Annotated in this window: 197 protein-coding genes, 3 tRNA genes and 4 pseudogenes (2 of these 204 running past the window's edge); 118 read left to right on the forward strand and 86 right to left on the reverse strand. The window is 41.2% G+C overall.

From position 1 onward, the window contains the following. From thiC to NDQ71_RS14710, 6 genes are all read left to right on the forward strand, one after another. On the forward strand, positions 1 to 271 hold the final stretch of the coding sequence (gene thiC / locus NDQ71_RS14685; RefSeq protein WP_301561765.1) for a phosphomethylpyrimidine synthase ThiC. It extends 1682 nt beyond the left edge of the window; 271 of the gene's 1953 nt are visible here — the last part of the coding sequence; the start codon falls outside the window, past its left edge; its stop codon occupies positions 269 to 271. Positions 272 to 399: 128 nt separating this feature from the next. After that, positions 400 to 1401 carry an FAD-dependent oxidoreductase gene (locus tag NDQ71_RS14690; protein WP_301561766.1) on the forward strand — a complete coding sequence of 334 codons (1002 nt, stop codon included), beginning with the start codon at positions 400 to 402 and terminating at the stop codon, positions 1399 to 1401. A gap of 32 nt (positions 1402 to 1433) precedes the next feature. Then, positions 1434 to 1631 (forward strand): sulfur carrier protein ThiS, encoded by a 198-nt coding sequence (thiS, locus tag NDQ71_RS14695; RefSeq protein ID WP_064668765.1) that lies wholly within the window; start codon positions 1434 to 1436, stop codon positions 1629 to 1631. A 1-nt stretch (position 1632) separates the two neighbouring features. Next, a complete protein-coding gene (locus tag NDQ71_RS14700) occupies positions 1633 to 2451 on the forward strand; it encodes a thiazole synthase (protein WP_064668766.1) in 819 nt (272 codons plus the stop codon). A 13-nt stretch (positions 2452 to 2464) separates the two neighbouring features. Continuing rightward, positions 2465 to 3994, forward strand: a complete 1530-nt coding sequence (gene thiE / locus NDQ71_RS14705) for a thiamine phosphate synthase (RefSeq protein ID WP_301561767.1) — start codon at positions 2465 to 2467, stop codon at positions 3992 to 3994. A 1-nt stretch (position 3995) separates the two neighbouring features. Beyond that, complete coding sequence (locus NDQ71_RS14710; protein WP_301561768.1) at positions 3996 to 4754, forward strand: HesA/MoeB/ThiF family protein; 759 nt, start codon at positions 3996 to 3998, stop codon at positions 4752 to 4754. Between the two features lie 126 nt (positions 4755 to 4880). Here NDQ71_RS14710 and asd read toward each other — a convergent pair whose 3' ends face one another. Both asd and rsgA read right to left on the reverse strand, forming a co-directional pair. After that, on the reverse strand, positions 4881 to 5747 hold the full coding sequence (gene asd, locus NDQ71_RS14715) for an archaetidylserine decarboxylase (RefSeq protein ID WP_192543121.1): 867 nt from the start codon (positions 5745 to 5747) through the stop codon (positions 4881 to 4883). 15 nt (positions 5748 to 5762) lie between these two features. Beyond that, on the reverse strand, positions 5763 to 6821 hold the full coding sequence (gene rsgA / locus NDQ71_RS14720) for a small ribosomal subunit biogenesis GTPase RsgA (protein ID WP_192543120.1): 1059 nt from the start codon (positions 6819 to 6821) through the stop codon (positions 5763 to 5765). A 122-nt stretch (positions 6822 to 6943) separates the two neighbouring features. Here rsgA and orn point away from each other — a divergent pair, with 122 nt between their 5' ends. From orn to NDQ71_RS14740, 4 genes are all read left to right on the forward strand, one after another. Then, on the forward strand, positions 6944 to 7489 hold the full coding sequence (orn, locus tag NDQ71_RS14725; RefSeq protein WP_301561769.1) for an oligoribonuclease: 546 nt from the start codon (positions 6944 to 6946) through the stop codon (positions 7487 to 7489). 176 nt (positions 7490 to 7665) lie between these two features. Next, a tRNA-Gly gene (locus NDQ71_RS14730) sits at positions 7666 to 7741 on the forward strand. 149 nt (positions 7742 to 7890) lie between these two features. Then, positions 7891 to 7966 (forward strand) — tRNA-Gly (locus tag NDQ71_RS14735). A 46-nt stretch (positions 7967 to 8012) separates the two neighbouring features. Beyond that, positions 8013 to 8088 (forward strand) — tRNA-Gly (locus NDQ71_RS14740). A 170-nt stretch (positions 8089 to 8258) separates the two neighbouring features. Here NDQ71_RS14740 and NDQ71_RS14745 read toward each other — a convergent pair. From NDQ71_RS14745 to NDQ71_RS14755, 3 genes are all read right to left on the reverse strand, one after another. Further along, entirely contained in the window at positions 8259 to 8684 is a 426-nt protein-coding gene (locus tag NDQ71_RS14745) for a secondary thiamine-phosphate synthase enzyme YjbQ (protein ID WP_192542373.1), read from the reverse strand. Beyond that, positions 8681 to 9148 carry a chemotaxis protein CheX gene (locus NDQ71_RS14750; protein WP_064665387.1) on the reverse strand — a complete coding sequence of 156 codons (468 nt, stop codon included), beginning with the start codon at positions 9146 to 9148 and terminating at the stop codon, positions 8681 to 8683. Before NDQ71_RS14750 ends, NDQ71_RS14745 begins: the two co-directional genes overlap by 4 nt. A gap of 80 nt (positions 9149 to 9228) precedes the next feature. Continuing rightward, a complete protein-coding gene (locus NDQ71_RS14755; protein WP_064665388.1) occupies positions 9229 to 9663 on the reverse strand; it encodes a transcriptional repressor in 435 nt (144 codons plus the stop codon). 264 nt (positions 9664 to 9927) lie between these two features. On the opposite strand from NDQ71_RS14755, the gene NDQ71_RS14760 reads away from it, so the two are divergent. The 9 genes from NDQ71_RS14760 (at position 9928) to NDQ71_RS14800 (ending at position 17167) form a co-directional block, all read left to right on the forward strand. Next, entirely contained in the window at positions 9928 to 11631 is a 1704-nt protein-coding gene (locus tag NDQ71_RS14760) for a potassium/proton antiporter (RefSeq protein ID WP_301561770.1), read from the forward strand. 108 nt (positions 11632 to 11739) lie between these two features. After that, on the forward strand, positions 11740 to 12207 hold the full coding sequence (locus NDQ71_RS14765; protein WP_064665390.1) for a hypothetical protein: 468 nt from the start codon (positions 11740 to 11742) through the stop codon (positions 12205 to 12207). Between the two features lie 187 nt (positions 12208 to 12394). Beyond that, positions 12395 to 13327, forward strand: a complete 933-nt coding sequence (gene dusA, locus NDQ71_RS14770; protein WP_263973437.1) for a tRNA dihydrouridine(20/20a) synthase DusA — start codon at positions 12395 to 12397, stop codon at positions 13325 to 13327. Between the two features lie 236 nt (positions 13328 to 13563). Continuing rightward, on the forward strand, positions 13564 to 14232 hold the full coding sequence (locus NDQ71_RS14775; RefSeq protein ID WP_064665392.1) for a PspA/IM30 family protein: 669 nt from the start codon (positions 13564 to 13566) through the stop codon (positions 14230 to 14232). A gap of 11 nt (positions 14233 to 14243) precedes the next feature. Further along, positions 14244 to 14447: a PspC domain-containing protein gene (locus NDQ71_RS14780; protein WP_064665393.1), complete on the forward strand. Its 204-nt coding sequence runs from the start codon at positions 14244 to 14246 to the stop codon at positions 14445 to 14447. A gap of 9 nt (positions 14448 to 14456) precedes the next feature. Continuing rightward, complete coding sequence (locus NDQ71_RS14785) at positions 14457 to 14780, forward strand: hypothetical protein (RefSeq protein WP_064665394.1); 324 nt, start codon at positions 14457 to 14459, stop codon at positions 14778 to 14780. 102 nt (positions 14781 to 14882) lie between these two features. Then, complete coding sequence (locus tag NDQ71_RS14790; RefSeq protein ID WP_301561771.1) at positions 14883 to 15401, forward strand: copper chaperone PCu(A)C; 519 nt, start codon at positions 14883 to 14885, stop codon at positions 15399 to 15401. A gap of 8 nt (positions 15402 to 15409) precedes the next feature. Beyond that, positions 15410 to 16402, forward strand: a complete 993-nt coding sequence (locus NDQ71_RS14795) for a DUF2333 family protein (protein WP_301561772.1) — start codon at positions 15410 to 15412, stop codon at positions 16400 to 16402. A 3-nt stretch (positions 16403 to 16405) separates the two neighbouring features. Then, the gene (locus tag NDQ71_RS14800) at positions 16406 to 17167 is read left to right on the forward strand and encodes a TIGR04219 family outer membrane beta-barrel protein (RefSeq protein WP_064665397.1); all 762 of its coding nucleotides are present in this window, start codon (positions 16406 to 16408) and stop codon (positions 17165 to 17167) included. Between the two features lie 26 nt (positions 17168 to 17193). Here the strand turns inward: NDQ71_RS14800 and NDQ71_RS14805 are convergent, their stop codons facing one another. Both NDQ71_RS14805 and NDQ71_RS14810 read right to left on the reverse strand, forming a co-directional pair. Further along, positions 17194 to 18081, reverse strand: coding sequence for a TIGR03899 family protein (locus NDQ71_RS14805; protein WP_301561773.1), 888 nt, complete (start codon positions 18079 to 18081; stop codon positions 17194 to 17196). After that, the gene (locus NDQ71_RS14810) at positions 18050 to 18631 is read right to left on the reverse strand and encodes an SRPBCC family protein (RefSeq protein ID WP_301562673.1); all 582 of its coding nucleotides are present in this window, start codon (positions 18629 to 18631) and stop codon (positions 18050 to 18052) included. The genes NDQ71_RS14805 and NDQ71_RS14810 overlap by 32 nt, the downstream gene beginning before the upstream one ends. A gap of 191 nt (positions 18632 to 18822) precedes the next feature. Between NDQ71_RS14810 and NDQ71_RS14815 the strand changes: the two are divergent. Together NDQ71_RS14815 and NDQ71_RS14820 are read left to right on the forward strand one after the other, a co-directional pair. Beyond that, positions 18823 to 21017, forward strand: a pseudogene (locus tag NDQ71_RS14815) (EAL domain-containing protein). A gap of 105 nt (positions 21018 to 21122) precedes the next feature. After that, positions 21123 to 23297: a YgiQ family radical SAM protein gene (locus NDQ71_RS14820; protein WP_301561774.1), complete on the forward strand. Its 2175-nt coding sequence runs from the start codon at positions 21123 to 21125 to the stop codon at positions 23295 to 23297. 132 nt (positions 23298 to 23429) lie between these two features. Here the strand turns inward: NDQ71_RS14820 and NDQ71_RS14825 are convergent, their stop codons facing one another. Then, positions 23430 to 26042: a LuxR C-terminal-related transcriptional regulator gene (locus NDQ71_RS14825; protein ID WP_301561775.1), complete on the reverse strand. Its 2613-nt coding sequence runs from the start codon at positions 26040 to 26042 to the stop codon at positions 23430 to 23432. 300 nt (positions 26043 to 26342) lie between these two features. Between NDQ71_RS14825 and NDQ71_RS14830 the strand changes: the two genes are divergently transcribed. The 6 genes from NDQ71_RS14830 to NDQ71_RS14855 all read left to right on the forward strand — a co-directional run bounded on the left by NDQ71_RS14830 (position 26343) and on the right by NDQ71_RS14855 (position 34997). Next, the gene (locus tag NDQ71_RS14830; RefSeq protein ID WP_301561776.1) at positions 26343 to 28571 is read left to right on the forward strand and encodes a TonB-dependent receptor; all 2229 of its coding nucleotides are present in this window, start codon (positions 26343 to 26345) and stop codon (positions 28569 to 28571) included. A gap of 2 nt (positions 28572 to 28573) precedes the next feature. Beyond that, complete coding sequence (locus NDQ71_RS14835; protein ID WP_301561777.1) at positions 28574 to 29059, forward strand: GAF domain-containing protein; 486 nt, start codon at positions 28574 to 28576, stop codon at positions 29057 to 29059. Between the two features lie 2 nt (positions 29060 to 29061). After that, positions 29062 to 31131 carry a hydantoinase/oxoprolinase family protein gene (locus NDQ71_RS14840; RefSeq protein ID WP_301561778.1) on the forward strand — a complete coding sequence of 690 codons (2070 nt, stop codon included), beginning with the start codon at positions 29062 to 29064 and terminating at the stop codon, positions 31129 to 31131. Positions 31132 to 31139: 8 nt separating this feature from the next. Beyond that, positions 31140 to 32792 carry a hydantoinase B/oxoprolinase family protein gene (locus NDQ71_RS14845; RefSeq protein ID WP_301561779.1) on the forward strand — a complete coding sequence of 551 codons (1653 nt, stop codon included), beginning with the start codon at positions 31140 to 31142 and terminating at the stop codon, positions 32790 to 32792. Between the two features lie 100 nt (positions 32793 to 32892). Continuing rightward, entirely contained in the window at positions 32893 to 33690 is a 798-nt protein-coding gene (locus tag NDQ71_RS14850; protein ID WP_301561780.1) for an aspartate/glutamate racemase family protein, read from the forward strand. A 77-nt stretch (positions 33691 to 33767) separates the two neighbouring features. After that, a complete protein-coding gene (locus tag NDQ71_RS14855) occupies positions 33768 to 34997 on the forward strand; it encodes a M24 family metallopeptidase (RefSeq protein WP_367318003.1) in 1230 nt (409 codons plus the stop codon). Between the two features lie 163 nt (positions 34998 to 35160). On the opposite strand, the gene NDQ71_RS14860 is transcribed toward NDQ71_RS14855, so the two are convergent. From NDQ71_RS14860 to coaBC, 3 genes are all read right to left on the reverse strand, one after another. Further along, positions 35161 to 37935, reverse strand: a complete 2775-nt coding sequence (locus NDQ71_RS14860) for a prolyl oligopeptidase family serine peptidase (protein WP_301561781.1) — start codon at positions 37933 to 37935, stop codon at positions 35161 to 35163. A 212-nt stretch (positions 37936 to 38147) separates the two neighbouring features. After that, positions 38148 to 38735: a nucleoid occlusion factor SlmA gene (gene slmA / locus NDQ71_RS14865; RefSeq protein ID WP_192542381.1), complete on the reverse strand. Its 588-nt coding sequence runs from the start codon at positions 38733 to 38735 to the stop codon at positions 38148 to 38150. 115 nt (positions 38736 to 38850) lie between these two features. Then, positions 38851 to 40056 carry a bifunctional phosphopantothenoylcysteine decarboxylase/phosphopantothenate--cysteine ligase CoaBC gene (gene coaBC, locus NDQ71_RS14870; RefSeq protein ID WP_192542391.1) on the reverse strand — a complete coding sequence of 402 codons (1206 nt, stop codon included), beginning with the start codon at positions 40054 to 40056 and terminating at the stop codon, positions 38851 to 38853. Positions 40057 to 40222: 166 nt separating this feature from the next. Between coaBC and radC the strand changes: the two genes are divergently transcribed. From radC to rpmG, 3 genes are all read left to right on the forward strand, one after another. Then, positions 40223 to 40897 (forward strand): DNA repair protein RadC, encoded by a 675-nt coding sequence (gene radC / locus NDQ71_RS14875; protein WP_064665420.1) that lies wholly within the window; start codon positions 40223 to 40225, stop codon positions 40895 to 40897. Between the two features lie 276 nt (positions 40898 to 41173). Continuing rightward, positions 41174 to 41410: a 50S ribosomal protein L28 gene (rpmB, locus tag NDQ71_RS14880; protein ID WP_016708423.1), complete on the forward strand. Its 237-nt coding sequence runs from the start codon at positions 41174 to 41176 to the stop codon at positions 41408 to 41410. 11 nt (positions 41411 to 41421) lie between these two features. Next, a complete protein-coding gene (gene rpmG, locus NDQ71_RS14885) occupies positions 41422 to 41577 on the forward strand; it encodes a 50S ribosomal protein L33 (protein ID WP_004335545.1) in 156 nt (51 codons plus the stop codon). A 142-nt stretch (positions 41578 to 41719) separates the two neighbouring features. Here the strand turns inward: rpmG and NDQ71_RS14890 are convergent, their stop codons facing one another. Further along, the gene (locus tag NDQ71_RS14890) at positions 41720 to 42688 is read right to left on the reverse strand and encodes a class 1 fructose-bisphosphatase (protein WP_192542382.1); all 969 of its coding nucleotides are present in this window, start codon (positions 42686 to 42688) and stop codon (positions 41720 to 41722) included. 162 nt (positions 42689 to 42850) lie between these two features. Here NDQ71_RS14890 and NDQ71_RS14895 point away from each other — a divergent pair, with 162 nt between their 5' ends. Then, entirely contained in the window at positions 42851 to 45280 is a 2430-nt protein-coding gene (locus NDQ71_RS14895; protein ID WP_192542383.1) for a zinc-dependent metalloprotease, read from the forward strand. Positions 45281 to 45414: 134 nt separating this feature from the next. Beyond that, a complete protein-coding gene (locus tag NDQ71_RS14900) occupies positions 45415 to 46188 on the forward strand; it encodes a YggN family protein (protein ID WP_192542384.1) in 774 nt (257 codons plus the stop codon). An 81-nt stretch (positions 46189 to 46269) separates the two neighbouring features. Here NDQ71_RS14900 and NDQ71_RS14905 read toward each other — a convergent pair whose 3' ends face one another. Further along, complete coding sequence (locus NDQ71_RS14905) at positions 46270 to 47898, reverse strand: methyl-accepting chemotaxis protein (protein WP_192542385.1); 1629 nt, start codon at positions 47896 to 47898, stop codon at positions 46270 to 46272. 125 nt (positions 47899 to 48023) lie between these two features. Continuing rightward, on the reverse strand, positions 48024 to 48722 hold the full coding sequence (gene rsuA / locus NDQ71_RS14910) for a 16S rRNA pseudouridine(516) synthase RsuA (RefSeq protein ID WP_192542386.1): 699 nt from the start codon (positions 48720 to 48722) through the stop codon (positions 48024 to 48026). A 58-nt stretch (positions 48723 to 48780) separates the two neighbouring features. Here rsuA and zapE point away from each other — a divergent pair, with 58 nt between their 5' ends. Then, positions 48781 to 49893, forward strand: coding sequence for a cell division protein ZapE (zapE, locus tag NDQ71_RS14915; RefSeq protein WP_192542387.1), 1113 nt, complete (start codon positions 48781 to 48783; stop codon positions 49891 to 49893). Positions 49894 to 50009: 116 nt separating this feature from the next. On the opposite strand, the gene NDQ71_RS14920 is transcribed toward zapE, so the two are convergent. Next, positions 50010 to 53036: a TonB-dependent receptor gene (locus NDQ71_RS14920; protein WP_192542388.1), complete on the reverse strand. Its 3027-nt coding sequence runs from the start codon at positions 53034 to 53036 to the stop codon at positions 50010 to 50012. Positions 53037 to 53384: 348 nt separating this feature from the next. Here NDQ71_RS14920 and NDQ71_RS14925 point away from each other — a divergent pair, with 348 nt between their 5' ends. Beyond that, entirely contained in the window at positions 53385 to 55529 is a 2145-nt protein-coding gene (locus NDQ71_RS14925) for a winged helix-turn-helix domain-containing protein (RefSeq protein ID WP_192542389.1), read from the forward strand. Here NDQ71_RS14925 and NDQ71_RS14930 read toward each other — a convergent pair. Beyond that, positions 55526 to 55855: a 5-carboxymethyl-2-hydroxymuconate Delta-isomerase gene (locus NDQ71_RS14930; protein WP_064665428.1), complete on the reverse strand. Its 330-nt coding sequence runs from the start codon at positions 55853 to 55855 to the stop codon at positions 55526 to 55528. The genes NDQ71_RS14925 and NDQ71_RS14930 overlap by 4 nt on opposite strands. 166 nt (positions 55856 to 56021) lie before the next feature. Then, entirely contained in the window at positions 56022 to 56921 is a 900-nt protein-coding gene (locus NDQ71_RS14935) for an IS982 family transposase (protein WP_283710313.1), read from the reverse strand. Between the two features lie 845 nt (positions 56922 to 57766). Between NDQ71_RS14935 and ltrA the strand changes: the two genes are divergently transcribed. After that, the gene (ltrA, locus tag NDQ71_RS14940) at positions 57767 to 59122 is read left to right on the forward strand and encodes a group II intron reverse transcriptase/maturase (protein WP_301561782.1); all 1356 of its coding nucleotides are present in this window, start codon (positions 57767 to 57769) and stop codon (positions 59120 to 59122) included. A gap of 46 nt (positions 59123 to 59168) precedes the next feature. Here the strand turns inward: ltrA and NDQ71_RS14945 are convergent, their stop codons facing one another. The 5 genes from NDQ71_RS14945 to NDQ71_RS14965 all read right to left on the reverse strand — a co-directional run bounded on the left by NDQ71_RS14945 (position 59169) and on the right by NDQ71_RS14965 (position 65282). Continuing rightward, positions 59169 to 60482, reverse strand: a complete 1314-nt coding sequence (locus NDQ71_RS14945; protein WP_192543249.1) for a hypothetical protein — start codon at positions 60480 to 60482, stop codon at positions 59169 to 59171. 71 nt (positions 60483 to 60553) lie between these two features. Further along, positions 60554 to 61771, reverse strand: a complete 1218-nt coding sequence (locus tag NDQ71_RS14950; protein ID WP_301562640.1) for an IS4 family transposase — start codon at positions 61769 to 61771, stop codon at positions 60554 to 60556. 831 nt (positions 61772 to 62602) lie between these two features. Then, complete coding sequence (locus tag NDQ71_RS14955) at positions 62603 to 63433, reverse strand: mechanosensitive ion channel family protein (RefSeq protein WP_192542446.1); 831 nt, start codon at positions 63431 to 63433, stop codon at positions 62603 to 62605. A 112-nt stretch (positions 63434 to 63545) separates the two neighbouring features. Then, a complete protein-coding gene (locus NDQ71_RS14960) occupies positions 63546 to 64514 on the reverse strand; it encodes a calcium/sodium antiporter (protein WP_064668637.1) in 969 nt (322 codons plus the stop codon). 384 nt (positions 64515 to 64898) lie between these two features. Further along, entirely contained in the window at positions 64899 to 65282 is a 384-nt protein-coding gene (locus NDQ71_RS14965; protein ID WP_169021661.1) for an antitoxin Xre/MbcA/ParS toxin-binding domain-containing protein, read from the reverse strand. Positions 65283 to 65491: 209 nt separating this feature from the next. Between NDQ71_RS14965 and NDQ71_RS14970 the strand changes: the two genes are divergently transcribed. The 3 genes from NDQ71_RS14970 to NDQ71_RS14980 all read left to right on the forward strand — a co-directional run bounded on the left by NDQ71_RS14970 (position 65492) and on the right by NDQ71_RS14980 (position 66785). Next, complete coding sequence (locus tag NDQ71_RS14970) at positions 65492 to 65632, forward strand: hypothetical protein (RefSeq protein ID WP_225736698.1); 141 nt, start codon at positions 65492 to 65494, stop codon at positions 65630 to 65632. A gap of 230 nt (positions 65633 to 65862) precedes the next feature. After that, on the forward strand, positions 65863 to 66201 hold the full coding sequence (locus tag NDQ71_RS14975) for an AHH domain-containing protein (RefSeq protein ID WP_301562675.1): 339 nt from the start codon (positions 65863 to 65865) through the stop codon (positions 66199 to 66201). Beyond that, positions 66198 to 66785 carry a hypothetical protein gene (locus tag NDQ71_RS14980; protein ID WP_192542445.1) on the forward strand — a complete coding sequence of 196 codons (588 nt, stop codon included), beginning with the start codon at positions 66198 to 66200 and terminating at the stop codon, positions 66783 to 66785. Before NDQ71_RS14975 ends, NDQ71_RS14980 begins: the two co-directional genes overlap by 4 nt. Before the next feature lie 560 nt (positions 66786 to 67345). Here the strand turns inward: NDQ71_RS14980 and NDQ71_RS14985 are convergent. Beyond that, complete coding sequence (locus NDQ71_RS14985) at positions 67346 to 67675, reverse strand: 5-carboxymethyl-2-hydroxymuconate Delta-isomerase (protein ID WP_016708456.1); 330 nt, start codon at positions 67673 to 67675, stop codon at positions 67346 to 67348. Positions 67676 to 67691: 16 nt separating this feature from the next. Next, the gene (locus NDQ71_RS14990) at positions 67692 to 68279 is read right to left on the reverse strand and encodes a hypothetical protein (protein ID WP_192542444.1); all 588 of its coding nucleotides are present in this window, start codon (positions 68277 to 68279) and stop codon (positions 67692 to 67694) included. A gap of 98 nt (positions 68280 to 68377) precedes the next feature. On the opposite strand from NDQ71_RS14990, the gene NDQ71_RS14995 reads away from it, so the two are divergent. The 6 genes from NDQ71_RS14995 (at position 68378) to NDQ71_RS15020 (ending at position 73413) form a co-directional block, all read left to right on the forward strand. Then, positions 68378 to 68851, forward strand: a complete 474-nt coding sequence (locus tag NDQ71_RS14995) for a CreA family protein (RefSeq protein ID WP_192542443.1) — start codon at positions 68378 to 68380, stop codon at positions 68849 to 68851. Between the two features lie 35 nt (positions 68852 to 68886). Then, entirely contained in the window at positions 68887 to 69669 is a 783-nt protein-coding gene (locus NDQ71_RS15000) for a hypothetical protein (protein WP_301561783.1), read from the forward strand. 3 nt (positions 69670 to 69672) lie between these two features. Beyond that, the gene (locus NDQ71_RS15005; protein ID WP_064665432.1) at positions 69673 to 70296 is read left to right on the forward strand and encodes a LysE family translocator; all 624 of its coding nucleotides are present in this window, start codon (positions 69673 to 69675) and stop codon (positions 70294 to 70296) included. Positions 70297 to 70339: 43 nt separating this feature from the next. Continuing rightward, positions 70340 to 70840 carry a gamma-glutamylcyclotransferase family protein gene (locus NDQ71_RS15010; RefSeq protein ID WP_192542441.1) on the forward strand — a complete coding sequence of 167 codons (501 nt, stop codon included), beginning with the start codon at positions 70340 to 70342 and terminating at the stop codon, positions 70838 to 70840. 21 nt (positions 70841 to 70861) lie between these two features. Beyond that, positions 70862 to 72409 carry a serine hydrolase gene (locus NDQ71_RS15015; protein ID WP_192542440.1) on the forward strand — a complete coding sequence of 516 codons (1548 nt, stop codon included), beginning with the start codon at positions 70862 to 70864 and terminating at the stop codon, positions 72407 to 72409. 83 nt (positions 72410 to 72492) lie between these two features. Next, a complete protein-coding gene (locus NDQ71_RS15020) occupies positions 72493 to 73413 on the forward strand; it encodes a histone deacetylase family protein (RefSeq protein ID WP_192542439.1) in 921 nt (306 codons plus the stop codon). Here NDQ71_RS15020 and NDQ71_RS15025 read toward each other — a convergent pair. Beyond that, the gene (locus NDQ71_RS15025; protein ID WP_192542438.1) at positions 73396 to 73686 is read right to left on the reverse strand and encodes a DUF4144 family protein; all 291 of its coding nucleotides are present in this window, start codon (positions 73684 to 73686) and stop codon (positions 73396 to 73398) included. The two genes, NDQ71_RS15020 and NDQ71_RS15025, sit on opposite strands and share 18 nt — an antisense overlap. An 81-nt stretch (positions 73687 to 73767) precedes the next feature. Here NDQ71_RS15025 and NDQ71_RS15030 point away from each other — a divergent pair. After that, positions 73768 to 76284 (forward strand): annotated as a pseudogene (locus tag NDQ71_RS15030) (EAL domain-containing protein). Here NDQ71_RS15030 and NDQ71_RS15035 read toward each other — a convergent pair. The 13 genes from NDQ71_RS15035 to rsmD form a co-directional block, all read right to left on the reverse strand. Next, positions 76263 to 77072: a DUF2797 domain-containing protein gene (locus NDQ71_RS15035; protein ID WP_192542437.1), complete on the reverse strand. Its 810-nt coding sequence runs from the start codon at positions 77070 to 77072 to the stop codon at positions 76263 to 76265. The pseudogene NDQ71_RS15030 and the gene NDQ71_RS15035 sit on opposite strands and share 22 nt — an antisense overlap. A 106-nt stretch (positions 77073 to 77178) precedes the next feature. After that, the gene (locus tag NDQ71_RS15040; RefSeq protein ID WP_192542448.1) at positions 77179 to 79686 is read right to left on the reverse strand and encodes an EAL domain-containing protein; all 2508 of its coding nucleotides are present in this window, start codon (positions 79684 to 79686) and stop codon (positions 77179 to 77181) included. 92 nt (positions 79687 to 79778) lie between these two features. After that, a complete protein-coding gene (gene purD / locus NDQ71_RS15045; RefSeq protein ID WP_283709413.1) occupies positions 79779 to 81062 on the reverse strand; it encodes a phosphoribosylamine--glycine ligase in 1284 nt (427 codons plus the stop codon). A 14-nt stretch (positions 81063 to 81076) separates the two neighbouring features. Then, entirely contained in the window at positions 81077 to 81895 is an 819-nt protein-coding gene (locus tag NDQ71_RS15050; protein WP_301561784.1) for a class I SAM-dependent methyltransferase, read from the reverse strand. 107 nt (positions 81896 to 82002) lie between these two features. After that, entirely contained in the window at positions 82003 to 83589 is a 1587-nt protein-coding gene (purH, locus tag NDQ71_RS15055) for a bifunctional phosphoribosylaminoimidazolecarboxamide formyltransferase/IMP cyclohydrolase (RefSeq protein ID WP_192542434.1), read from the reverse strand. Positions 83590 to 83779: 190 nt separating this feature from the next. Continuing rightward, on the reverse strand, positions 83780 to 84070 hold the full coding sequence (gene fis / locus NDQ71_RS15060) for a DNA-binding transcriptional regulator Fis (protein ID WP_002957804.1): 291 nt from the start codon (positions 84068 to 84070) through the stop codon (positions 83780 to 83782). A gap of 20 nt (positions 84071 to 84090) precedes the next feature. Beyond that, entirely contained in the window at positions 84091 to 85062 is a 972-nt protein-coding gene (dusB, locus tag NDQ71_RS15065; RefSeq protein ID WP_192542447.1) for a tRNA dihydrouridine synthase DusB, read from the reverse strand. A gap of 282 nt (positions 85063 to 85344) precedes the next feature. Continuing rightward, positions 85345 to 86226 carry a 50S ribosomal protein L11 methyltransferase gene (gene prmA / locus NDQ71_RS15070; RefSeq protein ID WP_064665444.1) on the reverse strand — a complete coding sequence of 294 codons (882 nt, stop codon included), beginning with the start codon at positions 86224 to 86226 and terminating at the stop codon, positions 85345 to 85347. Positions 86227 to 86297: 71 nt separating this feature from the next. Then, positions 86298 to 88139 (reverse strand): RNA polymerase sigma factor RpoD, encoded by a 1842-nt coding sequence (gene rpoD, locus NDQ71_RS15075; protein ID WP_192542433.1) that lies wholly within the window; start codon positions 88137 to 88139, stop codon positions 86298 to 86300. Between the two features lie 124 nt (positions 88140 to 88263). Continuing rightward, positions 88264 to 90015, reverse strand: a complete 1752-nt coding sequence (gene dnaG, locus NDQ71_RS15080; RefSeq protein ID WP_064665903.1) for a DNA primase — start codon at positions 90013 to 90015, stop codon at positions 88264 to 88266. A 149-nt stretch (positions 90016 to 90164) separates the two neighbouring features. Continuing rightward, positions 90165 to 90611 (reverse strand): GatB/YqeY domain-containing protein, encoded by a 447-nt coding sequence (locus NDQ71_RS15085; RefSeq protein ID WP_054203056.1) that lies wholly within the window; start codon positions 90609 to 90611, stop codon positions 90165 to 90167. Between the two features lie 20 nt (positions 90612 to 90631). After that, positions 90632 to 90847 (reverse strand): 30S ribosomal protein S21, encoded by a 216-nt coding sequence (gene rpsU / locus NDQ71_RS15090; RefSeq protein WP_002957797.1) that lies wholly within the window; start codon positions 90845 to 90847, stop codon positions 90632 to 90634. Between the two features lie 163 nt (positions 90848 to 91010). Continuing rightward, positions 91011 to 91610 carry a 16S rRNA (guanine(966)-N(2))-methyltransferase RsmD gene (rsmD, locus tag NDQ71_RS15095; RefSeq protein ID WP_192542432.1) on the reverse strand — a complete coding sequence of 200 codons (600 nt, stop codon included), beginning with the start codon at positions 91608 to 91610 and terminating at the stop codon, positions 91011 to 91013. A 212-nt stretch (positions 91611 to 91822) separates the two neighbouring features. On the opposite strand from rsmD, the gene ftsY reads away from it, so the two are divergent. From ftsY to NDQ71_RS15125, 6 genes are all read left to right on the forward strand, one after another. After that, the gene (gene ftsY / locus NDQ71_RS15100; protein ID WP_301561785.1) at positions 91823 to 93661 is read left to right on the forward strand and encodes a signal recognition particle-docking protein FtsY; all 1839 of its coding nucleotides are present in this window, start codon (positions 91823 to 91825) and stop codon (positions 93659 to 93661) included. A 52-nt stretch (positions 93662 to 93713) separates the two neighbouring features. Further along, positions 93714 to 94391, forward strand: a complete 678-nt coding sequence (ftsE, locus tag NDQ71_RS15105; protein WP_064665448.1) for a cell division ATP-binding protein FtsE — start codon at positions 93714 to 93716, stop codon at positions 94389 to 94391. Beyond that, a complete protein-coding gene (gene ftsX, locus NDQ71_RS15110) occupies positions 94388 to 95374 on the forward strand; it encodes a permease-like cell division protein FtsX (protein WP_301561786.1) in 987 nt (328 codons plus the stop codon). The genes ftsE and ftsX overlap by 4 nt, the downstream gene beginning before the upstream one ends. 232 nt (positions 95375 to 95606) lie before the next feature. After that, positions 95607 to 96470, forward strand: coding sequence for an RNA polymerase sigma factor RpoH (rpoH, locus tag NDQ71_RS15115; protein ID WP_192542429.1), 864 nt, complete (start codon positions 95607 to 95609; stop codon positions 96468 to 96470). A 465-nt stretch (positions 96471 to 96935) separates the two neighbouring features. Further along, positions 96936 to 98045, forward strand: coding sequence for a hypothetical protein (locus tag NDQ71_RS15120; RefSeq protein ID WP_301561787.1), 1110 nt, complete (start codon positions 96936 to 96938; stop codon positions 98043 to 98045). 456 nt (positions 98046 to 98501) lie between these two features. Continuing rightward, positions 98502 to 99824, forward strand: a complete 1323-nt coding sequence (locus NDQ71_RS15125) for a Fic family protein (protein ID WP_301561788.1) — start codon at positions 98502 to 98504, stop codon at positions 99822 to 99824. A gap of 210 nt (positions 99825 to 100034) precedes the next feature. On the opposite strand, the gene NDQ71_RS15130 is transcribed toward NDQ71_RS15125, so the two are convergent. From NDQ71_RS15130 to gpmM, 4 genes are read right to left on the reverse strand one after another with little or no spacing between them, the layout of a single operon-like run. Continuing rightward, positions 100035 to 100799 (reverse strand): divergent polysaccharide deacetylase family protein, encoded by a 765-nt coding sequence (locus tag NDQ71_RS15130; protein ID WP_301561789.1) that lies wholly within the window; start codon positions 100797 to 100799, stop codon positions 100035 to 100037. 40 nt (positions 100800 to 100839) lie between these two features. Next, a complete protein-coding gene (locus NDQ71_RS15135; RefSeq protein WP_301561790.1) occupies positions 100840 to 102111 on the reverse strand; it encodes a S41 family peptidase in 1272 nt (423 codons plus the stop codon). A 35-nt stretch (positions 102112 to 102146) separates the two neighbouring features. After that, positions 102147 to 103286: a murein hydrolase activator EnvC gene (locus tag NDQ71_RS15140; RefSeq protein WP_301561791.1), complete on the reverse strand. Its 1140-nt coding sequence runs from the start codon at positions 103284 to 103286 to the stop codon at positions 102147 to 102149. A gap of 3 nt (positions 103287 to 103289) precedes the next feature. After that, positions 103290 to 104834, reverse strand: coding sequence for a 2,3-bisphosphoglycerate-independent phosphoglycerate mutase (gene gpmM / locus NDQ71_RS15145; RefSeq protein ID WP_301561792.1), 1545 nt, complete (start codon positions 104832 to 104834; stop codon positions 103290 to 103292). A 200-nt stretch (positions 104835 to 105034) separates the two neighbouring features. Here gpmM and NDQ71_RS15150 point away from each other — a divergent pair, with 200 nt between their 5' ends. The 4 genes from NDQ71_RS15150 to gpsA are packed head-to-tail and all read left to right on the forward strand — an operon-like array spanning position 105035 to position 107293. After that, positions 105035 to 105466: a rhodanese-like domain-containing protein gene (locus NDQ71_RS15150; RefSeq protein ID WP_064665456.1), complete on the forward strand. Its 432-nt coding sequence runs from the start codon at positions 105035 to 105037 to the stop codon at positions 105464 to 105466. Positions 105467 to 105497: 31 nt separating this feature from the next. Then, positions 105498 to 105755, forward strand: a complete 258-nt coding sequence (gene grxC, locus NDQ71_RS15155; protein WP_064665457.1) for a glutaredoxin 3 — start codon at positions 105498 to 105500, stop codon at positions 105753 to 105755. Between the two features lie 38 nt (positions 105756 to 105793). Continuing rightward, complete coding sequence (secB, locus tag NDQ71_RS15160) at positions 105794 to 106282, forward strand: protein-export chaperone SecB (protein ID WP_064665458.1); 489 nt, start codon at positions 105794 to 105796, stop codon at positions 106280 to 106282. Positions 106283 to 106285: 3 nt separating this feature from the next. Next, on the forward strand, positions 106286 to 107293 hold the full coding sequence (gpsA, locus tag NDQ71_RS15165; RefSeq protein WP_283709384.1) for an NAD(P)H-dependent glycerol-3-phosphate dehydrogenase: 1008 nt from the start codon (positions 106286 to 106288) through the stop codon (positions 107291 to 107293). Positions 107294 to 107354: 61 nt separating this feature from the next. Here gpsA and NDQ71_RS15170 read toward each other — a convergent pair whose 3' ends face one another. Both NDQ71_RS15170 and trmL read right to left on the reverse strand, forming a co-directional pair. Further along, the gene (locus NDQ71_RS15170) at positions 107355 to 111119 is read right to left on the reverse strand and encodes a bifunctional diguanylate cyclase/phosphodiesterase (protein ID WP_301561793.1); all 3765 of its coding nucleotides are present in this window, start codon (positions 111117 to 111119) and stop codon (positions 107355 to 107357) included. Positions 111120 to 111337: 218 nt separating this feature from the next. Beyond that, on the reverse strand, positions 111338 to 111802 hold the full coding sequence (trmL, locus tag NDQ71_RS15175) for a tRNA (uridine(34)/cytosine(34)/5-carboxymethylaminomethyluridine(34)-2'-O)-methyltransferase TrmL (protein WP_283709381.1): 465 nt from the start codon (positions 111800 to 111802) through the stop codon (positions 111338 to 111340). 109 nt (positions 111803 to 111911) lie between these two features. Here trmL and NDQ71_RS15180 point away from each other — a divergent pair, with 109 nt between their 5' ends. After that, entirely contained in the window at positions 111912 to 112823 is a 912-nt protein-coding gene (locus NDQ71_RS15180) for a cation diffusion facilitator family transporter (RefSeq protein WP_084448039.1), read from the forward strand. On the opposite strand, the gene NDQ71_RS15185 is transcribed toward NDQ71_RS15180, so the two are convergent. From NDQ71_RS15185 to NDQ71_RS15195, 3 genes are read right to left on the reverse strand one after another with little or no spacing between them, the layout of a single operon-like run. Next, positions 112799 to 113740: an alpha/beta fold hydrolase gene (locus NDQ71_RS15185; RefSeq protein ID WP_301562676.1), complete on the reverse strand. Its 942-nt coding sequence runs from the start codon at positions 113738 to 113740 to the stop codon at positions 112799 to 112801. The two genes, NDQ71_RS15180 and NDQ71_RS15185, sit on opposite strands and share 25 nt — an antisense overlap. 11 nt (positions 113741 to 113751) lie before the next feature. After that, positions 113752 to 115164, reverse strand: a complete 1413-nt coding sequence (locus NDQ71_RS15190) for an ATP-binding protein (protein ID WP_192542837.1) — start codon at positions 115162 to 115164, stop codon at positions 113752 to 113754. Continuing rightward, positions 115142 to 115831, reverse strand: coding sequence for a response regulator (locus NDQ71_RS15195; protein WP_064665463.1), 690 nt, complete (start codon positions 115829 to 115831; stop codon positions 115142 to 115144). Before NDQ71_RS15195 ends, NDQ71_RS15190 begins: the two co-directional genes overlap by 23 nt. Before the next feature lie 169 nt (positions 115832 to 116000). Here NDQ71_RS15195 and NDQ71_RS15200 point away from each other — a divergent pair, with 169 nt between their 5' ends. Both NDQ71_RS15200 and NDQ71_RS15205 read left to right on the forward strand, forming a co-directional pair. Beyond that, on the forward strand, positions 116001 to 116537 hold the full coding sequence (locus tag NDQ71_RS15200; protein WP_064665464.1) for a Spy/CpxP family protein refolding chaperone: 537 nt from the start codon (positions 116001 to 116003) through the stop codon (positions 116535 to 116537). A 400-nt stretch (positions 116538 to 116937) separates the two neighbouring features. Further along, positions 116938 to 117195, forward strand: a pseudogene (locus NDQ71_RS15205) (helix-turn-helix domain-containing protein); the annotation flags it as partial. Positions 117196 to 117227: 32 nt separating this feature from the next. Here NDQ71_RS15205 and NDQ71_RS15210 read toward each other — a convergent pair. Genes NDQ71_RS15210 through NDQ71_RS15220 form a run of 3 tightly spaced genes read right to left on the reverse strand, consistent with a single transcriptional unit; the run spans position 117228 to position 119557 of the window. Further along, complete coding sequence (locus NDQ71_RS15210; protein ID WP_301561794.1) at positions 117228 to 118415, reverse strand: VWA domain-containing protein; 1188 nt, start codon at positions 118413 to 118415, stop codon at positions 117228 to 117230. Position 118416: 1 nt separating this feature from the next. After that, positions 118417 to 119265: a MoxR family ATPase gene (locus NDQ71_RS15215; protein WP_192542880.1), complete on the reverse strand. Its 849-nt coding sequence runs from the start codon at positions 119263 to 119265 to the stop codon at positions 118417 to 118419. Between the two features lie 52 nt (positions 119266 to 119317). Continuing rightward, the gene (locus NDQ71_RS15220) at positions 119318 to 119557 is read right to left on the reverse strand and encodes a DUF1653 domain-containing protein (protein WP_301561795.1); all 240 of its coding nucleotides are present in this window, start codon (positions 119555 to 119557) and stop codon (positions 119318 to 119320) included. 60 nt (positions 119558 to 119617) lie between these two features. Between NDQ71_RS15220 and NDQ71_RS15225 the strand changes: the two genes are divergently transcribed. The 11 genes from NDQ71_RS15225 to rpoS all read left to right on the forward strand — a co-directional run bounded on the left by NDQ71_RS15225 (position 119618) and on the right by rpoS (position 127267). Further along, a complete protein-coding gene (locus tag NDQ71_RS15225; protein WP_064665468.1) occupies positions 119618 to 120100 on the forward strand; it encodes a DUF2947 domain-containing protein in 483 nt (160 codons plus the stop codon). Positions 120101 to 120190: 90 nt separating this feature from the next. Beyond that, positions 120191 to 120820 (forward strand): hypothetical protein, encoded by a 630-nt coding sequence (locus NDQ71_RS15230; protein ID WP_301561796.1) that lies wholly within the window; start codon positions 120191 to 120193, stop codon positions 120818 to 120820. Positions 120821 to 120881: 61 nt separating this feature from the next. Then, positions 120882 to 121172 (forward strand): cell division protein FtsB, encoded by a 291-nt coding sequence (gene ftsB, locus NDQ71_RS15235; protein WP_064665470.1) that lies wholly within the window; start codon positions 120882 to 120884, stop codon positions 121170 to 121172. Then, positions 121162 to 121863, forward strand: coding sequence for a 2-C-methyl-D-erythritol 4-phosphate cytidylyltransferase (ispD, locus tag NDQ71_RS15240; RefSeq protein WP_192542878.1), 702 nt, complete (start codon positions 121162 to 121164; stop codon positions 121861 to 121863). The genes ftsB and ispD overlap by 11 nt, the downstream gene beginning before the upstream one ends. Further along, positions 121860 to 122342 carry a 2-C-methyl-D-erythritol 2,4-cyclodiphosphate synthase gene (gene ispF, locus NDQ71_RS15245; RefSeq protein WP_064665472.1) on the forward strand — a complete coding sequence of 161 codons (483 nt, stop codon included), beginning with the start codon at positions 121860 to 121862 and terminating at the stop codon, positions 122340 to 122342. Before ispD ends, ispF begins: the two co-directional genes overlap by 4 nt. Beyond that, positions 122339 to 123388, forward strand: a complete 1050-nt coding sequence (gene truD, locus NDQ71_RS15250) for a tRNA pseudouridine(13) synthase TruD (protein ID WP_301561797.1) — start codon at positions 122339 to 122341, stop codon at positions 123386 to 123388. Before ispF ends, truD begins: the two co-directional genes overlap by 4 nt. Beyond that, on the forward strand, positions 123369 to 124133 hold the full coding sequence (gene surE, locus NDQ71_RS15255) for a 5'/3'-nucleotidase SurE (RefSeq protein WP_301561798.1): 765 nt from the start codon (positions 123369 to 123371) through the stop codon (positions 124131 to 124133). Before truD ends, surE begins: the two co-directional genes overlap by 20 nt. Next, positions 124123 to 124761, forward strand: a complete 639-nt coding sequence (locus NDQ71_RS15260) for a protein-L-isoaspartate(D-aspartate) O-methyltransferase (protein WP_301561799.1) — start codon at positions 124123 to 124125, stop codon at positions 124759 to 124761. Before surE ends, NDQ71_RS15260 begins: the two co-directional genes overlap by 11 nt. A 9-nt stretch (positions 124762 to 124770) precedes the next feature. Then, entirely contained in the window at positions 124771 to 125349 is a 579-nt protein-coding gene (locus tag NDQ71_RS15265; protein ID WP_064665476.1) for a YqaA family protein, read from the forward strand. Positions 125350 to 125390: 41 nt separating this feature from the next. Then, on the forward strand, positions 125391 to 126215 hold the full coding sequence (locus NDQ71_RS15270) for a peptidoglycan DD-metalloendopeptidase family protein (protein WP_301561800.1): 825 nt from the start codon (positions 125391 to 125393) through the stop codon (positions 126213 to 126215). Between the two features lie 56 nt (positions 126216 to 126271). Then, the gene (rpoS, locus tag NDQ71_RS15275; RefSeq protein WP_064665478.1) at positions 126272 to 127267 is read left to right on the forward strand and encodes an RNA polymerase sigma factor RpoS; all 996 of its coding nucleotides are present in this window, start codon (positions 126272 to 126274) and stop codon (positions 127265 to 127267) included. 87 nt (positions 127268 to 127354) lie between these two features. Here rpoS and mutS read toward each other — a convergent pair whose 3' ends face one another. Further along, a complete protein-coding gene (gene mutS, locus NDQ71_RS15280) occupies positions 127355 to 129925 on the reverse strand; it encodes a DNA mismatch repair protein MutS (protein ID WP_301561801.1) in 2571 nt (856 codons plus the stop codon). 21 nt (positions 129926 to 129946) lie between these two features. On the opposite strand from mutS, the gene NDQ71_RS15285 reads away from it, so the two are divergent. Continuing rightward, positions 129947 to 130435, forward strand: coding sequence for a CinA family protein (locus NDQ71_RS15285; RefSeq protein ID WP_192542871.1), 489 nt, complete (start codon positions 129947 to 129949; stop codon positions 130433 to 130435). 68 nt (positions 130436 to 130503) lie between these two features. Next, a complete protein-coding gene (gene recA, locus NDQ71_RS15290; RefSeq protein ID WP_192542870.1) occupies positions 130504 to 131550 on the forward strand; it encodes a recombinase RecA in 1047 nt (348 codons plus the stop codon). A gap of 199 nt (positions 131551 to 131749) precedes the next feature. On the opposite strand, the gene NDQ71_RS15295 is transcribed toward recA, so the two are convergent. After that, positions 131750 to 132943: a DcaP family trimeric outer membrane transporter gene (locus NDQ71_RS15295; protein ID WP_301561802.1), complete on the reverse strand. Its 1194-nt coding sequence runs from the start codon at positions 132941 to 132943 to the stop codon at positions 131750 to 131752. Positions 132944 to 133247: 304 nt separating this feature from the next. Here NDQ71_RS15295 and acs point away from each other — a divergent pair, with 304 nt between their 5' ends. Both acs and NDQ71_RS15305 read left to right on the forward strand, forming a co-directional pair. Continuing rightward, positions 133248 to 135188 (forward strand): acetate--CoA ligase, encoded by a 1941-nt coding sequence (acs, locus tag NDQ71_RS15300; protein WP_301561803.1) that lies wholly within the window; start codon positions 133248 to 133250, stop codon positions 135186 to 135188. Between the two features lie 97 nt (positions 135189 to 135285). Further along, the gene (locus NDQ71_RS15305) at positions 135286 to 135939 is read left to right on the forward strand and encodes a response regulator transcription factor (protein ID WP_064665485.1); all 654 of its coding nucleotides are present in this window, start codon (positions 135286 to 135288) and stop codon (positions 135937 to 135939) included. Positions 135940 to 136010: 71 nt separating this feature from the next. On the opposite strand, the gene purU is transcribed toward NDQ71_RS15305, so the two are convergent. Continuing rightward, positions 136011 to 136841 carry a formyltetrahydrofolate deformylase gene (purU, locus tag NDQ71_RS15310; protein WP_301561804.1) on the reverse strand — a complete coding sequence of 277 codons (831 nt, stop codon included), beginning with the start codon at positions 136839 to 136841 and terminating at the stop codon, positions 136011 to 136013. A gap of 374 nt (positions 136842 to 137215) precedes the next feature. Between purU and NDQ71_RS15315 the strand changes: the two genes are divergently transcribed. The 5 genes from NDQ71_RS15315 to NDQ71_RS15335 all read left to right on the forward strand — a co-directional run bounded on the left by NDQ71_RS15315 (position 137216) and on the right by NDQ71_RS15335 (position 148370). Beyond that, positions 137216 to 145834 (forward strand): DUF1566 domain-containing protein, encoded by an 8619-nt coding sequence (locus tag NDQ71_RS15315; protein ID WP_301561805.1) that lies wholly within the window; start codon positions 137216 to 137218, stop codon positions 145832 to 145834. 70 nt (positions 145835 to 145904) lie between these two features. Beyond that, positions 145905 to 146309: a four helix bundle protein gene (locus tag NDQ71_RS15320; RefSeq protein ID WP_301561806.1), complete on the forward strand. Its 405-nt coding sequence runs from the start codon at positions 145905 to 145907 to the stop codon at positions 146307 to 146309. After that, complete coding sequence (locus tag NDQ71_RS15325) at positions 146309 to 146833, forward strand: DUF1566 domain-containing protein (RefSeq protein ID WP_301561807.1); 525 nt, start codon at positions 146309 to 146311, stop codon at positions 146831 to 146833. The genes NDQ71_RS15320 and NDQ71_RS15325 overlap by 1 nt, the downstream gene beginning before the upstream one ends. A 4-nt stretch (positions 146834 to 146837) precedes the next feature. Beyond that, positions 146838 to 147149: a hypothetical protein gene (locus NDQ71_RS15330; RefSeq protein ID WP_301561808.1), complete on the forward strand. Its 312-nt coding sequence runs from the start codon at positions 146838 to 146840 to the stop codon at positions 147147 to 147149. 61 nt (positions 147150 to 147210) lie between these two features. Next, positions 147211 to 148370 (forward strand): IS3 family transposase gene (locus tag NDQ71_RS15335; protein ID WP_086962489.1). Its coding sequence is split into 2 segments (ribosomal slippage): positions 147211 to 147484 and positions 147484 to 148370, totalling 1161 coding nucleotides; the frame shifts between segments, so codons are not numbered across the junction. Here NDQ71_RS15335 and NDQ71_RS15340 read toward each other — a convergent pair. Next, positions 148318 to 148806, reverse strand: a complete 489-nt coding sequence (locus NDQ71_RS15340; RefSeq protein ID WP_301561809.1) for a transposase — start codon at positions 148804 to 148806, stop codon at positions 148318 to 148320. The genes NDQ71_RS15335 and NDQ71_RS15340 overlap by 53 nt on opposite strands. A gap of 384 nt (positions 148807 to 149190) precedes the next feature. Between NDQ71_RS15340 and NDQ71_RS15345 the strand changes: the two genes are divergently transcribed. Together NDQ71_RS15345 and NDQ71_RS15350 are read left to right on the forward strand one after the other, a co-directional pair. Further along, complete coding sequence (locus NDQ71_RS15345) at positions 149191 to 149460, forward strand: hypothetical protein (protein ID WP_301561810.1); 270 nt, start codon at positions 149191 to 149193, stop codon at positions 149458 to 149460. 148 nt (positions 149461 to 149608) lie between these two features. Then, a complete protein-coding gene (locus NDQ71_RS15350; protein WP_301561811.1) occupies positions 149609 to 150961 on the forward strand; it encodes a PQQ-binding-like beta-propeller repeat protein in 1353 nt (450 codons plus the stop codon). Between the two features lie 47 nt (positions 150962 to 151008). Here the strand turns inward: NDQ71_RS15350 and NDQ71_RS15355 are convergent, their stop codons facing one another. From NDQ71_RS15355 to NDQ71_RS15365, 3 genes are all read right to left on the reverse strand, one after another. Continuing rightward, on the reverse strand, positions 151009 to 154233 hold the full coding sequence (locus NDQ71_RS15355) for a serine/threonine-protein kinase (protein ID WP_301561812.1): 3225 nt from the start codon (positions 154231 to 154233) through the stop codon (positions 151009 to 151011). Positions 154234 to 154241: 8 nt separating this feature from the next. After that, the gene (locus NDQ71_RS15360) at positions 154242 to 154811 is read right to left on the reverse strand and encodes a sigma-70 family RNA polymerase sigma factor (protein ID WP_301561813.1); all 570 of its coding nucleotides are present in this window, start codon (positions 154809 to 154811) and stop codon (positions 154242 to 154244) included. A 68-nt stretch (positions 154812 to 154879) separates the two neighbouring features. Then, positions 154880 to 155788 carry an AraC family transcriptional regulator gene (locus tag NDQ71_RS15365; RefSeq protein ID WP_301561814.1) on the reverse strand — a complete coding sequence of 303 codons (909 nt, stop codon included), beginning with the start codon at positions 155786 to 155788 and terminating at the stop codon, positions 154880 to 154882. A gap of 14 nt (positions 155789 to 155802) precedes the next feature. On the opposite strand from NDQ71_RS15365, the gene NDQ71_RS15370 reads away from it, so the two are divergent. Continuing rightward, positions 155803 to 156771: an IS30 family transposase gene (locus NDQ71_RS15370; protein ID WP_086959932.1), complete on the forward strand. Its 969-nt coding sequence runs from the start codon at positions 155803 to 155805 to the stop codon at positions 156769 to 156771. Here the strand turns inward: NDQ71_RS15370 and NDQ71_RS15375 are convergent. Together NDQ71_RS15375 and NDQ71_RS15380 are read right to left on the reverse strand one after the other, a co-directional pair. Continuing rightward, positions 156726 to 156992, reverse strand: coding sequence for a hypothetical protein (locus NDQ71_RS15375; protein ID WP_301561815.1), 267 nt, complete (start codon positions 156990 to 156992; stop codon positions 156726 to 156728). The genes NDQ71_RS15370 and NDQ71_RS15375 overlap by 46 nt on opposite strands. After that, positions 156989 to 157909, reverse strand: coding sequence for a GGDEF domain-containing protein (locus NDQ71_RS15380; protein ID WP_064665488.1), 921 nt, complete (start codon positions 157907 to 157909; stop codon positions 156989 to 156991). Before NDQ71_RS15380 ends, NDQ71_RS15375 begins: the two co-directional genes overlap by 4 nt. A 336-nt stretch (positions 157910 to 158245) precedes the next feature. On the opposite strand from NDQ71_RS15380, the gene NDQ71_RS15385 reads away from it, so the two are divergent. The 6 genes from NDQ71_RS15385 to NDQ71_RS15410 all read left to right on the forward strand — a co-directional run bounded on the left by NDQ71_RS15385 (position 158246) and on the right by NDQ71_RS15410 (position 167707). Next, a complete protein-coding gene (locus NDQ71_RS15385) occupies positions 158246 to 161017 on the forward strand; it encodes a TonB-dependent receptor (protein ID WP_192541201.1) in 2772 nt (923 codons plus the stop codon). 334 nt (positions 161018 to 161351) lie between these two features. Then, positions 161352 to 162653 (forward strand): metallophosphoesterase, encoded by a 1302-nt coding sequence (locus NDQ71_RS15390; protein WP_192541200.1) that lies wholly within the window; start codon positions 161352 to 161354, stop codon positions 162651 to 162653. A gap of 202 nt (positions 162654 to 162855) precedes the next feature. Continuing rightward, positions 162856 to 164220, forward strand: coding sequence for a hypothetical protein (locus NDQ71_RS15395; protein ID WP_192541199.1), 1365 nt, complete (start codon positions 162856 to 162858; stop codon positions 164218 to 164220). Between the two features lie 108 nt (positions 164221 to 164328). Beyond that, positions 164329 to 166977: a DUF2339 domain-containing protein gene (locus NDQ71_RS15400; RefSeq protein WP_192541198.1), complete on the forward strand. Its 2649-nt coding sequence runs from the start codon at positions 164329 to 164331 to the stop codon at positions 166975 to 166977. Between the two features lie 45 nt (positions 166978 to 167022). Then, on the forward strand, positions 167023 to 167409 hold the full coding sequence (locus tag NDQ71_RS15405; RefSeq protein ID WP_016708527.1) for a nucleotidyltransferase substrate binding protein: 387 nt from the start codon (positions 167023 to 167025) through the stop codon (positions 167407 to 167409). Beyond that, positions 167399 to 167707: a nucleotidyltransferase family protein gene (locus NDQ71_RS15410; protein WP_016708528.1), complete on the forward strand. Its 309-nt coding sequence runs from the start codon at positions 167399 to 167401 to the stop codon at positions 167705 to 167707. Before NDQ71_RS15405 ends, NDQ71_RS15410 begins: the two co-directional genes overlap by 11 nt. A gap of 301 nt (positions 167708 to 168008) precedes the next feature. On the opposite strand, the gene NDQ71_RS15415 is transcribed toward NDQ71_RS15410, so the two are convergent. Then, entirely contained in the window at positions 168009 to 171449 is a 3441-nt protein-coding gene (locus tag NDQ71_RS15415; RefSeq protein ID WP_192541197.1) for a PAS-domain containing protein, read from the reverse strand. Positions 171450 to 171839: 390 nt separating this feature from the next. Between NDQ71_RS15415 and NDQ71_RS15420 the strand changes: the two genes are divergently transcribed. The 11 genes from NDQ71_RS15420 to NDQ71_RS15470 all read left to right on the forward strand — a co-directional run bounded on the left by NDQ71_RS15420 (position 171840) and on the right by NDQ71_RS15470 (position 184584). Next, complete coding sequence (locus NDQ71_RS15420) at positions 171840 to 172103, forward strand: DUF4212 domain-containing protein (protein WP_192541196.1); 264 nt, start codon at positions 171840 to 171842, stop codon at positions 172101 to 172103. Between the two features lie 10 nt (positions 172104 to 172113). Continuing rightward, complete coding sequence (locus tag NDQ71_RS15425) at positions 172114 to 173838, forward strand: sodium:solute symporter family protein (RefSeq protein WP_192541195.1); 1725 nt, start codon at positions 172114 to 172116, stop codon at positions 173836 to 173838. 120 nt (positions 173839 to 173958) lie between these two features. Then, positions 173959 to 175797 (forward strand): DUF294 nucleotidyltransferase-like domain-containing protein, encoded by a 1839-nt coding sequence (locus tag NDQ71_RS15430; RefSeq protein WP_192541194.1) that lies wholly within the window; start codon positions 173959 to 173961, stop codon positions 175795 to 175797. Between the two features lie 35 nt (positions 175798 to 175832). Next, positions 175833 to 176456: a 3'-5' exonuclease gene (locus tag NDQ71_RS15435; RefSeq protein ID WP_192541193.1), complete on the forward strand. Its 624-nt coding sequence runs from the start codon at positions 175833 to 175835 to the stop codon at positions 176454 to 176456. A 180-nt stretch (positions 176457 to 176636) separates the two neighbouring features. After that, on the forward strand, positions 176637 to 176897 hold the full coding sequence (locus tag NDQ71_RS15440) for a hypothetical protein (protein WP_064665496.1): 261 nt from the start codon (positions 176637 to 176639) through the stop codon (positions 176895 to 176897). A 355-nt stretch (positions 176898 to 177252) separates the two neighbouring features. After that, positions 177253 to 178272 carry an erythrose-4-phosphate dehydrogenase gene (epd, locus tag NDQ71_RS15445; protein ID WP_064665497.1) on the forward strand — a complete coding sequence of 340 codons (1020 nt, stop codon included), beginning with the start codon at positions 177253 to 177255 and terminating at the stop codon, positions 178270 to 178272. A 56-nt stretch (positions 178273 to 178328) separates the two neighbouring features. Then, the gene (locus tag NDQ71_RS15450) at positions 178329 to 179504 is read left to right on the forward strand and encodes a phosphoglycerate kinase (RefSeq protein WP_192541192.1); all 1176 of its coding nucleotides are present in this window, start codon (positions 178329 to 178331) and stop codon (positions 179502 to 179504) included. A gap of 215 nt (positions 179505 to 179719) precedes the next feature. Continuing rightward, positions 179720 to 180784, forward strand: coding sequence for a class II fructose-bisphosphate aldolase (gene fba, locus NDQ71_RS15455; RefSeq protein WP_192541191.1), 1065 nt, complete (start codon positions 179720 to 179722; stop codon positions 180782 to 180784). 675 nt (positions 180785 to 181459) lie between these two features. Continuing rightward, positions 181460 to 182149 carry a phosphate regulon transcriptional regulator PhoB gene (gene phoB / locus NDQ71_RS15460; RefSeq protein ID WP_016708540.1) on the forward strand — a complete coding sequence of 230 codons (690 nt, stop codon included), beginning with the start codon at positions 181460 to 181462 and terminating at the stop codon, positions 182147 to 182149. A gap of 45 nt (positions 182150 to 182194) precedes the next feature. Beyond that, on the forward strand, positions 182195 to 183538 hold the full coding sequence (gene phoR / locus NDQ71_RS15465; RefSeq protein WP_064665500.1) for a phosphate regulon sensor histidine kinase PhoR: 1344 nt from the start codon (positions 182195 to 182197) through the stop codon (positions 183536 to 183538). A 77-nt stretch (positions 183539 to 183615) separates the two neighbouring features. Next, positions 183616 to 184584, forward strand: coding sequence for a PstS family phosphate ABC transporter substrate-binding protein (locus NDQ71_RS15470; protein WP_192541190.1), 969 nt, complete (start codon positions 183616 to 183618; stop codon positions 184582 to 184584). Between the two features lie 57 nt (positions 184585 to 184641). Here the strand turns inward: NDQ71_RS15470 and NDQ71_RS15475 are convergent, their stop codons facing one another. The 12 genes from NDQ71_RS15475 to NDQ71_RS15530 form a co-directional block, all read right to left on the reverse strand. Next, entirely contained in the window at positions 184642 to 185307 is a 666-nt protein-coding gene (locus NDQ71_RS15475; RefSeq protein WP_192541189.1) for an NADPH-dependent FMN reductase, read from the reverse strand. 13 nt (positions 185308 to 185320) lie between these two features. Next, the gene (locus NDQ71_RS15480) at positions 185321 to 185743 is read right to left on the reverse strand and encodes an arsenate reductase family protein (protein ID WP_192541188.1); all 423 of its coding nucleotides are present in this window, start codon (positions 185741 to 185743) and stop codon (positions 185321 to 185323) included. A 360-nt stretch (positions 185744 to 186103) separates the two neighbouring features. Next, positions 186104 to 188092: a glucans biosynthesis glucosyltransferase MdoH gene (mdoH, locus tag NDQ71_RS15485; protein ID WP_192541187.1), complete on the reverse strand. Its 1989-nt coding sequence runs from the start codon at positions 188090 to 188092 to the stop codon at positions 186104 to 186106. Further along, a complete protein-coding gene (locus NDQ71_RS15490; protein WP_157586653.1) occupies positions 188064 to 189755 on the reverse strand; it encodes a glucan biosynthesis protein in 1692 nt (563 codons plus the stop codon). Before NDQ71_RS15490 ends, mdoH begins: the two co-directional genes overlap by 29 nt. A 367-nt stretch (positions 189756 to 190122) precedes the next feature. After that, complete coding sequence (locus NDQ71_RS15495; RefSeq protein WP_064665503.1) at positions 190123 to 190362, reverse strand: hypothetical protein; 240 nt, start codon at positions 190360 to 190362, stop codon at positions 190123 to 190125. 18 nt (positions 190363 to 190380) lie between these two features. Beyond that, positions 190381 to 191232 carry a pantoate--beta-alanine ligase gene (panC, locus tag NDQ71_RS15500; RefSeq protein ID WP_192541186.1) on the reverse strand — a complete coding sequence of 284 codons (852 nt, stop codon included), beginning with the start codon at positions 191230 to 191232 and terminating at the stop codon, positions 190381 to 190383. Then, complete coding sequence (gene panB, locus NDQ71_RS15505) at positions 191232 to 192026, reverse strand: 3-methyl-2-oxobutanoate hydroxymethyltransferase (protein ID WP_064665505.1); 795 nt, start codon at positions 192024 to 192026, stop codon at positions 191232 to 191234. Before panB ends, panC begins: the two co-directional genes overlap by 1 nt. A 31-nt stretch (positions 192027 to 192057) precedes the next feature. Next, positions 192058 to 192543, reverse strand: a complete 486-nt coding sequence (folK, locus tag NDQ71_RS15510; protein ID WP_192541185.1) for a 2-amino-4-hydroxy-6-hydroxymethyldihydropteridine diphosphokinase — start codon at positions 192541 to 192543, stop codon at positions 192058 to 192060. Position 192544: 1 nt separating this feature from the next. Then, positions 192545 to 193903 carry a polynucleotide adenylyltransferase PcnB gene (gene pcnB / locus NDQ71_RS15515; RefSeq protein ID WP_301562677.1) on the reverse strand — a complete coding sequence of 453 codons (1359 nt, stop codon included), beginning with the start codon at positions 193901 to 193903 and terminating at the stop codon, positions 192545 to 192547. Between the two features lie 282 nt (positions 193904 to 194185). After that, on the reverse strand, positions 194186 to 195130 hold the full coding sequence (gluQRS, locus tag NDQ71_RS15520; RefSeq protein WP_192541184.1) for a tRNA glutamyl-Q(34) synthetase GluQRS: 945 nt from the start codon (positions 195128 to 195130) through the stop codon (positions 194186 to 194188). A gap of 17 nt (positions 195131 to 195147) precedes the next feature. Then, a complete protein-coding gene (dksA, locus tag NDQ71_RS15525) occupies positions 195148 to 195591 on the reverse strand; it encodes an RNA polymerase-binding protein DksA (protein ID WP_064665509.1) in 444 nt (147 codons plus the stop codon). Positions 195592 to 195828: 237 nt separating this feature from the next. Continuing rightward, positions 195829 to 196827 carry an AraC family transcriptional regulator gene (locus NDQ71_RS15530; protein ID WP_192541183.1) on the reverse strand — a complete coding sequence of 333 codons (999 nt, stop codon included), beginning with the start codon at positions 196825 to 196827 and terminating at the stop codon, positions 195829 to 195831. A 146-nt stretch (positions 196828 to 196973) separates the two neighbouring features. Here NDQ71_RS15530 and NDQ71_RS15535 point away from each other — a divergent pair, with 146 nt between their 5' ends. Further along, complete coding sequence (locus NDQ71_RS15535; RefSeq protein ID WP_192541182.1) at positions 196974 to 199520, forward strand: penicillin acylase family protein; 2547 nt, start codon at positions 196974 to 196976, stop codon at positions 199518 to 199520. On the opposite strand, the gene sfsA is transcribed toward NDQ71_RS15535, so the two are convergent. Beyond that, positions 199510 to 200229 (reverse strand): DNA/RNA nuclease SfsA, encoded by a 720-nt coding sequence (sfsA, locus tag NDQ71_RS15540; RefSeq protein WP_192541181.1) that lies wholly within the window; start codon positions 200227 to 200229, stop codon positions 199510 to 199512. The genes NDQ71_RS15535 and sfsA overlap by 11 nt on opposite strands. A gap of 80 nt (positions 200230 to 200309) precedes the next feature. Between sfsA and pepB the strand changes: the two genes are divergently transcribed. Both pepB and NDQ71_RS15550 read left to right on the forward strand, forming a co-directional pair. Further along, entirely contained in the window at positions 200310 to 201605 is a 1296-nt protein-coding gene (pepB, locus tag NDQ71_RS15545; protein ID WP_192541180.1) for an aminopeptidase PepB, read from the forward strand. A gap of 173 nt (positions 201606 to 201778) precedes the next feature. Next, on the forward strand, positions 201779 to 202345 hold the full coding sequence (locus NDQ71_RS15550; protein WP_064665514.1) for a phosphoribosyltransferase: 567 nt from the start codon (positions 201779 to 201781) through the stop codon (positions 202343 to 202345). An 86-nt stretch (positions 202346 to 202431) separates the two neighbouring features. Here the strand turns inward: NDQ71_RS15550 and NDQ71_RS15555 are convergent, their stop codons facing one another. Continuing rightward, positions 202432 to 203088 carry a Crp/Fnr family transcriptional regulator gene (locus NDQ71_RS15555; protein ID WP_064665515.1) on the reverse strand — a complete coding sequence of 219 codons (657 nt, stop codon included), beginning with the start codon at positions 203086 to 203088 and terminating at the stop codon, positions 202432 to 202434. A 268-nt stretch (positions 203089 to 203356) separates the two neighbouring features. Here NDQ71_RS15555 and NDQ71_RS15560 point away from each other — a divergent pair, with 268 nt between their 5' ends. Further along, positions 203357 to 203593: a YgjV family protein gene (locus NDQ71_RS15560; RefSeq protein WP_064665516.1), complete on the forward strand. Its 237-nt coding sequence runs from the start codon at positions 203357 to 203359 to the stop codon at positions 203591 to 203593. 4 nt (positions 203594 to 203597) lie between these two features. Here the strand turns inward: NDQ71_RS15560 and NDQ71_RS15565 are convergent, their stop codons facing one another. Next, a complete protein-coding gene (locus NDQ71_RS15565; protein WP_192541179.1) occupies positions 203598 to 205253 on the reverse strand; it encodes an amidohydrolase in 1656 nt (551 codons plus the stop codon). Positions 205254 to 205402: 149 nt separating this feature from the next. On the opposite strand from NDQ71_RS15565, the gene NDQ71_RS15570 reads away from it, so the two are divergent. Beyond that, positions 205403 to 207034, forward strand: coding sequence for a methyl-accepting chemotaxis protein (locus NDQ71_RS15570; RefSeq protein WP_192541178.1), 1632 nt, complete (start codon positions 205403 to 205405; stop codon positions 207032 to 207034). A gap of 12 nt (positions 207035 to 207046) precedes the next feature. Here NDQ71_RS15570 and NDQ71_RS15575 read toward each other — a convergent pair whose 3' ends face one another. The 4 genes from NDQ71_RS15575 to NDQ71_RS15590 form a co-directional block, all read right to left on the reverse strand. Next, a complete protein-coding gene (locus tag NDQ71_RS15575) occupies positions 207047 to 207283 on the reverse strand; it encodes an EF-hand domain-containing protein (protein ID WP_192541177.1) in 237 nt (78 codons plus the stop codon). Positions 207284 to 207297: 14 nt separating this feature from the next. After that, positions 207298 to 207534, reverse strand: coding sequence for an EF-hand domain-containing protein (locus NDQ71_RS15580; protein WP_064665519.1), 237 nt, complete (start codon positions 207532 to 207534; stop codon positions 207298 to 207300). A gap of 128 nt (positions 207535 to 207662) precedes the next feature. Further along, positions 207663 to 207890 (reverse strand): hypothetical protein, encoded by a 228-nt coding sequence (locus NDQ71_RS15585; RefSeq protein WP_064665520.1) that lies wholly within the window; start codon positions 207888 to 207890, stop codon positions 207663 to 207665. A 24-nt stretch (positions 207891 to 207914) separates the two neighbouring features. Continuing rightward, positions 207915 to 208142 carry an EF-hand domain-containing protein gene (locus NDQ71_RS15590; RefSeq protein ID WP_064665521.1) on the reverse strand — a complete coding sequence of 76 codons (228 nt, stop codon included), beginning with the start codon at positions 208140 to 208142 and terminating at the stop codon, positions 207915 to 207917. Between the two features lie 316 nt (positions 208143 to 208458). Here NDQ71_RS15590 and NDQ71_RS15595 point away from each other — a divergent pair, with 316 nt between their 5' ends. Genes NDQ71_RS15595 through NDQ71_RS15610 form a run of 4 tightly spaced genes read left to right on the forward strand, consistent with a single transcriptional unit; the run spans position 208459 to position 212333 of the window. Further along, positions 208459 to 209928 (forward strand): sensor histidine kinase KdpD, encoded by a 1470-nt coding sequence (locus NDQ71_RS15595; RefSeq protein ID WP_064665522.1) that lies wholly within the window; start codon positions 208459 to 208461, stop codon positions 209926 to 209928. A gap of 1 nt (position 209929) precedes the next feature. Continuing rightward, positions 209930 to 210472, forward strand: coding sequence for a hypothetical protein (locus NDQ71_RS15600; RefSeq protein WP_064665523.1), 543 nt, complete (start codon positions 209930 to 209932; stop codon positions 210470 to 210472). 2 nt (positions 210473 to 210474) lie between these two features. Beyond that, complete coding sequence (locus tag NDQ71_RS15605) at positions 210475 to 211824, forward strand: sigma 54-interacting transcriptional regulator (RefSeq protein ID WP_192541176.1); 1350 nt, start codon at positions 210475 to 210477, stop codon at positions 211822 to 211824. 8 nt (positions 211825 to 211832) lie between these two features. Continuing rightward, positions 211833 to 212333 (forward strand): DUF1543 domain-containing protein, encoded by a 501-nt coding sequence (locus tag NDQ71_RS15610; RefSeq protein WP_192541175.1) that lies wholly within the window; start codon positions 211833 to 211835, stop codon positions 212331 to 212333. A gap of 20 nt (positions 212334 to 212353) precedes the next feature. On the opposite strand, the gene NDQ71_RS15615 is transcribed toward NDQ71_RS15610, so the two are convergent. From NDQ71_RS15615 to pdsR, 4 genes are all read right to left on the reverse strand, one after another. Then, positions 212354 to 212587, reverse strand: coding sequence for a hypothetical protein (locus NDQ71_RS15615; protein WP_192541174.1), 234 nt, complete (start codon positions 212585 to 212587; stop codon positions 212354 to 212356). Positions 212588 to 212637: 50 nt separating this feature from the next. Further along, entirely contained in the window at positions 212638 to 212790 is a 153-nt protein-coding gene (locus NDQ71_RS15620; RefSeq protein ID WP_192541173.1) for a hypothetical protein, read from the reverse strand. Between the two features lie 107 nt (positions 212791 to 212897). Then, positions 212898 to 215057 (reverse strand): proteobacterial dedicated sortase system histidine kinase, encoded by a 2160-nt coding sequence (gene pdsS / locus NDQ71_RS15625; protein ID WP_192541172.1) that lies wholly within the window; start codon positions 215055 to 215057, stop codon positions 212898 to 212900. Further along, a complete protein-coding gene (pdsR, locus tag NDQ71_RS15630) occupies positions 215057 to 215746 on the reverse strand; it encodes a proteobacterial dedicated sortase system response regulator (protein WP_192541171.1) in 690 nt (229 codons plus the stop codon). The genes pdsS and pdsR overlap by 1 nt, the downstream gene beginning before the upstream one ends. Before the next feature lie 230 nt (positions 215747 to 215976). On the opposite strand from pdsR, the gene pdsO reads away from it, so the two are divergent. The 3 genes and pseudogenes from pdsO to NDQ71_RS15645 form a co-directional block, all read left to right on the forward strand. Then, a complete protein-coding gene (gene pdsO, locus NDQ71_RS15635) occupies positions 215977 to 216714 on the forward strand; it encodes a sortase-associated OmpA-like protein PdsO (RefSeq protein ID WP_192541170.1) in 738 nt (245 codons plus the stop codon). Positions 216715 to 216754: 40 nt separating this feature from the next. After that, complete coding sequence (locus NDQ71_RS15640) at positions 216755 to 218767, forward strand: marine proteobacterial sortase target protein (protein WP_192541169.1); 2013 nt, start codon at positions 216755 to 216757, stop codon at positions 218765 to 218767. A gap of 62 nt (positions 218768 to 218829) precedes the next feature. Next, positions 218830 to 219246: pseudogene (locus NDQ71_RS15645) on the forward strand (class GN sortase); the annotation flags it as partial. Positions 219247 to 219248: 2 nt separating this feature from the next. Here the strand turns inward: NDQ71_RS15645 and NDQ71_RS15650 are convergent. Continuing rightward, complete coding sequence (locus NDQ71_RS15650) at positions 219249 to 220226, reverse strand: DMT family transporter (RefSeq protein ID WP_064665530.1); 978 nt, start codon at positions 220224 to 220226, stop codon at positions 219249 to 219251. 112 nt (positions 220227 to 220338) lie between these two features. Here NDQ71_RS15650 and proB point away from each other — a divergent pair, with 112 nt between their 5' ends. From proB to NDQ71_RS15690, 8 genes are all read left to right on the forward strand, one after another. Next, positions 220339 to 221442 carry a glutamate 5-kinase gene (proB, locus tag NDQ71_RS15655; RefSeq protein WP_192541168.1) on the forward strand — a complete coding sequence of 368 codons (1104 nt, stop codon included), beginning with the start codon at positions 220339 to 220341 and terminating at the stop codon, positions 221440 to 221442. A 69-nt stretch (positions 221443 to 221511) separates the two neighbouring features. Beyond that, positions 221512 to 222483: a GGDEF domain-containing protein gene (locus NDQ71_RS15660; protein WP_192541167.1), complete on the forward strand. Its 972-nt coding sequence runs from the start codon at positions 221512 to 221514 to the stop codon at positions 222481 to 222483. A 68-nt stretch (positions 222484 to 222551) separates the two neighbouring features. Beyond that, on the forward strand, positions 222552 to 222911 hold the full coding sequence (locus NDQ71_RS15665; RefSeq protein WP_192541166.1) for a glutathione S-transferase N-terminal domain-containing protein: 360 nt from the start codon (positions 222552 to 222554) through the stop codon (positions 222909 to 222911). 82 nt (positions 222912 to 222993) lie between these two features. Beyond that, positions 222994 to 224478, forward strand: coding sequence for a glutamate--tRNA ligase (gltX, locus tag NDQ71_RS15670; RefSeq protein WP_192541165.1), 1485 nt, complete (start codon positions 222994 to 222996; stop codon positions 224476 to 224478). Positions 224479 to 224706: 228 nt separating this feature from the next. Continuing rightward, the gene (locus NDQ71_RS15675; RefSeq protein WP_192541164.1) at positions 224707 to 225462 is read left to right on the forward strand and encodes a protease inhibitor I9 family protein; all 756 of its coding nucleotides are present in this window, start codon (positions 224707 to 224709) and stop codon (positions 225460 to 225462) included. Between the two features lie 61 nt (positions 225463 to 225523). Continuing rightward, on the forward strand, positions 225524 to 226141 hold the full coding sequence (locus NDQ71_RS15680) for a S8 family serine peptidase (RefSeq protein WP_192541163.1): 618 nt from the start codon (positions 225524 to 225526) through the stop codon (positions 226139 to 226141). Next, on the forward strand, positions 226096 to 227040 hold the full coding sequence (locus tag NDQ71_RS15685) for a S8 family serine peptidase (RefSeq protein WP_192541162.1): 945 nt from the start codon (positions 226096 to 226098) through the stop codon (positions 227038 to 227040). The genes NDQ71_RS15680 and NDQ71_RS15685 overlap by 46 nt, the downstream gene beginning before the upstream one ends. Next, positions 227037 to 228329 (forward strand): hypothetical protein, encoded by a 1293-nt coding sequence (locus tag NDQ71_RS15690; protein ID WP_301561816.1) that lies wholly within the window; start codon positions 227037 to 227039, stop codon positions 228327 to 228329. The genes NDQ71_RS15685 and NDQ71_RS15690 overlap by 4 nt, the downstream gene beginning before the upstream one ends. On the opposite strand, the gene NDQ71_RS15695 is transcribed toward NDQ71_RS15690, so the two are convergent. Together NDQ71_RS15695 and NDQ71_RS15700 are read right to left on the reverse strand one after the other, a co-directional pair. Continuing rightward, positions 228299 to 229420 carry an ISAs1 family transposase gene (locus NDQ71_RS15695; protein ID WP_301561817.1) on the reverse strand — a complete coding sequence of 374 codons (1122 nt, stop codon included), beginning with the start codon at positions 229418 to 229420 and terminating at the stop codon, positions 228299 to 228301. The two genes, NDQ71_RS15690 and NDQ71_RS15695, sit on opposite strands and share 31 nt — an antisense overlap. Before the next feature lie 642 nt (positions 229421 to 230062). Next, positions 230063 to 230686: the final stretch of a methyl-accepting chemotaxis protein gene (locus NDQ71_RS15700; RefSeq protein ID WP_192541061.1), read on the reverse strand. The gene runs 1392 nt beyond the window's last position; the window shows 624 of its 2016 coding nt (coding positions 1393-2016); the start codon falls outside the window, past its right edge; the stop codon is at positions 230063 to 230065.

Genomic DNA, 230686 nt, shown 5'->3' on the forward strand with positions numbered 1-230686 from the left:
TGTTCGTGCCCGTGAATACCACGATGAAACCTTGCCTCAAGAATCTGGCAAAGTAGCACATTTTTGCTCTATGTGCGGGCCAAAATTCTGCTCAATGAAAATCACCCAAGAAGTGCGAGAATATGCCAAAGATCTCGAAGCCAGAGGCATAGATCCTAACAACGTCGGTGATGCTATTGAGATCAAAATGGTCGATGTAGAAGCCGAAATGCAAGCTAAATCAGCCGAGTTTAAACAAACCGGCTCAGAGATTTACCATAAAGCGGTTTAACTAAAAGGCGCTAGGTTCTAGGGAAGAGACTAGGTTTTAGGATGTTGTTAACCTAGAACCTAGAACCTAGAACCTAGAACCTAGAACCTAGAACCTAGAACCTAGAACCTAGAACCGGAGGAACTCTCATGTCTTACAACATTGCAGTGGTGGGGTTTGGTTTAACGGGACGTTTAGCGGCGCTTGAGCTGAGCTTAAAGCATAATGTTACTGTTTATGAAGCGGGGGATGAACAAGCGTTTGATAGTGCTGGGAGAGTCGCGGCGGCGATGCTTGCACCATTAGCAGAATCTGTTTTATGTGAGCAAGATTTAGCTTTGCGAGGGTTGGATTCAATTGCTCGTTGGCCGAGTATTTTAGCGCAGCTTGATGATGAAGTGTTTTTTCAACAGCAAGGCTCCTTAGTGGTGGCTCACCAACAAGATAAGGGTGACTTGCAAAGCTTTATACAACGCTTAAAACCTTTGGCTGGCCATCATGGGCATCCGTTAACGGGTTCGCAAATTAGTGAATTAGAGCCGGAGCTTGCAGGGCGCTTTAATCAAGGGGTGTATTTACCTTGTGAAGGGCAAATAGATAATCAGGCTTTTTATCAAGCTAGCTTCAAGACTCTCAAACAGCGTAACGTGAGTTTTAAATTTGCCCAAGTGATCGATGTAAACTGTGAAAAATTACAGCAATCATTTGATTATATTATTGATTGTCGAGGTCTGGGTGCTAAAAGCACAGTCTGTAAGCTGCGAGGAGTACGTGGCGAGGTGGTGCGTTTGTACGCCCCTGAGGTTAATTTAACGCGGCCAGTGCGGTTAATGCATCCGCGTTATCCAATTTATATCGCACCTAAGCCCAATCATCAGTATGTGATTGGCGCGACAGAAATCGAATCACAAGATAATGGCCCAGCGACGGTCCGCTCAACCCTTGAGTTGTTATCGGCAGCGTACACAGTACATAGCGGCTTTGCTGAAGCTCGGGTGTTAAGTATTCAAACCGGCCTGCGTCCTGCTTTTAGTGATAATCGCCCGCAAGTAACGCAACAACAACAGGTGATCAGCATTAATGGTTTGTACCGTCATGGCTATTTGCTCGCGCCTAGTTTAGTGGCTGATGCTGTGGCTCGGATCAATTAAGGTTTACTATTAAAGTAAGTATAAAAATAAATATGAAATTAACAATTAATGGTCAATATTTTGAGTTGGCAAATAATGCCAATTTAACCCAAGCTTTGCGCCAATTTGCCGCGAAAGAACCTTTTGCGGTTGCGGTTAATGGTCAGTTTATCCCGCGTAGTCAGTGTGATACATGCTTACTTAACGAAGGCGATAGCATTGAATTACTATCACCAATTCAAGGTGGCTAATATGAGTAGCGCAATATCAGATAGTTTTAGTATTTATGGTGAGCAGTTCACTAGTCGGTTATTAATTGGTTCGGCATTGTATCCGTCACCAGCTATTATGGCAGACTCGATTGTAGCCTCTGGCGCGCAGGTGGTTACTGTGTCATTACGACGTCAACAAAGTGTCGCCGCAGGGGATGACTTTTGGCAATTGATCAAAGATACTGGGTTAAAAATCTTACCCAATACAGCGGGTTGCCACAGTGTTAAGGAAGCCGTCACGCTCGCGCAAATGTGCCGCGAAGTATTTGCCACTGATTGGATCAAGCTAGAGTTGATCGGCGATGAATATAACCTACAGCCAGATCCGTTTGCATTGCTTGAGGCAACTAAAATACTGTTAGCCGAGGGTTTTAAGGTATTACCGTATTGCACCGATGATTTAGTGTTATGCCAACGTTTGGCTGATGCTGGATGTGAAGTGCTAATGCCGTGGGGAGCACCGATTGGCACAGGTAAAGGACTATTAAATCAATATAACTTAAAAACTATTCGGGAGCGTTTACCCAATACCACATTGATTGTTGATGCTGGCCTTGGTTTACCATCACATGCCTGCCAAGCGCTTGAATTAGGTTATGATGCGGTGTTATTAAATTCGGCTATTGCAGGGGCGGGCTGCCCTGTTACCATGAGTCATGCATTTAAAGCAGCCGTTGATGCGGGTCGTTTTGCTTACCGAGCAAAGGCAATGCCAGAAAAAGACGTTGCTGCGCCATCTACCCCTACTATGGGTATGCCTTTTTGGCATCAAGAATTTGGTATTAAGAATAAAAATTAGGAAATACATAACTATGAATCATGTTGTTTGGACAATTGCTGGATCTGACTCTGGCGGTGGTGCAGGTATTCAGGCGGATATTAAAGCGATGCAAAGTTTTGACGTGCATGGTTGTACAGCTATCACCGCATTGACTGCGCAAAACAGCTTAGGGGTTGAAGCACTTAACCCGATTTCAACCGACGTTATTGAGTCGCAATTACTCGCTCTTGAAAGCGACATGAAAGCTCGAGTTATTAAAATTGGTATGCTGGCCAATGTGCAGCAAATTCAATTGATCAGTGAACATTTAAAACATTATAAAGCCACTTGGCCGGTTGCGCCTTTGGTTGTATATGATCCGGTGGCCATTGCCAGTAGTGGTGACTTACTCACCGAAGAAGATACGGTTAGCGCAATTAAAGAATGCTTATTACCGCTGGTGGATGTGATCACCCCAAATACCCATGAAACTCAGTTATTGACCGGCGTGTATTTAATTGGCCCCGGTGCCGTTATTGAGGCAGCCGAAAAGCTGCAAAGTTGGGGCGCTAAAGCGGTGATTATCAAGGGCGGTCATTGGGATTACCCAAGTGGTTATTGTATTGATTACTGCAGGGATGGTAGCGCTGATGGTAGTAATGAATATTGGCTCGGTAATGAAAAAATTCAAACGCCGCACAGTCACGGTACAGGGTGTAGTATGGCGTCGGTGATAGCAGCCTGTTTAGCAAAAGATTACCCATTAAAAGATGCTTTTATCTTAGCGAAAGCGTATATCAACCAAGGTTTAAAAGCGGCTGTGCGCTATGGTGAAGGGATTGGCCCTGTAGCACAAACGAGCTTTCCAGAAAACCTTGCCGATTACCCACAAGTAATAGAAGCGGGCAGTTGGCTTGGTGATGAACTGGACTTTGAACAACCGAATGAATTTATGATGGCGGCAGGCTTTACTGAGTGTGAAAGTAAACAGCTTGGTTTGTATGCAGTAGTTGATACGTTAGATTGGTTAGAAAAGTGCTTAGCGCAAGGGGTTAAAACCGTACAGCTAAGAATGAAAAATGGCAGTGAAACCGAGCTTGAACAAGCGGTCGCAGCGGCGGTCACACTTGGTAAAAAGTATGACGGCAACGTGTATATAAATGACCATTGGCAATTAGCCATTAAGCATGGTGCTTATGGCGTTCACTTAGGGCAAGAGGATTTGCTCGACGCTAACTTGGTTGCAATTAAAGAATCTGGCATGCGGTTAGGGCTCTCTACTCACGGTTTTTACGAAATGCTACGCGCTCATAATTACCGCCCGAGTTATATGGCGTTTGGCGCTATTTACCCAACCACCACCAAAGATATGACAGGGCAAATTCAAGGGCTTGAAAAGTTAAAACACTTTGTGCCGTTAATGCAAGATTACCCAACCGTTGCCATTGGCGGTATTGATTTAGCGCGTGCTAGTGAAGTTGCAGCAACGGGGGTTGGTAGTGTTGCAGTGGTCAGAGCAATTACAGAGTCTGCGGATTACCAGCAAGCTATCGTCGATTTACAAAGCGCTTTGGGTTATTAAAATGGTTGAGTTATCTGACAAAGAGCAGCTGCGTTATAGCCGTCATTTAATGCTCAAAGAAGTGGGGCTTGAAGGGCAGTTAAAATTAAAAGCAGCCCATATTGTGGTAGTTGGCGCGGGAGGCTTAGGCAGCCCCGCGTTGCTGTATTTAGCTGCGGCTGGGATTGGCGAATTAACCTTGTTAGATGACGACAAAGTAGAGCTTTCAAACTTACAGCGCCAAGTGCTCTATAAAGTAAATCACTTAGGGCAAGATAAGGTCAGCGCTGCGGGGAAAGTATTAGCCAGCTTAAATAATCAAATCAAGATCAATACAATAAGTGCCAAACTAAATGCTGAGAATGCTCAGCAAGTGTTTTCTGGCGCTACTTTAGTACTTGATTGCAGTGATAACTTCAGCACGCGTTATGTGGTTAATAAGCAATGCTTAGCTCTGGGTATACCACTGGTGTCGGGGGCGGCAATCGCGAGCGAAGGTCAGCTAATGTGTTTTGATTTTCGCCAGCCTCAAAGCCCTTGTTACGGCTGTTTATTTGGCAAGCAACCACAACAGCAAACGCTAAATTGCAGTAATGCAGGCGTGCTAAGCCCATTATTAGGTGTGATCGGTTCAATGCAGGCATTATTGGCTGTTAACATTGTGCTTGGCCATCACCAAGGTAGCCAGTTTATTCGTTTTGATGGACTAACTTTAGCGCAGCAGCAGTTTCAATTAACTAAAGCGCCGGGGTGCTCAGAGTGTGCTGCAGAAATCGATTAAATAAAAAACGCGGAATGACTCTAGCCTTTCCGCGTTTTTAGTTAAATCTAGTCGCTAACTAGCTAACTAGCTAACTAGCTAACTAGCTAACTAGCTAACTAGCTAACTAGCTAACTAGCTAACTAGCTAATCATCAATCTTAGCGAACGGTGTGCCCATGCGAGTCACAGTACCTGGTTTTTGATCATCAAGGATGTCTGCTTTATCTGCACCCCAAGCTAAAATAACCGTCGAGCCAAGCTTAAAGCGACCCATCTCTTCACCTTTTTTCAAGGTAATGGCGTTGTCACCAGAAGTTGGATAGTTCCAGCTAAACACATCTTTACCTGCTGGTGGTGTAACGGTACCAGCCCAAATTGTTTCGATGCTGGCTACAATCGTTGCACCGACTAATACCATGGCAAGCGGGCCAATTTCAGTGTCAAAAATCGCTACGACACGCTCGTTACGTGCAAATAAGTTTGGCACATTTTGCGCGGTAAGCGGGTTTACTGAAAACAAATCACCCGGTACATAAATCATTTTGCTCAAGGTGCCATCAATTGGCATATGAATGCGATGATAGTCTTTTGGTGCCAAATAAATAGTTGCAAAGTCACCACCTAAAAAAGGCGCTGTATCTTGCTCTGAGCCACCAAGTAATGCTTGTAAGCTGTAGTTATGACCTTTAGCTTGAATAAGCTGCCCTTCAACAATCGGGCCTAATTGGCTAATTGCACCATCTACTGGATGTGCAATGATGTCACTATCCGTTGTTAATGGCCGTACGCCGTCTTTTAGTGGACGAGTAAAAAATTCATTAAAGGTTTTGTAATGAGCGGGGTCGCTATATTGCGCTTCACTCATATCTATTTTGTATTGTTTAATGAATAGTTTGATCAAGGTAGTGGTTAATGCACCAGCTTTTGCTGCGGCTAATTTACCTACCATACGCGATACAAAATGTTTTGGCATTGCATACTGCATTGCGATTTTGAATTTATCTAAACTCACTGACTTCTTCCTAATTTATACGCGCGGAGCACGAGCTCCGGCACGGCCATCGGCCATTGTTTCTAAAATTCTGTGGTAACTATCAAACCGTAGCTGCGAAATATCACCTTCATCAACCGCTTGGCGAATTATACAACCTGGATCGTTTAAATGCTTGCAGTCTCGAAAACGACAGCCACCGATAAACTCACGAAATTCTTTAAAGCACCAAGTAACGCGTTCAACATCTAAGTGCCATAAACCAAACTCACGAATACCTGGTGAGTCAATTAAATTACCGCCAGAAGGGAGGTGATGAAGTCGTGACACGGTTGTTGTGTGTTGGCCAAGGCCACTATTTTCAGAGACCTCCTTAGTGAGTATTTCGGCATCAGGTAAAACAGTGTTAACTAAGGTTGATTTACCCACACCACTTTGACCAACAAAAATACTGTTCTTATCAACTAACGTTTCTTTTAGCGCGTCAATGCCGTAACCGCTTTTATTACTTACTAATAAAACCTGATAATCAAGCTTACGGTAAATATCGAGCACTTGGTTAATGCCTGCTAAGCCTTGTTCGTCAATCAAGTCTATTTTATTAAGTACTAAAATAGGCTCTATGCCCATGTCTTCACAGGCAATTAAATAACGGTCGATAATACTAGGAGTAAACTCTGGTAGTACTGCTGACACCATTAGAATTTGATCTATGTTGGCTGCTATGACTTTTACACCATCGTAAAAATCAGGACGTGTTAACTGCGAGCGACGATCGTGCATCGCTTCAATTACACCTGCTAAATCACCTTCACTGACTTTAGCGCGACGAAATTGTACTTCGTCACCACAAACAATACCTTTGACGGTACGGCGAATATTACAACGTAATACATCACCGTTATCGGTTTCTATGTCAGCATGTTGACCAAATCGACTGATCACCACCGCATTTTCAGCGGCGCCTAAATTGTCAGTTTGCCATTGCGCTGATGTACCTTTAGTTGCGGCAGTATCAGCGTTAGACAAGCGCTTTTGGTGATTGGCCTTGATCCGGCGGGATTGGCCTTTACTTAATTTCTTCTGTTTTGCCACTTTTGGCCCATAACTTAGCTAAATGTCGTGCTTTTTGAAAAAAAAGCTTTAGGTCGACTGATGATACTAATATGATATAACTAAATGCGTTGGATCTAAAGGAAAGTACCGCTTAGGTAATTATGTCTTTTCATAAATCAAATCTTATCTGGCTCGACCTTGAAATGACAGGTCTTGAACCAGCCACAGATAAAATACTCGAAATTGCGACTGTTGTCACCGACAGTGAGTTAAACATCTTGGCTGAAGGGCCTACAATTGCTATTCATCAAAGTGATGAATTACTTGATGGCATGGATGAATGGTGCACGACTCAGCATGGTCAATCTGGGTTAACAGCCCGCTGTAAAGCAAGCACATTCACAGAGCAAGATGCTGTAGAGCAAACCTTGGCATTTTTAAAGCTGTGGGTTCCTGCGGGCGCTTCACCTATGTGTGGTAATTCAATTGGCCAAGATAGACGCTTTATGAATAAATACATGCGTGAGCTGGAAGATTACTTCCATTATCGCAATTTAGATGTCAGCACCATTAAAGAACTTGCACGACGCTGGAAACCAGAAGTGTTAGCGCAAGTGAATAAAAAAGGCTCACACCTTGCTTTGGACGATATCAAAGATTCGATCATGGAATTAAAAGTCTACCAAGAAAAATTCTTTAATTTGTAAAAAACACTTGCAAACACATCGGATTATTGTAGAATCCTGCCCCGCTTAAGACGATAACCCCCGCGGGGTTAGTGTGTTTGAGTGCAGGTTAAAGATTCAAGAAGAAAGGTTAAAGGGACGAGGTTTAATATTGATAGAACCTAGAACCTAGAACCTAGAACCTAGAACCTAGATATGCGGCACTAGCTCAGTTGGTAGAGCGCGACCTTGCCAAGGTCGAGGTCACGAGTTCGAGCCTCGTGTGCCGCTCCAATTTCTCACCAAAGAAATTGCAGCAAGTTTCAAGAATAAAGTTCAAAGTTGATAGAACCTAGAACCTAGAACCTAGAACCTAGAACCTAGAACCTAGAACCTAGAACCTAGAACCTAGAACCTAGAACCTAGAACCTAGAAGTTATAATGCGGCACTAGCTCAGTTGGTAGAGCGCGACCTTGCCAAGGTCGAGGTCACGAGTTCGAGCCTCGTGTGCCGCTCCAATTTCTCACCAAAGAAATTGCAGTAAGTTTAAAGTAAAAATATAATGCGGCACTAGCTCAGTTGGTAGAGCGCGACCTTGCCAAGGTCGAGGTCACGAGTTCGAGCCTCGTGTGCCGCTCCAATCTTCATCAAACATCAAAAAAACATCCCAAGGTCGAACTAAGTCATAGCAGTTCAAGCTACAGCTTCAACCTTTTAAATACATTACCAATCGACTTAAATATTTAGCCCTTCAATATAAACGACTTCATTTATTTAAAAAGCTGATTTAGAGTGTTTCCTGATAGCTTTTTAAACTTGCCCTTGCAGTGTTGCGACAATACGTCTTGCCCCACCATGATCTCGATGCTCGCCTAAATAGATACCTTGCCATGTACCAAGCTGCAGATGCCCTTGGCTGATTGGAATGGTGAGTTCACATCCTAAGGTGCTGGACTTTATGTGCGCAGGCATATCATCATCGCCTTCGTAATCATGGCGATAATAAGGCTGACATTCTGGAACAAATTTATTGAAGTGACTTTCCATATCCATTCTAACCGTTGGGTCGGCATTTTCATTGATGGTTAAGCTTGCTGAAGTGTGTTGAATAAAGAGGTGTAATAAGCCGATTTGATAATGGGCTAGCTCGGGTAGTTGGCTGATTATTTCATTATCAATAATATGAAAGCCTCTAGGACGAGGCTTTAATTGAATGGTTTTTTGCAACCAGCTCATATTTTATCGAAACTAACTTCGATATTGGCATTACCTGCATCAGAGGTGAATGGGATCAATATTTTTGCCCCTTCGCTCTTATGGGTAATGGTATGACCGTGACCAGAGACAACTATCGGGGTTGCCATATCAAAGTCATAGCCTTTTTCGCCGAGTAGATTTTTTGCACCGCCAGTAACCATGTTGGTAATTTCACCAACCATATCAGTTACTTCTTCATTGATTGAATCCGGGCGTTCACCAAGCATTCTCTCCATTATAGTCAGTGCTAGGCTCTCATCAAATGTGATTGAGAATGAGCCTTTAGTTTGTGGTCCTACCATGCCTATTAATCCAGAAACGTCGCCACAGGCAACTTCATCTTTTTTAATTTTTGGCTTCCCCGGTTTTAGCTCGGTTTGCGCCATTGTGCTGAGCACATTCAACAAAGATGATAAAAAAGGATTGATGAACTCTACATTCATTGCTGTTTATCCCTCGAATTTAGCAGTTTTACTGCGGTTATACTTTAAAGTGTAGTGACTAATTTTAGCTCTGCACTTAATTATTCTTTACACTGTCCACATTTACCGTGGGCTTCAATAGTCTGTCCAGATACAATAAACCCACTTTCAGCGGCAAGACTATTAAGCTCATGCGAAATGACACTTGAATGTAGTTCTTTGACAAAACCACAACTGTCGCATATTAAAAGTTGCACAGGATGAATATGATCAAAATGATGGCACAGCATAAATGCGTTAGTGCTTTCAATTTTGTGGATAAAACCAAGTTCGGCTAGAAAGTCCAAGGCACGATAAATGGTGGCTGGTTTTGCTCCTGATTCTGTCAGTTTTAGTTGCTCTAATAAATCATAAGCACCCACTCCTCCTTGAGCACTTGCTAATAGGCGAAATACTTTTTCACGGATTGGTGTAAATCGCGCACCGCGATTGTCACACACTTGCTTGGCTTTACTAACGAGTGATTCTATATTCATCTTTTCTTATCCTTACGCTACCCGTGATATACTAACATACTGTATTGTAGTTGCAGTGTTTTTATTCGCTAGCAGTATTTTTCTAGGGACCTTGTTGATGCATGAATTATTGGGCGTGTTTATTTTCTTTTTGTGGTTTTTTTGGTATCAGTAATAGAACACTATCAGGATGGTACTTTTAATCAATAGTAATGCAAAGTGATTAATTTTTGAGTTTTATTAATATGACAGCTATTTAGCGCTAGTCTTCTGGGAGTGAGTTGAATGTTTTTTATTGATGAGCTAATTCTTTTAGCTGCCGTATTAATTTTATTGGGTATTTTATCGAGTAAATTGTCAGCCCGTTTAGGTTTGCCAGTTCTGGTTTTATTTTTATTAATAGGAATGCTTGCAGGCGAAGATGGTATTGGTATTACCTTTGATAATGCCGAAGCTGCCCATACTTTAGGTACTCTTGCATTAGCGATGATCTTGTTTGATGGTGGTCTGCAAACCTCAGTTAAATCGATCAAACAAGTCTGGAAGCCAGCAGCTATGCTCGCGACTGTTGGTGTACTTGTTACAGCTACCATAACTGGTTTTGCTGCAGTTTATATTTTGAAGTTATCCGTTTACGAAGGCCTATTATTGGGGGCTATTGTTGGCTCTACAGATGCGGCTGCGGTTTTCGCATTATTACGAAATGCAGGGATTCATTTAAATAAACGTTTGGCGGCAACACTTGAAATTGAAAGCGCTTCAAATGATCCAATGGCTATATTCTTAACAATTGGATTATTAGAGATCATTGTTAATGACTTACAAATTGGTGTTGGTTTATTGCAGCTATTGGTGATGCAAATGGGTCTGGGTAGTTTAGTTGGATTAACTGTCGGTTGGAGTGCGGTTAAACTGATTAATAAAGTACATTTAGGTGCTTCAGGGCTTTATCCTGTAATGGTCGTGGCTTGTGGTTTGCTCGCATTCGGTATCGCGGCAAATATAGGTGGAAGTGGGTTTTTAGCCATTTTTATAACGGGTGTCATTATAGGTAATAGCCAATTTGTCTTTAAAAAAAGTACACTGTTGTTTCACGACGGTTTGGCTTGGTTGAGTCAAATTACTATGTTCGTAATGTTAGGTTTACTTGTTACGCCAAGCTCATTATTAGGTGTTTGGTTTGAAGGTTTGCTGATTGCCTCTATTTTAGTTTTTGTCGCTCGCCCCCTTGCAGTCATACCTATTTTGGCTATTTTTGGCTTTAAAGGGCGTGAGATTGCTTTGGTTTCTTGGGTTGGCCTAAGAGGGTCCGTACCAATTATTTTGGCAATATTCCCTTTACTTTTCGGTTTACCGAACGCTGCATTGATTTTTGATGTTGTTTTTTTCGTGGTGCTATTGTCGGCGATAGTTCAAGGTTCAACTTTAGCTCGAGTCGCTAGAAAATTGGGTTTGATTGAGGAAGAGGTAGGAGAGCCTGCTGCAACTTTAGAAATTACTGCATTGGGGGATGTTGATGCAGAAATCGTTCAGTATACAGTAGGAGAAAATTCAAAAGTAGTTGGCCGATGTTTGTCTGATATCGCGTTACCCGATAACTCAGTTGTAGCTATGATCACACGTGGTACTAAAGTTATTGCACCAAGAGGTTCAACAAGCATAGACACACATGATCATGTATTTATTGTGTTACGTCCCGAGCTCAGAGTTTTTGTTGATTGGATTTTCTCACCAGCAACTGGAATTATATTAAAAGAAACTTTTAGTAAGCCACTTTATCTAAAGGGCTATACTAAAGTTGGTGATATATTAGACTCTTATGGTCTTGATTTAGCGCATGATCGCCATTTAACTTTAGATGAGGTAATTAGAAATAAGGTTAATAATGATTTAAAGATTGGCAGTGAGGTTGCACTGAATGACATATTCTTGGAGGTGCAAGGTATGGTTGGAAAGCGTATTTCAACAGTTTGTTTAACGTTGGCTTAGCTGTTATTGCTTGACTGATATAGCTGATATTTATCATATTTAGACTTTGAAATATCGTTAAGTGTTATCTAGTTTTACTCTATAGGTTTTTTAATTTAAGGAATGGAAATGAAGCTTAAAAGTATTGTTTTATCTACGTTGATCCTGTTTGGGACCGTAGGCTGTTTAGAACCAGACTACGATAGAGATGCGGTAAGGGTGGTGGAAGTTACAGAGCATGGTTTTGAGTTAAATGGACAAAGCGCAGTAACTATTTTTGTTGGAGAGAAGAATACCCCCAAGTTTAGTTTTACAATGTTAAAAAGTGATTTGAAAAAAGGGACCTTGCTGCAATCAACTTCAAACAGTGAGCCAAATCTAGCTGTTAGTGCAAGCGTTGGTTCAGAGTATTATACTCAGTCAGCAGACTTTGCTACGTCCGCATCATTGCAGGTTGTGGAGTTAGACAAAACCAATAAAATTGCGAAAATAGCTGTCGGAGCTAAACTGGTAAACCCTAAAATTAAAAATTACACCGAACTTGCAGTAACCGTTGTTGAAGTGAGCGGTGTTAATTATGATTACTTAGTTAAATAACCTGAGGTTAGATAATAAATCTTAATTGAGCCATTTACAGCTGTTGCTTTGGGCTTGTAAGTGGCTCAATGCTTATCATTGAAGCAGCCTAGCTATTTGTGTAAAATGCAGCGCTTTTACGTCGCTACCACCTGTGACTAATTAACCTGAGGATTTTACTTTGAATAGACGTTTTTCTGTGGCCCCCATGCTTGATTGGACAGATCGCCATTGCCGTACTTTTCATCGTAAAATGACTAAGCATGCGGTGCTTTATACCGAAATGGTGACCACTGGAGCGATTCTATTTGGTCGCGGTGATTACCTGCATTTTAACCACCATGAAAATCCTGTTGCCTTACAATTAGGTGGCTCTGATCCGCAAGCGTTGGCACAGTGTGCAAAACTTGCCGAAGAGCGTGGCTACGACGAAGTAAACCTAAATGTTGGTTGCCCATCAGATCGGGTGCAAAATGGTCGCTTCGGTGCCTGTTTAATGGCTGAACCGCAATTGGTTGCTGAATGTGTTGCAGCGATGAAAGCGCAAGTTAATATCCCCGTTACGGTTAAAACGCGTATTGGTATAGACGAACAAGATTCTTATGAGTTTTTATGTGCTCTAATTGAGGCCACTCATAAGGTTGGTTGCGACGATTTTATTATTCATGCCCGTAAAGCTTGGCTCAGTGGTTTAAGTCCGAAAGAAAACCGCGAAGTGCCACCACTTGATTACCCAAGAGTTTATCAATTAAAAAAAGATTACCCGCAACTTGATCTGAGCTTAAATGGTGGCGTTAAAACGATTGCAGATAGTCTTGCGCATTTAGCTCATATCGATGGTGTAATGATAGGTCGAGAAGCTTACAGTAATCCGTTTATTTTAAGCGAAGTTGACGAAAAAATTTATGGGGACAGCCCATTTACACTTTCTCGTCATGATGTGGTGCGCGCTATGTATGATTACATTGAAGATGAAATGCGCCAAGGTGCTAATTTTTGGCATATTGCACGACATATGTTAGGTATTTTTCAAGGTCAACCCGGCGCTCGAGGTTACAGACGTCACCTTTCTGAAAACGGCCATGGCAAACAGGCTGATTTATCAGTGATGGATAAAGCGCTTAGTTTTGTGCCTGAGTAGATAAACAAGTTAGCTAAAAAAGCCACTTTTTAGTGGCTTTTTTTGATCCTAAATAGTGGTTAAAAAATCATTTTTTTAGTCAAATTAACTTAATTACATTCATGTCAAAGTCAGTTTTATTTCTACTTTTAAATCCTATTCTTTTGTTTTTTATCATTTAATTTATTATTTTCATTACTTGGCACAAGTCTTGGAATCTCTTTGTTGTAATCACCCATAATCAACAGGAGAAAACCATGGGCTTAATTAATCGCGTTAATGATCTAATTCAATCAAACCTAGTTGCTGTTTTAGATAAAGCGGAAGATCCAGAAAAATTACTTAACTTATTAATCCACGAAATGCAGCAAGCATTGGATGAGTGCCGCACGACTGCGGCGACTATTCTTTGCGAAGAAAAAGCGTTACAGCGCCAGCAAGCGGATAAAAAAACCTCGATAGCACAATGGCAAGCAAAAGCTGAGATAGCAGTGAGCAAAGGGCGAGATGATTTAGCCACAGCAGCACTTAAAGAAAAACAACGTGTTGCAACAGAATTAGCGGCGATTGAACCAGAGCTGGTTAAATTAACCGATTCATTAGCTAAGTTACGTGATGACGCGCAGCGTTTACAAGACAAACTAACTGCGGCTAAAGCTAAGCAGCAAAGCCTAGCGCAGGTTCACCATGTATTGAATGCACGGGTGCGTGTTAATCAACAATTGAATAGCGATAAAGTCGCGCACGCACTTTCTCGCTTTGATGTCATTGAGCGACGCGTGGAATCAATAGAAGCGCAGGTTGAGGCTTATGATGTAACAGCGAAGCAGCATTCAACTGCAGAGCAAATAGACGCATTAGTAAAAGATGAAGCGTTAGAGAATGAGCTTGCAGAGCTTAAAGCTAAATTGAAACAGACCGCCTAGGAGTAATGACAATGAACACGTATAACCATACTCGTTGGGGTAAAGATCCGTTAAATAAAAAAATATCGGGTGTATGTAGTGGCTTAGCGCGCCGGTTCGATTTTCCTATCTGGGCGACTAGGCTTGCAACGATTGTACTTTTTATCCAGTTTCCTGTCTTTATCGGTGCAGGTTACTTAATTGCTCATTGTTGTTTAGACAATAAAGCGTACTAGGGAAGAGCCATGAAAATTATTGCGTTTTGCTTATTGGTAGTGTTGTGCATAGCATTTAATCCATTTGAGGTGGTGCGATTTGATTCATGGCAATTACCTCTATGGATTGCAGACCTAAGTTGGGTTGGCATTGAGTTATTTGGTGCATTAGTGGCGGTGATCGTGGTTATAGCGGTAATAGCACTGGTCAGCGTTGGCGTGCTTGGAGCGGGTCTTATTGTTGGGGTTGGTGTGATGTTAGCCTTGCTTTTTGGCTCTTTAATGATTGCTTGGCCATTATTACTGATCGTTTGCTTATGCTGGCTTGTTACTGATAATCATAAAGTGGCTTAATTTGAGCCACTGAAATTACCTTCGATATTAATTTAGCTGACTATTTTTTCGCAAATATGCTAAATTTAGCATTTAAAGTGATTAAATATAACAAGGATCGAAATGTCGTTTAAGTCATTACTTACTATGCTCACGCCTGCTATTTTAGCTATGGGTCTTTATTCTTCTGCGTTATTAGCTCATGCAGATCACCAACATGATACGGTTAACGAAATTGTTGTTAACAATGCTCAAATAAGAGACTTTTTACCGGGGAGTAAATCCAGCGCTGGTTATTTAACACTGGTAAACCATGGTGACACAGCTATCGAACTAACCAAGGTAACGGTTGAGAGCTTAGGGCGTGTTGAGATCCATGAACATCAGCATGTTAATGGCATGATGAAAATGCAAAAAGTAGATACGCTACAGATCAAGGCTCATCAACAACTCGATTTTAAGCCAGGTGGTTATCACTTAATGGTATTTGAGCCAAAAGAGCCATTAAAAATAGGGCAAGAACTTAAACTCACGCTATATTTTAGCAATGGCGATCGGGTGTTTACTCAAGCTTCGGTGGTTTCATTAGAAAGCCAAATAGCAGAAACACCACAATCTCAGCAGCATCATACACATCACTAGGAGGTTAAATGTCACAACATAAAGGGAAGATTATTACAGGGCTACTATTAGTCTTTGTTATTTTTTATGCCATATCTGTTTATTGGAGCGTTGAACCTAGCCGCGTAAATGTGATCAATCAAGCGAAACAGGATGCACAAATTCGCGGAGAAAAATTCGTTACCGGTTATACAACCACGTCAGCATTAATCAACGTTGCGACTACCTTATTAAATAAACCCGGAGGTTATTTATCTAACGATATGATGCCGCCAAGCGTGTTGATGGACAATATGCCTGCATGGGAATATGGTGCACTTGAAATGACCCGCGATTTGGCGCTATCAATGCGTAAAGATTTTAGCCGTTCACAGTCACAGTCACAGTCAACTGAACACGAAGCGTTAAAAAAGGCGCAACCGCAATTTAATATCAGCTCAGAAGCATGGGCGTGGCCTAGTGCAGAAAGTGAATATCAAAAAGGTATCGATTATTTAATTGTTTACCGTACGCAAATAGCCGATCAAAACGACCGCGAGAGTCAGTTTTATGCACGGGCTGATAATTTACGTGGGTGGTTAAAAGAAGCTGAAAAACGCTTAGGTAGTTTAAGTCAGCGCTTAAGTGCCAGTGTTGGTCAAGAGCGTTTAAATACAGGTTTAGCTGGTGATAAGGAAGCGCACCAAGCCACCTATGCACCATTACAAAACCAAGTGAAAACCTCTTGGTGGGAAATTGATGATGTTTTTTATGAATCACGTGGTGCAACTTGGGCTTTATTACATTTTTTGCAAGCGGTAGAATATGATTTTGCAGATGTATTAGAGAAAAAGAATGCGCGAGTAAGCTTACAGCAAATTATACGTGAGCTTGAGGCCACGCAAGAAACTGTATGGAGCCCAATTATTCTAAATGGTAATGGCTTTGGTTTTGTTGCGAATCATTCATTAGTAATGGCAAATTATATCTCAAGAGCCAACGCGGCTCTTATTGAACTTAGCGAACTTTTAGCGCAAGGATAAAACATGAAAAAGTACTGTTTAGCTGCCGCCCTTTCGATGGCATGTTTAGCCCCAGCGGCACACGCTGACACTTTATTAGGCTTATATATTGGTGTTGATGGCTGGCAATCTGATAACTCAGGTAGTTTTGCTGATCGAGGCGAAATGCAAAATTTTAATTTTGAAGATGAAACTTTTACTAGCTACTACGCGGCCCTTGAGCATCCAATTCCTCTTGTACCAAATATTAAATTAAAGTACACCGAGCTTGAACTAAATGGCTCAACCTTGTTAGATGAAAGCTTTGTATTTGGTGATACAACGTTTACTACCAATACGCCTGCAACTACGATCACTGACTTATCTCATGTTGATTATATTCTTTACTATGAAATTTTCGATAATGACTTAGTGTCTATCGATTTAGGGGTTAATGCAAAGCAGTTTGATGGCGATATTATCGTAAGTGGTACTTCAAATGGCTTAGCAACGACAGAGACAGTTGATTTTTCAGGCCTTGTGCCGCTAGTTTATGGCCGCGCTGAAGTGGGCTTACCGTTAACGGGTTTAAGCGTATTTTTTGAAGGCAGCTTATTAGCGATTGATGATAGCAAAGTGCAAGACTACCAAGCGGGTATTGCATGGGCTTTACTTGATAACTTAGCAATTGATTTAGATATCAAAGCGGGCTACCGTCAAATGACACTTGAACTTGATGATATTGATGATTTGTACACTGATATTGATGCATCGGGTCCATTTGCAGGCGTACAAATTCACTTCTAATTTGTTTGCTGTTTTGCGTGGCACCGTTATTTAATTGCGTGCCACGTTACTTCAAACTCTTCCTCAAGCGCACTGTTTAATAATTGCTTATAGACCTTATTTATAGGCGTGTTGATTAATTTTCGTAATTCATCACCCGTTTGCGTAAACTTATAATAACTCAGTACTAAATCGTTACTCTTTGGCTTAAGTGCTACTCGTTGAGTTAAAAATGTTAGGTTTATTTCTTGGCCAGCTTTAAGCGCCGCAGATTCAATCTCTTTACGGTAGATAAGGCCAATATCCATCAAGGTCAAAATATCTGGGAAGCTGATCCCTGCCTTGCCTAAATTAAACGACACTTTATTGCCTTTACGAAGCAAATCAAATAACGACGGTTTTTTATAAAATCCTAATAGAATTAGATGACTGTGATCTTTTTCATTATAGCCACACAGGGCGGTGCACTTTTGCAGCGCATCGGCTTCGCGTTGGGTCATTTGTTTAAGTGTTTGAAGGCTTTTAATTGAAAACGTGCCTGGGGATACGGTTTCTCCGGCTAAAATTTTTGCCCACAGTTTTTGCATTGATTCATTGGAAGTATCTTCACACAGCGCAATAAAGCGCTCAACCCAGTCACTGTCGGGTTGGCCATTACTGGTTACATCAGGGCAAAAGTCCATTGCCATAGCCATTATCGCTTCAATATTTTGCTGCTGTTTTACTAAAAGTAATTGCTGGCGATGTTGCGCCCTGGCGAGCGTAGAGTGATTACTATTTACTTGATAAGGTAATTTACTTTGTCCTTGTGGGCCATAGCTATCGTCACTAGCACTGGTAAGGCGAGTTGAGCTGGTTTTACTCATCGAGTAACCAAGCTTAGTTTCAATAATATGAGCGAGATTAATTTTTGCTTGGGCTGTTTGAATCGTCATCAACTTTCTCGCTCTGAGGTATTGTTTGTAGTTGTGCTGCTGTTTTTAAGTTATTAAGCCCAAGTCTTAGGGTGTTTTGTAAGATATATTGACTAAATAGCGCTAAATAGCCCCCTAAGATTGGTGTGGTAACTTCGCCGAATAATGTACATGTTACTAAGCTGCCGCTCGCCTGTGGGGAAAAAGACACTTCGCCGGTAACAATATGCTCTTCATTAAATAAAATATTAAAATTAATTTTAGCGCCACTTATATTAGTAATTGTCATTTCACCAAACCCCCAGCTACTTTGCCAAAACTGATGGGCACCAACGCCTGCGCTTGGCTCTCCAAGGGTGAAAACAATACTTGGATCTACTTTTTGCCAAGGTGACCAGCTAGGCCACTTGGTAAAATCACTGAGCAAGGGAGTTATATTTGATTGCGGAGCATGTATTGTAATGCTTTTTTGAATTTGGTATTGCTGCGGCAATAGCAAGCCAATTACTAAAAGAATCAAAGTAATAAGAAAAATAAACTTAGTAACTCTAGGTAAAATCTTAATGGCTATTCCTTAAATGATAAATTCCACGGTTGTACAACGAGACGTTGAATATCGACTATAATCAGTCAATCAACCTTTCATTAATTATCAACATTAATACTGTATCATAAGCTAAATAGTGATAACTTATTAGTCAATAGTTGAATTGTCTCAATATTAAATGATGGCGCAAAATATAAGAATTTAAAGGATTTGGAATGACGTCAGAACACAATGATTTTTTGTTTTTCAATCATGAGGAAGAGCTGAACGAGGACATTGTGCCAGCAGGTTATTGGGATATTTTAATCGTTGATGACGAGCCAGAAATCCACACCGTAACCGAACTTGCCTTATCAGGCGTTGAATTTTGGGGTAAACACTGCGTTTTCATCATGCTTACTCTGGCGTTGAGGCTATCGAAGTATTAACTAATACTCATAATGTGTCGGTTTTGCTGCTAGATGTCGTCATGGAATCTGATGATGCTGGTTTAAAAGTAGTTAAAGAAGTACGTGATACGTTGCAAAACCATAATGTGCGTATCATTTTACGTACTGGCCAACCAGGTTATGCCCCTGAAGAAAAAGTTATTCGCGAATACGATATTAATGATTATAAAACTAAAACAGAACTTACTCGCAGTAAGTTGGTGACATCACTGGTCACTGCAATTCGCTCCTATGAGCAAGTTTGTCAGCTTGAGTTCCAAAGCAAAGCGTTAAATAATATCTTATTAGCATCAAAAGCTATTTTAGGCTTTACTGATATTAAAGCCTTTACTATGGCAGTGATTAAGCAACTGTCGGTGATTTTAGATTGTGTACCCCGAGGTGTGGTGTGTGGCAGTTTAGATGACAGTAACCTGGTTCGAGTGCTTGGTGGATGTGCTGAGTTTAGTGCTTTTATTGGCCAAGGTGTTGAGCAGTTATATGATGGACGTATTATTCTACAGGTGCAGAATTGTTTTGAATTTGGCGAGCATCAACACACCGAACACGACACCACTTTCTTATTAAAAAGTAAAAATCGCCAAGCCGCTATTTACTTAGAGTATATTAGCCCATCAAGTTTAACCCAACTGCAATTTGCTGAAATATTCTTAACGAATGTCAGTGTGGGGCTAGATAATGTTAGGTTGTTTAATAAGCTCAGAGATGCCGCCTATAAAGATGTGCTAACTGGGCTTGCGAATAGAACCGATTTTATTGAGCAGGTTGAAAAATACCACCGTTTAAATTGTAATGAATACGTATTCGTTTTAATTGATGTCACCCATTTTTCAGATATCAATAATGGTTTGGGGCAGGAAGTAGGTAATTACTTACTTATTGCAATTGTTGAGCGGCTGAAACAAGAATATCCACAGGCTAAATTACTGTCACGCATTGGCGCCGATGTATTTGGTTTTTTAATTGCACGTAGCGAATTTGATTTAAATGAATTACATGAAAATTTAAATCTCCCTTTTAGTGCTGCTGAGCATTTGTTACCGGTTAATTTTAAAATTGGTTTGTGTGAGCAGCAAGACTTTCAAACCAGTGGTATCGAAACGCTTAAACTTGCTTATATCGCACTTAATCAGTCGAAAAAAGGTCAGTTAGGTAATGCTGTTTATTACACACCTGATATGGAAGAGCAAATGGCTTGGCGATTAGGGATCATCCGTCAACTTCGCCAAGATTTTGAAAACAATAAATTAGAAGTGTGGTATCAACCGCAGTTGAAGTTTGATGATTTATCAATTGTGGGTTGTGAAGCGTTACTGCGTTGGCCGTCGGGGAATGGTAATTATATTTCCCCCGCGATTTTTGTGCCCCTAGCTGAAGATGCCGGGTTAATTGTTGCTATTGGTCAGTGGGTGTTAGAGCAGGCCTGCCAACAGCAAAAGCGCTTAGCAGCGCAAGGTGTTGAGATCCGTATTGCAGTGAATGTGTCGGTGCCGCAATTTAAAGTGAAAGGCTACGCCCAACAAGTCAAAGAGACGTTATTAAAATACCAAGTCAAACCACAAAATATTGAGTTAGAAGTTACCGAAAGTGTGGTTATGGATGAGCTGAGCATGGTGATTGATACCTTAAATGAGCTAAAAGCGTTTGGTATTGAAGTGGCTATTGATGACTTTTGCACAGGCTTTTCATCACTCAGTTACTTGCAAAAGTTACCATTAGATAGATTGAAAATCGACCGCGCATTTATTAAAGATCTTCCCGATCACGACAACGGCGCAATTGCTGCGTTAGTGGTTGCGTTGGGTGCTAAGCTTGGCCTAAAAACTATTGCAGAAGGGGTTGAAACACAAGCTCAAGCCGATTTCCTGAAACAATTAGGTTGCGATGAAGTGCAAGGTTTTATGTACGCTAAACCAATGCCAGAAGTTGAGCTTATTCAGTATATTGAAAGTAAAAAATAGCACTATTGTTGCAATATACTCAGTGCAAGCGTAAATAGCTAATATCGCTTATTCATTTATTCGGGTATACTTTGCGACCTTTTTTAAAGCAATTGGTTACTTTTTATGAGCGCACTTAAAGCCAAGCGAGCGTTATTCTCATACCCTAAATATTGGGCTGAGTGTTACGGCACCGCACCATTTTTACCAACTACACGCGAAGAAATGGATGCACTTGGCTGGGATAGCTGCGATATAATCATAATTAGTGGCGATGCGTATGTTGACCACCCTAGTTTTGGTATGGCGGTAATAGGGCGTGTTCTCGAAGCGCAAGGCTTTCGAGTTGGTATTATCGCGCAGCCTGATTGGCAGTCCAAAGATGCCTTTATGGCACTTGGTAAACCTAATTTATTTTTTGGTGTGACCGCTGGTAATATGGACTCGATGATCAACCGTTATACGGCTGAAAAACGAATGCGCCATGATGATGCCTATACCCCAGGTAACATCGGCGGTAAACGCCCAGATCGTGCCGTGATGATTTACTCACAAAAATGTCGCGAAGCCTATAAAGGTGTGCCAATCATTATTGGTGGCATTGAAGCCAGCCTTCGTCGTATTGCCCATTATGATTACTGGCAAGAAAAAGTACGCCGTAGTATTTTATTTGATGCTAAAGCTGACATTCTTATTTACGGTAATGCTGAACGCCCACTGGTGGAAGTTGCGCACCGTATCGCTGCTGGTGAAACTATGGATACCATTCAGGATATCCGTGGTACCGCGGTTATCCGCAAGGAACCCCTGCCTGGCTGGCGTGGTAGTGACTCAACAGCCATTGATAAAATTGGCAAGATCGACCCAATTCCTAATCCGTACGGTGCCGATGACGTAGGTTGTGGCAAAAGCGAATTTAAAAAAGCGGGTATTGATTTACAAGCCGAAGCGGCAAAACCGATTACAATTCAGCCAGCACGCCCAAAGCCATGGGAAAAAACCTACGTCAAGCTCCCTGCGTTTGAGCAAGTCAGTGTAAATAAACCATTGTATGCTCATGCATCGCGTATTTTACACCAAGAAACTAACCCAGGTTGTGCGCGTGCATTGTTCCAACGCCATGGTGACCGTTCTATTTGGGTGAACCCACCTGCTTATCCGCTTGAAACCCATGAAATGGATGCCGTATTTGGCCTGCCGTATCAGCGTATTCCACACCCAAGCTATGGCGATGCGAAGATCCCCGCATACGATATGATCAAAACGTCAGTTAATATCATGCGTGGTTGTTTTGGTGGTTGTTCTTTCTGCTCTATCACTGAGCATGAAGGACGGATCATTCAAAGTCGTTCGCAAGAATCGATAATTGAAGAAATCGAACAAATTCGCGATAAAGTACCTGGTTTTACTGGGGTTATTTCAGACCTTGGTGGGCCAACTGCAAACATGTATAAACTGCGTTGTAAGAGCAAAAAAGCAGAGAGTACCTGCCGTCGTTTATCGTGTGTATATCCAGATATTTGTAAACACATGGACACCGACCATACGCCAACAATCGAGCTGTATAAAAAGGCGCGTGAAGTAAAAGGGGTGAAAAAAATCCTGATAGCCTCAGGCGTACGTTATGATTTAGCGGTACAAGATCCTCGTTACGTTAAAGAATTAGTAACCCACCATGTTGGTGGTTATTTAAAGATTGCGCCTGAGCATACCGAAGACGGGCCATTATCGAAAATGATGAAACCAGGCATGGGCGCGTACGACCAATTTAAAGAGTTATTTGATAAGTACTCAAAAGAAGCAGGTAAAAAGCAATATTTGATCCCGTACTTTATCTCGGCGCATCCAGGTACTAAAGACGAAGACATGGTAAATATGGCGTTGTGGTTAAAGTCGAACGATTTTAAACTTGATCAAGTACAAAATTTTTATCCATCACCGATGGCCAATGCCACCACGATTTATCACACAGGGATGAACTCGCTGCGTAATATTAAAAATAATACTGAGCAAGTACCGGTACCAAAAGGCGCACGCCAACGTCGTCTACATAAAGCGATATTGCGTTATCACGATCCTGCAGGTTGGCCGATGATCCGTGAAGCACTGCGCAATATGGGGAAAGCCAAGTTGATTGGTAAAGGGCCAAACTGCTTAGTGCCAGAGGAAACGCGTGACGAAAAATCACTTAAAGCAGGCAAGGGCGGGCGTCCAGCACTGAGTCGTCATACCGGTTTTAGCCAGTTTAAAAAGGCCAATACTAAGCCAAGAGTGGGTGGTAATCGTCAACGTGCTAGGTAAACGAGCCGTTACATTGTATTTAGCACGTCATTGTATGGCGTGATTGACTGATTCTACGAGCGGCTAATCGATAAGGATAGGTTTGCCGCTTTCAGCTTTTTTACTATTGTGGATTTCTCGTTTTGGCCACTCTTAACCTTTAATATTAGAAGTTAAAAAGAAAATCGTAGCTTCATTCCTGCTTTTCACATTTATTTTTACAAACAGGTTTTTCAAATGAAATTTTACTGTGTTTTCAGATATCCCAAGCTCTGAACTTATTTCCTTATTACTCTTACTTTTCATAAGTAATGGGATTAATTGCTGCTCTCTATGAGATAACCCTAATTGTGATAAACCAGTTTCAGTGGTTGTTTTGATCTCATTAAGTAATTCTTCAACTAATGCTGCGGATTTAGCATTCAAAGGGGCTGCATTTTGAGATTTGAGTTTTGATAGAAGGGATTCTATACCGTCGGGTAAATCATAGAAAAGTTGTTTTGAATGCAGCTTTGAAGCCGCTTGTATTGCCGCTGTTGCTAGTTTGAAGGCAGGTTCATATTCACCTAGTGAGTAGAGGGACAGTGCAGATATCAGCTTTGCTTTAATTATATAGATTTTTTGATCGCTATTTTCACATAGGCTTAATAACTCACAAGTATGCAGCTGCACTTTCCTTGAGTTATTCTTACGAAGAAAATAAAGTGCCATCAGATAATGGTATTCTTCCTTAGCACCCCATATTAAATTTGACGCAGCCCACATTTCGTTCGTAAGGAGCCTTTTATGTATTTTTTCGAATCTGTGATCTTGTGAAAAAGAATAAGCAACCTTTAAAGCTAACACATCCAAAAGCACTTGAAGACGATCCAACTTCCTATCCGATGCTATGCTTTTTCCTTGTTCTATATAGCTTAAGCTTGCTGGTAAATCTTTATGTGAAATAGACAGGTTTACAGCTAATTTAAAGACTACGGCGTAAATATCATACCAGCAGTCTCTTTGAAACAACGCCGATATTCCTTTTTTTAACATGGTGTGAGCTAATTCAACATTACCTAGTTGATACTCTATTTCAGCAGTTAAGCAGGTTGCCATTGATTGCAAACCATTATCTAACCCAAGATGTTTTTCTGCTAACTCATTGGCATTATTGAATAATTCATGAGCTTGGCTGAGTGAACCTCTATACGCTAAACTTTGTCCATAGTGTAAAGTAATATAATTCACACCAATCCAGCAATTTGCTAGTCTCATTTCTCTAATACATATTATTGATTTTTTTTCAGCTTCAGCAAAGTTTGAAGTTTGATTTAATACCAGTGCCTCTATAGCTAGAATAATGCCTCGGCCAAGGTGATCATAGTTATCTAAAGTTAACAAAGCATCTGCTAATTTTTGAAAAATACCATTTTCAGTAATGTTATCTAAATATACTTCTACGAGAAGCCCAACAATAAGTAGATCTCGATTAATTTTCTGATTGCTTTGTATTGTCAGGCTTTGCTCTTTATGCATTTGTTGAGTAATTAACAACTGCTCTTTAGCAGCAAGTACTTTTCCCATTTTAAGGAAAAAATAGCATCTTAGTAGGCCAAGAGATTCAAAATTGATAAAATCAGCTTCGTTGAAATGGCTTAAAACAGATTCTACAAAGCCAATACCTTTAGTTAGAATTAACTCCCAACCTCCGCCCTGTTTTATAAGATCAATAGCTGAACTTTTATCATTCGCCCGAACGTATTGGCAAATACTGTCGCTAAGGTATTTTTCCTGGGCAAACCATTGTGCTGCACGATGGCGAAGTTGACGCACTGCTATTTGTCCGTGGATAGAGGTAAAGGTCTGCTGTAAAAAATCAGAAAAAAGTTGCTGATACCTTACCGATAAACCTTCACTATCAAGCGAAAAAATTAGTGACTCATAAGGTGTTAAAGTCGAGATTATTTCGAAACCATTATTAATTTCACAAACAAAATTAGCTAACTCAATACTAAAACTATCTAGGAAAGACGTTTTCAATAAAAAGTTTTGTGTTTCCTCGTCAAATTTCTGAAATACTTGTTCGCGTAAATAATTAGAAAGAGTATCTAGGTTGTTTGAGAGTGTTTTTGTTGGCGTCGTGTTAGGGTTTTGAATATACCATAATCTAGAAAATTGAATCGCGACAGGCCACCCATCAGTTTGCTCGTAAAGTAACTTTATTTGCTCTTTTGAAAGTAACTCTTCAAGCAGGTCATTTGTTTCTGCTAAGGAAAACCTTAACTTTTCAGCATCTAAATAAAAATGCAGCCCCTGCGAGTATAAATAGTTAGTGTCGATGTTCGGTTGTATTCTACTTGAAATGACCAAATGCAGATTTTCAAGATTACATAACAGTAAGCGGTCTAAAAATGATGAAATCGTTTTATTAGAGATAAAATGAAAGTCATCAAAAAATATATAGATTTGCTGTGGGCTATTTTCAATTAACCTCAAGATAGCCTCTGTAAGCTCTCTTTGATCCGCATTTGCCGAACTGTTGTTAGCTCTTGTAATTAGCGTATCGTCAGCAACCCCTATAGTCACTAATGCCTGACAAATTAAACTGAGAAATTGATTAGCTTCATTATCCGCCGAATCTAAGGAAATCCATACCGCTTTATTTTGCTCAGAATTTTGCACTTGATTGAAAAGTAGAGACATTAAAGTGGATTTGCCAAACCCCGCGGGGCTGACAATTGTAATTAGTGGACTTGTAATATTGTCTTTTAACTTTTCTAACAAGTAGGTTCTATTTGTTAGCGTAACCCTTTGTATTGGGTGCCTAAACTTATGTTTGAAAACTATCATATTTTTCAGCATTACAATTAAATAGTCCAATTACTTATTTTATCAAGGTAGCTTAAAATATACATCAAAAGAATAGCATTTACGACTTGTTAACACCTACCTATGTGGGTAGGCATTTATCTCAATAAATATTTTCTACCCGTTAGCTGTATTGTTAGAACCCGCTCTCCTGATTAGCATGAACCGTACATCTCCATACTAAATTCTAAAATGAAAAAAATAGATAGTAGGAGGATGGTTAACCAACAACAGGGGCTTGATATGCCAATCAATATTAAAACTATAAAACACTCTTTGTGTGCATGTGCAGTTGCGTCTGCCATTGTGCCTTCGACATTACTCGCAGCAGAGGCTAAAGGTAATGATTCAGCTACCAGTGAAATGGATGTCATTCAGGTTACTTCTCGTCATAGAACAGAAAGCATTCAAAATGTTCCTATTGCTATTACCGCATTTTCTGAACAAGAAATAGAAGATATGGGGATAGAGCGAGCCAGTGATTTTATTGCCATGACTCCTAATATGAGTATTAGTGAAACACAAAATGCGGGAACTAGCTTTATTACTATTAGGGGGCTTTCTCAAGTTAGAAATGGCGAGTCACCAATCGCTGTTTCTGTTGATGGTGTACTTCAAATTAGTCCAAATCAATTCAACCAAGAGCTATTTGATATTGCTCAAATTGAGATCCTTAAAGGTCCTCAGGGGGCTTTGTATGGTCGAAATGCAATTGGTGGTGCAATAAATATTACCACTAGGATGCCTACAGAAGAAACAATGGGGTACATAGAAACTGATATTGGCAATGGTGGCTTAAAGTCAATAACTGGCGCTATTAGTGGCTCACTGTCTGACGATTTTCTCTATAGATTGACTGCTTCCAAAAAAGACTTTGATGGCTTGATCGATAACGTTTATTTGGATGAAAAAGTTGACTTTCAGGAAGATACAAATCTGCGAGGACGGTTTATTTGGAATATTTCAGATTCTTTTACTGCAGACCTTCGACTAGCACAAGGTAAGACTGAAGGGGGGGCTGTTAACTATGTGTATCAGCCGTTGTTTGGAATTAATGATGCAGATGATACCAGTGTTCAAATTGAATCGAATAACTTAGGTTATAACGAGCGAGATATTCAATCACTTGCTTTAAAGCTAGACTGGCAGCTAGAAGATCTAACCGTGTCTTTTATCACTGCAAGCGATTCACTCGAAGAAATTTTAGGAGGAGAACAATTTCCTTTTAGTCGTGCCAATTCAGCAAATTCACCTTTTGGTGAAAATAATCTTGATGGTACTCAGACACAATATTTAGATGTTAACTCTACTAGTTATGAACTTCGTTTTTCTTCGAATGACGATGAGGATTTACGTTGGATAGCAGGCGTTTATCACCTGCAAACTGAACGCTATTTATCGACAACAACGGGGCTAGATTTAGGTCTTGGGCTACCTGTTATTAAAACGGAGCCTTTAGGCCCAGATTCTATAAGCCCAACATTAACATTCAATGCTGATGATAATGACAATAAAGCTTATGCCGCATTCGTACAATTTAACTATCGCTTTGACGAAGACAATGACTTATCCATTGCTGGTCGCTATGACATGGATAAACGTTCGCAAATTAACCGCTCTCCTGTGGAGTTTGATGCTAACTCTGGACAAATTCGAGATGCTGAATTTAAAAAGTTTCAGCCAAAAATTTCTTATACCTATACAGGAATAGATAACTACTCACTTTACGCCACATATTCACAAGGTTTTAGAAGTGGAGGGTTCAACCAAAATGGTGTGGGTGAACAAGCAAGCTTGATCGGAGTCGATGGTGTAAGTGATTTATATAAAGCGGAAGAAACCACAAACTATGAAGCGGGTTTGAAAGCATTATTTCCAAAACAATCAACAAGATTTAGCGCTTCAATATTCAATACTACCATTGATAATCAGCATTACTTTTTGTTTGTTGGCTCTTTAGGGGCGCAAGTTTTAACTAATGTAGATGAAGTTAAGCTAATTGGCGGTGAGTTTGATTTTAAAACGACCATCGGCGAGAGCTTGGATTTCTATGGTAGCGTTGGCGTTACAGATAGTGAAATAGAGAGCTTTTCTCTAAATCCTTCAGATGTCGGCAATGAAGCCCCTTATGTTCCTGAATACACCATAAACCTCGGCCTTCAATATACTGCTGAATGGATTAGTGGTTGGCAAAATATGGTTACTTTCGATGTTAATAGAATAGGAGAGCAATATTGGGATACCGGTAACTCAAGTGCTCGAGGTAATGTCGATTTAGCCAATTTACGCCTTGGTTTCAATAGTGACGATGGAAAGTGGAACGTCAACTTATGGGCTAAAAACCTTTTTGATACTAAATATAATGCCGAGTGGGTATTAGGCGGTTTTGCGTATCCTGCTGCTAATCGAACGTACGGTATAGAGCTGCGTTGGAATATGGAGTGACTATGACTATTTTTGAAAAAGAGTTACGCGAAGCTTTCCATCTTGGAAACATGCAAGAGCTGTTTGAAGCTTTAGAAGGAGAAATAAAAAGGCATTTTAAGGTCAAGCTCTTAACAATTACCGTGATAGATATGAGTCAACGTAAAGCGAAAAGATTATATAGCTCGAATAGTGAAAGTTATGCAATTGGTGGCTTTAAAGACATAGAGGATAACGCGTGGACAAAGCATGTGATTGAACAAATGAAGCCTTTTATTGCTAATGAACACAGCGAATTAGCAAAGGTTTTTTTCGATCATCAACTCATTGCAGATCTTGGGCTTGGAGCTGTAATTAATTGGCCAGTAGTGTTCAATTCGCAAGTGATCGGCACTGTTAACCTACTAGCAGAAGAAAGAGCTTACTCAGATGTTGAATTACAACATTTAGAATCTATGACAGCTTGGTTGAGCATCCCATTTTTCATTGAATTAGCAAATAAGGAATAGTCATGACAGAACGAATTTTTGTTGCCACAGATGTCGGCGGAACGTTTACAGATTTAGTATGTTTTAGTGAATCAACTGACTCTGGTATTCAGCAATTAAAAACAGCAAAGAGTGATACTACACCCCCAAATTTTGAGGCTGGAGTACTCAACGTTTTAGATAAAGCTCAGGTTAATGTACATGATATTGATGTTATGGCTCATGGTACAACCGTAGTTATAAATGCATTGACCGAGCGCAAAGGGTCGAAAACCGCACTGATCACTTCTAAAGGCTTTAGAGATATTTTAGAAATTGGTCGGGGCAACCGACCTGACTTTTTCAATCTAAATTACCAAAAGCCAGAACCATATGTACCTCGTTATCTACGCTATCAAATAGAAGAGCGTATTTCTTATCTGGGTGAAGTTCAAACCTCTCTAAATTTAGATTGTTTACCTGAAATGCTTAAAAGCATGAAGAGTGAGGGGGTTGAAGCGATTGCAATTTGTTTATTGAACGCCTACATAAACCCTGATCATGAGCGTGCTATCGCTGCTGCTATTGCTAATTATGATGATGAATTTGAAGTGATTTGTTCATATCAGGTATCAAGAGAGTGGCGTGAATATGAGCGCACGAGTACAACAGTGTTATCGGCTTATGTGCAACCAATCGCTTCTCGTTATTTAGAAAATCTAAGCCTTGGACTGAAAGAACGTGATTTTCAAGGGCAACTCTATGTAATGCAATCTAACTGCGGTGTTGACACGTTACAAGCTGCTAAGCAAGTACCTATTACTATGGTTGAATCAGGTCCAGCAAGTGGTTTTTGGGGAGCCGCAGCGCTTGGTAAAATTATTGGCGAGAAAAATATTATTGCATTAGATATTGGCGGTACAACGGCAAAATGTACTTTGATAAATAATGGCGAGGTACCGATTAGTTCGGATTATTACATCGAGCGGAGTCAGACCTCAGCAGGCTACCCAATAATGGTTCCCGTTGTTGACTTAGTTGAAATTGGCAATGGAGGCGGCTCTATTGCCTGGGTAGACGAGTTCTCAAAATTGCACGTTGGCCCTCAAAGTGCTGGTGCATTACCAGGACCCGTTGCTTATGGGAAGGGCGGCTTAAACATAACAACCACAGATGCAAATTTGGCCTTAGGTAGAATAAATGCTGATTATTTCTGTGGTGGTGAAATAAAAGCTGATATGCAAGGCGTTGAGTCTTCATTGCAGCAGCTTGCAGATAAGTTGTCACTAACACCTACTGAAGTTGCGCGTGGCGTCATTCGGATCGCCAATAATAATATGGTCAACGCGTTAAAACTTGTGTCAATCAATAAAGGGCATGATCCACGTGACTTTACTATGGTTGCTTTTGGTGGTGGTGGTGCAATGCATGCTTGTGCTTTAGCCACTGAGCTTGGCATCAAGAAAGTCATTATCCCAGCCACAGCCGCTGTCTTTTCAGCGTGGGGGATGATGATGTCTGATATTCGTCGAGACCGATTAATGACCTACCTTTGCGCATTTGATAACTCAAAAGTTGCTGCAATCAATGAGCAAATTCAGCAGCTTAAAAATGAGTTACACGATTCATTTATCGAAGAGAACATGCCAGAAGAACGCATCTCTTACCAAGTGTTCGGAAAGTTCAGATATCAAAATCAGGAACACTCAATCGAAGTACCCATGCCAATTGAGCTTGTGGCTAATGAAGTTGCAAACGTTACCGAGTTATTTCAGCAAATGTATGAGAAAGAATATACATACCGACTGGATTCAGCAGTAGAGCTTGTTGGCTTACACCTTGTTGGTCAGGCTGAGATTAGCAAGATAAAACTGTCTAAGAAAAAACCATCAGGTCGCTTCTTAAGTGAAGCGATAAAAGGAGAGCGGCTTGTTGATTATGCTCTTGAGGGAGCACATAAAGCTGTTATTTATAATGGCGACTTATTTGAGCCAAATATGTCTTTTTCAGGTCCTGCAATTATTGAGCAGACAGGTACCACCATCGTAGTTCATCCTAATCAAGATGTTAATATTGATGATTATTTAAACATTATTATTACGAAAAGCGAATAGAGGTAATTATGAATAAACATGATCCAATTACATTAGAAATAATTCAAAACTCTCTACGCTCTATCAGCGATGAAATGTTTTCTACAATAGCAAAAACTGCGATGAGCCCTATCATTTATGAAGTGCTAGATATGGCAACGGCTATTGTTACGCCTGAAGCTGAATTAGCCAGTGCTGGCTCAGGTATCCCCTCATTTGTAGGAGCTTTAGATAAATCAGTCGCAAAAGTTATCGAGATTTATGGTGCCGAAAATATCCATGATGGTGATATTTTTGCAACTAACGATCCGTATTATGGTGGAGTGACACATTTAAACGATATGGTGCTGTTGAAACCGGTTTTTTGTGAACACAAAATTATTTCTTGGACCGTAAATATTGCGCATTGGAATGATGTTGGCGGTAAATCTCCTGGGTCAATGTCAATTGATGCGACAGAGATATTCCAAGAGGGTATTCGTGTACCTGCGGTTAGGATCTTCTCACAAGACAAACCTATAGATAGCGTCTTCAATATGATCGTATGTAACTCTCGTATGCCTGACTTTTTAAAAGGAGATATGTGGGCACAAGTATCAGCATTGAGGCTGGGCGCTAAAAGAATAATCGAGTTGGCAGAAAAATATGGAGTAGATACTTACCTATCGGCTGTTGAAGGGTATTTAAACTTTGGAGAGCAGTTAGCGAGAAACCAAATTCGAAAGTTACCAGATGGTATCTACAGTATTCAGGATCTTCAAGATAATGGCAGTATTCTAGATGTTTCAATGGAAGTCAGAGGTGATGAATTACATATAGATTTAACCAATGCGCCAGTACAAAGCTCAGGCCCTGATAACTTATCAAGAGACGGTACGTTACTTGGTTGCCAAATGGCGCTTATGGGGTTAATCGGCGATAGAGAAATGGCCAATGGTGGTTGCTTCCGTCCCATGATAGTAAATACAAAGGAAGGTACCATCTATCACGCAATAGAGCCTGCAGCTTGCGGAATTTATTTTGAAACAATGATCCGTTTAAACGACTTATTATGGCGATGCTTAGCTGAGCAAATCACTGATCAGCTCCCTGCAGGAAACTTCTCGTCAATTTGTGCAACTATCATGGGGGGCACACATCCAGATACAGGTCGTCACTACTCAATAATAGAGCCTGAAATTGGTGGGTGGGGCGCAGGACATGGATTTGATGGAGTCAACGCGATGTTTTCAGCGATGCATGGCGATACATTTAACTGCCCTGCAGAAATAGCAGAAGCACGATATGGGGTAACAGTCGGACAAATGGCATTGAATGATGAAGATGGTGGCGCGGGAGAGTTCCGTGGTGGTAAAGGTATAACCTTAGATTATGTCATAAGAAATGATCAAAGCTTCCTCACCTGTGCATACACAAGATCGAAAGAGCAGCCTTGGGGATTACTAGGAGGCCATTGTGGCACTACCAATAGAATTAATGTCGTGAGAACTTCTGGAGAAGTTGAGCGTCATTCGATGTCAACAGAAGTAACTGTAAATAAAGGCGATATTGTACGTGTTATAACAGCTAATGGTGCAGGTTATGGTGACCCTAAAAACAGAAAACGTTCAGCAATAGAAAGTGACTTAAAAAATGGCTATGTCTCGCAAGATTATGCCAAACAAGTCTATGGCTTTGAGTAATTAACTTAAAATATTGTTGGAAAAATAGCAAATTTTACTATGTAGCTCTTTGGTAATGTCAGAGAGCTCTTGGTTAAAAAATATCAGAAAGGAAATTAGAATGTCAGATAATTCAAAAATAAAACTTCGTTGGCTTAACCCTATTAGCATCCCTTCTTATGATGAACCGATGGGGCAAATGATTAAAGATGTAGCCAACACAGATACGAGCATCGAAGTGGTATCTCTAAACAGCCCTATAAAGATGGATAATTTGGAGTATCGGTATTACGAATCCTTAGTCTGGGGAGAAATATCACGCATAGCATATGACTCTGATAATAATGATATTGATGCAATGGTAATTGGATGTTTCTATGATCCTGCACTGGAAGATTGCCGCGAGATATGTAAAAACACAATTGTTGTTGCTCCCTGCCAAGCTAGTATGCAAGTAGCGGCGAATATTGCGAACAAGTTTTCAGTGATAGTAGGGCAAGAAAAATGGATTGAACAAATGACTGAACGTGCACACCGTTATGGATTTGCTAATTATCTATCTTCAATGCGTTCAATTAATATAGCTGCAAACGCCCTACAGTGTGACCCTGAATACACCATTCAACGGATTATTGAGGAAGGACGTAAGGCTGTTGAAGAGGATAAAGCAGAAGCACTGATCCTTGGATGCACATGTAATTTTGGTTTATACAAGAAAGTTCAAGAAGCTTTAGGCGTGCCTGTGATTGATCCGCTGTTGGCTGCGGTAAAAAGTGCAGAACATCTCGCTGGTATGAAAAATCAATTTGGGTTGAAGCCGAGTAATAAGTGGAGCTCAGAAGCTCCACCTGAAATTGAGATGCAAAAATTTGGGTTGGATATATACCCTGCTCCAATTGGCAATAAAGTGTCTTATTAGTTTACATCTCCCTAAACTTCTAGCGGTATTTTTTATAGAAAAGTAGTTGCCGCTTTTTTACTTAGAGGTATTTAATCATGTCAATTGGAGTTGGTGGGAAAACAGTTAAAGAGGCACTAGCAAGCTTAACTGATATGTCACAAGGTATAGAGGATATAACTGTCTCAGAATACCAACAGCGAATTTTAAAAGCACAGGGTGCTATGAAAGAACAGTGTGTTGCGGCCATGTTCATTTCACCAAGCAGTAACTTAACGTATTTTACAGGAATACAGTGGCGAGCAACGGAAAGACTACTTGGTGCAATAATTCCAGTTGAAGGGCCTGTCATATACATAGTTCCAAATTTTGAATTGAGTAGCTTTAAACAGTGCATAATTGTTGAGGGGGAGCTAGTTACTTGGCAAGAGCACGAGAATCCATATGAGCTTGCCATTAAACTGTTTTTTCTTAAATTGAAACCAGAGTATTATAATTGGGAGTTAGCGTTATGCGGGGCAATGCAACATGGTATGGCAAAAAAATTAGCCGACTTCGAGCCTAACTTTAAATTTAGCTGTGCCGATAAAATCACTGAACCATTACGTCAAATCAAGTCTCAAGCGGAGATTCTGATATTAAAACGAGTAATGGAGATGACACTTGCAGTACAACAAGCAGCTGCAAGTATTTTGTCCCAAGGAATTAGCAGTAAAGATGTCGTTGAGTTTATAGATCTGGCTCACAAAAAAGTAGGAGCAACGGGTTCTTATTTCTGTTTAGTACTCTTTGCTGAAGCGTCAGCAATTCCTCATGGTATTAAAGGTTGGCAAACTCTGAAAAGTGGAGATATGGTACTGATCGATACTGGCTGCAAGTTTAAGGGATACACATCCGATATAACCAGAAGTTACGTATTTGGTATCCCTACGAAACGACAAAAGCAAGTTTGGAATATTGAAAAAGAGCTTCAGGAAGTAGCTTTTAATGCTGCTAGATTACATCACACTTGTGCGTCGGTTGATCAGCAAGTAAGAAACCGATTGCTTGAACTTGGGTATGGTGAAGAGTATTCGCTACCAGGTGTCCCACACAGAACGGGCCATGGAATTGGCTTGGATATTCATGAAGGGCCTTACCTTGTTGGTGGCGATGATACTAAGCTAAGTGTTGGAATGTGCTTTAGTAATGAGCCAACTATTTGTATACCGAAGCAATTTGGTGTGCGCTTGGAAGATCATTTTTATATGACAAAAACTGGGCCGGTTTGGTTCACCGAGCCAAGTAAAAGCCTAGCAGACCCATTTGGATTATCCTGCAATGAATAATCCGCTCTTTGTAAGAGGCCTATAAATAGTAGATACTTTGCTAAAACAGACAAATATTAAGTCAAGAGGCTGTTGAGATTATCGACATAAGTTGCTTTTTTATGAGAAACAAAACGCCTAGCAATTGCTGGGCGTTTTAATTTATAGTTGTTTATTCCTCAGCTCATTCTTCAATAAATGCTTCGCCTTCAGTCATCCACTTAGCGGCTGGTTTGCCTTTTAAGTAATGATCAAAGTACTGCATCATCCGAATTGAAAAATCCACTTGGTTCGGGAATTTCTTTAAGTGATGCGGTTCACCTTCATACTGTAAAAACGTCGCATCTTTACCAGCACGGCGCAGCGCTAAATAATACTGCACACCTTCGTGCCATGGCACAGCGTCATCCTTATCACCAAACATGATTAAAATCGGCGTATTTACTTTATCTGCAAAAAATACCGGTGAATTTTCAATATACAGCTCTGGTGCTTCAAATAAGGTCTTACCGATGCGGCTTTGTCCAGTTTCGTATTGGAACTGACGTGCTAAGCCTGATTTTAAGCGAATACCGCTGTAGGCACTGGTCATATTAGACACTGGTGCACCCGATACGACGGCTTTAAACATATCGGTTTGAGTGATCATAAAGGCACTTTGATAGCCCGCCCAAGAGTGACCTTGCAGACCAATTTTATCAGGATCAGCAATACCTAAATCAATCAGTTTTTGCGTAGCATTGATCATGGTTTGGGTTGATGATTTACCAGGGTGACCGATTTCAAAACGAATGTCAGGTAAGAAAATCGCATAGCCGTTTGAAGTAAACATAGGAAAGTTGGGGCGGTGGTTTAACTCCATCGCTGGGAAGTCATACATGCGCTGACTCATATAACGATAAAAATATACCACGACTGGTACTTTATCGCCTTTTTTATAGCCCGCGGGCTTAATTAATACGCCTTGTAAGTCTTCACCATCAAAACCTTTATAGCTGATTAGCTCAGGTTTTTGTCCCCATGCAAAATCATTCACTTGTGGGTTTAAGTCAGTAACGCGTTTTGCTTTGTTAAAGCTAAAATCGCTTTGATAAAAATCAGGGAATTGCTGATATGTTTGCTCGGTAAATAAATATTTATCGGCGTGTTTCGCTTTTTTCACTACATCAAAGCGTTTTTTACCACTTAATACTTTACTAACAGAGTTATCGGCAAGGTTAAGTTTTGCTATCTCTGTTTGTTTTTGCTGTAAGTTTGTAGCGCTAAGTAATAAAGTTTCATCTTGCTTAAAGCCGACTTGGTCTTTATCAAGTTTGATAACCCGATACTGCGTATTACTTACCTTACCATTAGTTAACCGAGTGGCTTTTAGGGTGTTAACGTCAAATGCCCAAATATCGTATTTGCTATACACCAATACTTGGCTGCTATCGTTAAGCCAACCTGCAACACCATAACCTGGTTGAGCTGATGGGTAATCGTGTTGATCATCGGCGAACGTTGCTTGAATTGCTTTTGTTAGGGTGCTTACTTTATTGCTACCTAAATCTTTAAGTTGCACTTGGCTATTTTCAAAGTAAGTGGCGTATTGACCATTTGGCGACAGGCTAGGTCTAAATGGGTAGTCACTGATAATTGCTTTGCGCTCACCATTTTGAACATTCACAGCATAATAGTCGGCAAAAAAACCACCGTACATTATACGTTTAAGATAAGGTAAGTTTGAAGAACCAAGTAATGCGGTGCGATTGTTAGTGTTCAGCGCTACATCAGGCATGTCAGTGCTACTTAGTTGCGCAACTTGTTTGCCATTCAGATGGTAAACAGCTTGGTAATGGCGATTCTTATTCGTTTCATTCCACTGTTGTTGTTCGCGTGGTTTAATTTCGGCATCGTTGTTATGCCAAACATTAAGGCCTTTTTGATCGCGTATTGTATCGTAATCAAATAACGAGGCTTGATCGGTGTATTTCTTTTCTGTAATTTTTGCTGCTAACTTAGGGTGATTCTCAAAGTACAAGCGTTCACCGTCTTCGGACCAGCTCAATTTTGCTGTTTTGCCGATAGTCCAATTTTTTTCAGGTGAGGTTATATCTGTGAGTTGCTCGTTTTGCCATAGTTTGAGTTGATGATCGCGACGACGCATATCGTCATTCACATAATTACCAAGTGTAAATGCGGCAATGTTTTTTGTTGGGTGCCAAGCTATTTTATTTGCCACCATGCCTGGTTCGTCAATTAATACACTAGATTCAAAAGTACTATTTAATGTAATTAACGCCACCTGGTTATCGCTACCATCTGGGTAGCTTTGGCTAACAAGTAGCTCGTTGCTTGATGCATTAATAGCGTAACTAAACACGCTATTTACAGTGTAAGTTGTTTCATCTTGTAAATTTACAACAATCAAATCAAATGTTTTATCTTTCTTGTCTGGTTTAATTTCACTTGATTTATCTGTATTTTTTGCATCATCGCTATCTGCACTTGCATCGTCTTTATCGGCTTTTTTATCTAAGCGATACGCTAACCAGTTACCATTATCAGCAAGTTGATAGTCTTTTAGGTTTTCAAAAACCTGTTGCTTACCAGTGGCTGTATTAATCAAAACCAAATTGTTTTTTAGGGTGTCTTTGTTTTTACTGGTTTCTTTTTCAAGCAAAGTAGGGACTTGAGTAAAGGCTACCCAGTTGGCTGCTTTATTGATGGTAGGTTTAGTGCCGCGCTCAATTTCGGCAAGCAGTTTATTATTGTTTAAAGTATAAACTTGGCCTGTTGCATCGCCGCGATATGGTGTGGCACTAAAGCTGAGTATTTCGCCATTTTCAGATAATTGTGTTGCTTTAGCGGTTTTAAAGTCGAATACATTTTTAAATTGTAGCGCATCTTTTGCATCGGCAGCAGCGCTACTTAGGCTTGCAACGAGGGCAATGCTTAGTAGGGAAAGTTGGGCTTTCATTATTGATTCTCTTGTTATTTAATCACCTCCATCATAACGGGTTTGTTAAACAATTCGAGTAGAAACGATAAGTGGTCGAAAATCGAGGTTGAACAAATAAAAAACCTTGCGAGGGAATTCGCAAGGTTGATAATTTTAGGTTCTAGGTTCTAGGTTCTAGGTTCTAGGTTCTAGGTTCTAGGTTCTAGGTTCTAGGTTCTAGGTTCTAGGTGCTATAACCAAATCTTCTGCAGCTCTAGCCACTGCTTTTCAAATTGTGCGCTAGGCTTCGCTTTAAAGTCACTGCGTACGAATTGATTCATTTTGCCTTCGATATAGGCAAGTAAAAAGTTGGCTATAGTTAGCTCATCACTTTGAAAGGTTTTGCCTTCGCGCAGCTTTCGTTCACGTAGTACTTGTTTTAGCTGAGTTTCAAGCTTTTCAAACAAACCTTGTACACGCTCACGTAACCGTTCTTGCTCACCTTGCAGTGCGTCACCCGTTAAAATGCGGGTGATACCGGGGTTTTTTTCAGCGAAGGCCAACAGTAACAATAAAATATTATAGACACGGCTTTGCGTCTCTTTTTCATTTTCAAGAATTAAGTTAATACGCGAAAGTAACGTGTCTTCAATAAACTCAATTAAGCCTTCAAACATCCGTGCTTTACTCGGGAAATGACGATATAGCGCTGCTTCAGATACACCTACTTCAGCAGCTAGTTTTGCTGTTGTGATACGTTGACCTGGGCTGGTTTCTAACATCTGTGCGAGTGCTTGTAGTATTTGCTCTTTGCGATTACTTCTTTTTGTCGCAGGCATGAACATTCCTTTCTTTTATAATAATTTACTTAGCTTTTGTGGTTGAATACCACTCACTTTTTGAACAAGCGATTAAGGCTATGTTAATGTTTTATTCAGCTTCTTGCCAGCCTTTTTACAACCGTTTCGCAAGCTCTGTCATTACACTCAGTGCTAATGCGCTTTTGGTATCGATAGTTAATTCTTTTTGCTCATTGTGCCAGAATAATGTTAAAGCATTATGATCTGAATTAAAGCCAAGGCCATTTTGTGATACGTCATTAGCGCAGATCATATCTAAGTTTTTGTTGGTCAGTTTTCCTTTTGCATAACTTGCAACATTTTGCGTTTCAGCAGCAAAACCCACGGTATAAGGGCGGCCATCAGTTAAGTTGGCAACGGCAGCAATCACATCAGGATTTTTCACTAATGTAACAGTCAGTTCGTCTCCTTGTTTTTTCATTTTTTGCTCGGCAACCGCGGCTGCACGATAATCGGCAACCGCCGCACAGCCAATAAATGCGTCTGAGTGAGGGGCAAAAATAAGCGCTTGTTCAAGTAATTGCTCTGCACTTTCTATTTTAATAAGGTTAACGCCTGCAGGGGCAGTGATTGTAACAGGGCCGGAAATTAAATTAACCTGCGCACCTAATAACAAGGCTGCTTGCGCTAACGCGTAGCCCATTTTTCCAGAGCTGTGATTCGATATAAAACGCACCGGGTCGAGTGCTTCGCGGGTTGGACCTGCGGTAATTGTAATGGTTTTGCCAACAAGCAGTTGTGGCTGCGCAGGTTGTGTGCATAAAGCAACCAGTTCATGAGGTTCAAGCATCCGCCCTGCACCTACATCGCCACAGGCTTGCTCGCCTTTTCCTGGGCCCCAAATAGCAATGCCGCGCTGTGCTAAGGTTGCTAAATTAGCCTGCGTAGCCGGGTGTGCATACATTTGTTGATTCATCGCTGGCGCTACGGCTACTTTAGCAGGTGTGGCTAATAGCAAGGTAGTGAGTAGGTCATCGGCAATGCCTGCGGCCATTTTAGCAATGATGTTGCTGGTAGCTGGTGCAACTAAAATTAAATCAGCCCATTTTGCAAATTCAATATGGCCCATTGCGGCTTCAGCTGAGGGGTCAAGCAAAGAGTCTGACACTATTTCACCACTAACTGCTTGCATAGTAAGTGGAGTAATAAAATGTTTGGCTGATTCAGTCATCACCACTTTGACATCACAACCATGCTCTTTTAAACGCCTAACTAGTTCGGCACATTTGTAAGCGGCAATACCACCGCTGATCCCCAGTACAATTTTTTTATTTGCTTGTGCTGTCGGTAAATTGGTCATTAACTTTGTCATACTCTGCTGAAACTCTTTGTCGATATGTGCTAACGATAGCAAATCTTTGTGCTATGGACGAAGGTTTAATAGGGAATTTTATTGGAAGTTAACAGGCGAAATTTTATTTTTGCATTACAGTTAGAAGATAAGATTACTTTTCAGGGACGAAATAATGCAATTGACCTCTTTACCAACTAGCCAGCGGCCACGCGAAAAGTTATTAGCCAAAGGGGCTAAGTCGTTAAGTGATGCTGAGTTATTAGCCATATTTTTGCGCACCGGTTTGCCAGGTATGAATGTTGTTGAGCTTGCGCAGCATTTGATGACACAAAATCGAACCTTACATAATTTATTTAATGCATCCCTTGATGATTTTTGCGCACAAAAAGGCTTAGGGACAGCCAAGTTTGTACAATTACAAGCTGTGCTGGAGTTGAGTCGTCGCTATATGATGGAACAATGTCAGCGGGATGCCGTATTTAATTCCCCCCAATCAGTGTATGACTATTTAACCCTTGAACTGCGTGGGTTACAGCAAGAAGTGTTTATGGTGTTGTACTTAGATAGTCAGAATCGCTTAATAAAAGAGGAAACGCTTTTTTACGGCACAATTAACGCCGCATCAGTTTATCCGCGTGAAGTACTCAAGGCTGCATTGAAAAATAATGCGGCGGCGCTAATTTTGGCACATAATCATCCCTCCGGAATTGCTGAACCTAGTCAAGCTGACAAATTAATTACCACTAAATTGCAGCAAGCTTTACAACTAGTTGATATAAATATTTTAGATCACATCATTGTTGGCGGCGATAATTGCGTTTCGTTCGCAGAACGAGGCTTGATTTAAGTGCATTCAAATCACTAAGCGTGTTAAAAATGAGCGGTTTAGCACTTATTTGCAAATTAGTTTAATTTAAATGCAGTTTTTGCTTTCCCTAAGGGCATTCGATCTTTATAATTAGCCGCTATCAAATTTACACATGAGCTGATTGGATTAGATCAATCACTTGATCTTTGCCTGTATAAGCTGTATAAAGAGCGCCCTTCGATTTATCCCTGGGGCACAAAATACATAGCCTAGGGGAAAATTAAGCTCGAGCGAAGTTATTGGAGATATATAGACATGTCTAAAGTATGTCAAGTTACAGGTAAGCGTCCTGCGGTTGGTAATCACCGTTCACACGCGAGAAACGCGACTAGACGTCGTTTCCTACCTAACCTACAAACACACCGTTTTTGGGTTGAAAGTGAAAAACGTTTTGTAACATTACGCACTACTACTAAAGGTATGCGTATTATCGATAAAAAAGGCATCGACACGGTTCTTACTGAAATCCGTGCTCGCGGCGAAAAAGTTTAAGGACCTGAGTCATGCGTGATAAGATCCGTTTAGTTTCTACAGCTGGTACTGGTTTTTTCTACACTACCGACAAGAACAAGCGTAACATGCCGGAAAAAATGGAAATCAAAAAGTTTGATCCAAAAATCCGTAAACATGTTCTTTTCAAAGAAGCTAAAATCAAGTAATTTTAGTTTTCTATGAATATCAAAAACCCAGCCTAGGCTGGGTTTTTTGTTTTAAATTGGCCGTCAGCCGTCTCGAGCTTCAGATATAAAAAAACCTTGCAGGCAAAACCCACAAGGTTATATTTTCACAGCTTACAGCTAGTTACTTATGATATCCCAAACAAGTCTCTACTTCGTTTTTCGAACCTAAAATCACTGCTACCCGTTGATGAATGGCATCAGGTTGAATATCCATAATGCGCTCAGTACCAGTTGATGCAATACCGCCGGCTTGTTCGATTAGCATCGCCATTGGGTTAGCTTCGTAAAGTAGGCGCAGTTTATTTGGTTTGTTTGGATCTTTAGTGTCGGTAGGGTAGGTAAAAATACCACCGCGACATAATACACGATGCACATCGCCGACCATGGCGGCAATCCAGCGCATGTTGAAGTTACGCGCTCGTGGGCCTGTGTCACCAGCGATTAAGTCATTAATGTAGTTTTGCATCGCCGGTTGCCAGTGGCGTTGATTTGACGCATTGATGGCATATTCGTTGGTATCAACAGGCACTTGGGCAAAATCTTGGGTTAGTAAAAAGGTGCCGTGCGTTTTATCTAGTGTAAAGAAGCGTGTGCCTTTACCTGTGGTTAGCGCAAGTACAGTTGATGGGCCATATAAAACATACCCCGCCGCAACTTGGTTTTTACCCGGCTGCATAAAGATACTTTGATCTGCTGGATCAGAGCCTTCTGGCGCTTCCATGATAGAGAAAATCGTGCCGACCAATGAATTGATGTCTGTGTTTGACGAGCCATCTAATGGGTCAAAAGCCACGATATATTTAGCGTCTGGGTTACCGGCAACAGTGTAATCTTCTTCTTCTGAGGCGATGGCTTTTACGTAGCCTGATTCCAGTAATATATCTTTTAACAGTTGGTTAGTTAGCACGTCGAGTTTCTTTTGTGTCTCGCCTTGGATGTTTTCATCAAGTGTGGAACCGAGTACACCCGATAGGGCACCTTGGCCTACGCGAAAAGAAATTTCCTTACAAGCCGCTAAAACTGTTCGGATCAATGAGATTAGCTCTCTTGGGCAACCGTCTTCAAGTAATACTGGAGGTAGTCTACGCATTCTATTTTCCTGATAACGTTATAAGCCATGATAATCATAAGGGTGAGAGGGATCATCACAGCAAGCGCTGAATTTCGTCTTAAATAACTGTATTTTAGGTGTAATATCCTATACTGGATACACCTTGAAAGTATTTAAAACGCGAATAACAAAGATAAGATTATGCAAAAAATACCATCGATACGTTACATACTCTTTACTGTGTTGCTGACTATGATAACCCAAGCGCACGCAGCAATTAAGTCTATTAATGATTTTACTGAGCAAATGAATCATTTTCCGGGCTATTTTTCTTTTTATTATGATACTGAAAACGGCAAAATTTACTTAAAAGTAAATAAATTCAAACAGCAGTTTCTATTACAGCAAAGCTTACCTTATGGAGTGGGCTCTAATGATATTGGCCTGGATCGTGGTCAATTAGGTAATACACATTTAGTGCAGTTTGAACGCTTTGGCGATAAAGTCATGCTGCGGGCTATTAATACCTACTACCGTGCAAATACCAGTAATAAAGCCGAACAAAAAAGTATTCAAGAAGCGTTTGCATCAAGTATTTTAGCGGGTTTTAAAGTGGTGGCACAAAGTCCACAAGCAGTGCTGATTGATTACACGCCGTATTTATTAAGTGATGTACATGGTGTGAGCCGAACGCTTGCAGCACGCAAGCAAGGCAATTTTAGCCTTGATGAAAGCCGCAGTGCGGTAAACATGGAACGCTCTAAAGCGTTTATGAAAAACACCGAGTTGGAAGCCGTATTGACCTTTAATGGCACTCAACCAGGTGAATATATTCGTCAAGTCAGTGCTGATCCGTATGCCTTAACTGTACATATGCATCATTCTTTAATTGAATTACCCGATGACAATTACACACCGCGTATATTTCATCCGCAATCAGGTTATTGGAGTATTGAACATAAAGATTATGCCGCACCATTAGATGAACCTATGCTGGTGCGTTATATCCCACGCCACCGCCTTAGCAAAAAAGATCCAAACTTACCTATTAGCGAACCGGTTGAGCCGATTATTTATTATTTAGATCCGGGTGTCCCTGAGCCGGTAAAAACAGCGCTTTTAGAGGGCGCAAACTGGTGGGATGAGGCTTTTGCCCAAGCGGGTTATAAAAATGCCTTTATTGTTAAAGTATTACCAGATAACGCTGATCCTATGGATATTCGCTATAACGTGATCCAATGGGTGCACCGCGCAACCCGTGGTTGGTCATACGGCAGCTCGGTAATTGATCCGCGCACCGGTGAGATTTTAAAAGGGCACGTTACCTTAGGCTCATTACGGGTGCGCCAAGATATTTTAATTGCCGAAGCCCTTGCTGCACCTTATTTACAGGGCAATGAAGTCGCTAAAACATTACAAGCCATGGCGCTTAACCGTATTCGTCAATTAAGTGCCCATGAAATTGGCCACACACTCGGTATTGCGCATAACTTTTCAGCATCGGTGGCCGATCGTGCTTCGGTGATGGATTACCCGCACCCATTAGTCGGCTTTAATGACAAAGGTGAGCTGGATGTTAGCCGTGGTTATGCAAATGGTATGGGCCAGTGGGATACTCAGGTTATAAAGTACGGTTACAGTGATTTTCGTAACCTTGATGAAAGTGCCGAGTTGGCAGCAATTTTAGCTGATAACCAAGCTAAAGGGCTGGAGTTTATCTCTGATAGTGACGCACGTGCTCAAGGTGGCGCCCATCCCACTGCTCATTTATGGGATAACGGCAGTTCGCCAAGTGAAGAATTATTAAGAGTACTTAATGTAAGGCAACAAGCATTGGCTAATTTTGGTATTAACAATATCAAGGTCGGCACGTCTCTATCTCAGCTGGAAGAAATGTTGGTTCCACTGTATTTATTTCATCGTTATCAGGTCGAGTCTGCTGTAAAACTGATTGCGGGTGTTGATTATGAGTACGAAGTGCGTGGTGAAGGTGCCGTCAAAGGCGCGCAAGTGGTTGCTAAACAAACTCAGCAACAAGCGTTAGAGGCGCTGTTAACCACCTTGAATGTTGACAATTTAGTATTACCAGAATCCGTGTTAGCGCTAATTCCACCCAAAGCGTATGGCGAATCTAAAAGCCGCGAAAGCATTGTTGGCCGTACTGGCCTAACCTTAGACGCAATGGCGCTCCCCGAAGTTGCAGCACAGCATAGTTTAGCGTTATTGCTAAATAGCCAACGATTAAATCGTTTAGCGCAGCAGCAAGCGCGTAGCGAAGAATTTTTTAGCTTGGATGAACTGCTTGCAAAAGTGTATCAGCAGGTGTTTTTGAGCCAGAGTAAAAAAGGCATGGCGGGTAAGATTAACCAACGCGTGCAATTACTAACAGCAAAGCAATTTGCTGACTTAGTAGCCAGTGATAAAGTGGCTCCAGAAGTGCAAGCTCAGTTGCGTTATTACTTAACAAAACTTGCTAAGGCCTATCAACAAGAATCGCTACTTAGCAGTGCGGATGTTGGCGAAAGCGCTTTTAAGCAATACTTAGCTGATCAAGTTAAACAATTCTTAACAACGGGTAATTGGCCTGCAAACTTTAAGGCATTACCAATTCCACCCGGCTCACCTATTTAGATGTAGGCGCGGGTTTATCCCGCGCACTTGCTCTATTCATGCGCGATGTAAAATCGCGCTTACCATTTTTCTTGCATAAAACTGGTTTTTTGTTAACCTAGCCGCCTTCCATTTTTAGTCTTTTTGAGGTGTTTATGGCGTTTTTATCTCGTTCGATATTGGCGATGTCCATAGCACTATCAAGTCTTAATGTTAGTGCTAAAGCCGTGTGTGAAGTTGAGCTGAGACATGGTTTGATCATCACCGATGATGTCATTCGTATTGTTGATAAAGGCCAAACTCGTGTGCAAATCAACAATGATAATCAATTGTTTATTCGTGGTTATTGGATAGATTTGAGCCCTGAAGAAAGCCAGGTATTAATGCAGTTCAGTGCGGGTATTCGCGATACTGTGCCGGAGCTGGTGGAGCTGGCAACCGATGGTGTCAATCTTGGCTTAAGTGCCATAGAGCAAGTTGTTGAAGGTATGTCAGACAAAGAACCTGAAGTACTGAAAACGCAATTGCAATATGTAGAACGTGCTTTAATGGACAAGTTTAAACGCGGGGATGACTTCTTTTTTATCGCGCCTCAATCGCTTTCAAAAATCGATGATTTTTTTACAGAAGAGATCAGCAAAAAAATTCACTCTGCCGTTCACGGCTCTCTTGGTGCCATTTTAGTTTCGCTTGGCGATGCATTTAAGTCTCGCGAAGGTAATATCGAAGATCGCATCAATGACATGGGGCTGCGCATGGATATTATTTCTAAAGAAATCGATAAGTCACTACAGAAGAAAGCCCAACAATTAGAGCTTAAAGCGTCAGAATACTGCGAATGCTTAAACTCACTGGATGTCACCGAATCGCGATTACAAATGATCGTGCCAAGTATGGCTGACTTTGATCTGGTGCAGATTAAATCTTAGGTTAATTTGTACCGTTGATAAAAAGCTAGATATATAAAAAACCCGCAGGCGATGCGGGTTTTTTGTTGTGTGAATAACCGATTAAGAACTAAATTTGTCTGTTTCAGTCTCTAGGTTGTTGGTTAAGCCTTTAATTAAGTCTCTTGCAGCATGGGCTTGATGTGATACATCTGCGGTTTGTGACGCGGTATCAGAGATGGTCACAATACGTCTTGCGGTATCTTCTCCGGCATCCAGTTGTTCTTTGGCTGCAATCGCTATTTGATGGCTCATTTGAGCAATCGCACTGAGCGATGAAGCAACACGTTGCAGCTCTTCGCTGGCATCTTTAGACTTAGCAACGGTTTGTTCACTGGTAGTAATACTTAAATTTACCGATGTTTTAGCATCTTTGGTCGCAGATTGTAACTTACCTATCATAGTGCGAATTTCTTCAGTGCTGGTTTGCGTACGTTGCGCTAGTTGACGTACTTCATCAGCAACTACCGCGAAGCCTCGCCCTTGCTCCCCAGCACGGGCTGCCTCAATCGCGGCATTGAGTGCCAAGAGATTAGTTTGCTCGGCAATACTTTGAATCACACTTAACACATTTGCGATATTATTTACTTCATCATCAAGGAGTTGGATGTTATTACCAGCGCTGTCAATTTGTTGCTCTAAAAGAGCAATGGTATCTGCTGCCTCAGTTGTCAAATGGTTTGCACTTTGGCCTTGGCGTTCAGCTTCTTGCACTGAGTAAGCGGCTTGCTCGGCATGTTCAACAACGGTTTGTGCGGATGCGGTTAACTCTGTGATAGCTGATGCGACCATGTGGGTTTCTTCATTCAAGCTGCGCGTTAGTTTATCCAGCTCCGTAGAGCGTGATTCGTTATCGAGGCTTTGATTTTTTAAGCTGTCAGTGACATCTTTAATGCCGCCAACTACGCCACGCAAGCCTTGTTGCATATAGTGCATAGCGGCAATAATGCTTTCTGGTTGGGCATCGGTGCGGATCTGTGAATTGAGATTGCCGCGTGAAACTTGCTTAACAATATCAATAACTTCATTTACTTCACCGCCTAATGCGTTACTGAGTGAAATACCAAAACGCGCAATTGCAGCAGTTAAAGCAAGTGCAATAATAAGTGACAAACCTACTAACCACTTAGCGGTATTCCAGTAACGCTCATCCACTTCTTTTTCACTGATCCCGGTGCCCACATACCAGCCAAAGTACGGGGTTTTTTGTACTACAGAAGTTAAATCAACGGTTTCACCGTCGCGCACTGAATCCCAGTGATAGGTAATAATTTTATTGGTTTGGCTGCCAACTAACTGTTCAACCATACGGCCAATACTATTACCACTGGCATCTTTAAAATCATTAAAGCTGGTGTTATGCAGCTGCGGATCGTGTGGGGTGGCAATAAAGTCGAGCTTGTCATTAACGACATAGACATACTCGCTGTCGTGGTATTTATTTTCACGCAACATTTGGGTGGCAAATTCTCGCGCTTGTTGTTCACTTAACTGGCCATTTTTTGCGAGTAATTCAAACTGCTCAACAATATTAGCAGTGCTTTTCATCAGCTGATTGATACGAGCGATATTATCGTTTTCACTGGCGTGACGAAGAGATTGTAAACCCAGTAATGCAATAGCATTAAGTGCTATAAACATCGCTCCAGCAAACAAGATTATTTTAGTTCTTAATGCTAAACCTGACAGCACATTGCGCCCCTTATTATTTTTATTGACCTTAAATTTCTACCATGTTTATCGGCTAGATGTTAGTTTTAATTAATAATAATAAGGGATTTTGACGTGACTTTTACTCAAGTTTCCCTTTTCGATCGCTAAAGCGTGATCTCTGCGGCGCTTAAAAGTCGATATTCGCCACTGCTAAGAGTGCCATCAAGTTCAATATTTGCTATTTTTTCTCTATGCAATTCAACTACTTTATTTCCAACCGCAGCGAGCATACGTTTGACTTGGTGATATTTACCTTCACAAATTGATAACCGCAAGCTGTAAGTGGCCAGTTGCTCTGCGATTGCCGGGCGAGTTAGCTCTTTTTCGTTATGTAATTGCACACCTTGGCGCAGTTGTTCTAGTGCCTCATCAGTGAGTGCTTCTTGTGTTTCAACTAAGTAGGTTTTAAATTTATTGTGTTTAGGTGAGGTGATCTTATGCGACCAATCGCCATCATTAGTGATTAAGACCAGCCCTGTGGTATCCAGATCTAGACGCCCTGCAACATGAAAATCACTCATGTTAGGTTCGTCCAGTAATTCAAATACGGTGGGATGTAAATCATCACTATTGGCGCACACATAGCCAACTGGTTTATTGAGCATGTAATAGCGCTTTCCTAAAAATGCCAAAGAGTTACCTTGGAAAATAATCGCATCAGTGGCTGTGATTTGATGATCATAAGCGGTGATCACTTCGCCATTTACTGTCGCGTCTTTGCGTTTAATGCCCGCTCTGGCTTTAGTACGTGGTATTTCAGCTAGATGGCTAATAAATTTATCTAAGCGGCAAGGAAATTTCATTGGGTTCACATTTTTAGTCAGCTACAATGGTGGCGAGTATAACCAATCAATACAGTCTATGACAGTGCCAAGCGGGCAAATATTACAGCATTATTATGCGCAAATTAATTGTGGCAAACTTCAGCGCGATGATGCCCAACTTAAGGCTGTAAAGGCGCTTGATGAGCTTGCTCAAGCGCTACAACGGCCACATGTATGGTGGCGTAAGTCGGTAAGTCCACAAGGTATCTACTTATATGGTCCAGTAGGGCGGGGTAAGTCGATGTTGATGGATGTGTTTTTTGAGCGTGTTGCGATCGAGCAAAAAACACGGCTACATTTTCATCATTTTATAGCCCAAGTTCACACCCGGTTAGGGCAATTACAAGGGCTGCAAAACCCGCTTGATAAAATAGCCAACGAGTGGTCAAAAACACTGAAACTCATTTGTTTTGATGAGTTTTTTGTTTCTGATATTGGTGATGCGATGATCATGGCAGGGCTGTTTAAGGCACTATTTACCAAAGGTGTGGTATTAGTGGCTACGTCAAATTGTCAGCCAGATCAGCTTTACTATAACGGTTTACAGCGCGCGCGATTTTTACCCACCATCGAATTATTAAAAACTCATTGCCATATTATTAATATTGCTGGCGTTGTTGATCACCGTTTTCGATTTGGCAAGCATGCAACTTATTACTTTAATAGCGCTGTTGAAAACCAGTTACACAGCAATTTTTTAGCTTTTGCAGATCAACTACTCACAGCTAAGCGCGTGACTATTTGTGGCCGTAACATTGCATGTCTACAACGCAGTAATAATGCCATTATGTTCGATTTTATGGCGCTGTGCTCAGGCCCGCGCAGCACCGCAGATTACATTTATTTAGCGCAGCATTACCAACGCATTTATGTGTGTGATATTCCAGTAATGGGGTTGGCTGCCACTGGAAAACAAATAGTGCATGGTATTGAAGACAGTTATCAACGTGAACATCAAGACTTACAAGAGCATACACTTGATGATGAAGCGCGCCGCTTTATTGCGCTGGTAGATGAGTTTTACGATCGTGGCAAGCTGTTGGTGCTAAGTAGCGAGGTAGAAATTGCTGATTTATATCAAGGGAAAAAGTTAGCCTTTGAATATGCGCGAACAGAATCACGATTAATTGAAATGCAAAATTGGCGTTAGCCTTTTTTAAACTAAAAAAGCACGCTCTTGCGAGACGTGCCTTTGACAACAACCTAGTAGGAATAGAGCTAACGAATGAGAATGCTTCGTTAGCAATAAATTTTAGACGCTATCATTTAAAAACTATATTGCGCACCTAAGTACACATAACGACCTGCGCCACCGCCGTATCCACTGTAGTAGTTACCGTTGCCGCTTGGGTAGAATGCCCCTTGATTGTTAAAAATATTATTAACGCCGCCGAATACACGTAAATCACTTTTTGGCGTTAATGCCATTGTGTATGAGGCTGATAGGCTATGTTTTATGTATGACCCGTAGTCTTGATAAGCTAGAGGCTCAGGGTTAGTAATACAATCTGCTTGTGCAGCAGCACAGTTTTCATCGTTGTCTGCCACAGCCAATAGGTAGTCTTTCTCGTCTTGCTGATCTGCTTTAAAAGAGCCCAAGAAGTTCGTGCGCCAACGAATACGTAGATCATCTAAGCTCCACGCAATAGACATTGCAGCTTTATCTTTACTGCGGCCATATCCAGCATATTGAGTTACAACATCGTTACCATCTAAACCTTCATAAGTTTGTGAGTTTTCAATAACGTGGTTGTAATCAAGTTTTAACGCGACGTTACCATAGCTACCTAGCTCAAAGTCATAGGTGGCAACTACGTCATAACCACGGGCTGTTAACTCATCTAAGTTATATTCGCGTTGGAGAATTTTGATGATGTTACCTTCGTTATTACGGGTAATATCATTACAGAACTCATTGTCACTGCCCCACGCTGCTTCTGAGTCGTAACACTCACGCATTATGTTTTCGTTACTGATCTCGTCAATGGCATCCACGATAGCAATGTCGTAGTAATCTACCGCAAGGTTAAAGCCTTGGAAGAACTCTGGAGATAATGTCACCCCAAAGGTGTAGGTATCAGCGGTTTCTTCTTTAAGATTAGGATTACCAGTGCCCGGTGAATAGTTGTTATCTTCACTGTCGAATACGAAATCTGGATTTTCAGCTAGTTGTTTAGCCAAGGTTGGCTCTAAACGGCAATTAGCGTGACCCGGTTTAGTTGAAGTGGCAGTTAAGCCATCACAAATGTCATCATATGAATCGAAGTCTCCACGTGGTGGTGACATTAATTCAGTGATAGTTGGTGCGCGCTGCGCACGAGCATAATTAGCTCGTACCATATAGCCATCAATTGGTTGCCATAGCAAACCCAGTTTATAGCTGGCTACCGTGTTAACGTTCTCCATACTGTAATTTGCTAAACGTAAAGAGGTTTCAGCAGATAAGCTTTTTGCCAATGGCGCATCTTGTAAAAGAGGGATCGCTAGCTCTGCAAAAGCTTCATAAATTTCAACTTCACCATAAAATGAAGGAACCACGTTAAACGTAATGCCACCGACTTTCATATCATCACTCGTGTCTAGACTTTGGGTGTCCTTACGGTATTCAGCACCAAATACAGCAGACACATTACCTGCTGGCAACTCAAATAAATCGCCGGTGATGTAACCCATCACTGTGTATTGCTGAATTTTAGTATCAATAATTGGGTTAGCACGGATCCAATTGGCCATATCAGGTGTGATAGAGCCTTCACCGAATAAATTAATAGGTACACAGCCTGCAGCACGTGCAGCGTCATCAATACATTGAATAGTTCCATCAGCTAACTTTTCAGCTTGTAATGCTTGATTTAGGTTAACTACATTTAACTCGTTACTACGAATTTGGTGTTGCTTGAACTGTCCGTAACCAGCTGATACATCCCAATCCCATTGGTGGTCAAACATAGTACCTTGTAAGCCTGCCCAAGTACGAATGGTAGTACGGTCATTATCAGTGCTGATATTACCCACTTCGCCAAAGCGACGATCCCAATAAATGCGATCTTTGTACGGGTTTGCATCTAAAATTTGTTGCGGTACATAAGGATTATCAATTGGGATGTAACCTGGTGCTATATCTGCAATCGGATCGCCTGTTACAGCGTCATAGCGAGGAACATATGCACCTTCATATTCATCTTCAGGAGATTTATCGTTGAATGAGCCACTTTTACTGTATTGCAGTTGAAAGTAACTCATGATGTCGTCAGTGACATCAAAATCGATTTTTACAGCCGTTGAAAAGTTATCACTGGGTACTTCCAGCATTACATACTGGTTGGAGTTAATCCCGTATATTTCCTCGTTCCCTTTCCAATCATCACGTAGTGTTTGGCCGTCATACCAAAATTGAGTGTCGTTATTGCTATTTTCTAAAAAAACGCCACCTAAAGTACCATCGCTTTTACTCACCCAATCAGCTTGAGTAATATCTCGCATACATTGCGGGCCGCTTGCGGTCACCATTTGGTTGCACATTAAGTCGTTATTATAACTATGTGCCGCTTCTATTTTTGCACGGTCACGATCATAGTAGCTAATGCCAAAATCACGATCCCAGTTTGCACTAAAAAACACATAGCCTTTATTATCAGCAAATGAATCACCGTAATTTAAATCTAAGGTAAACTCTTTACCTCCGCCTTCGGTCGTTTGCCCACCACGTGCTTGAAAATCAAAACCTTCTTTCTTAGATTGGGTGATGATATTAACCACACCTGCTACGGCATCGGCGCCATAAGTTGCTGATGCGCCACCGCTGATGATTTCAACGCGCTCAACCATACCGCTTGGAATAGTATTTAAACTGACATAGTTACCGCCGTAACTATTAGATACCACGCGACGCCCATCAATAAGAGTTAGAGTACGATTGGCACCTAAATCACGTAGCTGCACCGTTGAAAGCCCTGTGCCAGAAATGCTTGATTGACTTGTATTATTACCAATACTTTGACTTAGTGCTGGCATGTTATCGACCAGTACATCAGATAGGTTACCTAGACCCGTATCTTGAATTGCAGAGCGATCCATGGTGACTAGCGGTGTAGCAACGGAAAAACTATCGCGCTTTAGGCGTGAACCAGTTACCACGATTTTTTCAGGCGCTTCTTGCTTAGCTTCGTTTACTGTTGTTTGGTTAGGCGTTAGTTGGCGTTCAATTTGAGCATTGTTTGCTAATGATTGGCCTGAAAAACTTGCTGTGATCGCCAGTGCTAGTGCGCATTTTCTTGTTGATATTTTGCTCACAGATTTCCCTTATATTTTTAATATTATAAAGCTAATGCATTAGCCACGTTTGACGGGCAGTTCAAACGACTTCGACTAATGCATCAGCGGATGGATTTGGGTATATTCATACTCGTTAGCTGTTTTAAGTAATCGTGAAGATAAACACAATGAAAGGTATCTCGTTTATATCCCTATTTTACATCTATTTTACATCTATTTTATATCTATTTCTTTTTAATCAGGTGCTTATGCTGTTCTAATTAATATGCCAGTAAATTATAATTGTGTTGTTTATCGTGTTGTTTTGCTACTAACAATGGGGTAACCTTCTAGACTGCTAAACATTAAGGTATAAAAGCGTTATTTATGAAAACTAATCAGCCATTTCTTGTTGGACAGTGCCTGTTTTGTGCGTTTGAAAATAAGCTTAGTTGCGCTGATCAAGAACGCATTTTACAACCTAAATTTACTGAGTTACTGTGCTTTTTAGTGAAACACTACCCAGAAGCTGTGACCCGTGAAGAGCTAATTGCAGGAGTGTGGGATGGTAATCAATTTGTTGGTGAAAAAGCGCTGACGAATGCAATATGGCATCTACGTAAAACCTTTAAAGAGCTCGACCCAGAGCACACGTATATCGCTACTTTACGTAAGACTGGCTACCGTTTAGCACAAGCGCCAGTATTTGACGAGACACAAGAGTGTGAGTCGGCACTCGATAAGCCACAGTCACCGATTGAAACTCTCCCTCAGCAAGGGCGAGCGAGTGACTTTAAAATAGTCACAGTGTTAGCCTTGGCTTTGGTATGCATTGCGTTTTTTTATTTGCAACGTACGCCAGCGATTTCAGAGTCGCTAGTTGTGGCACCGTTATCCGAGCATATTGAGACCATCACCACCAGCCCTGGACGTGAGTTGTTTCCGGCTATTTCAAACGACAGTCATTTTCTGGCTTATTCATGGCGTCGCCCTGAGCAATATACAAACCTTTATTTACGGGATTTATTTTCTCCTGAGCAGGCCGCAATTGCGCTAACTGACAGCCCTTATGTGGAAGGGCGCGCAGTATTTAGTGATGATCTTAACGATATTTTTTATTTTCGCCTTGATGAACACGCTCGCTGTGAAATAGTAAAACAACAAATCGCGACTGCAAAAATCACCGTATTAGCGTCGTGTGGGCAAGGTGGTAGCTCTGATCTAGATATTAATAAAGCAGGTAACCAGCTGGTATTTATAAGTGAGAATAATAAAGCGAAAGGCCAGACGCAGCTAAATATTGTTGATTTACAAAATGCTGAAAAAGTAATTAAACAAGTGCCATGCCCGAGTGATTGCCAGTTTAATGATGAATCGGTGGTATTTTCCCCTGCAGGTGATGAGCTGCTGGTGTCGCGTAATTTAGCATCAGGCTATGAAGAACTCTTTTTAGTTGATATTGCTAGCGGCCAAGCGAAACAATTAACCTCTGGATTTGTTGATATTCGCGGCGTTGACTGGCACCCAAGCAAAGGGTTATTGGTTTTTTCGGGGGTTGAGCAAGGCAAACGCCATGGCTATTTTTATGAGTTAGCAACAGGGCGGTTAATTGATTCGAAAATCGATGGCTTAAGTTATCCCGAATATGGCCAAGATGGTAGTTTGTATTTTCATCAATGGCATATCGACTCAGCATTGATGCGGGTAGAGACTAACAATGCTGTTGCCAGTTCGCCATTTCCGATTTTATCTACTCACTTTAATACGCGCTTTCCTAATTACAGTAGTATTAAAAAGAAATTGGCATTCGTGTCGAATGAATCAGGAACTACTGAGTTGTGGATAGCCAATAAAGATGGCACGCAGCGAAAAAAACTTAGCCAATTAAATGCCACTATTTACAATCCTGTTTGGTCTTTTGATGGACGTTATATTGCTTTTAATGCTTCGAAAAACGGCGTAAATACTCTCCAGCTTTATAACTTTACTACGCAAATGACCACAGAGCTTAAAACAGACTTTACTTATCACAGTAAGCCTAGTTGGGCCCAAGACAGTAGCAGTATTTTGATCTCAAATGGCACTGAACTATATCGTTTTGACCTCAAGGGGAATAATTTAGGCAAGGTTATAGAACAAGCCACACTGTATGGGTATGAAGACCAACGTGGCGCAATCATTTTTGCAAATCTTGATGCTCAGCAGCTATGGATAAAGCCCCCTGATAGTGACCAAGCAGAGCTGTTAGTTGAGTCTATTAATTTATCGAACCACCTTTCATGGTATTACGATGAGGGGACAACCCAAACGGCTTCGCGAGTGTATTATTTTAATGTGGAACAGGGGGATTATCGCATAAGTTATTATGACTTCACGAGCCACTCACACCATGATGTAATGCGTTTACCTGAGAGGGCATTTAGCCGCAGCTCAGGCTTAACTTATATCAAAGAGATGGGCTGGTTGGTGTATACCTCGTATAAATCACCGCAAATAGATATAAAGCGTATTAAAGCGGAGTATTTACCTTAGCATTTACGATAAATTTCGTGCTGCATATCGTGTACGTTGACACTTAAACTATCAGAGTCCCGACAATAAATTTGCAAGCAATGCAGTAAGCTTTCACTGAGCTGCTGTTTTTGTTCAATACTGCGTCCAGCCATAATATGCACGGCAATGTGGATAAACCCTTCCTTACCGTCACCTAGTTGATAATGGGTGTAAGCTATAGCGCGAGTTTTAATGGTTGGCAGTTCAAACAAGCCAGTCGCAAATGCGGCATTGTGTATTTTTTCAACCAACACTTGCGGTAACACGGGTAAATCTTCTGAGTGTTCAATGATAATATGCGGCATGATCTAGTTACTTCCCTTAGAAACGGTATGTGAAGCCTAAGCTTGTTTGAAATTGATTAAGTACGTCACCATCGAAATGCCATAAACATTGATTGTCTTCATCTATCGGTAAGGTACAAGAAACGTTACTGGCGTTATTAACGATAGTAGCTAACCTGAGATCTGGTTAAGCCAACATTAGATTATTACTCTCTAAAATTTCAAGTTCTTGCGATGTTAAATCTAATGACGGCTTTTCCTCTTTTAGGCAATAGGCAATTAATCCACCAAGTAAATTTAGCATAAAGCCATGCATACTGCGGTGTCTAGAGTGTTCAATGTAAGAAATGTTTTTCAATTGATCATTCACCGTTTCGATTATAAATCGTTTTTTCAATAAAGCCCTGTCCCACAATGAAATAAATTTTTTCTTCATATTCTTTCGAACCGTCGTGATTAACTCGACACCTTTTTCTAGTAACTCACCAGAGAGCGCTTTGCTGATATAACCTTTGTCGCCATAGAGTTTTCCGAAGATAGAGTCCGCCATATCAGAAACAGGCTCTCGATCATCCACATTGCCCGTTGTGAGCTTTAGCGCCACAATCTCACCTAAATGATTAATTATTAAGTGTAGTTTGAATCCATATGACCAACCCATAGTGCCTTTTCCATGATGAGCAACGCCTTCAAACACTTTATTTCTTTTAGCTCTGATGATGTGACACACTTCTATTTTAGTGGAGTCAACAAATTGTATACCTGTGGGCTTGCCAAGTTTTGATGTGAGGTAACTGCACATCGGAACCACCACACTAGGCATAAGCGCGAGAAACCTTGTGTAACTCAGCAACTCTGGAAAATAGGCTTTAAGTTGACGGCAAACATAGTGAAGATAGTAGTTTTTGAAATCTCTGTAATGTGACTGGTGAAAATGGATGATAATAGTCATCACCTCTGACGGAGATAAGCGGCATGCTCTTCGACGTTTAATTTCACCATTTTCGAGCAATATACGCTGCCAGCTTGGGAAAAATAACGTTGAAAAATCATCGACATCACAGTACGTTTCAACTAACTTGTTCATGCTCGTTCCTTTTTGTTCTAATCACTCTTGGTCGAATGATCGGATCATGGAACGAGCATTTAGTTCCTTTAAATTAGTAATTTCTTATCCGAAGCTCAGGTTAATTAATCATAACCAATCTGTACTTAGACCAAAAGGTGAACAATAGTTTTCACACAGCCTGGGCACTCAGCCGAACATCGGCAAAGAGCTATTAGCGGAAGTTCGTTCAAACACGTTTTTGGACAAAAACACGTTAGAGTATTTATTCGGTAACGCTTCAATCAGCCGACGCGTTAGCGGTCGGCTGTATTGACTTGTGTACGCCCGACATGGGCATTGACTTATGAGGTGAAAGTCCTCTGTAGGAAGATCACCGTTTAAATAACATACTGTTATTAAACGATAACTACTAGCGAATGGCAAGGGCTAAATCGCGAGAGATAGTCTGAAGGAAGCCGCTAGCAAATCTGTGAGCTGATGAACAAAAACATCATATGAGGCGTAGGCTGGAGACGAGCTAGCACAAGATAGCGAAGTCATGTGATCTAACGGCCACCGTAAATGATGCAGTTGTGCAGAGAAAGTCGATGCATCTTATTCGGGGAGATCTGATAAACACGCATCCGCGCTAACGCTTGGAGATTACCAGTTAGGGACTGGTTGTTCAACCCTTGGCGCTTTGGTTGCTGCGACCTACAGCGAGCGAAATAGCAGTAAACAAGCGTTAGTTTTAGACGCGCTTTATCGAGTAATCGCTAGAGTGATTTATCAGAAGTCAGCAGACGGCATAGTAGCCAAACGCCCATCGTAATGGAGGGGACACGGTGAAGGCCTGAACATCTTAACCAGAGGAGACACTACAAATGAACTTGAATTCACATAGATCACCGTGTTGTGATAGTGATGAACAGCGTTCGACTGTGAATAATACCTCGAATGAATATAACCAAATAGATCATGACCTTATGGCAAAGGTACTAAGCAACCACAATATTAGCGCAGCATGGCAACATGTTAAGCGCAATAAAGGGGCTGCGGGTATTGATAATATGAGTATTGAGGAATTTAATGACTTCGCTAAGTTACATTGGCTGGGTATTAAACAACAATTACTTAACGGCACTTATCAACCCTTGCCAGTCAAACGCGTGATGATACCCAAACCTGATGGCGGTGAGCGAATGCTTGGGATCCCTGCTGTTATCGACAGAGTGATCCAACAAGCCATTGCTCAAGTGATCAGCCCTTACTTTGAGCCTCAATTTTCACCACATAGTTATGGTTATCGCCCTCATAAAAGAGCCAGTCAAGCAGTGAACCATGTTCAGTCTTGTGTTAAACAAGGTTATAAAACAGCGGTTGATATCGACTTGTCTAAGTTCTTTGATGAAGTAGATCATGACATGCTGATGAATCGTGTTAGCCGTAAAATCAAAGACAAAGCACTCATGCGCCTACTCGGTAAATACTTACGAGCGGGGATCGCAGAGCGCGAAACAGGTCTGTGGTTTGAGTCAACCAAAGGAGTCCCTCAAGGTGGGCCATTATCCCCTTTGCTTTCCAACATCTTACTCGATGAATTAGATAAGAAGCTAACCTACAAACACCTTAAGTTTGCACGTTACGCTGATGACATAATCATTTTAGTAAAAACGAAAAGCGAAGGATTAATAATCCAGCGGGAAATTACTGCGTTCATCACTAAGCGATTAAAGCTCAAAGTGAACGAATCGAAAAGTCGAGTGGGTCCAGTATCAGGCTCAAAATTTCTCGGGTTCACATTCCGTTACGGTCAAGTGCAGATCCACGAACAGGCGCTAAAGAAATTCAAAGCAAATGTCAGGGAACTCACTAACCGCAACTGGGGGATCTCAATGACCCTACAAATTCATAAACTCACGCAGTATTTGCGCGGCTGGGGACACTACTACCTGATAGCCAACGCTTATCAGCTAACGGTGGATTTAGATCATTGGATCCGACGTAGGATAAGAATGTGCTACTGGCGGCAATGGCGTAAACCTCGCACCAAAGTACGCAGTTTAATGAAATTGGGTGTTAGCGAACGACTCGCCATAGCCTGTGGTATCACCAGTAAAGGCCCTTGTAGAAGCTCAAAAACAAAAGGTATTAACATTGCGCTAGGCAATAACTACTTAGCTTCACAAGGTTTAGTGTCATTGAGGGATATTTGGATCAACATTCATTACGGGAGATGAACCGCCCATTGCGGACCCGCATGATGGGTGGTGTGGGGGCTGGAGGTTAGAGACCTCCGGCTACCCGATTAGTTGCTATTTGCTGAAAGAACTGTCTTGAGTTAAATTCAGATTTTGTTACAAAATCTAACAAAGTTAACCACGACGTGTGTGATACGAATGATTTGCTAACCTCTACAAAAGTTGCCGTTGTAGCTGGTTTGCCTTCGTTAACAGCCGAATTGAAAGCCTTCCACAGAAAAAAAACATCGCTATTTCGCTCTTGAAGCTCATTGTTTAAGGCATCAAAGAGCAGCAAGCCGCAACTATAATGAATTTTACTGCTTTTTAAGGCAACGTTTCTATAATTGGTTTCAGTTCCAAAGCTACTCAAGCAATTTTCTTTTGCCTTCTCCATTTTACTCAGAAATATTTTATGATTACCGTGTATTTCTGAATATGAAAGACCGGCAAATAGTTCAGCACTACCTTCATGTAACCACGCGTCGGCTAAAGCTTCTACATTGCCAGCCTTTCCTTGGTATAAATGCGCCACTTCATGAGCAAAAAACCAAAATGTAGCATTTTCATCTAATTTTTCTATGGCTTTTTCTCCATACCAATGCATAAATATTTGCCTTGGCAGAGTCCCGCCTTGATTACCATAACGTCCATCGCTAGTCTGGCTATAGGAAGCATACAAGCTTGGGCGAAAGTTAAGTGCTCCCATGCGGGCGGCGAAATATGAAAGGATTTTTGGCAAGTTTTGAGACATCAACTCTTTCAGCGGTACAGGAAGACCTCTATCGAGCAAACTGACAAAATTTTCATCTTGTATTGGCTCTCCCTTGCCAACGTATACTTTTTGGCCGCTGTCGCTATCCACCCAACTGGCATCTCCAGTATAAACAACTCCGTCAACAATTATATTATCGTCTTTAGATGCCCGAATACGGATATGCCATTCGTTTAATGAGCCATCACAAAGGTCAGGGCACGCAAAGAACCTGCCAGAATGAAACAGCATTCCTCCGTCAGTGAAAGGGGAAAAAGGTGCATAGTCTTTCGGTAATGAGATATATGTAGGTGTAAGTTCAAATTCAACTTGAGTGAAAGGTTTACCATCGACTCGTCTTACAGTTTCGTAGTCATTTACCTTAACAACTTTAAAATCTGCAGATTTAATTCTCCAACGCTTTCCCCTTGAGCTATCCGGACTTCTTTGAAAGGAAATACGTGTAACGGGTGCATCAGACGTATAACTGACACTCCAACTTCCAGCAGGGCTCTTTATGATAACAGTAGAGATTTCGCTAGCTGCTATACCCCGGCTCGAAAACAGTAAAAGAAGTAGTAGTATCCAGTTATAATTACGACACATGAATTTTACTCCATTAGCAACTAACAATTTTATAGTGCGCGTCTAGCCTAAGGGATCCCCAGAAATAATCATTAAGTTTCAATTACATCACTCACATCCATATTTTTCCAATCGAGTTGCACTACCACCTGTACGAAATAGGCTAGTCCTGCCAAATAATCTCGCCGTCGCAGTTTAATGGACTGTTTTTTGAAGTATCGCAGCCCAACAAATGCCCATGACACTACTCGTCTTTTTTTGGTTGAATTAGCTTGAAAAGCGCCTGTCTTTCCTGCTTTGTCTATCACTGCCCCCAGCATCATTGAGAACCAATGAGCCAGTGTGGCAAGCAGCAACAGTATGTCTAATCGATAGAGTTTGTTTGTCCTGTGCAGATCTGAGCCTAAGCCGAACCTAACACTTTTTTGATCTCGAAATCCTGCTTCTATCTGCATTCTCATACCATATAATTTGAGTACTTTTTCGAGAAAGTGGTGCCTCTTTGGAAGAGAAGAAACGAGTAGCCAAGGCTCCTTATAACCACGTTTTTTATCTCTTTTTAATAACTTATGTCCCTTGCCAACCAGCACTGCATGAGTTTGATATTTTGCACTTTTGGTCAACTCGGTCGCGCCAAGATACTGGCTCTTACGTTGATTGCTCTTGAATAGTGACTGGCATGGAACAAACTCATCGCTGCCCTGCGTTTTCAAATGTGCCGTACCTCGAACACGGCTAATATAATGCCAGCCATTGTTTCGCACGGCTTTGAGCCAAGGAACTTTAAAGCCCGCATCCGTCACAATTACGGGCCGGCAGTCACCCGGCAAGATCAGTTTGAGCATCTTTAAGAACCGTTTTTGAACTTTTGGGCAATGATACTGAAAACTGAATGCACTTTCCTGATACAGGGTCAAAGAACGACCTTCACTGGCAATGCTGGCACGCAGAATACAGTATTTGGTTTGTGTATCTGCATGACTCCAATCAACCAAAATGACGGGATGCTTTTCAGTGACCACAAAACGGCTTAAGCGAACATAAACCGATGTCGACTCACGCAAAAGCTCGTGGTTATTGAGTAGTCGATCAATACGTTTAATATCATGTTTTTCAGTTGTTTTTGAATCCAAATTGCGACCAATAGATGTCAAGGTGCATTGCTGACAGTGCAAAAGAGATTTAACGGCAGCGACTAGAGTATTAAATCTGGCTTTATGAATAGAGTTAGGGGTGACAGCGCGGAGCATATTGTGCAAAATAGTAGACGCATTCATGGTGTTTAGTTCTGTTGTTTTTAAGCGATTCATAAGATCACAAAACACCATGAATGTTCCCTCACTACCCATATTTTTTAACACTATTAGTTCATTGATATATAAAGGCTAATTTTGGGGATACTTTAGGCGTCTAGCGCATCTTTCTGCCGATGCCACGCTCATGTATTAATAAATCTATTCTTAACAAATAACTTAAGGCATTGCCAACTCTAATTTTTTATTGACGCTAAAGAGATTTAGAAAAAAGAAAATACGCTAGTCGCTCATTTTCTTGAATATGGGAGCACAACAAGAAAAATGTGTATTCATACAGTTATTTGTATTGGTGATGGCATAAAAGTTAGTGGAATATCAGATTTATGGAGTAGAGCCAATAGCATTAGATGAATAACACTGTAACTGATTACTCAAAGCCGACCTATAAAGTAATCATGTGAACTCATTTTGGGGCAGAAACGAGTTGATCATGAATGACTGCTCATGGCACTTTTACGAAGTTCGGTTTGAGTGAAAACCAAGTATTAGGATAGGCTGAAATTCAGCTCTACAATCGTAAATACTGAAATTCTACCTATACCTTTGTTTACGTTCTGACGATAGCTATTCACCAACGACAGACTAAAGCTGTGAAGTCCATACATATAAATGTTAACCGCTATGTCACTGTATGGTTTTATTTTATGTCATTGTATGGTGTCGGATTGTCTGTAAGTGACTGATATGTCAATCCAGTGCTTGTCACGCTTTGCTTACAGCGACATATGGGGCGAATGATAATTCCCTAATTAGTTGGACTAATTATACTCTTTGCGCCATCTGGCTGATTTATGGTCAAGTCAACCAGATGTGCATAATTGCTTATTATTCTTTTTGATTTGAACTAATAATATGTAAATCTCGTTGAGGGAATGGGATCGTAATGCCTTTACTTTCAACTCTTTCTTTCACTTTACGCTGTGTTTTCCAGTAAATATCCCAATAGTCAGGTGTTGGAACCCACGCGCGCAGCTGCAAGTTTACTGAGCTATCTGCTAGGGTATGGACAAGATATTGTGGCTCTGGGGTTGTTATTATTCGAGATTCTTCTGCAGCTAATTCTCTTAATGCCGCTAAGCCGTCTTCAATTGAATCACCATAAGAAATACCAATCGTAATATCCATTCTTCGTTTTGCATTTCGACTGAAGTTTTTTATTGCACTCGCCCAAACAGTACTATTGGGCAGAGAAATAAATATTCCATCTGCGGTTTTTAGCTCTGTCGTAAATAGGCCTAAATCGGTTACGCTTCCTGAATTTCCTGATACCTCTATAAACTCAGATTTTTTTAGCGGTTTAAGGAACAATAGCATTACACCTGCGGCAACATTGCTTAAAGTGTCTTTTAAAGCTAAGCCAATCGCTAAACCAGCAGCCCCCACGAGTGCAACTAAGCTCGCTGTATTGACACCAAACAGGTCAAGAATAATGACGAGGGCAATCAGATAGATAATATACCCAGAGAGTGTGGTGAGTAGTTTAGTGATTATTTCGTCTTGCTTACTTAAACGATAGACACCTTTACGTACTGCGCGCCTTATTAGTTTTGAGCCGATACTCGCGGCAATTAAAATGAACAAAGTAAGTATTGTATTCTTCGCTATCGCAATAAGTTGCAATTGATGCTCAGAAAAAAAAGTAATGATGCTTTGCATTGCTTTTCCTTAAAATGATGATTTCGAAATCGAATATATTGGAACTGTATTAAGTGCTTACAGACTCCGTACATAGGGTATTTATTATTTTCTAAGGCACTACTAAAGTATTTTATATAATCCCCATAATCAGGTAAGCGTTATAGCCTAAATAAGCACTAAAGAGTACCGTACCTTCTAGACGGCTTATTTTCCCTTGGCGACCAAAACCATAAGCCATGACCAATAACATTAGTGTAAGTATAAGCATGACTCCCCAATCTCTGTTAAAGACCTCTGAGGAAATGTGATTAATTGGCTCTATTACACCCGCTATACCAATAACAGCCAGAATATTGAAAATATTAGAACCAACAACATTACCGATAGCAATGTCGTGCTCACCTTTTTTAGCCGCTAAAATACACGCTGCCAGCTCTGGCAGAGAGGTTCCTAATGCTACAATCGTTAAACCAATAATTAAATCGCTGACCCCCAGAGAAGTTGCTATTTCAACAGCACCCCAAACCAATATGCGTGAACTAATAATTAGCAGTGTTAAGCCTACAAATAGCCAGAAAATTGCTTTTGAAATTGGCATGGAATGGCTTTTTAATTCATCATCAAATTCTTTTTCTAATGTATCTGCCGAACTGTTTCTACCTGAATGCACAGACCAAATAAGAAAAAGCAGCAAGCTACCTAAAAGTAGCAAGGCATCAACGAAAGTTAATGCTCCGTCATACAGTAAATAACCACACAGGAGCACTGTAGAGACCAATATTGGTAGTTCTTTTTTTACTATATTTGATTGAACTACAATGGGGGCAATGAGAGCGGTAACACCCAGTATTAAACTTATATTGACAATATTTGAACCGAGTGCGTTCCCCAAGGCTAGTTCGGGGTTCCCATCACTTGCAGCCATGGCTGAAACAACCATTTCAGGTGCAGATGTACCGAACCCCACAACTACCATGCCAATTAAAATTGATGATAGACCAACATGACGGGCTGTAGCAGCAGCGCCTTCAACAAAGCGATCAGCACTCCATACTAATAGTGCAAAGCCTGTGATAATTGCGAGAGATGCTAATAGCATAGCGCTGCTCCCTCTGACTCAAGAAAGTATCTGGTGTTTGAACTAATGAATAGTCGATTGTGTTTAGTGTAGTTTGTAAAGTTAGATAAGACGTGCAACATTTTGGCTCTCGTAGGGCAGAATTTTACAAAAGGTAAGCAACCACACCTGCCCGATATGATTATTTACCTTAAGTCTTGTCAAAGCTAATTAAGCTTGAAACAGCCACGAGCATTGAGTGCTCGGAGATTGTTGACTGTTTCCCTGCATACGCAAGAGACTACTCCCCTAAGTTCAGTTCAAAGTAATATATAAAACCCTAAAAATCTAGCATAAAGTTGAATTAGTTTCGTAATATTTCTACTCTACTAGCTTGCTTTCGGGGGCGATTTGAAAGCATTTAAATCATAAGTTATTTTGCAATGCATCAATGCGCTTCGCTACTTCGTTAAGTTCTAGGAATTCTCCATGCTCAATCACTTCTAGTGGTGAACGACCTGCAAAAAAGTCATTATGGTTTTTCATTTTCATAAACTTCCTGACATTTTCGGGGTTGCTAAACATGCAACGTAATGCGTGGTGAATATTTAGTAGACAACTAATACGTTCTAATTGCTCGTTGTTGAGCTTCACAGTCTCAGGAGCAGCGTTAAATTTATGATAGGAAGTTTTTGAGAGCTTAAGTATACGTTGAGCTTGCTCAGAACTGCATTCCCACAATGATAAAATGTTGCATGCTGTTTTAAAGCCTGTACTGGTGAATGATGTTGAATCACTATCTGTGTGCATACGCAATCTCCTTTTGTGAGCCGATACGCCAAAATATTTCAATAAAGGATAGTTGTAAGGTTGAAATCTTTCATAACCCTAACCGTGTAGTATGGCTTATAAAGTATAATAATAAGTAACGGCAACAGATGCTTTAAAGCCGAATTTCTTGCATTTGTCATGAGTATGCACTAATTTGGGGTCACATTAATAAAGGAATATATTAAGTAATGACTACATTAAGGGAATACCCAAAACCAGATAGGCCTGCAAATCCAACTCCGCTAGATATGGCAATTTATAACTTTGAACTCAAAGCTAAAAGTTATCACGATGAAAGCATCAAAAAAATCCAAGCGCCGAAAAATTAAAAAAGCTAGCTTTAGATTATGACCATTTACAAATAGAAAAAAAGAGGATTGAATCTGTTTCGATTGCTCAGTCTGCTCTTGAGTCGTATCGCGTTACTAGCAGCCATTCGACACGTAAAGCATTACTTGAAGAAACTCATCATACAACCAATACCACCAATAATTTAGCCCGATTTCTTTTTGCTGTTGGTGAACCAAAACCGACGAAATATCATGAGGCACACCATATTATTCCTGGTACAGGGCGTGATAACAAACAGGCTGTATTACGAGCAAGATTAAATTTGCATATGGTCGGTATTGGTATTAACGACCCTCATAATGGTATTTGGTTAATTAATTTTGTGAGACATAAAGAGCATGACTGGGCCACTAAAGAATCACCTCCACACCGAAAGTTGCATAGGTATAATTACGAAACATGGATTGGTGAAAGCTTAGGTGGAAGCATGACAAAAGACAAAGGGTTGTTTGTTAATAAACTACGCAATGTGAAGACAATGATTAAAACAGGGACGTTACCTAGCAAAATTTTCGAAGAGAAAGATGAACTATGGAAAGGTATATGAATACGTACTTACTGAGAAAACCCACAGAAACATGTGATGTAATTGACCTCGATATTGTCGAGATGACAAATCAAATTATTGATAAGACTGGCCAGTCGTTTGATGAAATACTTGAGGTAGTCATGGATGATATTCCAAGAGGGAAAAAAACCTTACTTGAATTATCTGCGGATGGATTTGAATGCAAGCATGAGCCACGAGCAAAAAAACAAAATTATGATGTAAATCTATATGGCTGCTTTTTAGTACTTAATACACGAGCATATAATTGTCTTAATAAAGCAATTAGTAAAGATGGTGAGTTTGTCCCCTTAAAAACAGATAGTGAAGAGATGTTTTTGTTCAACACACTTAGCTTTGTGGAAGAGGATCTTACGTTGACTGAAAAAGCGTATCTTGATGGCTATGAAGATGGTCTAAAAACGTTAGTATTTGATGTTGAAGCTATACAAGATAAGTTACTTTTTAAGTCGAAATTGCAAGGAGGCCTTTCTGTTTATTGTACTGATGACTTTAAAAAATTAATTACAGATAACTATCTGAGTGGCATTAACTTTAATAAAGACTTATTAAGCTGCTTTTAACTTTAATTGGAGCACGTCATCTTTCTTAAGCAATAAGCTCAGATTATATGAAAATACAAGTGTAAGCTTAATGGAGCCAACGTGTCCTCCTTGTGCATTCGATGAGTACAGTACTGTACTCAGTTCCTAAATTAGGAGAAATGCCTTATAAGTTTCATATTGAAAGCTGGTAAATATGAAGTCACTCTCCATTTCCAAGTACTCCAAGACAGTGAAAAGCTAACTGGGTACATTGAGTGAAAAAATAAAATCAGCTAGGCTAATTTGGATTAGTCTAGATTCAAACTGTCAATATTTAAATCACGATGTAATTAGATCTAATAGATTGATCTAACTCATTTCTGGACAAAAGTGAGTTAGAGCCGAACGTACGAAAATGGCACATATGCGAGTGTCAGATTTGATTGAGTCCTGTTAATCACACCTGTTAATCGAATCTGACAGATCAAGTTAAGACTTATTCACTTTTATCTGGCGCGACTAAGGAATTTAAGACCATCTTCTTTCGAAGCTGAAGCTGTTATTACAAATTGATTAGAGATTTAAATTTACCTTAAATATTAACACTTTCGGTAAATCTCATGTTCCATATCGTGTACGTTGACACTTAAACTATCAGAGTCCCGACAATAAATTTGCAAGCAATGCAGTAAGCTTTCACTGAGCTGTTGTTTTTGTTCAATACTGCGTCCAGCCATAATATGCACGGCAATATGGATAAACCCTTCCTTACCGTCACCTAGTTGATAATGGGTGTAAGCTATAGCGCGAGTTTTAATGGTTGGCAGTTCAAACAAGCCGGTCGCAAATGCAGCATTGTGTATTTTTTCAACTAACACTTGCGGTAACACGGGTAAATCTTCTGAGTGCTCAATAATAATGTGCGGCATGATCTGGTTACTTCCCTTAAAAACGGTATGTGAAGCCCAAGCTGGTTTGAAATTGATTAAGTACGTCACCATCGAAATGCCATAAACATTGATTGTCTTCATCCGTTGGTAAGGTGCAAGAAACGTTACTGGCGTTATTGACTATCGTCGCTAGCCAACGAGTTTCAAATAAAACCCGTGCTTGGTCGTTAAATAAGTATTCAAATCCACCATATAAGCCACTGGCAAAGAAGATATCTGAGCTGGCAAAATTAGGCTTTACATAGTTCGCGCCAATTTGTGCACCAACATAGCCGTTAACACGGTTGCCTAAAGGGACTTCAACGGCACTTTGAAACAAAAAATACTGCATTTCTACATCTAACCCAGGGGATGATTGAAAATCACTTTTCGTATTCGAAAAATAAAACCCATAACGAGCCGAATCGATAGTTCTATCAATACTAAAAGCCAGATGATTACTATCCTCAAGCTCAATCGCTAAGCCTTCTTCGGTCTGTAATGATTGATTAAAGCTTTTACCTGTGTAAACACTGAGTGAGTAACCAGCTGCTGCGCCGTGACTTATTAGCAGTAAACAAAGTAATGTGAATGCTTTTTTCATTGTGTCGGTGCTCGTTGTTGTGATTTATTTGAGTTAGTATTGAAACATAGTTAAATGTAAGCCACAAACCGTTCTACTTATTTGGAGCAAGGAAAATTATGAAAGCGATTATGTTTGGCGTATTGGCAAGTTTACTGATCACGCTATCGGGTTGTTCTGACGATGCCGCATCAGTTAGTTTAGGGTTATTTACCACCAAAGATATTAAAGTGGTATCGCAGCAGGATCCTTTAATCACAGGGGTTACCTGCCATATCAGTCATGTTGAAGCGAATTTAGATTTTTCTGATCCATCCGATATGTCTATTTCATGTCGTCAAACTGGGCCAATTACCGCTGAGCAGCTGCAAGTGATTGATCGGAGTAAATCAGGTGAAGTAGTATTTAAATCATCAAAAAGTATTTTATTTAAATCGCTAAAAGTGCGTCGCATTTATGATGCAGAAACTCGTACTTTACTGTATTTATCATATTCAACTAAAGAATCAACGGGTAGTCATCATCATGCACTATCGACTGTGCCATTGTATAACACCCAAGCGTGGGCGTGGGCACAACAACAGCAAGAATAACTCAATGCCATTGGTATAAGTAAAACGAGCAAACTATGTTAGCGTTATTTAAAAGCAAACCATTATTAGAACAACAAGAGCAGCAATGGCTGATTGATACCTTTGTGTGGGCAGTGGAAAATTTTGACAGTGATTACTTTATTAATCACTGCCAATTAGTGTTGCCAAATCACCAGTGCTTTCCTGATGCGGTGTCAAGTATTGAGGAAATGGCGAGTAAAGTGTTTGAGCGCGTAGTGGGTTATGCAGGGTTACAGGCATGGCCAATTAAGTTGGTGGCGCCGCAACAACTACAACCGCAGGTATTTCCACACTTTGCCTTTAGTAATTATTTACGCGGTGAGCGAAGCCAGTTAATTGTACCGCCTAGTCATAATGTCAATGTGTCATTTAATCCTAATCAAATTAATCAGCCACAAGACTTAGTGGCTAGCTTTGCCGGTACCTTAGCCACTATCATGATCCATCATGTCGGTGTGCTGCCCCCAGGCGGAAAAGAGTTTTTACCGCAAGCGGCAGACGCATTAGCGTGCTTTTTAGGTTTTGGGGTGATGATGAGCAATACTGTTTACCAGTTTAAAGACGGCTGCGGTTCTTGCTATAACCCGTATGCAAACAGGCAAGCAGCACTTAGCGAAGCACAAACGGTATTTATGCATGCACTGGTTTGTCACTTTAAAGGCCATCAAGACTCTAAAAAGTATTTAAAGCCGCATTTACGTAGCCAATTTAAAAAGGCGCAGAAAGAGATCAAAGCCTTAGTCAACGATACAGCTAATCCGCTGTTGTTAGCACTTGATGAGCAAAAAGCAGGGTGATAAGTGGTTTATTTAGATGAATTTTTATTAATTGCACTGGCACATTTTTTTGCTGTAGCAAGCCCCGGCCCTGATTTTGCCATTGTACTTAAACAAAGTATTCAACAAGGAAGGGCGAATGCATTATGGACCAGTTTTGGGGTTGGCTTGGCAATTTTGCTCCATGTTAGTTATTGCTTGTTAGGTGTCGCGGTGCTTTTAACGCAATCACCAAACGTATTTATGGCATTAAAATATTTAGCGGGTGCATATTTGGCGTATATAGGCGTGCAAGCTCTCAGAGCTGCAAAGCCTGCAACAGCACAACAAGAAACCACTTCACAATCCGTTGCCGCTGAATCAAGTTGGATTGCTTTTCGTCGTGGTTTTTTAACCAATGCCCTCAACCCGAAAGCAACGTTATTTTTTATGTCGTTATTTACCTTAGTGATAAGCCAATCAACCCCGCTAATTATTCAAGCTGGCTATGGACTGTATATGGCCGTTGCAACCTGGCTATGGTTTTCGTTTTTATCTTTAGTGCTATCAAAGCCGAGCGTACGCGGTTTCTTTCAAAAAAGTGGTCATTGGTTCGACCGTGGGATTGGCGTTATCCTCATCGCATTAGCAATAAGAATAGTGGTGTAACAAGGGTTAAGCTCTGGATTTTGGTTAATTAAAGTAGGTGGGTATGGCTGTATATAATTTTTCGTTTGGTTCTAATATGTCATCTAGTCGTTTATTGGCACGATTACCAAATGCGCGGCGTATTGGTACGGCAATATTATCAGGCTATGAATTAAGCTTTGATATGGTAAGCAGTGACGGCTCAGGAAAAGGCAATGTACGGCCTTCAAATGATGATAATGCCCACGTGTATGGTGTGGTATACCAACTTAATGACGACGAAAAAACAATTTTAGATGCCATTGAAGGGCCGCGTTATGATTGTGTTGATATTCAGGTTACGCTGCTCGACGGGCAAAAAATAGCGGCACATTGTTATATGGCCAATACGACTGACGCAAACATCCTGCCCTATGATTGGTATATGCAGCACGTTTATCGCGGGGCACTTGAAGCAGGCGTGCCAAATGCGTACAGTGATGCCATAAAATCTCGGCCAACATGCCAAGATAGCGATACAGTACGTGCGGCTATTGAGTTTGCTGTACATAAAAATAAAAACTAAAACTTACCTTCAAGGATTGTTATGAAGTTAACAAAATTAGCGATAGCTGGCGCATTATTAACTGGTTGTGCATTTAACAGTTATGCCGATATTGATACTGCCCAAATAGAGCAAGTAATTGAAAATTCAATGGCGCGTTTTGATGTCCCAGGTATGGCTGTGGCCGTTGTTGAAAACGATAAAGTGATCTTGGCTAAAGGCTTTGGTATTAGTAACTTAGATACTGGCAAAAAAGTTAATAAAGACACTTTATTTGGTATTGCATCAAATACCAAAGCCTTTACCGCAGCGGCATTAGCAAAATTAGTCGATGAAGAAAAAATCAGTTGGGATGATAAAGTCATTGATCATCTTCCTGAGTTTTGCTTATATGACCCTTATGTCACCCGCGAACTGACGATCCGTGATTTATTGAGTCACCGTAGTGGCTTAGGGCTTGGTCAAGGCGACTTAATGATTTGGCCTGACACCGATAAATCGATTGAAGATATTTTAGCAGGCCTAAAATATTTAAAACCAGCGAGTAGTTTTCGCAGTAAATACGCCTATAACAACTTGATGTTTGTCACCGCTGGTGAAGTGGTCGCGCGCGTTTCTGGTATGAGCTGGAATGATTATATTGAGAAGAACATTCTGCAGCCTTTGCATATGGATAATTCTCGCGCTGGTTTTTCACGTATTCCAAAAAGTAATAAAAACTGGGCAACGGGCCATATTCCAATGGATGGCAAGTTACACCCATTTTTTGTTAATTACCTAGAAGACTTTCGTGGTGCTGGTGCCATTGCATCAAGTGTTAGCGATATGAGCCAATGGCTACGCACTCAATTAGCGCATGGCACAATGCCAAATGGGGAGCAGTTGTTTAGTGAAAAGCAACAAGCACAGATGTGGCATCCGCATATCACCTCACTGGCTTCAAAAAGTGCGTATGAGGCTTACCATCAGCAATTTAGAGGTTATGGCTTAGGTTGGAGTATTGAAGACTTTCATGGTATTAAAAAGTTAGGCCATGGTGGTGGTATTTTAGGCATGGTATCGCAAGTGACGTTATTGCCAGAGAAAAACTTAGGAATTGTGATCCTCAGTAATCAGCAAGCGTTTAGTGCTTTATCGGCAGTAACCTATGAAATACTTGAAGATGCACTCGATTTAGAAGATAAGGATTGGGTTGAAACACTCGCTAAAAAGCATTTTGAAGGTAAGCAAAAAGCCTATGCCGATGCTAAACCTGAAGCACCCGCTGACTATCAGCCACAATTACCTAATATTAGTTATACCGGTACTTTACACGATGATTGGTATGGCGATGTGGTGATTGAAGAGTTAGATGGTAAGTTACGTATTGATTTTACGCACACTAAGCGCTTAAAAGGCCGATTAGAGCATTACACAGGCAATACCTTCATTGTTAAGTGGGATGAAAAGCTGCTTGAGGCTGATGCTTACATTACTTTTGATATGAGCACTAAAAATCGCGTTAACAAAGCAAAGATGCGCGCGGTATCAACAGCCGTAACCGATTTTAGCTTTGATTTTAGAAATCTGACTCTTAAAGCCAAAAAATAAGAGTTGGCACATAAACCAAAGTCGCAAAGCCACTGTTTAGTGGCTTTGTTATAGTTATCGCGTAAATTAGTTTTGGAGCTGTTATGCGTACTGCGATTATTTCACATCCCTTTTGTCGGAAACACAAAATGATTGACGATCATCCTGAGTGCCCTGAGCGCTTAGATGCGATTGCCGATCGTTTGTTAGCAAGCGGGTTAGATATAGCCGTACAGCAAAAGCAAGCTCCCAAGGCATCCCGCGACCATTACTTATTAGCTCACGATGAAGCCCTTGTTGCGCTGGTGGAAAATAGCATACCAGAGCAAGGTTTAACGTCACTTGATGGTGATACCTGGTTATGTCCTGATTCACTGATGGCCATTGAGCGTGCGGTAGGAGCTGGGGTTTTAGCTGTTGATGAAATATTAGCGGATAACCTCGATGCCGCATTTTGCTCGGTACGGCCACCGGGTCATCATGCCAACCGTACCACCTCTGCCGGCTTTTGTGTGTTTAATAACTTAGCAATTGCGGTGAAATACGCACAAAGCAAAGGGGTTAAGCGCATTGCGATTGTCGATTTTGATGTTCATCACGGTAATGGTACGCAAGACATTTTTATTGATGATGAAAATGTATTGTTTTGCTCGTTATTTCAATACCCGTTTTACCCTAATACCGCGATTGAAAATAATGCCACGCTAGTTAACTCGCCGTTGCCAATAGCCAGCGATGGCAATGATTTAAAAGCGCTTTATAATCAGCAGTGGTTACCTAAATTGACTGAGTTTAAGCCTGAGTTATTGTTTATTAGTGCAGGCTTTGATGCCCACCTTGAAGATGATATGGCAAGCCTAAAGTTTGTGGAAGATGATTATGCTTGGCTTACAGAACAGCTTGCGCAACTTAGTAACAAACTTGGCTGTAAAGGTATTATCTCTTATTTAGAAGGTGGTTATGCACTTTCAGCCCTTGGCCGTAGTGCTATTGCCCATGTAAAAGCATTAGTCGATAACGACTAAATTAAATGCTTGCTGTGGAGTGAGTTGCTCTATCTTACTTAAACAACAGTGCCCCTCGTTAGCTAAATACTGTTTAACGTAGTGAGTTAATTGTTCACTGCACAGTGCTTGGCAAGGCTCGCCATCAAGAGTGTGGTAACTGCCATTATGATCTAACAAAGTTACTTGTGCTTGCGTGTCTTTATTCATTCCATATAAAAAATCATCTACGTCACTTGGCTGAGTAACGACTTCTAGCTCTTCATTATAAATAATGATTTTTGGGTATGGCATGTTTATTTATTGTCCTAAATCAAATTGTCATTTATTGGCTTAATTATACTTGTTGGTTCGTGTAAAGCTAGGGATGCTGTAATGCCAAAAAGTAGTCGTTACCAGAAAGTTTGTGATGTATTCACTGATAAAGTACTTTCATGTAGTAAATACACGCAACTTATCGATGTCGTAAAGTTAATGCGGGCGCATAATGTCAGCGCTATTTTTGTGCAAGAAGATCAGCAGATATGCGGCATCTGGACTGAAGCTGATTGCATTAAGCTCGATTTTACCGACAGTAATATTAAGCACCTTGAGATCCGTAGTGTGATGTCGAGTCCTGTTTTAAGTATTTCATCTTCGCAATTACTGAGCGATGCTGCGCTTGTTTTTCACCAGCATAACGTACGCCATTTATTGGTTGTTGATGAAAATGAGTTACCGTGCGGTGTGGTTAGTATTACTGATATCGTACGAAATCAGGGGCTTGATCATTATTTGCAATTTAGGCCGATCAAAGATCAATATCATCAAGATGTGTTAGTGGTGCCAAGTCATTGCGCTCTTAATGAAGCCGTTAGTATGATGCGAGAACGTGCAGAGCAAGTGATCTTAGTATATAACCCGCAACTAAACGAGCATGGCATTATTACTCAGTGAGATTTACTGCATCTGATCATTGCACCGAATAACGACATATCATGCTGGCAGTTGGCAAGCCGTCCTTTGTACCAAGTACACTCTAAAAGCAGCTTGTTTGATGCCTATCGGCTAATGTCAGAAAATAACGTTCGCCATTTAGTTGTCAGTGACGAACAAGCAATTAAAGGGGTACTTACCCTTGAGCACCTTATTAATGAAATAGAAAATGCGTATTGCAGTGAGCTTGAAAAAGTACTTGAGCAACGAGATGAAGCGCTGCAGCATTCACAACGTAACCTCTACTTAGCCAATAAGATTATTGATGCATCATTAGATGGCATTATGATCACTCAGCAAGATGGGGTGATCATTCAAGTTAACCCGGCTTTTACAGTGCTGACTGGTTATAAACCAAAAGACGTCATCGGCCAGCACCCGCGCATTTTAAGTTCAGGTAAACACAGTAAAAATTTTTATATTAAAATGTGGCAATCAATTGTAGAAAAAGGGGTATGGCAAGGGGAGATCTGTAATCGCAAAAAAACTGGTGATGTGTATGTTGAATGGCTCACCATTATTAAAATACGTGAGCCTAATAGTGATGAAATTGTTTACGCGGCTATTTTTAGTGATATTACTGAGCGTAAAAATGCAGAAGAGAAAATTGTTCAACTTGCTTATTTTGATGAACTAACGGGGCTGCCAAATCGACGCCTTTTTAATGACCGATTAAGCATGGCATTAGCCGCGGCGCATCGCTGCAATGATATGCTCGCCGTGATGTTTATTGACCTTGATCGCTTTAAAGAAATTAACGACAGCTTAGGCCACAGCGCCGGTGATGTGCTGCTAAAATTAGTTGCTAAACGAATACAAAGTGTTTTGCGCGAAGGCGATACGTTAGCTCGCTTAGGCGGTGATGAATTTGTGGTGCTATGTGAAATCGATGATATTGCAGCGGTAATAAGCATAGCGGATAAAATACTCAGCTACTTAAATACGCCATTTCAACTTGAAGGCTTTGAGGTGGGCGCTACGGCATCGATTGGCGCTGCGGTTTACCCTGATGATGGGCTTGATAGTGAAACGCTGCTCAAACATGCTGATATTGCTATGTATCGTTCAAAAGCAGTGGGTCGTAATTCGTTTCAGCTATTTAAATCATCAATGAATGCCCGTTCATTAGAGCGCTTGGCGATGATGAGTCGGTTTCAGCATGCCCTTGAAAATGACGAGTTTGAATTGTACTTTCAACCTAAGCAATGTTTGAAAACCAATAAAATTAAAGGGGTAGAAGCTCTTTTGCGCTGGCATGATCCAGCTCTTGGGCTGATCTCACCGGCACAGTTTATTCCTCTGGCAGAAGAATTAGGTTTAATTGTCAAGCTCGATCTTTGGGTGCTTAATAATGCCGGTATCCAGTTGGCTTTGTGGCAAAAACTGGGCATAACCGCAGGGCGTTTGGCTATCAATATCTCGGCTTGTCACCTTAGCCAAGGTAAGTTATCGAACAGTGTTGAACAGATGCTACAACGCTATAACTTAGCTGGCCATTGCTTGGAAATAGAGCTCACTGAAAGCAGTTTTATTAGCTCATTGAGTCAGGCTAAAAAAGAGTTGCAGCAACTTAAAAAAATGGGCGTACAGATTGCACTTGATGATTTTGGTACCGGTTATTCTGCTTTGAGTTATCTGACAAAACTATCCATAGATACGTTAAAAATAGACGCTAGCTTTATTGCGAAAGTCCCCGATGAATATGGCAATAGTGAAGTGGTTGCTGCCATCGTTGCGATGGCAAATAGTTTAAATTTACAGGTTATTGCCGAAGGGGTTGAAAAGCTTGCCCAGTATAGTTATTTATTGGCTATAGGCTGCGATGTGATCCAAGGTTATTACTATTGCCGCCCGTTAACACAGCGGCAATGGTTAGAGTTTTATCAGTTAAAAAATCAACCTACAGTGACATCATAAGAGGTAAATTTACGGATGTTGATAACGCCAGTATCAAAAATTAAATACTGGCCTTTGATGCCGTTTAAAATACCACTTACTACGGGCTCTTTATCAAAGTTAAAAGAGCTAATTTTGGTTGGGTAAGCAGTAACCGGGAACTCTAAATCAACAACCTCTTCATCTAGTTGCTCAATAGCTGTGGCACCAAATAGCTCTGCCAGTTCATTGAGCTTGCCTGCGATTTGTGGAATTAACTCAGCCGCGGCGGCTTTTAAGTCAAGCACTTCACTTTGACCTTTGAGCATATTACGCCAGTTGGTTTTATCGGCAATAAACTGCGCAAGTGCCACTTCCACTAAACCAGATTGCAACCGCGTTTGTACTTTAAAAATAGGCAGCGCTTGCGTTGCACCTTGGTCAATCCAACGAGTTGGTATTTGTGTATGGCGAGTAATACCGACTTTAAGCCCCGAGGTGTTAGCTAGGTAGACATAATGTGGGATCATGCAGTTTTCTTCACCCCACTGCGGCTCACGGCAAGTACCTTGGTCATAGTGACAGGTTTCAGGTTTCATAATACACATATCACAACTAGCGAGTTTACGCATACAGACGAAGCAATGTCCTTGCGAGTAGCTTTTTTTAGTTTTTTTACCGCAGCTTGAACATAAAATTGCGCCATTAAAAGTTAAAGTGAGTTGTTTACCGATATACGCATTTAGATCGACTAACTCATCACCCACAGGTAAATGATACTGAATTGGTTGTGTTAGCGATGATTTTAGTTTTTTGAGAGTGCCTTGCATCTTTACGCCCCTAAAGATGTGAAAAAGGGGATTTTATCAGTTTTGTGGCTACTTTGCTTAAATACCTAAACATGATTAGTCGTTGAAGATGATTTTTATAGAATAGTTATTTATCGGCAAGCCACAGTAAGTAATCATCGACAGCAATGGCTTTGGAGTAATAATACCCTTGGCCATAATCTGCGCCCATAGTGCGTAAAAGTTGTTGCGTTGTTGCATCTTCTACGCCTTCAGCCGTCACTTTTAAACCAAGACTATGGGCCATTTCAATCGCAGCCTTAACAATGACTTTGTTGGCGCTATGTGTAGGTAGGTCGATAATAAATGATTTATCTATTTTTAAGGTTGAAAAATTGTAGCTAACAAAACAATTTAGTGACGAATAGCCAGTACCAAAATCATCTAAAATTACTTCAATACCAAGGCGTGTTAATTGTTCAACTAAGTTAATCATTTGCTGTTGGTTTACAATTAAAGCCGACTCAGTCAGTTCAAATTTAAGTTGTTTGGCGGGAACATTATGTTTAAGTAAGGTGTTTTCGATTTTTTCAATTAAGTTATGGATCATCAAATTCTTAGCGCTTAAATTAACACTGACTTTATGCTCGGTATAACCGGCATAATTGAATTTAGCGATATCTTGACAAGCTTTATCCAACACCCATAAGGTGAGCTCGTTGATAAGCCCTGTACGTTCGGCTAATAAAATTAATGACTCAATATTGAGCTGTTCGTAAGGTGCATTAGGCCAGCGCAACAAAGCTTCACTACCAATCGTTTTACCTGAGTGTAAATTTATTTGTGGCTGATGATAAATCGTTAATTGGTCTGCTTTTAAAGCATTTTGAAATGCGGTTGCTAAGCTTATATTCATCATCGTGGGCATGGTTTTTGGCGGGCTAGTTGGGCTAGTTATGTGTGGTGCTTCTGCCAATGAAAGATAGCCATTTTGTAACCAGCTATCAAAGCCGTTTTCGTTGTCTAAGGCACAATAACCTATTGAATAACTTAGCTGTAAATCAAATCCTTGGACAGGATAATGTTTTGGTAACCCCTTCATCACTTTGCTGAGATTTGCATGCAGTGTGTGGGTGCTTTGGGTTTTAACTGAAACAAATGCGAGTACCCCGTTGCCTAAGTCAGCAATCCGCGGGCAGGTGTCTAAATCGTTTTCTAAATGTATGAATTCTCTTTCTTTGCTAAGTTGTAGTTCAAGAGCTTGCGCTACATTGACAATTAACTCAGCGCTTTGGGTTTGATTTAAAATATGACTTAATGAGTGAAAGTGGATGATCCTAATTAGACATAAGTTTGCAGGGCGCTGGTTGAGCTGCAAAGTTGTGTATGCATGCTTTAACATTGCGCTGTTTAAAAGTTTTGTTTGCTCGGTATGAGTGGCGTGATAGAGCGCTTTTTCTCGTTGGTAGCGCACCCGATCAGCCAGTGCCATGGCCATTAATGTTACTTCACATAGAATTGCCACTAAAAATGCATGACGGGTGGCAAAGCTATATTCGATGATCCCTGTCAGCTCTAAGGGCTGAATTGCTGCGCCAATTATCAACGGTATCCACGAAATGACATAAAACTTGGCCCAGCGAAAGCCGCTGCGTAATTTGTTGTAAATTAATGTAATACATACAATATAAAGGAAAACTAAGACAACAAAGAATATTTGCGAAGAAATATATTCAACAATGAAAAAGCTAGCGATCCCTAAACAGAACATAAGGCTCAATAGTGCAAGGCTTAGCTTATAACGCCAGCATTTATCTTTATGGTAGCGCAAAAACATAGCACAGAAGGCTAGTGTAAAAAATGCAATCGCGTAATTACTCACTACAATATAGTGATTAAAAAGCTGCTGTAACGCTACTGGCCATAAGTAAAAACCAAAACCTAATACAGAGCCCATCAAAATCAGTGCAGACAGTATATAGCCAATGTAAATCAGATAAACCCGATCGCGAATACCAAAATACAGTACTAAATTATATAAAGCCGCCATAATTAATACCCCAACAAAAATTCCCCAAATAGCTGTTTGGGCGCGGAGTAAATCTTTAAATTCAGCTTCACCATATAAATTTATTGGGGTTTTGCTGATCCCTGTAGTATCTATTTTTATGATCAACAGGCTATGGCTTTGTGCTGCAATAGCAAAGCTTATATGCGGGACGCTGTATTCAAATAAGCTAAGTTGCTCTTGCCGATCGCCTAAATTAAAGGTGTTAACCAATTGGCCTTGGTTATCTATTTGATAAACAGTTAAATAATCAATCATAGGATTATCAAAGTGAGCGAATAGCTGTTTTGACTCGGCTGATTTATTTTCTAGCTTCATTAAAAGCCAATAATCTTGTGATTTTAAGCCCCATGCAATGGTGTCAAATGGTTCTGAAATACGGGCATCCGGATCGTTTAAAAATTTAGCGAGCGTTAGTGATTTTGATGGATCGATGCGATAGCTTTGCTCTAAATACACTGCAGCGGTTTTATTAATTGTATAGCGGGTAGGAGTAGCTAAATGATTGGCAAAGGTATAGATAATGAACACTAAAATGCTCAAAATAAACAATGCAATAATATGATATTTAAACGGTTGTTGTTCCAAGGTGTTACTTATATGCAAGACGTCACCGCTTTATTGTAGCACTAAAAAAGCGCAGATAAACTGCGCTTATTATTAATAGCTGCTGGTTGGACCTATTTTTCCCGAGCAATGGCACGATATGCAATATCTGTACGATATTCCATGCCTTGCCAACTAATCTCATCAACTAGTTTATAGGCACGTTGCTGTGCTTCGGTTACTGTATTGCCAAGTGCTGTGGCACATAATACTCGGCCACCGGCAGTCACTACGTTGTCGCCGTCTTGCTTAGTACCCGCGTGGAAGACCTTTTCGCCTTCTGGGTAGTTTACTTTCAGGCCACTAATTGCATCACCTTTTGGGTAGTCATCAGGGTAGCCTTTCGCTGCCAGTACCACACCCACTGCCGCACGAGGGTCAAACTCAATGGTGGTTTTATCAAGTTCTTCGCGGTTAGCAGCTTCAATCAACTCAACCAGATCAGATTGCAGACGTAGCATCATAGGTTGTGTTTCTGGGTCGCCAAAACGACAGTTATACTCGATAACTTTAGGTGTACCGTCGTTGTCGATCATCAGGCCTGCATACAAGAACCCAGTGTACGGATGACCTTCGCTTGCCATACCTTCTACTGTTGGGTAGATCACTTCGTTCATAATACGCTGATGAATTTCATCGGTTACTACTGGCGCTGGTGAATATGCCCCCATACCGCCAGTGTTTGGACCTTGATCGCCATTGTAAGCACGTTTGTGATCTTGGCTAGTTGCAAACGGTAATACGTTCTTACCATCTACCATTACGATAAATGAGGCTTCTTCACCTTCTAAGAACTCTTCGATCACCACGCGGCTGCCGGCTTCACCAAAAGCGTTACCCGCCAACATATCGCGGATAGCATCTTCAGCTTCCGCTTCAGTCATGGCAACAATAACGCCTTTACCAGCTGCTAAACCGTCCGCTTTAATAACAATCGGTGCGCCTTTTTCCTTTAAATACGCAAGCGCAGGATCAATTTGCTCGAAGGTTTGATAATCAGCAGTAGGAATTGCGTGGCGTGCTAAGAAATCTTTAGTGAATGACTTAGAGCCTTCTAGTTGCGCAGCACCTGCTGTTGGGCCAAAGATAGCTAAACCGTGTTCACGGAATTTATCTACCACACCAAGTACTAATGGTACTTCAGGGCCAACAATGGTGAGCTCAACATTATTGTTTTGCGCAAAGTTAAGTAGGCCATCGAGGTCTTCAACGTTAATGGCAACATTCTCAAGCTTTGGCTCAAGCGCAGTACCAGCATTACCTGGAGCTACAAATACAGTGTTAACTTTGGTGTTTTGAGCGGCTTTAAACGCAAGTGCGTGTTCGCGGCCGCCGCTGCCAATGACTAATACATTCATGGCGAATATCCTATTTAAAGCGGTTTTTTAAATTTCAGCGTCATGCGGTCGCTTTCACCAATGGCTTTATATTTAGCGGCATCTTGCTCGCCAAGTCTAAGGCTTGGTGGAAGGGTCCATACACCCTTAGGGTGATCGGCTGTATCAAGTGAGTTTGCATTTATGTCACTGCTTGCTGCCAGTTCAAAGCCTGCTTGTTTAGCAAGTTCGATTACTACGCTTTGCTTCATATAACCTGATGACTTTTGCATTTCATCAGCTTGCGCTTCAGGTAGGCGATGCTCAACCACACCTAAAGTGCCACCTGGTTTAAGTGTTTTGTAAAAAGACTTAAAGGCATTAGCTGCGGCGTCTTTATCTTTGCTCATATACCAATTATGTACATTGCGGAAAGTTAACACCATGTCTGCGCTGCCCGCAGGTGCAATGTCTAAATGTGTTGAAGGGGCAAATTCAGTGATTTTTACTTTACTGAATCGCTCATCTTCGGCGACTTTCTGTTTAAAGCCAGCGAGTGAACGTTGATAGTAGCCAACCGATGAATCAGCAGGAAAGTGGGCAGCATAATAGGTGCCTTGCTCTTTCAGTGCTGGCGCTAAAATTTCACTGTACCAGCCGCCGCCTGGCGCAATCTCAACCACTGTCATTGTTGGCTTTAGGCCAAAAAACTCGAGGGTTTCAACAGGGTGGCGATATTGGTCACGTTCAGTGTTTCTCTCACTTGCTTTAACGGCTTGAGCAACGGCTGAACTTTGGCCATGATCATGAGCAAGTACTAGCGTTGAGCTCATAGCAAGGGTAGCAACCAGTAGTGTTTTTAGTGCAAATTTCATCGTCTGTTCCTTCACATTATAATTTTATAGCGGTTATAGAATAAGCAGAATACGTGAATTTGGTGCAAACAAAAAGAGCTAACTTATACAGTTAGCTCTTTGTGTGATTAGTGGCGGAAGTGACGCATGCCAGTAAACACCATTGCCATGCCAGCTTCGTCAGCAGCGGCGATAACTTCTTCATCGCGCATTGAACCACCTGGTTGGATCACAGCAGTAATACCAGCCTCTGCAGCTGCATCAATACCATCACGGAATGGGAAGAATGCATCAGACGCCATTACTGAACCTTTCACTTCAAGGTTTTCATCAGCAGCTTTAATACCAGCAATTTTAGCTGAGTAAACACGGCTCATTTGGCCTGCGCCTACACCAATTGTCATACCATCACGGGCATAAACAATAGCGTTTGATTTAACAAACTTAGCCACTTTCCAGCAGAATAATAAGTCTTTAAGTTCTTGCTCTGTAGGTTGGCGCTTAGAGACAACTTTTAAGTCGCCTTGCGTAACCATACCTAAATCGCGATCTTGAATTAATACACCGCCATTAACACGCTTAATGTCATGGCCTGTGCCTTTAGCAGAGAATTCACCACATTCTAATAAACGCACATTTTGCTTTGCAGATACGATTTGTGCTGCGGCTTCTGATACTTTAGGTGCAATGATCACTTCAACGAATTGACGCGATACGATCGCTTCAGCAGTGTCTGCATCAAGCTCTTGGTTAAAGGCAATAATGCCACCAAATGCTGATGTAGGATCTGTTTTGAATGCACGGTCATAGGCTTCAAGAATGTTTTCACCGATTGACACACCACAAGGGTTTGCATGTTTTACAATAACACAGGCCGGTACATCGAATTCTTTAACGCACTCTAAGGCTGCATCAGTGTCAGCAATGTTGTTAAACGACAATGCTTTACCTTGAAGCTGTACGGCGGTTGCAACAGACGCTTCTTGCACGTCGTTTTCAACATAAAACGCCGCGTCTTGGTGTGAATTTTCACCGTAGCGCATGTCTTGTTTTTTAGTGAACTGCATATTGATAGTGCGTGGGAATTTAGTTTCCTCAGCCGCTTCATCCGTGTAGTCAGCAACCATTTTACCGAAGTAGTTAGCAATCATGCCATCGTACTGCGCCGTGTGCTCGTAAGCGGCAATGGCTAGATCAAAACGTGTTTTGTATGTAGTTGAACCATTGTTGCTTTGCATTTCGCTGATCACGCGCTCGTAATCTTTGGCGTTTACTACAATAGTCACGTCTTTGTGGTTTTTAGCCGCGGCACGCACCATCGTTGGGCCGCCGATATCAATGTTCTCAATGGCATCTTCAAGGCTGCAGTTTTCTTGAGCGACTGTATTCGCAAAGGGGTATAAGTTAACTACAACAATATCGATAGCTGAGATGTTATGAGCGTCCATGACGCCTTCATCTTGACCACGACGCGCTAAAATGCCGCCATGAATTTTTGGATGAAGAGTTTTTACGCGACCATCCATGATCTCAGGGTGACCTGTGTGGTCAGATACTTCAGTGACTTTAATGCCGTTATCAGCAAGTAATTTACAAGTACCGCCAGTTGATAAAAGTTCGACACCTTGTGATTCAAGTGAACGAGCAAATTCAACGATACCGGTTTTATCTGACACACTTAGTAGTGCGCGACGAATTGGACGATGTGTATCCATTGTAGTTTGATTACCTCAGTGTTTGAGCTAGCTTAGAAAGGCGCTATTTTAACTGAATATCGCTTAAAAAACGATGTTTAAAGAGTGAGGATTTTGCAATTAGCCGCTTTTTTGAGGGTTTTTAAAGAGATAAAAAAAGCACCCGAAGGTGCTTTTTCAAACGAATGTTGTGATAAATCACAACATCGTATCAGTTCATGCCGTATTTCTTTAGTTTCTTACGTAAAGTACCGCGGTTGATACCTAGTAAGATTGCCGCACGTGTTTGGTTGCCACGTGTGTAAGTCATTACTTCTTCAAGTAATGGTGCTTCTAGCTCTGAAAGAACAAGGTCGTAAACGTCTTGCACATCTTGACCGTTAAGCTGTTTTAAATAGTGATGAACAGCTTTCTTCACTGCATCGCGTAATGGCTGCGGTTTCTCGTGTGACTGAACATGAGGGTTAGTGATAAATGGAGAAGTCACGTTTTGTTCGAACATTGTTTATATCTCTTTCTTTCTTAGTTAGCTGCTAGTGTTTTAAAGTATTGCTCTAATGTCTCGATTTGTGCCTGTGGATTATCGAGAGCATTAAATACTCGCCTAAACTGACCGTCACTGTCATGGGTTTGCAAATACCAAGATACATGTTTGCGAGCGATGCGCGCTCCCATTGGTTCGCCGTAAAACGCATGAAGGTTCACTAAGTGTTCCATCAAAATACCACGTACTTCCTCAATTGGAGGCACAGGTAAGTGTTCACCGGTTCGCAAATAGTGGTCTATCTCCCTAAAAATCCAAGGGCGACCTTGGGCGGCTCGACCAATCATAATGGCATCTGCACCCGTATAGTCCAAAACCTGTTTTGCTTTTTCAGCAGATGTAATATCGCCATTTGCAACCACAGGTATCGACACTGAACGTTTAATATCCCTAATAGTGGCGTATTCAGCTTCACCTTTGTACATACATGCGCGTGTACGCCCATGTACGGCCAATGAAGCTATGCCATAACGTTCAGCTATTCTCGCAATCTCAACACCGTTACGGTTGTCCTGATCCCATCCAGTACGGATTTTCAGTGTTACAGGTACATCAACAGCGCTAACCACCGCATCTATAATCTCTTCCACTAAACCAGGAAACTGTAACAGGGCGGAGCCTGCGAGTTTCTTGTTCACTTTCTTAGCTGGGCACCCCATATTAATATCTATGATCTGTGCACCATTACTTACATTGAATTGTGCAGCCTGAGCCATAAGCTCAGGATCAGCTCCTGCGATTTGCACCGCACGTATTCCCGATTCACCACTATGATCCATACGGTTCATCGATTTCTCGGTTTTCCATACCAAAGGATTTGACGAGAGCATTTCAGACACGGCAAGCCCCGCACCTAAGCGGCGACAAAGTTGTCTAAATGGTCTATCAGTAATTCCCGCCATTGGCGCTACAATTACATTGTTCTCTAATTGGTATGTTCCGATACGCACTGTATTCAATAGGCCTCTTTTCAAGGGGCGCTAAGTTTACGGTTTTTTTTGCAAAAATCAAAGGCTATAAATTGAACAAAAGTGACTTTTTTTTGACTTTTGCGTATTGACATTTGATAACAGTTTGACGAAAGGCTTTATTTGTCTGAATTTTATACAGAGCTAATTTTCGTCAAGAAAATCATTCTGCATAACAGTGTGTAAATAATAGGTAAAGCCTGTTAATGGCAGGCTTTACCTAACGATTTTGAGTTAATACTCTAAATCACTAAAGTGTGCCGATTATGCGTTTTTAACACCGCTTACGCGAGTCCATTCACCTTCAACAGCTATCTCATCTAAGGCTAAAAATGGCGCATAAACATCGGCAACTGACTGTGCTTGCTCTTCTAAAATACCTGACATGGCAATTTTACCACCAGGTTTTAGCAAGCCTAATATCACACTGTGTAATTCACGTAACGGCGCCGCTAAAATATTGGCAACCACGATATCAGCAGTAAACTCTGGCTGATTTTCTGGCAGGTATACTTCTAGCTTATCGGCAACGCCATTACGCTGTGCGTTATCAAGGCTGGCTTCAAGGGCTTGAGGGTCGATATCTATACCGATCATGCGCTCAGCACCGAGCTTGATAGCTGCAATGCCTAAAATGCCTGAGCCACAACCAAAGTCGACCACAGTTTTACCGGTTAAGTCTTGGCTTTCCAGCCACTTTAAACACAGTGCCGTGGTGGCATGAGTACCAGTACCAAACGCAAGGCCGGGATCGAGCAATACATTGACTGCATCAGGATCAGGAATATCGCGCCAGCTTGGACAAATCCACAGTTTTTCACCAAATTGGATAGGGTGGAAGTTATCCATCCATTCACGTTCCCAGTCTTTATCTTCAAGCTGTTCTATTTTGTACACTAAGGTATCTTTTAGCTCGTCATGGCGCTTTAATAAAGCAACGACTGCATTCATATCGTGGTTAGCTTCGAATAGACCAATCACTGTAGTATCAGCCCAAAACACCACAGTGCCGATTTTTGGTTCGTAAATAGGGGTGTCTTTAGCATCAATAAAGGTAACAGACGCACTGCCTGCCTCCATTAATAAGTCACTTACTGCATCAGCGGTTGCTGCGTTGGCATTGATACGGATTTGGATCCAAGCCATGATTATTTCCTTGAAATAGAAAAAAGGCCGCTACAGCGGCCTTTTAGGTTATTACATGTATTAGTTGCTAATTACTTAGCATCTAAGAAGCTTTTTAGTAAGTCTGAACGTGAAGGGTGGCGTAACTTACGCAGTGCCTTCGCTTCGATTTGACGAATACGCTCACGCGTTACGTCAAACTGCTTACCTACTTCTTCTAGGGTATGGTCGGTATTCATATCGATACCAAAACGCATACGTAATACTTTAGCTTCACGGGCTGTTAAGCCAGCAAGCACATCGTTGGTAGCGCCACGAAGAGATTCCATTGTTGCCGAGTCGATTGGCGAATCAATAGTGGTATCTTCGATAAAGTCACCTAAATGCGAATCTTCATCATCACCGATTGGCGTTTCCATTGAAATTGGCTCTTTAGCAATCTTAAGTACCTTACGGATTTTATCCTCAGGCATCATCATGCGCTCTGCTAATTCTTCTGGATTTGGCTCACGACCCATTTCTTGCAGCATTTGACGCGAAATACGATTAAGTTTGTTAATCGTTTCAATCATATGCACCGGAATACGGATTGTACGCGCTTGGTCGGCGATAGAGCGGGTGATTGCTTGACGGATCCACCACGTAGCATAAGTTGAGAACTTATAACCACGGCGATATTCAAACTTATCAACAGCTTTCATCAAACCAATGTTACCTTCTTGGATCAAGTCCAAGAATTGTAAACCACGGTTGGTATATTTTTTAGCAATTGAGATCACAAGACGTAAGTTAGCTTCAACCATTTCTTTTTTCGCACGGCGCGCTTTTGCTTCACCAATGCTCATACGACGGTTGATGTCTTTAATACGCTCAATGCTTAAACCTGTGCTTTCTTCAATAACACGTAGTTTATTGATACAACGAATGATCTCTGGTTTGATTTCGTCTAATTTTGCTGAGTATTTTTCATTCGCAGCAATTTCATGGTCAATCCATGCGGTATCTGTTTCGTTGTTAGCAAAATGCTTAACAAAGGTTTTCTTTGGTAATTTTGCAATTTGTACAGCTTGCTTCATGACGATACGTTCTTGAACACGAACTCTATCCATCATTTCGCGCATGTTATTAACCATGCGGTCAAACTGTTTTGGCACTAATTTAAAGGTTCTGAACAGTTCACCAATTTCAAAAATCGCTGCTTGCGACTCAGGGTGTGAACGGCCTTTACTTTCAAATGTATCGCGTGCTTTATTATAAAGATCACGAAGATTTTCAAAGTGAACACGCGCCTCTTCAGGATCTGGGCCAGTATCTACTTCTTCTTCATCTTCATCATCGCTATCTGCATCATCGTCGTCTTCATCATCAAGCTCTTTTTCGCTTAATTCAGAGCCAATGTGCGTAGCTGAAATTGGGGCTTCATCTGCATTAGGATCAAAGAAACCAGAGATAATGTCGCTTAAGCGCATCTCTTCTGCTTCAAATTTATCCCATTGCTCTAGCAGGTATGTAATTGCTTCAGGGTATTCAGCAACCGAGATTTGTACTTGGTTGATGCCTTCTTCAATACGCTTAGCGATAACGATTTCGCCTTCACGGGTAAGCAGTTCAACAGTACCCATTTCACGCATATACATACGAACCGGATCAGTAGTACGGCCGATTTCTTTATCTACAGTAGCAAGCGCAGCGGCTGCAGCTTCTGCTGCGTCTTCATCTGTTGTCGTTTCTTGCATCATCAATTCATCGGCATCAGGCGCATTTTCGCTAACCTTGATACCCATATCATTGATCATACTAATGATATCTTCTACTTGATCTGAATCGATAATATCTTGTGGAAGGTGATCATTAACTTCTGCAAAAGTTAAGTAACCTTGCTCTTTACCTTTTTGAATCAGAAGTTTTAATTGTGACTGAGGAGTTGGATCCATAGAGATTGTTTCTTCCACTCTGATAAGTTGATACAACAGGCGCCAGCTTGCTTATCTATTAAGCCAAGCTAAGTATTATTTGACGCAGTGAATAGCACAGTATAACAGCATAAATCGTTTTTGACTAGTTGTTAGTGCCTTTTAAAGCTTGCGTTAATAGGTGACATTCGAGTCGTTCTTCACTATTTAAGCCTTGTGTCTTGTCTTTTATTAATAGGGTCTCGAGTCGATAATTTAAACACTGATCTTCAATAAATTTGAAAGTATTTTTAAATTCGGCTTCTAAACGGTCGTCGCCAATCTCATGTCGCCAAGTAGCCAGCTTGATCAACGCTTCATATTCTGGCGTTTCGCGAAATGACTCAAGCAATTGCGCAGTGGTTATTGGTGATTTTTGTAATGCGTAATGCTGCAAACGAATAAGTAACTCAATCCCAGCAATATTCATTTGTGCTAAATCAGGCAAATAGGGCACGGCATGTGCTAAATTTGGGTGCTGGATCAGTAAGCCTATAGCGCGGCGCATTGGCGTTATTTTAAACTTACGTTCAATAGAGTGCTGTTGCTTAGGGGTTTTTAGGCGGTTATTAAGTTGCTCTTTAGTGCGACCAATTAAGCGTCCTAAATGTTCTAATAGATTTTCTTGGTAAAACTCGCTAGGAATTTTTTCAACTAACGGCAATACCGCACTGAGTAACTTGGCTTTTCCTGCATCAGTGGTTAAATCAATTTCTTGGCTAAGTTTATTGAACAGCACTTTGGTAAAGTCATCGGCGGAAGCTAAGCGTTGTTCAAAGGCCTCTTTGCCTTCTTTTTGCACCAGCGAATCAGGGTCTTCACCATCAGGTAAAAACACAAATTGTAACGCTTTGCCGTCATTTAAGTAAGGTAGGGCATTTTCAAGTGCACGCCATGCGGCATCACGACCAGCACGATCGCCATCGTAACAGCAAATAACGCGGTCTGTGGTTCTAAACAGAGTATGCATATGTTCAGCTGTAGTGGCTGTACCAAGTGCTGCAACCGCGTATTCAATACCTTGCTCGCTTAGTGCCACCACATCCATATAGCCTTCAACGATGAGTACATGGTCGAGCTTTTTGTGTGCTTGTTTAGCCTCATACAGGCCATAAAGTTCAAAGCCTTTATGAAATATACGGGTTTCTGGCGAGTTTAAATATTTAGGCCCTTGATCCGCTTGCATCACGCGGCCACCAAAGGCAATAACACGACCCCGTTTATCACGGATTGGGAACATTAAGCGATCACGGAAAAAGTCAAACTGGCGGCCAGGCGTTTTCTCTGAGGCCAATTTAAGCTCAACAAGCTGCTCTTTTTGTTCTTTATTACGGCCAAGCTGTTGGCATAGGCCTTCCCATTCACTGGGGGCATAGCCGATCATAAACTTTTTAACCGTTTCACCACTTAGGCCACGGCCTTTTACATAGTCGATTACGGTTGCAGAATTAGCATGGTGCTTTAATTGATGTTGGTAAAAACGCGCACTGTGCAGCATTAAATCGTAATCCGAGCGTTTTTGTTCTGCGGTACGCTCGGGACCATTGCTGCTACCTTGCTCTCTAGGTACATCTAAATTGAGAATACTGGCAAGTTCTTCAATGGCATCAACAAACTCTAGTTTATCGTATTCCATAACAAATGAAATTGCATTGCCGTTGGCGCCACAGCCAAAGCAATGGTAAAACTGTTTGTCTTGTGAAACGGTAAATGATGGCGATTTTTCATTGTGAAAAGGGCAGCAGGCTTGGTAATCTTTGCCCGCTTTTTTTAAGCCAACTTTGGAGTCAATTAGCTCAACAATATCGGTTCTGGCAAGTAAGTCATCTATAAAGTTACGTGGGATCTTTCCAGCCATTAGTAAAGTCTAGTCCTGAGATAAATAGAAAAAGGTTTAGTTCTACAAACTTAGATTTGAACACAAATGCTATTTTTATTAAAGCTAAAAACGAAGAAACCGAGCACATGGCTCGGTTTGCTTAAATCATACATCTGTATGTGGGAGTATTAGGCAGTTAATCGTTGCTTAATTAAACCTGAGATTTTACCTAAATCGGCGCGACCTTCAGCTTTGCTTTTGATTATACCCATTACTTTGCCCATGTCTTGCATACCGGCTGCGTTTGTATCAGCAATAGCCGCATCAATGAGAGCTATGATTTCATCTTCACTCAATTGTTGAGGTAAAAATTCTTCAAGAGCTGTAATTTCATTGGCTTCAATTTCGGCTAAATCTTCACGGCCAGCATCAGTATACTGAGTGTAAGAGTCACGGCGTTGTTTAACAAGCTTCACTAATACTGCGGTAATACCGTCATCATCAAGTGTTATTTGCTCGTCAATCTCACGCTGCTTGATTGCAGCAAGTACCATACGAATTGGGTTAAGACGTTGTTTGTCTTTCGCTCGCATCGCATCTTTTTGCGCATCTTTTAGCTTTATTAAAAGGCTCATTTATACAAGACCAATACTGATCAATATAATTTAACGCGACGTGCGTTATCGCGAGAAAGCTTCTTCATGTGACGCTTAACCGCCGCAGCTTTTTTACGCTTACGCTCAGCTGTTGGCTTTTCATAGTGCTCGCGACGACGAACTTCTGAAAGGATACCTGCTTTTTCACATGAACGCTTGAAGCGACGAAGTGCTACGTCAAACGGTTCGTTCTCTCTTACTTTAATTACTGGCATTAAAAATTCACCTACCTAAATAATGAGCGTTGCTCAAGTTGATCAAACAATGATCAAGTGGTTCAAAAATGGTGCAGTATTGTAATCCGAAGCCACACCACATGTAAAGGATAAATATAGTCTGTTCCAACAGGAAACCGAAAATATTTGTATGTTACTAATTTTACTGTAATTCATAGAGGCGGGATAATACTTGTCCAGCCGCTTTCTCTTTTAATAACAGCCAATTGCTAGGCGTTTGTAATGGCTGCAAGTCGCTTTCTACTTCAACATAAATCAAGGCATTTTTATCTAACCAAGCATTTTCTGTGAGTAAATCACAGCATTGTTGTGCTAAACCTTGGCGAAATGGCGGGTCAATAAACACTAAATTATACTGCTGTTGCTGTGGGTTTTTGCTTAAATGCAACAAACTATCAGTACACACAACCTCTGCATTAGTAAGTTTTAAGGCATCTATATTGGCTTTTAATTGTGATGCTGCGAGTTTATCCATCTCTAAAAAACAGGCTGAGTGAGCAAATCGCGACAGCGCTTCAAAACCTAACCCACCTGAGCCTGCAAAACAATCGAGCACTTTAGCATCGCGGGTATCTTGCATTAACCAGTTAAATACCGTTTCTTTTATACGGTCAGTGGTTGGGCGTAGGCCTTGCACATCTTTTACTGGTAATTTACGGCCACGAAATTGCCCGCTGATTATCCTAATAACGCCATCATTGGCTTTATTACTCATTTGTTTTTGTGGTGATTTATTTCTCATTTAGCTCACTAAAAAATGGTATCTAGAATCTAGCTCAGATAATATTGCACTCATATAGCAGCGTGTCATTTTTCAACTGCACTAAAAGTGTTACTATGAGCGTCTTAGACAATATATTGTGATTATGAGCGGCTTGGCTTTAATGTAAAGCAGCGAATTCACAAATTATTACCGTTAGTTTATCAGATTTTTATAAGTGGTTATTAGCAAGTATGGCAAAAAAAAGTAAATTCCTGTCTTGGTTCGGCTTTGGTAAGTCAGATAAAAATCAACAAACAGAGCAAAACACTGAAGCTGAGCGTTTAGAGCAAGAGCGCATTGTGGCAGAAAAGGCCGAAGCTGAGCGTGCAGAACAACAGCGCATTGCCGCAGAAAAGGCAGAAGCTGAGCGTGTAGAGCAACAGCGCATTGCTGCAGAAAAGGCTGAAGCTGAGCGTTTAGAGCAACAGCGTATTGCCGCAGAAAAAGCAGAAGCAGAGCGTGTAGCGATTGCAAATGCTGAATTAGCTGCGGCCGAAAAAGCAGAGCAGCAACGCCGCGATGAAGCCGCTCGTTTAGCTCAGCAACAAGAGGCAATGCAACTAGAACAAGAGCGGCAAGCTGCCGAGCAAGCGCAACGTGAAGCCGAACGTATTGCAGCAGAAAAGGCTGAGGCAGAGCGTGTAGAGCAAGAACGTATTGCTGCAGAGCAGGCGGAAGCTGAAAGTGTCGCAATTGCAGAAGCTGAATTAGCCGCAGCTGAGAAAGCAGAGCAAGAACAACAAGCAGCCGAGCAAGCGCAACGTGAAGCCGAACGTATTGCCGCTGAAAAGGCAGAAGCTGAGCGTACAGAACAAGAGCGTGTTGCCGCAGAGAAAGCAGAAGCCGAACGTGTAGAGCAACAACGACTTGCCGCAGAGAAAGCAGAAGCTGAGCGTATAGAACAACAACGACTTGCCACAGAGCAAGCAGAAGCCGAGCGTGTAGAGCAACAGCGCATTGCCGCAGAGCAGGCAGAAGCCGAACGTGCAGAGCAACAGCGTATTGCTGCAGAAGAGGCGGAAGCTGAACGTGTAGAGCAAGAGCGATTAACAGCAGAGCTGGCTGCTGAGGAAGCTAAAACAGCTGAAAAACCTAAAAAAGAAGGCTTTTTTGCGCGTCTTAAAAAAGGCCTATTAAAAACCAAAGTAAACTTAGGTTCTGGCTTTGCATCGATTTTCACCGGTAAGAAAATTGATGATGAATTATTTGAAGATCTTGAAACCCAGCTATTAACAGCCGACTTAGGTGTTGATACCACCATGAAGCTGATTGATCGTCTTATAGATGCCGCTGACCGTAAGCAATTAAAAGATGGTGACGCGCTGTATGAGCTAATGAAGCAAGAAATGGCTGCGATGCTTAAAACAGCCGAACAACCATTGGAAATTCCAGCAGATAAAAAGCCATTTGTTATATTAATGGTGGGTGTTAACGGCGTTGGGAAAACCACCACCATTGGTAAACTTGCTAAACAATTTCAAGATCAAGGTAAGTCAGTCATGCTAGCGGCGGGTGATACCTTCCGTGCCGCTGCTGTTGAGCAATTACAAGTGTGGGGTGAGCGTAATAAAATCCCAGTAATCGCACAACATACCGGTGCCGACAGCGCCTCAGTGGTATTTGACGCATTTCAAGCTGCAAAAGCACGTAATATAGATGTATTAATTGCTGATACAGCTGGGCGCTTGCAAAATAAAGATAACCTAATGCAAGAGCTTGAAAAAATAGCTCGCGTGATGAAAAAAATCGATGCCGATGCGCCACACGAAGTGATGCTAACTATCGACGCTGGAACCGGGCAAAATGCTATTAGCCAAGTTAACTTATTCAATCAATGTGTTGGCCTTACTGGGATCACTTTGTCTAAGTTAGATGGGACAGCCAAAGGTGGGGTTATCTTCGCTGTGGCCGATAAATTTAATATTCCGATCCGCTATATTGGTGTGGGCGAAGGTATTGAAGATTTACGCGCATTTAATAGTAATGACTTCATTGATGCGCTATTTAGCCAAGATGAGGACGAAGTTTAACTTTCAAAAGGGAGCTTGCTCCCTTTTTAGCTGCGGATGATTGATAACTAAAATGATAAATTTTCAGCAAGTCAGTAAAACATATCCCGGTGGTCATCGAGCGCTGGAAAAAGTTAATTTTCATGTTAAACCAGGTGAACTCGCTTTTTTAACGGGCCACAGTGGCGCAGGTAAAAGTACCTTGCTTAAATTAATAAGCTTAATGGAACGCCCATCTGCGGGACACGTTTTCATTAATGGCGTTGATTTAAATGCAGTTAAATCGCGGCAAATACCGTATGTTCGTCGTGATATTGGGATTATCTTCCAAAACCATCGTTTATTAGAGCGTCACACTATTTTTGATAATGTTGCTTTGCCATTGATTATTGAGGGCACGCATCATAAGCAAATTGAAAAGCGTGTTCACGGTGCGCTGGACAAAGTTGGTTTGCTCGACAAAGTGAAATGCCACCCGTCAACACTCTCTGGTGGTGAACAACAGCGTGTTGGTATCGCCCGTGCAATCGTCAACTCTCCGCCACTATTACTTGCCGATGAGCCAACAGGTAATTTAGATCCTGAGCTTTCAATGGATATCTTACGGTTGTTTGAAGAGTTTAATAATCATGGCACTACAGTGCTTATTGCTACCCATGATTTAGGACTGATCTCACGGATGAAATACCGCAGCTTAACCTTAAAAGATGGCCGCATGAGCCAAGATCCATTGGCAGAGGCAACTCTATGAGCTTGTTATTTAAAGGCCGAAAAAGCCAAAATGAGCGTGCTAAAAAATCACTATTTGCAGCCGGCTATTTTTTTGTGCTGAATATTTTTCGCCAAGGCGTACATAGCCTAGGTGAAATGTGGCGTACACCCATGGCATCAATGATGACCATCGCGGTACTGGGGTTGAGTTTAACCTTGCCAGCAACCTTGTATTTAGTGGTTAAAAACGTGCAGCAAGTAAGTAGCGGCTTTGAAGAAGCGGCAGAAATATCATTATTTGTTAAAGAGTCTATGAGTGAGCAAGAAACACAAACGCTTGTTAAACGATTAGCACTGTATCCCGAAATAGACAATGTCAGCTTTATTTCAAAGCAAAATGCACTCATCGAATTTAAACAAGTATCCGGGTTTGGCCAAGCACTTGAGTATTTAGATAGCAATCCACTGCCAGATGTGGTGATTGTGACACCGACTTCTCGTCATCGTCAGCCTAACGCCGCGCAAGCATTATTAAAAAAGCTTGAAGCAGAGCGCGAAGTTGATTTTGGTAAATTAGATATTGCCTGGCTTGAGCGCTTAAATGCATTACTCAGCTTATTAAAAGAAAGCGTCATTACCATTGCCTTGCTATTACTAACATCGGTTACCTTGATCATCGGTAACACCATCCGCTTATCAATTATGGATAAAAAAGAAGAGATCCAAGTGATGAAATTAGTAGGCGCAACCAATACCTTTATTCATGCGCCATTTTTATGGACCGGGATTTGGTATGGTATTGTCGGTGGTTTGTTTGCATTTATATGCGTTGCTTTAATGATGTGGTGGCTTGGCTCTGCGGTATCAGAAGTGGCAGGCGTGTATCAAACGAGCTTTAACTTAATTGGTTTAAGTATAACTGAGTTTGGTGCTTTGGTATTGCTGGCAACCAGCTTAGGATTTATAGGCTCTTATTTATCGGTTAATCGTTACATTAAAGAAATCGAACCCGATAAAGTGTAACAATAGTTGTTTATAATCATTGATTAAGTTGGTTGTGGTGAAGAGCTTTACCATAACCAACTAACCAACTAAGCGCAAAGCTAGAATTCATCGCTTATTCAGGCGTTTAAAGTAGAATAAAAAAACACTAAAAAACCACTTGCTTCAATCTAAAAAAAGTTTTAAATTGAAGTTAGCACTCTAAGTAAAAGAGTGCTAAGATGGTTTCAAATGTTTATCACCGAGGTGAAAAATGAGTAAAGATTTATACGCAATGGCACTCACAGTTGGACAGCAAAGCGCAAGTATGGACGGCTACCTTCAAGCGGTAAGCACGATACCTATGCTAGGTGCTGAGCAAGAAAAAGAGTTGGCGACTCGCTTACAGGAAGATGGCGATCTTAACGCTGCAAAGCAACTCATCATGTCTCACCTTCGGTTTGTGGCACATATAGCGAAAGGCTATTCAGGCTACGGCTTACCACAAGCTGATTTGATCCAAGAAGGCAATATCGGCCTGATGAAAGCTGTAAAACGTTTCGACCCATCAGTGGGTGTACGTCTGGTTTCATTTGCAGTGCATTGGATAAAAGCTGAAATACACGAATTCGTACTGAAAAACTGGCGTATCGTAAAAGTTGCGACCACTAAAGCGCAACGTAAATTGTTCTTCAATCTTCGTAAGAACAAAAAACGTTTAGGTTGGTTTAACCAAGCTGAAGTTGCCACTGTAGCGAATGAGCTAGGTGTGAGTGAAAAAGAAGTACGTGAAATGGAATCGCGCATGAGCGGCCAAGACATGGGCTTTGATTTAACAGGTGACGACAGCGATGACGCACCAACAAGTACTTACTCACCGGTACAGTATTTAACTGATGGTTCTACAGACTTAGCTGATGACATTGAGCAGCAGCAATGGCAAGAACAGTCACACACGCGTTTATTTAGCGCATTAAAAACCCTAGATGAACGTTCGCAAGACATTGTTAGCGCTCGTTGGTTATCTGATGACAAGGCAACACTGCAAGAACTGGCTGAAAAATACAGCGTATCTGCAGAGCGTGTTCGTCAGCTAGAAAAAACAGCGATGAAAAAGCTACAAACAGCAATGAGCTAATATCAGCTTTGCAAAATTATTAAAGCCCTGCATGAAAATGCGGGGCTTTTTGCTTTAAGGGAAGCGATAAGTTTTAAGTGATAAGTTATAAGCACGATGAAAGTTTTAAGTGGCAAACGTGGCCAGCGTTATTTTCTTGCCCTGTTGCGAAACATTATAGAAAAGAGCTTTAAGTAAATTGGTCTAGAGGCACTGCGCTTTAAAATTATCAACCTAGGTTGGTTTGAGCGCGCAAATCCAACGAAAAATATCCAAACCTATAAACTACAAAGTTTTGACTTATTGACAGTTTTGAATATGCCCAGACTCGGCCGTTCGGCATCATAGTTTTCTGTATGTTAAAAAAGTAAAAAAATCTTGAATATTTGCACTAGATTATGTTGTCAAATTTTGGCGTATTTAATGCTTGCAAGAAATGAACTTCATAAAATGAGGTGGTTTAACTCATAATTTTAAAGGGAACTTATGATAAAAAATGTATTAATAGCGCTACTCTTCGGGTTGCTAGTTACTGGCTGTGGAGGGTCGAGTAGTAAAGGTACGGCGCAAGAAGATACTCCGATTGTTGATGGGGGGGATAATGGCCCCATTGTTGAAAATGTTCAGAATTTTGAAATTGACCTTCCTGTTTCTGAAATAACTTTAGATAAAATTGATGGGGTTTGGGTAAGTGGTCCGCATAGCACATTTACAAAAATTGATAACGAAGTTTTAGTATCTAACTCACTAAATGGTAATTTAATAAAATTAAATGAAGGGTATATTGAGTATAAACGTGAGCACCCTGAAATATCACCGACTTTTACAGCATTATCTTCTGAAAACTATTTGGCATTAGATGACTCTACCGAGGGGATTCAAGTATATACATACCACAATGATGTGTTTGATTTAGTATATGCGTCAGAAATACCTCCGTCTTCAATTTCACATTTACAGGCAAAAGGAAATTGCTTTTTCTGGAAGTCGAAAAGGGATGATGAAAGTACCTCCTCTATTGTTAAAACCTGTTCGAATGGTGGTGAGTTCGCTGACATAAAATTTTATACTACCAAGAATTTAATTAATGGTTTTTTATTACTTAATAATGGAACCGTGCTTGTACATGAAAGTTTAGATTCAGAATACAGTTTTAACCTTCTTGATAGCGCTGGTGTTAGTTTAGATAAGCTACACTACAAATATGATGGGGTTATTTCTTCATTTGATATGCAGGAATTGGATGGTTCAGTTTATTTGAGCGGTAGTGGTGGACTTTATAAAATCACAGCTCTAGAAACTGAACTTAAAGATTTAGGGTTGGTTATGTCGCTCTCAGGTACTACTGGGATGAATAATGAATTTGTTATTGCAGCACATAATAATAACTTGTTGTATTCTGTTGATGACTATATTTATTATATTACCATGGACGGAGGGGAGGTTAATAAAGTAACTAAAGCTAAAGTTAATTACGTGACAGGTACTTTATTTGTTGATGGGGACACTCTTGTTATACATTATGTACCATCTTTTGATGGCTCGGATTCATTGGGAATTGAAACTTTCTCGCTAAATAAATTTTATGAAAAATAAGTAACTGTCTTTTGTAGTTGGTTTGAAAGCCATGAAAATGGAGGCATGGTGTTTAGTTCTGTTGTTTTTAAGCGATTCATAAGATCACAAAACACCATGAATGTTCCCTCGCTTCCCACATTTTTTAATACTATTAATTCATTGATATATAAAAGACTAATTTTGGGGATATTTTAGCCAATTAATAATACTAAATTTAGCCTCTGACTTGGATCGTTCGCTAAGACTAATTAATCATAACCAATCTGTACTTAGACCAAAAGGTGATCAATAGTTTCACACAGCCTGAGCCGAAAGCGGACGTTTAAATAACTCAATCCTGCCTAAAAGGATTGAGTTGATTCATACATCTTCACTTTATAAATCAAAATCACTCTCCATATGATTCATAAAATATGGACTTTTAAATCATAATTCGATATAAAGTGATTTATAACTATCAAAGGTTTAAATCAGATGTATCATTGGCAACAAAAAAATTGGCCTAAATTTGAATATGATGTGACACGCTTTGAGGCAAGTGTCAGCGAGTATTCAAAAAAAGCCTACAGCATTGAAGGGGCATTATCGCAAATACCGTCAAATGACCATAACGATGCATTTGTCCACTTACTGGTGGAAGAAGCATTAAGCACCAGTGCCATTGAAGGTGAAAAACTTAACCGTGAAGAGGTGCGCTCATCGGTTGCTCGTTTCCTGGGGTTAAAAGAGCCAGAGCGTGGTGGTTACTTCCCTAAAGAAAAAGGCATTGCGGCGATGCTTGTTGATGTGCGTAAAAACATTAAAAGCGCTATGTCTAAAACCTTGCTTTGTCATTGGCACACGCAGCTGTTACACGGCAGTGAAGATTATTATGTAAATCCTATTACTAAAGGTGATTATCGAGACTCGCCTATTGATGTAATAAGAGAAGACTTATACGGCGACAGTGAAATCATCTACAAAGCACCCGGTAATAATCGTACAGAGGTTGAACATGAAATGGATGCTTTTATACAGTGGTATAACAACGCCAATTGTTCAGGTCCTATAAAAGCAGCTGTTGCTCATTTATGGTTTGTCGCTATTCATCCGTTTCAAGATGGTAATGGCCGTGTTGGAAGAGCCATAGCTGAGCATGCGTTATTTCAAGATTTTTCGAGACCCCCGCTTTTTAGTATGTCGAGCATGATTAATACTAATCGAATGCAATACTATCAAAAGCTTAGAAATACTAATACTGGCTTACAAATTAATGAGTGGATAGCGTGGTTTGTTGAGCTGGTTAGAGCTTCGCAAGATAAATCGCTTGAGTCCGTTGAATTTGTATTGCAAAAATCAAAATTTTGGGCTGAATATGGAGAGGTCAAACTCAACCAACGCCAAGAGAAGGTGATGAAAAAAATCTTCACAGTAGGCGCTGACGGCTTTGTGCGTGATGGTTTAACTAATGAAAAATATCGAGCTATTACCGGGGCGCCACCAGCAACCGCAACGAGGGATTTAAAATCATTAGTTGATAATGGCTTACTTTACCCGTCAGGTGAAGGTAAACGTGGTTTACGTTACTTTGTGAACTTCCCGCAAGAGAAAAACCTATTTGCTGACAAAGAAGATGTTTCTCTAGTTAATGATGTTAGCCTAATTAAGATCTTGAAGAAAATAGAACGTAATATTGAATATTTTCGTGGTGAAAAAAATTCAGGTTTAACAAAGCTTATTGATGAATATAAGGCTTTATCAATAGATGATAAAGTAGCGGAGCAGAAGTTAGAAAAGCTTTTAGCACGAAACAGGTAAATATAGTTTTAAATCGGCAATTCATTGCCAGATTTGATTCAACTCTAGAAATCAAATCTGCGTTTTACTCTAAGCCGCCACACAATTTTATTATTACATCGTTGGGTTTCGTTGCTCTCAACCACAACCTTCGGTAGTTAATTTAACGACGGACTATTCTGTTTTCCTAGAACCTAGAACCTCGCTCCTTTTCCCTTGTAACTTTAAAGCTTACCTCGCACTCACTCCTTTACTTTCTGCCTGCGCGAGTTGTATATATTTACGCTCTACCAGCTGCGATAGCGGCACCAGTTCAAAGCCTTGTTGTTCAAGCTCTGGTAGCTTGCGCTGTAAAAATTCGATAGTTTCAGGATAAGGGTGGGCAATCGCGATGGCGAAGTTGTAACGCTCGGCTTTATATTTTAGTTCGTTGAGGCGAAATTGCAGTTGCTGTTCGTTAATGATGTTGTCTAAAAATACATGGCGGCCAACATTTTCTACACCATATAAATTAGCGACGTTTTGCGCTTGGCTTAGGCCGGTAGTGCGGCTATCTAAAAAGTACAGGTTGCGCTTTTTTAGCACTTCCATGGTCCATTTCATAGGCTGGCTTTCTTGGGTTAGTGCTGAGCCCATGTGGTTATTCACGCCTTTAACTTGTGGCAGTGTGGCAAGGGCGTTACCGAGTGTATGCTGTAATTGTTCCTTACTCATATCGCTGGTGAGTGCGCCGGGGCCAAGTGCTTTGCTGTTATCCAGTGCTTGCATGGGAATATGTAACAATAATTCTTTATCTGATTGACTGGCCAAGCGAGCAAAAATTTGTGAATAAGGGGTATGAGGCAAAATCGAGAACGATATTTTACCTGGTAAATTTAAGGTTTCGAGGTCGCGTTGATGATTACCAATATCGTCAATCACTATGGCTATTTGTTTACCTGCTGCAACAGCGGGCAAGCTGCAAATAGCCAATAATAGCCAAGCTAGTTTTTTCACGTTTATAATTTTTATTATCTTTTTTTAAGAGCTACAACGTTTATTTCATCGTTAATAGCTGCTGCGCCTTTAATAACAGAGGATCGCTTGCGGCTGAATTTTGCCATAACGGATCGTCGCTTCCTTGTTCATTTTTTATTATAACTACTTTATCTATTTGTGAAAGGGTTGATTGATTAATCGCCACGTCGGGGGTTACGCCAATGCCATCAATTGATTGCCCTGATGGGGTAAAGTATTTTGCAGTGGTTAGCTTTAGGGCTGTATTACCATTACCAAGTGGGATCAGCGACTGTACAGAGCCTTTACCAAATGACTGGCTACCGATTAACGTTGCACGGTGGTTGTCTTTTAATGCGGCAGCTAAAATTTCTGCTGCTGAGGCCGAGTTTTCATTGATCAACACCACAATAGGGGCGCCATTTAAAATATCCCCTTTTTTAGCGCGATAATGTTGGTTCGCATCATAAAAGCGCCCTTTGGTGGTCACTATAGTGCCACTTTGTAAGAACAGATCAGAGACCGCTACCGCACTTTGTAATGTGCCGCCTGGGTTATCGCGTAGATCAATTACTAATCCTGTTAGTGCTGCGCCATAATTACTTTGTAATATGGTTATGTGTCGTGCTACATCATGTAAAGTGTGGTTGCTAAAGCTATTAATCGCTAAATAGCCAATGCCAAAACCAGACAGAGAGCTTGTCACGCTTTCTAGGTTAATTTCAGAACGAGTAATTTCAAAATCAAGTGTCTGTGTTGGGTTAGTGCGTTCGATCGTTAAGGTGACTGCTACGGTGTCGCTGCTTTTTATCATTTGTGCAACTTGGTTGATGTCTTTATTCACTACCGCTTGCTGATTGATGGCGAGCACAATATCATCTTTTTGTATACCGGCCTGAGCGGCTGGGGAGTTTTTAATGGTGTTGATAATAACTATTTTTTTATCTTGCAGTTTTACTTCTATACCAAGCCCAGTATAGCGACCGTTAGTGCTACTAAATAACGCTTCTAGTTCTTGCTCATCAAGGTATTTAGAATAGGGGTCTAGCTGCGCTAGCAAGGCTTCAAATTGTTGGTTGTTTTCGAAACTTTGTTGCAGTGCTAAATCTTCCACATAATAGGCGTGGATATTAAAGAGGATTTCATTTTTTTGCTGGCTTTTTAAATCGCCGACGGTTGTAAGCGCAAAGCTATTAAAACTCAGGCACAAAAAAAGGCTAGCTAACAATAAATAACTGAATAAATAACTGATATAAGCGCGCGTTAAAGCATAATGCTGTAACTGCTGTATTTTTAATTGTGTATGTGGCATCAGCTGCTCCCAGTGGGGTGCAGCTGTTTAATCACTTAAATGCGTCTGCACCATTTTACAGGATTTACTGCGCGTCCTTTGTGGCGTATTTCAAAGTATAGACCAGAATTTGCTTGTCCGCCGCTTTGTCCAACTAAAGCGATTATATCGCCTTGACGCACCATATCGCCCACGTCTTTTAACAGGGTTTGGGTATGACCGTATAAACTCATAAAGCCGTCACCATGATCAAGTACAATCACCCAACCATAGCCTTTTAACCAATCAGCAAAGACCACTTGGCCATTGTGAACACTTTGTACGTTACTGCCTTCTCGTGCGCCGATTAATACGCCTTTCCAGTCAATGCCGCCGTGTTTTCGCTGTCCGAAGCTGTGTTCTATTTTGCCTTTTGTTGGCCAGTCTAACTTTCCTTTACTGCTTGCTAAGCCGAGTAGTTCAACCTTTTGCGTTTTCTCTTTTTCAAGTTCTTGCAGGGTTGTGACTAAGGTTTTTTCATTCTCTTTTAGGTAATCAATAGAGTTTTTAGTTGAGCTAAGTTTGGTTTTTAGCTCACTAATATTTGCTTTACGTTGCTGCTGTGCAGCTATTAGTGCTTGCTGGCGATTGGCTTGCTCTTTATGTAGGGCAACTAAATGAAGCTTGGTTTTTTCAAGTTCAGCTTGCACCGCTTCGATTTCTAGCAGTAATGCTTTTAATTCTTCAATTTGTTCAATACGTGCTTTGTTAAGGTAATTGTAATAGCTTAATGTTCGCTCAACTTGTGCAGTATTTTCTTGATTCAACAGCATTTTTGAATAGTCATGCCCACCGGACATGTAAGCACTTTTTATTTGTGCGGCAAGGGCTTGTTGTTGCTCTTGGCGTTCTTTTTCAAGCTTATCGGCTTGTTGCTGTTGCTGCTGTTGTTGTTTTTCGGTATCGCGAATTGACTGCTCTGCAATATTCAGTGCTTTGGCGTTTTTCGCAATATCAAGTTCATGCTGCTTAAGGCTTTTTTGTGATTTAGCGATGTCTTTACGTTGAGCTGCCAATTCGGCTTGGCTTTGCTTTAACGCACTTTGAATTTCACTGAGGTCTTTTTTAGTACGGTCTTCATTAGCGACAGCCGAAGCTGCCACCAATGAAGACATAATTAACGTACTAACAACTAAATGTTTAACGCATCTACGCATAGTTTATTTCAAAGTCATGATCGGTGTGCCGGTCATTTCGCTTGGTTGTTCCATACCCATTAGGTGTAGCATGGTAGGTGCAACGTCGCTTAAGGCTTTACCTTCACTTGGCGTTGCATCACGACCAACATAAATAAATGGTACAGGTTCGCTGGTGTGAGCCGTATGCGCTTGGCCAGTCGCAGGATTAGCCATTTGCTCGGCATTACCATGATCCGCTGTAATTAATGCTTCACCGCCAAATTCTTGTAAGGCAGCAACAACACGACCAATACAATGATCAACCGCTTCACAGGCTTTTACTGCGGCTTCAAATACGCCTGAGTGGCCAACCATATCGCCATTAGGGTAGTTACAAATAATTGCGTCGTACTTGCCGCTTTTTATAGCTTCAACAAGTTTATCGGTGAGCATTTCTGAGTTCATTTCAGGCTGTAGGTCGTATGTAGCCACTTGTGGTGATGGGATCAACTCGCGCGTTTCACCTTCAAATTCATCTTCACGGCCGCCGCTGAAGAAAAACGTCACGTGTGCGTATTTTTCGGTTTCAGAAATACGTAGTTGTGTTTTATTGTGTTTTTCAAACCATTCGCCTAAAACATTAGTTAAAGGGACGGTGGCGAAAGCGGCTGGAGCGTCGATGTCTGCGGCGTATTCGGTCAACATAACAAAAGCACTTAATGTTGGTGCTTTCTTTTTAGCAAAGCCGTCGAAGTCTTTATCAACAAATGCGCGGGTCATTTCACGGGCACGGTCGGCTCTAAAGTTTAAGAAAATAACGGTGTCGCCATCATTAATTTGTACCGGCTCTTGGTCTGGTGCCGCGATTGTGGTGGCTGCAACGAATTCATCGTTTTCATCACGTTCATAAGCGCCAGCTAATGCATCGACTGCGTTAGTATAATTATGTTGTGCAATACCACTTACCATTAGATCATAGGCTTGTTCAACACGGTTCCAGCGATTATCGCGGTCCATTGCATAGTAACGACCAATGATTGAAGCAAGACGACCACAATTTAATTTACTGAACAGGGCTTCAACACGTTCAATCGACGCCTTTGCACTGCGAGGTGGGGTATCTCGGCCATCTAAGAAGGCATGAAAGTACACTTCTTTTGCGCCGCGAGCTGCTGCTAATTCGATTGCAGCTAGAATATGATCTTCATGGCTGTGTACGCCGCCTGGGCTTAGTAAACCCATTAAGTGAACAGCTTTACCGGCATTAACTGCTTTATCTATGTTTTCAACTAACACTGGGTTATGGTCAAACTCACCATCGTCTATTGCTTTAGTGATACGGGTAAAGTCTTGATAAACCACACGACCTGCGCCTAGATTGACGTGGCCAACTTCTGAGTTACCCATTTGCCCATCAGGAAGGCCAACATCTAAACCCGAGCCAGAAATTAGGGTATGCGGGCGAGTTGCCCAAAGTTCATCTAAAACAGGGGTATTAGCCGCTAAAATTGCATTACTTTGTGCATCTTCACGGTATCCCCAACCATCTAAAATCATTAATACGAGAGGTTTTTTATGTTGTGTCATTTTGGTTCCTGAAAATTAGCTCCTGTTGCAGCTAAGCATACCGTGTTTTGTAGTTATGATCAGCAATCAAAGCTGCATATTAAAATATTTCACTCTCTGGTAATTTCTAATCAAGCACGTATACTTGCGTGGCTAGGGCATTGCCCTTACGTTTAACCCCAGCGCTAAAGGCGCGGGACAATTTTCATAGTGGAAGACGCATGGATCAATATATTGAATTTGTCGGTAATCATCCGATATTAAGTTTAGCGTGGGTTGCTTTGGTTGCACTCATTGTCGGCGGTTGGTTTAAAAGTAAGTTTTCAGCAATTCGTCAAATAAACCCGCAACAACTAACGTTATTAATTAACCGTGAAGACGGTCTTGTTGTAGATATACGTGCCCAAAAAGAATTTAATAATGGCCGTATTGCAGGCGCAGAGCACCTTAGCCCTGAAAAAGCCAAACAATCTGACTTTTCAAGCCTTGAAAAGTCTAAGAGTAAACCCATTATATTGGTATGCACCACAGGCATGACTGCTTCTGGTATCGCAACTGCCATGCATAAAGCTGGTTTTGAATCAGTGTATGTATTGTCTGGCGGAATGGGGGCATGGCAAAGTGCCGGTCTACCAACGACAACAGGTCGCTAATTAACTTAGTTAGGCCGCTAGAGGAATTGTTATGAGTAATGTTGTTCTTTACACCAAAGCGTATTGTCCTTTTTGCCAACGAGCATTGGCATTGCTAACCAGTAAAGGTGTGCAATTTAAGAATATAGATATCGGTGTACAGCCTGAACTTCGCGATGAAATGATCGCCAAAGCAGGTGGCGCGAGCACAGTACCGCAAATCTTTATTAATGATGAGCATATTGGCGGTTGTGACGACATGATGGCGATTGAAGCCCAAGGCAAGCTTGACGCAAAGTTAAACGCTTAAACATTTATTATAAAAACGATTAAAAGTTAGGAATTATCATGAACGAAGAAAATCAGAACGTAGCAGCACAACAAGAAACTGGCGCACAATTTACTATTCAACGTATTTATACAAAAGACGTGTCTTTTGAAACGCCGAATTCACCTGCTATTTTCCAAAAAGAATGGACACCAGAAGTTAAGCTTGACCTTGATACACGTTCAAACAAATTAGACGAAGGTGTGTTTGAAGTTGTTTTAGCATTGACAGTAACAGCGTCAATCGGTGAAGAAACTGCATTCTTATGTGAAATTCAACAAGCGGGTATTTTCACTATCGCTGAAATTGAAGAAGTACAACTTGCACATATGCTAGGCGCATTCTGCCCTAACGTGTTATTCCCATATGCACGTGAAGCGGTATCTAACTTAGTTAACCGTGGTACGTTCCCACAGCTTAACCTTGCACCTGTAAACTTTGACGCGTTATTCGCGCAATACATGCAGCAACGTGCAGCGCAAGCTGAACAGGCAACTGCAGACGCATAATCGATGAATACAGCCAATTCAGCTGTTACAGTATTAGGGGCGGGGTCTTATGGCACCGCCCTTGCTATTTGTTTAGCCCGAAACGGTCACCAAGTGACACTTTGGGGGCGCAATAGCGATGACGTTGCCACGCTTGCAGCTGAGCGGAAAAATCAACGTTACCTACCAGACGTCACTTTCCCTGACACTTTACATCTTGAAGCCGACTTACATACTGCAGTAACTGCAAGCCAGGTTATTTTGGTCGTGGTACCGAGTCATGCATTTGGCGATACATTACAGCAAATTAAGCCTTCATTACTTGATGGTGCGCAAGTGGCGTGGGCGACTAAAGGCTTAGAACCAGATACGGGCAGATTACTGCAAGAAGTTGCCCAGCAAGAACTCGGTGATGACGTGCCATTGGCTGTGGTTTCGGGTCCTACCTTCGCCAAAGAAATGGCAATGGGTTTACCTACGGCTATTTCTGTATCATCAACATCAACCGCTTTTGCAAAACAGCTTGCCGATCTACTGCATTGCGGCCGTTCATTTCGGGTTTATAACAATAATGATTTTATTGGGATACAGCTCGGTGGTGCGGTGAAAAACGTAATCGCGATTGGTGCAGGTATGTCTGATGGCTTTGGTTTTGGTGCTAATGCTAGAACAGCGTTGATCACCCGTGGTTTAGCTGAGTTGTGTCGTTTAGGTTGTGCTCTGGGCGCGAAATCTGAAACCTTTATGGGCATGGCTGGTCTTGGCGACTTGATACTCACCTGTACAGACAATCAGTCTCGTAACCGTCGCTTTGGTTTAGCCCTTGGCAAAGGTGAAGGGGTTGAACGGGCGATTGAATCAATTGGTCAAGTGGTAGAAGGTTACCGCAACACCAAAGAGGTTTATTTACTTGCACAACGCACTGGCATTGAAATGCCGATCACCGAGCAAATCTATCAGGTACTTTATGAAAATAAAGACGTGAAAGAAGCGGCGATGGCGTTATTAGGTCGCGAGCAAAAGTCAGAGTAACCTTTGTACTCAGTATCGTTGTCAGCGTTGTGTCACTCATTACGCTGGCAACAACTAAAGTTTAGTCATTGCCCAAGCTAGATTGTTTTTTCTGGTTATTTTCTTCAATAAAAGTTGCGACTTTATCAGCATGAAGCGGGCGGCTATAATAATAACCTTGCATGGTATTACAACCCATTACATGCAGCATGTAAGCCTGCTCTTTCGTTTCAACGCCTTCTGCAACCACATCTATTTTTAAGTATTTCGCTAAGCGGATAATCGTTGCGGTAATATTTCGGTCCTGCTCACTATCAATGATGTCTTTAATAAAAGAGCGATCTATTTTTAATGTATCGATAGGAAAACGCTTTAAATAACCAAGTGATGAATGGCCTGTGCCAAAGTCATCTAACGCAATGGTAAAACCAAGTGCTTTTAAGCGGCTCATTTGCTGCTGGGCAAATTCGGGGTTATCCATCATAGCACTTTCAGTGATTTCCAGCTCTACACAGCGCGCTGGTACATCATAGTCGGTTAAACATTCGGTGAGCGTTTCTATTAAACTATTTTGCTGAAAGTGCAGGGCAGAAATATTAATTGCCACTTTGCCAAAACTAACCCGTTCATTTCGCCATAATTCGAGCTGTTTAAATAACTGCTTCATTAACAGTAGTGTGAGAGGAATGATGGCGCCATTTTGCTCCGCCAGAGGAATAAATTCAGCGGGTCTAATAATACTGCCATCAGCTTGCGGCCATCGTACTAATGCCTCAAACCCATGAATCTGATTTTTATCTGCGTTATATTTTACTTGGTAAAATAATTCGAAGTCTTGGTTTTCGATAGCCCTAAACAGTGCACTTTCTTTACTGAGTTCATTCGAATCTATGGTGTGCTTAGACTTATCAAAAAACTGGTAGTTGTTATGACCCATTTTCTTTGCGTGGTTAAGTGCACTGTTGGCGCTGCGCATCAATGCTTCGCTGCTGTAGCCGTTTTCTGGGTAAACTGCTATGCCACAACAGGCTGAAATAAAGCTCTCTATGCCATCAAGCATAAACGGTGTTTGAAACTGTTTTAGGATATTGTCGGCAAGCTTTTTAGCGAAAAAGATGGTCATTCCTGAATATAAATAAGGCGGCACCAGCACTGCAAATTCATCGCCGCCTAAGCGGGCGAGTGTATAGCCAGAATCAAGGTTGCGAGACAGCCTACCAGCCACTTCTTTTAGTAATTCATCACCAATAGCATGGCCAAGAGATTCATTGATTTTATTGAAGTTATCTAAATCGATAAAAAGAATCAGTAAGTCAGGGAAGTTGTTATTGCAGCTTTTAATTGCTTTATTAACGGATTCAATAAAAATAGTCCGGTTAGACAGCCCAGTAACAGCATCTCGGGTGGTCAGTTTTAACATGGCACGTTCATTGTTTTTGCGTGCGGTTACGTCTGAAAATAAACCAATATAATGCGCACTACTGTTGCGCAAGTTAGGCGTTTTTACTTTGGTGATCGACAGATCTAATGCATAAGGTTGACCGTCTTTTCGTAAATTCCAAATTTCCCCAGACCAATAGCCATCGGTTTCCAAATCATTATGGATGAGGCTTTCTAGTTTTTTATCGCGACCATTTACAGTTAACGCTTTAGGTTTTTTACCTACAACATCAGCTAAAGTGAATCCACAAATTGTTGTAAATGCTTGGTTTATATTTGTTATTTGAAAATGCTCATTGGCAATCCAAATCGCATCTTTTGATTGCGCCATGAGTGCGTTAGCTAAATTGTGCTTAGCCGCACTTTTTAATTTATAAATAATTAGCAGCAGTAACAGCATAAACACAACGGTTAAAATCAAATAGTTGAACCAGTTGGGAAAGCTAAATGCAGTGTGTTTAATCATTACGACTAACGGCTCGCTACTTACTTGGTTAAGGTTTTTAACTTCGAGGTAAATATTGTTTTTATTACTCGCCAGTGACAACATAGATTGCGAACTTGGTAGCGGCAGCCAAAGCCCATTAGGATCGAGCCGATAAGACAGCCGCATCGGTAAATCACTATTACTGCTGAACCATACAGAGATGCCTTGCAGTGGTTGTTGCGCATTCACGGCATTGGTTGCTAAGTGGTAATAGTGTTGGTCACTTTCTTGGTAATGCAAGGTTAGATGACTGACTGAAAATAAATTATTTTGAGGTATTACTTGCGTGGGGTGTACTTCTAATAGCGTACTGCTGTTATCTGCAAACAGCATTATTTTGTCACGGTAGCTTACGGTAAATTGTGCTTCAGGCAATTGCTCGTGGCGAATTGAATCATCAATATTTGCGGCCATACTGTGGGTGGCATTTTCAACCCATATATTTGCACTTGGCTTGTAGAGTTTGATTGCTTGTGAGTCGATTATCCATAGTGCATTTAGCGGGGCTCTATAAATGGCTGAAGTGTCAAACATACTGACTTTATTAAAATGTATGCTTGTTGTTTGTGCAAACGTTTCAGGTGTTTGCCATAAACCATTAGTAGTCGCAAGCCACAACCTCGATGAATGACGTTGATAATAAATATCTCTGATCTCACCAATAGGCTCAGCTTGCAGTGCTAATACTGTGACTTGTTGCTTGTTAATGTAATACAACTGCTGACCATCACTTGCTAGATACTGCTCATCACTGAGATTTGTAAAAGTGTTAATGTTGCTAATTGACAGTGTGAAATTTTGTTGTTGGGTTGCAAAATCATAATTGATTAATTGTGTTTTGCTCGCTACCCATAAAGTTGTGGGAGCTGTGAAATGCAGTGTGCTTATTGGTTCTTGCAGCAATAAATCAAACGTTTGGTTACGGGCACTGTATAAATACAATCCGCCAGCGGTGGTTACCGCCCACTTATCATCGCGTAAATAATTAATATTGAGTACTTTTTTATCCTCAGTATAACTATTTATTTGCGCCAGCATTTTAAAGTATTGCTGTATTCTGGGGGCAGGGCTATTGGTGATTGGCGTTGCAATAATTTGCATTGCAGGAAGCTTTAACCAACTTTTAGTGGTCGTTTGCAACCATAATTGCTCATTATTTTGTTTCATCGATAAAAAACGAGCTGGGGAATTATAAAATAAAGGCTTACTGTTTTTGGTTGTTAAATCATATTTATAAGCTTGATTATTATATAAGTAATAAAGTTGTTCTTGAAAGAAGTTTAGTTGTTGAATATTAGTGTGGTCGAGCTTTATTGGTGTTAATGAGGGGGTGTTATTGAATAGATAGTGTTGCTTATTACTGGTGGTGATCAGCAGTGCTGTTGATGTTTGGCTTGGGCTTAGTTGGCTAATCTCTGTCGGGGCTGTGATCTGGGATATAATCGTATTACTGGCAATATCAAAGCGACTCGCTAAATCACTGCCTGAATGCAGCCATAGGCTGTTATTAAAACCTAATTTAAGCTCGACGATTTGCTCAGAAAAAGCGAATACAGAATGCAACTTTTCGTCTTTTATTGTGTAAATTTGCCCTAAGTGTAGAAAATAAAAACCGTGAACAGTGCTAAATATTTGTTGCCTTAACGGGGTATCAGTTAGTTTAATTAGCTGATTGTTTATTAAATTTATTAAGCTTAAGCCTTGCTCAGTATTAATTAATAACCACGATTTATAGGTGGCCACCTGTAAAATTTCACGCGTTGCAAATAACGAAAAGGGTGGTGTTTTGCTACTAAAAAGGTGCGCTGAATCGTAGTTAAATAAGCCTTTCTCCGTTGCGAGCCAATACGCGTTACTCGGGCTTTGAGCAAAGTCATTAATCGCGGGTATAGAAAGCTCGTTGGCGTTTAATTCAGCCACACTCGCGTTTACATTAACAATAAATAACAGGCTGATAAGGCAGCATGTTTTAAGCATAAACCGCATTGCAATCCATTGAATAAGTTTAAAAAGAACGTATTTAGAGTAGTGCAGGAATAGATAAAATGCGAATCGGTGAAAGTGAAATTTATTGTATTGCGGGTAACTGAACTTACAGGCTTAAGCGCCTAACGATTTAGGCGCTTTATTTGTGTGCTTTACTGGGCGTTAGGAAAGCCTAATTGCCGCCATGATTCATAAACAAACACTGCCACTGCATTGGATAAGTTCATGCTTCTACTGTTAGCTTGCATTGGAATACGCACGCGTTGTTCATTCGGTAGTGATTGAATTAAATCATCTGGTAGGCCACGAGTTTCAGGGCCAAATACTAAACAATCACCTGCTTCATAACTTGCTTGATGATGGAATTGGCTGCCCTTAGTGGTACACGCGTAGACTTTTTTAGGCTGACACTTTTCCAGGTATGCTGCAAACGAGGCATGGCGTTGCACATGGCTAAATTCATGGTAATCAAGGCCTGCTCTTTTTACGCGCTTATCATCCCACTCAAAGCCCAACGGTTCGATTAGGTGCAAGGCGAAACCTGTATTTGCGCACAAACGAATAATATTGCCTGTGTTAGGAGGAATTTCAGGTTGGTATAAAACGATATCAAGCATAACGAGCCTTATTGGTGATCTACATTTTGACGTTCGAGAGTATACACGAAATAAATAAAAAAAATGATATACTCATTTTAATCAAACAGTTTAAAACATAGGCAACAGCGTGCATCAGCGTAGTTATGAATTTTGGGTGAAAACCGCCAGTATTGTTACCATGGTAATGGTGAGCTTGATGATTGCGGCTAAATGTTGGGCATGGCTTGCGTCTGGCTCTGCATCAATGCTTGGCTCACTCACCGACTCGTTGATGGATATTACCGCCTCAGCAATGAGCTTTATGGTGCTAGGGTATGCACTGCGCCCCGCGGATGACGATCACCGCTTTGGCCATGGTAAAGCTGAAGCGTTAGCGGGGTTAGGGCAAGCTGCCTTTATTGCCGGCTCTGGTTGTTTATTAGCGTTTCATGGCATTGAACGAATATTTAATCCGGTGGTATTAAATCATTCTATGCTGGGTGTATGGGTGAGTATTTTTGCCATTGCTTGTACGCTGGTGGTGGTTTATGTACAAACCAAAGTGATAAAGCATACCGAGTCTATCGCGATTAAAGCTGACTCAGTACATTATAAAGGTGACTTAATTTTAAATGCTGCCGTGTTAGTTGCCATATTACTAGCCCAAAATGGCATGCTTTACGCGGATCCTATTTTTGCAATTGGCGTGGCTGGTTATTTACTTTATAACAGCTGGGACATAGCTAGACAAAGCGCCGATCATCTAATGGACAAAGAGCTTCCAGATGAAGAAAAAGCCAGCATCGTATTAATTGCCAACAGTCATAAGGATGTTTTTGGTGTCCATGATGTGCGTACGCGACAAGGCGGTAAAGTTAAGTTTATTCAAATGCATTTAGAGCTTGAAGACCAACTACCTTTGATCCGTGCTCATTACGTTGCTGATGAAGTTGTAGCAATGATCCAACAAGAGTTTAATTGCGAAATGGATATTTTGATCCACCAAGATCCCATGTCACTGAGTCAAACAAGTGCTCAACTCAGTGAATCACAAAACTGATAAAAACGGCTAAGTACAGCTTGGCGAATGGAGTCTTGTTCAAACAACAGCTCGTGTTTTGCACCAGCAAAAGCCTGTAAAACTGCATTGTTTTGGCGATGTACCAGCTCAACTTGGGCTTGGTTATCAACAACAGTATCGTTTTCAGCACTGGCGATAAAAAGTGGAATAGCCAGCTGTTGGTCTAGCTTATCAATAAATTGAAACACGGTGTGCAACCAACCATAAGTCACACCACCAAGTTGTAACACGCTATCGCTGCGATAAATCTCTCTAAATAGTTTATAGCGGTACTCACTATTGGTGAGACTGTTGATAGAAAATTCCTCAGCCAAATAATTTTTTTGACCAAAAGCGTAGCATTGCTTGCCGCCAAGTTTACAGGCGAGCCAAGCCACAAATCTAGCCAGTGGTTTGGGAATGCCTTTTGTGTGAATATCAAACATAGGGGCAGATAAAAATACGCCACTGTAGTTATGCTCAAACCGAGTTAAAAAATCAAACGCAATTGCACCACCCATTGAATGGCCGAGTATTATTTTTTTACCTTGAAAGTGCTTGCAGACTATTTGCTGATCAAATAAAGCGAAATCGTCAGCATAATCACTAAATTTATTTACATACCCTTTATGGCGGTTGGCTAACGCGCGATAGGAGCGGCCTTGCCCTTGGTGATCAATAATAAAAACCGCATAGTTGTTTTGCTGTAACTCCCAAATGAGTTCTTGGTATTTGTCTAACCCTTCAATCCGCCCTGAACAAATTACCACAGCGGCTTTAGCCTGCTCAGGAACAACATATGCGTAATGTAACTTGCCGTTATCCGTTGTGAGTTGATCTTTGTACACGCTGTGTTTAAAAAACGTTGATATCTCAGGTTGTTGGGCAAGTAAGTTTTGCTCTGTACTGTAAAACATGGTGTCCATTATTATTGTTGACCCAATGGCAGTGCAATACGCACGCACAGCCCGTTGGGTTGACTATTATGCAGTGTTAAACTGCCAGCATGCGCGGCAATAGCATTTTTAGCAATCGCTAAACCAAGCCCGGTACCGCCACTGGTTCTATCTCGTGCATCAGATTGACGAAAAAACGGCTCGCATAGCTTAGTTAAATTTTGTGGTTCAACACCCGGGCCATCATCGCTGATCTCTATATAAATTGCATCGCTTAAACTCAGCGACAAGGTAATTGTATGTGCCGCATATTTTATTGCATTGCGTAATACATTTTCTAGCGCACTGGCAATTAAACTCTCATCACAACGAATATCAATATTAAGCTGACCTTCTACAAGCAATTGCTTATTAGTTTGCTTAGCCTCAAATTGGGCATCATTTAACACATGATCTATGATCACCTGCAAAGACTGCTGATGCAATGATAGGGTTTGGCTGTTTGCTTCCAAGCGAGATACTTGCAGCACATCAGCTATCATTTTATCGAGCTGATTCGCTTCTTTTTCGATTCGTAATAAATAGGTTTGGTTAGCTTCTGGCGTTTGCATTTGCGCAAGGCCAGTAGCCATTTTTAAGCGCGTTAACGGGGAGCGTAATTCATGGGAAATGTCTGCTAGTAAACGTTTTTGTGCACTGATCAATTGCTCTAACTGAGTTGCCATACTATTAAAGTCACGGCCAAGTACGCCCAGTTCATCTTGTCGGTTTGGGTCAATGTCAGCACGCGCGGTTAAATCGCCATTAGCGAGTTTAACAGCCGCTTGTTTTAAGTGATTGATTGGCGCAATTAGGTTACGACTAAATATAAAACTTAATGTTAGCGATGCAAGTAGTGCTATCACTACTTTTAACCAAATCGGCATGAGTCTTAGTCGCACGAAAAATGGCGTTTGGTGATTTTCGTCGACTTCGTATAAGTAAAAGGTACCTTCAGGAAGGTCTATTTTAATTGGCCCGAATGCTTGGTAATACTCAGTAAAAATAATTTGCGGCGTCATATTTTTAGTGAAATTAATTAAACTTAAATCAATTTCATTGGGAGGCGTGCGGCTAGTTATTGAATGCTCAGGCTGATCTGAATTTAAATACAGCAGTTTGCGCTTTGCTAAACGCGGATGCATTAAAATATCTGCAACGGCTTTATTGTGCTTTACTACCGTACGCTCAATACCTTTTGCTGTGTATTGCAAATTTTTTAGCATTGGGCCATGTAAATCTTCATTGCTAACTTGATTAGTGGCAATATTACTTAGAAATACCAAGGCGGTTATCGTGCCTATCACCGTCAGCCAAAACCACACAAAAATTTTAAAAAATAAAAAGTGTTTCGGGTGCTTAAGCCAAGCAAAATGCGTTTTGCTATTCTCCTTGGATAAAGACATAGCCCGTTCCTCGCATGGTTTTAATTCGTTCGGCGCTATTAAATTCGGCAATTTTTTTACGAATATTACTAACATGCATATCAATAGAGCGATCAAAAGAAGCCAAGCGTCTGCCGAGCACCTCTTCACTTATTTGTTCTTTACTGACCACTTCACCCGCATGTTTAACTAATAAGGCCAATACTTCATATTCGGTACCTGTTAGGCTTAATGGGTGTTCATCAACCGATGCCTCGCGAGCGGCTAAATTAATAATGATATTATTAACGCTGAGCTTATTAGAGCTGTTGTTGGTTAAACTGGTAATATGCTCAATACGACGCGTAATGGCTTTAACCCGCGCCAGTAACTCCCGGTGGTTGAAAGGTTTTGGAATGTAGTCATCAGCCCCTAGTTCAAGGCCAAAAATACGGTCAAAGTCTTCACCTTTAGCAGTTAGCATAATCACCGGCGTTAACTTTTTTTGCCTAAGCTGTTTAAGCACTTCAAAGCCATCGAGCTTTGGTAGCATCACATCTAATAATATGAGTGCATAATCATGCTCAAGCGCTTGCTTTAAACCTTGCTCGCCATCGTGTACACATTCAATTTGAAACCCTTGCGCAGTTAAGTACTCAGAAAGTAACTCACATAAACCGGTATCATCATCAATCATTAATAGTTTCATTTACTCACCTTAACTACGCTGGAATAACTTCATTTTACGCCTTAACGGGCCTAAAAGTGAACCTTTACACAACCTTTACATTGCTTTGCGTTGCTTTGCACTTGGTTGGTTATAGTGAACATAACAACTGAACACACAGTAAGTTCGCAACCAACCAAAGGTAATTATTATGACTATTTCAAGTAAAGTTTCTAAACTAGTATTAATTTGTGGATTAGCGACAGCAACTTTAGGCACTGGCGCTGTAATGGCAAAAGAAGGCATGCAGCACAAACCAGCTCATTCTTTTGAACATAAACAAGCACGTTTTTTACTCTCTGAGCGCGGCGTTAAAAAATTAGATTTAACTGAGCAACAGCAAACCCAGTTAAAAAGCATTTTCGCTGAGCAAAAAGCCCAATTTAAAGCGCTTCGTGGTACTGACAAAGACGCGATGAAGCAAGCGCGTGCTGCACATAAAGCACAAATGCAAGCATTATTAGATATGCCAACCTTTGATGAAGCCGCAGCAAAAGAGTTATTAGCGCAGCGCCAAACCAAAGGCGAGCAATTTGGCTTAATTAACCTAAAAACTCAACATCAAGTATGGCAAGTATTAAATGCTGAACAACGTGAAAAGTACCAAGAAATTAAAAAGCACATGCGTAAAAAAGGTCACAAAAAAGGCGACAAAAAACACAGCCGTGACGAGCAAACAGCAGGCTAAGTAATTACCAAAATTACTAAAGCAAAAAAATGAAGCGCGGGAGAGATCCCGCGCTTTTTTGTATTCACTTCTAGCCATCCATGTAGCGAGTTTACCTCGTCGCCGGCTTTCGTCACTTAAAGATTTTTTTGCACAAGGAGAAGTGAATGAGCGTAAATGAGAAGAAAAATGCGCGGGCTTCGAGCGACGAATACAGCCTAGCACCTAGCCACTACCTCGGCCCTATTTTTACAATTACTTCTCTAAAAGCGCAGCGCCTCATAACCTCTTTGTGAAAAAATTTTAATTACGCGGGATAAACCCGCGCCTACGAATTGGTCGCAGGTTTTATATCGCGACATAGTGACGATAGATAGCAAGGTTGCTTGATAAGTGTACGTTAGTTACGTATATTTAAGCACATTCGCAAGGTAAGCTAACCTTACGCACTCATACTGTGAGTGACGCGAGTGATCTCGCCATTTCACCCGATGAAATAATCAATATTCGCGAAGCATTTAATATGTCGCGCGGGGTTTTTGCAAACTTATTACATACATCAGCAAGAACCCTGGAAAACTGGGAACAAGGGCGCAGCGCACCTAATGGTCAAGCTGTTACTTTATTAAAACTGGTACAGCGCCACCCTGAGACTTTGAATCATATAGCTGAGTTGTAGAGTTCGTTTTCCTAGCCCCTATAACCTAGCACCTATGTTAGCTCTTTAATCGCATTACTTATGCCATCCAAACTTAGCGGGTACATGCGGTTATCCATCAACTGCTTTATAAAATCAATTGATTGATAGTAACGCCAGTGTTCAACCGGTTGTGGGTTGAGCCACGCGACTTTATCAAAGTGATTGGTGATGCGATTAAGCCAAGCACTTCCCGGCTCTTCGTTGTAGTGTTCCACTGAGCCGCCGGCATAGGCAATTTCATACGGGCCCATAGTGGCGTCGCCAACAAAGATCACTTTATAGTCACTGGTGAACTTGTTGATCAGCGTCATGGTGTCGATGACGTTTGAGTGGCGGCGTTGGTTGTCTTGCCAAACATGCTCATATAAACAGTTATGAAAGTAGTAAAACTCTAAGTGTTTGAACTCGCTGTGAGCTGCGCTAAATAATTCTTCACAGGTGTGAATGTAATCATCCATTGAGCCGCCAATATCAAACAGCATTAATACTTTTACCGCGTTGTGGCGCTCTGGTGCCATTTTTACATCAAGCATGCCGCCTTGTTTGGCAGTAGCGCGAATGGTCTCGTTTAAGTCGAGGGTGTCACTGGCACCTGTGCGAGCAAACTTGCGCAGTTTTTTAAGGGCGAGTTTAATAGTGCGCGAGCCAATTTCTCGATCAGAGTCTAAGTTTTTATATTCGCGTTTATCCCATACTTTTACCGCTTGGCGATTGCGGTTGCCGTCTTGACCAATCCTTACGCCCTCAGGGTTATAGCCATACGCGCCAAATGGCGATGTACCACCTGTGCCCACCCATTTATTGCCGCCAGCGTGGCGTTTTTGTTGCTCTTCTAGGCGCTGTTTGAGGGTTTTCATTAACTCATCAAGGCCGCCCATAGCTTTAAGTTGGGCTTTTTCTTCATCAGATAGATGCTTTTCAAACTCTTTGCGTAGCCAATCATGAGGTAAGTCATGTTGTTGTTTTAGGCTCTCGAGTAAGTCGAGATCGGCAATGCCACTAAAGTAATCGGCAAAGGCTTTATCAAAACGGTCAAAATGGGTTTCGTCTTTTACCATGATAGTGCGGGCTAAATAGTAAAACCCGTCAACATCAGCAAAAACCGCACCTTGTTTTAGCGCGTTGATCAAATCAAGCAGCTCACGCAAACTGACAGGTAAACGGTATTCACGTAATTTGAAGAAAAACGCAATCAACATCTTAGCGGCGGCTCATAAAGGCAAGTTTTTCAATCAGGCTGATATCTTGCTCATTTTTTAAAAGCGCGCCAAACATTGGCATTAAACCGCCTTTTTGAGTTTTATCGTGCAGCGTTTTTGCATCGATGTCTTCAGCCATTAATAATTTAAGCCAATCGAGTAGTTCGCTGGTGGAAGGCTTTTTCTTAATGCCGTTTACTTCACGTAGGCCAAAAAATACTTCCAGCGCTTGGCGTACTAAATCTTGCTTAACGTGAGGGTGATGCACATCAATAATTTGCTGCATTTCATCGGTAGATGGAAAGTCAATATAATGGAAAAAACAACGGCGTAAGAATGCATCGGGCAATTCTTTTTCGTTATTAGAGGTGATGATCACAATAGGGCGCTGTTTGGCGACAATGCGCTCGCCGGTTTCATAAACATGAAACTCCATTTTATCAAGCTCTAATAGCAAGTCGTTCGGGAATTCGATATCGGCTTTATCAATTTCATCAATCAATAATACTGGGCGCTTATTATGCTCCTCGCCGTAGATAAATGCCTGCCAAAGCTTGCCTTTTACTATGTAGTTGCCAATATCATGCACGCGCTCATCACCCAATTGGCTGTCGCGCAAACGCGATACTGCATCGTATTCGTATAAGCCTTGCTGGGCTTTGGTGGTTGATTTGATATGCCATTGAATAAGCGTAGTATCTAAGCTTTTAGCCAGCTCCTCAGCCAGCATGGTTTTACCCGTACCAGGCTCGCCTTTAATTAATAATGGCTTTTCCAGCAATATCGCCGCATTCACCGCTTGTTTTAACGCTGAACTTGCGATGTAGTTATCTGTAGAATTAAATTGCACGTAAATACCTTATCTGGTCTGAGCAGTAAACAATATGACTATCATGCCATAGTTATTCAACCTCTCCAAGGTATGCAAAGCGAGGAATAATTTGGCCGTCTTTCTCGACGGTTTCGCTAAACATACTCAGTGGTCGTGCCCACATGCCAAACTCACCATATAAGGCTTGGTAAATCACCAATTGTTCTTCGGTTTCACTGTGGGTGGCAACATAAAGCACTTTGTATTTAGGCCCTTTGTAGTGTTGGTATATGCCTGATTTGAGGGTATGTGGTTTTATTGCTGTAGTCATGTTTTGATCTCTTGTATAATTTATCTTTGCACTTTTAATGCTAACTAATTTGCCAATACTATGAACTATATTTCGTTAGATGATTACAAAAAAGCGTGGGTTTTTCGCCATCAAGATGCGCCAGTAACAGACCAAGACCTTACTTTAATTAAACCTATGAGCCATGAGCGTGCCGCAGTTTTATGGAGCACTATGGTGAGCCGAGAGCATGATCACCCTGATTTTTTTGAAAAAACAGATTGGTGTGGCAATGACGACAATTTCTCGCAAACTATTACATGGGAAGCTGCCTGGGAAGAAGGTGCAGAGCAGTTGCCTACAGAGATTTTAGCTCATCTTGATTGGCAAGCTAACACTACGGTGTATTTTTGTATGGCTCGTGACAACATCATCGAAACCAGTTTTGATGTGTTTAAACGCAATTGGCAGAACTTTATGTTTTTAGCCGATGGCAGTTTGTTGCTTGGCAAAAAACGTAATGAAGTAGTGCAATTTTTAGCAACTGGCGATGCAAAATTAGGCACAAAGGCTGACGTTAAGTAACTTGAACGTTATTTAGGTAAATTGCAGAGCTTAAAAAGCAGTCAATACTGTGCTATAAAACAAGCAACTAGATGTTTTTGAGTATAATCGTTGGCTGCAAGCGACCCTTTTCAACAAGTCGATATTTGGCAATCTGATGCGCAGCGTGTGCTGTACACGCAGCTGTGTAATGCCTTTTATGCGCGAGAAATTGCTTTGTTAGTCGCTGAACCTAATGAGCAACGCCTGCGTAAACGATTAAAAAGCCTTCCTTTTTATATTGAACGTGCGGCAGCCGCGGTGGTTAATGGTCAGGTTCCTTTTCAGTTAGATCCCTATAATGGCAGTTGGCTCGATAAGCAAAAGCTACAGCCTCCTAACGAAAAAAGTAATGATGATTTTTATCAAACACATAAAAAGCTGGGTTTAATTGTGCCGCTTTTACTTAATCGCGCAAATCAAACCCGTGTTGCAATAGACAGCATCGACCAAGTAAGCGACAATAAACTTCATTGTAATGAGCATGGTTGGTTTGATGACCAAGGGCAGCCTCTTGAGGGGCAATCGGTGGTGTTATTAAAGCCTACAAAAGCAACAATGGCCGCTGCATGTTGTGGTCATCAATGGTCTTTTGACAAACGTATCACACCGCGAACATTATCACTGAGAGAAATGCTGTTAGCAGGTAATATCAATTGGCGTAATTTAAAGCGCCCCCATGTTCGAGTTAAAAAAATATAATACCAGTTGCCTTAAGCGCATTATAAATTTGTACTGGTAGAGTAAAACCAAGGAGTGTTTAATGCGACTGTTTCAACTCACGCTGCTGTGTTTAGCGTTATTTGTACAATACCGATTATGGTTTGGCCACAATGGAGTACAAGATTATAGTCGTTTAAAAGCCGCTGTTACTTCTCATCAGGATACCAACGCTCAGCTACTTAAACGAAATAAAGTACTTAAAGCCGACATTGAAGATTTAAAGCTTGGCCAAGAAGGGGTAGAAGAGCGTGCCCGTAATGAATTAGGGATGATCAAACCCGGCGAAACATTTATTCGTGTTTTACCTGGGCAACAACTCAATGAAAACTAATTATACACTTGCAGTAATAGTCCCTGCCGCTGGCGTGGGAAGTCGAATGCAACACTCCGCCCCAAAGCAATATATACGTTTGGCAGGCAAAACTATTCTTGAGCATACGCTGGCTAAGTTAGCGCAGTTAAAGCAAGCAACCAGTATTATTGTGGCGGTTAGTGATGATGATCCCTACTTTGATTCTTTAGCGTTTATCGATCAACGCATTGTGCGAGCAAGCGGCGGAAAAGAGCGCGCCGACTCAGTTCTTAATGGCTTATTGGCATTGGCAGATAACCCGCCTGACTGGGTGTTAGTACATGATGCCGCAAGGCCATTAGTCACACTAGCTGATGTTGAGCACTTACTAACTGAATGTATTAGCGCCAATGAAGGTGGCATTTTAGCCTGTAAAGTCAAAGACACCATTAAACGTGGTAGCACACATAGTGAGCAAACCGTGCCACGAGATGACTTATGGCAAGCGTTGACTCCGCAATTATTTAAGTACCATGATTTAACTCAGGCGCTACAAAGTGCGCTCGCTCAACAGGTAACAATTACCGATGAAGCCTCAGCAATTGAATGGGCTAAGAAGCCTGTTAAGCTAGTTGCAGGTCGCAGTGATAATATTAAAATAACCACTCCAGAAGATTTAGATTTAGCCAACTTTTTACTCCAAAAACAACACAGTGAGAATGCATTATGATTCGAATCGGCCATGGCTTCGATGTCCATAAATTTGGTGGCGAAGGCCCGTTAACTATTTGTGGTGAAAAGATTGCTTACCCGCAAGGCTTTTTAGCGCATTCCGACGGTGATGTTGCTATTCACGCGTTATGTGACGCAATTTTAGGTGCCTTGGCGCTGGGAGATATTGGTAAGCACTTTCCTGATACGGCTAGTGAATATGAAAATATAGATAGCCGTATTTTGCTGCGCCACGTAGTTGATTTAGCTAAACAGCAAGGTTATGAGCTGGGCAATGCTGATGTGACGATTGTAGCGCAAGCGCCAAAAATGTTGCCGCACATCCAAGCTATGCGTACTAATCTGGCCGCTGATTTAAATGCTGAACTTAGCCAAGTAAACGTCAAAGCCACCACCACCGAAAAGCTCGGTTTTGAAGGCCGTAAAGAGGGTATTTCAAGTCATGCCGTGGTAATTATGAGTAAACAATCACTATGAGTGAGTTAAACTATTTATACGGTGCGCCATTATCTAAAGCGGATTTTAAAACCAGTGCTGAAGATTTTATGGTGGATGAAGACCTAGGCATAGAATTTACCGGCAGCGGTGAACATGTGTGTTTACAGGTGGTAAAAAAAGGTGAAAACACTCAGTACGTTGCTAAGTTATTAGCCCAAAAAGCGGGGATCTCACTGCGTGATGTAAGTTACGCAGGTATGAAAGACCGCCACGGTGTGTGTAGTCAGTGGTTCAGTGTGCCGGTACCAATAAAAAAAGAAATTGATTTCACTGAGCTCAATAGTGACTCGGTTTTTATCATTGCCCAGCAGCGCCATAACCGTAAATTACGTACTGGCTGCCATAAAGGGAATAAATTTACTATTACGCTGCGCAATGTCACACAGCCGTTAGATATCCTTTGTAGAATTAATGCCGTACGTGCCGGTGTACCTAACTACTTTGGTGAGCAACGCTTTGGTCACGATGGGCATAATCTTGAAATGGCCAAGCGGATGTTTGCCGGTGAGCGCATTCGCGATAAAAAGTTGCGCGGTTTAATTATCTCTGCGGCACGCTCTTATGTGTTTAATCAAATTGTGAACTTACGTGTTGCTGAGCACGGCCTAGCGAAAACGATGCACCGAGAAGTGTTTATGCTCAGTGGCAGTAATGCTTTTTTTGAAGATGCAATTAGCGATGAAAATATCGCTCGCCTTGCCTCTGGCGACATTATGATGTCTGCGCCTTTGGTGGGTAAAAGTGAAAAAGGTCTCACCGAACAAGAAAAATTATGGCTGGCACCTTATCAAGAGTGGTGTGATGGGCTTGGTGAATTAGGGCTTAAAAATGAACGTAGAATGCTGCGCTTGATACCACAAGATTTAACCGTAGCAACGATTGACGAAACCACCATTAAATTAAGTTTTGGCTTACCTAAAGGTACCTTTGCTACGGCATTATTACGTGAGCTGGTGGATTACACTGATGCCAGCCCCCGTGTACATAAAGAAAAGGACGCTGAAGATGAAGATTCTGCTAAGTAATGACGATGGCGTAAATGCAAAAGGGATTGCGGTGTTGTACCAAGCACTGATGCAAATTGCAGAGGTTACCTTAGTGGCACCTGATCGCAATTGCAGCGGCGCAAGCAACTCGTTAACTTTAATGAACCCACTGCGGGCAACCACGCTTGATAATGGCTTTATTTCGGTCAATGGCACCCCAACTGATTGTGTGCATTTGGGCGTTAATGAATTACTGACTGAAAAACCCAATCTGGTGGTTGCCGGTATTAATCACGGCGCTAATTTAGGTGATGATACCTTGTACTCTGGTACAGTTGCCGCTGCAACTGAAGGTCGTCATTTGGGGTTGCCCGCAGTGGCTGTATCGTTATGTTCTAAAGAAGGCAATCACTTTGAAACGGCAGCCGCGGTGACTGTAAGCATAATTAAAGAGCTAGCTTCTCATCCGCTACCAAAAGATCAAATCATCAATATCAATGTGCCAGATATTCCTTTATCTGAGCTTAAAGGCGTACAAGTTACCCGGTTAGGCGCGCGCCATAAAGCCGAAACCATGACAAAACAACAAGATCCATGGGGCCGCGATATATACTGGTACGGTGTGTTGGGGCCTGAAAGTGATGCAGGTGTTGGCACTGACTTTTACGCAATTAATAATGGCTATGCTTCAGTTACCCCGTTAAGTGTTGATATGACGGCGAAAGACAGTTTAGTAGCGGTAGGAGATTGGCTGAAAACAATGGAGATCAACGGTGCTGGCTAATTATACTCGCAGCGCACGTGCGCTGGCTGAATTATTACAGCGTGAGGGTGTTGAAGATAAAGTGGTGCTCAGCGCTATTGCTGATATTCCACGGCATTTTTTTATAGATGATGTGCTTAAACACAAAGCTTATCAAAATACAGCGCTGCCAATCGGCCAAGGGCAAACAATCTCACAGCCTTATATTGTTGCGCGGATGACGGAGCTGCTGCGTTTAGCTGGGGTACGTGAAAAAGTACTCGAAATTGGCACTGGCTCTGGCTACCAAACCGCAATATTGGCTAAAACCTTTACAAAAGTATTTTCGGTGGAACGTATTAAAGCGTTACAATGGCAAGCTAAGCGCCGTTTACATAACCTTGATCTTTATAATGTTTCCATGAAACATGGCGATGGCTGGCAAGGTTGGCAGTCGCAAGCACCATTTGACGGCATTATTGTCACTGCCGCTGCATCGCAGGTACCGCAGGCATTACTTGACCAACTCAGTGATGGGGGGGTGATGATTGCGCCAATTGGTAATGAAGACCAACAACTGGTTATGGTTGTACGCGAAGGCGAAAAATTTACTCAACATGTTATTGCGCCAGTTAGGTTTGTGCCTTTAGTGCCTGGCGATATTGAATAGGAAGTCACTTTGAAATTGTTTACTAAGTTGTATGATATGGCATTAGTGTGGGCAAAACATCGCCACGCAGAGCGTTATTTAGCAGGGATGAGTTTTGCTGAATCAGTTATTTTTCCTATTCCACCGGATGTAATGCTTGCGCCGATGTCGCTGGCACAACCAAGCAAAGCATGGCGTTTTGCTACATTTGCTACGGTTGCTTCAGTGCTTGGCGGTGTGTTGGGTTATTTACTCGGGTTTTGGTTGTTTGAACCTGTAGTAGAGCCTCTAATCGCGCAAATGGGCTGGCAAGAAAAGTTTAATATTGCCTTAAATTGGTTTAAGGAGTATGGCGTGTGGGTGGTATTTTTAGCGGGCTTTTCCCCCATACCCTATAAAGTGTTTACCATAGGTGCAGGGCTTTTACATATGGCGTTTTTACCTTTTTTGTTAGCTTCTGCGGTTGGTCGCGGCGCGCGTTTCTTTTTAGTCTCAGCACTGATGAAATGGGGCGGAGTAAAAATGGAGCAAAAATTACGTCAATACGTTGAAGCACTTGGCTGGGGATTAGTGATTTTAGTGGTGGTTGCATACTTTTTATTGCGTTAAGCATTAAAAACCACAATTATTAATACAAGGAGCAAAACACTATGAATAAGCAGTACATTTTCTATGTTACTTTATTTACAAGTGTTTTGCTCAGTGCTTGCTCTTCTCGCCAAGCGCCAGCGCCAGTCAGTAGTTTAAATACCAGCGTTAAACCCTACACTAGCAAAGTGAATATTAATGGCGATCGCTATATTGTAAAAAAAGGCGATACGCTCTATTCAATAGCCTTCAGCGCCCAGCAAGATTTTCGCACGTTGGCAAAAAATAATGATATTCCAGCCCCTTACATTATTCATCCCGGACAAGTGGTTTCGTTTAAAAAACCAGCAGCAAAAACAAAAAAGCAGAAAAAATATACGAATTCGAGTAAAAAGTCTACAAAAGAACCACAAAAAAATAACAAAAAATTAAAGAAAGAGCTTGATCAGCCAAAACAACGAGAGTATGTTCAAAAACAAGCTAGTAAAAAAGTTAGTAATTCCAACAGTTTGATTCCAGGAAAGGTACATTGGTCTTGGCCGGCTAAAGGGACAGTAACACAGCGGTTTTCAAGCAAAGAAAATGGCTATAAAGGGTTACAAATTACTAATAAAAAAGGTGTGGCTGTAGTTGCTGCTGCACAAGGAACAGTTGTATACGCGGGGAATGCACTTAGAGGGTACGGTAATTTAATCATTTTGAAACATAATGATGATTACCTTAGTGCTTACGCACATAACTCTAAGTTATTAGTGAAAGAAAAACAGGATGTGAAAGCTGGGCAAAAAATCGCAGAGATTGGCAGTTCAGATTCTGACGTAACGGCATTGCGTTTTGAGATCCGTTATCGAGGACAGGCTGTTAATCCCGAGAAGTATTTGCCTTAGCTATCGGGTATTGAACACAGTGATATAAGGTCACTTATTTGCTTGAGGGTACGCTCATGGGTAACACAGCAAAAATCGAGAAGACGAAAAACGCGGTTGATGATAAGTTTGATGATATAGCGGTAGAAGATGCTGCTTCTGAATTGTTAGATGACGTCGATAAAGATGATGACAAAGAAGATGAAATATTTGCCAAAGAGGAAATCACTAAAAATTTAGATGCGACTCAACTGTATCTAGGTGAGATTGGTTTTTCACCGCTGTTGAGCGCCGAAGAAGAAGTGTTTTTTGCCCGCAAAGCGTTAAAAGGCTGCAGTGCCTCCCGCAAACGCATGATTGAAAGTAACCTCCGTTTAGTTGTAAAAATCGCCCGCCGTTATAATAACCGTGGCTTAGCGCTATTAGATTTAATCGAAGAAGGTAACCTAGGTTTGATCCGCGCGGTAGAAAAATTTGACCCTGAACGTGGTTTTCGATTTTCTACTTATGCGACTTGGTGGATCCGCCAAACCATTGAACGTGCCATTATGAATCAAACGCGCACAATCCGTTTACCAATCCATGTGGTAAAAGAGCTTAATGTTTATTTACGTACCGCACGTGAGTTAACCCAAAAGCTTGACCATGAACCGACAGCAGAAGAAATTGCAGCCTCTTTAGATAGACCCGTTGAAGACGTGACTAAAATGCTGCGATTAAATGAAAAAATCACCTCTGTAGATACGCCAATTGGTGGCGAAAATGATAAAGCATTACTCGATATTATCGCCGATGAAAAAGGCTTTGGTCCGGAAGGTGAAGTACAAAACAATGATATTAATAAGCACATTGTTGACTGGTTGGGTGAATTGAACCCGAAACAACGTGAGGTATTAGCGCGTCGTTTTGGTCTATTAGGCTATGAGCCATCAACGCTTGAAGATGTTGGCCGTGAAATTGGTTTAACGCGTGAGCGAGTAAGACAAATTCAAGTTGAAGCACTGCGCCGCTTAAAAGATATTTTACAACATGAAGGGTTAAGTACTGATAGCTTGTTTGATCAGTTCTCATAACACACAAAAATAGACACACATTATAGCCAAATTTGAGTAGCTGAAGAGATAATCTCTTCAGCTATTTTTTTTTGCTCAATCAAATAATTAAAGTAATGCTTTTAATTTATAAAGTAAGTCTTGGGCTTGGCGCGGACTTAAGTCATCAATATCAATTTCAGCGAGTTGTGCTTCTACCTGTGATGGTTCAGATTCGAATAATGAAGGCTGTACTGCATTAATATCGGCAGTGACTGGCTGATGATTTTCGAGCATTTTCAGCTTTTGCTTAGCGTGTTTGATCACCGCTTTAGGCACCCCAGCAAGCGCTGCTACTTGTAAACCAAAGCTTTTGCTTGCAGCGCCATCAAGTACCGTATGCATAAAGGCAATGGTGTCGTTATGCTCTATTGCATCTAAATGAACATTCACCAGTCCAGCTTGTTGCTCGGCAAGTTCGGTTAATTCAAAATAATGGGTGGCAAACAAGGTTTTTGCCGATATTTTTGATGCTAAATGATCCGCTGTTGCATAAGCCAGTGATAGACCATCGTAAGTACTGGTGCCACGGCCAATTTCATCCATTAACACGAGTGATTGTGCAGTGGCATTGTTAAGTATAGTGGCGGTTTCCGTCATCTCGACCATAAAAGTTGAACGCCCTGATGCCAAATCATCACTGGCGCCAATACGTGTAAATATACGGTCGATATTACCAATCTTAGCGCTGTCTGCTGGCACAAAGCTACCAATGTGCGCCATTAACACAATCAGTGCTGTTTGGCGCATATAGGTTGATTTACCACCCATATTTGGCCCTGTGATGATCAGCATTTTACGCTGTGCATTAAGCTCTACCGGGTTGGCTATGAATGGGTCTTTCATGACTTGTTCAACCACTGGATGGCGGCCTTGCTTGATGCTGATATCGTCACTATCACAAAGTTCAGGTTTAGCATAATTAAGCGCAATCGCACGCTCAGCTAAGTTATTTAGCACATCTAAATCTGCCAATGCGGCTGCCATCATTTGTAGCTGCTCAATGTGTGGAGCAATAAACTCAAACAGTTGTTCGTATAGCTGTTTTTCAAGCGCCAGTGCTTTTGACTGGCTACCGAGTACTTTGTCTTCGTGCTCTTTAAGTTCTGGGATTATATAGCGTTCATTATTTTTAAGTGTTTGACGACGAATGTAATCAGCGGGCACTAAATGGGCATTAGCACGGCTCACTTCAATAAAGAAACCATGCACGCGGTTATAGCCAATTTTTAAAGTGCTAATACCGGTGCGCTCGCGCTCGCGCTGCTCGAGTTGTTCTAGTACATCTGTTGCGCCTTGGCTTAATGAGCGCCATTCATCGAGTTCACTGTTGTAACCTGGGGCAATGACGCCACCATCACGAATAAGTACCGGTGGGTTTTCAATCACGGCTTGTTCGAGTAATTGCTGTAACTCAGGTAATTCAGGAGATTGCGCAACGATTTGACTAATACGTGGATCGCTGGCATCGGTTAATAATTGGTGTAATGGTGCAAGGGCTTGCAGTGCACTGCGCAAACGGGTTAAATCGCGCGGGCGGGCAGTCCACAAGGCTAAACGAGCAATAACACGCTCAATATCACCTATTTGTTTTAATGACTCATGTAGCTCACCACACAGCTGTACGTCGATAATGGCACTAATGGCATTAAGGCGAGCGTTAAGCTCAGGTTTAGAACGTATTGGCGTATGAATACGACGCTTTAATAGCCGTGAGCCCATCGCTGTTGCTGTTTTATCAAGTACTTGTGCTAAGGTGTTTTCAAAGCCACCAGAAAGATTGACTGTCAGCTCTAAGTTTTTACGGGTGGCGGCATCTAAGATCACCGCATGCTCGTTATGCTCTAAAGTGATGGCGCGAATATGGGGAAGGGCAATTCGCTGCGTGTCTTTCACATATTGCATAAGGCAACCGGCGGCAACTAATGCAGCAGTTGCTTTATCAACCCCAAAACCGACTAAATCTTTAGTACCAAACTGCTCGCATAACAAATGTTGGGCGGTGTCTAAATCAAACTCCCACTCAGGGCGACGACGAATACCTTTAATATGCTCAATTAAATGAAAGTTGCTAAAGTCTTCGCTATACAGTAACTCTGCCGGTGTTAAGCGCTGTAAGGTTGAGCTAAATGCTTCTTCAGTATTTACTTCAACAATATTAAAACGACCTGAGTTAATATCTAAGTAGGCAACCCCAAATACACCTTTTTTACTTTGCCAAACGCTGGTCAGTAAATTATCTTGGCGCTCTTGTAATAATGCTTCATCAGAAATAGTCCCAGGGGTAACAATGCGCACTACTTTACGCTCAACAGGTCCCTTACTGGTTGCAGGGTCGCCCACTTGTTCACATATCGCAACGGATTCACCCATTTGAACTAAGCGGGCTAGGTAATTTTCTACCGCATGATAAGGGACGCCTGCCATCGGAATAGGATCGCCACCGGCTTTACCACGGTGAGTTTGTGAAATATCAAGCAATTGTGCTGCACGTTTTGCATCATCAAAAAATAGCTCGTAAAAGTCACCCATGCGATAAAAAAGTAAAATATCACGATGCTCAGATTTTATTTTTAGATACTGCTGCATCATCGGCGTTTGTTGACTTATAGTGTGTGGTGCATAAAGATCGAACGACATGTATTTACCCAAAGGCTGAATATGGAATTACATCAAGAGATTAAAACACTTGCTGCGCAATTAGGCGCTATTTTAACGGATAAACGCTTATGGATCACTAGTGCTGAATCATGTACTGGTGGAGGAGTGAGTTATGCACTAACCGATACCCCAGGCAGCTCGGCTTATATTGACCGTGCATTCGTTACTTACAGTAATCAAGCAAAGCAGGATTTACTGGGGGTTGCAGAGCAAACCTTAGCTTTATACGGCGCAGTGAGCGAGCAAACCGTATTGCAAATGGCGGCCGGCGCTTGTAAGGCCGCTGGTGCTGATATTGCAGTTGCGGTATCGGGGATTGCAGGGCCAGGCGGTGGCAGTGCTGAGAAACCAGTAGGTTTAGTATGGTTTTGCATTCAAATTGGCGATAAACAGTATCCGAGCCAACAAATATTTGCAGGCGATAGGGCACAGGTTAGATTGCAAGCTATTGTTTATGCTTTAAAAACTATTATAGGAAAGATAAATTAATAAAATTAGCTTGATACTGTGATTTCATACAGTATACTTGTCTGCATTAGCCGGATTTGGAGAGTAAAATGAACGATAACAAACAAAAAGCGTTGGACGCTGCTTTATCTCAAATTGAGCGTCAATTTGGTAAAGGCTCAATCATGAAATTGGGTGATAACAAAGCGTTAGATATTGACGCTGTATCAACGGGCTCTCTGGGCATTGATATCGCATTAGGCATAGGTGGTTTACCTATGGGACGTATCGTTGAAATATATGGTCCTGAATCATCAGGTAAAACCACGCTAACATTACAAGTTATTGCTGAAGCACAAAAAGAAGGTAAAACCTGCGCATTCGTTGATGCTGAGCACGCACTTGACCCAATTTACGCACAAAAATTAGGCGTAAATATTGATGAGTTATTAGTTTCACAACCAGATACCGGTGAACAAGCACTTGAAATTTGCGACATGTTAGTTCGCTCAAGCGCGGTTGACGTGGTTGTGGTCGACTCGGTTGCTGCACTTACACCAAAAGCTGAGATTGAAGGCGACATGGGCGATTCGCACATGGGTCTACAAGCACGTTTAATGTCACAAGCATTACGTAAGCTAACTGGTAATATCAAACGCTCTAACACTTTATGTATTTTCATTAACCAAATCCGTATGAAAATTGGTGTTATGTTTGGTAACCCTGAAACCACCACCGGCGGTAACGCACTTAAATTCTACGCGTCAGTACGTTTAGATATTCGTCGTATCGGCTCTGTTAAAGAGGGCGATGAAGTGGTGGGTAACGAAACCCGGGTTAAAGTGGTGAAAAACAAAGTTGCTCCACCGTTTAAACAAGCTGAATTTATTATCATGTACGGTGAAGGTATCTCTAAACATGGCGAGCTAATTGACTTAGGTGTTAAACATAAGTTGGTTGAAAAAGCGGGTGCTTGGTACAGCTACAATGGTAATAAAGTTGGTCAAGGTAAGTCTAACTCAATCAAGTTCTTAAAAGAGAACCCTGAGATTTCAAATGAGATTGAAGGTAAGTTACGTGACATGTTGTTATTAAAAGCAACTATCAAGCCTGACGATATTGAAGATGCTTTACTAGCAGATGATGCTGAGCTTTAAAGGTATTGAATAAGCGCGATTTGACCCGAGCTTAATCGTAAAAAAGCCGCTAAATTATTTAGCGGCTTTTTTGTGTTTGTAACAGCCAAGACCTTAATCCAATTGAGTGTAGATTGTTGATCTTTGATAAAATATATCACAGGCAATAAAAAAAAGCGGCCAAAGCCGCTTAAGGAAGTAATATAATTTTATTTTTAACTTAGAATGCGTACTTCACTGAGAACTGTAAGCGTTCCATATCGCCATCTACGCCACTTTCTAGTTCACGCTCTGCATGTTTAAACTCAGCACCAAAGGTTAAGCGTTTAACCGGTGAGTATAGAATGTTTGCGCTATAGCTTTGACTAGACTCGGTCGGATCACCTGAAATTGAAAGTAAGTCTGTGTTGTTATCGGCTGAGAAAAACGAGTATAAAAAGGTCGAACGCCATTTGCTGTTCCATTTATGTTGATAAGCTATAAAACCAGACGTTGAATCAATCGCATCTAAATCATTACCGTTAAGTACCGCACCATGTGCTACATTAACGCCAACATAGCGACCTAAACCTTTACCTTGGGTAAGCATGAATTTAAGGTTGTCTTCACCAAACTTCACCATACCCGATGCACTGATACCAAATGAGGTTTCATCGGCATCAACACCGCCAACTTTATATGTTAATTGGCGAGCAAGTGCAGCAACGACAAAGTTACCCCAATCTGCTTTGTGCGTGTAGCGTGCAGTAAAATCAGGCAATGAGGCATCATCGGTTACAGCCATTGATGGACTTTTAATACCCTGTGGATTTGTAGTAAAATCTGTAGTAATTGTGCTTTCTGGATTTTCTAAAGAGAAAGACCATGCGCCCGTGGTGTATTTAATTTGAGATTGACGCACAAATACAGTGCCTTCTGCTGGGCCTATAAAATCAAGAGCCTCTGGTAATGCGCCTACGTTTTGAAAGTTTGACCATGTTTGACCAAATAGCCAGCCGTCATAGGAAATAAAGGCATGGCGAATACGCGGAGAATATGAATTAGAAACACGTTCGTTACCACCTGGCGCCGAGGCTAAAAAATCGAGCTCTATATGTGTTTTAACGGTTTTACCGTTATCTAATAATGTCGCAGTGCCAAAGTTAAAGCGAGATTCACGTGCGTGCATATCAAATACTGCATCTGAGTTGTCATCGTTACCAACAGGGGTTGTGCTTGGAACATAAAAGTCACGGCCAACGCTTGTACCAGCAGGCGCACCCGCTGAATAATCACTCCACATTGCGTCGAGTTTTACATAACCGCCATAAGTAACATCAGTGCCACCAATGGTTGCGGCCTGAGCTGTGGCTGTCAGTGCGCACAGTACGGCAGTGGCGGTAAGTGTTTTTAATGCTATTGCTTTAGTTGTCATAGTCAAAGTCCTATTCTGGGCTACTTGTTGCATTATTGTAATTATGTTGTGATACCACTTTTGATTAAGTATGCTCTTTACTCAATTACCTATTGGTCTATTAGACTAAGGTGGCAGGTTGCTTTGTAACGCAACCAAATCATTAACACCTTGTATTAATAGTGCAAAAACTTAATATTTGAAAGTATGTTTGGGTACATAGAAATAAATCAAAGATAATACAACTAAGGTCTAATACTTTCGTTCGCTATGCTGAGTGATCCTTAAGATAGGCCTTAGGCAAGTAATTAAAATGGAGACGAGTATGTCACAAAGTATCTATCCAGTTCCTGCACAGATCAAGAATGCAGCCTTAGTTGATAACGATAAATATAATACACTTTACAAGCAATCTATTGATGACCCTGAAGGTTTTTGGGCAGAGCACGGTAAACGTCTCGATTGGTCAACACCTTTCACGAAAGTGAAAAACACCTCTTTTGATAAAGGCCATATCAGTATTAAATGGTATGAAGATGGCGAACTTAATGCTTCCTATAACTGTATTGACCGCCACCTTGCGACTAAAGCAGATAAAACCGCTTTAATTTGGGAAGGTGACGATCCATCGCAAAGTGAACATATTTCTTATCAACAGCTGCATGACGAAGTGGCAAAATTTGCCAACGGTTTGAAAAAACTCGGTGTGAAAAAAGGCGATCGTATCGCGATTTACATGCCCATGTCACCGCAAGCTGTTTATGCAATGCAAGCATGTGCGCGTTTAGGTGCAATTCACTCGGTAGTCTTTGGTGGTTTCTCACCATCAGCAATTGCAGATCGGATTAAAGATTCAGGCGCTAAAATTGTCATTACTTCTGACGAAGGCCGCCGTGCAGGTAATACTGTGCCACTAAAAGCCAATGTTGATGAAGCCGTAGCGCAACAGTCAGTAACCACTATCGAGCACGTGGTTGTTCATCAGTTAACGGGTGGCGACGTTCAGTGGCATGAACATGATGTATGGTGGCATGATTTAGTTGCTGATCAAGCCCCAGATTGTGCACCAGAGCCGATGAATGCAGAAGATCCACTGTTTATCCTTTATACCTCAGGTTCAACAGGTCAACCAAAAGGTGTTGTACATACCACAGGTGGTTATTTAGTGTATGCATCGATGACCCATGAATATGTGTTTGATCTAAAAGAAGACGATATTTTTTGGTGTAGCGCCGATGTGGGTTGGATCACAGGTCACAGCTATATTGCATACGGTCCATTAGTTAATGGCTGTACGCAAGTCTTATTTGAAGGTGTACCAACTTACCCAACCGCAGGGCGTATGGGTGAAGTGGTCGATAAACACAAGGTGACTATTCTATATACCGCACCAACCGCGATTCGTGCCTTAATGGCGAAAGGTGATGAGCCAACAGCAACTTCAAACCGCGATAGCCTACGTATTTTGGGCTCGGTTGGTGAGCCAATTAATCCAGAGGCGTGGACCTGGTATTACGAAAACATCGGTAAGAGTAATTGCCCAATTGTAGATACATGGTGGCAAACCGAAACCGGTGGCATCATGATCACGCCATTACCAGGCGCGACAGATATGAAACCAGGCTCTGCAACCCGACCATTCTTTGGTATTGCGCCGGCATTATTTGATGCAGAAGGTAACACTCTGGAAGGCGCTGTTGATGGTAACTTAGTTATCCTTGATAGCTGGCCTTCTCAGGCACGTACAGTTTATGGTGACCATGAACGTTTTGAACAAACTTACTTCTCAGCTTATCCGGGTGTGTATTTCACGGGTGACGGTTGTCGCCGTGATGAAGATGGTTACTACTGGATCACCGGCCGTGTTGATGACGTGCTAAACGTATCAGGACATCGCTTAGGTACTGCCGAAATTGAAAGTGCACTGGTTGCTCACCCTGCGGTTGCCGAAGCCGCTGTTGTCGGTTACCCGCACGATATTAAAGGCCAAGGTATTTATGTTTACCTTACCCCAAATGAGGGGGTAACGGTTAGTGATGAACTAACTAAAGAAGTACGTAACTGGGTACGTAAAGAATTAAGCCCAATAGCATCGCCTGATATGATCCAATGGTCACCGGGTTTACCGAAAACTCGCTCTGGAAAAATCATGCGTCGTATTTTACGTAAAATCGCTGCAAATGAGCACGAACAACTAGGTGATACCTCAACACTTGCCGATCCAAGTGTGGTTGATGAATTAATCGAGAACCGATTAAATCGTTAAATATGCGTTAAAAACTTGATTAGAAGTTGATTCTAAACGTAGTATATCGGCTGTCAGCTATTCGATAGATGACAGCCGAATTCATTAGGAGTGAACCATGAGTCAGTTTTTAATAGCGGACGACCACCCGTTATTCCGTGAAGCACTAAAAGGGGCATTAACTGCAAAGTTTGACGACTTAGAAGTTTTCGAATCAGAAAATTTTGACACAACATTGCAGGTGCTGAGCGAACAAGAAGATTTAGACATCTTATTACTAGACCTACATATGCCAGGTAGTGGCGATTTATACGGCCTGATCCGCATTCGCGAAGATTACCCAAGTTTACCAATTGCCGTTGTCTCTGGTAGTGAAGACATCAATATTGTTTCAAAAGTAATGAGCTACGGGGCGATGGGATTTATTCCTAAATCGTCATCATCCGATGATATTGCTGGCGCAATTAATCAAATTCTAGAAGGCGATGTATGGCTGCCTAGCGAACTAAAAGACAAAGTAGCGAGCATAACTAATGAAGATAAAGAAATCGCCGCTCAAGTTGCCTCACTCACGCCACAACAATATAAAGTGCTACAGTATCTACATGAAGGTTTGTTGAATAAACAAATTGCCTACGAATTACATATTTCAGAAGCAACAATTAAAGCACACATTACTGCTATATTCCGTAAACTCGGGGTTTATAACCGTACTCAAGCGGTACTCATTGCAGCAAAATTACAACTCGAACCTATCGAGCAAGCACAATAATTACAACGTCGAAGTTATTCAATAATAAAAATAAAGAGGCCTAGGGCCTCTTTATTTCTGCACTGTTTTACCTAACTAAACACCACTGTACGGTTGCCATTAATAAATAGCTTATGCTCAGAGGCTAATTGCAATGCTTTACAAAATACGCTTTTTTCAACGTCTTTACCCATCTTCGCCATCATTTCTGCGGTATTTGCATGATTAACATGAGTTACGTCTTGCATGATAATTGGCCCTTCATCGAGCTCATTATTAACAAAATGCGCCGTTGCACCAATGATCTTTACACCCCGTTCAAATGCCTGGTGATATGGCTTAGCACCGATAAATGCTGGCAAAAAAGAATGATGAATATTGATAATTTTACCGTCAAAGCGGCCAACAAACTCAGGACTTAAAATTCGCATGTATTTAGCCAGGCCAATAATATCTGGTTTGTAACTAGCAATTAAGTCACCCACTTGCAGGTCGTGTTCAGCGCGTGATAGCCCTTCATGGCTGACCACATGAAACGGCACCTCAAAGCCCTTCGCCAATGGTGCTAAGTCAGGGTAATTAGCAATTACAGCCAATACTTCAATATTCAGCGCTTGCTCAAATTGCTTTAGTAATACGCCGCCTAAGCAATGCGCTTCTTTAGTCGCTAATAACACCACTTTAGTTTTCGCGTCAGTGTGCAGTGCTAATTGCGCGCCATCGGGCAGTAAAGCCTGTAATTGATTTAAAAAGTCAGGCGCTGGTACGCCAGTTAATTCAGTGCGCATAAAAAAGCGTTGAGCGTCTTTATCTACAAATTCATTATTGCGGGTAATATTTAAATTATGTTGGTGGCAAAGTCCGGTGATTTTAGCTATTAAGCCTACATCATCGGCACATTGCGTGGTTAGTATCGTGTTCATGTTTCCTCATTCTAATCCCGTGAACAGTGGCACCATTATTTGTTAATTTGTCACAATAGCAAGGGCTTTATTAAGTAATTGATAATTACTCATGAGTCGTAGCAGCGACTTTACGTCGCGTTTATTTTTCGACGCGGTGTAAACCCGCTGCAACCAGAAAAATATTTAAAATTTTTTGAGAAAATTTTAAACAGAATACGTGTGTATAAATTTTATCGCTCGGAAGTTAATTTAATGTTGTTAATTTGTTTTTGTAGTTGTAGTTGTAGTTGCATTTGTTAAACACGGCGTTTTTATTATCACTTTATATGTTTGCGCTGTTAGTCATTAACAAAAATTAATGTAATTACCCATTGAGTCTTCAAGGAACTGACATGAAAAATAGTGCGTTATTTGTATTGTGTGCTTTGCTTACCGCTTGTGGTGGTAGTGACGATAACAAAAAAAAGACTGAACAACCGATACAAAGTTACACTATATCTACTAATGTTCAAGGTGAAGGACAGCTAAACCCTACAAGCCTTGTTTTAAAGCAAGGAGAAAGTGGTACATTTGAGCTACAGTCTGCTCAAGGGTATCAAGTAGCTAACGTTGAAGGCTGTAATGGCAAGTATAGTAATAATAAATACACTATTGAAAGTGCAACACAATCATGCCAAGTAACCGCAATATTTGAAGCCAAAACAATTAACTTAACACTTGAAAGTGATGCTTATATAACGCTCAGTGCAGATAAAACCGACTATGTTTATGGCGACTCAGCTGTCATTAATTATGAACTAAGTTCAGGTTATTTATTAGATGAAATAACAGGCTGTGATGGGGTATTAGATGATGGCGTTTATAAAGTTGATACACTCACTGCTGATTGCAAAGTAAACGCAACAACATTACCAACAAGCCAACAATTTAATGGCGAAGATGCCGCAAAAATTAATGTTACTGTGTTAGATGGTAAAGGCAGTATTTTACCATCAAGTAAAGGCATTATTGACCCCTCTACCCCAGAATTACCAGCCTTAAATAGCGTGCTTGAATTTGAGCGAGATTTACTTGCCGTTGATATTGCAACTGAAGCAGGGCAAACCATCGAGCTGCAAATAACCTATGAAAACCCATTACCTACACAATTTACTTATCAAAAATTGATAGAGCAACAATGGCAAGCGCTGGACCAAGAAAATGTGACAGTGAGTGATGATGGCTTAACACTAACATTAACTTTAACTGATGGTGGAGCGGGTGATAGCGATGGCGTGATTAATGGGGTGATCAAAGATCCTGGCGGCCCAGCTGTTATAAGAATGCACTCGGTGACAGTTAATCAGTCAATTGGCGGGGTTATAACGCCAGAGAGCCTAGCTGTGGCTCATGGTGATACTGCATTATTTACTATTACAAGCGATACAGGTTATAGCATTGAAAGTGTAACAGGGTGTACCGGTACTTTAAATGGAACAAGTTATCAAACAGCAGCCATTACACAAAACTGCGAAATATCAGCAGAGTTCTCACTTAGGTCATTTTTAGTCACTGCTCAAGCGGGTGAGGGCGGGCAAATATCCCCACTTGAGCAGATGGCTACTTATGGAGAAACTTTAACATTCACTGTAACGGCAGATGATGGCCATAATATCGAGTCAGTTGAAGGCTGTAATGGTTCATTAGCAGGTAATATATATACCACAGGTATGATCACTGCTGAATGTGAAGTGCGGGCAACATTTGACCCTCAAACTGTATTAGTAACAGCCCAAGCTGGTGTGGGCGGCAGTATTTCACCAATGAGTCAAGAGATTAATGTTGGGCAAACAACAACTTTAACCGTATCAGCGAATGCAGGCTACAGCATAGCCAATGTCACAGGCTGTAAAGGCACATTGAATGGTAATACCTATACCACAGGTGCAGTAACGTCCAATTGCCAAGTGCAAGCCAGTTTTAGTATTGACAGTTACACCGTAAACGCCAGTGCTGGCGAGGGTGGTACGGTTAACCCTGCAACACAAAATGTAAACCACGGCAGCAGTGCTCAAATTACGATTACACCAAACGAAGGTTACAGCATTGACGCAGTAACAGGCTGTAGCGGCAGCTTAAATGGCAGCACTTATACTACAAGTGCGGTAACCGCCAATTGCCAAGTACAAGCTAGTTTTAGTATTGATAGCTACACAGTAAACGCCAGTGCAGGCGAGGGCGGTACGGTTAACCCTGCCACACAGAGCGTAAACCATGGCAGTAGTGCTCAAATTATCATTACAGCAAACGAAGGTTATAGCATTGACGCGGTAACAGGGTGTAGCGGCAGTTTAAGTGGTAACACTTACACCACAAGTGCAGTAACCGCTAATTGCCAAGTACAAGCCAGTTTTAGTATTGATAGCTACACAGTAAACGCCAGTGCAGGCGAGGGCGGTACGGTTAACCCTGCCACACAAAGCGTAAACCATGGTAGTAGCGCGCAAGTTACGATTACACCAAACGAAGGTTACAGCATTGACGCGGTAACAGGGTGTAGTGGCAGTTTAAGTGGCAACACTTACACCACAATTGCAGTAACTGCAAATTGCCAAGTGCAAGCGAGTTTTAGCATTAATAACTACACAGTAAGCGCCACTGCAAGTGAAAGCGGTACGGTTAACCCTGCCACACAAAGCGCAAACCATGGTAGCAGTGCGCAAATTACGATTACAGCAAACGAAGGTTACAGCATTGACGCGGTAACAGGGTGTAGTGGCAGTTTAATTGGTAATACCTACACTACAGGTGCAGTAACCGCTAATTGCCAAGTGCAAGCGAGTTTTAGTGTTGATAGCTATACCGTAAGTGCCACTGCGGATGAGGGCGGTACGGTTAACCCTGCTACACAAAACGTCAATCAAGGTAGTAATGCACAAATTACGATTACACCGAATGAAGGTTACAGTATTGATGCAGTAACAGGGTGTAACGGCAGCTTAAATGGCAACACTTACACCACAGGGGCGGTAACCGCCAACTGCCAAGTGCAAGCCAGCTTTAGTAGTGATAGTTATAGCGTCGCTGGCAATGTTAGTTTTGCCGGAGCAAAAGTTAAACTTTTAAAGTTACCTGAAATGACATTAATTGCTGAATCTGTAACTTCTTCTAAGCAAGAGAATGTTGGTATGTTTAGTTTTCAAGAGCTAGCTTTACCAGCTGATAACTATTACTTGCTAGAAGTAAGTGGCGGTAAGGAGATAGACTCAAACCTTGATGGCATTATCGTTGATGAAGAGATTGTTGATGTGAAAGGTAAGATAAGAGCCATTGTCTCAGCTACAGACTTAATTGAACAAGAAACTCAAGTAACGGCTTTATCTGATCTATTATATTTACAAGTTGAAGATACTTTAAGCGCTACTTCAATTAGCAATATCTACTCAAAAACATTGCCTAACTTAGCTACACAACTAATACAAGATATTAACCTAGATGGGCAAGTTGATTATAAAGATATCCTCTATTTTAATCCTTATACAAGCAGCAATAAACTAAATATTGATTATAAAGACATACGGGATTTTTATATCCCCACAATTTATCAAAATTTAACCAAAGTTGAACAATTAAGAAGTCTTTTACATATATTTGACTATCAAATTGATCTAAACACACAAAATTATCAAATAATACCATTTTCTTTTTCTGCAAGCTTACCAGATATACCCGATTCAATTAGTGTTCAATGGCAGGTTAATAATAAGGTACACGATTTTGAAGAACCTTATACTGAAACAGATGCAGGCTTAACAAGTGTAACAGCAGAATTAAGTCATCAAGGAGAAGTAATCGGTCAATTATCGCAAGTTATTCATGCAGCAGAAGTTGAATTAGTCGCAAGCGCTCAAACTAGCGAGTCTGATACAGTATTTTTTAATTTGGCTGAAAGCTTTGGCCTCGGAGCTGGCGTAACTGTGCCAGCTGGAGCAAGTTCAAAAAATCTAACAATTGAAGTAAATAAAGTAGTAGACGGCACTGCTGCAATAGATAATTTACAGGTTAGCGATACTATCGTGTTTTATCCAGCTGGCACTGTATTTAAAAAGCCAGTGACCGTAGCGCTACCTTATTACAGCAATACAGCACCAGAAAACCTTAGAGTTGTTCGCTACTCTGATAGTGGCGATAAAGATTACTTAAATGCAAGTCACGTCGACACAGAAAATAAACTTATTTATTTTGAGACTCAACATTTCACAAGCTTTACTGTTGAGAGTATTTGTCTTAGGGATAGTTGTGAAAAGTTAAAGAAAAACTTAGATAAAGTAAAAGAGTTGTTGGCTAATCACTATTCAGGTCCCATTGACTATGAAGGATGGGACGATGATATGTGGGAAGATATTTTGAACTCTTGCATCAATGACGATAGCTGCGAAACGAATGTCTATGACCAGTTCTTAAAATTAAATAATTTACTTACCTTAGTACAAGTCTTAGACGGCACATATACAGATGATGATCACCCAGATGGCATAAAAGAAGATTTTAAATATTTAACCGCTTATAAGTATCTGTATAAAAATGATAGCACTATCGAAGCCTCTATGAATCGTTGGAATGATATAAAAGCAGGTTTAAATGTAATACAGGCATATAGAGGTGGTATTGGTGTTTCAATAGAAACGGATGGTGCTCGACAAATTGCGACTGCCAGCTTACAAGCGATGACAGCTTCGTTAGGAATGTTTGATTTCCCACCATCCTCCACTAATGCATTAAACGTTTTATCAACTATTGATTTTAGTGATGGTGGAATTAATCAGTACGGTATCCCCATTAGTCCCTCAGAGGCTGCTAAGCAAATATTAAGTTGGTTAAATGTGCCAGTTTATAATCCAGTAGAGCTTGGAGGAATGCTTATTAAGGGAGCAAATGATATAGCTTTTAATAACCAGATAAAAACTTACATTTTGAACCGTGAAGGGCTGGGGATATCAGATAGGGCAACGCTTGATGATTTTGAAAAAGATCTTGGGTTTATTAGCGGTAGTGGGAAAAAACGCTGGTTTGCGATAGGAAGCTATAGCTCTATTAGTGATATAAACTCTAAAGCTTTTTTTAATAATGTTGAGGACATGTACCAATTTTATAGCAACTATAAAGAAATGCATGCAGATACATACGGTTTTAAGAACACATGTGGCGATATTTATGAAACTTGCGAAAATAGTAATTTGTTTAAATTAACCCCCGAAGCAAGTTTTGCAGCTTTGATGATGACAACATATAAAAAAATAAAACTTAAAGATGAACAAGAATATAGGGAGAAAAACCCAAGCTTTTCTATCAATACCTATCAAATAGATAGAGGAGCAATACAAGAATTTGATCAATCTAGAGGTTTTATTTTACAAGGAGATAAAGGGCGAGAAGTGACGTTAACTCTTACTTTTGATTTGCAAGGAAGTCAAGAGTACATTGATGAATTCGACCCTACACTTAACATGAAAGCTTTGCCTTGTAAACGATTTGAGCTTTGTGATGACTTAGGTGGGTTAACGTTTAAAACTGTCACATACAGCAATAGTGAAGATAGCAGAGTTGTTGATATCGACTTTAAGTTCCCAGAAGAAGCGAATACATATTTTTATAAAATGGAGTTAAGTTATCAATCACTTTTTGCGGGTTTAGAAGAGGAGTTATCAATAACCGTAAATGAAGAGCATGAGAATAAACCGCCTAGTGTTGAAATACTTACTCCAAGTAACTTAGCTTTTACTTCAGGGGAATCGTTTTATTTAGAAGCTAATGCCGATGATGTTGATGGCACAATAAATGATTACCAATGGATAGCTTATTTAGAGAATGAGTTGTTGCCAATAAAAAGTGGTGCACGAACTAATAAAGCAACTTTTGAGGCGCCAAATGTTGCGTCTACTCAAACAATGTTGGTTTATTTAAATGTTACGGATGATGGTGGGAAGCTTACAACAGCTAAACAACAAATTATTATAAACCCGCAAGATAAAACCGCACCTATTGCCGTTGCGGGTGATGATCAAGTTATAACATCGGGTGAATATTATGAACTTGATGGTAGCCAGAGTACTGATGAGACTGACAAACAATATCAGCTTAGCTATAGCTGGCTGCGAATAGATAGCCACGACGGTATTTTTAATGAATCCTGCCAATTTGTGAGTAAAGGGGTAGCTGGTTGTTACGCTATAGACACCAATAAAAAAATTACTTTTACTTACCAACTAACAGTCACTGATAGTCAAGGTAATAGTGGCACTGATAGTGTAAATATAACAGTGGTTCCAAAAGCAGGAGCTATCATTGTCAATGCTGGCCCAGATCAATTTGCTTGGGCAAATACTAAAGTTACTTTAGATGGAAGTGCAAGTTATGCAACAGATAATAAAGATGGCGCTCTAAAGTTTAATTGGTCGCAAATAGGTATTTATACAACAACGTTAAAAATTTATGATGCTGATACTGCCAAGCCTAGTTTTTATGCACCTAATGTTGCTGTACCTACTGAGTTCACAATAAAGTTAGAGGTTGAAGATGAAAAGCAGCGACGTGATATAGACACAATAAAAGTAACTATTGGGCCTGCAGAGGGTGATTTTAAGCCTGTATTTTTATCTATTAATCCAAAACAAGTGGTAGCAGGCACCTCAGCAGTAACATTTAAAGTGATAGGTAGACATTTCCCTCAAACTTTAGCGATGGCTTTAGAAGATTCAAGCTCTTGCTCAGAAGTACAAGTTTTCAGTGGTCATTATTCAGCGGAGATAACTTGTGCAATACCTAGCACTAATAAAACACAGCTTGCTTTTTATATTAAAGAAGCTGCAGGGGGGGCCATTATTTCTGGGGCCGAAGAGCTTAAGTTAGAAGTAACACAAGCAAATGCTCCTAAAGCTGAATTTTCATCTATTAGTCCTCAGCAAGTGGTGGCAGGTACGTCTGCAGTTACATTTACAGTAACTGGTAAGCACTTCCCTGAAACTTTAGCGATGGCGTTAGAGGACTCAGATTCATGCTCCGCAATGCAGGTGGTAAATAGTGAGTTGGCTAATATTACCTGTGGAATACCCAACACAGCTAAAACACAGCTTGCTTTTTACATCAAAGAAACAACAGGAGGCACTATTATTTCTGGAGCAGAGGCTCTCAAGTTAGATGTAAGGACAGTAAGTGCTCATAGTTTTATTCAACCTTGTAAAGAGTGCGGCTACTCAGGCCCGTATGACAGAGATTGGCATGGCGATAATACATCTCACCTAGCTAAAGATTATCCTGCTTTTGTTGGTGATAATGTAGTTGCCATCGCTCGTGGCCAAGTTATAAAGGTGCTTTCAAGTGCGGCTGGTTTTGGTGGTACTAATCCGTCGCTACCCGGTGGGGCAATTGTGATAATGCACACAAAAGACAATGGAGATAACTTTTATGCATTGTATGGTCATGTAGGTGCCATAAATAGCTTAGTTACTGGCGATATTGTTGGACCTGGAGAGGTCATTGGTAAGGTAGAGAGTTATTATGTTGGTACAGATGATGGAATAGAAGATTGGCCGCATTTACACTTTGGCATTTGGGATGCGGAAAGTGACTTTCCAACAAGTCAATTAGGTTATGGGCCTGATCGCCATTTCGTAGACCCTGTTCCTTTTTTGGTTGATAACTATCCAGAGCGCTTAACTGAGGTAACAGGCTTAACTCCATTAAGTGCAATAAAAGGAGAAAACACCACATTCACGCTAAGTGGCGAACACTTACCCAATTCGATTGCGATGTCTTTAGCCGGTTCAGAATCTTGTAGTAGTGTTTATGAAGTCACCTCAACACAAGTTAAAATAGACTGTATAGCAAATATAACGGGGCTTCAGCGCTTTTACATTAAAAATAAATCTGGTGGAATATTTTTAAGGGGGAGTGAAGATATCTCTGTTGATGTACGCAATACAATTAATGATAACAACGTGCTCGGCATTGAGTTTGCCGACACTCATTTTGCTCAGTGTGTACAAGCACATGTTGATGCCCAACAAGTGACTCGTTTGGCTGATTTAACCACGCTGAATTGCAGTAATAAAGGCATTGCATCGGTCACTGAGCTGAGCCATATGACAGGGCTAACTAGCTTAAACTTAGCTAATAATAACCTTGCAACTATTAACCTTGACGATAATTTAGCATTAAACAGTGCGGATTTACGGGGAAATCAGTTTGACCAAGCAACGCTTGATTATTTGGCTGCCATTACCCGTATTACGGACTTAAAATACTTAAATACCCCGCCGCCAACTACGGCAACAGGCAAACTCAATGACACGGGCATAACGCGGTGTGCTGATGGCAATAACAACAAGCTTGACTGCCCAGTTACCGATTATGAAGGACAAGATGCAGAATACGGCCGTGATGCACAAGCCAAGGCAGGCACACTGGAAAAAGTCGGTGGTGGTAATGCTGGCTTTGACTTTACCAAGCTGGATGCCAACGGCAATGACTTACCAGAATCTGCAACTGCATGGTCGTGCGTGCGCGATAACCACACAGGATTAATATGGGAAGTAAAAACCGATGACGGCGGCCTGCACGATAAAAAGGACCGTTATAACTGGTATAACCCTGATAGCAACAATAATGGCGGGCACCCAGGCTATCAAAATGACGATGGCGATATTTGCTATGGCTATGATGCTAATAACGAAGCCAGTTACTGCAATACCCACGCGTATGTTGAGCGGGTAAACACCCAAAGCTTATGTGGTGCCAGCGATTGGCGATTACCAACACGATTAGAGCTCATGGGCATTGTAGACAATGGCACTTATTATCCAGCGATTGACACGCGGTACTTCCCGCAAATTCAGCCACATTCGTTTTGGTCGTCGTCGCCCGATGCCGACTATAGCGATTACGCATGGTGCGTCAGTTTCAGCAATGGCTATGTTTACGGCGGCCCTAAGAGCAGCGGCAGCCATGTCCGGTTGGTGCGAGCCAGACACTAAAAGAATGATCATTGATTTGATGAATCGCCGAATCAGTGACGTTAATACCTGACAGATACGGAGTGTGTGGATGAACTTTAAAGAGTTGGATGTATGGAAGCGCTCGGCACGTTTAAGTGCCGAAATATATAAAGCAACATTTAACCTTAACGATTTTGGTTTTAGGGATCAATTAACGCGCAGCGGTTTATCTGTGCCCTCTAATATAGCAGAGGGAGTGAGCCGACTATCAGATAAAGAAACGGTGCAATTTTTATCAATCGCCAAAGGCTCATTAGCAGAGTTAGAAACACAGGTTTTGATAGGGATGGATATCGGCTATATCAATAAAGATGTAGGCAAAGCATGGTTGGAAGATATCAATGCAATTCAGGCTATGTTGTTTGGGTTAAGTAAGCGTTACAAAATCATCATTGCGACACAAAATAACCAACAGCTTAAAGGGCAAGCTAATAACACGAGTAAGGAGAAATAATGAATACCACACTTAAACTTTCCATTGGCTTGGTTAGCCTGTTTTTTTTAGGTAATGCTGTAGCAAATGGCAGCTGTACTAACGAAAATACAGCCATTCCCTTTAGTACGCCTAGCAGTGACTTTACCATATATGATAATGGTACGGTCACACACAATACCACTGGCTTAATGTGGATGCGTTGTAGTATTGGGCAAACATGGCAGGGTGAAAGTTGTACAGGTGTTGCAAGTTCGTTTACGTGGCAGCAAGCATTAGCTCAAAACGGCACGGACTATGCGGGCCACAGTGATTGGCGAGTACCGAATAAAAATGAGCTGACCTCTATTGTAGAGCAGCGTTGTTATAACCCGAGTATAAATGGCGCTATTTTTCCTGATACACCGGATAGTTGGTTTTGGTCGTCGTCGCCCTATGCCTACTTTGGCAATTTCGCATGGTACGTCGATTTCTTTAATGGCAATGTTGACAACGACGGTGAGAGCGGCAGCAAGCATGTCCGGTTGGTGCGAGCCAGCCTCTAAAAGAATGATCACCGATTTGATGAATCGTCGAGTCATTTTTACACCACGTTTAAACGTAGCAGCGGGTTTACCCCGCTACGAGAAACAATATTTAGTTTTATATTTAACGTTAAACAATATAAGAAGGATTAAAATGAAAAGGTTTATATTAATTTTGTGCATACTCGTTAATTCAACGCCAGCACAAGCAGGTTTCTTAGGAACATTTTTTGCAAATGTTGCGTCTGACTCCTTACAAAATAAGAATAATGGGCGTTACACTTCAGACCCATTAATCAAGGAAAAGAAAATACAGGCAGCGTTGGCCGTTATGTAATGGTCTAATGAAACTGGACAGGTTTATAGCGTAAAATGAGCTAAACCCAAAAGGTATCACTATGACCAGAAAATCAAAAGTAACACTCAGTGCACAACAAAAACTTGAATATGCCAAATTAATGGTAGAAGAAGGTTATACCAATAAGCAAATTGAAGAGATGTCTGGCGCAGGAAAGTCAGCAGTATCACGTTGGAAGCAACAATATCTATCTGAGCTAGATGGTAAGAGCCCGGGAAATGTACAAGCACTCACACCAGAACAGCAACGTATTCAATTGCTAGAGAAGCAGCTACAGCGAGCTTTAAGGGATAATGATATATTAAAAAAAGCCACCGCTTTCTTCATTCGCGACAATCAAAATTTAAAGTAATTAAAGCGTTGAAGAAAGCGACCCCAAGCTATACGGTATCTGAGTTGTGTCGTGCTTTAGAAGTCAGTACAAGTAGTTATTACTATGCGCCCGTCGCGCCAAATAAGTCAGAGCAGGCACTGCTGGAGTTAATTAAATCTATCGCTGACGATTCTGGTTATACGTATGGTAGACGCAGAGTGAACGTTGAACTGAATGCGTTAAATCATACGATTGGAATATATAAAACAGCGGCACTGATGAAAAAGTTGAATATAAAAGCCATCAGGCCGAAGAAAAAACATTACTACCCTAACTCAGGTGATGAACATAAGTACGCACAGAACCTCTTAAAACGAGAGTTTAACCCTGATTCACATAACACGCATTGGGTCGGTGATATTACCTATATCAGGAACCATCAAGGGTGGAGCTACTTGGCCTGTGTGTTAGACTTATCAACGAGGGAAGTTGTAGGGTATGCCTTATCAACAAGCCCAAATGCTGAATTGGCTATAGCAGCATTGAATAATGCTATTAAGCGTCAACAGCCGGTTCTTAATCAACTGATGTTTCATTCCGATCAGGGGTGTCAGTATTCTGCGGCCTCGTTTAGAGCTCGGTTATCACAACTAACTATAACGCAAAGTATGAGTCGTCGAGGTAATTGTTGGGATAATGCAGTAATGGAGCGATTTTTTAGAAGTTTAAAAACAGAGCGACTGAATCGCCTGTCATTTATAAATCATCATTCAGTTATAAGTGAGGTGGACAATTATATTCAGTTTTACAATTACAAACGTAGGCATTCTACGCTTAATTATATGACGCCACATCAGAAATATAATGAATTAAAAAATGCCGCTTAGAATCTCTACAGAATTTGTTGACCATTACAGTTGTTACTAATTTTGTTCTTAATGGGTTTGCAACGATATAACGGGCTTGGTTTATTAAATCGTTTTCATCACGGATTAAGTGGTCGTAGTAGCCTTTTTGCCAAAGTTTGTGGATGTCATATTTACGACAGGTGGTTGCTGTTTGCCCTTTAAATGTTCGAACTACGCCTGCAAGTGTGGCATGTTCAAGTAATTGGAATTGCCAGTGGAGGTGGTCTGGCATGAGCACAAAGGCGATTGATTTTATAAGCTGTTGCTGCTGGAGTTGTTGCATGTGGTTGATGATTTGCCGGTTGATAGCAAGGCAAGTAAAAAACCGCTGGCGTTGATGGGTAACAATGGTGATGCTGTAAAAATGGTTGGTTAAAGACACTCTGCCTTTTCTGAGCCGATATGCGTTGTTCATCTACCTTCCTTGTAGGTTAAACATTAATCGTAGCAGCGGGTTTACCCCGCGTCGATTTTATATTGCGTAAATGAATTTAGTAGCAGCGGGTTTACCCCGCGTAAATGCACCCCGCGTCATTTATCTTAAAGCGAGAGGTAAACTCTTTAAAAGAACGCGGGGTAAATCCGTAAAAGAACGCGACGTAAAGTCTTAAAAGGACGCGACATAAAGTCGCTGCTACGTTTCGGGGTAAACTCGACTCGACGTAAAGTCTTAAAAGAACGCGACGTAAAGTCTTAAAAGAACGCGACGTAAAGTCTTAAAAGAACGCGACGTAAAGTCGCTGCTACGTTTGGGTAAACTCGACGCGGGATAAACCCGCTGCTACGTATGGAGGTGGTTATGGTTCGTTTAATTTTTTGTGTTTGCATGTTTGGTGCTTTATCGGGGTGTGCGGTGAGTGACTCATCTGTAGAGGGCGATGAAAATCGCTATGTGTATCCTTATAAATGCACGTATAAAGGTGAAGTTGAATATCATTCAATTACAGCTCGTGAGCCTTTAAGTGAGGCGTTTTTAGCTAAAATGCAAAATGGGTTACACGAAGGCTTTGAGCTTGACCCCGGTAGTTGCGTGCCTGTAGATACAATCCCCGAGGCTGAGAATAAGTAATTCGTCTCAATGATTTAGTAACGCCATAAAGACAGATAAAAATATTTTAAATTTATGAGAAAAATTTAACTGCTATTCGTGTCTGTCATTGTTGTGATTTCTTCGTAAAATTTATTTAGCTATAAATAATAACTATCTAAGGAATTACATGAAGTTACAGTTTGAATCACCTAAAGTTAAAACATCAATTTTATTCACGTTCAGTCTTCTTCTATCTGCTTGTGGAGGTGGTAGCGATGACTCACAAACTACAAAATCTGATGCAGATAAACAGCCAGATAAAGTAGAAGCGTCGCGCTTAGTGTGGGAAAAATTATTACCAACAACAAGCTTTGCTTATTACTCGTCACCGGCACTTAGTGCTGATGAGCAAACAATTTATATAGGCACAGCTAAGAATGTACGCAATGACCCCGCAGGCAGTGATTTGATGGTAGCTTATAACCGCGATGGCAGTGAAAAGTGGCGTTACACTTTGCCTAATGGTGAAGAAGTGCGTTCAAGCCCGGTTGTACATAATGAAAATATTTATTTCACTGTTGATAAGCGAGTAGGTGAGTTTGAAAAAGCATATCGCGATTTAGTAGCTCTAAATAGTAGCGGCGAGCAAATGTGGCGTCAACGCGTATCTGATTATGGCTTTCAAACAGGTTCTGGTTTAACCAAGGTTGTGGCTTTTGAAGGCCAAGTTATATATACCGGTTTAGATATCCGCGCTTTTAATGCGCAAACGGGTGAGAGCTTGTTTGAGCGTTTATGTAACTGTGCAGAGCGACAAGACCGATTTGTAAATGGAGCGGTAAATTATAACGGTGAGCTTGTTTTTTATGATGAAGGCCGCGTACTTAAGCTTGATTTAAATAGTTATGAGTTAGTTGGCGAATTCAAAGATATAGACACCTTTGCAGGTGACTTGGTTTACTCTACTCCAGCTATTGATTCTAACAATAATATTTACTTTGGGTCTGAAGCCGGAGTTTTATACAGCTTTGATGATAATTTGGATCTTCGTTGGCAGTTTGAGTTACCAAACCCGCAGGTGTTCGAGGCGCCATACATTCGCTCATCGGTAGCGATAGATGAGTCGCGTAGTGCGATTTATTTTGGTACAAAAAATAATGATGATAGTGAGTTTTACGCACTCGATATCAATGATAAAAGTATAAAATGGCAAGTGGCAATTACCGGTGATGTTTATGTGTCTCCTACCATTGGCGATAATGGTAATGTGTACTTTTCTTCAGAAAGTAATTTACTTTATACATATAAACCAGATGGCACGCTCGCATGGCAATATGATTTAAAAGCAAATGTAACTTGGTCTTCTCCAGCTATCGATAGTCAGGGGGTTTTATACATAGGTACTTTATCTGAAAGTGATGTATCGGCCGCTAGTGCAACAGGTAAGCTTGTGGCTATTCAAACCGACAGCACAGGTTTAATGTCTAATACTTGGTCTAAAATTCACCGGGATAATCAAAATAGTGGCGTGGTTAAGTAAAGTTAAAGTAAAGCAGTCGCACTAGTGTGCGATTGCTTTAACTAAAATTACAACGGGTTTACCACTGAGAACCGTTTATCAGAAACACTCCAGTAACCCAGATCAGAGACGATTAAAATTTTATAATTGTTACCTCGGCCATTAAATAGTGCAGGGTCTAAGTTAAACTCTCCTGTATTTGGCAGTTCTTCAGCGAACTGGTACCAGCGCCTATTATTCACGATATTTAAATCCACTTGTTGCTTATCGCCAATTCCGCGAGAGTCATCATGCAGAACATACATAGCAACGGTTTGTCCGTAGAGTTTATTGGCGTTCCAGGTTATCGTTTTTTGCTGACCTACAGGGTAAATATCAAGGGCTTTAGGTGTGATAATAGTTGTAACCAATTTGTCTTTTAGTAAAAAGTGCTCTAAACCGTTATCAACAGTTTTACCTGAAGCAATACTAAAGAAACCATCAGATAGGCTCCAATAGCCTAAATCGCTGATGAGCATAAGTTTAAAGCGATTTGTGCCATTGGCCATAAAATGATAAGGGTCAATTTGGGCTGTTCCCGTGTTTTTTAAATTAGTTGCCGCTGGGTGCCAATCAATTTTCTTCAAATTATTAAAATCATCAAAGCTGTTAACTTTATAGTTGACGGTATGATTGACTAATACATTTATCGTATTGCCAATTAATCGTTTGCTATCCCATTCAATCGTAAATTCAGAGCCTATTTTTAGTTGGCTTGCATGTTTAGGGGCCGTGATCGAGCTAACTCGCTTTGTTTCACTTATCGCGTTGATATCTCTGGCAGGGCTAAATTGGTTCTTTGTGGAGTGTGATATATGGTTTTGCTTTTCGAGTTGTGCTAACCACTGTGTGTGTGGATTATTGTTTAGCTTATTAATAGTCGCTATTAATTCAAATGCCAAGGGAGAGTTTGATTTAGCATAGACAATGAGCTGCTGCATTTGCTGTGAAGTTAAAGTATTAAACATATTTGTTTTTATCACAAGCTCTAACCATTGAACTTGCTGTTGCTTGCTTAGTTGTGTTAGGTCAATATCAAATAATGCTGTTTTATTCAGTGTATTTTGTTCATATTGCGCCGTGTATTTTGCTAAGGTGATATCGTAATATTGGCTTGATTGTTGTGTACCATTGGCAAGCCATAGCTCTGCATTCTTTAAGGTTTGTGAGTACTTACGCAAACTTAAACCTAGCATGGTACTTTCATAACGCGCCTTCATGCATTTTTGATCACTTGTCGAACAATGTAGTAGCTGTTTATTTAAAAAGTTATTTGCTTGCAAATAATCACGTTCTTTTAAGTAATATTGATATTGCTCATATAGTACAGTACTAAGTTCATGTTCAAAGTTTGGGAGTAGCTGTTGATAGATAAACATGGCTTTATTCAGGGCTTGTTCTTGCGCAAGTTGTGCACCTGCTTGAGCATATAAATTTGCCGCAAAATGGTTTAATTTTGCGAGCTCACAATGTAGTGGGTGGTAGTTGTTCGCAGCATTTTGTAATGTTGAGTCTAGTAACTTAATTGCTTGGTCTATTTGATTATCTTCTATCAGTAGGCTGCTTTTCATTAACGATTGCCATGCTTTTTGCGAGGCAGACGTTGCTGTCGTATTTTCATTCTCGAGAATCAATTGACGGCTGAGCATAGGGTGATTATCACGATGAGTAAAAATATGTATTAATAATTCCAGTTTTAGTTCGGATGCATCGCTATTTTGAAAAGCTATTTTGATCTGCTTTATATCACCAGCTAAATAGCTATCTTTAGTAAGCCAACCAAGCAATTTAATGTTGCTGTTTTGAGGGTTTTGCTGCGATAGTTTTTGCCAAAGAATTCGTGCTTTTTGTTGTTGATTTAATTTAATTAAACTTTTAATTTTTAATATTTGCATGTCAATCGAACTATCGCACAACGCCAATATATCTAAAGCTGCTGTAAAATTTCCATGCAAGTATAAGCTTTGGGCAACGGTTAAGAGTACGCTTTGTTGGTTTTTTGGGCTTAATTGACTCTGCTTTACTTGTTCAACACCAGCAAGTAACAAGGCCGATACCGACAGTTTTGCACCTTGCGGCGCTAGCGGTGTGCTACTAATTAGTAAATCTTGATAAAAGTTGAGGAGTTCATACTGTTGCTTTGCGGCTTGCTTTTGTTCATCTTGATAAAGAAATAAACTAATACAGGCCACACTCAAAAAAGCGATCGTTGAGGTTATTAGAGCAGCAGTAAGAGGGGATCGTCTTATAAACTTACCTAATATATATGTTTTTGAGTGTTTAAACCAAAGTAATGGACGATGCGCCAGATAAGTGGCGATATTTTGTTTCAATGTATCTGCTGAGGCAAAGCGTTGCTGTGGTAGTTGCGCTAGTGATTTATTGATGATTTCTTGAAGCTCTGTACTAATAGGTTGTATAAGTAGTTTTTCTAAAATACGCCCGAGACTATAGATATCTGCTTGGGTTGTTAAGCTTTTACCAGCCAGTTGTTCTGGGCTTGCAAACTCGTGACTAAGCGCTTTTATATATGCGTTATGTAAAGGTATTTCATGATTCATGGAACTGGAACGTGCAACACCAAAATCAACAAGTTTAGGTTCACCATTGTTATCTACTAAGATATTTGAAGGCTTTAAATCTGCATGGATCACCCTATGTTGGTGAGCATACTCAACGGCATCACATACTTTTTGAAATACCTCTAACCTTACTTTTTGCGATAGGGTTTTTGAGTAGTTAATTAATGTATCACCGTCTATATATTGCATGATGATGTAGGTGCCAACACTGCATTTACCGACATCTAATACGCTAGCTATATTAGGATGTGATAATTTGGCAAGATATTGTGCTTCTTGTAAAACATGTTTTTGTCCATGTAATTGTACAATGGATGGATAAAATAACTTAATCGCTACCTTTTGATTTAACTGGCCATCATTTCTAGTCGCCAAGTAAACTGCACCCATTCCTCCATAACCAATTAATTGCTCTAACCTAAAGTGGCTTATTTCGCTGCCTTGCAGTTGTAAAAGCAGATGATCATCAGTAAGTAAATTTAATTGGCCATGTAATAAGTCATTAAACAATGAGCTCTGATCATTACTTTTATGTGCATTGATTAATTGCTTCACTTCAATGATGAGTTGTTCATCAGATAGTTGTAATTGCAGCAATCCTGAGGTTAAGTCGTTAGCATGGTGTGTAAGTAAGTGTTCAAAACACGAAAGCGCGTCTTTAAATTGATTCATGAATTATCTTAATTTGTTTGAATACGCACTTTTAAAAACGCTTTAGCAGCATCTAACTCGCGATAAATAGTCGCTAGGGATACTTCGAAGTGCGTTGCTAATACGGATGTATCTAACCCTAAAAAGTAATGTTGGGAGAATATTTGAGCTTTTTGCGGATGATTTTTTTCTAGATGATTTAAGGCGCTATCTAATGCTAAAAAATCCTCTTGGTGCTTTATCTGATCAACACTTTGTGCCGAATTATTCTCACAAGGAGTGCGTTTGAGAGTTTGAAACTTGCGAATTTCATCGCGTAAAATATTACGGATAAATACACTTAAATAAGTATTAAATTGTGTTTGCTGATTGATGCTTTGTTGTGGCGGAATTAATTCAATAAGTGACTGATGTAATAGCGACCCAGTATGTGGTAAGTGCTGCAATACATAGGTTGAATCGATTTCATTACGGTAACCTTCTAAATGTACGTGACAAACTTGTTTTAGGTGGTAGTAAAGCCGAGCTTTAAGTTCATCAGCGCTTTGCGGGCAACCATTTTGCCAGCCATTGATTAGATCTTCTAATGATGCCTGCACTGCTCTTCCTTATTTCGATATTTCAATTAATAAGGTACATTTGCGGGACTTTAATTACAAGTGTTAATTTAATGTTCGTTGGTCAATTCTCTCAGCTGTGAGGGAGTCGTCCCCGTCCAGCGTTTGAAGGCGCGGCGAAAGTTTGTTAAGTCGTTAAAGTTAAACTCGCCAGCGAGGGTTTCGTTACTTTGCGCTAAGGTGGTGATATTAAATACCGCGGTTTGGCGATTGATACAATCTTGCAAGGCGCTAAAACGAGTATGGTGTTGTTTTAGTTTGCGCTTAAAAGTGGCGGGGCTCATAACGAAATGCTGAGCAACGGTTTCGAGATTTTGTTGTGGGTGAGCACTGACATGATTGCGTACTAATTGCAGCCAAGATGCCGCAGGTAAAGGTTGTTGCTGGATGGCTGCCAATGATTGCTGCAATAAACTTGGGCAACTATCAATTAAATGTTTGTTGTACAGTTCATCACTAATACTGACCATAAATAATTGTTGTGAAAACTTGCAGTTGGCTTGCAGATTGGTTTGATATTGCTCTATGTGTGTGGGCTGCGCATAGGGAAATGAAAAACAGAGATCGCTGTTATTACCTATTCGCCATTTACATGTTGCAGCGATAAAACTGGCAAATAATTCGCAGCAAAATTGTTCTACGATTGCATTTATTGCCCCAAAACTGAGATTAATAATGAAGTAATGGCGGCCTTGGTGGTATTTATGTTCGGCATTAAATAAGTTAAAGCCATGCAAAGGAGTGCGGGTGAGTAGTTTTTGTAGTGTACGTAAACTTTCGGCTTGAGAAAATGCGCTGTATAACGGGTTGTGATTGAGTAGTTTACGCCCGAGTAAAAAACTGAGTTGGTGTTGATTATCAAATTGACGACAGTTTTCTTGTAATCCTAAATTCGGATAATAAGTGCAATTTCTCAGATTAGATGGCCAGCTGTTATAATTCGGCCATTTTCTCGCCAAAGGAAATTGCTTTAATGAAATATAAACAGCTGACACAAGAAGAAAGATACCAGATTTACGCGTTAATAAAAGCAGGAAATAACCAAAAGCAGATAGCTGAAGAACTAACTCGTTCACCGTCATCTATTTCTAGAGAGCTAAAACGCAATAAAGGACTTAAAGGCTATCGGCCTAACCAAGCCAATAACTTTGCTGAACAAAGACGTAAGTCATCTTTCAAAGCAAGTAAGTTAACAGAGGACGTCACTCACTGGATTAATAAATTGTTGCATGACGGACTTTCCCCTGAGCAAGTGGCAGGCCGCTTAGCTTTAGAGAAACAGGTCGTTTTACATCATGAAACAATTTATCAATATATTTACAGAGACAAGGCTCGTGGTGGCAAGCTACATAAGACACTCACTCGTGCATGTAAAAAGTATAAAAAACGCTATGGAAGCTATGATAAACGTGGACAGATAGTTAATCGAGTCAGCATTGATGAACGCCCAAGTATTGTGGATTCAAAGTCTAGGATTGGTGATTGGGAGGGCGATACAGTGATAGGTAAAGGGCGTAAAAATGCGCTTGTCACAATGGTTGAACGTAAAACGTTATATACAGTCGTTCACAGAATTGAAAGCAAGCATGCGAAAATAACAGCCGATGCGCTGATCACGTGTATGACACCATATAAAGGTAAGGTTATTACCGTGACGTTAGATAATGGAAAAGAGTTTGCTCACCATGAGCATGTTGCACAAAAATTAGAAGCTGATGTGTATTTCGCTCATCCCTATTCATCATGGGAGCGGGGCATAAATGAGAATACCAACGGCTTACTTAGACGCTTCTTCCCCAAGGGAACTGACTTTATGGCGCTAAGTGAAGCAGAGATACAGGCGGCAGTTGATAAGCTCAACCATCGGCCAAGAAAAACAAGAGGGTATAAAACCCCTCATGAATTATTTACGGGGCAATCAGAAGTTCTGGTGGCTGCATAATGATTGCACTTAATACTTGAATTCAAGAATCGATAAAATTGCTCAACACTGAGTGAAGCCGTTCCTGCGGCAAAATCTTGGTAAAATAATTTTGTGCCTTTGAGTAATTTATCAGGGTGTACCCCTCTGTGTTTGGCTAAATCAACTAATTGCGCCGCCCATGATTGTAAACCTTGGCAAGGAGAGTCGATGTAGCTGCTGTTGCTAAGTCTTGCACTCACGCAGTATGTCCGTGTAAGTGCTTATTAGTTAATAATCGTTGATGCAATTGACTGAGTAAACCTGAGGTTGAGTCACGGTGCGTTGCTGCCACTAAACTGGTGTGTACTTTTTGTTTGTAGGTTACGGCTTTGTCGCTGCTATTAAACGAAAACGCTTCTAACGCACTGACTAACGACACGCTTAGCTGCTCTGCGATAGCCAGTTCGGTGTTAGGTAACATGACAATAAAACAATCACTGGCATAACGGCAGACTAAATCTTGCTCGCGTATATTCAAGGTGATCACTTGAGCAAACTCTTGTAACAGTTTATCGCCTTCGGCATCACCAAATTGACGATTAAAGCGATCAAACTGGGCAATATCTAACATCAGTAATGAAAACCCATGCAGGCTATGATGGAGCAAATTTAGCTCGCGGCTGATCTGGCTTTTCATATAATCGGCGCTGGCTAGGCCGCTAATAGCATCACTGAGTTGATGCTCTCGATAAAAGCGTTCGCGATTACGTAATTGTTGATTAATGGTCATTTGCTCTTGGTGCCAATGATACAAAGCCATAGTCATTAAAATCATGCCAAATGGTGCGGGAATGGATTCTATGGTACTCAGCCATGCTTGTTCTTCACTATAGCTGACAAACTCATCAATAAAATCGAGCGTCATCGACAAATTCATAATCGCAAGGCCTGAGAATAATAAGTTGGTTACCCGTCCCTTTGGCCTACTTAGCAGAATAAAAAATATCCACACTAGGGTCATGGCAGTAATACCGCCTTCACCAGCTACATCAAACCAATCTATCTGACTATGGCCTTTGTAGTGACCGTAGCTCAGTGTCAGGGTTAATACGCTGGCCAGCATCACCACTAAAATAAGCAGTAATGAGCGATGTAATTTTAAAAACGATAAATTCATGTTGAGCTCAATAGGTCATATTTGATAGGCAGAATAAGCAAACAGCTTAAACACCACTAGGGTCAGATTAGCTCATAGTGATGACATATTTTTTACGGTGCTAAGTTTCCAAACTGATTATTGCTCATGTTCGAATCAAAAAAACCTAAAAATAGGGGGTCAAATTAGCTCATTTTGGCGTATTTAACGGCTGAAAAAAGCCTAACAACAGTGAATTAACAGTGTTGCGGTAAGCGCTGACATATTTCTTTCATGATTGCCCCTTAGGGTGTTGCTGCGAGCCAAGCATGGCCAAGTAAATAATTAAAATCACTAGTAGCAACCAAGAGAACAATTATGAACCCTTTTATTAAATCGAGTATTGCATTAGCGTGTTGTGGCATTTTATATGCGACTCCAGCCTTAGCCGATGGCCGTGTACAAGGCCGTATTACCGATGCCAGCCAAAGCGTGTATTTTGGCGGCGCGAAAGTATCAGTTAAAGAATTAAACTTAAATACCGTTAGTAACCGCGATGGCTCTTTTTCATTTAATAAGTTGCCAGCGGGTGATTACACTTTAGTGGTTGAATACATTGGGGCACCATCGGTAGAACAAAAAATTACGGTGGTGGATTCACAGGTTTTCACCCAACAAATTATTATTGGTGCGCAACAAGATGCCATCGATAACATTATTGTCTATGGCCAAAGTGCTGGTCAGGCAGGCGCAATTAACCGTCAAAAGAACGCAACTAATTTAAAATCAGTGGTTAGTGCAGACTCGATTGGCCAGTTCCCTGATCAAAATGCCGCTGAGGCATTACAACGTTTACCGGGTATTTTTATCGCCCGCGACCAAGGTGAAGGACGGTTTGTTGGTATTCGCGGTATTGATCCTAACTTAAACAACGTCACAGTAAACGGCTTAAATGTACCGTCGCCTGAGGCGGGTGTTCGCTCTGTAGCGATGGACGTATTACCAAGTGAACTAATTCAAAGTTTAGAAGTAAGTAAAACTGTTACCCCAGACATGGATGCCAGTGCCGTTGGTGGCTCAATCGAAGTTAAAAGCCTCAGTGCCTTTGACAGAGCGGGTGAGAGTTATAGCTTTACTGCACAAGGCTCGTATAACGAACTAGAATCTAAAACCAGCCCTAAGCTATCGGGCAGCTACACCAATATTTACCAGTTAGATAACGGCCTAGATTTAGGTGTAGCAACGGCGATTTCGTGGTTTAAACGTGATTTTGGCTCACGCAATATGGAAACCGATGGCGGTTGGAGCAGCTTTGATGTTGAGGATGCCGTAACGGGTGATGACGTTGAAATATTTGGCGCAGAAGAAATTGAGCAACGTCACTATAAAATTACCCGTGAGCGTTTAGGCGCAGCTCTTAATTTAGATTTACACAGTGGGGCAACGGATAAATATTATTTACGCACTCTGTACAGTGATTTTTCTGATGATGAATTTCGTCAACGCAATGAATATAAATTTAGCGACGGAAAATTAGTTGATAGCGATGGCGACAGCGCTAATTTTAGCGGTGCAGAAATGGACCGCGATACCAAAGATCGTTATGAAGAACAAAGCATTTTATCTATGGTACTTGGCGGCGAAAATCAATTAGATAATTGGTTTGTTGAATACAATGTAGGGTATTCAAAATCAGAAGAAAAAGAGCCAAACCGTTTAGACGTTACCTTTGCTGGTGAAGATATTGATATGGGCTACATAGCTCGTGTTGACACGCCGGTACTGAGCCAATCGGCTAATGCCCATGATTTAAGCCTATTTGCGATGGACAAAATTGAAGCGGCCAACAACCTCAGCGAAGATGAAGAGCTTAGCTTTAAACTTGATTTTAGCCGTGACTTTGTGTGGCAGAATAACAACGGTGAATTTAAATTTGGTTTTAAACATCAAAATCGCGAAAAGCGTAATGACGTTAACGTATCGATTTATGATGGTGATTTTTTAGATGCAATGGGCAGTGACTTTGCAGCCCCTGAGCCTGACTTTGATTTAGGCAGCTTTGGACCAGGCCTTAACCGTGGAGCAATTCAGACTTTTTATAATGCCAATAAAGCCGAGTTTGCCTTTAATAGCAACGAGTCACAAATTGAATCTGATGGCCAAAGTTATGTGAGTAATGAAGATATTACCGCCGCTTATGCAATGATCAGCATGGATATCGATAAGTTACATGTGGTTGCCGGTGTACGCTATGAAGGCACACAATTTGATACCAGTGGTAACCAAGTTGAATTAGTGGTTGATGAAATTAACGATACTGAAACGGTTACCACCACCCCTTGGCAAGTAAGTAAAGATTACGACTACTTTTTACCAAGCCTAAATTTACGCTATAGCATTAGCGATAAATTGGTAACACGTTTTGCCTATACCAACACCATAGCGCGACCAACGTTCAGTGATTCGGCGGCGTATCAATTAATTGAAACTGAAACGCTAGAAGAAGATGGCGTGCAGGTAACAGAGCGTAAAGCTGAGGTTGGTAACCCTGACTTAGACCCTTACGAGTCAATGAACCTAGATGCGTCAATCGAATATTACCCAGGCAGCATTGGCGTGTTATCGGCGGGGATTTTCTATAAAGACATCGACAACTTTATTATTCAACAAGAAGTGCAAGATAATGGTGATTGGGATGGTTTTGACGAAGTGGTGCAAATGGTTAATGGCGGTAAAGCCTCATTAACCGGTATTGAACTCAACTGGAACAAAACCTTTAAATCAGGATTTGTGCTTGGCGCAAACGGTACCTTTATTAATGCTGATGACAAGTTACCAAACCAAGCTGATACCGTGGCGAATATCATTGTAGGCTATGAGAATAATGCCATTAGTACACGTTTAAGTGCATCATATAAAAGTGAAAGTTACCAGTTTGATGATGCGGATATGGCCGTTTATGAAGACAGCCACATGCAGTTAGACTTTAGCAGCAAATACTATTTCAACGACACCATGAATGTGTACTTTAATGCTACTAATCTAACTGATGAGCCTATGTACTTGTATCATGGCGATAAGCTTTACAACTATCAGTATGAATCTTACGGACGTACCTTTGAACTAGGCTTTACGTTCTCTTCTTTATAAAGAGTATACCCAAACCACCTCAAGATGCGAGTTTCAGTTGGAATTAAAAGCGATTTAGGCAAGGCATTGATTGCAAGTAATAGTGGTTCTATTGTTAAAATCAATAACGCAGTATAAATCGCTTTTAAACCAACCCGTTGGGCGGTTCACAGGCACTTACTCTCATCGTTGTTACTTCTTAAAAGGGATTGCCATTCTTGCAAAGTAACGCCTTGATATTAAGCCCCTGTGAAACGCTGAATTCTGCATCTTAAGGTGGTTTGGGTATATACCCAAACCACCTTAAGATGCCGATGAGCCTGTCACTTTACGCAGGCTCATAATTGAGAATGTTATGATTAAAAAAACAACTTTATACCTTGCACTTAGTGCTTGCCTTACCACGATTGGCTGTACCTCTAAAACACCTGATACAACGCAAGCAACTACCACGAGTAATATTGAATTTTTAGCGTTTGGTGATGGCGGCTATCACGTTGATTATCCAAAAACTAAACACATAACCAACCCTAAAAATAAACAGCAATTTATTGCTGCAGAGCTTGCTGATTGGTTAGAGGATTATCGTCCTCGTGCAGAATTTGATCATGCGCCAATATATGTTTACCCAGATACCAATATTGCGACCGAGCAAGGTGGTGCGCAGGCAGTCGGTATCGCAATGGCAAAGCTATGTGAAACCAAGCAGTGCCAATTTGCTATTCAGTTGGGTGATAATGTTTATCCTGATGGCGCCGATGCTGATGATGGGAAAGATGATCAAAAGCGCTTATATGATCTTGTTTATGCGCCACTTAAACCATTATTTCAGGTTGATCCGAAGTTAGTGGTGTATTCCGCGTTAGGCAATCACGACTGGAAAAGCTCGCGTAAAGGCGTCGCACTGCAAACCCAGTGGATGGCGCAGCAGGCGAACTTTTTTATGGGCGAAAATGGCTACTACAGTTACAAAATGGGTGAACCGGGCAATGATGTAGAATTTTTTGTGCTTGATACCAATATGCTACTTGCGGGACAAACTTTTTATGATCTGCCGCTAAACCCCGATGGCAGTGAAATGGATGAGCAGCAAGCAATAAAAGAGGGCCGTGCTGAACTAGAAATACACGATCCCCATGAAGGGCCACAAAATGGTGAAGACTTAGCCCAGCTTGCGTGGCTTAAACAAGGCATAGCAAACTCAACGGCGAAATGGAAACTGGTTTATGGCCATCATATTTTATGGTCAATTGGTGGCACTAAATATAGCGAAGGGCATGTACTGCGCAGGTTGCTAATGCCAACGCTGTGTAAATACGCTGATGGTTATATTGCAGGTCACGAGCATGACTTAGAGCTACTAACTGATGATTGCTCAAAATTTGATACTGGTAATAGCGTTGGTAAATTACCGCTGATCATCTCAGGGGCTGCATCAAAAATGCGTGGTAAGCACACCCCGTTTGCACAGTTTCAACAGCGCCAATACCCTGAGTATGAGTTGCTTTGGTCAAAAAGCTTTGTGTGGGGGTTTAGTCATATCAGTCTTGATAACCAAACTAATCAGCTGGATGTGAGCTTTTATACCACACCGCGAGATTTAAGTGGCAAGGTTATCGATGAAGGGCGTTTTAGCTTTTCTAAACGTACTCGCTAGCTCGCTATTGTGCACAAAAAAAACAGTGCTTCGCGCTGATTTGTTATTTTAATGTATAAAAATGTGCGTTTTATTTGCACATTTATACACTTATTTACGAATTCGTAAAGAACTGTAAGTGCAGGTAATGCTTTGTAAATCATGGAATTATTCCTTTTGTTAATGATCATACTCAAACTATTAACAATAAGGAGTTGATTCCATGCACAGCCCTTTATTTAAAACTGCACTAACAACCACTTTACTTGCAACACTTACTGCGTGTTCGGGTGATGATTCGAGCTCCAGCAAAAGTGGTTACATTCAATTGTACAATGGCTCTTACAATAGCCCATATACGCGTTTATTTATTGATGATGCTGAGCGTTCCGGAGCTGACTTTGGTGATGTAACGACTCGCCATAATTACAGTACTAATGACTACGATGTGAACTTTAAGTACCTTGATGCAAACGATAGTTATATTACCATTAGCGAACAAACGGTTTCGGTCAAAGATGATATGACCCAATTATGGGTGATGAATGGTGATTTTACAGAGCCGACATTCAGCGAGCTCAGCGTGCCTACCGGTGGTGATGAGGGGTCAGCTAACTTAGGCTTTTTTAATATTGTTGGCGAAAACTTGAGTTTTGATGTGTATTTAGCAAATGATGATGGTTTGTTTGATACTGCAGAACTGATTGCCTCACCAACTTATTTAAATGAGTTGGCGCTACAAAGTTTTGATGAAGGCTATTACACCTTGTACTTAACGCAAAGTGGCAGTACAGATGTGTTATTTGCATCAGCCTCTGTGTATTTTAATGACGAGGCGAGTTATGTGGTGATGATCCGGCCAAGTTACGCCACCGAAGAAAACGGCATCACCCTTGATGTTGTTACATCAAGCAATAGCGTTACAGCGCTTAAGCATCAGAATGCACAGGGGCAATTGCGCTTTATCAATACCATTGATGATTATTCACAAGTCAGCTTTAGTGCAACGCGTGGCTCGCAAACGAGTGCCACAGATGTAACGACTAATGACATGTACTCTAACTACCTTGAGCTTGATCCAAACAGCTACAGTATTGCAATGCTAGATGAGACGGGTAACAAAATTGTCGATAACTTTTTACTTACCCTTGAGCGTGAACAAAGTAACCTTGGCGTTTTCTACAATGACAAAGATTACGGCCCACGAATGATGACGTTAAAAGAGACCTTAACCCCAAGCAGCTATAGCCATAAAGTGACCGTTGTTAATTTAATTGATAGCTATGCCGGGCAAGATATTAGCGACGTTGATGTGGTGTTTACGCTTAACGGTGAAACGGTTGATGATGCTAAAAATATTATTGATGGCATTGATCAGTACGATCAAGAAGACCAAGTAGTTGATAATGAAATTTATACTACGTATGTACTTTATGAGGATAACGGCCAGCAAATTGTGCTTATGCAACAAGGTGATATGGACTTTAGCCAAGAAGGTAACTACATCTTAATTCTTGAACATGATGAAACAACGAGTACGGGTTACAAAATGACGCTAGAACGTACCGTTACTGACTCGGTAGAATAATCTGGATTTTAATCTCAGCCTTAGCGATGCTAGGCTGAGATTTTTTGGGTATATTTTCAATACACTTTACGCTATAAGGAAGTATTAAAAGTAGTCAAGGATTGAAAAATGGATGATGTCATAGGCCTCATAGTCATTTTATCGTTAGTTGTAGTCGCAGGCTCGATTGCTGGTTTAGTTGCTTTAACTAAAGTGAGTGCATTAAAGCAAGATGTTGCGGCCTTAAAAAAACAACTACACACAGTTATAGCGAATAATGCTAGTCAGCAGCAAGCTCAGCATCACAGTAGAGCGCAAACGATGCAGTCGCAAGTTGCACGTCCAATTGAGCCGATACGAGCACAGCATGTGAAAACTGCTGAGCAGCAAGATGCAGCAATAAAGCAAATAACCCCTACTACAGCAAATAGCCGTGAAAAATCACCTTCGCCCTCCACGATTGATGTTTTTGTTAGTAAATTAAAAACCCAGTTCCAACAAAACTGGATGACTTGGATTGGCGGCGTTGCGCTGGCTTTTGGTGGTATATTTTTAGCAAAATATAGCTTAGATGCGGGTTTATTATCGCCAAGTTTACGGCTCACTTTTGGTGGCTTATTTGGCATTGCACTAATTGCAGGGGCTGAATATCTGCATCGAAAAGGCATTGTTTTTGAAGGGTTTAATAACTATGTGCCCGCAGCACTGGCTGGTGGCGGGTTTATCAGCTGCTTTGCATTAACGCTGCTTGCCTACTCAAGTTATGCCATGTTAAGCGCAACCACGGCGTTTGTGATGCTGGCAGTTATTGCACTGGCGGCAAGCTCCATGGCACTGCGCTTAGGGCCATTGCTCGCTGTGTTAGGTATTGTGGGTGCGTACAGCGTACCAATTTGGGTTAATACTGGCAGCGGTAACTTAGTGGCCTTATTGATGTACATTGGCTTTGTTACTTTGTCTGCGGTGTTAGTAGCACAAAAGGTAAAACGACCATGGTTGTGGTATTTACTTTGGACAGGGCATATTGGCTGGTACTGGGTGGCGCTGAGTGTGATTAAGCCAACTCAATATTGGTTAGTCGGTGGCTTTGCACTGCTATCGATTATTGGTTTAATTGCGATGATGCGCTTAGGTGTAACCCTGCGATTAGTGGAATATCGCCCACATAGTTTACAGCGGTTATTAAAGTTACAGCCGGATCATCCATTATTGTTAGCGATTGTGGTGCCGTTATTGGTAGCGATAGTAATTTCTATGACGAGTGTGCAATGGCAAATTGTGATGGTGTGCTTAATCGTCATGCTACTATTTTTGGTGCTACAAAATAGCCGTTGGGATCTCTGGCAAGGCCTAGCATTGCTTATTGCTGTGCTGCTGATTGTTAGTCAGCAAACGTATAACATTGATAGTAATGACCATCTATTCGTATTCAAAAATATGTATGGTTTTGGTTTGTTATTGGCGATTGGTTTTTGCTGCTATGGGCTGTACTTTGGTGTCAGTTACTATAAACGTTTAAGTTTTCATTTAATTGCGGCATTGAGTGTGTTTACCCTAATTGCTACGCTTTACACTATAACTTCAGAGCAAGACTTAGCTGTGGCGTATCCATTATGGACTGTATTGTTACTGCTTAGCAGTGGTGTGCTGATTAAACGTGCGCAAACAGCTCACACGCAGTGGCAGCAATTTAGTTATTGGCTTGGTGCTAACGCAAATATCACTCTTTGCTTAACCATGTTACTTGCTGATAGTGGTTTAACGCTTGCGTTGGCTACTCAAGTGCTACTGGTTAGTTTCCTCGTTAAACGCCACAAGGTGCCTATGCCACACTGGCCAATCAAAGCGTTAGTGGCGGCGGTCCTTGCACGATTAACCTTTGCACCGTGGCTATACGATACTGATTTAACCTTTTTAACATTACATTGGAGCATAGTGGTTTACCCTATTGCGGTTGGGTTATTTTGGGCTGCTGCAAAGCAATGGCAACAAACAGATATGAAAATCTGGCTCGAAGGAGCTGCACTGCATTGTTTGGCATTATTTATTACCACCGAAACCAGCTACCAATTAGTCGGGCATTATCCTCAGCTTTTTTCTCTAAGCTTTTATGAGCAAGTTTTGCTCAGTTGTAACTGGTTAGCATTAGGCTGTGTGTATTTATACCGCGCGCAAAGTGCGGGGCAATTAGCTAAGCTATACCGCATTGCAGGCCTTATTTTATCTGCGTTAGCTGGCTTATCGTTAAGCAAAACAACACTGGACGATAACCCACTATTTATGCCTATTTATGTAGGGGAAACACCATTATTTAACTGGCTATTATTAACTTGGTTAGTACCAAGTCTGTTGGCTGTGTGGTTAGCGAAATTAGTTAAACCGATAAATGCTAAAGTAAGTCAAATTATACTGGCTGGCGCTGGCTTATTAGCGGCGTTAGCTATCACCACATTGATCCGTCAATATTGGCAAGGTGGGCTCATTTTTCTTGATAAAGCGACCAGTGACGGCGAACTATACAGCTATTCAACCATTTGGTTATTACTCGGCGCACTGGTAGTGATATGCGGGCATTTAAAACACCAGCTGTTACTACAAAAAGTCGGTTTAGGCATTCTTGGTGCAGTGATAGTGAAAGTGTTTTTAATCGATATGGCAAATCTAACTGGTTTACTCAGAGCGGTGTCGTTTATTGGTTTAGGGTTATCTCTGGTTGGCTTGAGCTGGTTGTTCCAAAAGCTCAGGAGTAAGGCTAACCATAGAGATGTGCTTGGGTAAATTGCTAGGCTGTATTAAACTAGTAAAAAAATAATCGAGACTGATATGTTAATTTTAACACCATTTGGTAAAGCACTTTCGTCATTAGAACTGGCGTTGCAGCAACCCAAAAATGAGTTTATTCGAGATAGTGTTATTCAGCGTTTTGAATACAGTTATGAGCTTGCTTGGAAGATGCTCCGCCGTTACTTAGTTGAAGACATGGGCGCTGAAACACTCGCGCCATTAAGTCGTAAAGATTTATTTAGGTTAGCCGCGGATAAACAACTAATAAATGACCCTCTTCCTTGGTTTGAATATCATATTGCGCGAAACACAACTTCCCATACCTATGATGAAGCGGTTGCTGAAAAGGTCTATCAAGCTGCAAAAGCTTTTTTTATTGATGCCAGTCACCTGTTAGCAGAGCTTGAGCGTAGAAATGCAGATTGAACAGCAACACTTAAAAATCATAGAAGATTGTTTACAAAAGCAAAATTTAAGTGATAAAGGAATCGATGTATATATATTTGGCTCTCGAGCTAAAAATACTGCTAGAACTTATTCTGATCTAGATTTGGCCTTAAAAGCTAAAAACAAAGTAATTGAACACACCGTTATTTTTAAACTTAAAAATGCTTTTAGTGAATCAAACTTACCCTACCTAGTTGATGTGATAGATCTAAACGCCATAAAGCCTGATTTTTATAATGCGATTAGTGATGATCTTATTCCTCTTAAGTATTTATAAATACTTAAGAGGCGTTTATACCCAAACCACCTCAATATGCAGAATTCAGCGTTTCACAGGTGCTTAATATCAAGGCGTTACTTTGCAAGAATGGCAGTCCCTTTTAAGAAGGAACAACGATGAGAGTAAGTGCCTGTGAAACGCCCAACGGGTTGGTTTAAAAGCGATTTATACTGCGTTATTGATTTTAACAAGGGAATCACCATTCTTTGCAATCAATGCCTTGCCTAAACCGCTTTTAATTCCAACGACGCTCGCATCTTGAGGTGGCTTGGGTATATATCCCTTTGAAAATTTTCATTCACCTACTGTGATTCAGCAGTGCTTTTAATTTTCCTGGTTTTATTGGTTTGGATAAATAATGAATATCCTCAGCTTTGGTGGCTTGTTTTAGTTCTACGTCGCGCACTGCTGTAATTAAAATAGCGGGCACGTTGGCTTGCCAAATCTCCCGTAGGGCTTTAATTAAGCTGATGCCATCGTGTTCATGACCTAGCTGATAGTCCATTAAGATCACATCCGGGGGGCTGTGTTCATGTGCGTATGCCAACACGTTTTCAACTTGATCAAACAGCTGATAATTAGCTTGCCACTTTTGTAATAAACTGGCCATGGCATTAAGGTTTTCTGGGTCGTCGTCAACGGCGATAATATTCATCGCTGAGCGCTCTTCAAACAAGCTATTAGTCGCGTGCTTTTGTTGTACAAACTGGCTGTCACCATAAGGTATTTCGATACTAAAACAGCTGCCTTTTTGCGGCGTTGAGCGCACATCTAAGCGAATCGATAGTAAATCAACCATGCGCTTTACTACACTTAAACCAAGGCCAACGCCTTTGTTATCAGACGCTTCTATGCGGTAAAAATCGTTGAATATTTTGGCTTGCTCTACTTCGCTAATGCCAGGGCCTGTGTCCCATACTTCAATGCGCAGGTGATGCTTGCGTTTGCGACAAGCCACTAAAACTTTACCAGAATTGGTGTATTTAACCGCATTTGATACTAAGTTTTGTACAATTCGTCGCAGATAGGTGATATCACTGTGGACAATATGTTGCCCGCTGCGTACCGTGAGTTTGAGGCCTTTTTCGCTTGATAAAATGGCGTACTCGTTTCTCAGTGGCGCGAGAATATCGTCAATACTAAAGTGGCGCGGAGTGGGGGTCATTGCACCTTGTTCTAATTTAGCAATTTCTAATAATGCTGACATTAAATGCACGGTTGAATCGAGGCTCGCACCGAGCTTTTCAAAGTTGTTGATATTGTTATCAGCGAGGGACTTTTCATCAATGGCGGCAAGGTATAAACGCGCGGCATTGAGAGGCTGTAAAATATCGTGACTGGCTAAAGCTAAAAAGCGAGTTTTACTGTCATTTGCTTGCTCTGCTTCACGTTTGGCTAAAGTGAGTGCTTGCTCGGTTTGTACGCGACTTTCTATTTGTGCTTCGAGATCTTTATTGATAGTACGGATCTCTTGGGTACGGGCTTCAATGCGGTTCTCCAGATCCATATTCACTTCTTCAAGCGCATTTTGTGTAGCGATGTGGGTAGTAATATCTGAAAAGCTGGTTACAAAACCGCCATCGGGCAGTGGATTACCAATCATTTCGTACACTAAGCCATTACGACGATGACGAATAAAGTGATGCGAACTGCCGTTTTTTAAATGCTGCACACGTTTTTCTACTTGGCGTTCTATTTCGCCTGGGCCACATTCGCCGCGCTCAGCGTTATAACGAATAATATCTTCAATCGGTTGGCCTACTTCTAAAAAACCTGCTGGGTAGTTAAACATTTCTGCGTAGCGCTTATTCCACGCCACTAGGTTAAGTTCTTTATCAACAACTGAAATACCATGACTGAGGTTTTCCAGCGAGGTGTAGAGTAAATTTTGGTTAAATTGCAGGGCTTGAGTGGTTTCATCAAAAAAGTTAACCACTTCTTCAAATGCCATGCGTTTACCTGATGCTACGGTATGGATAAGTGCCTGAGCAGACGATGCCCCTAAGACGCCAGTTAACGCCCGCTCGCAATAAGCTATAAACTCAGGATCTGGGTGTGAATTATTGTCATCAAGTTGATGCGTTAGGGAAAAATGCGCGAGGACTTGTTGGCTACGTTGAACTCCCAAAAAGGTTTGCAGCAGTATCTTAAAATCGTACACAGTGGCTTTGACATTTTTATTTAACCGTCTTGCCAATACTGCTTGTTCTTTAGGGTTAACAAAGGCGGCGGCTTGAATTTTATCTATTAAGCGCTCATCCGCACCTAATGAAAAGCTGATGTAACAGCCTATATTGGCAAATAACGCAATCAAGGTACCGCGGGTGATCAGCGTTTGCTGTAGCTGGACATCAAGGGTATTGCCAGCATCGAGTATCGGCAGCATTAAAAACAGTATCCAGCAGATCAAACCGGCTAATAACCCGGCATAAACACCGTAAGCATGACCTTTACGCCAGTACAAGCCACCGACAATTGCAGGTAATAATTGCGTCACTAATGAAAATGCAACTAAGCCCATACTCGCAAGCGCTTTGCCGTGACCAAACCATTGCTGGTAGAAGTAAGACAAGATCAAAATACCAGCGATAGTAAAGCGTCTCACCAGTAATATTTGCGATTTGTAGCTGCTAGTAATGAGATTACGTTTGAATTTACGACGTAGCATTAACGGTAATACCACATCATTTGAGATCATGGTACTGAGTGTCAAAGTGGCAACTACAATCATCGCAGTCGCCGCAGAGATCCCGCCAATAAACACAAAGGTGGTGAGCAATACATTGTCATTCATTAATGGCAGTGCCAGTACAAAGCTATCTGGTGAGAAGCCATTGCCAATTTCTGGGTGAATCGCCGCGGTAGCAATCGGTAAAATCATTGCTGCTGTTAGTAATAAATACAGTGGGAAAGCCCAGCGAGCGGTGAATAAGTGGCGTTTGTCTTGGTTGTCAACCACAGTAACGTGAAACTGTCGTGGTAAGCAGATGATGGCAGCTGCGGCCATCAGTGATTGACCAATAAAGTTAAAGCTTAAAAAGTTAAAATTGTTCCAGTGTTGCCATAATGACTCTTTAATTTGTAATTCACTAGTACTGGGTAAGTTATACAAGGTGAGCAGAGCTAAACCAGCGACTGCCACTAAGGCGAGCAGTTTGATCATCGATTCAAACGCTACCGCAAGCATTAATCCCGAGCGGTATTCTGTTACATCAACTTTACGAGTACCAAAAAAAATCGCGAACATCGCCATGATCAAAGTGGCAGATAACGCCACCATTGAACCGGAAATTTTGTTGTCGCTTTGCAGCAGTAAAAAGCTGTTACTCAGGGCTTTAAGTTGTAAGGCAATGTAGGGAATTGTCGCTAATAGTGCAATCACAGTCACCATTATTGCTGTGGTTTGGCGCTTGCCGTAGCGGGCGGAAATAAAGTCGGCGATGGTGGTAATATTTTGCTTTTTGCTGACCAGTACTAGTTTGCGTAAAAAACCTTGTCCGAAAAAAAACAATAATGCAGGGCCCAGTAAAATCGGTAAATAGCTCCAACTGCTGGTGGCTGCTGTGCCCACTGAGCCGTAGTAAGTCCACGAGGTGCAATAAATACCCAACGAGAAAGAGTAAACAAAAGGGTGGTGGCTAATTCGTTTGGCCAGTGGAGTGGTTTTATCCCCCCAGTTTGCTAGCCAAAACAAGATGCCAATGTACGCTAAAGCGACAAAAATCAGTGCAGCAGTCATGTATATAGTCAATTTTTATTTTGTTATTGCACACCATACCAGAAGTTTTCCTGATTTTGAGCTGTCAATTTTAGGCTAGAACGCAAGGTTGGTTTTATCTATTTGATATATAGCGTTAATTATGAGTTTTTAAGATCTATTAGACTAATGTCGCAGATCTGCAACATAGCCTAGATGAATAGTTATTATCACCCAGCGAAAATAGTTAACATGATGATAATTAATGTTTTTTACTTATATTTAACAATGTGAGCTTTGCAGTTTACGTAAACGTTAACCTGTTGTTACGACTATGGTCTCAATTCAATATTAAGGCAGCGTTGCTAAATTGATTAGTGCAGATAATAAAAACCACATCACTTTTTACAGATGTTAAAGAGGAAATAAAAAATGGCTTTTAAAGATGAAGAACAAGCAAAAGCTTATTGGGCGGAAAACATTTCACTGCTGTTTAAATTATTAGCAGTTTGGTTTGTCGTGTCATTTGGCTTTGGCATATTACTAGTTGATGTACTTAATGAAGTGCGTTTCTTTGGGTTTAAACTTGGCTTCTGGTTCTCCCAGCAAGGCGCGATTTACACCTTTATTGCTTTGATTTTTGTGTACGTTTTCAAAATGAATACGTTAGATAAAAAATACGGCGTAGACGAATAGGAGCTAAGCAATGGATGTTCAAACACTCACGTTTATAATTGTCGGGTTAAGCTTCGCGCTTTATATCGGCATTGCAATTTGGGCTCGAGCGGGCTCAACAAATGAATTTTATGTAGCAGGCGGCGGTGTGCCACCACTTGCTAATGGTATGGCAACTGCTGCGGATTGGATGAGTGCTGCGTCATTTATCTCTATGGCAGGTATTATCTCTTTCGCCGGTTACGATGGCGGCGTTTACTTAATGGGCTGGACGGGTGGTTATGTACTACTGGCCATGTGTTTAGCACCTTATTTACGTAAGTTCGGCAAGTTTACTGTGCCTGATTTTATCGGCGATCGTTACTATTCACGTACAGCTCGTTTAGTAGCAATTTTGTGTGCTATCTTCATCTGCTTTACTTATATAGCAGGCCAAATGCGCGGTGTAGGCGTGGTATTTTCTCGCTTCTTAGAAGTTGAAATTGAAACGGGCGTTTATATTGGTATGGTTATCGTATTCTTTTATGCAGTATTAGGCGGCATGAAAGGTATTACCTATACGCAAGTAGCACAGTATTGTGTACTGGTATTTGCTTACCTTGTTCCTGCAATCTTTATCTCTATGATGATGACAGGTCACTTCTTCCCACAAACAGGCTTCGGCGCGACATTAATTGGCGGCGAAGGCACTTATGTTCTTGATAAACTTGATGGCTTAAGCGCCGAACTGGGTTTTGCGCAATATACTGAAGGCTCTAAGAGCATGATTGATGTGTTTGCCATTACTGGTGCCTTAATGGTGGGTACTGCGGGTCTTCCGCATGTAATCGTACGCTTCTTCACTGTTCCACGTGTTAAAGATACGCGTATCTCAGCGGCATGGACGTTAGTGTTCATCGCGATTGTTTACACAACAGCGCCAGCGGTTGCAGCATTTGCCCGTGTTAACATGATTGATACCATTAACGGTAAAGATGGAAGCGGAACTGAATACGCAGAAGCACCAGCATGGATCAAAAACTGGGAAAGAACAGGCTTAATTACCTTTAATGATAAAAATGGTGATGGCAAAATGTTTTATACAGCAGGCAAAATTGATGATCCAAACAGCGCTAATGAAGTTAACGTGGACCGCGACATCATGGTACTTGCGAACCCAGAAATTGCTAACTTACCAGCATGGGTTGTGGCGCTAGTGGCAGCCGGTGGTATTGCTGCGGCACTATCAACAACAGCAGGCTTATTATTAGTTATTTCGACATCCGTATCGCACGATTTACTCAAGCGAACCCTCAAACCCGACATTAGCGATAAGCAAGAGTTACTCGCAGCGAGGTTGGCGGCCATGGTTGCGATTGTTATCTCCGCTTACTTTGGTATTAACCCGCCTGGATTTGTGGCGTCGGTGGTGGCATTTGCATTCGGCTTAGCTGCTGCAAGTTTCTTCCCGGCGATCATTATGGGTATCTTCTCTAAGAAAATGAATAAAGAAGGTGCAGTTCTAGGCATGGTAACCGGTATCACCTTTACTGCGGCTTACATCATTTTCTTCAAGTTTGTCAGCCCAGAGCTAAATAATCCTGAGCATTGGTTGTTAGGTATTTCGCCTGAAGGTATTGGTTTAGTGGGTATGCTTATTAACTTTGCCGTTGCTGCAATTGTAGTTAAGTTTACCGCTGAGACACCGCTTGAAATTCAAGAAATGGTTGAAGGTATTCGTAATCCTAAAGGTTCTAGTGAAGCTCACGCTCACTAACAACGCTGATACTCTATTAATTAATATTAATAGATTCAAAAGCCCGACTTAAGTCGGGCTTTTTATTTGCTGCGGATAGCAGTACAGTGACTGTACGATTGTTTTTTTGCGAGTAGACAAATGAATAATGAGCAACAGGAAGTCGCCCAGTTTGTGCTAGCACAAATGCCATTTAGCGACCTTGATAGCAGTGCAATAGATTACTTTGTTAAACACCTCGATGTTATTTATCTTACCCGTGAAAACCAAACACAATGGCTGCAATCAGAATCACCTAAACTGTTTTTAATTCGCTCTGGCTTGTATGACTTAGTGGATGCAAAGGGCGATGTGATCACTCGTTTAGCACAAGGTGATTATTTTGGCTTTCCTTCACTACTGACTGGCGAAGCAATTCAAAACCGTTTAGAAGTACAAAATGAGGGCATTGTTTATATGCTCAACCAAGACGCGTTTGACTATCTGCGTCGTGAATATAAATCGTTTGAACAATACTTTGTGCGTGCCCATGCTAATCGGTTGTTGTCATCGCATTACAAAAGCCAAAATGACAGTTGGTCGGAGCGCAAAATAGCAGAATTGATGTCCCGCAAGGCAGTGACCTTGTCACCGGATGCGAGCATTCGCCAAGCAGCTAAAAAAATGAAAGAACACGGTGTATCGTCGATTATGGTTACCGAGTATGAACGCTTGATAGGGGTGGTGACAGACCGCGATTTACGAAATCGCGTATTAGCTGATGAGGTCGACCCGCAGCAAGCTGTACGTTCGATTATGAGTGCAAAACCGAAGTTTATTTTTGAAAATAACCGGGTGTTTTCGGCGCTGCATTTAATGCTTAAACATAATATTCACCATCTACCGGTATTAGATGAACACCATAAAGCATTAGGGATGATCACCAGCACTGATTTATTACGCCAACAAAAGAGCGACCCCGTACAACTGATTGGCCGTATTTATAAAGCCCATAGTGTGACTGATTTAAAACGCTATGCGGCTGAGATCCCTGAATTACTGCGCAGTTTTTCGCACAATATTGATGATATATCCTTGATCGGTAAACTACTCAGTGGCTTGACCGATGCATTAACCTCACGACTAATTTATTTATTTCAAGAAGAGTGTGGAGCGGCGCCGACCAGTTTTAGCTTTATTTGTTTTGGCTCGCAAGCCCGTGAAGAGCAAACCTTACATTCAGATCAGGATAATGGCTTATTACTGCCTGATGATTTACCTGAGCAGCATCAAGATTATTTCCGTCGCATGGGGGAGTTTGTTTGTGAGCAGTTAGTCGAGTGCGGAATTAGGCGCTGCCCAGGTAACATTATGGCCAGCAGTGAATTGTGCCGAATGAGTCTATCTGATTGGTGTGAAAAGTTTTTTGCTTGGATAAAAAGTCCAACGCCGCAGGCTATGCTTAATTGTAAAATATTTTTTGATTTACGTTTTATTGAAGGCTCAACAGCGCTTTACACCGCATTTTGTGAGAAGCTAACCAGTATTTCTCGCAACGAATTATTTTACGCGGCTATGGCAACCGATATTAAATCTAACTCAGTGCCAATTGGTTTATTTAATCAGTTTAAACTTGAAAAAGATGCGAAACAGCATAAATACATCGATTTGAAAAAGCGCGGTGTAGTGATCATTAATGACATTGTGCGTCTATATGCGTTAAAAGCAGGCATACGCCGAGCGAACACCCAAGAGCGTTTAGATGCATTGTTGAAACATTCATTATTAAGTAATCACGATATATATAACTTAAAAGACTGTTGGCGATTTTTAACTCAGTTACGTTTGCGCACACAAATAAACGAAGAAGGGTTACCCAGCAACTGCATTAACCCAGATAAATTAAATTCTCTTGAGCGTCATCAATTAAAAGAAGCCTTTTATTTACTAAAACTGGCACAGCAGGCTGCAGCATTTAAGTTTGCTCGTGGGAGTTTATAACTATGTGTTTTACTATGAATAAGGTGACAAGCTAAGTGGTTAAACGTTGGTTGAGTCGCTATTTAGCGCGTAAACAATTACTTGCTGAAAATGCATTAACACAGCGCTATATTGTGATTGATTTAGAGTTGACAGGGCTTGACCCTAAACAGCACGAAATTGTCTCAATAGCTTGGGTGCTGGTAGACAATCAATGCATTAAATTAAGTCAGGCGCAACATGCGATTAATAAAGATGTACAGCGCCTTGAGCAAAGCCCGGTATATCACGGTATTGCCCAGCACGATGTCGCAACAGGGCAAAACTTAGTGGCTATTTTAGCGGCCCTTAGCGCACATTTTTCAGATGCTATCTTAGTGTTTCATAATGCCACCTTAGACTGGGGATTTTTAAAGCAAGCATTTCAAACACACAAAATAACGATACAACCAAAATTAATACTCGACACCTTTCATATTGAAAAAAAACGCCTGCACCAACAAGGTTATGAAATAGGCTTAGACGATTTAACTCTCAGTGCCTGCAGGGCGCGTTATGAGTTACCTTATTACAGCACTCACCATGCACTTACCGATGCCATGGCGACCGCAGAATTGTTGCTGGCACAATGTCACCAAATAAGCCGTGGTAAGGAATTAAAATTGGCTGCGCTGGTTTAAAGTGATGCGGGTTTGAGTATTGTCGCAATTTATCATAGCTGAATGGCTGCTATAATTAGCATCTAAATCAAGTCATAAGTATTAATTTTTATTTTCAACAACAGGCTTTTATAGTGCGGTTATTCGGTACGTTGCTTGCTATTATAGGCTGCTGTTACTTTCTCTTTTGGTTTTTTATCTATGAAAAATAATTTACTGCCATCTTTAGCGGGTGTTTTAGTAAGCTTGTTTGTTGTATGGTGGCTACACGGTTTTTTACTGGCTGATCGGTGTTTAGATGCCGGTGGCGCAATTAATTTTGAAACAAACCTGTGTATGAGCAAAAGTGAGCATGTCATCGAACTTGCGACATCGTCAGCTATGTTAGTTATATATTGTGTGGTGATTATGACGTTGTCGTTATTAGTCAGCAGGTTAATAAGTAAGCTATTTAAACGTTAGCGATATAGATCCCCCAGATCCTAGAGGCTAAGACCTATATCTAGGGCAAGGTCGATTACTAAAACTGGGCCATCTAAAAGGGTTAATTTTAAGTTTCTGCTGTTAACCTCTTATATTCAATCCCAAGGTCGATTACCAAAATCGGGCCATCTTAGGTGGGTATGCAAACATTTATTTAACCTTGCCTCTTATATTCAATCTCAAGGTCGATTACCAAAACTGGGCCATCTAAAAGGGTTAATTTTAAGTTTCTGCTGTTAACCTCTTATATTCAATCCCAAGGTCGATTACAATACCGCCATCTCAAAGGCAGGTTGCCTTTATCTGCAAGCAACTAGAGTGGATTTTCTTTCGAATGGCAATCAAACTTGCAATTAATGGTTTTGGTCGAATTGGTCGAAATATTGTCCGCGCGTTATATGAATCGGGACTTAGCGATCATATTAAAATCGTTGCGATTAATGAATTAGCGGATCCCGAAGGGATTGCTCACTTACTAAAATATGACACCTCCCATGGTCGTTTTAAATATCCGGTGACCTTAGGTGAAGATTCACTGAGTGTCGCAGGCGATACGATAGCATTATTTTCTGAGCAAAATCCGATTGAACTGCCATGGCAGTTACTTGATGTTGATGTGGTTTTAGAGTGTACAGGGGTTTATCATTCCCGTGAACACGCGCAATTGCATCTGGATGCGGGTGCTAAAAAAGTTTTATTTTCTCAGCCCGCTGATGCAGATGTTGATGCCACGATCGTGTATGGTATTAATGATGATGAACTGCTTGCTGAGCATACAATTGTTTCTAATGGTTCATGTACGACCAACTGTATCGTGCCGGTGATCAAAGTGCTTGATGATGCGTTTGGTATTGAATCAGGGGCGATTACGACTATTCATGCGTCGATGAACGATCAGCAAGTGATTGATGCCTATCATCATGATTTACGCCGTACCCGCGCTGCAAGTCAGTCTATTATTCCTGTAGATACTAAACTAGCCCGTGGTATTGAACGTATTTTACCTAAGTTTCATGGCCGCTTTGAAGCCATTGCAGTACGCGTACCTACTATCAATGTGACTGCGATGGATTTGAGTGTGACGGTTAACGCCGATGTTGATTTAAACGCGGTGAATAAAGTATTAAAAGCAGCAGCGAGAGACCGTTTAGAAGGTATTTTAAGTTATACCGAAGAGCCATTGGTCTCGGTTGATTTTAATCATGACCCACATTCTTGTATCATAGATGGCACGCAGACACGAGTCAGTCATAAACGGCTGATAAAGTTGTTAGTGTGGTGTGATAATGAATGGGGTTTCGCTAATCGTATGCTCGATACAGCACGAGTAATGATGGCAGCAAATAAAATTTAGAACCTAAAATAAAACCTATATATTTCAAGTCAGTATCGTTAACTAAGGAGAAGTCCATGTCGGTCATAAATATGGCAGATTTAGATTTAAACGGCAAACGCGTGTTAATTCGTGAAGATTTAAATGTACCAGTAAAAGCAGGTAAAGTGACCTCAGACGCACGTATTCGTGCTGCATTACCAAGTATTAAACTTGCTCTTGAAAAAGGCGCTAAAGTAATGGTGATGTCACACCTAGGCCGTCCTACGGAAGGGGAATACAACGAAGAGTTTTCATTAGCGCCTGTTGTTGATTACTTAAATGAAGCACTTGAGCAAAATGTACGTCTTGAAAAAGATTACTTAGATGGCGTTGAAATTGCCGATAATGAAGTGGTGGTTTTTGAAAACGTACGCTTTAATGTTGGCGAAAGCAAAGACGACGAAGTGCTATCTAAAAAACTCGCTGCATTATGTGATGTATACGTAATGGATGCATTTGGTACCGCTCACCGTGCTCAAGCGTCTACCCATGGTGTTGGCTTATTTGCAGATGTGGCTTGTGCAGGCCCGCTTTTAGCGGCTGAATTAGAGGCATTAGGTAAAGCTCTTGATAACCCAGCTCGTCCGCTTGTAGCGATTGTTGGTGGTTCTAAGGTATCAACTAAACTAACCGTACTTGATTCACTATCAACGATTGTTGATCAGCTAGTCACCGGTGGCGGTATTGCTAATACCTTTATTGCAGCAGCGGGTTACCCTGTTGGCAAATCACTCTACGAAGCAGACTTAATTGACGAAGCGAATAAGTTAAGTGCAGCGGCGAAAAGTAATAATGGCGAAATTCCAGTACCAACAGATGTTGTTGTTGCTAATGAGTTCTCAGAATCTGCTGTGGCAACATTAAAAGATGTTAGCGAAGTAACAGACACCGACATGATTTTTGATATTGGCCCAGATACAGCAAGCAAACTTGCAAAAATTATTGCAAACGCAGGTACTGTTGTGTGGAATGGCCCGGTTGGCGTATTTGAATTTGATCAGTTTGGTAATGGCACCCGTGCGATTGCACAAGCGATTGCTAATTCAAATGCATTTTCAATTGCTGGTGGCGGTGATACGTTAGCAGCTATTGATAAATACGGCATTGCCGACAAAATCTCGTATATTTCAACTGGTGGTGGGGCTTTCCTTGAGTTTTTAGAAGGGAAAAAACTACCTGCAGTTGCTATGCTTGAACAACGCGCTAAGTAATTAGCGTTAGCTCAGTGTACTTACTTTAAGTAAGTACGCTGAGTACGATCAGTTATTAAATACCTCTCACCCTTATTTAATACTGGTTTTGTATAACGGTAAATTTGGCGAAAGCCAAGGCTATCGAGGTGCAGTGATTGCACCAAACTCAACTATTCCGTTCGAACTAGGTAGCTTTGCGCGTGCGCAGCTATCGACAATTTGGAGAATACCAAATGGCTTTAATCAGTATGCGACAACTTCTTGACCATGCAGCTGAACATGGTTATGGCGTACCAGCATTTAACGTTAATAACCAAGAGCAGATCCGCGCTATTATGATGGCGGCAGACAAAACTAACAGCCCAGTAATTGTACAAGGTTCAGCTGGCGCTCGTGCCTATGCTGGCGCCCCATTTATTCGTCACATGATTTTAGCTGCTGTTGAAGAGTGGCCACATATCCCTGTGGTAATGCATCAAGATCACGGTACCTCACCTGGCGTATGCCAACGTTCAATTCAATTAGGTTTTTCATCAGTGATGATGGATGGCTCATTAATGACAGACGGTAAAACACCGTCATCATATGATTATAACGTTGATGTAACGCGTAAAACGGTTGAGCTTGCACACTCTTGTGGTGTGTCTGTTGAAGGCGAGCTAGGTGTGCTTGGTTCACTTGAAACTGGTGAAGCTGGCGAAGAAGATGGTGTTGGCGCTGAAGGTAAGTTAACGACAGATCAAATGCTTACTGATCCTGAAGAAGCGGCTGATTTTGTAAGTAAAACCCACGTTGATGCACTGGCAATTGCGTGCGGTACATCACACGGCGCGTATAAATTTACTCGCCCACCTACGGATGATATTTTAGCAATCGATCGTATTAAAGCTATCCACGCACGTATCCCTAACACTCACTTAGTAATGCATGGCTCGTCATCAGTACCGCAAGAGTGGCTTGAGATCATCAACCAATATGGTGGTGAGATCCCACAAACTTACGGTGTGCCAGTTGAGCAGATCATCGAAGGTATTAAGTTTGGTGTACGTAAAGTTAATATCGATACTGACTTACGTTTAGCATCAACGGGTGCCATTCGCCGTCATTTAGCACTTAACCCTGCGAACTTTGATCCACGTAAATACTTAGCCGAAGCAACAAAAGCGATGACTGAGATCTGTGTTGCGCGTTATGAGTCATTTGGTACTGCGGGTCAAGCTAGTAAGATCAAACCAATTTCACTGGATGATATGCACCTTAAATATTTAACCGGTGAATTAGATCCAAAAATTAAATAAATAAATTCATTAAGTTATTTAATGAATAAACAGCCAGTAGTGTCATGCTACTGGCTTTTTTTATATTTGATCAATAGGGATCATTATTTTACCAAGCGCTAAATTTGGGATCACTGATTTACTAACTATGTGACTCTGGGATCAAATTTTTACTAAGGAACGACGCAACTGCGCGTGTTTTTGTTGGATAAATAACCACTTCACAGCGAGCTTGTACAAATGATCAACAACTTATATATTTTGCTAGGTAAAACACTGATCCCAGATCTAACGCTCTTAGTAAAAGCATGATCCCTGACTCAGTACTTGGTAGAATTTTGATCTCTAAAAATGATCAGAACAGCTTTGTTATTGCCACAATTAATTAAAAATCGCTACGGTAATTGTAGTGATTAAAGCGTATTGAAGCGTAAAAAATAGCTAATAAGTACTGCCATTTATAAATAGTATACGGGCAGTGTTGCTCAAAGTTGGTACTAGCTAAAATATTTAAACTAATGAAAAGGTATTAATTAAATCAATTTGGAAAACTTTATTTACCGTTATTTTGTCCCTAATAAGGGTTAATTAGTGTTTTTTTTCCTGCATTTTGATTTACACGTTACACTTTCATAAAAATGTCATACTTAGTCATAATAATGAAAACTAGTTCGATAACGAAAGAGATAAATTGGAATGTCACGTAAAGTACTTGTCGTCGATGACGAAGCACCGATCAGAGAGATGCTGGTTTTTGTATTAGAGCAAAACGGTTTTCAAGCAATTGAAGCAGAAGATTATGATTCTGCCATTGCAGCTATGGTAGAGCCTTACCCTGATATGGTGCTACTGGATTGGATGCTGCCTGGAGGTAGTGGAATTCAAATCGCCAAAAAATTTAAACAAAGTGAATACACTCGGCAAATTCCGATTATCATGCTGACGGCCCGCGGAGAAGAAGAAGATAAAGTTCGTGGCCTTGAAGTCGGTGCTGATGATTATGTTACTAAGCCATTTTCACCAAAAGAGTTGATGGCGCGTATTAAAGCGGTTATTCGTCGCGTTTCACCAACGTCACTAGAAGAAGCGATTGATGTTCATGGCTTACGCCTAGACCCTATTTCACATCGTGTCACCTCACAAGGTAGCGAGCTGGATATGGGGCCAACTGAGTTTCGTTTACTGCATTTCTTTATGACTCATCCCGAACGTGTTTACAGCCGTGAACAACTACTAGATAACGTGTGGGGGACTAATGTCTATGTTGAAGATAGAACGGTAGACGTGCATATTCGTCGCTTACGCAAAGCGATTGCACCACTTGGTCATGATCGCTTAGTACAAACTGTACGTGGCGCAGGTTATCGCTTTTCAAGTAAACTATAAAACATTCTGACCAAGGTCGGTCTTACTCTAAGGTAAAGTGAGTGTATGTATCGAGTTGTCAATAAGCAGGCGTTAGCAAAGCGTCTGCTTATCTATTTCCTGCCTTTATTATTAGTTGGTGTGCTAATTGGTGCGCCATTTCTGCTTTTGTTTTTAGGCTCTTTTTCACTACTTGTTTGGCATTACCATCAATTATACCGGCTCAGTGATTGGTTATTGAATCAGCGCAGTTTTAATCCACCTGAAGGTGAGGGCGCATGGGAGCAAGTGTTTGAAGGGATCTATCACTTACAACACCGCAATCGTAAAAAACGCAATGAATTAGCGGATCTGATCCGTCGTTTTCGTGATGGTGCTGAAGCGGTACCCGATGCTGTGGTGGTATTACAGCGAGATTTAAGTATTGTTTGGTGTAATCAACTCGCGTTAAAAGTACTGGGCTTACAGTGGCCAACCGATCATGGTCAGCGTCTTGATAATCTAGTGCGCGATCCTAAGTTTGCCAAGTATATGCAAATGGAAATGTTTGATGAAGCATTAGAACTTGAAAGTGGTCACAGTGTTGAGCAAGTTTTAGAGTTTCGGGTAATGCCTTACGCCAGTTCACAATTAATGGTGGTCGTCAGGGATGTGACGCGCTTGAAGCAACTAGAGCAAATGCGCAAAGACTTTGTTGCCAATGTTTCTCATGAACTGCGCACGCCACTGACGGTTGTTACAGGTTATTTAGAAATGTTTGATGGCGATATGATGCCACCGCCAGCGATGTGGAATAAAGCCCAAGGTACTATGCTTGAGCAATGTAAACGCATGGACAGCCTAGTTAATCAGTTATTGTCATTATCACGTATCGAAGGCGCTCGACGTCAAGATAACGACAAAGCGGTCAACGTCCCACAATTACTTAGCTATATAAAAACCGAAGCACAGTCTTTGAACCAAGATAAAGGCCATGAGTTAATATTTGATATTGATACAGGGCTTGATATTAAAGGTTCAGAGGAAGAGCTACGTAGCGCGTTTTCTAACTTAGTCTTCAATGCCATTCATTACACTAAGGCTGGCGGTAAAATTACCGTAAGCTGGCAGCTAAAAGATAAGCAAGCGTATTTTGCGGTAGTTGATAATGGCGATGGTATTGCTGCTGAGCATATTAATCGTTTAACGGAGCGGTTTTATCGGGTGGATAAGGCGCGTAGTCGTACCACAGGTGGTTCAGGGCTTGGCTTAGCAATTACCAAGCATGTGTTAACCCGCCATGATAGTAAGTTAAATATCAGTAGTAAATTAGGGCAAGGTTCCACGTTTTCGTTTGCCTTTAATGGTGATAAAACGGTGCTACTAAACAATTTAGCTGAAAACACTCAAAGTCATAAAACTGTCACTTAAGAGTAATCTAACTGTCATCTGTTCTCTTTAGAGTAGACGGCAGTTAAGAAATGGACGAACCAAATCGGAGTAACCCCATGAAATTTAAAAACCTCGTAGCCGCAATGGGTGTGGCAGTAACAACATTTGTATCTGCACAAGCTATGGCTGTCGATGCAGACATTCCTGAGTATCAGAAAACCAGTGGTATTTCAGGTAATTTTTCATCAGTGGGCTCTGATACATTAGCCAACATGATGACCTTTTGGGCAGAAGAATATAAGCGCATCTATCCAAATGTAAATATTCAAATTCAAGCGGCTGGTTCATCAACTGCGCCGCCAGCATTAACTGAAGGTACATCTAATTTCGGCCCTATGAGCCGAAGAATGAAATCAAAAGAAATCGAAGCGTTTGAAAAGCGTTACGGTTATAAGCCAACAGAAGTGCGCGTTGCTATCGATGCCCTTGCTGTGTTTGTACATAAAGATAACCCAATTGAAGGCCTGCGTATTGATCAAATCGATGCGATTTTCTCTTCAACACGTAAATGTGGCGCAACAGCAGATGTAACGCGCTGGAGTGACGTAGGTTTAACAGGTGATTGGGCTGCTAAAGATGTTCAGCTTTACGGACGTAACTCTGTATCGGGCACTTATGGTTACTTTAAAAGCAAAGCACTGTGTAAAGGTGACTTCCGTAATAACGTAAATGAGCAGCCTGGTTCAGCTTCTGTTGTACAATCAATTTCATCATCAGTGAATGCAATTGGTTACTCAGGCATTGGTTATAAAACATCAGGTGTGCGTACAGTACCACTGGCGAAAAAAGGCGATAACTTTGTTGATGCAACACTTGAGAATGTAGCAACTGGTAAGTACCCACTGTCGCGCTTTTTATATGTGTATGTGAATAAGCACCCTAATAAGCCGCTTGCACCAATTGAAGCTGAGTTCTTAAAAATGGTGTTATCGCTAGATGGCCAAAAAATTGTAGAGAAAGATGGCTATGTGCCACTTTCAGCGAAACTTGCAGCCATTGAGTTGAAAAAGTTGGGTTTACTTTAAAAGTAACTTTCTCTAGAAAGAAAAACCGCTCAATGAGCGGTTTTTTTATGCTTAATATTAACAAGGAGCATTGCGTTGTGAAGGGTCTCGCTTAAGATCAGTCACTAATCGATGGGGATCAATAACTGCACGCTGTTGTTTAGTTGCTTCAGCCCACCACCATAGTTGTTTAAGAGTGCGGTCAAGATAACCCTGCCAGTGTGAGGTGTCTTGTATTATTGCAGCAAAGTCGCCATTAGCTTCAAACACCGTTTGTGCTTTGGGGATATGGATCATAGCAGAGACAGGCAAGCAGCCTAATTCGGCCAAAAAGGTTCGCATGTTAACCGCCGCACGTGCGCCACCCCATTGCCCGGCAGAATAAGTAACAATTGCACTGGGTTTATATGAAAATAACGATGCGCCAAAGTGATTAAGCAAGTTTGCCAGTGCAGGGCTCATCGAATGGTTATATTCAGGACTGACCATTACATAGCCATCGGCGTCAGCAATTTTCCGGGCTAGGGTGTCAAGTTGTGTGGGGACTTTATTTTCATGATAAGCAAAATGAGGTTTAAACACGACACCTAGCTGATAGTCCAGCGGATCAATTAACTCAACTGATACATTGGCCAATTGTGTTTCGAGGTGTTTTACACAAGCGCGGGCTACACGTTCGCCTAAACGGGCGGGTGAAGGGGGAGTGCTGTCTCTCACTGTACCTAAAAATACGAGTAATTTCATTACGTTTCCTTTGTTAACTACTGATAAGTTTACCGTTATGATCAAGTATAGGTTGACCATCTTCTTTGTAGTATGGTCCTGGAGGCCAATTATTGAGTAAGCTTAGTACGATTTCGCTCGGACGGCATAACTTAACACCTTTACTGCTACAAACAATGGGTCTATTGACTAAAATTGGGTACGCTAACATAGCTTCTAAAATGGTTTCATCACTGACATCCTCTGCTAGTAATCCTAGCTGCTTTGCTGGTGATTTACTCACTCTTAATGCTGTTTTTGGGGTTAAGTTTGCTGCTGCAAACAGTGCTAATAGTTGTGCTTTAGTCCAACCTTGTTGTTGATAATCAATAATAATAGGTTGATATCCAGCATCGATGATTATATTGAGTACATTGCGTGAAGTGCCGCACGCTGGGTTGTGGTGGATAACAATCATAATAATAGCCCCTTATTGCTCTGAAACTAATACTGAGAGTGGTTGGTCAATCCGACTAAATAATGAAATATTTAATCGACCAGAATACCTTTAAAAAATTAGCCACCTTACTCATATTTATAAATAACGCTCAAACAACCCGATGTTAACATATCCTATCTTAAAACCGTGGAAGCCTGTTTTTAAGTGCACTACATAAATAAAATCATATGTACAATATGACAACAGCCGTGAAGGTGTTTTTATACAATAGATATAAATATAGGAAAAGCAACACAGATATTTTTAAAGGCATAAAAAAACGCACTAATAGTATTTGTTACTAGTGCGCTTTTCGCTGATTAATGGCTATAGCTTTGTTTAATAATCAAGCTTAGCTAATAATTTTTCTTTAATACGTTGCTTTGCTGATCGGGCAAGTTTTCGTTTACTTAAACCCTGGCGTTTAAAGCTTTGGATTGGCATTACGGCTGGTTGTTCTTGAGGCAATGCTGGGATTGTGAAATTAGCCACCTCATCACTTGGTAATGCTATTTCTTGCTCATGGACACGCAAAGCGGCAAGTGTATCGTCATTATCAATTTCACTGGGGCAAATAAATATGCCCATTTTACGTAACCTAACGCCTAAGCCAATACTGCTTGAATAGCGCACAATTGGTGCGGCTAAAATTAAGCCGACTAATATTGGTGACAACCACCAAAAGAAAGTCGGTGTATAGTAATAAGCAACGCCACCCCATGCAATAGACACTAAAGTCGCTATTAACGTATAGCCAATAGCCTCTTTCCAAGGCACCATACGACCTGAACGTGGTTGTGCATCCCACGATACTTTTTTACCTAAAAATACACACACCACAAAGTAGCTGTGAAATACCATCATTAATGGTGCAACAATTATGGCAAAGACCGTTTCTATTAATGATCCGAATATAAGTTTCAGGCTACCGCCAAATTGTTTATTCCTGTGTATTAACGTAACGATAAGTCCCATTAGTTTTGGCAGTAATAGTAATCCTATAGTGATAAACAGCAACGAATCAATAAGCTCTGTTTTCGCTATCTGCCAAGTTGGGAATAATTGGTAAGGTTGATTGAAATAAACGTTACTATTCATAGCACGCGTTACTGCATCAACCGTACTTAACACCAACATAGATAACCAAATTAGCGAAGAAATATACGCGGTCGCACCTAATAAGAAGTGCAACTTGTTCATTAGTTTTATACCTGATGAAGGTAATAAACCTAAATGTTGGATATTACCTTGCACCCAACGTCTGTCGCGTATTGCGTAATCTAAAATATTACTGGGGACTTCTTCGTAGCTGCCTTGAACATCACTTAATAAAATAACATCCCAGCCAGAGCGGTTTAAAAGAGCGGCTTCAACAAAGTCATGGCTTAGGATCTCACCACCAAAAGGGGCTTTACCTTCAAGTACAGGCAGCCCGCAGCAGTTAATAAAGGCTTCAACACGAATAATAGCATTGTGACCCCAATAGTTGGCTTGATTGGTTTGCCAAAAAGCGGAACCAGTTGCTAGCATTGGGCTGTATAACACAGAAGCAAATTGTAAAAAGCGACCGAAGAACGTTTCTTGTCTAACTGGAATAGGGATTGTCTGGATCAACCCGGCATTTGGGTTGTTGATCATGCTTGTTGTAAGCTCAAGCATACATTGACCGGTCATAATGCTATCTGCATCAAGTACAATCATATGTTCATATTGGCTTCCCCAGCGTTCACAAAAATCAGCTAAGTTACCTACTTTACGGTGTTTATTATCAGTACGGTTACGATAGAAAACCTGCTTTGCAGTTTCCCCTAAACGTGCAGTTAGTGCATGCCAAGCTTTTAGCTCATTGCGTGCAATGTCTTTATCTTGGGTATCACTTAATAAATAAAAATCAAAATGCGCAAACTGACCGGTCTTTAAAAGCGAGCGCAAGCTCACTTCAAAACCAGCAATAACGCGTTCAGTATCTTCGTTGTAAATAGGCATCACTATGGCAGTTTTGCTGTTACTTAACGCTTGGGGGTCTATAGTAATCGGCTTTTGACGTTTTAAAGTCAATGGATCGATTCTCAATAATTGCAGAATAAAACCCATACAGCCACTACAAAATGCAGTCACAATCCAAGTGAAAGTGATTGAAAATAGCGCAAGTAAGGCGTATTCAAGTAAGGTCATGGAGTTTGAATTTAAAATATCAAACATGATCCACATGCCATAAGCTGAAATATACAGCACTAACAACGTAAATAGTGCTATGCGTGATTTTCTAAAGGGTATTGCAGCGTTACCTGCTTTACTTTTATTGAACATCGTTTGGATACCAGACATAGCTCCATACCTCACTTACTTCTTTGTCACGTAGTGTTAATGATAAGCGCATATCAACTGGCTTATCTCCCTCAGGCGCGATTTTAAACGCAACACGCCATCCTTGATTATTCGGTAATTGTTGTACTGTTTTATCGCTGACTGCGCCTGAATTAAGCGATAAGTTAGCGAGCAGTTTGATATTGGCCGATAAGTTATTGATCGTGTCACCAGTAAAGTCGACCGTAAATTGACGATGGCTTTTCGGTGGTGGATTTTTTTCACCAGGTAAGGCCGCACTGCCAATGCGAGTACGTAACACATGGGCTTTATCTTGATTTGCCAATACTGCGTTAAAGGTCGACATTTTATAACCAAAGCTGAGTGTTTCACCTGCTTTTAGTGGTTGCTCTGGTACCCAATAACTGACAATGTTGTCATTGGTTTCAGTGTCTGTTGGTATTTCAACTAACTCTACTCGGCCATGCCCCCAAGGCGCTAGTGGCTCAATCCAGAGGCTAGGACGAGCATGGTAATGTGCTTCCGTATCAAGGTAGTTATTAAATTCACGATCGCGTTGTGCAAGACCAAAACCCTTTGGATTATCATAACTAAATGAGGTGACGCTAAGTTGTTTTGGGTTGTTCAGCGCACGCCAAACCCATTTATCATCCTGTGATTGCATTAATAAACCATCAGAGTCATGCACTTCTGGTCGGTAATCATCGAAGAACTTAGTGCTATTTTCGCCGTGATAAAACATACTGGTAAGTGGTGCAATACCGAGCTTTTTAATATCTTTGCGGGCAAATATTTGCATTTGCGTTTTGATTTCAGTGTTAGTTGATGGGCTTATCTCAAAGCGATAGGCACCAGTCACTGATGGGCTGTCTAGTAACGCATAGAGCACAATATTAGTGTCTTCTGCTGTTGGCTTTACCAGCCAAAACTCTTTAAATACAGGGAACTCTTCACCTGAACTGAGCGCGGTATCGACAGCTAGTCCACGGGCTGAAATACCATACACTTGCTGTGGACCAACTAAGCGAAAGTAAGAAGCACCTTGGAATACAGCGACTTCATCTTTGTACTCGTTATTATTAAGCGGGAAATGCAATCGAAAACCAGCGTGACCTAATTGAGTGCTACCTAAAGCCGCGCTAATTTCCTGCTCAAGAGGAGCTGCAGTACTGTCATAGCGGTAATAATCTGTTTTAAATGGTAATTTTTGTACCTTGCCATCATTGCTCACCGTATTGATAGTAATAGGGTTTTTATAAAGGAAACCAGGGTGAAATAGCTGTACTTCATACAAGCTTTGATCTTTCCAAATAGCGTGATCTTGGCGAAATCGAATAGCCCTATAATCTTGGTAGCTAATATTATTTAATGTGTCGATGGCAATTTCAGGGTCGGCTACATAGTCGTTGGCTGCTAGCTGTTTGGCTCTTGCAGTGATCACCTCAAAGAGGCTTTCTGAAGGAATCGTCAGCAGGGTTGGTTTTTTAACAGATGCAGGCGTAACAGTGTCTGGCTTTTTAGCAGGAACTGGTGTGGCTGTTTCTGGTTGTTTAATTGGCTCTTCTGCTGCACTAACATTGCACACAAACAAAGTTAATAGTGCAGCTAAAACACTATTTTTTTTGAATGATGAATACATAGCTGCTCGTGTTTTCGTTTCCATGAGGTTTCCTTTAGCCGTTACCTAGTTAATTTTAAATTTTGTAAAATAAGTAGTGTGTAATAAGTCATTTTTTAATAAGCTACATTCATCTTTGCAAGAAACGAACCTGAAATAAGTGCTTACATTTCAATGCTCTTATTGGTTGTTCGTCGTGTGGATGATGTACTTTCTTTGTATAAGCGGGAAATAATTACATGGAATGTACGACTACTTATTACTAATGTAAGTAGATGTTACTAGGTGCAACCTTGCTCTAAGGTGAATGAAATGGCAATTACACAGATTTTGTTAGCGGGTCAAGAAATTGCGATATATGGGGGGGAGTGAACTTGCCAACAGAGATAATTGGCAAGTTAAAGGTAACTAATTACTGTACATTACCTAATGCTTCAGCATTGGCTTTACATTGGTTGTAAGCTTCAATACATTTTGTGCTACACACTTTATGAACCATACCTTCACCGGTGCTTTGCTGTTCACAATTTACTTCACATTGATAGTTTTGCTGAGCACATTGTTGCATTTCTGGGTTCTCTATTTGGCTTTGACACCCAGCAAGTACACCAATACAAAGCGCAATGCTTGATAATTTTAGTAATGAATTCATATTTATCCCTAATTATTGTTATGTAATATTGACTTGCAGATTATCTATAAGTCTAACCGGACCTAAAAAAGCTGCTGCTAATATCACTAGTTGGCTGTCATTGAGTGTAGCGTTTTTTAGTGTATCGCGCTGCGCTATTTCAAAATAATCGGCTTTGAGTCCCGCCTGTTGTAATCGTTGTTTAGCTTGCTGGCATATTTCAGTAAAATCTCGTCGTCCTGCGTTTAGTTGTTCAGCACTCCAATTTAGCGTTCTAAACAGCTCTGTGGCAGTTTCTTTTTGAATTTCTGATAAGTAGCCATTGCGAGAACTCATTGCCAAACCTGAGACTTCACGGCTGGTTGCAACGCCAATGATTTCAACGGGAATAGATAGGTCATGAGCCATGGTCTTAATAACTTGTAACTGCTGAAAGTCTTTTTCACCAAAGCAGGCATAATCAGGTTGCACTAAGTTAAATAACTTAGTGACGACAGTGGCGACACCACGAAAATGCCCCGGACGTGAACCACCGCAATAACCCATTGAAATACCAGGTACATCAACAAAGCTTTGTGCATCTAAACCGTTTGGATAAATGGTTTCTGTAGTCGGTGTAAACACAATATCAGTGTCAAGCTCAGCAAGTCCTTGCTTATCAGCAACAAGGGTGCGCGGGTAGTTATCCAAATCTTCGTTTACGCCAAACTGCATTGGGTTTACGAAAATGCTCACGACAACTTTATCGGCCATATTTTTAGCTTTTTCAACTAACGAGAAGTGACCTTGATGCAAATTACCCATTGTTGGCACTAAGGCGACGCTCAGACCTGCTTGACGCCATGCTTTAATTTGGCTGCGTAAGGATTTTATTTCAGTGATCGACTGCATTATTTAAACTCATGTTCCGTGCTTGGAAAAGCACCGCTTTTAACGTCGTTACAATACTTTTTCACTGCATCTGGCATGTTGCCAGTTTCGAGTAAAAAGTTTTTAGAAAATTTAGGAATATAGCCTGCTGAGATGCCCACTAAGTCATGCATAACGAGAATTTGACCATCGGTCTGATTACCAGCACCAATACCAATTGTTGGGATTGATACAGCATCAGTGATTAACTTTGCAAGTTCTGTTGGAATACATTCAAGTACAATCATTTGTGCGCCAGCTGCTTCCAGCGCTTTAGCATCACTAATCATTTTCTGAGCTTGTTCAGCACCACGGCCTTGAATTTTAAAGCCGCCAAAAACGTGTACAGACTGCGGTGTTAAACCTAAATGACCACACACTGGAATACCTTGCTGCGTAAGCGCGACAATTGAATCATACAGCCATTCACCGCCTTCAAGTTTGACCATGTTCGCTCCTGCGCGCATCAACTCAGCGGCGTTTTTACAACTTTCGGCCGGGTTTGAATAGGTCATAAACGGCATATCAGCAATAACGAATAATTCACGGCTACCAGCGCGTACACTGCGGGTATGGTAGGCGATATCTTGATTAGTTACAGCCAGTGTATCGTCACCTCCTTGTAATACCATGCCTAATGAGTCGCCAACTAAAATGACATCAACGCCGTTATCGTGAAATAACTTAGCAAAGCTGGCATCGTAAGCTGTTAAAGCAGTAATTTTTTGCTGTTCTGCTTTCATTTTATTGAGCGTAGAAACGGTTATTTTAGACATAGTATCCTCGTAGGCAACGGCCTGAAATTAATTACAGAGGTAATTGTTGTAATTCGTTTAATGCCAAGGTAGCGGTAACACTGTGTAGTGGTGTTCCATTTGGCAGCGAAATATCGGGAGCGATCTCAAGTAGTGGATAGACTACAAACTCGCGCTCGGTTAATCCATAGTGAGGCACAATTAGACGCTCACTATGAATGATCTGATCGCCAAATAATAAAATATCAATATCTAAGGTGCGTGGCCCCCAGCGTTGTGCTTTACGGACTCTACCGTGCTGAAGTTCTATCTTTTGTGTTAAATCAAGTAGTTGTTCTGGCAGTAAATTGGTTTTAATTGCCGCTACAGCATTCACATAGTCAGGTTGATCTTGTGGTCCCATCGGCTTGCTGGCGTAATAGTGTGATACGCAAACAAATTCGCATTCAGCTAAAGCTTGTAAAGCTGCTACGGCGTTATCAAGTTGCTGACGTGGGGCGTTTAAATTCGCCCCTAAACCAAGATAGACAATTGCCATGTTATTCAGCCGTCGGCTTTGGGCTACGACGGCGGGTACGACGACGACCTTTGGCAACCCCTTGGCTACCTAACGCTTTGACCATGTCTTTTTGGCCATTGATATCTTGTTTTAAATAGTCAGTCCACCAATTTGCTAGCTCTTGATGTTGTTTTTCACCCGCTTCTACACGCAATAATAAAAAGTCATAGGCGGCTTTAAAACGTGGCTGCTGGGTAAGGCGATATGCACGTTGCCCTGAGCGTTTATCTAAACGATGCTGAATATGCCAGATATCGCGAGCGCCAAGGGTAAAGCGTTTTGGTACGGCAATATGCTGTGCGTTATCACTGAGTACTTTGTTCATCGCTTGAGCAAACGCATCGTATTCAGATAGTTGCTCCTGCGCTTGCAAGGTTTTAGTGATCTTTAATAATGGGAACCACAGTAATGCGGCAAAAATAAAGGCCGGTGTTACTTTCTTTTCAGCATTTATACGTTCATCGGTGTTGCGGAACATTTGGCGGATCAAAGCAAACTCTAAACCAGCTGGATTACTATCTAAAATAGTATCAAGGGCTGGGAATAATGATTTGAACAAGCCATATTTGCGCAGCATTAAAAAGTTTGCTTCGGCTTTACCATTTAAAAACAGCTTTAGTGTTTCTTCAAATAAACGCGCAGGCGGTATGTTATCTAATAGGCTTGCTAATTCTTTTAATGGTTGTTCGGTTGCTGGTGCAATTGACATGTCTAGTTTGGTGGCAAAACGAACTGCGCGCAGCATACGTACAGGATCTTCACGGTAACGAGTTTGCGGATCACCGATCATTTCGATTTGTCTGGCTTTAATTGCCGCTAAGCCGTTTGCGTAATCATGAATTGAAAAGTCATTAATTGAATAGTATAAAGCGTTGATTGAAAAATCACGACGTTCAGCATCTTCTTCAATGCTACCAAACACGTTGTCGCGAAGTAGCTGGCCTTGATCACTCGATTGGCTGATCTGGTTTTTATCTTCAGGCGCTTCGTGATGCCCGCGCATGGTGGCAACTTCGATGATCTCACGACCAAACACAATATGCGCCAAGCGAAAGCGACGGCCAATTAAACGGCAATTACGAAAGAGCTTTTTAACCTGATCTGGTGTGGCATTGGTGACTACGTCAAAATCTTTTGGTTGTTGACCTAACAAAATATCACGAATACAACCACCAACAAGGTAGGCATCGAAGCCACCGTCTTTGAGGCGATATAACACCTTGATTGCATTTGGGCTAAATTGTTTGCGAGAAATACCGTGCTCATTGCGTCCAACTATTAAAGGTTGCGCAGAGACTTGAGTATGTTCGGCTGTTGCTGAGGCGGTTGGGCCTATAATTTGCCGACAAAATTGAAAAAGCTTGGAAATAATAATCTGTCTCCCACAGAATTTGGTTATTTGATGGACGCCATCAAAAATCTAACCAAGTATAGCTGCACTTTGCTATTAACTGCACATGTATAGTGTTATTGAATAACTTTGTTGTTGCTATAATTGAGCACACCCTTAACGCAATTGATATTAATTAAATAAATTGCACATTTAAGGTTGGCTATCATATACCAGCAAAGCTCAAAAATTAAGTTGAAGGCCTTAAAATTAGCCATTTTTAGTGAATTTTTATTTGTTTAAATGCGTAAATAGGGGTGACTGGCTGTGTGAGTTTTGAGAAATTTGAATTTCAGCCACTTTCGGCACCTTTTCTAAGCTGTAATTATCGATTGCCCAGCTCAGCATTTTATCAATACTTAGCTCAACGAGTGCTGGTTGCGGGGCTAAACCTAAAAATTCAAATGCGCTGAGCAGGGCCGGTTTAGGATTGTCTTTAACAATCGCTGGCGCATAGTTTTGTTTTGATAATTTAAAGCCCGGTTTAGCTACTGCCAATGGTAAATGAGCATACTGGGGAGCTGCGTTATTTAACTGTTTAAATAAACTTAGTTGACGGGCTGTTGGTTCAAGTAAGTCAGCGCCGCGCACAACATGAGTAATACCTTGCTCAATATCATCTGCAACCACCACTAATTGATAAGCAAACAAACCATCGCTGCGTTTTATTAAGTAATCTTCGTGGGCTAAATCACGGGTTACGCTAACTTGACCTTGAATGAGGTCATGGTATTGGTATATTGGATGCTGTTGAATTAAGCGTAATGCGCTGTGTGCTTGCGAGTGGTTTAAATGACGACAATGACCTTGATAAATTCCGCCAAGCGCTTTGATTTGTTTGCGTGAGCAGTGGCAAGCATAAATAAGTTGCTGGTTCTTTAATTTATCGAGGGTATGTGCGTATAAGTCATGGCGCTGGGTTTGATAGACAACCTCTTCATCCCAATGCAATCCATAGGCTTCAAGGGTGGTAAGAATATCGTTTGCTGCGCCCTCAACAACACGAGTGGTGTCGATATCTTCTATTCGGACTAACCAACTACCTTGGTTGCTTTTAGCGTCAAGGTAACTGCCCACAGCCGCCACAAGTGAGCCAAAATGAAGTGGCCCAGAAGGTGACGGTGCAAAACGACCGCGATAGTTGCGCACAGGCGCAGTAACGGCTGTGGTAGACATTGATTAATTACTGATAATTAACCACGTCCAGATTGTTTTTCTTTGATTTCCGCAAGTGTTTTACAGTCTACGCATAAATCTGCAGTAGGACGTGCTTCTAAACGGCGAATACCAATTTCAATCCCGCATGAGTCACAAAATCCAAAATCATCTTCTTTGATTAGAATTATCGTTTTTTCAATTTTTTTGATCAGTTTACGTTCGCGGTCACGAGTACGCAGTTCTAAAGAGAACTCTTCTTCTTGTGCTGCACGGTCAACTGGATCAGGGAAGTTAGCTGCTTCATCTTGCATATGCGATTTAGTACGGTCTACTTCGTTACGTAAATCGTTGCGCCATGCTTCCAAAATAGTTTTAAAATGAGTGCGTTGTGCCTCATTCATATACTCTTCGCCCGGCTTTTCCTGATATGGTTCTAATCCGGCCTGAGCCAATAACCCTAATTTTTTTTGGTCTGGCATAACTTTCTCCTAAATCCTTAATATAATGCCCAGCTTTAGCCGGCGGCTATAAATAACAGAATCCTATGGCCTAGGCAAATTTATTTTTAATTTATTGGCTACGGTTAAATAATTTTCACTGTTTAAAAAGAAATTTGAAAAAAATAATAGCTCTTTAATCAGTCTGCTATTTTCTAACTGGCCTAGTTATATGGGCAAAAAAATGAAAAGCAACTTAATTTTTTATATCTTGTGTAATTACTGTTGTTTAAATGCTTTAAGGGCTAAAAATTTTTTCGGTGGGCAGCCATACCAACGCTTAAAGGCACGTTGAAAGGCGCTTTGTTCGCAAAAACCTAAGCGATTGGTTATTTCAAGCAGGGTAACTTTTTGTTGCAGCATGAGTTTGGCATGGTATTTACGAAGCTCATCTATTAGCTGTGAATAACTACAATTTTGTGAGCGTAAATAGCGTTGTAAGCTGCGTTTTTTAAAACCTAAATGGCAGGCTGCTTGCTCAATGCTAGGGACTTGTGGCAAATGCGCGGTAATAAATGCTTTCAGTTGATTTATTTCGTCTTGTTCGCTCACTAAGGTACTTGCTTGCGCGGCGAGTAAATATTCAATTTCTTTATTGGCACTGTGTAATGGGCTGGTTAATAAGCTGCTTTTAAAGCATAAGCAATTATGGCTTGCGGAAAATTCTATCGGGCAATTAAACACGGTTTTGTAAGCTCGTAAGCTGGTTGGATTTGGCTCAGCGCGGGTCAGTTGAACTTTCTCGAGTGCCAGCTCGGTTGTGTTGTAACAGCAATGTTTGGCAAAAGATAACCAACTACTAAATAACTCATCCACCATATGATGCGCAATTTTAATGCTAGGTTGCCAAGTTAAATAGCTTAGCGAGTTATCGCTTCGCAAGGTAATAGCCCCGATATTACGAACTGTGGTGTTGAGCTTTTGCGCATGCAATAATACTTTTGCTAATGAATCACTGACCAATGCAATGTGTCCTAGCAATCCCCAGCTCTGGGTTTTTAACGACTGTCCAAATTTCAAGCCTATGTGATCACAGTGTAATGACTTTTCGGCATAACGCATTAGCTGTTCATAATCTTCAATAGGAAAGCGGTAACGGCTTTCGTTAAGATAACGGGCACGAGTTGCAAGTAGCGCATCAAGGCTGGCTGGTGCTATACCTTGTGCAATTAAAAACTGTACGAGTGCACGAATTATTTGGCTGCTAACATAGTACATAACGGGCAATTTTACGAAGTGAATTATCAGCTAAGCTGCATTAGTTGGCGCGCAAAGTCAATTTTTTGCGTGAAAGGTCAAGATTTAGTTTGTTGAATAAGGCAAGGTAGTCAATGGATAAAACAATAATGGATAGGAACCCCACAATGAAACTTCACACACTTTCAATTAGTATCGCAGCGGCATTGTTACTCAGTGCTTGTAGTTCTGATGATGATAAAAATGTTATCGAGCCACCACCGCCTGTCGTCGTTGAGCCAACACCAGAGCCTGCGCCAACAATTACAGCTTTTGATGACGATAACAAACTTGATGCCAATATTCGTTGGACTACATTTGGTGTACCGCATATCACCGCTGATAACCTTGAAAGTTTGGCCTTTGGCAGTGGTTATGCGTATGCAAAAGATCACGCGTGTTTGTTACTTGATCAAATAGTTAAAACTCGTGGTGAACGGGCAAAGTTTTATGGTCCCGATAAAGTCCCTGGTAGCGGTGATTCTGCGCACTTAATCTCAGACTTTGGTTATAAAGCATTGGGCGTGAATGAATATGCCAAAGCACATTATAGCGAGCTTAATGACGACAGCCGTGCTCATTATGAAGGCTTTGTACAAGGTTTTAATAAGTACGTAAGTGATACCGGCGTAGATAATCTCGCGCCAGAGTGTGCATCACAGCCTTGGGTGTTTGCATTAACGCCGGAAGATATGCTGGCTTACGCGATGGCAACGGTACAATTAGCCAGCTCGGCAAACTTTTTAGATTTAGCGTTTCTAGCCAATCCAGGTGATGATGGCGAGTATTTACCGACTCCGACAGGCGCTGCTGCCAGCTCGGTCTCGAGTGTTGTAAAGAATATTAATCAACAAGCTAAAAGTTTTAAATTAGAGAAAAAATACCAGCATCTTGGCTCAAATGGTTGGGGGCTAGGTAAAGATAAAATGGCCAATGGCAAAGGCGGCTTATTAGCTAACCCGCACTTTCCTCATGAAGGAAACTTACGTTTTTGGCAATCACATTTGACTATTCCAGGGGCTATGAATGTAATGGGTGGCAGCTTACAGGGTATGCCAGGGCTTATCAATATTGGCTTTAATGAGCACGTTGCCTGGACACATACATTTTCCACAGCACGACACTTTTTAATTTACCAACTAGCGCTGAACGAAAATGATCGTATGAGTTATAGCGTTGAAGGTGATAATCATACTATCACGAGTAAAAAAATAACCGTCGAAGTCGCTGTTGCACCTAGCATGACAATTAATTTAGAGAAGGACTTTTATTACAGCCATCATGGCTTAATGATCGAAACACCTGCCGCAAATGGATTAGGTTGGGATGACAACCAAGCATTTACTATAAAAGATGCCAACGAATTTAATATGGATGTGGTTGCTCAGTGGTCAGCACTTAATCAAGCCCGCAGCTTAGATGATATGAAAGCTTCATTTGCACAGTTTGATGGTGTGGCGTTTAACAATACTATGGCCACAGACAAAGATGGCAATGTTTTTTATGTTGATGACAGTACCGTACTGAATGTAGGTGACCTTGCTAACAAGGCGATCCGCCTTCAGCCAGAGCTAGTTGCACTGCGAGAATCAACGGGATTCGATTTAGTCCCCGGTAATTTAAAAATATTTGAAAGCGACGGTAATGTTCCTTTTGAAAAAGCGCCCCAATTGAGCCGTACTGATTATGTACAAAACTCTAACGACAGCTACTGGGTCACTAATCCGCAGCAACCATTATTGGGTTTTGCTGCACAATATGGTGATGTACAACAGCCGCTGTCATTGCGAACTCGGATGGGATTAAAGTTATTGCAAGACGGTGGTGGTGAAGATGGTTTGTTCACTCTGGAAGAGCTAGAAACTTCGTTAATCGGCAACCGTATTTATTTAGGTGAGCTGGTGTTTGAGCAATTAGTCGCTCAGTGTCAGGTGCAAGGTGATACGCCGGTGATGCTTAATGGCCAAAGCATTGACTTAACGCAAGCCTGTGATGTACTTGCACAGTGGAATGGGGCGATGAATTTAGACACCAAAGGTGCTGCGCTTATTAGAGAGTTTGCACATTTATTTGATCCCAAAGCTCATCTGGCCGATAACTTTGATGTGACCAATCCTGCTAATACGCCAAATACCCTGCGCATTGATGGTTCGGCATTGGTAGCATTAGCACATGCTGTTGCAACGCTGCAAAGTAATGGTATTGCGCTAGATGCAACGCTTGCACAAATGCAATTTGTTGAAAAAACCTTAGCAGGTGGTAACGCCAGCGGTGAAAAGCTACCGTGGAGCGGCCCAATGCATGTTGAAGGTGGCTTTAACGTGTTTCGTTATGATCGCAGTGGTACCACGCGTTCAACCTTGATCCCTTACATTGATCATCAAGCGCTGAATGATGCAATAACTGGCCAGCCGTTGCGCTCAAATCTCACTGCTTCAGGCTACCCAGTTAATTATGGCTCAAGTTGGATGTTTGTAATGAACTTCACTGACGAGGGCCCAGTTGCTAAAGGGATCTTAACGATGTCGCAAAGTTCCGATTCAACCTCGGATCACTTTGATGATCAATCACGTTTTTACTCTGAAAATGCCACACTTAGACCGTTACTTTTCAAAGATGAAGACATTAATCTTAATTTGATTGACGAAATTGATTTGTCACTGACTAAGCAATAAAAGGGATATTTTCGGTCAGAGTAACTTCTCTGGCCGAAATTTTTGCTTTGTAAGCCACTACTTCCACACCCACTGCAATCGCTTGGTTTAGTAATTGCGCGTACTTTTCATCGATATGTTTTGCAGCACTAACGTGGCTGATCCCTTCATGTAATACGGCGAACAATAAAACCGCTCGATGGCCTTGTTCAACCATTTCAATTAATTCGCGAATATGCTTTTGGCCACGTAGAGTCTGTGCATCGGGAAAATAGCCTTGCCCACTAAGTGGCGAATCCTGACTTAATAAGGTGACTGACTTCACTTCCACATAGCAGTTTGGCCGTTTTGAATCACTGAGCAAAAAATCAATGCGGCTGTTTTCTTGGCCGTACTTCACTTCACTTTGCAGTTGCTCATAACCGCTTAATTGAGTTATTAAGTTTGCCTGTAGGGCTTCTTCTACCACTTTATTTGCTAGCGCCGTGTTGACACAAATTAACTGCTGAAATTGATTTTGGGTTAGCTCTAGAGAATGAGGATATTTACGCTTAAGGTTACCACTGGTTGAATAAAATGCGACAAAATCAGGTTCCGCGCAGCCCGTCATTTTTCCTGTATTCGCGCAATGAGCCGTAAATTCAGAACCGTCCGCTAAGCGTAAATCGGCTAAAAACCGCTTGTAGCGCTTAATTAACGTGGCTTGTTGTAATGGTGGTGCAAATTTCATTATTTAGTCTCATTCGGTTGGGAAGTTGTGCCAGCTATAGTAGACTCAGTGCCACTATTTAGCGCAAAGAGTATTCTAACATGTCTGAAAAATTTGTTGTTCAATTAAGCGAGCAGGGTGCTGCATCGCATTGGGGCGAAACCGCCACGTTATCTTTTAATGAGCAAGGTGCAACCGTTCATTTATCTGAACAAGACACATTGGCGAATGTACAAAAAGCCGCGCGCAGTATTGCCAATCAAGGCATTAAATATGTAGTGCTTGCAGGTGAGTGTTGGTGTACTGAAACGCAATGGGCATTTTATCAAGGTTTTGTATCACCTAAGTCATTGCATGGCGTTGAATTTGCTGAAAATGCTAAAACAGATAGCCAAGAATTAGCTTCATTGCTACGCTCAGCTACTTGGGCTCGTGAAATGATCAATGGCACGGCTGATGATATTTTTCCGGAAAGCTTGGCGGGTAAAGCGGCTGAGTTTATTCAATCACTGGCCCCTGAACATGTCAGCTATCAGATCATAAAAGGCGATGCACTACTTGAGCAGCAATGGATTGGTATTCATGCTGTTGGTCGTGGTAGTGAACGCCCACCAGTATTATTAGCGCTTGATTACAACCCAACGGGTGATGAAAATGCACCCGTGGATGCAGCGCTTGTAGGTAAAGGCATTACGTTTGATTCTGGCGGTTATTCAATTAAAGCCAGTGAAGGTATGCTAGGCATGAAATGCGATATGGGCGGTGCAGCAACTGTGACTGCTGGCCTTGCCTTAGCAATTAGCCGCGGAATTAATAAACGTATAAAACTATTTTTATGTTGCGCGGAGAACCTTATTTCGGGTCACGCTTACAAGCTAGGTGATATCCTGACTTATAAAAATGGCACAACCGTTGAGATTGTAAATACTGACGCAGAAGGGCGTTTAGTGCTTGCTGATGGCTTAATGGCTGCTGGGGAAACTGGTGCACCTCTTATTATTGATGCGGCAACACTAACTGGTGCTGCACTGGTTGCTGTGGGTCAAGAATACAATGCATTATTTGGTCTTGATAAAGAGTTTGTCCGCGAAGTCGAAGGTTTTGCAGAGCAAGAAATGGAAGGGGCATGGCCATTACCGCTTGAAAAGTGGCACCAACAAAATTGTCCATCACCTTACGCTGATACAGCAAATAGCCGTGCACAAAAGGGTGGCGGCTATGGCGGCGCATCAAATGCTGCAGGTTTCTTATCGCGCTTTGTGCCAAATGATGGCAAAGGCTGGGTGCATATTGATTTAGCCGCTGCGTTTAATATGGGCAGCACGAGTCAGTGGGCGGCAGGCGCAACCACAGTGGGTATGCGTACCGTCGCAAGGACCCTATTAGAAAAAGCATAAACTTTTTATGCTAAAAAAGCGCCTACTTTGGCGCTTTTTTATTATCTGAAAAACAGTATTACAAACTCAAACAAGCTTTTCTTATTTATTTACTGTAAAATCATGCCCCACTTTGTTGTTCAAGGTTGCTTTACACTACACTTGAATGATCTACTTACACTGGGGTTTCTATTATGTCTGATAAGACTTACATCACAGCGCAGCAACTGCTCGAAGATTCTTTTCGTGTTGCGGCACAAGTTTACCAAGATGGTTTTCGTCCTGATTTTATAATTGGCATTTGGCGTGGTGGTGCTCCAATTGGTATCGCAGTACAAGAGTACTATGATTATAAAGGCATAGAAACAGACCATATTGCAGTGCGTACATCTTCATATTACGGCATTAATAAGCAAGCTAAAGAAATAAAAGTGCATGGTTTGCATTATATTATTGAGAATGCCAATGCCGGTGATTCACTATTGATAGTTGATGATGTGTTTGACTCAGGGCGCAGCATTTTTGCACTTAAAGAAAAACTTTCTGAGTTAATGCGTTTAAATTTACCGCAAGATATTCGCGTTGCGTGTCCGTACTACAAGCCAAAAAATTCAAAAGTAGATATGAAGCCTGATTACTTTATTCATGAATCAGAAGAGTGGTTAGTATTCCCTCATGAGCTCTCGGGTTTAACACCTGATGAGATCATCGCCGGTAAAACAGATTTAGTAAAAATACACGATATTTTATTAGCAAAATAAAATTTGAGAGGAAAAGACCTAATTTAGGTCTTTTTCTTTTATAAGCTGAATGCCATGACGTCATGCTGCAAGGCTAAAATTAGCTGTTAAAGTTGTGAAAAACTATCTACGTAATCACTAAGCCTATCTAAATCTACCGCTTTTAGTCCATCGTTTGAGCGCGCGACTAAACCTTTTTCTACTAATTCGGAGACTACGCGGCGATAAGCGCGTTCGGTGGTTGCAAAACGTTCGGCTTCGGCATTGACGGTCGGATATGCTCGTAGCAGTGTTGGGTTGTTATTTTCTGCACGTAATAAGCAGTCTTTAGCAATATTGTAACCTAATGGTAGTAGCAGCTTGTCTAAGTTGATTTTTTGGTTTTCTTGAAACTTAGCGGCAATCGTTTGTGCCGTGTATAAACTGAGTTCTGGTTTTTCAAGTAACAAGGCGCGCCAGTGTTTCAGCTCTATTAAGTTATAGCTAACATCACTAAAGCAGGTAACTGTATAAATACAAGGATTGTTGTTTAGCGCTTCAATCTCACCAATCAGGGTGTTGTTGCAATCAAGCTGACCCAACAGCAAGCGACGACCATTACCTACATCATAACTAAACGACACAGTGCCACTTCTGACTAATATTAATTTTGTAAGAGGTTGATCTTGGTGGATCAGTACTTCTTTTTTAGATTGTTGATAACGACTGCCAGCAAAGGTTAGTAGCTGGTCGACGAGATAACTAGAAAAATGATATTGAAACATCAACAATGCCCTTCGGACAATTGTCCTATTTATTACATCTTAATGACGTTAGCATTAAGATTCTAAGAATTTACGCTAACTTACTAGTTTAATTAACGAGATTAATTAAGCTTAATACCTGATATCCCGTGTAATGATTATTAAAGTCTGCTTTTAGCTGCTTTGGGTTTTTAGTAAGTTAGCCTTTTTATACTGTTGCTATATTGTGGAATATCTTTGTGTAAACTACCACATTTGCAATGCTAACCTAAACTATCGGAGAGAACAAATGAGTTGGGAATATTTGGGCTATTTTGCCTCTGCTTTACTCATTGCCTCTCTAACCATGAGTGATGTAAGCAAACTTCGCTGGTTTAACCTTGCCGGGTGTATTGCTTTCACTGCATACGGTATCGCGATTGCCGCATGGCCTGTGGCCATTACCAACGGCTTACTAACGTTTGTTAATATTTACCACTTAATAAAACTTAATCGCCAACAACATCCGCAACACCCAGTCGATTAAGCTGTTATTCCTGCGATACTTCTTGCTCTTTTTGGTAGCGTAACTCGCCGCCAATCCATGTTTGATTGACCTTAATTGTAAAAATCTCCTGTACTGGAACTTTAAAATAATCTTTATCAATTAAAATAAAATCAGCCCATTTACCTTGTTCTAAACTGCCTAATTTAAACTCTTGATGTGCCGCATAGGCCGCACCTAACGTGAACGCTCTAAGCGCATCCTCTCTGCTGAGCGCTTCGCTGACACGCCAACCATCAGCAGGTAATTGATTATGATCTTGGCGAGTAATTGCTGAATACAAACCATCAAATGGGTTGGCCAGCTCAACAGGATAGTCAGAACCTGCAGCCACTACAGAGCCTTGATTTAAAAAAGTCTGCCACGCATAAGCGCCTTGCAACTGGGTGTCAGCAAGGCGTTGCTCTGCCATATGCATATCAGAAGTTGCATGCACAGGTTGCATTGATGGAATTATTTTTAGTGTTTTGAAACGAGGTATATCTGCTGGGGCAACTATTTGTGCATGCTCTATGCGATTACGTAATAAAATACCGCCGGTTTTTTTAAACACATTTTGATAGGCATCCAAGACAATATGATTTGCCTTATCACCTATGGCATGGGTATTTGCGCTAAAACCATGACTAAAGCTTAGCGTGAAAAGTTGCTCTAATTTTTGCTGTGTTTCTAACATTAAGCCTTGGTGATTTTTTCTATCGGCGTAATCATCAAGTAATGCAGCGCCGCGACTACCTAAGGCGCCATCAGCATATATTTTTACACTGCGGATAGACATAAAGTCATTTAGATCTTTATAACGACCAGCTCTGAGCATGCTTTCAAGCGCAGGATCGGTTGCACTGAGCATTGCCACAATACGCAGTGGTAGTGTGCCTTGCTCTGCTCTTTGTTTATAAATTTGCCATGTTTGTTTATCAATACCGGCATCGTGGGTTGAGGTTATCCCTAGGCTCACTAAGTGTTGGCCAGCCTGAGTTAATGCGTTACTTACGTCTTGATCTGATGGGGCCGGAATATGTGCCGTGATCAAGCTTTCAGCTTTATCGATAAAAATACCGCTTAGTTTACCCGCGGGTGTGCGAATAATTTCTCCCCCCTCAGGGGCTTGTGTTGCAGCCGTTAGGTTAGCAAGCTCCATGGCTTTACTATTGACCCAAATAGCGTGACTATCGACTCGAGAAAGCACCACAGGAATATCTTTAACAATTTTATCTAAATCAGTAGCGGTGGGGAACTGTTTATCAGGCCATAATTCTTGGTTCCAGCCGCGGCCAATTATCCAGCCATCTTTATCTTTGGCGAATACCTCAAGCTGCTGTTGGATTTGTGCAATCGATGTACTGCCGCGCAAATCCAGCTGTGTTAGGTTATTACCCAATCCAATAACATGACCATGGGCGTCTATTAACCCAGGTAACAGAGTTTGTTGCTCGGCATCGAATGCTTGAGCATCTGGAAAGCTTGCTGCAAGTTTTTCGTCACCTAGCTTAACTACTTTGCCATCTTTAATTACTAATGTGGAAAATCGTTGCAACTGTCCGCTGTAGGTAGGCGTGTAGCCGTTGGCATTATAGATCACTGTGGTATTAGCGATAGCTGGTAAAGAAAAAGCGATGATAAAGGCAAGGAAGCATTTCATTATTAATATTCTTTTAATTGCTTTTGTTAGCTAAACAGTAACAGAGAATAGAGAGTCTGCAAATTAAATCTGATAATTTATTTATTGTTTGGTGTTTTAAGCTATGCTTATGAATTAGTTATTATTATTTTATTATAATCGGAGCGTAAATGAAGCTTAATCAACTCGCTATGCGTAGCAAATTCATACTCTTATCTGCTTTAATATGCATCATTTTTATTGTTGCTATGGCATTTATAAAAGTTGCAAATAACCAAACTGCGACAGGCTTCGAGCGCTTCTATCAACATAACTTTATGGTGACTAAACTCAGTGCCGACCTCAAGCAAGCGCAAGACGGCATATTATCCGGAGTCAGGGGGCTGCAAGTAGTTTATTTATTAGGTTTACAAGAGCAAGCGCCAGAGTTACTCAAGAGTATTGATGAGAATGTTGCGCTTACTGCGCCGCTAATACAGCGTATTAGCCAAATATACAAAGGCGAGGCTAATTTACTTACGGCCCTAAAAAATAACTCGCAGCGTTATGAGCAAGCCGCTATTGAGTTTAAACAGGCGATGGAAACAGCTGCCGATAATAAAGCCGATTATGCTATTTATCGTGAATTTGTTGATTCACATAGTGCCTTAACGACTTTTTTTGAGCAGTTTGAACAAGCAAACATAGCGCAAGTTGCTAAAGCGCAAGCGACTGCGCAGCAATCCATCAATTTTGCAAATACAGTGTTTTACTTATCAATTTTAATAGCGCTTGGCTTGGCTTTATTATTTAGCCATATGCTGTCGAAAAAAGTAGTAATGGGACTAATGGTTGTTAGCGAAAGTGCCCATGCATTACAACGCGGCGAATTAGATCAATACTCTCAAGTTGAAGGCGATGATGAAGTCGCTGACTTAAGCCGTACCTTAGACGCTACAATTAGCCACTTAAATACCACTCTTGCCACTATTTATAACTCTGTAGCACAGGTTAATAATCATAGTAATGAGTTACTCAGCTCAAATACTCAAATTCAAACAGCGACATCAGAGGTGTCCGATCATACAACGCAAGCCGTAACTGCAATTGAGGAGTTATCGGTCACGAGTAAGAGTATTGCGGTAAATACCGCTGAGTCGGCAACAGCCTCTGATAGCATGATGACACTTGCCAATAGTGGCTTAGATGCTTCTGAGCAAACAAAAGAAGCAGTAAGTCACTTATTAGGCACATTAAATGAAACCTCAGACGTTGTTGACCAACTGCAAAGTGAATCCAGCAAAATTGAAACTATTCTCGATGTGATCCGTAATATTTCCGAACAAACTAATTTATTAGCACTTAATGCCGCGATTGAGGCTGCTAGAGCGGGCGAACAAGGGCGTGGCTTTGCCGTGGTGGCTGATGAAGTGCGTACTTTGGCTCAACGTTCTCATAGTTCAGTAAATGAGATTGAGACAATGCTTGGGCAGCTACGCTCAGCAAGTCAAAATGCAGTGACTATGATGGCTGATAGCACCAGAGTTGCAGCGCAAGCGGAAGATAAAATGGATGAAAGTAATCGCTTATTAAAAGAGATTATGCAAATGATCAATCAAGTTAATGACCAAACCCAGCAAATAGCAACAGCCGCTGAAGAGCAGTCAGCCGTTGCCGCTGATATTAGTCAAAATATGCATACCATCCATACCTTGACCGATACCACTGCTGATATTTCGCAGCAAACTGCAAATACCAGCAATAGTATGGCTGAACAAAGTCAGTTGGTATTAAAGCAAGTTGCATTTTTTAAATTAAAATAATGTGCGATATAATTATTTACTTGCGTACAGGCTAAACTCTGCCAGCGATAACCTGTTATCTTTATCGCTGTCATAGCTTTTAAAGCGCGACCATAAAGCGGGATCTTTTGCTGACTCTGAGCGAGTAAGTAAGCCATCTTGATTACGGTCTAACTTTTTGAATTGCTCAGCGAAGTTATCAGTTGTTGCAAAACTGCCACAACTAACGGCAAGGAGTGAAATTAATCCCAATTGTGTGGTGTATTTCATAGGGGGGAAACTCATTAATGCAGGTTAATAGTTAAAAAATTCTTAAACTCGACGAGTGAAACTCTATTATCTTGGTCAGTGTCCCAGCGCTGAAACTGTTTTAGTAGCTGCGGTTGAGCGTCCAACTCATTTTTGGTTAAGTAGCCATCTTTATTACTGTCTAAATGGTCAAACCGTTGTTTTACATCCAGTGCCATTGCACTAAAGCTAGTCACTAGCAGCACAGTAAATATTACTAATATGCTTTTCATTGCTAAGGTCCTTTTAGTTAACCTAAACTTCGCTTAGTTCAAGATAAAGTATTTGCCATAATTTAAGTCCCAACATTAAATCCATTTACACATTCCCTCCGGGATTATGGCAAATACTTTAGAGCCTTTTAAATCTTAAACTTGGAAAACTCTTGCTCTGATAAAAGCTCGTCATTATTTTCATCAAGATCAGTAAACTGCTTCAGTAGGGCGTCGTTTTGCTTGGCTTCAAGCAATGATATTTGTCCGTCTTTATTGGTATCTAATTGTGCAAACTTAACGTTAGATTGTGATGCTAAAACCGTAGCGCTAATGATTAAAAACATTAATGAAAAGGCGGCGATAAGTTGTTTCATAGCTGTATTTCCTTATAGGCAAGTTTATTGTAAAAACTGCTTGAATTCAGTTAGGGATATTTGACCATTTTGGTCTTTATCAATTTGCTCAAAACTTTCGTGCAGCACTGCATCTTCAGAAGCTTCGGCTTCACTTAATGTGCCATTGCTGTCTTTATCAAGCTCAGCGAAGGTAGCCTCAACATCGATAGCAAGGCTATTAAAACTAAACAGTGCACTGCAGCATAAACACAGTGGGGCTAATACTTTCATATAATTACCTTAAAAACAGTTGTTGTCTCAGCTGTTACAAGAATAATGCCAAAAAAATTAAACCTTAAATATCAATGTTTTAGTGTGTTGCAGTGAAGGGGAGTGTGAAATAATGACTCGGTAGTGTGTCTTTTTTGCAACAAATTTTTATGTTAATCAATAAAGTTATTTAAAAACAGTTGATTAAGTTGTTTCAATTTAGCGTCATCTACTTTAAATAGCGTTACAGAATTCACCTTATTCATTATTCTTATTGATTCAGCTAGTGTATAAGTAACACCTTCCATAATCAGACATTTAAACTAAAGGAGTAGCGATAGTGGCCTCACTCGCTAAGAAGTACAGTGCATTACTTAGTTGGCGACCCAATTTAATAGGCCAGTTTTTGTTTAGTACCTTGTTATCTTTGCTGCCATTATCACTGGTCGTGATTGTATTTTTAAATGCATTGAATAAACAGCTTGCCGTTACTCAGCAAATCGTCAGTGATAACTATCAAATAACCAAATCATTTAATAATCTTAAACAAGACCTTAATAGTTTAGAGCGAGCGACTCGGCAAAATTGGGTACTAAAAAGTGAATCACTTGACGAATTGATTGTTGATAAGTGGCAATCATCGTTACAGAGTATAGATGAACTCACTTTTATTAGCCCCGCCGGGGATTATATTAGTCAGTGGCAGCAACTTGCCAAAGAATTGCAGTTAGCGCATTCAAAGCTGGTCGGCGAAGGGCTACAGGATGCGCAATTATTTATTCCGGTGAGCGAATTAATTGCTCGTCAAACGTTATGGTTAAGAGATCAAAATGAACTGCAAATAACTAAAAATCAGCAACAGTTAAAAGCCTTACAAGATTCTTTTATAAATTGGTTAGTGGCGCTTATCCCATTAACATTATTGGTTGGCGGTGGTTTTTTGTGGCGTATTAGCGGCCGATTAAAAGGCTTAACCTCGGTTATTGATAAACTTGGGCAAGGTCATTGGCAGCAAAAAATATCAGTACAGGGCTCTGCCGAACTGGTTGAGCTGGGCAATAAATTACAATGGGTGCAGGAGCAATTACATCAATTAGAACAACAAAAAGATACCTTCTTACGCCATGTGACCCATGAACTGAAAACCCCATTAGCATCAATGGTAGAAGGCACCGATTTATTAACCGATGAAATCGTAGGGCCTATTAATAAAGAACAGCAAGCTGTACTGGAGCTAATCACGCAAAGTATGGTGCGCCTGCGGGCAATGATAGACAGTTTACTAAGCTACAATGCAATTCGCAGTAGTAAAGAGGACTTAAGTGAGTTGGTTTTTTCGCAATTAATAACCAAGATCAACAGTCATTTTGAACACCGTTTAGTCGCGCGTAAGCAAAGTTTATGTTGGCATTGTGATGTACCCGAGCAGCCGCTAGAAATTGCTGCGGAATTAGTTGAAATGATTTTAATACAGTTAATTTCTAATGGCTTGAAATTTTCATCGCAAGGGCAAGCGGTTGATATCCATTTATCATTAGCAGGTCGTAGTTTAAAAATGATCGTCAGTGATCAGGGCACAGGTATTCAGGAGCAAGAAAAATCACATATTTTCAGTGCTTTTTATCAAGGTAAAAATGCCAAAGATGTGACCGCTCAAGGGAGCGGCTTAGGACTGACAATTGTAAAAGAGTCTGTTGAGCAATTAATGGGGACTTTGCAGCTTGAGCAAAATGAGCCACAAGGGTGTCGTTTTGTTATTCAAATACCCACCATTAATCCAACCAATAAAAACCAAGGAGTTAATTAGCATGGGCGTGCGTTTAAATGCCATTTTTGTGGTTTGTGTCACCACTTTAGGGCTCGCTGGGTGTGAGTTAACTGAGCAACCAGTAAAAGATAATAATACCGAAGCAAAGCAGGCTACTAAAGTAGTTGAACCACACAGTGATGGTTTGCCAAACCCTAAGCCACGGCCAAAAACAGATCCTATGTATCCTCCGGCAGAAATCGTCATTGGTTGGCATGCGAAGGCCTGTGGGGGCTTTAAGGTAGCGGCGAGTAAAATTGCTTATATTGGCACTAAAGAGATCCAGAATTATTTTGATTTTAGTTGTAAAAATAATGTGTTAGCACCGGAAAAAGTATTAGAACAGCTACTAAGACTCGATCAGGCGTATTATTGGCCAGATGATATAAAACAGTATTTATGGTTGCAAAAACAACAAATAAATCAGCAGATAGACGCTAAAAAACAGCAGCAAGCACTGAATAATAAAATGCAAGAGACGTTGTCATCGCTGGCAACTATCGAACAGCAATTATTATTACGCGAAGAAACCAAGGAGCAGTGATCATGTCAATAGAGCAAAACCAAGGCGCACGAATATTACTGGTTGATGATGATGCAAGTTTATTAAAACTGCTGGCTATTCGTATAGAATCTAAAGGCTATCAGGTAACGACCTGTGAAAGTGGTATTGCAGCTCTGCAGCTATTAAAAAATCATGTCTATGATGCCGTGGTTACTGACTTGCGGATGGATGAAATGGATGGCATGGCCCTGCATCGTCAGCTGCAAAAACGCTACCCAGCACTGCCTGTGATCATGATGACGGCTCATGGTTCAATTCCTGATGCGGTTGAGGCCACCAAGCAGGGCATTTTCGCTTTTATTACTAAACCTGTAGATAAAGATGAGCTATTTGATAGTTTAGCCAAAGCAATTGAAATCCATGGTCTGAGCGCTGATGAAAATACAGCAAGCAGCAATATAGTAACCCGCAGTGGCGCAATGTTGCACTTGCTTGAACAAGTTAAGTTGCTAGGACCTACTCAGGTCAATGTGTTGATTTCAGGTGCCAGTGGTACAGGTAAGGAGCTATTGGCGAATGCGATACACCAACATAGTCATGTCAGTGAAGGCCCATTTGTAGCTATTAACTGCGGTGCGGTGCCAGGCGAGCTACTTGAATCTGAATTATTCGGCCATAAAAAAGGCGCATTTACAGGCGCAATTAAAGATCATCAAGGGTTATTTCAACAAGCGCAAGGTGGCACCTTATTTTTAGATGAAATTGGTGATATGCCACTTAATTTACAAGTCAAATTACTGCGTGTTCTACAGGAAAAAACCATTCGCCCAGTGGGCTTTCAAGAAGAGATCCCGATAGATGTACGGATTGTTTCAGCAACCCATAAAAATTTACCAGATGCGATTGCTAATCAACAATTTCGCGAAGACTTATATTACCGCTTAAATGTTGTGAACCTTAAATTACCGCCACTGTGCGAGCGCAGAGAAGATGTGAGTTTATTAGCTCAATATTTCAGCGCATCGATTGCTAAACGTATGGGGCAAAAAGAAAAGCGCTTCGCCAGCGACGCAATGCATGCATTAGTACGGCATGATTGGCCGGGTAATATTCGCCAATTACAAAATGTCGTTGAGCAGGTTGTTGCACTTACCCCAGGTGAGGTAATATCGGTACAGTTGGTGGAAAGTGCACTTAATAGCAATACCAATAATGTTGAGCCGCTTTCACTAAATGATGCTAAAAAAGAGTTTGAGCGCGATTATGTTATTAACACCCTAAAAATGGCGGGTGGTAATGTGGCTGAAGGGGCAAAATTGGCTAAACGTAATCGTTCAGATTTTTATAAGCTAATAAAGAAACACAACATCGACGTTGATAGCATTTGCTAGGAGAAAACATGCAATTATTTATGGTGTATTTAGGTGGGCGAATTCAGGGCTGCCATATTGAAATGCATGATGTTCGTTTTGTGGTCGGGGAGTCAATAGAGCAAACTTACACAAAGTTAAAAACGCAGTGGGTTGGTGATAAAAACAGTGTGCATATAGATAGCTTCATGGCGGTCAATCATATCGATGGTTTTGCTGTTAGTGTTGTTGATCAGCCAGTTGCACAAGAGCAGCAGTTATACTTTGTAAATTTAGGGGCGTACCGCGCAGACAGTTTAGCTGAGCAACATGACTTTGCTTTGTATGTAGCACGCAGTAGTGACGAAGCTAAACAAAGAGCAAAAGAGCATTTGCTAGCCGGTCTAAGTCATATTCATAAAGATGACTTATACGACGTAGATGATTGCTTCGCAGTTGATTTACTGGATAGTCAACTTCACATTAAGCTCACCCCAAGTGGGCAGTCTCAGGCGATTAAACCAGACTGGTTTGGTTATCATATTTTATAGATATGTTGTTTGTTAAGCGGCTAATCGTGGTCGCTTTGTTCTGTTCGCTCTTTGTTTTCGCTATTACTGGCAATTTTAAAGGCAATTATTACTAAGCCAAACATAGCAAAAGGGAGGGCTGCAAGTAAGTATTCTGTAAGGTGGCTGTCAGCAAAGCTGGCTTGTAATAAAAAGTGCCCTGCGACGCAAAGTAGTATCACGATAAGGAGAATAGGTAGTAAAATTAGTTCTTTTTTAGCTGAGTGAGTTTTCATTATTAGGCGGTGCTTTTACAAGGTGCACCATTGTAATGAGCAAAACGCTTTTAGGTCAAATAACTTGTTTTATAAATAGCGCCGGATTGCGCTGTATCAAGATTTTCAGTTTCTTCATCGTTTGCGGTGTTTTCATCACATTCTACAGGATGATACAGGTCGAATATAAAATCGATTTCTTCGCGCTTTAATACAGTTTGCATATTAACCTCCTAATAATCAGTCTACAACTTGCTGATAGTAAGAATATGCCTGTGAGCCTGAATTATAGGTGAACACTTATTGATCAAAGTGTGTAGAAATGTAACCCTTAACTATTTTGGGTTACATCTTTATATTTGGGTATAGATAATGGCATCCTGACAATAAATTCAACACCGTCGCCTTGTTGATTATTGACCGCTATGACACTGCCTTTATGATAATCACACACTAAACGAACGACATATAAACCTAATCCTAAATGAGGCTGCTGCTGGAGTTGTTGACTGCGCACAGAAACCATAGAGTCGAAAATATGTTCCGCTAATCCCTCTGGTAATAATGGCCCGTTATTTTTAACCGTTAAAACGGCCTCGTTGTCGTTTTTAACTAAGCTGACACTAATGGCGCTATCTAAAAGATTAAATTCCAAAGCATTATTAATGAGCTTATCGAGTAGCTGTGCGATAAATTCTGGCGCTCCCATCACAGGCAGCGGCGTGTCGCAAATATCGATTATAAAAGCCTGTTGTGGGTAGGTGAGTTGATACCCTTGCATACAGCCCGTTATCACTTTGCGTAAATCAAATGGTTCAGCTTCAGCACTTTGAATGCTTTGTTCAAGACGTGTTGCTTCGCTCATAGTGGTAATAATTTTACCTAATCGCTCAACTCCTTCACTGGCACGATCGAGGTATTTTTGGCTCAGCTCACTTTGTGGCTGCATTTGTAAGTTCTCAAGCGAGCTTCGCACTACTGCAACTGGGGTTCTCAGCTCATGGGATAACCGCGACGACATGGTTTCTAAATAATTGGTATACCCCCCTAAGCGGCCCACAATATTTGCAAAGCTACGTGATAAGTCGCCTATTTCATCGTTTGCATCACTATAGTCAATGCTACCCGTTACTCGACCTTGAGCGTCAATGGCTTGCTCTGCGGTATCGCGAAGGCGGCGGATACGACTTGATATTCTCGAAGCAAAAAAGAACAGTGTAACTGTGCCTATTAGCATGACCGCTAAAATGACATTAAACAGCTTTTCCAATGATTTATTTCGTAACGTGCGCACACCGTTGGTGGTCTCTTCGGCGACCACGGCGCCAATTACTTTATCCTGGATCCAAATAGGATAAGCGGCAGATAAAATAACCGCTTTGTTATCAGGGGTCAGTCGCCACGATGAGGCCGGTGTTCCCGTAAGTGCTTTACCTATATGTGTACCTTGCATTGCAGCTACATCGTGCAAGGTATCTAAAAACTCGTTTTCGGGGCGGGTAAGTACTTTGTAATAAAGTGGGTGCAAATAGTTTTGTTCAAACCGTTGCCACCAAGTTTTTGCTGGTTGATCGGCAATGCCATCTGCCCATACGCCGTCGGCATGGTGAATTGAACCTGATTGCGCCAGTACCCGGTGATGATTATCAACCACCCAAATACGGCTGCCGCTGTGACCCATGCCTTTTAAAATGCGGTTTATTTCAGGTGAGGGCACCAACACTGAGCCAATATCATTAGGGTTTTGTAAATTTGAAGTCGACATAGTTTGTGGCTCAGGCCTGCCTTGATCCCAATCTTCAATAGCAAAGCCAAGCTTATTGCCAAGCATACTTAAAGGAAAGCGCAGTTCAATATTGTAGCCGCTATCTGTGCTGATAAAGTAACCTTGGATTTTAGTAACTGGCTGCTTAGTTTCGGCGTCAAACGCATTAACCCAGCCATCTTGGCGAGCGGCAACAATATAGTGTTTAAATTGCCTTTGTGGGGTTTTTAACATTATTTGTAAATGGTCGTTACGGGTTAAGCTCAAACTATTTTTAGCACGATAAACTAACGAGTCATCGGTTACTTTAAAGACCGCATATAAAAACGATTCATACTTGCCAACCATATGATCAAAGGATAGATCCGAACTTTGATGTGTTGTTTTATCACCTTGTAAATATCGCTCATCATAGTGCCACATTAAGCTTTGGTAAGGTTGCCAGTCAGATAATTTACCGTCTAGCTGGATCGGGTTACTGAGATTGTACGCATAAAGATCACGGCCTTTGACGACTTGATCTAAAAAGTTGGTTTGCGAATCAAATAGCGCAGGGCGTTCATGCAATGCGGTGGCGAGTGCGCGGGTGGTGCCGACCAGGGTTTTTTCTTGCCCTTGGCGTAAAAACTTTTCCATTTCCCACACATATTCATAACCCAACCAAGGCAATAAAAACAAAAAGCATGACAGCAAAATAAACTTGCTGCGCAAACCAAACCGCAGCATTACAGTTGCTCCCAGCGGTAACCCATGCCGTACACGGTGTCGATACAATCAAATTGTGCATCTAAGGCAATAAACTTTTTACGGATCCGTTTAACGTGCGAAGTGATTGTACTGTCATCGACATAAATTTTTGCATCGCTCATTAATTCATGGCGGCTTTTAACATGCCCTGGGCGTTGGGCTAGTGAATGCACCATCCAAAACTCTGTGACGGTTAAATCGACTAACTGCTGCAACCAAAACACTTGCATACGTTTTGTATCCAGTGTGAGCGGACCGCGGTTGAGTAAGGCATTTTGATCAGCGGGTTGCTCAAGGGCTTCCATGCGTCTAAACAGTGCACCAATACGCGCGGCTAAATGCGCCATGCTGATGTCTTTAGTTAGGTAGTCATCTGCGCCCATCCGTAGGCCGCAAACGGTATCAATTTCGCTATCGCGAGCCGTTAAAAAAATAATTGGCAAGGTTTTAGAAAGTGAACGCAAGGTTTGGCACAGCAAAAAGCCGCCATCAATTTCATGCCCTAAACCAATATCGACAATTGCTAAATCTGGCAAGGTGTCATTGAAAGCATGCTCTGCACTTTGACGGTCGCTATAGCCGCTGACTTGATACCCTTGTGCGCTGAGCATTTCCATGTAGTTTTCGCGGATTGCAGTTTCATCTTCAATGATGGCTATTTTCTTCATTTAGTTAATTACTCATTTTGACTTAGACGCACTATAGCGAAGTTTTAGTATTAAGTAAGGTCAAAAAGGCAATTGCCATTTTTTTGCCACAATTGCTCAGCAGTTTGCCTTTATTGCTCCCCTTTGTTGCCACTTGAGCTTGCTTTAATAGCGTTATACCAACCAAATCGGGCAGCTACCAACCCATGAGTTGCCAATCATTAAGTTATTCAGCAAAAAAGGATTACATCATGAAAAAAATTATTATCGCTTGCACTATCGCTACTATTTTTACAGCACCTAACTTAGCGCACGCTGACACAAGATCAGTCACTGGCAATGAAACCCACAAAGAAACAGTTATTGGCCTGAGCACAGGTGCAATTTTAGGTGGTATTGTGGGCGGCCCAATTGGCGCGTTTGTTGGTGCCTTTGCTGGTGGCTTAATTGGCGATAAAGAAGTGGCAGAAGATAAAATTGCCGAGCAACAACGTGCGTTAGTTGTGCTGCAAGATAAAACTGATGATTACCAACATGTACTTGCTCAAAATGCGCAAATGAGTGAACAGCTCGATCAACTTGAAGCCAATAACGAACGCCTTGCTCTAGCACAAATGCACAACCTAATGGCAATGACTATTCAATTTAAAACTGGCTCAAGTGAAGTTGCTCCGCACTTTGCCAGCCAACTTGACCAACTCGTTAATTTATTACAAAGCCAACCTGACTTGCAGTTGGATTTAAACGGCTTTGCTGATCAACGTGGTGATGAGCTCGCTAATCTAATGCTTTCTAAACAGCGAGTGGAAGCTGTGCAACGTTATTTGATCCAGCAAGGGATCGCGCCAACTCGTTTAACAGCCACTGCATTTGGTGAACAACAAACAGTGGCTGATAACGATAACTATGAAGAAAACATGTTTGATCGCCGTGTAACGTTAACAACGCGTCCAAGCTCTAAGCCATATAGCCAAACGGCGAGTAACTAATTCGCCATTTTGCCAAGTTGCCGCCAAGGGAGTGATTTTTATGTTGAGTAAACCAAGCAAAGTGCTGACCCGTAGCTGTTCATGGTTACGGGGAAGCCTTTTTACCTTTATCGCGTTTGTTAGCTGTGCAAGTAATGCCAGTACATCGCCAGAGCTAACTATGTATGACAGTAATGGTGCTAAGGCTGCACCTGGGGTTATTGTAAAAAGTGCTGCCACAATGACAGTCACCGGATTGATAAACCATGTTGTGGTCACTCAACATTATCGTAATGAAAATCCGTTTGCTGTTAATGCGCGCTATGTATTTCCGCTGGCCGATGAAAGTGCGGTGCATGCTATGACTATGCACATTGGTGAGCGGGTGATCAAAGGTGAAATTGATAAAAAAGCCCAAGCTGAGCTGCGCTTTCAACAGGCGCAACAAGCGGGAAAACAAGCCGCTTTAGTTCATCAGCAGCGCTCAAACATGTTTGTCACTAACGTGGCAAACATCGGCCCAGGCGAAGACGTGCAAATAGAGCTGAAATACCAAGAAGTGATTGATTATCGCAGTGGTACATTTGCACTGCGATTTCCAACCACTATCACGCCGCGTTACCATCCAATTACTGCAGTGCTACAAGAGCAAGGCGAGCGTCCAAATGTTGAAAAACAGCCAGCTAGTTTATTTGCGCCATCAGGATGGATCACGCCTATTTACTCACCCTCTAGTCATAGTGATACAGCGCAAAGTGAATTTAGTTTAATAATTAATATAGATGTTGGTTTAGAGCTGGTCGATATTCAATCTAAGTATCATCAGATTGCAATCGAAAACCCAGCCTTTGGTCAATATCAAGTAGCCTTAAATGAGTCTAATGCAGTGGACCGTGATTTTTTACTGGAGTTTAAACCGCTGCAAAAAGAGCAAGCGCAAGCCGCGTTTTTTACCGAGCAACTTAATAATGGTGAGCGCTTTGGTTTGCTAATGTTGTTGCCGCCAGACGACCATTTTACGCAAACCCAGCGATTAGCAAGAGAAATGATTTTTGTCGTTGACACTTCAGGCTCCATGCATGGTCAGTCAATGGAGCAAGCTAAAAGTGCGCTGCACTATGCCTTATCGTTACTTGATAGCAATGATAGTTTTAACATTATTGGCTTTGACGACCAAATAATGCCGATGAGTAATAATCCTGTGCCAGCTAACGATTTTAATTTACGCCGCGCAGAGCGCTTTGTTTATAACTTACAAGCAGATGGCGGTACTGAAATTAAAGGCGCTTTAGATGCAGTGCTAGATGGCCATGAGCACTTAGGTTATGTACGCCAAGTGGTATTTTTAACAGATGGCAGTGTTAGTAACGAAGATAGTTTGTTTAAACATATTAGTGCGCAGTTAGGTGATAGCCGATTGTTTACCATTGGTATTGGCAGCGCGCCAAACAGTTACTTTATGCGCCGCGCTGCGGATGTTGGTCGGGGGACTTTTACTTATATTGGTAACAGCGGTGAAGTTAAACCCAAAATGCAGCAGCTGTTTGATAAGTTAGCACACCCGGCAATTTCGCAGCTTGCGCTTAGTAGTGAGTTGGCAAATCAAGCGCTTGAATATTGGCCATCGCCGTTACCAGACTTGTATTTTTCTGAGCCGGTAATGGTGGCAGTTAAACTTGATAACCAAGCTGCAATCACATTAACAGGGCAAACAGCGCAAGGACCACTGGCAATAAAATTAAACACTCAACAAGGGCAATCAGCGCAGGGGATTGCAAGGCTATGGGCACGACAAAAAATTAAATCGCTGTTGCTTTATAACGAGCAACAGCAAGTAAAAGCGCAGGTTGAAAGCCTAGCCCTTGAGCATCAGTTACTTAGTCCATTTACCGCTTTTATCGCAATTGAAAAAACGCAGTCGAACACGGTTGCTGAGCAAAACGTACAAGCTGCTAATCAGCTTCCAGAGGGATTATCCATGCGTTTGCCGCAAACTGATGGGCAAAGCCGACAATACATTATGTTGGGAATGTTGCTATTAACGGGGTTTGCTGCGCTTAGGTTTAAAAAATGAAAGCAGTGATTGGAGCTATATTGTTGATTGTTGGCTTGGCACTGCTTGGTCATGGTAGTTATATGCAAGGCAAAGCATGGCTGGCACAGTACCTGATAGAGCAGGCATGGCAACAGGCACTGACAACACCAGATCTGCAAGTAAAGCCATGGTTTTATGCCGACAGTCATGTAACGGCGCAACTAAATTGGCCAAGCCAAAAGCAAACATTAACACTATTAGCGGGTGCTAGTGGTCGTAATTTAGCGTTTGCGCCCAGTCACTTTTTACCAAGTGGTGAGCTTGGCTCAGATCGTGGTGTTTTGATTGCAGGGCATAACGATACCCATTTTGCTTTTTTACAAAAAGTGAAGGTAGGCGAGCAGTTTAGTTTGCAAACTCAAGATGGCTTGATAGAGCAATATCAAGTGCGTGGGATTGATGTTATTCATCAATCCCAGCATGACTTTTTAGCAACGACGGGGCTGTACTTACTGACCTGTTATCCTTTTAATTCACTGGCGTCAGGTACAGAGTTACGCTTACTTGTTTCAGCAAGTAAGCTATCATCAGCTAAGGGGACATCCGATAAAACCTCGTCACTTACATCGATAACCAGTTCCTGATGGCGTTGGCTTATCATCACGCCAATAAATACCACGAATATACTTAGCCATTGCCCTAACGTAAGGATTTCGCCCAAAATAATTGCCGACAAAATAAGCGTGAAAATTGGAATTAAGTTCGAATAGGCTGCGGCTGTAAGCACTGACACTTTACTAATAGCATAGTTATACATGCCATAGCCGCCGAGTGTTACACACGAACCTAAATATAGAATGCTTAATAAGGCGGTTAAATCGTGCTGATTTTCGCTAGGTAAATCAATAAATAGTAAAAATGGCGCAAAAAATAGGCTGCCACTAAAACCTTGTAGCGCAATGAGTGTAAGTGGTGAATAACGGGCGGCTAAGTGCTTCACTGAAACGGTATAAAATGCCGCACACACCATTGCCATTAACTCTAAAAAATTACCAAGTAATGGATTAGGGGCTTGCTCTGACGTTGGCGATAGTAAAGTAAGTAAAATACTGCCGCCAATACAAAAGGTGAAACCAAGGACAATCGCTTTACTGATGTACTCTTTGAGCATAAAAAAAGCCAAAAATGCCACTATTATTGGCAAGCACGAAACAATCACACCCGCCTGTGAGGCCGAGGTATATTCCATTGCATGGCCTTCAAATAAAAAGTACAAGCAAGGTTCTGCGAGGGACATGCCAACTAAGTATTTCCAATCTCCTTTGTGATAGTCAAAGCGGATCACATAGCGCCATAAGCACAGCGCTAATACTAAGGTGGTGAGCATGCGTAAGAAAATGACTAATGCTGGGTCATAGATAGCAATGGCATATTTTAAAGCGATAAATGAACTACCCCATAAAAAGGTAGCAATGATCAAACAAAGGCTAGCTGGCATAAACGTCGTATGATTATAGTAAAAGGCGATCCTAGCATGAATATTTTTTACTTGTTCAAAAATCGATAAATGGTATAAATAAATCCTTCATTTTTGAACCGTAGTAAAAAGCATGCAAAGGGCACAGGTAATAGTGGTTAAGCTGGGAACGAGTGTACTCACCGGCGGCACTGATAAACTCGACAAAGCGCACATGGTCGAATTAGTTCGCCAATGTTGTGAACTAAAAAAGCAAGGTCATCAAGTCGTACTCGTATCAAGCGGTGCGGTGGCTGCGGGTCGTGAACAGCTATTAAAACCCTGTGGTCGTTCATTAATTGATAAACAAATGCTTGCTGCAATTGGCCAAGGCCAACTTATCCATACATGGCAAAGCTTATTTGCTTTATATGGCGTGAATGTAGGGCAAATGCTGCTAACCCGTGCAGATGTTGATGATAGAGAGCGCTACCTCAATGCTCGCGATACTTTAACTGCATTATTAAGTTATGATGTGGTGCCGATCATTAATGAAAATGACGCCGTTGCGACTGCTGAAATTAAAGTCGGTGATAACGATAACCTTTCGGCGCTGGTGGCAATATTAGCGAATGCGGACAAGCTATTGCTATTGACCGATCAAGAAGGTTTATTCACCAGCGATCCGCGTACTGACATCAATGCTCAACTTATTGATGAAGTGAATCATATCGATGATGAGTTACGCCAGCTTGCAGGTGGCAGTGGTACAAATTTAGGTACTGGTGGTATGGCTACCAAATTACAAGCTGCAGATATCGCTCGTCGTGCCGGGGTTGAGGTGATCATTGCCAAAGGTGCGGGTGAAAATGTTATCCTCAATTGCATGAGTGATCAGTTACCAGGCACCCGTTTTCTAAAACTAACAGCGCCAAGAGATGGTCGTAAAAAATGGTTATTAGCAGGGCCTAAAAGTAGTGGTCAAATAGTTATTGATGCTGGCGCGGTTAATGCTTTAAAACAACAAGGAGCTAGTTTATTAGCCAAAGGTGTGTGTGGTGTACATGGTCAATTTGAACGTGGCGATTTAATTGATCTAGTCACCAGCGAACGGCAATTAGTGGCTCGTGGTTTAGTGCGTTTTAGTAAAGTGGAAACCGATATAATTAAAGGTTGCCACTCAAGTGAAATTGCAACGTTACTAGATTTTGATTGTGGCAGTGAAGTACTCCATCGTGATGATTTGGTATTGTTCTAAACTAATAATTTAGTAAAACTGCAAAGCTAACCTAAACTAAATGTTATGTATTTGTTTAGGTTGGTTTAGATGATAGCAAACCCTTGCGGGCACGAATGGATTGTATTCTTAACACAACAAACCGAAGAGCAGTCACTAGATGCTGCGCTTATCACCGCTATTTCTGGACTGGCAGACATGCAAGTGTTTGCGTTATATATTAATAAACACTTCAATCCACAAACTCCTCCTACGTTATTAAATGTCGATAGCCAAATAGAGCAGTTTGTAGCTGATGAGCTGATGCACCTATTGGATAACGTTAGCAAAAATAAAGTCCGTGTGAGCAGTGCCTTCGGTTGTATTACAACGTATGTGCCTGTGTATTATCTAGGCACGGTAATTGGTTTATTAATGGTTGAGTCAAAAGATGAACTGCCTGAAGGCACTACTGTATTAGCACTGCATATCTTAAATGTTTATGCTAATCAGTTAGCGTTGATCCATAAGTCACGGTTAGATCCCTTAACAGAATTACTTAATCGGCAAACGTTTGAGAAAAAAGTAATTGAAATACTTTCAGGAGACGATTTTTCAACCAAAAATATAGCACTTAAAGAAAGTAAAAACTGGTATTTAGCGATTATTGATATTGATCACTTTAAACGGGTCAATGATAACTTTGGTCACGTTATCGGTGACGAAGTTATTTTATTGGTATCCAGACTATTGAAAAATAATTTCCGCTTAGAGGATTATGTATTTCGCTACGGCGAAGAGTTTGCAGTATTGTTTCAAAGCGATGATAAAGCAGCTGCTCGAGGTGTATTAAACCGATTACGGACTAATGTTGCCGAATACCCTTTTCCTCAAGTCGGTAATTTAACTGTCAGTGCGGGTTTTTTAGAGCTCAGCCATATTGATATGGTTGCAACCTTAGTTCATAAAGCAGATTTAGCCTTGTATGAATCGAAAAATAACGGCCGTAATCTAGTCACTGCATACAGTGATCTCAATGTCGTGGACGATATCGTTAATGATGATGGTATTGAGCTTTTTTGAATCTTTTGCAGTTGCTTTAACTGTGCTAAAATCCACGCCCTTAAATTGTTGGAAACAGGGCTCAGTTGATGAAATTAGTTCGTTGGTTATTAGGTAGTTTAATCCTCTTTTTTGATTTTGTATTTACTCCTCGCAGTAAAAAACGCCCTGCGGATGAGCAACAACAGTTAGATCAATTGACTGCTCAATTCAAATTGTATCAATTCAAAGCGTGTCCTTTTTGTGTAAAGGTACGCCGTGCGATTAAGCGTGAAGGCTTAAAAGTTGAAACTCGCGATGCTAAGAATAACCAGCAATATCGTCACGAGCTGCTTGAGCAAGGTGGTAAAATAAAAGTGCCTTGTTTGCGTATTGAACAAGATAATCAAGTCACTTGGTTATATGAATCAAACGATATTATCGCTTACTTAAATAAAGTCGCTGTATAAAGCGGCCAATAACTTCGAAAATTGCCCATGCTATGCTAGCATTTGGGCAACTTTTATAGTCCTTTTTAAAGAGAACAAAACCATGACAATTCGTACTCGTGTTGCGCCTTCACCTACCGGTGACCCGCACCTTGGCACCGCTTACATCGCCTTATTCAACTATTGTTTTGCTAAGCAACAAGGTGGTGAATTTGTACTTCGTATTGAAGATACTGACCAAGTGCGAAGCACAGCAGAATCAGAGCAAGCGATCATGGATAGCTTACGATGGTTAGGACTTGAGTGGGATCATGGTCCCGATGTAGGTGGTGAGTTTGGCCCATACCGTCAATCAGAGCGTAGCGATTTATATAAAAAGTATGCTCACCAACTTGTCGACGACGGTAAAGCGTTTTACTGTTTCGCGACCAGTGAAGAGTTGGATCAAATGCGCGAAGAGCAGATGGCGGAAGGCCTTCGTCCTAAGTACGATGGCCGCGGTTTAAAGCTTACTGATGACGAAATTAAAGCAAACTTAGCTGCTGGTAAGCCTTATGTTATTCGTATGAATATCCCATCAGAGGGCACATTTAAATTTAACGATTACTTACGTGGCGAAATTGAGATCCCATGGGAAAACGTAGACATGCAAGTGCTACTTAAAGCCGATGGTTTCCCAACTTACTTCCTTGCTAACGTGGTTGATGATCACCACATGGAAATTAGCCATATTTTCCGTGGTGAAGAGTGGATCAACTCTGCGCCGAAACTATTAAAGTTATATGAAGATTTTGGTTGGCAAGCGCCTGTATTAGGGCATTTACCTTTACTACGTAACCCAGATAAATCAAAGCTTTCTAAGCGTAAAAACCCAACCTCTATTAATTACTATAAAGAAATGGGTTATTTACCAGAGGCGGTACTTAACTATCTTGGCCGTATGGGCTGGTCAATGCCGGATGAACGCGAAAAGTTCACCCTAGCAGAGATGATTGAACACTTTGATATGAAACGTGTGTCATTGGGTGGCCCGGTATTTGACGTGGATAAATTAAGCTGGTTAAACGGTATGTGGATCCGCGAAAACTTTTCTGACCAAGAGCTTATTCAGCGCTTTGTAGATTGGAAGTTTAACGGTGCAATGCTGGCTAAAGTGTTACCTGAAGCAAAAACACGTATTAATACTTTATCAGATATGGTTGATTTAGCCGGTCATTTTGTGGGGGGTATACCAAGCTATGATCCCACTTTATTAACAGCTGGCAAAGCCGATGAAGATGTAATTCGTCAAGCTTTACAGTTCTTTATCTGGCAGCTTGAAGGTTTACGCAGCTGGCAAAAACCAGAAATTTTTGCAGTCGCAAAAGCTGTATCAACTTTCCATGAATTGAAGATCAAAGACTTCTTAGAACCGATTTTTGTGGCTATCACTGGTAAAACATCTTCAACGTCAGTGCTTGATGCCATGGAGATTTTAGGCTCAGATCTATCAAGAGCTCGATTAAGAGTCGCTTTAGCCCACTTAGGTGTTTCTAAGAAACAGGCTAAAAATATTGAGCGTGCTTATCGAGAGTATCCTCAAGACTAATTTATTTCGCGATATAATGATAAGCCGCATTACTTACAATGCGGCTTTTTTGTTTTTATACGCTTTAATATTGAGGCTGTGCTTTTACACTGTTGCACTTAAAGCGTACAAAATGATACATACTTGTAAGTGATAATGCATTTTGCACGTGTTGTAGTTAATGGTAGTTAACTTGGATGTTAAATTTAAGTTTATGGATATTTATAAAAACTACTATTAGGTATTACTATGAAATTAACGACTGTTTCCGCTGCTGTTGCCGTTGCAATATGTAGCGCCAGTGCATTGCATGCTGCAAATATTCCGCAGCCTAATGAGCATACACCGCAAGCTGTAAATATTAACCAAGAACAAGCAAAACAAGTAGCTGATAAATTTCATCAGGTATATTCATCTTCTATGTTGCAAAATGATGGCTTGAATGTTCAGCTTAATTCTCATGGCAATAAATTCCAAGAAGAAGGCCTTGATGGTGAGCATGTTTACATTGTTAAGTTAAAAAATAACTCAGTTGCATTGGAGGCACAAAATTTTGACTCACCACTAGCAAAAACATTACGTACACAAGGCGTGAGTAAAATTTTTGAAAAAGGTCGAGCGACTTCTGCAGCGGTGACAACATACCAAAATAAGCTTATTTCTAAGCAGCAAACAGTCATGCAAAATGTAACAGCTGTAACGGGGCGCACTAAAGTGCGACGCCATTTTACAAAAGCGCTTAATGGTTTCTCAGTTAAAATGACTGAAACCGAGGCTGCACGCGTAGCAAGTTTAGGCGGTGTTGATGCTGTGATGCGAGCAAAAAAATATGACCTATTGTCAGATGAAGGTCCAAAGCATATTGGCGCAGATAAAATCTGGGACGGTACGAGCGTACCAAGCGGCATTCAAGGTAAAGGTGAAGGCCAAATCGTGGGTATTATTGATACCGGCATTAACTCTGATCACCCATCATTTTCTGCAATAGGGGGGGGATGGCTATGAGCATACAAACCCATTTGGTGCTGGTGTTTATGTCGGTGACTGTGTTGAAGAACCTGATGAAGTGCAGTGTAACAATAAACTGATTGGTGTGCGTTCTTACGATGTAATTACCGATGCATATGAAGCAATGATCCCAGGTTGGCCTGCCATTGGTGAGGACTACCAAGGCCACGGATCACATACAGCCTCTACAGCTGCAGGTAATATACTTTATGACGTACCTTATATGATTGCAGGTTTAGGTGAAGAATCTGATGGTGTGATACTCAAAGATGCCTTATTTCCACAAATTTCAGGCGTGGCACCCCATGCAAATATTATTTCTTACCAAGTATGTTACCCAACTAGCGACGAGTACACAGGTTGTCCAGGCGAAGCCTTGATCGCAGGTATTGAAGATGCAATATCTGATGGCGTAGATGTTATTAACTTTTCAATTGGTGGAGCAGACTCTAATGTTTGGGCTGATCCTGTTCAGTTGGCTTTTTTAGCAGCTCGAGAGGCTGGTATTAGTGTTGCCGCAGCCGCAGGTAATAGTGGTCAAGCATGTGGTGCGGAATGTTTTGGTGCACTTGATATTCATCACCTTGGCTTGCACAAGTCGCTGCAACAACACATGCACGTAGTATCGCTGTGGAAACAGCTATTGATTTTGCCGGTTTTATTGATCCTGAGCTAGGCAGTGAAGTACCTACGTGGTCTGAAACTGGTTTAGTGGGTGGTTCAATCAATACAGATGAAATCACCGGTGTTGTGGTTTGGGCCAAAGATTATGAAGATATCAACGGCGAAGTGGATAGTATGGGGTACTGTACTGCCGATTACCCTGCGGGTACTTTTGATTTCTTTAAAGACGGCACTGAAATTCCAGGTGCAGCGGATGGCAGTACCAATGTACTTGTGGTGTGTCAGCGTCATGATCCTGAAGATCCGAACGCAAATGCTCGAACAGCCAAAGTTGAGCATATTAAAGCCGGTGGTGCAGATGGTTTCATTATGTACAACCAAAATCGAGATCAAGGCACTGTGGCAGAAAGTTATTCACTACCGAGTGCGCATTTTACCTATGAACAGTGGAATGGTGTTCACCCTGAGCAAGGCTTAGAAGACTGGCTTGATAGTACCTCAGAGCTAGGTCATCAAATTACCATTAATCCAACAGTAATTGAACGTCGTATAAATGAAGACAATGCTGATTGGCTTGCAGCTTTCTCATCTCGTGATCCATCTTATGCGAATGAAGAAATTTTAGCGCCTGCTATTTCTGCGCCTGGGGTTAATATTTATGCTGCCTACTCTGATGAGCATCCGTTTACAACACCCCATGGGCAAGATTATATTGCGATTAGTGGTACATCAATGGCATCACCGCATGTAGCTGGTACGATGGCGTTACTTCGCCAGGTACACCCAGAGTGGACCCCAGCTGAGATCCAATCGGCACTATTAATGACGGCAGATAATGTTGTGCAATATCGTCGTTTAAATCGTGCCAATGGTGATATTGATAAAGCCGAAACATATCGAGCAGGTACAGGGCGAGTGAATGTAGCAAATGCGCTAAAGCCGGTTTTGTGATGGATGAGACGGCTGATAATTTCTTAGCGGCTGATCCATATAATGGGGGGACGCCACATAAATTGAATGTCCCAAGCCTAGTTAATTTTTCTTGTGCCCCGCAATGTCAATGGATCCGTACTATCACGGCAACGGAAGATGGTACATGGTCTGTTACGCAAGATGATGTAGTTAACTGGAACCCAGATAGCCGTTCTCAAACAGCACAAAATGGCGTTAATATCGAAGTTATCCCAAGTACTTTTAGCCTGAAAAAAGGTGAAAGCCAAACAATTATCGTTAAATCATCGATTATGGATACGCAGGACTGGTTCAGTAACTCTGAAGTTGAGTTACACAGTGCGCTGACTTTTAAGGCTGAGCACGCGGATACCCCTGATGCTCGTTGGCCAATCGTATTTAAATATGACCGAGGTGAATTACCCTCATCATTACAAACGACTGCGCACTCAGAGCAAGGAACTTATGTAGCAAAAAATATAGCTTTACCTAAAGTTGACGCGCCTATAGGACAAGTATACAAACCCGTTAAGGCCGATGTTGAAACGGTTTCTATCCCTAAAGATGATGAAAGGATTTTCCCTTGGGCTTTAAACCGCACTGATGAAGTGGATGAGAACGATATTTTAGATGAAGCGACTTTTACTAAGTTTATTACTGTTCCTGCAAACAGCAAGCGTTTAAATGTTGAAATAACGGGGGTTGCATCACCTTTAGATGGTACGTTAGGTAAAGGGAATGCGATCGTTTACATTGGTAAAGATTATAATGGTGATGGGGTAGTTCAGCCACAAGATGAGATCTTGTGTGTATCAAACCATATTATGTATAACAACTTTTGTAATATTAATAATCCAGAAGAAGGTGAGTATTGGGCAGTTATTTATAACCCTAATGACAGTGGCCATATTGGTGTTGAAGAATCGTTTGATGTAGCCATTGCCATCGTTAAGGATGAAATAGCGGATAATTTTGATGTTAGTGTGCCAGCCAGCGATGGTAGTCAACCTGTTGACATGACCGTTAATTGGGATATGGAGATGGAAAAAGACAGCGTGTACTACTCGCTGATAGATGTGGGCACATCTGCCGTTAATCCAGGTAATATAGGCTCAATTCCATTTAAAATCACTCGTGGTAAGAATGTTGTTGAGTTCGGCTCCCCACAAACGGGTGCGAAAGTTGGTGATAAAGTGCCACTGACCTTTGCTGTGTTGGCAAACAACACAGGTATAGATCAGGGCAAGAGCATGAAAAATCACTTGCTATTCAATACCTTTTCTAGATAGCACTCGTTTCGAGCTGCTTTTAGCTGTTTAGCCCGCACACCCTTCTTAAAGGATATCTCTTTCTTTAATAAATTCAATGCAATATGTCTTACACCAGCTAGCACTTCTGCCGCGCCGTCGCGGCGTATACGGCAACCATCTTCATTCATTGCCACATCCAAACACCAATGAAGACTGTTTTCAATATGCCAATGCGCTCGTGTAGCTTCAGCTAGCCTTTGCGCACTCATGTTTGCAGAGCTGATGTAATACCTATATGTTAATTCACCTTGCTGTTGGTTATCCGCTTTACGGTAAGACACTATCACGCCTACACTTTGTAAATTGGGCCAACTAGCACTTGCAGGAATTTGAGCCATATCATGGCAGACAACAGCCGCCCTGAATTCTTCTCGACCTCGCTGATAATCTACTTCAGTTAATAAGCTATCAGTCGCTATCTGGCGTGATATTTCTGGTTGTAAGAGCTGTTTTACTTGTTCAAATAAGTTGCCCTGATTGGCTTTGAGAGCCAGCAAATAATCCGCTTCCTTTTCTATAATTTGCTTCGCAATCTCCTTTTGACAACCCATCGCATCAATCGTCACTAAGCAACCTTTTAGCTCTAGTAACTGAAGCAACTCTGGGATTGCGGTGATTTCATTGGACTTCGAGTCGGTCTTACATTGACCTAACGTCACACCATTTTCACAGGCAAACGCACTGACAATGTGGATAGCATCTTTTCTATCTGGTTGTTTAAATGAACCTTTTAGTCTTTTTCCATCAATGGCAACCACACTGCCGTCTGTGAGTTCACTACAGCTTTGCATCCATTGAGAGAAACAGGCTTGAAACTGGGTCATATCAATGCGGCTTATGACCCGTGCAATCGTGTCATGCCGAGGCACACCGTTCGATAGTGCGATAAATTTCCGTAACCAAGATAGTTTGTCATGGGCAAAATCTTCTATTTCTTCCCAGCCTTGGCAACCTGCGATTACGGCACTGATAGTTAGAAACAGAATATCGAATAACGGATGTTGCACTTTGCCTTGCTGGCGTGGGTCATCAATGGAAGAAAAATGTTCGAATAATGTATTGGCTGACATAATTGGGCTGCTTAATCTGAAAAGCAGTATAAGATCATAAATTTATGTCAAGGTAAAGTTCATGATCTTGCCCTGAGTAATACACACAGTTGGTGAGACTTTAAAAAAAGGCTTTTCAGTTGAATTTGCAAAGCTATCTATACTGCTAGTTACAGAATAAATACATACTATGTAGATTAATATTTTGTGTAGATTTTTCACATCAATTTTAAAAATCCTTGGGATATTACACAACTGAATACCTATTTATAATAGCGGGTTTGAGTAATGTTTAAAGCTTTTAGCTTTGTGTTGGGTCAGTGTTAAATCGCAATTTACTTTTTACCTGTAAAGGTTTGAACGGAGTTTATATAACTTAAGCAATTATGATTAATTATTAAACGTAACATTAACTATCACGAACATGTTGTCAGTTTGTTAGCACAAAATAATACACTTCATTAATGGGGGAGTAAATCCCAGTCAAAAATTAATTTGCCGCTATTTACTTATGCTGTTTTAAATAGCGATTTGGTAATCTCAAAGTTGTGGTTTTATTACTTAAATAATTATTAACTACTTGAATAATTAGCAGAAATTTTTTATTAATAAAAAGCCGCGCTAGAAAACCTAGCACGGCTTTTTAGTCAGTGAGTTATTCGTTTAAACTTTAAACTCATCCACTGATAAACGTAATTCTTCAGCGAGCTTAGCCACTTCAGAGCTGGAGATATTGGTTTGATTTGCACCTTCAGCTGTTTGTTCAGCAATCGCTACAATTGACTCAAGACGTTCGCTGATCTCCTGTGATACTTGCTGCTGCTCTTGCGCAGCAGTTGAGATCTCTTCACTGACATCATGGGCTAGCGCAACGGCCGCGGTGATAGAATCCAGCGCCGTGTTGGCTAAATCTGATTGCTCAACACACGAATCCGCTTGTTGTTTACCTTTAGACATTGCCGTTACAGCGGCTTCAGCGCCCGTTTGTAATGACTCAATCATGGCTTGAATTTCTTGCGTCGAGGCTTGGGTTTTACTTGCCAGCGATCGTACTTCATCAGCAACAACAGCAAAACCACGACCTTGTTCACCGGCACGGGCCGCTTCTATGGCAGCGTTAAGTGCAAGTAGATTGGTTTGATCTGCAATACCACGAATAACATCAAGGATACTGCCGATAGAAGCGCTGTCTTGATGCAGCTTATTAATGACTTTTGATGCAGACTCTACTTCTCGAGCGAGTTGCTCAATGGTTGCTTTGTTATGGTTAGAAATCCCTTTAACACG

Origin of the sequence: Pseudoalteromonas sp. KG3, assembly GCF_030436385.1 — a bacterium.
GTDB lineage: Bacteria > Pseudomonadota > Gammaproteobacteria > Enterobacterales > Alteromonadaceae > Pseudoalteromonas > Pseudoalteromonas prydzensis.

Excerpts from the sequence above, each read along its gene's own strand:
- ftsE (WP_064665448.1), top strand. The coding sequence starts at position 93,714 with ATGATAAATTTTCAGCAAGTCAGTAAAACATATCCCGGTGGTCATCGA.
- panB (WP_064665505.1), bottom strand. The coding sequence starts at position 192,026 with ATGTCTAAAATAACCGTTTCTACGCTCAATAAAATGAAAGCAGAACAG.
- trmL (WP_283709381.1), bottom strand. The coding sequence starts at position 111,802 with ATGCTTGATATCGTTTTATACCAACCTGAAATTCCTCCTAACACAGGC.
- NDQ71_RS15675 (WP_192541164.1), top strand. The coding sequence starts at position 224,707 with ATGAAATTAACGACTGTTTCCGCTGCTGTTGCCGTTGCAATATGTAGC.
- sfsA (WP_192541181.1), bottom strand. The coding sequence starts at position 200,229 with ATGAAATTTGCACCACCATTACAACAAGCCACGTTAATTAAGCGCTAC.
- NDQ71_RS14900 (WP_192542384.1), top strand. The coding sequence starts at position 45,415 with ATGGCGTTTTTATCTCGTTCGATATTGGCGATGTCCATAGCACTATCA.
- purU (WP_301561804.1), bottom strand. The coding sequence starts at position 136,841 with ATGAACACGATACTAACCACGCAATGTGCCGATGATGTAGGCTTAATA.
- NDQ71_RS15140 (WP_301561791.1), bottom strand. The coding sequence starts at position 103,286 with ATGCGTAGATGCGTTAAACATTTAGTTGTTAGTACGTTAATTATGTCT.
- NDQ71_RS15405 (WP_016708527.1), top strand. The coding sequence starts at position 167,023 with ATGTTAATTTTAACACCATTTGGTAAAGCACTTTCGTCATTAGAACTG.
- NDQ71_RS14840 (WP_301561778.1), top strand. The coding sequence starts at position 29,062 with ATGACAGAACGAATTTTTGTTGCCACAGATGTCGGCGGAACGTTTACA.
- NDQ71_RS15125 (WP_301561788.1), top strand. The coding sequence starts at position 98,502 with ATGTATCATTGGCAACAAAAAAATTGGCCTAAATTTGAATATGATGTG.
- NDQ71_RS15135 (WP_301561790.1), bottom strand. The coding sequence starts at position 102,111 with ATGCCACATACACAATTAAAAATACAGCAGTTACAGCATTATGCTTTA.
- NDQ71_RS15025 (WP_192542438.1), bottom strand. The coding sequence starts at position 73,686 with ATGCCATACCCAAAAATCATTATTTATAATGAAGAGCTAGAAGTCGTT.
- fba (WP_192541191.1), top strand. The coding sequence starts at position 179,720 with ATGGCTTTAATCAGTATGCGACAACTTCTTGACCATGCAGCTGAACAT.
- panC (WP_192541186.1), bottom strand. The coding sequence starts at position 191,232 with ATGCAGTCGATCACTGAAATAAAATCCTTACGCAGCCAAATTAAAGCA.
- gpsA (WP_283709384.1), top strand. The coding sequence starts at position 106,286 with ATGAATACAGCCAATTCAGCTGTTACAGTATTAGGGGCGGGGTCTTAT.
- NDQ71_RS14990 (WP_192542444.1), bottom strand. The coding sequence starts at position 68,279 with ATGAAAAAAGCATTCACATTACTTTGTTTACTGCTAATAAGTCACGGC.
- NDQ71_RS15535 (WP_192541182.1), top strand. The coding sequence starts at position 196,974 with ATGAAACTTCACACACTTTCAATTAGTATCGCAGCGGCATTGTTACTC.
- NDQ71_RS15415 (WP_192541197.1), bottom strand. The coding sequence starts at position 171,449 with ATGACTGCTGCACTGATTTTTGTCGCTTTAGCGTACATTGGCATCTTG.
- NDQ71_RS15695 (WP_301561817.1), bottom strand. The coding sequence starts at position 229,420 with ATGTCAGCCAATACATTATTCGAACATTTTTCTTCCATTGATGACCCA.
- NDQ71_RS14780 (WP_064665393.1), top strand. The coding sequence starts at position 14,244 with ATGAACACGTATAACCATACTCGTTGGGGTAAAGATCCGTTAAATAAA.
- NDQ71_RS15430 (WP_192541194.1), top strand. The coding sequence starts at position 173,959 with ATGAATAATGAGCAACAGGAAGTCGCCCAGTTTGTGCTAGCACAAATG.
- NDQ71_RS15450 (WP_192541192.1), top strand. The coding sequence starts at position 178,329 with ATGTCGGTCATAAATATGGCAGATTTAGATTTAAACGGCAAACGCGTG.
- NDQ71_RS14830 (WP_301561776.1), top strand. The coding sequence starts at position 26,343 with ATGGTTAACCAACAACAGGGGCTTGATATGCCAATCAATATTAAAACT.
- orn (WP_301561769.1), top strand. The coding sequence starts at position 6,944 with ATGTCTTTTCATAAATCAAATCTTATCTGGCTCGACCTTGAAATGACA.
- NDQ71_RS15380 (WP_064665488.1), bottom strand. The coding sequence starts at position 157,909 with ATGAATTTATCGTTTTTAAAATTACATCGCTCATTACTGCTTATTTTA.
- NDQ71_RS14690 (WP_301561766.1), top strand. The coding sequence starts at position 400 with ATGTCTTACAACATTGCAGTGGTGGGGTTTGGTTTAACGGGACGTTTA.
- NDQ71_RS15615 (WP_192541174.1), bottom strand. The coding sequence starts at position 212,587 with ATGAAAACTCACTCAGCTAAAAAAGAACTAATTTTACTACCTATTCTC.
- gpmM (WP_301561792.1), bottom strand. The coding sequence starts at position 104,834 with ATGACACAACATAAAAAACCTCTCGTATTAATGATTTTAGATGGTTGG.
- NDQ71_RS15440 (WP_064665496.1), top strand. The coding sequence starts at position 176,637 with ATGAAAAATAATTTACTGCCATCTTTAGCGGGTGTTTTAGTAAGCTTG.
- NDQ71_RS14855 (WP_367318003.1), top strand. The coding sequence starts at position 33,768 with ATGTCAATTGGAGTTGGTGGGAAAACAGTTAAAGAGGCACTAGCAAGC.
- NDQ71_RS15015 (WP_192542440.1), top strand. The coding sequence starts at position 70,862 with ATGAAGTTAACAAAATTAGCGATAGCTGGCGCATTATTAACTGGTTGT.
- NDQ71_RS14795 (WP_301561772.1), top strand. The coding sequence starts at position 15,410 with ATGTCACAACATAAAGGGAAGATTATTACAGGGCTACTATTAGTCTTT.
- NDQ71_RS15565 (WP_192541179.1), bottom strand. The coding sequence starts at position 205,253 with ATGAAATGCTTCCTTGCCTTTATCATCGCTTTTTCTTTACCAGCTATC.
- NDQ71_RS14945 (WP_192543249.1), bottom strand. The coding sequence starts at position 60,482 with ATGTGTCGTAATTATAACTGGATACTACTACTTCTTTTACTGTTTTCG.
- NDQ71_RS14960 (WP_064668637.1), bottom strand. The coding sequence starts at position 64,514 with ATGCTATTAGCATCTCTCGCAATTATCACAGGCTTTGCACTATTAGTA.
- NDQ71_RS14755 (WP_064665388.1), bottom strand. The coding sequence starts at position 9,663 with ATGAATATAGAATCACTCGTTAGTAAAGCCAAGCAAGTGTGTGACAAT.
- dnaG (WP_064665903.1), bottom strand. The coding sequence starts at position 90,015 with ATGGCTGGAAAGATCCCACGTAACTTTATAGATGACTTACTTGCCAGA.
- NDQ71_RS15285 (WP_192542871.1), top strand. The coding sequence starts at position 129,947 with ATGGAATTACATCAAGAGATTAAAACACTTGCTGCGCAATTAGGCGCT.
- ftsY (WP_301561785.1), top strand. The coding sequence starts at position 91,823 with ATGGCAAAAAAAAGTAAATTCCTGTCTTGGTTCGGCTTTGGTAAGTCA.
- NDQ71_RS14785 (WP_064665394.1), top strand. The coding sequence starts at position 14,457 with ATGAAAATTATTGCGTTTTGCTTATTGGTAGTGTTGTGCATAGCATTT.
- NDQ71_RS14765 (WP_064665390.1), top strand. The coding sequence starts at position 11,740 with ATGAAGCTTAAAAGTATTGTTTTATCTACGTTGATCCTGTTTGGGACC.
- NDQ71_RS15200 (WP_064665464.1), top strand. The coding sequence starts at position 116,001 with ATGACTATTTCAAGTAAAGTTTCTAAACTAGTATTAATTTGTGGATTA.
- NDQ71_RS14950 (WP_301562640.1), bottom strand. The coding sequence starts at position 61,771 with ATGAATCGCTTAAAAACAACAGAACTAAACACCATGAATGCGTCTACT.
- secB (WP_064665458.1), top strand. The coding sequence starts at position 105,794 with ATGAACGAAGAAAATCAGAACGTAGCAGCACAACAAGAAACTGGCGCA.
- NDQ71_RS15590 (WP_064665521.1), bottom strand. The coding sequence starts at position 208,142 with ATGAAAGTATTAGCCCCACTGTGTTTATGCTGCAGTGCACTGTTTAGT.
- rpmB (WP_016708423.1), top strand. The coding sequence starts at position 41,174 with ATGTCTAAAGTATGTCAAGTTACAGGTAAGCGTCCTGCGGTTGGTAAT.
- NDQ71_RS15150 (WP_064665456.1), top strand. The coding sequence starts at position 105,035 with ATGGATCAATATATTGAATTTGTCGGTAATCATCCGATATTAAGTTTA.
- pdsS (WP_192541172.1), bottom strand. The coding sequence starts at position 215,057 with ATGCTGCGGTTTGGTTTGCGCAGCAAGTTTATTTTGCTGTCATGCTTT.
- mdoH (WP_192541187.1), bottom strand. The coding sequence starts at position 188,092 with ATGTCTGGTATCCAAACGATGTTCAATAAAAGTAAAGCAGGTAACGCT.
- gltX (WP_192541165.1), top strand. The coding sequence starts at position 222,994 with ATGACAATTCGTACTCGTGTTGCGCCTTCACCTACCGGTGACCCGCAC.
- NDQ71_RS15425 (WP_192541195.1), top strand. The coding sequence starts at position 172,114 with ATGGATGTTCAAACACTCACGTTTATAATTGTCGGGTTAAGCTTCGCG.
- NDQ71_RS14930 (WP_064665428.1), bottom strand. The coding sequence starts at position 55,855 with ATGCCGCATATTATCATTGAACACTCAGAAGATTTACCCGTGTTACCG.
- thiE (WP_301561767.1), top strand. The coding sequence starts at position 2,465 with ATGAATCATGTTGTTTGGACAATTGCTGGATCTGACTCTGGCGGTGGT.
- NDQ71_RS14790 (WP_301561771.1), top strand. The coding sequence starts at position 14,883 with ATGTCGTTTAAGTCATTACTTACTATGCTCACGCCTGCTATTTTAGCT.
- rsuA (WP_192542386.1), bottom strand. The coding sequence starts at position 48,722 with ATGAAATTTCCTTGCCGCTTAGATAAATTTATTAGCCATCTAGCTGAA.
- prmA (WP_064665444.1), bottom strand. The coding sequence starts at position 86,226 with ATGGCTTGGATCCAAATCCGTATCAATGCCAACGCAGCAACCGCTGAT.
- NDQ71_RS14775 (WP_064665392.1), top strand. The coding sequence starts at position 13,564 with ATGGGCTTAATTAATCGCGTTAATGATCTAATTCAATCAAACCTAGTT.
- NDQ71_RS15480 (WP_192541188.1), bottom strand. The coding sequence starts at position 185,743 with ATGATTGTTATCCACCACAACCCAGCGTGCGGCACTTCACGCAATGTA.
- NDQ71_RS15490 (WP_157586653.1), bottom strand. The coding sequence starts at position 189,755 with ATGGAAACGAAAACACGAGCAGCTATGTATTCATCATTCAAAAAAAAT.
- dksA (WP_064665509.1), bottom strand. The coding sequence starts at position 195,591 with ATGCCAGACCAAAAAAAATTAGGGTTATTGGCTCAGGCCGGATTAGAA.
- NDQ71_RS14985 (WP_016708456.1), bottom strand. The coding sequence starts at position 67,675 with ATGCCGCACATTATTATTGAGCACTCAGAAGATTTACCCGTGTTACCG.
- NDQ71_RS14860 (WP_301561781.1), bottom strand. The coding sequence starts at position 37,935 with ATGAAAGCCCAACTTTCCCTACTAAGCATTGCCCTCGTTGCAAGCCTA.
- NDQ71_RS15620 (WP_192541173.1), bottom strand. The coding sequence starts at position 212,790 with ATGCAAACTGTATTAAAGCGCGAAGAAATCGATTTTATATTCGACCTG.
- NDQ71_RS15220 (WP_301561795.1), bottom strand. The coding sequence starts at position 119,557 with ATGACTACAGCAATAAAACCACATACCCTCAAATCAGGCATATACCAA.
- gluQRS (WP_192541184.1), bottom strand. The coding sequence starts at position 195,130 with ATGTCTACCACAGCCGTTACTGCGCCTGTGCGCAACTATCGCGGTCGT.
- NDQ71_RS15390 (WP_192541200.1), top strand. The coding sequence starts at position 161,352 with ATGATTAAAAAAACAACTTTATACCTTGCACTTAGTGCTTGCCTTACC.
- rpoD (WP_192542433.1), bottom strand. The coding sequence starts at position 88,139 with ATGGATCCAACTCCTCAGTCACAATTAAAACTTCTGATTCAAAAAGGT.
- rpoH (WP_192542429.1), top strand. The coding sequence starts at position 95,607 with ATGAGTAAAGATTTATACGCAATGGCACTCACAGTTGGACAGCAAAGC.
- NDQ71_RS15085 (WP_054203056.1), bottom strand. The coding sequence starts at position 90,611 with ATGAGCCTTTTAATAAAGCTAAAAGATGCGCAAAAAGATGCGATGCGA.
- thiS (WP_064668765.1), top strand. The coding sequence starts at position 1,434 with ATGAAATTAACAATTAATGGTCAATATTTTGAGTTGGCAAATAATGCC.
- NDQ71_RS15575 (WP_192541177.1), bottom strand. The coding sequence starts at position 207,283 with ATGAAATACACCACACAATTGGGATTAATTTCACTCCTTGCCGTTAGT.
- NDQ71_RS14845 (WP_301561779.1), top strand. The coding sequence starts at position 31,140 with ATGAATAAACATGATCCAATTACATTAGAAATAATTCAAAACTCTCTA.
- rpmG (WP_004335545.1), top strand. The coding sequence starts at position 41,422 with ATGCGTGATAAGATCCGTTTAGTTTCTACAGCTGGTACTGGTTTTTTC.
- pepB (WP_192541180.1), top strand. The coding sequence starts at position 200,310 with ATGTCTGAAAAATTTGTTGTTCAATTAAGCGAGCAGGGTGCTGCATCG.
- ltrA (WP_301561782.1), top strand. The coding sequence starts at position 57,767 with ATGAACTTGAATTCACATAGATCACCGTGTTGTGATAGTGATGAACAG.
- NDQ71_RS14980 (WP_192542445.1), top strand. The coding sequence starts at position 66,198 with ATGAATACGTACTTACTGAGAAAACCCACAGAAACATGTGATGTAATT.
- NDQ71_RS15610 (WP_192541175.1), top strand. The coding sequence starts at position 211,833 with ATGCAATTATTTATGGTGTATTTAGGTGGGCGAATTCAGGGCTGCCAT.
- truD (WP_301561797.1), top strand. The coding sequence starts at position 122,339 with ATGAGTGAGTTAAACTATTTATACGGTGCGCCATTATCTAAAGCGGAT.
- NDQ71_RS15370 (WP_086959932.1), top strand. The coding sequence starts at position 155,803 with ATGAAATATAAACAGCTGACACAAGAAGAAAGATACCAGATTTACGCG.
- purD (WP_283709413.1), bottom strand. The coding sequence starts at position 81,062 with ATGAATGTATTAGTCATTGGCAGCGGCGGCCGCGAACACGCACTTGCG.
- NDQ71_RS15660 (WP_192541167.1), top strand. The coding sequence starts at position 221,512 with ATGATAGCAAACCCTTGCGGGCACGAATGGATTGTATTCTTAACACAA.
- NDQ71_RS15295 (WP_301561802.1), bottom strand. The coding sequence starts at position 132,943 with ATGACAACTAAAGCAATAGCATTAAAAACACTTACCGCCACTGCCGTA.
- NDQ71_RS15000 (WP_301561783.1), top strand. The coding sequence starts at position 68,887 with ATGTTAGCGTTATTTAAAAGCAAACCATTATTAGAACAACAAGAGCAG.
- NDQ71_RS15225 (WP_064665468.1), top strand. The coding sequence starts at position 119,618 with ATGAACTATATTTCGTTAGATGATTACAAAAAAGCGTGGGTTTTTCGC.
- NDQ71_RS14760 (WP_301561770.1), top strand. The coding sequence starts at position 9,928 with ATGTTTTTTATTGATGAGCTAATTCTTTTAGCTGCCGTATTAATTTTA.
- rpsU (WP_002957797.1), bottom strand. The coding sequence starts at position 90,847 with ATGCCAGTAATTAAAGTAAGAGAGAACGAACCGTTTGACGTAGCACTT.
- pdsR (WP_192541171.1), bottom strand. The coding sequence starts at position 215,746 with ATGAAGAAAATAGCCATCATTGAAGATGAAACTGCAATCCGCGAAAAC.
- NDQ71_RS15325 (WP_301561807.1), top strand. The coding sequence starts at position 146,309 with ATGAATACCACACTTAAACTTTCCATTGGCTTGGTTAGCCTGTTTTTT.
- NDQ71_RS15555 (WP_064665515.1), bottom strand. The coding sequence starts at position 203,088 with ATGTTTCAATATCATTTTTCTAGTTATCTCGTCGACCAGCTACTAACC.
- NDQ71_RS15190 (WP_192542837.1), bottom strand. The coding sequence starts at position 115,164 with ATGTCTTTATCCAAGGAGAATAGCAAAACGCATTTTGCTTGGCTTAAG.
- NDQ71_RS14890 (WP_192542382.1), bottom strand. The coding sequence starts at position 42,688 with ATGCGTAGACTACCTCCAGTATTACTTGAAGACGGTTGCCCAAGAGAG.
- NDQ71_RS15530 (WP_192541183.1), bottom strand. The coding sequence starts at position 196,827 with ATGTACTATGTTAGCAGCCAAATAATTCGTGCACTCGTACAGTTTTTA.
- NDQ71_RS15185 (WP_301562676.1), bottom strand. The coding sequence starts at position 113,740 with ATGTTTTACAGTACAGAGCAAAACTTACTTGCCCAACAACCTGAGATA.
- NDQ71_RS15050 (WP_301561784.1), bottom strand. The coding sequence starts at position 81,895 with ATGAAATTTGCACTAAAAACACTACTGGTTGCTACCCTTGCTATGAGC.
- NDQ71_RS14955 (WP_192542446.1), bottom strand. The coding sequence starts at position 63,433 with ATGCAAAGCATCATTACTTTTTTTTCTGAGCATCAATTGCAACTTATT.
- NDQ71_RS15270 (WP_301561800.1), top strand. The coding sequence starts at position 125,391 with ATGAATAAGCAGTACATTTTCTATGTTACTTTATTTACAAGTGTTTTG.
- rsmD (WP_192542432.1), bottom strand. The coding sequence starts at position 91,610 with ATGAGAAATAAATCACCACAAAAACAAATGAGTAATAAAGCCAATGAT.
- NDQ71_RS14995 (WP_192542443.1), top strand. The coding sequence starts at position 68,378 with ATGAAAGCGATTATGTTTGGCGTATTGGCAAGTTTACTGATCACGCTA.
- NDQ71_RS14820 (WP_301561774.1), top strand. The coding sequence starts at position 21,123 with ATGAGCGCACTTAAAGCCAAGCGAGCGTTATTCTCATACCCTAAATAT.
- NDQ71_RS14970 (WP_225736698.1), top strand. The coding sequence starts at position 65,492 with ATGACTACATTAAGGGAATACCCAAAACCAGATAGGCCTGCAAATCCA.
- NDQ71_RS14895 (WP_192542383.1), top strand. The coding sequence starts at position 42,851 with ATGCAAAAAATACCATCGATACGTTACATACTCTTTACTGTGTTGCTG.
- NDQ71_RS14935 (WP_283710313.1), bottom strand. The coding sequence starts at position 56,921 with ATGAACAAGTTAGTTGAAACGTACTGTGATGTCGATGATTTTTCAACG.
- NDQ71_RS15580 (WP_064665519.1), bottom strand. The coding sequence starts at position 207,534 with ATGAAAAGCATATTAGTAATATTTACTGTGCTGCTAGTGACTAGCTTT.
- rpoS (WP_064665478.1), top strand. The coding sequence starts at position 126,272 with ATGGGTAACACAGCAAAAATCGAGAAGACGAAAAACGCGGTTGATGAT.
- NDQ71_RS15330 (WP_301561808.1), top strand. The coding sequence starts at position 146,838 with ATGATCACCGATTTGATGAATCGTCGAGTCATTTTTACACCACGTTTA.
- proB (WP_192541168.1), top strand. The coding sequence starts at position 220,339 with ATGCAAAGGGCACAGGTAATAGTGGTTAAGCTGGGAACGAGTGTACTC.
- NDQ71_RS15120 (WP_301561787.1), top strand. The coding sequence starts at position 96,936 with ATGATAAAAAATGTATTAATAGCGCTACTCTTCGGGTTGCTAGTTACT.
- ispD (WP_192542878.1), top strand. The coding sequence starts at position 121,162 with ATGAAAACTAATTATACACTTGCAGTAATAGTCCCTGCCGCTGGCGTG.
- NDQ71_RS15210 (WP_301561794.1), bottom strand. The coding sequence starts at position 118,415 with ATGTTGATTGCGTTTTTCTTCAAATTACGTGAATACCGTTTACCTGTC.
- NDQ71_RS14925 (WP_192542389.1), top strand. The coding sequence starts at position 53,385 with ATGAAAACTAATCAGCCATTTCTTGTTGGACAGTGCCTGTTTTGTGCG.
- NDQ71_RS14835 (WP_301561777.1), top strand. The coding sequence starts at position 28,574 with ATGACTATTTTTGAAAAAGAGTTACGCGAAGCTTTCCATCTTGGAAAC.
- ispF (WP_064665472.1), top strand. The coding sequence starts at position 121,860 with ATGATTCGAATCGGCCATGGCTTCGATGTCCATAAATTTGGTGGCGAA.
- NDQ71_RS14805 (WP_301561773.1), bottom strand. The coding sequence starts at position 18,081 with ATGACGATTCAAACAGCCCAAGCAAAAATTAATCTCGCTCATATTATT.
- NDQ71_RS15355 (WP_301561812.1), bottom strand. The coding sequence starts at position 154,233 with ATGAATCAATTTAAAGACGCGCTTTCGTGTTTTGAACACTTACTTACA.
- NDQ71_RS15665 (WP_192541166.1), top strand. The coding sequence starts at position 222,552 with ATGAAATTAGTTCGTTGGTTATTAGGTAGTTTAATCCTCTTTTTTGAT.
- zapE (WP_192542387.1), top strand. The coding sequence starts at position 48,781 with ATGACAGTGCCAAGCGGGCAAATATTACAGCATTATTATGCGCAAATT.
- NDQ71_RS15340 (WP_301561809.1), bottom strand. The coding sequence starts at position 148,806 with ATGAACAACGCATATCGGCTCAGAAAAGGCAGAGTGTCTTTAACCAAC.
- NDQ71_RS15605 (WP_192541176.1), top strand. The coding sequence starts at position 210,475 with ATGTCAATAGAGCAAAACCAAGGCGCACGAATATTACTGGTTGATGAT.
- NDQ71_RS15570 (WP_192541178.1), top strand. The coding sequence starts at position 205,403 with ATGAAGCTTAATCAACTCGCTATGCGTAGCAAATTCATACTCTTATCT.
- folK (WP_192541185.1), bottom strand. The coding sequence starts at position 192,543 with ATGGCAATTGTCTATCTTGGTTTAGGGGCGAATTTAAACGCCCCACGT.
- coaBC (WP_192542391.1), bottom strand. The coding sequence starts at position 40,056 with ATGACCAATTTACCGACAGCACAAGCAAATAAAAAAATTGTACTGGGG.
- NDQ71_RS15010 (WP_192542441.1), top strand. The coding sequence starts at position 70,340 with ATGGCTGTATATAATTTTTCGTTTGGTTCTAATATGTCATCTAGTCGT.
- epd (WP_064665497.1), top strand. The coding sequence starts at position 177,253 with ATGGCAATCAAACTTGCAATTAATGGTTTTGGTCGAATTGGTCGAAAT.
- NDQ71_RS15600 (WP_064665523.1), top strand. The coding sequence starts at position 209,930 with ATGGGCGTGCGTTTAAATGCCATTTTTGTGGTTTGTGTCACCACTTTA.
- NDQ71_RS14850 (WP_301561780.1), top strand. The coding sequence starts at position 32,893 with ATGTCAGATAATTCAAAAATAAAACTTCGTTGGCTTAACCCTATTAGC.
- NDQ71_RS15395 (WP_192541199.1), top strand. The coding sequence starts at position 162,856 with ATGCACAGCCCTTTATTTAAAACTGCACTAACAACCACTTTACTTGCA.
- surE (WP_301561798.1), top strand. The coding sequence starts at position 123,369 with ATGAAGATTCTGCTAAGTAATGACGATGGCGTAAATGCAAAAGGGATT.
- NDQ71_RS15585 (WP_064665520.1), bottom strand. The coding sequence starts at position 207,890 with ATGAAACAACTTATCGCCGCCTTTTCATTAATGTTTTTAATCATTAGC.
- NDQ71_RS15195 (WP_064665463.1), bottom strand. The coding sequence starts at position 115,831 with ATGAAACTATTAATGATTGATGATGATACCGGTTTATGTGAGTTACTT.
- acs (WP_301561803.1), top strand. The coding sequence starts at position 133,248 with ATGTCACAAAGTATCTATCCAGTTCCTGCACAGATCAAGAATGCAGCC.
- pdsO (WP_192541170.1), top strand. The coding sequence starts at position 215,977 with ATGAAAAAAATTATTATCGCTTGCACTATCGCTACTATTTTTACAGCA.
- NDQ71_RS15345 (WP_301561810.1), top strand. The coding sequence starts at position 149,191 with ATGGTTCGTTTAATTTTTTGTGTTTGCATGTTTGGTGCTTTATCGGGG.
- ftsX (WP_301561786.1), top strand. The coding sequence starts at position 94,388 with ATGAGCTTGTTATTTAAAGGCCGAAAAAGCCAAAATGAGCGTGCTAAA.
- NDQ71_RS15320 (WP_301561806.1), top strand. The coding sequence starts at position 145,905 with ATGAACTTTAAAGAGTTGGATGTATGGAAGCGCTCGGCACGTTTAAGT.
- ftsB (WP_064665470.1), top strand. The coding sequence starts at position 120,882 with ATGCGACTGTTTCAACTCACGCTGCTGTGTTTAGCGTTATTTGTACAA.
- NDQ71_RS15400 (WP_192541198.1), top strand. The coding sequence starts at position 164,329 with ATGGATGATGTCATAGGCCTCATAGTCATTTTATCGTTAGTTGTAGTC.
- NDQ71_RS14710 (WP_301561768.1), top strand. The coding sequence starts at position 3,996 with ATGGTTGAGTTATCTGACAAAGAGCAGCTGCGTTATAGCCGTCATTTA.
- NDQ71_RS15650 (WP_064665530.1), bottom strand. The coding sequence starts at position 220,226 with ATGCCAGCTAGCCTTTGTTTGATCATTGCTACCTTTTTATGGGGTAGT.
- fis (WP_002957804.1), bottom strand. The coding sequence starts at position 84,070 with ATGTTCGAACAAAACGTGACTTCTCCATTTATCACTAACCCTCATGTT.
- purH (WP_192542434.1), bottom strand. The coding sequence starts at position 83,589 with ATGGATACACATCGTCCAATTCGTCGCGCACTACTAAGTGTGTCAGAT.
- recA (WP_192542870.1), top strand. The coding sequence starts at position 130,504 with ATGAACGATAACAAACAAAAAGCGTTGGACGCTGCTTTATCTCAAATT.
- NDQ71_RS14700 (WP_064668766.1), top strand. The coding sequence starts at position 1,633 with ATGAGTAGCGCAATATCAGATAGTTTTAGTATTTATGGTGAGCAGTTC.
- NDQ71_RS14800 (WP_064665397.1), top strand. The coding sequence starts at position 16,406 with ATGAAAAAGTACTGTTTAGCTGCCGCCCTTTCGATGGCATGTTTAGCC.
- NDQ71_RS15350 (WP_301561811.1), top strand. The coding sequence starts at position 149,609 with ATGAAGTTACAGTTTGAATCACCTAAAGTTAAAACATCAATTTTATTC.
- NDQ71_RS15035 (WP_192542437.1), bottom strand. The coding sequence starts at position 77,072 with ATGCAAGGCACTCTCAAAAAACTAAAATCATCGCTAACACAACCAATT.
- NDQ71_RS15495 (WP_064665503.1), bottom strand. The coding sequence starts at position 190,362 with ATGAATTCATTACTAAAATTATCAAGCATTGCGCTTTGTATTGGTGTA.
- NDQ71_RS15305 (WP_064665485.1), top strand. The coding sequence starts at position 135,286 with ATGAGTCAGTTTTTAATAGCGGACGACCACCCGTTATTCCGTGAAGCA.
- NDQ71_RS15640 (WP_192541169.1), top strand. The coding sequence starts at position 216,755 with ATGTTGAGTAAACCAAGCAAAGTGCTGACCCGTAGCTGTTCATGGTTA.
- NDQ71_RS15410 (WP_016708528.1), top strand. The coding sequence starts at position 167,399 with ATGCAGATTGAACAGCAACACTTAAAAATCATAGAAGATTGTTTACAA.
- phoB (WP_016708540.1), top strand. The coding sequence starts at position 181,460 with ATGTCACGTAAAGTACTTGTCGTCGATGACGAAGCACCGATCAGAGAG.
- NDQ71_RS14745 (WP_192542373.1), bottom strand. The coding sequence starts at position 8,684 with ATGAGCTGGTTGCAAAAAACCATTCAATTAAAGCCTCGTCCTAGAGGC.
- NDQ71_RS15020 (WP_192542439.1), top strand. The coding sequence starts at position 72,493 with ATGCGTACTGCGATTATTTCACATCCCTTTTGTCGGAAACACAAAATG.
- NDQ71_RS15420 (WP_192541196.1), top strand. The coding sequence starts at position 171,840 with ATGGCTTTTAAAGATGAAGAACAAGCAAAAGCTTATTGGGCGGAAAAC.
- NDQ71_RS15385 (WP_192541201.1), top strand. The coding sequence starts at position 158,246 with ATGAACCCTTTTATTAAATCGAGTATTGCATTAGCGTGTTGTGGCATT.
- NDQ71_RS15470 (WP_192541190.1), top strand. The coding sequence starts at position 183,616 with ATGAAATTTAAAAACCTCGTAGCCGCAATGGGTGTGGCAGTAACAACA.
- NDQ71_RS14750 (WP_064665387.1), bottom strand. The coding sequence starts at position 9,148 with ATGAATGTAGAGTTCATCAATCCTTTTTTATCATCTTTGTTGAATGTG.
- NDQ71_RS14965 (WP_169021661.1), bottom strand. The coding sequence starts at position 65,282 with ATGCACACAGATAGTGATTCAACATCATTCACCAGTACAGGCTTTAAA.
- mutS (WP_301561801.1), bottom strand. The coding sequence starts at position 129,925 with ATGTCGTTCGATCTTTATGCACCACACACTATAAGTCAACAAACGCCG.
- NDQ71_RS15560 (WP_064665516.1), top strand. The coding sequence starts at position 203,357 with ATGAGTTGGGAATATTTGGGCTATTTTGCCTCTGCTTTACTCATTGCC.
- grxC (WP_064665457.1), top strand. The coding sequence starts at position 105,498 with ATGAGTAATGTTGTTCTTTACACCAAAGCGTATTGTCCTTTTTGCCAA.
- NDQ71_RS15475 (WP_192541189.1), bottom strand. The coding sequence starts at position 185,307 with ATGAAATTACTCGTATTTTTAGGTACAGTGAGAGACAGCACTCCCCCT.
- slmA (WP_192542381.1), bottom strand. The coding sequence starts at position 38,735 with ATGCCTGCGACAAAAAGAAGTAATCGCAAAGAGCAAATACTACAAGCA.
- NDQ71_RS15550 (WP_064665514.1), top strand. The coding sequence starts at position 201,779 with ATGTCTGATAAGACTTACATCACAGCGCAGCAACTGCTCGAAGATTCT.
- radC (WP_064665420.1), top strand. The coding sequence starts at position 40,223 with ATGCAATTGACCTCTTTACCAACTAGCCAGCGGCCACGCGAAAAGTTA.
- dusA (WP_263973437.1), top strand. The coding sequence starts at position 12,395 with ATGCTTGATTGGACAGATCGCCATTGCCGTACTTTTCATCGTAAAATG.
- phoR (WP_064665500.1), top strand. The coding sequence starts at position 182,195 with ATGTATCGAGTTGTCAATAAGCAGGCGTTAGCAAAGCGTCTGCTTATC.
- NDQ71_RS15315 (WP_301561805.1), top strand. The coding sequence starts at position 137,216 with ATGAAAAATAGTGCGTTATTTGTATTGTGTGCTTTGCTTACCGCTTGT.